Annotated in this window: 201 protein-coding genes, 3 rRNA genes, 5 pseudogenes and 1 riboswitch (2 of these 210 only partly in view); of the genes and pseudogenes, 160 read left to right on the forward strand and 49 right to left on the reverse strand. The window is 72.9% G+C overall.

Annotated elements, in window-relative coordinates; all coding sequences use genetic code 11:
* Positions 1–875 carry the 3' end of a DNA polymerase III subunit alpha gene (dnaE, locus tag ACTWM8_RS11685; RefSeq protein ID WP_446213834.1) on the forward strand. Its footprint begins 2,659 nt before the window's first position, so only the last 875 of its 3,534 coding nucleotides appear in the window; its start codon lies beyond the left edge, outside the window; it ends in the stop codon at positions 873–875.
* Between the two features lie 243 nt (positions 876–1,118).
* Here dnaE and ACTWM8_RS11690 read toward each other — a convergent pair whose 3' ends face one another.
* Both ACTWM8_RS11690 and ACTWM8_RS11695 read right to left on the reverse strand, forming a co-directional pair.
* Positions 1,119–1,802: a response regulator gene (locus ACTWM8_RS11690; RefSeq protein ID WP_446213835.1), complete on the reverse strand. Its 684-nt coding sequence runs from the start codon at positions 1,800–1,802 to the stop codon at positions 1,119–1,121.
* Positions 1,799–3,385 (reverse strand): sensor histidine kinase, encoded by a 1,587-nt coding sequence (locus tag ACTWM8_RS11695; RefSeq protein WP_446213836.1) that lies wholly within the window; start codon positions 3,383–3,385, stop codon positions 1,799–1,801. The genes ACTWM8_RS11690 and ACTWM8_RS11695 overlap by 4 nt, the downstream gene beginning before the upstream one ends.
* 115 nt (positions 3,386–3,500) lie before the next feature.
* Between ACTWM8_RS11695 and ACTWM8_RS11700 the strand changes: the two genes are divergently transcribed.
* Entirely contained in the window at positions 3,501–4,892 is a 1,392-nt protein-coding gene (locus tag ACTWM8_RS11700) for a cation:dicarboxylate symporter family transporter (protein ID WP_446213837.1), read from the forward strand.
* Positions 4,893–5,026: 134 nt separating this feature from the next.
* On the opposite strand, the gene ACTWM8_RS11705 is transcribed toward ACTWM8_RS11700, so the two are convergent.
* Genes ACTWM8_RS11705 through ACTWM8_RS11715 form a run of 3 tightly spaced genes read right to left on the reverse strand, consistent with a single transcriptional unit; the run spans position 5,027 to position 6,320 of the window.
* The gene (locus ACTWM8_RS11705; RefSeq protein ID WP_446213838.1) at positions 5,027–5,470 is read right to left on the reverse strand and encodes an SRPBCC family protein; all 444 of its coding nucleotides are present in this window, start codon (positions 5,468–5,470) and stop codon (positions 5,027–5,029) included.
* 47 nt (positions 5,471–5,517) lie between these two features.
* Positions 5,518–5,811 (reverse strand): ArsR/SmtB family transcription factor, encoded by a 294-nt coding sequence (locus ACTWM8_RS11710; protein WP_446214527.1) that lies wholly within the window; start codon positions 5,809–5,811, stop codon positions 5,518–5,520.
* A gap of 56 nt (positions 5,812–5,867) precedes the next feature.
* The gene (locus ACTWM8_RS11715) at positions 5,868–6,320 is read right to left on the reverse strand and encodes an SRPBCC family protein (RefSeq protein WP_446213839.1); all 453 of its coding nucleotides are present in this window, start codon (positions 6,318–6,320) and stop codon (positions 5,868–5,870) included.
* Positions 6,321–6,484: 164 nt separating this feature from the next.
* Between ACTWM8_RS11715 and ACTWM8_RS11720 the strand changes: the two genes are divergently transcribed.
* Positions 6,485–6,895 (forward strand): NUDIX hydrolase, encoded by a 411-nt coding sequence (locus ACTWM8_RS11720; protein WP_446213840.1) that lies wholly within the window; start codon positions 6,485–6,487, stop codon positions 6,893–6,895.
* Positions 6,896–6,987: 92 nt separating this feature from the next.
* The gene (locus tag ACTWM8_RS11725) at positions 6,988–8,025 is read left to right on the forward strand and encodes an aminotransferase class V-fold PLP-dependent enzyme (protein WP_446213841.1); all 1,038 of its coding nucleotides are present in this window, start codon (positions 6,988–6,990) and stop codon (positions 8,023–8,025) included.
* A 218-nt stretch (positions 8,026–8,243) separates the two neighbouring features.
* Here ACTWM8_RS11725 and ACTWM8_RS11730 read toward each other — a convergent pair whose 3' ends face one another.
* The gene (locus tag ACTWM8_RS11730; protein WP_446213842.1) at positions 8,244–9,416 is read right to left on the reverse strand and encodes an acyl-CoA dehydrogenase family protein; all 1,173 of its coding nucleotides are present in this window, start codon (positions 9,414–9,416) and stop codon (positions 8,244–8,246) included.
* Between the two features lie 87 nt (positions 9,417–9,503).
* Here ACTWM8_RS11730 and ACTWM8_RS11735 point away from each other — a divergent pair, with 87 nt between their 5' ends.
* From ACTWM8_RS11735 to ACTWM8_RS11775, 9 genes are all read left to right on the forward strand, one after another.
* Positions 9,504–10,157, forward strand: coding sequence for a TetR/AcrR family transcriptional regulator (locus tag ACTWM8_RS11735; protein WP_446213843.1), 654 nt, complete (start codon positions 9,504–9,506; stop codon positions 10,155–10,157).
* 44 nt (positions 10,158–10,201) lie between these two features.
* Positions 10,202–11,644, forward strand: coding sequence for an aldehyde dehydrogenase family protein (locus ACTWM8_RS11740; RefSeq protein ID WP_446213844.1), 1,443 nt, complete (start codon positions 10,202–10,204; stop codon positions 11,642–11,644).
* Positions 11,641–12,717: a zinc-binding dehydrogenase gene (locus ACTWM8_RS11745; protein WP_446213845.1), complete on the forward strand. Its 1,077-nt coding sequence runs from the start codon at positions 11,641–11,643 to the stop codon at positions 12,715–12,717. The genes ACTWM8_RS11740 and ACTWM8_RS11745 overlap by 4 nt, the downstream gene beginning before the upstream one ends.
* 337 nt (positions 12,718–13,054) lie before the next feature.
* The gene (locus ACTWM8_RS11750; protein ID WP_088962787.1) at positions 13,055–13,816 is read left to right on the forward strand and encodes an ABC transporter ATP-binding protein; all 762 of its coding nucleotides are present in this window, start codon (positions 13,055–13,057) and stop codon (positions 13,814–13,816) included.
* Positions 13,803–14,495: an ABC transporter ATP-binding protein gene (locus ACTWM8_RS11755; protein WP_357618058.1), complete on the forward strand. Its 693-nt coding sequence runs from the start codon at positions 13,803–13,805 to the stop codon at positions 14,493–14,495. Before ACTWM8_RS11750 ends, ACTWM8_RS11755 begins: the two co-directional genes overlap by 14 nt.
* A 51-nt stretch (positions 14,496–14,546) precedes the next feature.
* The gene (locus ACTWM8_RS11760; protein ID WP_377612201.1) at positions 14,547–15,797 is read left to right on the forward strand and encodes an ABC transporter substrate-binding protein; all 1,251 of its coding nucleotides are present in this window, start codon (positions 14,547–14,549) and stop codon (positions 15,795–15,797) included.
* The gene (locus ACTWM8_RS11765; protein WP_238449641.1) at positions 15,794–16,675 is read left to right on the forward strand and encodes a branched-chain amino acid ABC transporter permease; all 882 of its coding nucleotides are present in this window, start codon (positions 15,794–15,796) and stop codon (positions 16,673–16,675) included. Before ACTWM8_RS11760 ends, ACTWM8_RS11765 begins: the two co-directional genes overlap by 4 nt.
* A complete protein-coding gene (locus ACTWM8_RS11770) occupies positions 16,672–17,688 on the forward strand; it encodes a branched-chain amino acid ABC transporter permease (RefSeq protein WP_446213846.1) in 1,017 nt (338 codons plus the stop codon). The genes ACTWM8_RS11765 and ACTWM8_RS11770 overlap by 4 nt, the downstream gene beginning before the upstream one ends.
* 78 nt (positions 17,689–17,766) lie before the next feature.
* Entirely contained in the window at positions 17,767–18,072 is a 306-nt protein-coding gene (locus ACTWM8_RS11775) for a hypothetical protein (RefSeq protein ID WP_446213847.1), read from the forward strand.
* Positions 18,073–18,085: 13 nt separating this feature from the next.
* Here ACTWM8_RS11775 and ACTWM8_RS11780 read toward each other — a convergent pair whose 3' ends face one another.
* Positions 18,086–18,676 carry a hypothetical protein gene (locus ACTWM8_RS11780; protein ID WP_446213848.1) on the reverse strand — a complete coding sequence of 197 codons (591 nt, stop codon included), beginning with the start codon at positions 18,674–18,676 and terminating at the stop codon, positions 18,086–18,088.
* Positions 18,677–19,295: 619 nt separating this feature from the next.
* On the opposite strand from ACTWM8_RS11780, the gene ACTWM8_RS11785 reads away from it, so the two are divergent.
* Both ACTWM8_RS11785 and ACTWM8_RS11790 read left to right on the forward strand, forming a co-directional pair.
* Positions 19,296–20,864 (forward strand): MFS transporter, encoded by a 1,569-nt coding sequence (locus ACTWM8_RS11785; RefSeq protein WP_446213849.1) that lies wholly within the window; start codon positions 19,296–19,298, stop codon positions 20,862–20,864.
* A gap of 11 nt (positions 20,865–20,875) precedes the next feature.
* A complete protein-coding gene (locus tag ACTWM8_RS11790) occupies positions 20,876–21,484 on the forward strand; it encodes a TetR/AcrR family transcriptional regulator (protein WP_446213850.1) in 609 nt (202 codons plus the stop codon).
* 4 nt (positions 21,485–21,488) lie between these two features.
* Here ACTWM8_RS11790 and ACTWM8_RS11795 read toward each other — a convergent pair whose 3' ends face one another.
* The 3 genes from ACTWM8_RS11795 to ACTWM8_RS11805 are packed head-to-tail and all read right to left on the reverse strand — an operon-like array spanning position 21,489 to position 26,017.
* The gene (locus ACTWM8_RS11795; protein ID WP_446213851.1) at positions 21,489–23,243 is read right to left on the reverse strand and encodes a hypothetical protein; all 1,755 of its coding nucleotides are present in this window, start codon (positions 23,241–23,243) and stop codon (positions 21,489–21,491) included.
* A 57-nt stretch (positions 23,244–23,300) separates the two neighbouring features.
* Positions 23,301–25,220 (reverse strand): helix-turn-helix domain-containing protein, encoded by a 1,920-nt coding sequence (locus ACTWM8_RS11800; RefSeq protein WP_446213852.1) that lies wholly within the window; start codon positions 25,218–25,220, stop codon positions 23,301–23,303.
* A 14-nt stretch (positions 25,221–25,234) separates the two neighbouring features.
* Entirely contained in the window at positions 25,235–26,017 is a 783-nt protein-coding gene (locus tag ACTWM8_RS11805; RefSeq protein ID WP_446213853.1) for a 3-hydroxybutyrate dehydrogenase, read from the reverse strand.
* 205 nt (positions 26,018–26,222) lie between these two features.
* On the opposite strand from ACTWM8_RS11805, the gene ACTWM8_RS11810 reads away from it, so the two are divergent.
* From ACTWM8_RS11810 to ACTWM8_RS11860, 11 genes and pseudogenes are all read left to right on the forward strand, one after another.
* The gene (locus tag ACTWM8_RS11810; protein WP_446213854.1) at positions 26,223–26,540 is read left to right on the forward strand and encodes a DUF1905 domain-containing protein; all 318 of its coding nucleotides are present in this window, start codon (positions 26,223–26,225) and stop codon (positions 26,538–26,540) included.
* A gap of 121 nt (positions 26,541–26,661) precedes the next feature.
* Positions 26,662–27,189, forward strand: coding sequence for a crossover junction endodeoxyribonuclease RuvC (gene ruvC, locus ACTWM8_RS11815; RefSeq protein WP_446213855.1), 528 nt, complete (start codon positions 26,662–26,664; stop codon positions 27,187–27,189).
* Positions 27,186–27,788, forward strand: coding sequence for a Holliday junction branch migration protein RuvA (gene ruvA, locus ACTWM8_RS11820; RefSeq protein ID WP_446213856.1), 603 nt, complete (start codon positions 27,186–27,188; stop codon positions 27,786–27,788). Before ruvC ends, ruvA begins: the two co-directional genes overlap by 4 nt.
* A gap of 40 nt (positions 27,789–27,828) precedes the next feature.
* Positions 27,829–28,039: pseudogene (locus ACTWM8_RS11825) on the forward strand (Holliday junction branch migration DNA helicase RuvB); the annotation flags it as partial.
* Positions 28,040–28,137: 98 nt separating this feature from the next.
* Positions 28,138–29,013 (forward strand): annotated as a pseudogene (locus ACTWM8_RS11830) (LAGLIDADG family homing endonuclease); the annotation flags it as partial.
* 24 nt (positions 29,014–29,037) lie between these two features.
* Positions 29,038–29,901: pseudogene (gene ruvB / locus ACTWM8_RS11835) on the forward strand (Holliday junction branch migration DNA helicase RuvB); the annotation flags it as partial.
* A 193-nt stretch (positions 29,902–30,094) separates the two neighbouring features.
* Positions 30,095–30,391 carry a preprotein translocase subunit YajC gene (gene yajC / locus ACTWM8_RS11840; RefSeq protein ID WP_377612255.1) on the forward strand — a complete coding sequence of 99 codons (297 nt, stop codon included), beginning with the start codon at positions 30,095–30,097 and terminating at the stop codon, positions 30,389–30,391.
* Positions 30,392–30,617: 226 nt separating this feature from the next.
* Entirely contained in the window at positions 30,618–32,552 is a 1,935-nt protein-coding gene (secD, locus tag ACTWM8_RS11845; protein ID WP_446213857.1) for a protein translocase subunit SecD, read from the forward strand.
* A gap of 1 nt (position 32,553) precedes the next feature.
* On the forward strand, positions 32,554–33,744 hold the full coding sequence (gene secF / locus ACTWM8_RS11850; RefSeq protein ID WP_446213858.1) for a protein translocase subunit SecF: 1,191 nt from the start codon (positions 32,554–32,556) through the stop codon (positions 33,742–33,744).
* A gap of 94 nt (positions 33,745–33,838) precedes the next feature.
* Positions 33,839–34,405 carry an adenine phosphoribosyltransferase gene (locus ACTWM8_RS11855; protein ID WP_446213859.1) on the forward strand — a complete coding sequence of 189 codons (567 nt, stop codon included), beginning with the start codon at positions 33,839–33,841 and terminating at the stop codon, positions 34,403–34,405.
* Between the two features lie 193 nt (positions 34,406–34,598).
* Positions 34,599–37,040, forward strand: a complete 2,442-nt coding sequence (locus ACTWM8_RS11860; protein WP_446214528.1) for a RelA/SpoT family protein — start codon at positions 34,599–34,601, stop codon at positions 37,038–37,040.
* A gap of 58 nt (positions 37,041–37,098) precedes the next feature.
* Here the strand turns inward: ACTWM8_RS11860 and ACTWM8_RS11865 are convergent, their stop codons facing one another.
* Positions 37,099–37,938 (reverse strand): peptidylprolyl isomerase, encoded by an 840-nt coding sequence (locus tag ACTWM8_RS11865; protein WP_446213860.1) that lies wholly within the window; start codon positions 37,936–37,938, stop codon positions 37,099–37,101.
* Between the two features lie 60 nt (positions 37,939–37,998).
* Complete coding sequence (locus tag ACTWM8_RS11870; protein WP_446213861.1) at positions 37,999–38,886, reverse strand: peptidylprolyl isomerase; 888 nt, start codon at positions 38,884–38,886, stop codon at positions 37,999–38,001.
* Between the two features lie 258 nt (positions 38,887–39,144).
* Here ACTWM8_RS11870 and ACTWM8_RS11875 point away from each other — a divergent pair, with 258 nt between their 5' ends.
* The 3 genes from ACTWM8_RS11875 (at position 39,145) to ACTWM8_RS11885 (ending at position 42,249) form a co-directional block, all read left to right on the forward strand.
* Positions 39,145–39,864 (forward strand): MBL fold metallo-hydrolase, encoded by a 720-nt coding sequence (locus ACTWM8_RS11875; RefSeq protein WP_446213862.1) that lies wholly within the window; start codon positions 39,145–39,147, stop codon positions 39,862–39,864.
* Between the two features lie 50 nt (positions 39,865–39,914).
* Positions 39,915–41,243 (forward strand): histidine--tRNA ligase, encoded by a 1,329-nt coding sequence (gene hisS / locus ACTWM8_RS11880; RefSeq protein ID WP_446213863.1) that lies wholly within the window; start codon positions 39,915–39,917, stop codon positions 41,241–41,243.
* Between the two features lie 70 nt (positions 41,244–41,313).
* Positions 41,314–42,249: an acyl-ACP desaturase gene (locus ACTWM8_RS11885; protein ID WP_446213864.1), complete on the forward strand. Its 936-nt coding sequence runs from the start codon at positions 41,314–41,316 to the stop codon at positions 42,247–42,249.
* Positions 42,250–42,379: 130 nt separating this feature from the next.
* Here the strand turns inward: ACTWM8_RS11885 and ACTWM8_RS11890 are convergent, their stop codons facing one another.
* Positions 42,380–42,895: a PaaI family thioesterase gene (locus tag ACTWM8_RS11890; RefSeq protein WP_446213865.1), complete on the reverse strand. Its 516-nt coding sequence runs from the start codon at positions 42,893–42,895 to the stop codon at positions 42,380–42,382.
* A 56-nt stretch (positions 42,896–42,951) separates the two neighbouring features.
* Between ACTWM8_RS11890 and ACTWM8_RS11895 the strand changes: the two genes are divergently transcribed.
* Positions 42,952–43,428: a winged helix-turn-helix transcriptional regulator gene (locus ACTWM8_RS11895; protein ID WP_446213866.1), complete on the forward strand. Its 477-nt coding sequence runs from the start codon at positions 42,952–42,954 to the stop codon at positions 43,426–43,428.
* Between the two features lie 100 nt (positions 43,429–43,528).
* On the opposite strand, the gene ACTWM8_RS11900 is transcribed toward ACTWM8_RS11895, so the two are convergent.
* Entirely contained in the window at positions 43,529–44,359 is an 831-nt protein-coding gene (locus ACTWM8_RS11900) for an SGNH/GDSL hydrolase family protein (RefSeq protein WP_446213867.1), read from the reverse strand.
* 246 nt (positions 44,360–44,605) lie between these two features.
* Between ACTWM8_RS11900 and ACTWM8_RS11905 the strand changes: the two genes are divergently transcribed.
* Positions 44,606–45,664 carry a S1 family peptidase gene (locus ACTWM8_RS11905; RefSeq protein ID WP_446213868.1) on the forward strand — a complete coding sequence of 353 codons (1,059 nt, stop codon included), beginning with the start codon at positions 44,606–44,608 and terminating at the stop codon, positions 45,662–45,664.
* Between the two features lie 63 nt (positions 45,665–45,727).
* Here ACTWM8_RS11905 and ACTWM8_RS11910 read toward each other — a convergent pair whose 3' ends face one another.
* Entirely contained in the window at positions 45,728–46,339 is a 612-nt protein-coding gene (locus tag ACTWM8_RS11910) for a DUF998 domain-containing protein (protein WP_446213869.1), read from the reverse strand.
* A 138-nt stretch (positions 46,340–46,477) separates the two neighbouring features.
* Here ACTWM8_RS11910 and aspS point away from each other — a divergent pair, with 138 nt between their 5' ends.
* The 4 genes from aspS to ACTWM8_RS11930 all read left to right on the forward strand — a co-directional run bounded on the left by aspS (position 46,478) and on the right by ACTWM8_RS11930 (position 51,316).
* Positions 46,478–48,283, forward strand: coding sequence for an aspartate--tRNA ligase (gene aspS, locus ACTWM8_RS11915; protein WP_446213870.1), 1,806 nt, complete (start codon positions 46,478–46,480; stop codon positions 48,281–48,283).
* A gap of 107 nt (positions 48,284–48,390) precedes the next feature.
* Positions 48,391–49,203, forward strand: a complete 813-nt coding sequence (locus ACTWM8_RS11920) for an SDR family oxidoreductase (protein ID WP_446214529.1) — start codon at positions 48,391–48,393, stop codon at positions 49,201–49,203.
* An 86-nt stretch (positions 49,204–49,289) separates the two neighbouring features.
* Positions 49,290–49,895, forward strand: a complete 606-nt coding sequence (locus ACTWM8_RS11925) for a helix-turn-helix domain-containing protein (protein ID WP_446213871.1) — start codon at positions 49,290–49,292, stop codon at positions 49,893–49,895.
* Positions 49,892–51,316 carry an MFS transporter gene (locus tag ACTWM8_RS11930; protein ID WP_446213872.1) on the forward strand — a complete coding sequence of 475 codons (1,425 nt, stop codon included), beginning with the start codon at positions 49,892–49,894 and terminating at the stop codon, positions 51,314–51,316. The genes ACTWM8_RS11925 and ACTWM8_RS11930 overlap by 4 nt, the downstream gene beginning before the upstream one ends.
* Positions 51,317–51,532: 216 nt before the next feature.
* Here the strand turns inward: ACTWM8_RS11930 and ACTWM8_RS11935 are convergent, their stop codons facing one another.
* Positions 51,533–52,267, reverse strand: a complete 735-nt coding sequence (locus ACTWM8_RS11935) for a GNAT family N-acetyltransferase (RefSeq protein WP_446214530.1) — start codon at positions 52,265–52,267, stop codon at positions 51,533–51,535.
* Between the two features lie 120 nt (positions 52,268–52,387).
* Here ACTWM8_RS11935 and ACTWM8_RS11940 point away from each other — a divergent pair, with 120 nt between their 5' ends.
* The 21 genes from ACTWM8_RS11940 (at position 52,388) to ACTWM8_RS12040 (ending at position 79,813) form a co-directional block, all read left to right on the forward strand.
* The gene (locus ACTWM8_RS11940) at positions 52,388–52,600 is read left to right on the forward strand and encodes a hypothetical protein (RefSeq protein ID WP_088962756.1); all 213 of its coding nucleotides are present in this window, start codon (positions 52,388–52,390) and stop codon (positions 52,598–52,600) included.
* A gap of 75 nt (positions 52,601–52,675) precedes the next feature.
* Positions 52,676–54,178 carry a replication-associated recombination protein A gene (locus tag ACTWM8_RS11945; protein WP_446213873.1) on the forward strand — a complete coding sequence of 501 codons (1,503 nt, stop codon included), beginning with the start codon at positions 52,676–52,678 and terminating at the stop codon, positions 54,176–54,178.
* A gap of 2,363 nt (positions 54,179–56,541) precedes the next feature.
* Positions 56,542–57,165, forward strand: a complete 624-nt coding sequence (locus tag ACTWM8_RS11950; protein WP_446214531.1) for a hypothetical protein — start codon at positions 56,542–56,544, stop codon at positions 57,163–57,165.
* A gap of 147 nt (positions 57,166–57,312) precedes the next feature.
* A complete protein-coding gene (locus tag ACTWM8_RS11955) occupies positions 57,313–57,774 on the forward strand; it encodes a DUF948 domain-containing protein (protein WP_179804301.1) in 462 nt (153 codons plus the stop codon).
* 32 nt (positions 57,775–57,806) lie between these two features.
* Positions 57,807–58,112, forward strand: coding sequence for a hypothetical protein (locus tag ACTWM8_RS11960; RefSeq protein ID WP_154938113.1), 306 nt, complete (start codon positions 57,807–57,809; stop codon positions 58,110–58,112).
* Positions 58,109–60,787 carry an alanine--tRNA ligase gene (gene alaS, locus ACTWM8_RS11965; RefSeq protein ID WP_446213874.1) on the forward strand — a complete coding sequence of 893 codons (2,679 nt, stop codon included), beginning with the start codon at positions 58,109–58,111 and terminating at the stop codon, positions 60,785–60,787. The genes ACTWM8_RS11960 and alaS overlap by 4 nt, the downstream gene beginning before the upstream one ends.
* Positions 60,788–60,859: 72 nt before the next feature.
* Positions 60,860–61,321, forward strand: a complete 462-nt coding sequence (gene ruvX, locus ACTWM8_RS11970) for a Holliday junction resolvase RuvX (protein ID WP_446213875.1) — start codon at positions 60,860–60,862, stop codon at positions 61,319–61,321.
* Complete coding sequence (mltG, locus tag ACTWM8_RS11975; RefSeq protein WP_446213876.1) at positions 61,318–62,520, forward strand: endolytic transglycosylase MltG; 1,203 nt, start codon at positions 61,318–61,320, stop codon at positions 62,518–62,520. Before ruvX ends, mltG begins: the two co-directional genes overlap by 4 nt.
* Before the next feature lie 65 nt (positions 62,521–62,585).
* Complete coding sequence (locus tag ACTWM8_RS11980) at positions 62,586–63,392, forward strand: shikimate dehydrogenase (RefSeq protein ID WP_446214532.1); 807 nt, start codon at positions 62,586–62,588, stop codon at positions 63,390–63,392.
* Between the two features lie 102 nt (positions 63,393–63,494).
* On the forward strand, positions 63,495–65,006 hold the full coding sequence (locus ACTWM8_RS11985; RefSeq protein WP_446213877.1) for a family 16 glycosylhydrolase: 1,512 nt from the start codon (positions 63,495–63,497) through the stop codon (positions 65,004–65,006).
* 121 nt (positions 65,007–65,127) lie between these two features.
* Positions 65,128–66,369, forward strand: a complete 1,242-nt coding sequence (locus ACTWM8_RS11990) for a hypothetical protein (RefSeq protein ID WP_446213878.1) — start codon at positions 65,128–65,130, stop codon at positions 66,367–66,369.
* A 298-nt stretch (positions 66,370–66,667) separates the two neighbouring features.
* Positions 66,668–67,498, forward strand: coding sequence for a phosphatase PAP2 family protein (locus ACTWM8_RS11995; RefSeq protein ID WP_446213879.1), 831 nt, complete (start codon positions 66,668–66,670; stop codon positions 67,496–67,498).
* A 79-nt stretch (positions 67,499–67,577) separates the two neighbouring features.
* Positions 67,578–68,519: a glycosyltransferase gene (locus ACTWM8_RS12000; protein ID WP_446213880.1), complete on the forward strand. Its 942-nt coding sequence runs from the start codon at positions 67,578–67,580 to the stop codon at positions 68,517–68,519.
* A gap of 226 nt (positions 68,520–68,745) precedes the next feature.
* Positions 68,746–70,662: a hypothetical protein gene (locus tag ACTWM8_RS12005; RefSeq protein WP_446213881.1), complete on the forward strand. Its 1,917-nt coding sequence runs from the start codon at positions 68,746–68,748 to the stop codon at positions 70,660–70,662.
* A gap of 187 nt (positions 70,663–70,849) precedes the next feature.
* A complete protein-coding gene (locus ACTWM8_RS12010) occupies positions 70,850–72,484 on the forward strand; it encodes a Wzz/FepE/Etk N-terminal domain-containing protein (RefSeq protein ID WP_446213882.1) in 1,635 nt (544 codons plus the stop codon).
* Complete coding sequence (locus ACTWM8_RS12015) at positions 72,477–73,418, forward strand: glycosyltransferase family 2 protein (RefSeq protein WP_446213883.1); 942 nt, start codon at positions 72,477–72,479, stop codon at positions 73,416–73,418. The genes ACTWM8_RS12010 and ACTWM8_RS12015 overlap by 8 nt, the downstream gene beginning before the upstream one ends.
* Entirely contained in the window at positions 73,411–75,315 is a 1,905-nt protein-coding gene (locus tag ACTWM8_RS12020; RefSeq protein WP_446213884.1) for an O-antigen ligase family protein, read from the forward strand. The genes ACTWM8_RS12015 and ACTWM8_RS12020 overlap by 8 nt, the downstream gene beginning before the upstream one ends.
* Positions 75,312–76,868, forward strand: coding sequence for a lipopolysaccharide biosynthesis protein (locus ACTWM8_RS12025; RefSeq protein ID WP_446213885.1), 1,557 nt, complete (start codon positions 75,312–75,314; stop codon positions 76,866–76,868). Before ACTWM8_RS12020 ends, ACTWM8_RS12025 begins: the two co-directional genes overlap by 4 nt.
* 10 nt (positions 76,869–76,878) lie before the next feature.
* Entirely contained in the window at positions 76,879–77,769 is an 891-nt protein-coding gene (locus tag ACTWM8_RS12030; RefSeq protein ID WP_446214533.1) for a sulfotransferase domain-containing protein, read from the forward strand.
* Positions 77,770–78,131: 362 nt separating this feature from the next.
* Positions 78,132–79,310 (forward strand): chorismate synthase, encoded by a 1,179-nt coding sequence (gene aroC / locus ACTWM8_RS12035; RefSeq protein WP_446213886.1) that lies wholly within the window; start codon positions 78,132–78,134, stop codon positions 79,308–79,310.
* Entirely contained in the window at positions 79,307–79,813 is a 507-nt protein-coding gene (locus ACTWM8_RS12040; protein ID WP_446213887.1) for a shikimate kinase, read from the forward strand. The genes aroC and ACTWM8_RS12040 overlap by 4 nt, the downstream gene beginning before the upstream one ends.
* A gap of 12 nt (positions 79,814–79,825) precedes the next feature.
* On the opposite strand, the gene ACTWM8_RS12045 is transcribed toward ACTWM8_RS12040, so the two are convergent.
* Positions 79,826–80,554: an alpha/beta fold hydrolase gene (locus ACTWM8_RS12045; RefSeq protein WP_446213888.1), complete on the reverse strand. Its 729-nt coding sequence runs from the start codon at positions 80,552–80,554 to the stop codon at positions 79,826–79,828.
* An 82-nt stretch (positions 80,555–80,636) separates the two neighbouring features.
* Here ACTWM8_RS12045 and ACTWM8_RS12050 point away from each other — a divergent pair, with 82 nt between their 5' ends.
* Positions 80,637–81,617, forward strand: coding sequence for a helix-turn-helix transcriptional regulator (locus ACTWM8_RS12050; RefSeq protein WP_446213889.1), 981 nt, complete (start codon positions 80,637–80,639; stop codon positions 81,615–81,617).
* A 92-nt stretch (positions 81,618–81,709) separates the two neighbouring features.
* Here the strand turns inward: ACTWM8_RS12050 and ACTWM8_RS12055 are convergent, their stop codons facing one another.
* Positions 81,710–82,477 carry a cytochrome c oxidase assembly protein gene (locus ACTWM8_RS12055; protein WP_446213890.1) on the reverse strand — a complete coding sequence of 256 codons (768 nt, stop codon included), beginning with the start codon at positions 82,475–82,477 and terminating at the stop codon, positions 81,710–81,712.
* Positions 82,474–82,995, reverse strand: coding sequence for a DUF2243 domain-containing protein (locus ACTWM8_RS12060; protein WP_446213891.1), 522 nt, complete (start codon positions 82,993–82,995; stop codon positions 82,474–82,476). Before ACTWM8_RS12060 ends, ACTWM8_RS12055 begins: the two co-directional genes overlap by 4 nt.
* A gap of 147 nt (positions 82,996–83,142) precedes the next feature.
* Between ACTWM8_RS12060 and aroB the strand changes: the two genes are divergently transcribed.
* The 4 genes from aroB to nusB all read left to right on the forward strand — a co-directional run bounded on the left by aroB (position 83,143) and on the right by nusB (position 86,219).
* A complete protein-coding gene (gene aroB, locus ACTWM8_RS12065; protein ID WP_446213892.1) occupies positions 83,143–84,219 on the forward strand; it encodes a 3-dehydroquinate synthase in 1,077 nt (358 codons plus the stop codon).
* A 55-nt stretch (positions 84,220–84,274) separates the two neighbouring features.
* Positions 84,275–84,715 carry a type II 3-dehydroquinate dehydratase gene (aroQ, locus tag ACTWM8_RS12070; protein ID WP_446213893.1) on the forward strand — a complete coding sequence of 147 codons (441 nt, stop codon included), beginning with the start codon at positions 84,275–84,277 and terminating at the stop codon, positions 84,713–84,715.
* Positions 84,716–85,227: 512 nt separating this feature from the next.
* Positions 85,228–85,785 carry an elongation factor P gene (gene efp, locus ACTWM8_RS12075; protein ID WP_088962732.1) on the forward strand — a complete coding sequence of 186 codons (558 nt, stop codon included), beginning with the start codon at positions 85,228–85,230 and terminating at the stop codon, positions 85,783–85,785.
* A 23-nt stretch (positions 85,786–85,808) separates the two neighbouring features.
* Positions 85,809–86,219: a transcription antitermination factor NusB gene (gene nusB, locus ACTWM8_RS12080; protein ID WP_280837246.1), complete on the forward strand. Its 411-nt coding sequence runs from the start codon at positions 85,809–85,811 to the stop codon at positions 86,217–86,219.
* 99 nt (positions 86,220–86,318) lie between these two features.
* Here the strand turns inward: nusB and bldD are convergent, their stop codons facing one another.
* The gene (gene bldD, locus ACTWM8_RS12085; protein WP_013285505.1) at positions 86,319–86,807 is read right to left on the reverse strand and encodes a transcriptional regulator BldD; all 489 of its coding nucleotides are present in this window, start codon (positions 86,805–86,807) and stop codon (positions 86,319–86,321) included.
* A gap of 288 nt (positions 86,808–87,095) precedes the next feature.
* Between bldD and pyrR the strand changes: the two genes are divergently transcribed.
* From pyrR to ACTWM8_RS12180, 19 genes are all read left to right on the forward strand, one after another.
* The gene (pyrR, locus tag ACTWM8_RS12090; RefSeq protein ID WP_280837108.1) at positions 87,096–87,680 is read left to right on the forward strand and encodes a bifunctional pyr operon transcriptional regulator/uracil phosphoribosyltransferase PyrR; all 585 of its coding nucleotides are present in this window, start codon (positions 87,096–87,098) and stop codon (positions 87,678–87,680) included.
* Positions 87,677–88,603, forward strand: a complete 927-nt coding sequence (locus ACTWM8_RS12095) for an aspartate carbamoyltransferase catalytic subunit (RefSeq protein WP_154938070.1) — start codon at positions 87,677–87,679, stop codon at positions 88,601–88,603. The genes pyrR and ACTWM8_RS12095 overlap by 4 nt, the downstream gene beginning before the upstream one ends.
* Positions 88,600–89,877 carry a dihydroorotase gene (locus tag ACTWM8_RS12100; RefSeq protein ID WP_446213894.1) on the forward strand — a complete coding sequence of 426 codons (1,278 nt, stop codon included), beginning with the start codon at positions 88,600–88,602 and terminating at the stop codon, positions 89,875–89,877. Before ACTWM8_RS12095 ends, ACTWM8_RS12100 begins: the two co-directional genes overlap by 4 nt.
* 58 nt (positions 89,878–89,935) lie before the next feature.
* The gene (carA, locus tag ACTWM8_RS12105) at positions 89,936–91,081 is read left to right on the forward strand and encodes a glutamine-hydrolyzing carbamoyl-phosphate synthase small subunit (protein WP_446213895.1); all 1,146 of its coding nucleotides are present in this window, start codon (positions 89,936–89,938) and stop codon (positions 91,079–91,081) included.
* Positions 91,074–94,421 carry a carbamoyl-phosphate synthase large subunit gene (carB, locus tag ACTWM8_RS12110; protein WP_446213896.1) on the forward strand — a complete coding sequence of 1,116 codons (3,348 nt, stop codon included), beginning with the start codon at positions 91,074–91,076 and terminating at the stop codon, positions 94,419–94,421. The genes carA and carB overlap by 8 nt, the downstream gene beginning before the upstream one ends.
* 97 nt (positions 94,422–94,518) lie before the next feature.
* Positions 94,519–95,556, forward strand: a complete 1,038-nt coding sequence (locus tag ACTWM8_RS12115) for a quinone-dependent dihydroorotate dehydrogenase (protein ID WP_446213897.1) — start codon at positions 94,519–94,521, stop codon at positions 95,554–95,556.
* A gap of 43 nt (positions 95,557–95,599) precedes the next feature.
* Positions 95,600–96,874, forward strand: a complete 1,275-nt coding sequence (locus tag ACTWM8_RS12120) for an adenosylmethionine--8-amino-7-oxononanoate transaminase (protein ID WP_446213898.1) — start codon at positions 95,600–95,602, stop codon at positions 96,872–96,874.
* Positions 96,875–96,941: 67 nt separating this feature from the next.
* A complete protein-coding gene (gene pyrF, locus ACTWM8_RS12125; RefSeq protein WP_154938058.1) occupies positions 96,942–97,775 on the forward strand; it encodes an orotidine-5'-phosphate decarboxylase in 834 nt (277 codons plus the stop codon).
* 169 nt (positions 97,776–97,944) lie between these two features.
* The gene (gene mihF, locus ACTWM8_RS12130) at positions 97,945–98,262 is read left to right on the forward strand and encodes an integration host factor, actinobacterial type (protein ID WP_088962722.1); all 318 of its coding nucleotides are present in this window, start codon (positions 97,945–97,947) and stop codon (positions 98,260–98,262) included.
* 25 nt (positions 98,263–98,287) lie between these two features.
* Positions 98,288–98,821: a guanylate kinase gene (locus tag ACTWM8_RS12135; RefSeq protein WP_446213899.1), complete on the forward strand. Its 534-nt coding sequence runs from the start codon at positions 98,288–98,290 to the stop codon at positions 98,819–98,821.
* A 47-nt stretch (positions 98,822–98,868) separates the two neighbouring features.
* A complete protein-coding gene (gene rpoZ, locus ACTWM8_RS12140) occupies positions 98,869–99,132 on the forward strand; it encodes a DNA-directed RNA polymerase subunit omega (RefSeq protein ID WP_007075826.1) in 264 nt (87 codons plus the stop codon).
* Between the two features lie 14 nt (positions 99,133–99,146).
* Complete coding sequence (coaBC, locus tag ACTWM8_RS12145) at positions 99,147–100,355, forward strand: bifunctional phosphopantothenoylcysteine decarboxylase/phosphopantothenate--cysteine ligase CoaBC (RefSeq protein WP_446213900.1); 1,209 nt, start codon at positions 99,147–99,149, stop codon at positions 100,353–100,355.
* A 99-nt stretch (positions 100,356–100,454) separates the two neighbouring features.
* The gene (gene metK / locus ACTWM8_RS12150) at positions 100,455–101,645 is read left to right on the forward strand and encodes a methionine adenosyltransferase (protein ID WP_280837099.1); all 1,191 of its coding nucleotides are present in this window, start codon (positions 100,455–100,457) and stop codon (positions 101,643–101,645) included.
* Positions 101,646–101,710: 65 nt separating this feature from the next.
* Positions 101,711–103,915 carry a primosomal protein N' family DNA-binding protein gene (locus tag ACTWM8_RS12155; RefSeq protein ID WP_446213901.1) on the forward strand — a complete coding sequence of 735 codons (2,205 nt, stop codon included), beginning with the start codon at positions 101,711–101,713 and terminating at the stop codon, positions 103,913–103,915.
* 204 nt (positions 103,916–104,119) lie between these two features.
* Entirely contained in the window at positions 104,120–105,103 is a 984-nt protein-coding gene (locus tag ACTWM8_RS12160; RefSeq protein ID WP_446213902.1) for an AAA family ATPase, read from the forward strand.
* 144 nt (positions 105,104–105,247) lie between these two features.
* The gene (locus ACTWM8_RS12165) at positions 105,248–106,519 is read left to right on the forward strand and encodes a cytochrome P450 (protein ID WP_446213903.1); all 1,272 of its coding nucleotides are present in this window, start codon (positions 105,248–105,250) and stop codon (positions 106,517–106,519) included.
* Positions 106,520–106,562: 43 nt separating this feature from the next.
* Positions 106,563–107,123, forward strand: coding sequence for a peptide deformylase (gene def / locus ACTWM8_RS12170; protein WP_088962716.1), 561 nt, complete (start codon positions 106,563–106,565; stop codon positions 107,121–107,123).
* Positions 107,124–107,127: 4 nt separating this feature from the next.
* Positions 107,128–108,054, forward strand: a complete 927-nt coding sequence (gene fmt / locus ACTWM8_RS12175) for a methionyl-tRNA formyltransferase (RefSeq protein ID WP_446213904.1) — start codon at positions 107,128–107,130, stop codon at positions 108,052–108,054.
* Complete coding sequence (locus ACTWM8_RS12180) at positions 108,051–109,664, forward strand: RsmB/NOP family class I SAM-dependent RNA methyltransferase (protein ID WP_446213905.1); 1,614 nt, start codon at positions 108,051–108,053, stop codon at positions 109,662–109,664. The genes fmt and ACTWM8_RS12180 overlap by 4 nt, the downstream gene beginning before the upstream one ends.
* Before the next feature lie 63 nt (positions 109,665–109,727).
* Here the strand turns inward: ACTWM8_RS12180 and ACTWM8_RS12185 are convergent, their stop codons facing one another.
* Positions 109,728–110,618, reverse strand: a complete 891-nt coding sequence (locus tag ACTWM8_RS12185) for a septum formation family protein (RefSeq protein WP_446213906.1) — start codon at positions 110,616–110,618, stop codon at positions 109,728–109,730.
* A gap of 79 nt (positions 110,619–110,697) precedes the next feature.
* Positions 110,698–111,585: a septum formation family protein gene (locus ACTWM8_RS12190; protein WP_446213907.1), complete on the reverse strand. Its 888-nt coding sequence runs from the start codon at positions 111,583–111,585 to the stop codon at positions 110,698–110,700.
* 258 nt (positions 111,586–111,843) lie between these two features.
* On the opposite strand from ACTWM8_RS12190, the gene rpe reads away from it, so the two are divergent.
* The 18 genes from rpe (at position 111,844) to ACTWM8_RS12280 (ending at position 127,712) form a co-directional block, all read left to right on the forward strand.
* The gene (gene rpe, locus ACTWM8_RS12195) at positions 111,844–112,524 is read left to right on the forward strand and encodes a ribulose-phosphate 3-epimerase (RefSeq protein ID WP_154938036.1); all 681 of its coding nucleotides are present in this window, start codon (positions 111,844–111,846) and stop codon (positions 112,522–112,524) included.
* Position 112,525: 1 nt separating this feature from the next.
* Positions 112,526–113,485 carry a response regulator gene (locus ACTWM8_RS12200; protein WP_088962710.1) on the forward strand — a complete coding sequence of 320 codons (960 nt, stop codon included), beginning with the start codon at positions 112,526–112,528 and terminating at the stop codon, positions 113,483–113,485.
* Positions 113,486–113,547: 62 nt separating this feature from the next.
* Positions 113,548–113,723, forward strand: a riboswitch (FMN riboswitch).
* A gap of 148 nt (positions 113,724–113,871) precedes the next feature.
* Positions 113,872–114,933, forward strand: a complete 1,062-nt coding sequence (ribD, locus tag ACTWM8_RS12205) for a bifunctional diaminohydroxyphosphoribosylaminopyrimidine deaminase/5-amino-6-(5-phosphoribosylamino)uracil reductase RibD (protein ID WP_446213908.1) — start codon at positions 113,872–113,874, stop codon at positions 114,931–114,933.
* A 1-nt stretch (position 114,934) separates the two neighbouring features.
* Positions 114,935–115,573 (forward strand): riboflavin synthase, encoded by a 639-nt coding sequence (locus tag ACTWM8_RS12210; protein WP_446213909.1) that lies wholly within the window; start codon positions 114,935–114,937, stop codon positions 115,571–115,573.
* Positions 115,573–116,265, forward strand: a complete 693-nt coding sequence (gene pnuC / locus ACTWM8_RS12215; RefSeq protein WP_377611064.1) for a nicotinamide riboside transporter PnuC — start codon at positions 115,573–115,575, stop codon at positions 116,263–116,265. The genes ACTWM8_RS12210 and pnuC overlap by 1 nt, the downstream gene beginning before the upstream one ends.
* Before the next feature lie 142 nt (positions 116,266–116,407).
* Complete coding sequence (locus ACTWM8_RS12220) at positions 116,408–117,673, forward strand: bifunctional 3,4-dihydroxy-2-butanone-4-phosphate synthase/GTP cyclohydrolase II (RefSeq protein WP_238451140.1); 1,266 nt, start codon at positions 116,408–116,410, stop codon at positions 117,671–117,673.
* Between the two features lie 2 nt (positions 117,674–117,675).
* Positions 117,676–118,176 carry a 6,7-dimethyl-8-ribityllumazine synthase gene (ribH, locus tag ACTWM8_RS12225; protein ID WP_210778930.1) on the forward strand — a complete coding sequence of 167 codons (501 nt, stop codon included), beginning with the start codon at positions 117,676–117,678 and terminating at the stop codon, positions 118,174–118,176.
* Positions 118,177–118,342: 166 nt separating this feature from the next.
* Positions 118,343–118,606 carry a phosphoribosyl-ATP diphosphatase gene (locus ACTWM8_RS12230; protein ID WP_013732805.1) on the forward strand — a complete coding sequence of 88 codons (264 nt, stop codon included), beginning with the start codon at positions 118,343–118,345 and terminating at the stop codon, positions 118,604–118,606.
* A 45-nt stretch (positions 118,607–118,651) separates the two neighbouring features.
* Entirely contained in the window at positions 118,652–119,497 is an 846-nt protein-coding gene (gene hisG, locus ACTWM8_RS12235) for an ATP phosphoribosyltransferase (protein ID WP_088962703.1), read from the forward strand.
* Positions 119,494–120,531: a DMT family transporter gene (locus ACTWM8_RS12240; RefSeq protein ID WP_446213910.1), complete on the forward strand. Its 1,038-nt coding sequence runs from the start codon at positions 119,494–119,496 to the stop codon at positions 120,529–120,531. The genes hisG and ACTWM8_RS12240 overlap by 4 nt, the downstream gene beginning before the upstream one ends.
* A gap of 81 nt (positions 120,532–120,612) precedes the next feature.
* A complete protein-coding gene (locus ACTWM8_RS12245) occupies positions 120,613–121,086 on the forward strand; it encodes a PH domain-containing protein (RefSeq protein WP_446213911.1) in 474 nt (157 codons plus the stop codon).
* A gap of 347 nt (positions 121,087–121,433) precedes the next feature.
* Complete coding sequence (gene infC / locus ACTWM8_RS12250; RefSeq protein ID WP_089015062.1) at positions 121,434–122,084, forward strand: translation initiation factor IF-3; 651 nt, start codon at positions 121,434–121,436, stop codon at positions 122,082–122,084.
* Positions 122,085–122,103: 19 nt separating this feature from the next.
* Positions 122,104–122,298 carry a 50S ribosomal protein L35 gene (gene rpmI, locus ACTWM8_RS12255; protein WP_026267805.1) on the forward strand — a complete coding sequence of 65 codons (195 nt, stop codon included), beginning with the start codon at positions 122,104–122,106 and terminating at the stop codon, positions 122,296–122,298.
* A 32-nt stretch (positions 122,299–122,330) separates the two neighbouring features.
* Positions 122,331–122,723 carry a 50S ribosomal protein L20 gene (gene rplT / locus ACTWM8_RS12260; protein WP_030335718.1) on the forward strand — a complete coding sequence of 131 codons (393 nt, stop codon included), beginning with the start codon at positions 122,331–122,333 and terminating at the stop codon, positions 122,721–122,723.
* A 29-nt stretch (positions 122,724–122,752) separates the two neighbouring features.
* Positions 122,753–123,592 (forward strand): TrmH family RNA methyltransferase, encoded by an 840-nt coding sequence (locus ACTWM8_RS12265; RefSeq protein WP_446213912.1) that lies wholly within the window; start codon positions 122,753–122,755, stop codon positions 123,590–123,592.
* A 213-nt stretch (positions 123,593–123,805) separates the two neighbouring features.
* Positions 123,806–124,915, forward strand: coding sequence for a phenylalanine--tRNA ligase subunit alpha (gene pheS, locus ACTWM8_RS12270; RefSeq protein WP_446213913.1), 1,110 nt, complete (start codon positions 123,806–123,808; stop codon positions 124,913–124,915).
* Between the two features lie 40 nt (positions 124,916–124,955).
* Positions 124,956–127,502, forward strand: coding sequence for a phenylalanine--tRNA ligase subunit beta (pheT, locus tag ACTWM8_RS12275; protein WP_446213914.1), 2,547 nt, complete (start codon positions 124,956–124,958; stop codon positions 127,500–127,502).
* Positions 127,503–127,505: 3 nt separating this feature from the next.
* Entirely contained in the window at positions 127,506–127,712 is a 207-nt protein-coding gene (locus ACTWM8_RS12280; protein WP_446214735.1) for a hypothetical protein, read from the forward strand.
* On the opposite strand, the pseudogene ACTWM8_RS12285 reads toward ACTWM8_RS12280, so the two are convergent.
* A pseudogene (locus ACTWM8_RS12285) lies at positions 127,691–127,914 on the reverse strand (BTAD domain-containing putative transcriptional regulator); the annotation flags it as partial. The gene ACTWM8_RS12280 and the pseudogene ACTWM8_RS12285 sit on opposite strands and share 22 nt — an antisense overlap.
* A 193-nt stretch (positions 127,915–128,107) precedes the next feature.
* Between ACTWM8_RS12285 and ACTWM8_RS12290 the strand changes: the two are divergent.
* The 11 genes from ACTWM8_RS12290 (at position 128,108) to argH (ending at position 139,878) form a co-directional block, all read left to right on the forward strand.
* A complete protein-coding gene (locus tag ACTWM8_RS12290) occupies positions 128,108–129,319 on the forward strand; it encodes a nucleotide sugar dehydrogenase (RefSeq protein WP_446213915.1) in 1,212 nt (403 codons plus the stop codon).
* Positions 129,316–130,104, forward strand: a complete 789-nt coding sequence (locus ACTWM8_RS12295) for a glycosyltransferase family 2 protein (protein ID WP_446213916.1) — start codon at positions 129,316–129,318, stop codon at positions 130,102–130,104. The genes ACTWM8_RS12290 and ACTWM8_RS12295 overlap by 4 nt, the downstream gene beginning before the upstream one ends.
* 8 nt (positions 130,105–130,112) lie before the next feature.
* Positions 130,113–131,138, forward strand: coding sequence for an NAD-dependent epimerase/dehydratase family protein (locus ACTWM8_RS12300; RefSeq protein ID WP_446213917.1), 1,026 nt, complete (start codon positions 130,113–130,115; stop codon positions 131,136–131,138).
* 174 nt (positions 131,139–131,312) lie between these two features.
* A complete protein-coding gene (argC, locus tag ACTWM8_RS12305; protein WP_446213918.1) occupies positions 131,313–132,314 on the forward strand; it encodes an N-acetyl-gamma-glutamyl-phosphate reductase in 1,002 nt (333 codons plus the stop codon).
* Between the two features lie 112 nt (positions 132,315–132,426).
* Complete coding sequence (gene argJ, locus ACTWM8_RS12310; protein ID WP_446213919.1) at positions 132,427–133,599, forward strand: bifunctional glutamate N-acetyltransferase/amino-acid acetyltransferase ArgJ; 1,173 nt, start codon at positions 132,427–132,429, stop codon at positions 133,597–133,599.
* Complete coding sequence (argB, locus tag ACTWM8_RS12315) at positions 133,596–134,537, forward strand: acetylglutamate kinase (RefSeq protein WP_446213920.1); 942 nt, start codon at positions 133,596–133,598, stop codon at positions 134,535–134,537. The genes argJ and argB overlap by 4 nt, the downstream gene beginning before the upstream one ends.
* Positions 134,534–135,763, forward strand: coding sequence for an acetylornithine transaminase (locus ACTWM8_RS12320; protein ID WP_446213921.1), 1,230 nt, complete (start codon positions 134,534–134,536; stop codon positions 135,761–135,763). The genes argB and ACTWM8_RS12320 overlap by 4 nt, the downstream gene beginning before the upstream one ends.
* Complete coding sequence (gene argF, locus ACTWM8_RS12325) at positions 135,760–136,686, forward strand: ornithine carbamoyltransferase (protein WP_446213922.1); 927 nt, start codon at positions 135,760–135,762, stop codon at positions 136,684–136,686. The genes ACTWM8_RS12320 and argF overlap by 4 nt, the downstream gene beginning before the upstream one ends.
* Complete coding sequence (locus ACTWM8_RS12330; RefSeq protein ID WP_446213923.1) at positions 136,683–137,198, forward strand: arginine repressor; 516 nt, start codon at positions 136,683–136,685, stop codon at positions 137,196–137,198. The genes argF and ACTWM8_RS12330 overlap by 4 nt, the downstream gene beginning before the upstream one ends.
* Positions 137,195–138,400 carry an argininosuccinate synthase gene (locus ACTWM8_RS12335; RefSeq protein ID WP_446213924.1) on the forward strand — a complete coding sequence of 402 codons (1,206 nt, stop codon included), beginning with the start codon at positions 137,195–137,197 and terminating at the stop codon, positions 138,398–138,400. The genes ACTWM8_RS12330 and ACTWM8_RS12335 overlap by 4 nt, the downstream gene beginning before the upstream one ends.
* Positions 138,401–138,414: 14 nt before the next feature.
* Positions 138,415–139,878, forward strand: coding sequence for an argininosuccinate lyase (gene argH, locus ACTWM8_RS12340; RefSeq protein ID WP_446214534.1), 1,464 nt, complete (start codon positions 138,415–138,417; stop codon positions 139,876–139,878).
* Between the two features lie 38 nt (positions 139,879–139,916).
* Here argH and ACTWM8_RS12345 read toward each other — a convergent pair whose 3' ends face one another.
* From ACTWM8_RS12345 to ACTWM8_RS12355, 3 genes are all read right to left on the reverse strand, one after another.
* Positions 139,917–140,270: an MmcQ/YjbR family DNA-binding protein gene (locus ACTWM8_RS12345; RefSeq protein ID WP_446213925.1), complete on the reverse strand. Its 354-nt coding sequence runs from the start codon at positions 140,268–140,270 to the stop codon at positions 139,917–139,919.
* Between the two features lie 172 nt (positions 140,271–140,442).
* Positions 140,443–140,862 carry a DNA-binding protein gene (locus ACTWM8_RS12350; protein ID WP_377611098.1) on the reverse strand — a complete coding sequence of 140 codons (420 nt, stop codon included), beginning with the start codon at positions 140,860–140,862 and terminating at the stop codon, positions 140,443–140,445.
* Between the two features lie 31 nt (positions 140,863–140,893).
* Positions 140,894–143,413: an AMP-binding protein gene (locus ACTWM8_RS12355; RefSeq protein WP_446213926.1), complete on the reverse strand. Its 2,520-nt coding sequence runs from the start codon at positions 143,411–143,413 to the stop codon at positions 140,894–140,896.
* A gap of 74 nt (positions 143,414–143,487) precedes the next feature.
* Between ACTWM8_RS12355 and ACTWM8_RS12360 the strand changes: the two genes are divergently transcribed.
* The 6 genes from ACTWM8_RS12360 (at position 143,488) to ACTWM8_RS12385 (ending at position 148,119) form a co-directional block, all read left to right on the forward strand.
* The gene (locus ACTWM8_RS12360; protein ID WP_446213927.1) at positions 143,488–144,111 is read left to right on the forward strand and encodes a DNA-3-methyladenine glycosylase; all 624 of its coding nucleotides are present in this window, start codon (positions 143,488–143,490) and stop codon (positions 144,109–144,111) included.
* An 83-nt stretch (positions 144,112–144,194) separates the two neighbouring features.
* Positions 144,195–145,271: a WD40/YVTN/BNR-like repeat-containing protein gene (locus ACTWM8_RS12365; protein WP_446213928.1), complete on the forward strand. Its 1,077-nt coding sequence runs from the start codon at positions 144,195–144,197 to the stop codon at positions 145,269–145,271.
* A 2-nt stretch (positions 145,272–145,273) separates the two neighbouring features.
* On the forward strand, positions 145,274–145,549 hold the full coding sequence (locus tag ACTWM8_RS12370) for a ubiquitin-like small modifier protein 1 (RefSeq protein ID WP_088962682.1): 276 nt from the start codon (positions 145,274–145,276) through the stop codon (positions 145,547–145,549).
* 77 nt (positions 145,550–145,626) lie between these two features.
* Positions 145,627–145,998 carry a hypothetical protein gene (locus ACTWM8_RS12375; RefSeq protein WP_446213929.1) on the forward strand — a complete coding sequence of 124 codons (372 nt, stop codon included), beginning with the start codon at positions 145,627–145,629 and terminating at the stop codon, positions 145,996–145,998.
* A 394-nt stretch (positions 145,999–146,392) separates the two neighbouring features.
* Positions 146,393–147,499 carry an LLM class flavin-dependent oxidoreductase gene (locus ACTWM8_RS12380; RefSeq protein WP_446213930.1) on the forward strand — a complete coding sequence of 369 codons (1,107 nt, stop codon included), beginning with the start codon at positions 146,393–146,395 and terminating at the stop codon, positions 147,497–147,499.
* On the forward strand, positions 147,496–148,119 hold the full coding sequence (locus tag ACTWM8_RS12385; protein WP_446213931.1) for an FMN reductase: 624 nt from the start codon (positions 147,496–147,498) through the stop codon (positions 148,117–148,119). The genes ACTWM8_RS12380 and ACTWM8_RS12385 overlap by 4 nt, the downstream gene beginning before the upstream one ends.
* A gap of 4 nt (positions 148,120–148,123) precedes the next feature.
* Here ACTWM8_RS12385 and ACTWM8_RS12390 read toward each other — a convergent pair whose 3' ends face one another.
* Complete coding sequence (locus ACTWM8_RS12390; protein ID WP_446214535.1) at positions 148,124–149,011, reverse strand: universal stress protein; 888 nt, start codon at positions 149,009–149,011, stop codon at positions 148,124–148,126.
* A gap of 230 nt (positions 149,012–149,241) precedes the next feature.
* On the opposite strand from ACTWM8_RS12390, the gene ACTWM8_RS12395 reads away from it, so the two are divergent.
* Positions 149,242–149,712, forward strand: coding sequence for a cyclic nucleotide-binding domain-containing protein (locus tag ACTWM8_RS12395; RefSeq protein WP_446213932.1), 471 nt, complete (start codon positions 149,242–149,244; stop codon positions 149,710–149,712).
* Here ACTWM8_RS12395 and ACTWM8_RS12400 read toward each other — a convergent pair.
* Both ACTWM8_RS12400 and ACTWM8_RS12405 read right to left on the reverse strand, forming a co-directional pair.
* The gene (locus ACTWM8_RS12400; RefSeq protein ID WP_446213933.1) at positions 149,688–150,068 is read right to left on the reverse strand and encodes a hypothetical protein; all 381 of its coding nucleotides are present in this window, start codon (positions 150,066–150,068) and stop codon (positions 149,688–149,690) included. The two genes, ACTWM8_RS12395 and ACTWM8_RS12400, sit on opposite strands and share 25 nt — an antisense overlap.
* Positions 150,069–150,141: 73 nt before the next feature.
* Positions 150,142–150,369 (reverse strand): hypothetical protein, encoded by a 228-nt coding sequence (locus tag ACTWM8_RS12405; protein WP_446213934.1) that lies wholly within the window; start codon positions 150,367–150,369, stop codon positions 150,142–150,144.
* Between the two features lie 430 nt (positions 150,370–150,799).
* Here ACTWM8_RS12405 and ACTWM8_RS12410 point away from each other — a divergent pair, with 430 nt between their 5' ends.
* Positions 150,800–151,279, forward strand: a complete 480-nt coding sequence (locus ACTWM8_RS12410) for a GNAT family N-acetyltransferase (RefSeq protein ID WP_446213935.1) — start codon at positions 150,800–150,802, stop codon at positions 151,277–151,279.
* Between the two features lie 218 nt (positions 151,280–151,497).
* Here the strand turns inward: ACTWM8_RS12410 and ACTWM8_RS12415 are convergent.
* Positions 151,498–151,755, reverse strand: a pseudogene (locus ACTWM8_RS12415) (sugar phosphate nucleotidyltransferase); the annotation flags it as partial.
* Between the two features lie 390 nt (positions 151,756–152,145).
* On the opposite strand from ACTWM8_RS12415, the gene ACTWM8_RS12420 reads away from it, so the two are divergent.
* The 4 genes from ACTWM8_RS12420 to ACTWM8_RS12435 all read left to right on the forward strand — a co-directional run bounded on the left by ACTWM8_RS12420 (position 152,146) and on the right by ACTWM8_RS12435 (position 157,284).
* A complete protein-coding gene (locus tag ACTWM8_RS12420; protein WP_446213936.1) occupies positions 152,146–153,648 on the forward strand; it encodes a sugar transferase in 1,503 nt (500 codons plus the stop codon).
* 73 nt (positions 153,649–153,721) lie between these two features.
* Positions 153,722–155,074: a UDP-glucose dehydrogenase family protein gene (locus tag ACTWM8_RS12425; RefSeq protein ID WP_446213937.1), complete on the forward strand. Its 1,353-nt coding sequence runs from the start codon at positions 153,722–153,724 to the stop codon at positions 155,072–155,074.
* A 170-nt stretch (positions 155,075–155,244) separates the two neighbouring features.
* Positions 155,245–156,321 carry a GNAT family N-acetyltransferase gene (locus ACTWM8_RS12430; protein ID WP_446213938.1) on the forward strand — a complete coding sequence of 359 codons (1,077 nt, stop codon included), beginning with the start codon at positions 155,245–155,247 and terminating at the stop codon, positions 156,319–156,321.
* A 30-nt stretch (positions 156,322–156,351) separates the two neighbouring features.
* On the forward strand, positions 156,352–157,284 hold the full coding sequence (locus ACTWM8_RS12435) for a glycosyltransferase family 2 protein (RefSeq protein WP_446213939.1): 933 nt from the start codon (positions 156,352–156,354) through the stop codon (positions 157,282–157,284).
* Between the two features lie 6 nt (positions 157,285–157,290).
* Here the strand turns inward: ACTWM8_RS12435 and ACTWM8_RS12440 are convergent, their stop codons facing one another.
* The 4 genes from ACTWM8_RS12440 to ACTWM8_RS12455 form a co-directional block, all read right to left on the reverse strand.
* Entirely contained in the window at positions 157,291–157,983 is a 693-nt protein-coding gene (locus ACTWM8_RS12440) for a polysaccharide deacetylase family protein (protein ID WP_446213940.1), read from the reverse strand.
* Positions 157,964–158,830 (reverse strand): glycosyltransferase, encoded by an 867-nt coding sequence (locus ACTWM8_RS12445; protein WP_446213941.1) that lies wholly within the window; start codon positions 158,828–158,830, stop codon positions 157,964–157,966. The genes ACTWM8_RS12440 and ACTWM8_RS12445 overlap by 20 nt, the downstream gene beginning before the upstream one ends.
* Positions 158,827–160,197, reverse strand: coding sequence for a glycosyltransferase family 4 protein (locus ACTWM8_RS12450; RefSeq protein WP_446213942.1), 1,371 nt, complete (start codon positions 160,195–160,197; stop codon positions 158,827–158,829). Before ACTWM8_RS12450 ends, ACTWM8_RS12445 begins: the two co-directional genes overlap by 4 nt.
* A 171-nt stretch (positions 160,198–160,368) precedes the next feature.
* Entirely contained in the window at positions 160,369–161,016 is a 648-nt protein-coding gene (locus ACTWM8_RS12455; RefSeq protein WP_446213943.1) for a hypothetical protein, read from the reverse strand.
* 291 nt (positions 161,017–161,307) lie between these two features.
* Here ACTWM8_RS12455 and ACTWM8_RS12460 point away from each other — a divergent pair, with 291 nt between their 5' ends.
* From ACTWM8_RS12460 to ACTWM8_RS12490, 7 genes are all read left to right on the forward strand, one after another.
* Positions 161,308–162,222, forward strand: a complete 915-nt coding sequence (locus tag ACTWM8_RS12460) for a hypothetical protein (RefSeq protein ID WP_446213944.1) — start codon at positions 161,308–161,310, stop codon at positions 162,220–162,222.
* 112 nt (positions 162,223–162,334) lie between these two features.
* Complete coding sequence (locus ACTWM8_RS12465; RefSeq protein ID WP_446213945.1) at positions 162,335–163,564, forward strand: O-antigen ligase family protein; 1,230 nt, start codon at positions 162,335–162,337, stop codon at positions 163,562–163,564.
* Complete coding sequence (locus ACTWM8_RS12470) at positions 163,561–165,036, forward strand: oligosaccharide flippase family protein (RefSeq protein WP_446213946.1); 1,476 nt, start codon at positions 163,561–163,563, stop codon at positions 165,034–165,036. The genes ACTWM8_RS12465 and ACTWM8_RS12470 overlap by 4 nt, the downstream gene beginning before the upstream one ends.
* Positions 165,037–165,050: 14 nt before the next feature.
* Positions 165,051–165,854, forward strand: coding sequence for a glycosyltransferase family 2 protein (locus ACTWM8_RS12475; protein WP_446213947.1), 804 nt, complete (start codon positions 165,051–165,053; stop codon positions 165,852–165,854).
* 46 nt (positions 165,855–165,900) lie between these two features.
* Positions 165,901–167,103 (forward strand): hypothetical protein, encoded by a 1,203-nt coding sequence (locus ACTWM8_RS12480; protein ID WP_446213948.1) that lies wholly within the window; start codon positions 165,901–165,903, stop codon positions 167,101–167,103.
* 201 nt (positions 167,104–167,304) lie between these two features.
* A complete protein-coding gene (locus tag ACTWM8_RS12485) occupies positions 167,305–170,490 on the forward strand; it encodes a DUF4082 domain-containing protein (RefSeq protein WP_446213949.1) in 3,186 nt (1,061 codons plus the stop codon).
* A 134-nt stretch (positions 170,491–170,624) separates the two neighbouring features.
* A complete protein-coding gene (locus ACTWM8_RS12490) occupies positions 170,625–171,611 on the forward strand; it encodes a glycosyltransferase (protein WP_446213950.1) in 987 nt (328 codons plus the stop codon).
* A 25-nt stretch (positions 171,612–171,636) separates the two neighbouring features.
* Here the strand turns inward: ACTWM8_RS12490 and ACTWM8_RS12495 are convergent, their stop codons facing one another.
* The 3 genes from ACTWM8_RS12495 to ACTWM8_RS12505 are packed head-to-tail and all read right to left on the reverse strand — an operon-like array spanning position 171,637 to position 174,773.
* Positions 171,637–172,764, reverse strand: a complete 1,128-nt coding sequence (locus ACTWM8_RS12495; RefSeq protein ID WP_446213951.1) for a biotin/lipoyl-containing protein — start codon at positions 172,762–172,764, stop codon at positions 171,637–171,639.
* A gap of 24 nt (positions 172,765–172,788) precedes the next feature.
* The gene (locus ACTWM8_RS12500; protein WP_446213952.1) at positions 172,789–173,799 is read right to left on the reverse strand and encodes an alpha-ketoacid dehydrogenase subunit beta; all 1,011 of its coding nucleotides are present in this window, start codon (positions 173,797–173,799) and stop codon (positions 172,789–172,791) included.
* Positions 173,796–174,773, reverse strand: coding sequence for a thiamine pyrophosphate-dependent dehydrogenase E1 component subunit alpha (locus ACTWM8_RS12505; protein ID WP_446213953.1), 978 nt, complete (start codon positions 174,771–174,773; stop codon positions 173,796–173,798). The genes ACTWM8_RS12500 and ACTWM8_RS12505 overlap by 4 nt, the downstream gene beginning before the upstream one ends.
* Positions 174,774–175,254: 481 nt before the next feature.
* Here ACTWM8_RS12505 and ACTWM8_RS12510 point away from each other — a divergent pair, with 481 nt between their 5' ends.
* From ACTWM8_RS12510 to ACTWM8_RS12520, 3 genes are read left to right on the forward strand one after another with little or no spacing between them, the layout of a single operon-like run.
* On the forward strand, positions 175,255–176,370 hold the full coding sequence (locus ACTWM8_RS12510; RefSeq protein WP_446213954.1) for a DegT/DnrJ/EryC1/StrS family aminotransferase: 1,116 nt from the start codon (positions 175,255–175,257) through the stop codon (positions 176,368–176,370).
* Positions 176,371–176,382: 12 nt separating this feature from the next.
* Positions 176,383–177,705: an MFS transporter gene (locus ACTWM8_RS12515; RefSeq protein ID WP_446213955.1), complete on the forward strand. Its 1,323-nt coding sequence runs from the start codon at positions 176,383–176,385 to the stop codon at positions 177,703–177,705.
* The gene (locus ACTWM8_RS12520) at positions 177,702–178,718 is read left to right on the forward strand and encodes a TolB family protein (RefSeq protein ID WP_446213956.1); all 1,017 of its coding nucleotides are present in this window, start codon (positions 177,702–177,704) and stop codon (positions 178,716–178,718) included. Before ACTWM8_RS12515 ends, ACTWM8_RS12520 begins: the two co-directional genes overlap by 4 nt.
* On the opposite strand, the gene ACTWM8_RS12525 is transcribed toward ACTWM8_RS12520, so the two are convergent.
* Positions 178,681–180,318 carry an acyltransferase family protein gene (locus ACTWM8_RS12525; protein ID WP_446213957.1) on the reverse strand — a complete coding sequence of 546 codons (1,638 nt, stop codon included), beginning with the start codon at positions 180,316–180,318 and terminating at the stop codon, positions 178,681–178,683. The genes ACTWM8_RS12520 and ACTWM8_RS12525 overlap by 38 nt on opposite strands.
* Here ACTWM8_RS12525 and ACTWM8_RS12530 point away from each other — a divergent pair.
* The 3 genes from ACTWM8_RS12530 to ACTWM8_RS12540 all read left to right on the forward strand — a co-directional run bounded on the left by ACTWM8_RS12530 (position 180,253) and on the right by ACTWM8_RS12540 (position 185,456).
* Positions 180,253–181,941 carry a hypothetical protein gene (locus ACTWM8_RS12530; RefSeq protein WP_446213958.1) on the forward strand — a complete coding sequence of 563 codons (1,689 nt, stop codon included), beginning with the start codon at positions 180,253–180,255 and terminating at the stop codon, positions 181,939–181,941. The genes ACTWM8_RS12525 and ACTWM8_RS12530 overlap by 66 nt on opposite strands.
* Before the next feature lie 620 nt (positions 181,942–182,561).
* A complete protein-coding gene (locus tag ACTWM8_RS12535; RefSeq protein ID WP_446213959.1) occupies positions 182,562–184,226 on the forward strand; it encodes a DUF4082 domain-containing protein in 1,665 nt (554 codons plus the stop codon).
* A gap of 456 nt (positions 184,227–184,682) precedes the next feature.
* Positions 184,683–185,456 (forward strand): maleylpyruvate isomerase family mycothiol-dependent enzyme, encoded by a 774-nt coding sequence (locus ACTWM8_RS12540; RefSeq protein WP_446213960.1) that lies wholly within the window; start codon positions 184,683–184,685, stop codon positions 185,454–185,456.
* A 65-nt stretch (positions 185,457–185,521) separates the two neighbouring features.
* On the opposite strand, the gene ACTWM8_RS12545 is transcribed toward ACTWM8_RS12540, so the two are convergent.
* From ACTWM8_RS12545 to ACTWM8_RS12560, 4 genes are read right to left on the reverse strand one after another with little or no spacing between them, the layout of a single operon-like run.
* Positions 185,522–185,974 carry a helix-turn-helix domain-containing protein gene (locus ACTWM8_RS12545; RefSeq protein ID WP_446213961.1) on the reverse strand — a complete coding sequence of 151 codons (453 nt, stop codon included), beginning with the start codon at positions 185,972–185,974 and terminating at the stop codon, positions 185,522–185,524.
* Positions 185,975–186,029: 55 nt separating this feature from the next.
* Positions 186,030–187,145 (reverse strand): DegT/DnrJ/EryC1/StrS family aminotransferase, encoded by a 1,116-nt coding sequence (locus ACTWM8_RS12550; protein ID WP_377612608.1) that lies wholly within the window; start codon positions 187,143–187,145, stop codon positions 186,030–186,032.
* A 20-nt stretch (positions 187,146–187,165) separates the two neighbouring features.
* Positions 187,166–188,131: an NAD-dependent epimerase/dehydratase family protein gene (locus tag ACTWM8_RS12555; protein WP_446213962.1), complete on the reverse strand. Its 966-nt coding sequence runs from the start codon at positions 188,129–188,131 to the stop codon at positions 187,166–187,168.
* A complete protein-coding gene (locus tag ACTWM8_RS12560; protein ID WP_446213963.1) occupies positions 188,128–189,273 on the reverse strand; it encodes a Gfo/Idh/MocA family protein in 1,146 nt (381 codons plus the stop codon). The genes ACTWM8_RS12555 and ACTWM8_RS12560 overlap by 4 nt, the downstream gene beginning before the upstream one ends.
* Positions 189,274–189,574: 301 nt before the next feature.
* On the opposite strand from ACTWM8_RS12560, the gene ACTWM8_RS12565 reads away from it, so the two are divergent.
* The 3 genes from ACTWM8_RS12565 (at position 189,575) to ACTWM8_RS12575 (ending at position 192,407) form a co-directional block, all read left to right on the forward strand.
* Positions 189,575–190,204, forward strand: a complete 630-nt coding sequence (locus tag ACTWM8_RS12565; RefSeq protein WP_446213964.1) for an acyltransferase — start codon at positions 189,575–189,577, stop codon at positions 190,202–190,204.
* A gap of 111 nt (positions 190,205–190,315) precedes the next feature.
* Positions 190,316–190,948, forward strand: a complete 633-nt coding sequence (locus ACTWM8_RS12570) for a hypothetical protein (protein WP_446213965.1) — start codon at positions 190,316–190,318, stop codon at positions 190,946–190,948.
* Between the two features lie 130 nt (positions 190,949–191,078).
* Entirely contained in the window at positions 191,079–192,407 is a 1,329-nt protein-coding gene (locus ACTWM8_RS12575; RefSeq protein ID WP_446213966.1) for a hemolysin family protein, read from the forward strand.
* 35 nt (positions 192,408–192,442) lie between these two features.
* On the opposite strand, the gene ACTWM8_RS12580 is transcribed toward ACTWM8_RS12575, so the two are convergent.
* The 4 genes from ACTWM8_RS12580 to ACTWM8_RS12595 all read right to left on the reverse strand — a co-directional run bounded on the left by ACTWM8_RS12580 (position 192,443) and on the right by ACTWM8_RS12595 (position 194,815).
* On the reverse strand, positions 192,443–192,754 hold the full coding sequence (locus tag ACTWM8_RS12580; protein WP_446213967.1) for a PRC-barrel domain containing protein: 312 nt from the start codon (positions 192,752–192,754) through the stop codon (positions 192,443–192,445).
* Positions 192,741–193,121 (reverse strand): PRC-barrel domain-containing protein, encoded by a 381-nt coding sequence (locus tag ACTWM8_RS12585; RefSeq protein ID WP_446213968.1) that lies wholly within the window; start codon positions 193,119–193,121, stop codon positions 192,741–192,743. The genes ACTWM8_RS12580 and ACTWM8_RS12585 overlap by 14 nt, the downstream gene beginning before the upstream one ends.
* Entirely contained in the window at positions 193,118–194,344 is a 1,227-nt protein-coding gene (locus ACTWM8_RS12590) for an NRAMP family divalent metal transporter (protein WP_446213969.1), read from the reverse strand. Before ACTWM8_RS12590 ends, ACTWM8_RS12585 begins: the two co-directional genes overlap by 4 nt.
* A gap of 87 nt (positions 194,345–194,431) precedes the next feature.
* Positions 194,432–194,815, reverse strand: coding sequence for a PaaI family thioesterase (locus ACTWM8_RS12595; RefSeq protein WP_172894699.1), 384 nt, complete (start codon positions 194,813–194,815; stop codon positions 194,432–194,434).
* A gap of 100 nt (positions 194,816–194,915) precedes the next feature.
* Between ACTWM8_RS12595 and tyrS the strand changes: the two genes are divergently transcribed.
* From tyrS to rrf, 4 genes are all read left to right on the forward strand, one after another.
* Entirely contained in the window at positions 194,916–196,205 is a 1,290-nt protein-coding gene (tyrS, locus tag ACTWM8_RS12600; protein WP_446213970.1) for a tyrosine--tRNA ligase, read from the forward strand.
* Positions 196,206–196,850: 645 nt separating this feature from the next.
* Positions 196,851–198,367, forward strand: a 16S ribosomal RNA gene (locus ACTWM8_RS12605).
* 370 nt (positions 198,368–198,737) lie between these two features.
* Positions 198,738–201,849, forward strand: a 23S ribosomal RNA gene (locus tag ACTWM8_RS12610).
* 87 nt (positions 201,850–201,936) lie between these two features.
* Positions 201,937–202,053 (forward strand): 5S ribosomal RNA (gene rrf, locus ACTWM8_RS12615).
* Together the 16S, 23S and 5S rRNA genes form the textbook arrangement of a ribosomal RNA operon.
* A 90-nt stretch (positions 202,054–202,143) precedes the next feature.
* Here rrf and ACTWM8_RS12620 read toward each other — a convergent pair.
* Complete coding sequence (locus tag ACTWM8_RS12620) at positions 202,144–204,030, reverse strand: hypothetical protein (protein ID WP_446213971.1); 1,887 nt, start codon at positions 204,028–204,030, stop codon at positions 202,144–202,146.
* On the opposite strand from ACTWM8_RS12620, the gene ACTWM8_RS12625 reads away from it, so the two are divergent.
* Entirely contained in the window at positions 203,953–204,936 is a 984-nt protein-coding gene (locus ACTWM8_RS12625; RefSeq protein ID WP_446213972.1) for a tetratricopeptide repeat protein, read from the forward strand. The genes ACTWM8_RS12620 and ACTWM8_RS12625 overlap by 78 nt on opposite strands.
* Positions 204,933–205,955 (forward strand): HAD-IIA family hydrolase, encoded by a 1,023-nt coding sequence (locus ACTWM8_RS12630; RefSeq protein WP_446213973.1) that lies wholly within the window; start codon positions 204,933–204,935, stop codon positions 205,953–205,955. Before ACTWM8_RS12625 ends, ACTWM8_RS12630 begins: the two co-directional genes overlap by 4 nt.
* 40 nt (positions 205,956–205,995) lie before the next feature.
* Here ACTWM8_RS12630 and ACTWM8_RS12635 read toward each other — a convergent pair whose 3' ends face one another.
* The gene (locus ACTWM8_RS12635; RefSeq protein ID WP_154937954.1) at positions 205,996–206,331 is read right to left on the reverse strand and encodes an SCP2 sterol-binding domain-containing protein; all 336 of its coding nucleotides are present in this window, start codon (positions 206,329–206,331) and stop codon (positions 205,996–205,998) included.
* 112 nt (positions 206,332–206,443) lie between these two features.
* Between ACTWM8_RS12635 and ACTWM8_RS12640 the strand changes: the two genes are divergently transcribed.
* The 5 genes from ACTWM8_RS12640 to ACTWM8_RS12660 all read left to right on the forward strand — a co-directional run bounded on the left by ACTWM8_RS12640 (position 206,444) and on the right by ACTWM8_RS12660 (position 213,234).
* On the forward strand, positions 206,444–207,049 hold the full coding sequence (locus ACTWM8_RS12640) for a hypothetical protein (protein WP_446213974.1): 606 nt from the start codon (positions 206,444–206,446) through the stop codon (positions 207,047–207,049).
* 25 nt (positions 207,050–207,074) lie between these two features.
* The gene (locus tag ACTWM8_RS12645) at positions 207,075–207,341 is read left to right on the forward strand and encodes a hypothetical protein (protein ID WP_446213975.1); all 267 of its coding nucleotides are present in this window, start codon (positions 207,075–207,077) and stop codon (positions 207,339–207,341) included.
* 19 nt (positions 207,342–207,360) lie between these two features.
* Positions 207,361–208,221, forward strand: a complete 861-nt coding sequence (locus ACTWM8_RS12650; RefSeq protein WP_446213976.1) for a TlyA family RNA methyltransferase — start codon at positions 207,361–207,363, stop codon at positions 208,219–208,221.
* A 97-nt stretch (positions 208,222–208,318) separates the two neighbouring features.
* Positions 208,319–209,203 (forward strand): NAD kinase, encoded by an 885-nt coding sequence (locus ACTWM8_RS12655; protein ID WP_446213977.1) that lies wholly within the window; start codon positions 208,319–208,321, stop codon positions 209,201–209,203.
* A gap of 299 nt (positions 209,204–209,502) precedes the next feature.
* On the forward strand, positions 209,503–213,234 hold the full coding sequence (locus ACTWM8_RS12660; protein WP_446213978.1) for a S8 family serine peptidase: 3,732 nt from the start codon (positions 209,503–209,505) through the stop codon (positions 213,232–213,234).
* A gap of 176 nt (positions 213,235–213,410) precedes the next feature.
* Here the strand turns inward: ACTWM8_RS12660 and ACTWM8_RS12665 are convergent, their stop codons facing one another.
* A complete protein-coding gene (locus tag ACTWM8_RS12665; RefSeq protein ID WP_446213979.1) occupies positions 213,411–214,391 on the reverse strand; it encodes a helix-turn-helix domain-containing protein in 981 nt (326 codons plus the stop codon).
* Between the two features lie 79 nt (positions 214,392–214,470).
* Here ACTWM8_RS12665 and recN point away from each other — a divergent pair, with 79 nt between their 5' ends.
* From recN to ACTWM8_RS12725, 12 genes are all read left to right on the forward strand, one after another.
* Positions 214,471–216,228 (forward strand): DNA repair protein RecN, encoded by a 1,758-nt coding sequence (recN, locus tag ACTWM8_RS12670; protein ID WP_446213980.1) that lies wholly within the window; start codon positions 214,471–214,473, stop codon positions 216,226–216,228.
* Between the two features lie 119 nt (positions 216,229–216,347).
* Positions 216,348–217,526 carry a putative cytokinetic ring protein SteA gene (gene steA / locus ACTWM8_RS12675; protein WP_446213981.1) on the forward strand — a complete coding sequence of 393 codons (1,179 nt, stop codon included), beginning with the start codon at positions 216,348–216,350 and terminating at the stop codon, positions 217,524–217,526.
* A 28-nt stretch (positions 217,527–217,554) separates the two neighbouring features.
* Positions 217,555–218,493: a copper transporter gene (locus ACTWM8_RS12680; RefSeq protein ID WP_154937938.1), complete on the forward strand. Its 939-nt coding sequence runs from the start codon at positions 217,555–217,557 to the stop codon at positions 218,491–218,493.
* 58 nt (positions 218,494–218,551) lie between these two features.
* Entirely contained in the window at positions 218,552–219,412 is an 861-nt protein-coding gene (locus ACTWM8_RS12685; RefSeq protein ID WP_446213982.1) for a hypothetical protein, read from the forward strand.
* Position 219,413: 1 nt separating this feature from the next.
* The gene (gene murJ, locus ACTWM8_RS12690) at positions 219,414–221,099 is read left to right on the forward strand and encodes a murein biosynthesis integral membrane protein MurJ (protein WP_446213983.1); all 1,686 of its coding nucleotides are present in this window, start codon (positions 219,414–219,416) and stop codon (positions 221,097–221,099) included.
* Positions 221,100–221,337: 238 nt separating this feature from the next.
* Positions 221,338–222,504: a glycosyltransferase family 4 protein gene (locus tag ACTWM8_RS12695; protein WP_446213984.1), complete on the forward strand. Its 1,167-nt coding sequence runs from the start codon at positions 221,338–221,340 to the stop codon at positions 222,502–222,504.
* Complete coding sequence (locus ACTWM8_RS12700) at positions 222,504–225,029, forward strand: hypothetical protein (protein WP_446213985.1); 2,526 nt, start codon at positions 222,504–222,506, stop codon at positions 225,027–225,029. Before ACTWM8_RS12695 ends, ACTWM8_RS12700 begins: the two co-directional genes overlap by 1 nt.
* Before the next feature lie 150 nt (positions 225,030–225,179).
* Positions 225,180–226,931, forward strand: a complete 1,752-nt coding sequence (locus ACTWM8_RS12705; protein WP_446213986.1) for a CTP synthase — start codon at positions 225,180–225,182, stop codon at positions 226,929–226,931.
* Positions 226,928–227,533 (forward strand): NUDIX domain-containing protein, encoded by a 606-nt coding sequence (locus ACTWM8_RS12710; RefSeq protein WP_377612861.1) that lies wholly within the window; start codon positions 226,928–226,930, stop codon positions 227,531–227,533. The genes ACTWM8_RS12705 and ACTWM8_RS12710 overlap by 4 nt, the downstream gene beginning before the upstream one ends.
* A gap of 556 nt (positions 227,534–228,089) precedes the next feature.
* Positions 228,090–229,205: an alanine dehydrogenase gene (ald, locus tag ACTWM8_RS12715; protein ID WP_377612863.1), complete on the forward strand. Its 1,116-nt coding sequence runs from the start codon at positions 228,090–228,092 to the stop codon at positions 229,203–229,205.
* A complete protein-coding gene (locus tag ACTWM8_RS12720; RefSeq protein ID WP_446214536.1) occupies positions 229,202–230,194 on the forward strand; it encodes a site-specific tyrosine recombinase XerD in 993 nt (330 codons plus the stop codon). The genes ald and ACTWM8_RS12720 overlap by 4 nt, the downstream gene beginning before the upstream one ends.
* Before the next feature lie 191 nt (positions 230,195–230,385).
* Positions 230,386–230,686: the start of a ParA family protein gene (locus ACTWM8_RS12725; protein WP_154937924.1), read on the forward strand. 623 nt of this gene lie beyond the right edge of the window; 301 of the gene's 924 nt are visible here — the first part of the coding sequence; its start codon is at positions 230,386–230,388; its stop codon lies beyond the right edge, outside the window.

The raw sequence follows: 230,686 nt of genomic DNA on the forward strand, positions 1-230,686 counted from the left end.
AGGTGGACGCGGTGGCCTGCAACAAGAAGACCATCGAATCCCTGATCAAGGCCGGCGCCTTCGACTCGCTCGGGCACACCCGCAAGGGCCTGCTCGCCGTGCACGCCGACGCCATCGACGCGTACGCCGACGTCAAGCGCAAGGAGGCGGTCGGCCAGTACGACCTCTTCGGCGCCGGCTTCGGCGATGCCGACACCGGCGGCAGCACCACGGTCATGCCGACCATCGGCGACAGCGAGTGGGACAAGCGGGACAAGCTCGCCTTCGAGCGGGAGATGCTCGGCCTCTACGTCTCCGACCACCCGCTCTTCGGCCTGGAGCACGTCCTCGGCGCGGCGGCGGACTGCACCATCGCTTCCCTCTCCGAGGAGGGCACCGTCTCGGACGGCGCGGTGGTCACCCTGGCCGGCATCCTCTCCGGCGTGCAGCGCCGGGTCACCAAGCAGGGCCGGGCCTGGGCCTCGGCCACCCTGGAGGACCTGGCCGGCGGCGTGGAGACGCTGTTCTTCCCGAACACCTACGAGGTGATCGGGCAGTACATCGCCGAGGACGCCATCGTGGTGGTCAAGGGCCGGGTGGACCGTCGCGACGACACGCCGCGGATCATGGCGATGGACATGTCCATGCCGGACGTCAGCAGCAACCCGGCCAACAAGCCGGTCACCCTCACCATCCCGGTGCACCGCTGCACGCCACCGCTGGTGGAACGGCTCAAGGAGACCCTGGTGCTGCACCCCGGCGACACCGAGGTGCACGTCAAGCTGCTCAACGGCGGCAAGACCACCACGCTGCGGCTGGGCCCGTTCCGGGTGGCGGCCACCACCGCGCTGATGGGCGACCTGAAGAGCGTCCTCGGCCCGGCAAACGTTAGCTGAGGCTGCTGACCAGCGAATATCACTGTCAGTAAACCTGCGCGTCATCTCGGGTCCCTACGCTTCCCCGGCGGCTCGCCACCCGGCGGGCCGCGGGACCAGGAGGATTTCGAGGAGTGCAGATGAGCCAGGTTCTCGTCGCCGTCGCGGTCAACATCATCAGCGCGGCGCTGATCGCGATCATCACCGCCGTCGTCCGCCGGGTCCTGGCGCCGGCCATCTAGCCGCACGCCGGCGCCGCACCGGTCACACCGGCCGGTACTCGACCTCGGGGCGGCCCGGGGTGCCGTAGCGGGGGACCCGCACCGCCCGCTCGATGGTCACCAGGTACTCCAGGTAACGCCGGGCGGTGACCCGGGAGATCCCGGTCGCCTGGCTGACCTCGCTTGCGGACTGGCCCGCCCGCTCCGCCAGCGCGGAGAGCACCCGGTTCAAGGTCTGCACGTCCAGCCCCTTGGGCAGCGTGTGCGGGGCGGCGCCGCGCAGGGTGGCGAACATCCGGTCCACCTCGTGCTGGGCGGCCACCTCGCCGTCGGCGAGCGCCTGCCGGCGGTAGTCGGCGTAGCGCTCCAGCTTGTCGCGGAAGGCGGCGAAGGTGAACGGCTTGAGCAGGTAGTGGGTCACCCCGAGGGAGACCGCGGTACGGACCACCGCCAGGTCCCGGGCCGAGGTCACCGCGAGCACGTCGACGCTGCTGCCCGCCGCCCGCAGGGCCCGGCAGACGTCCAGGCCGTGCACGTCGGGCAGGCGGAAATCCAACAGCACCAGGTCGATGTCCGTGCCGCCGCGCCGGCGCAGCGCCGCCATCGCCTCCCGGCCGGTGTGCGCCACCCCGGCCACGACGAAACCCGGCACCCGCTCGGTGTACGCGGTGTGCGCCTCGGCCAGCAGCGGCTCGTCCTCGACCACCAGCACCCGGATGTCGTTCATCGGGCCTCGCCGCCCCCGACCGGCAGCCGGACGGTGAACAGGCTCCCGCCGTCGTTCGAGCGGTCCACCTCGTAGCTGCCCCCGTGCCGGCGGACCACCTGCCCGACCAGCGCCAGGCCGAGGCCGCGGCCGGCGCTCTTGGTGGACCAGCCGCGCCGGAACGCGTCGTTCACCCGCTCCGGGTCCAGTCCCGGGCCGTTGTCATCGACCCGGACCACCAGTTCGCCGTCGACCGCGCCGACGAAGACCTGGACCCGCCGCGGCGGCGGGTTGCCGGCGACCGCCTCCAGCGCGTTGTCCACCAGGTTGCCCACCACGGTGAGCAGGTCAGCGCTGGGCAGGGGGCTGCCGTCGAGCCGGCACTCCGGGTCGATCACCAGGTCCACGCCGCGCTCACCGGCCTGGGCCGACTTGCCGAGCAGCAGGGCGGCCAGCGCCGGCTCGGTCACCGCGCCGACCACCCGGTCGGTGAGCTGCTGCGCCGCGGCCAGGTCCCGGGTGGCCAGGCGGACCGCCTCGTCGGTACGGCCCAGCTCCACGAGAGTCAGCACGGTGTGCAGCCGGTTGGCCGACTCGTGGGTCTGCGCCTGCAACGCCTCGGTCAACGCGCGTACCGAGTCGAGTTCGCTGGCGAGCGTGCGCAGCTCGGTCTGGTCGCGCAGGGTGAGCACCGTGCCGAGCGCGATGCCCTCGAAGCGGGCGGTCCGCTGGTTGGCGACCAGCACCCGGTCACCGGCCAGGACGGGCTCGTCGCGAGCCTCCCGGGCCGACGTCAACAGCTCGGCCACCGCGGGCGGCAGGTCGATCCCGGCCACCGGCCGGTCGGTCAGCGGCGCGTCCGCGTCCAGCCCGAGCAGCCGGCGGCCCTCGTCGTTGACCAACGCCACCCGGCGGTCGGTGGTCAGCACCAGCAGGCCTTCCCGCACCGAGTGCAGCACCGCGTCGTAGTACTCGTACATCCGGGTCATCTGGGCCGGCCCGAGGCCGTGCGTCTGCCGGCGCAGCCGACGGCTGAGCAGCCAGGAGCCGGTGGCCGCGAGGGCGAGCGCCGGTGCGGCGACGCCGAGCAGCACCGGCCACTGGCCGAGCAGCTTGCGATCGATCGCCTCGGTGGTGATGCCGACCGAGACCAGGCCGACGATCCGCTCGTCGTCGTACACCGGCACCACCGCGCGCACCGACTCGCCGAGCGTGCCCACGTTGGTGGTGGTGAATGGCCGGCCGGCCAGAGCCGGCCCGATGTCGCCGACGAACGGCTGGCCGATCCGGTGCGGGTGCGGGTGCGAGTAACGGGTCCGGTCGGGCGCCATCACCACCACGAAGTCGGTGCCGGTCGCCACCCGGGTGGACTCCGCGTACGGCTGGAGGGCGGCGCTGGGGTCGGCGCTGCGCAGCGCCGCGCGGACGTCGGGGGAGCGGGCGACGGTCTGCGCCACCGCGAGCACCTCCTCCTGCGCCGCCTGCCGGGAGTCACTGCGGGCCAACCAGACGGCCCCGGTGGCGCCGGCCAGGACGAGCAGGGTCACCACCACGGCCTGGAGAGCGAACAGCTGCCCTGCGATGCTCCACTGCCTCCGGGCCATGTTTTCCCCTCCTCGTCCGCGCCATCGTCACCGGCACGCGTCGCGCGTGCTCCGACGGGATGAACAGAATGACCGCAAGGCTGCCATGTGGTGAGACGCGCTTCACATTGTCGACATGGACACCACCACATCCACCACCACACCGTCACCCCCGGTCCGTCGGGACCGTACCCGTTACCTCTACCTGGCCGTCATCGTGGCCGTGCTGGCCGGCGTCGTGGTCGGCCTCGCCGCCCCCGAGGTCGGCAAGGAACTCAAGCCGCTCGGAACCGGCTTCGTCAACCTGATCAAAATGATGATCAGCCCGGTCATCTTCTGCACCATCGTGCTCGGCGTCGGCTCGGTCCGGCAGGCGGCGAAGGTCGGCAAGGTCGGCGGCCTCGCCCTCGGCTACTTCCTGGTCATGTCGACCGTCGCGCTCGCCATCGGCCTGGTGGTCGGCAACCTCATCCACCCCGGCTCCGGGCTCGACCTGGGGCAGGACCTCGCCGGCTCGGGCAAGGCCGCGGCCGGCGACGCGGCCGGTGGGACCGTCGACTTCCTGCTCGGAGTCATCCCGACCACGCTCTTCTCCGCGCTGACCGAGGGGGAGGTGCTCCAGACGCTGCTCGTGGCGCTGCTGGTCGGCTTCGCCGTGCAGAGCCTGGGCCGGCGCGGCGAGCCGGTGCTGAACGCCGTGGGCCTGCTCCAGCGGCTGGTCTTCAAGGTGCTCGCCATGATCATGTGGCTGGCCCCGATCGGCGCCTTCGGCGCCATCGCCGCCGTGGTCGGCGCCACCGGGATGGACGCGCTGAAGAGCCTCGCGCAGATCATGCTCGGCTTCTACGCGACCTGTCTGATCTTCGTGCTGGTGGTGCTGGGTGCGCTGCTGTGGTTCGTGGCCCGGATCTCGATCTTCTCGCTGCTGCGCTACCTGGGCCGGGAGTTCCTGCTGATCCTGTCGACCTCGTCCTCGGAGTCGGCGCTGCCGCGGCTGATCGCGAAGATGGAGCACGTCGGGGTGAGCAAGTCGGTGGTCGGCATCACGGTGCCGACCGGGTACTCGTTCAACCTGGACGGAACGGCGATCTACCTGACCATGGCGTCGCTGTTCATCGCCGACGCGCTGGGCAAGCCGCTGTCGATCGGCGAGCAGGTGTCGCTGCTGCTGTTCATGGTCATCGCGTCGAAGGGCGCCGCCGGGGTGACGGGTGCCGGGCTGGCCACGCTTGCCGGTGGGCTCCAGTCGCACCGGCCGGACCTGGTCGACGGGGTCGGTCTGATCGTGGGGATCGACCGGTTCATGTCGGAGGCGCGGGCGCTGACCAACTTCGCCGGCAACGCGGTCGCGACCGTGCTGGTCGGGACCTGGACGGGAGAGTTCGACCGGGACAGGGCCGATCGGGTGCTGAGCGGCGACGACCCGTTCGACGAGTCGACCATGCTCGATGAGGACGCCGACGAGGGCGAGCCCGCCGCGCGGCGGCCGGCCGACGAATCGACCGCCCTGGCCGGCGTACCGGCCTGACGCCGCCGTCGCGGAACCACCAGGGGCCGCGCCGGCCGAGCGCCCCCGCCACCTCCACCGGCAGCGATGCTGCCGGTGGAGGTGGCGCCGTGACGTCCGCGCCGCTGCGCGACCCTTCGTGACTGAGCGGACCCTCAGTCCCAGCTGTCAATCTTGACGTCGTGGGGATGCGGAGCGCCCTTTCCGGTCTCGATCAGCGACTTCAGGCTCAGCAGGTAGACCGCCCACTTGGTGCTGCAGTGGTGCATGAAATCCACCGGCTCCTTCCAGCCCCGGTGGCTGAAGAGCACGACGGTGTAGTCGTCGACCTGAGCGAGGCGCCAGTCCACCTGCGTGCCGATCCACTCGTCGGGTCCGTCGACCACCTCCCACAGCACGCGCCTGCCGGGGTCGAGCTCGAGGACCTTCATGTCGAATCCGCCGGCTGCGAACCGGAACTGGAGCACGCCGCCGAGGCCGTCGCCGACGCCCTGGGTGTTGGTCGTCCACCAGCCGGCAAGTCCCTCGACGGTGGTCAGGGCCGTGTAGACCTCGGCCGTGGACGACGGGATTCCGACTTTGTGCAGGATGTCCACCATGTTCGATCCTTCTCTCCGGTGTCGGTTCTCGGATGACCCTCATGACGTCATTGCTGGATGCCGCGCTGGTCCTTCGTGCGCTGGACAGCCTCGGCGATCCGCTTGATGCGCCGGAGCCGGGCGTCCCACGCCGCTCCGACCGAGGACAGTTGCGCGACCGCCCGGGCGAGCTGCGCCTCGTCCACCCGGTACCTTCGCTCGCGCCCGGCGGGGGTGGAGCGCACCAGGCCCACCCGGTCGAGCACGCCGAGGTGTTTCGCGATGGCCTGCCGTGTCACGGGCAGCCGCTCACTGAGGCTGGTGGCCGTGCCGTCGCCATCCGCCAGGAGCAGGTCGAGCATCCGCCGACGGGTCGGATCCCCCACCGCGGACCACAGGTCGTCGTCGACGGCGGCGGTCACCGGGTCGACACCAGCCGGGCGAGGTACTCCCCGAGTCGGGGGACGAAGGTGTCCCAGCCGGCGACGTGGTCGCGGTACAGCTCCTCCAGCTTCGCGGCCTCCCAACCCATCTCCCGGAACCCGGTCTCGGTGAGCCGGATCCTGGTGCCCGTGCCCGACGGGGTGAGTTCGAAGGTGACCAGCAGCGAGGTGGCCGGGTCGTCGACCCGGCCCTCGGGATGACACCAGCGGAACGAGAACAGTCGAGGCGGCTCGGCGTTCACCACGACCATCGGGACGACCTGTGCCCGGTCGCCCCAGACGAGCTCGCCGACCGCGCCGGGAGTCGCCTCGAAGTCGGCGTCGTCGGTCCACCATTCCGAGATGTGCTCCGGGCTGCTGACGACCTCGAAGACCACCTCCGGCGAGGCGTCGACGTGGATCTCTCGTTCGATGCTGCCGTGCTCCATGCTCTGCCACTCCTTGATATGCAACCCTTGGTTGCACGTCACGTTAGTCGACCACCCGCCGTCGCGCAACCATTGGTTGCTTCTTGGTGGAGGAGCAACTACCCCAGAGCCGGTGGACCGCACACGGTCAGCGCGGGAGGAACCCGGCATGGCACGGTTTCGCGATGGCAAGTTATGACGTCGCGCTCGTCCTGCTCGTCGACCCCTCGGGCGCGATCCTTCTGCAGCACAGCGACGAGCACACCTCCGCCTCGCCGAACCAGTGGAGTCTGCCCGGCGGCCACCTTGAACCCGGCGAGACGCCGGAGGAGGCCGCCCGCCGGGAACTGCTGGAGGAAACCGGCCTCACCGCCGGCAAGCTGCACCTCCTCTGGACCGGCCCGCGCCCGTACGAGGAGGGCTTTCCGCACACGGTCACGGTCCACGTCTTCCGCGGCACCACCGACGCACGCCAGAAGGACGTGGTGCTCGGTGAGGGCGGGGCAATGGTCTTCGTCCCCCGCCACGAGGCACTCGATCGGGAGCTGGCGGTCTCCACCGCGCTGGTCCTACCTCTTCACCTCGACGCCGCCTAGGTGCGCATCCAACGCCTCGTGCCGCAGGCCGCAGGCCGCCGGTCGCCGATTGGCCGTGCCCATCCGACGCCACCCCGCCTAGCGTCAGTGGGGTGGACATCGAGCAGGCGCAGCAGTTGTGGAAGCCGGAGCCCGGCTGGTTGAACACCGCCTCCTACGGGCTCCCACCCGAGCCGGCCTGGACGGCATTGCAGGAGGCGCTGGCCGACTGGCGGACCGGGAGCAGCTCCTGGGAGGGCTGGGGGCAGTCGGTGGACCGGGCCCGGGCCGCGTTCGCCGGCCTGGTCGGCGTACCGGCCGGGGACGTGGCGGTCGGCGCGGCCGTGTCCCAGCTCCTCGCACCGGTCGCGGCGGCCCTCCCGGCGGGCGCGAACGTGGTGGTCCCCGAGGTCGAGTTCACCTCGAACCTGTTTCCCTGGCTGGTTCAGGAGGAGCGCGGCGTCCGGGTCCGCACCGTGCCGCTGACGGGGCTGGTCGACGCGATCGACGCCGACACCGATCTGGTCGCGTTCAGCCTGGTGCAGTCCGCCGACGGCGCCGTGGCGGCGTACGACGAGATCGTGGCCGCGGCCCGGGCGCACGGTGCGCTGGTCGCGGTGGACGCGACCCAGGCGTGTGGTTGGCTGCCGTTCGACGGGAGCCGGGCCGACGTGGTGGCGGTGGCGGGGTACAAGTGGCTGATGGGCCCGCGCGGCTGCGCGTACGCCTACCTGGCGCCCGAGCTGCGCGAGCGGCTGCGTCCGGACGCCGCCGGTTGGTACGCGGGCGCTGACCCGCACGCCTCCTACTACGGCCCGCCGCTGCGGCTGGCGGACGACGCCCGCCGGTTCGACATCTCGCCCGCCTGGTTCAGCTGGGTCGGCGCGGCGCCCGCACTGGAGGTGGTCGCCGAGATCGGCGTGCCGGCGATCCGGGCGCACAACGTGGCGCTGGCCAACCGGTTCCTGACCGGGCTGGGTCGGCCGCCGGGGGAGAGCGCCATCGTCGCCGTCGACGTGCCCGACGCCGAGCAGCGGCTGGAGCGGGCCGGAATCCGGGCAGCGGTGCGCGCCGGGCGGGTCCGCGCCTCCTTCCACGTGTACTCCACCGAGGCCGATGTGGACGCCGCCCTGACGGCGCTGACCGGCTGAGCCCGCTGAGCCCGCTCGGGTCACGTGGCGGGCGAGCGTGCGGGTGGGCGGCTGCCATCGCCGCCCACCCGAGCAGCCCGGCTCACCGGGCCGCCAACTCCTCGACCCGAGCCGCCGGCTCCTCGACCCTCGTCATCGGCTTCGGACGGGCCACCTGAGGCGTGCCCTGGCCGATCAGGCACCGGGGCAGGCGGGAAAAATGACGAGCCGGCGCGGACTCAGGCCAGGTGACCGCCGATCTTCGTGTACCCGCGCAGCAGGTCCCGCGAGATGATCAGCCGCTGCATCTCGTCGGTGCCCTCGAAGATCCGATAGAGCCGCACCTGCCGGTACCAGCGCTCGACCGGCAGTTCCCGGGTGTAGCCCATGCCGCCGTGGATCTGGAGCACCCGGTCCACCACCCGGTTGACCATGCCGGCGCCGTAGAGCTTGCCCATCGAGGAGGCGTGCCGGGGGTCCATGCCCTGGTCGACCGTCCAGGCGGAGCGCAGCACCAGCCAGCGGGCCGCCTCCAGCTCGGTCTCCGAGTCGGCGATCATCCACTGGATGGCCTGGTTGGTGCCGATCTTCGCGCCGAAGGTCTCCCGGGTGTTGGCGTAGTCGATGGCCATCTGCAACGCCCGCTCGGCGATGCCGATGGCGTGCGACGGGATGGTGTAGCGGCCCTTGCCGATCCACTCCATGCCCAGCGTGAAGCCCTGACCGATCTCGCCGAGGATGTTGCGGTGCGGCACCCGTACGCCGTCGAAGATCAGCGACGCCGGCCCGCCCTCGCCCATGGTCTGGATGAACTCCGAGCGCCAGCCCATCGCCCGGTCCACCAGGAACGCGGTCGCCCCGCCGTTGCGAGCGCCCTTCTCCCGGTCGGTCACCGCGACCACGATGGCGAAGTCGGCGTCGTTGCCTCCTGTGATGAAGGTCTTCTCGCCGTCGAGGATCCAGTCGTCGCCGTCGCGGCGGGCCGCCAGCCGGATGTTCGCCGCGTCCGACCCGGCGCCCGGCTCGGTGATGGCGAAGCAGGAGATCCGCTCGCCCTCGATGGTGGGCAGCAGGAACTCGCGCTTCTGCTCCTCGGTGGCGTGGAAGAGGATGTTGTCGGCCTCGCCGCCGAAGCGGAACGGCACGAAGGTGCGCCCCAGCTCCGTCCAGATCAGCGACTGCATGACGGCGGGCAGGTCCATCCCGCCGTACTCCTCGGGGGTGGCCAGCCCCCAGAAGCCGAACTTCTTCGCCTTCTGCTGGAGCTCGCGCAACTCGTCGCGGGTCACGCCGGGCTGGTGCGCGCGCTCGCGGCGCAGCACCTCCTGCTCCAGCGGCATCACCTCCCGGGTGATGAACGACCGGACGGTGTCCCGGATCGCCCGCTCCTCGTCGGTCAGTGAGAAATCCATGCTGGTCCCTTCCGGCGTCGTGGTGGCCGTCCCGGATAAACTAGCGGTGTAAGTTTTGTGTCGTCCAGACCCCCCCGAGGAGTCCATGTGCCCCGACCCCGGCAGCCCGTGCTCACCCGGGAGCGGATCGTCGCCGCGGCCCTGGCGCTGATCGACGCCGACGGGCTGGGCGCCTTCTCCACCCGCCGGCTCGCCGCCGCGCTCGGCGTGCGCGGGCCCTCGCTCTACAACCACTTCGCCAGCCGCGAGGCCATCCTGGACGCGGTCGCCGACAGCGTCACCGCCGCCGTCGACACCGGCGCCTTCGCCCGCCACGACTGGCGCGAGGCGCTGCGCCGCTGGGCCTGGTCGTACCGGGCGGCGCTGACCGCGCACCCGAACGTCGTGCCCTACCTGGCCCAGGGTCCGGGGCGGCGGCCGGCCGCGCTGGCCATGGCCGACGCCGTCTACGGGGCACTGGTCAAGGCTGGCTGGCCGCCAGCCCGGGCCACCCACGTGGGCGCGGCGATGCGGTACTTCGTCGCCGGGTCGGCGCTCGGCTCGTTCGCCCGCGGCTTCGTCGAGGACCCCGAGCTGTACGCCGCGCACTACCCGCACCTGGGCCAGGCACACCGGCTCGCCGAGCACCAGCGCAGCGTGGACGAGGGCGCCTTCGCCCTCGGCCTGGACGCGCTGCTGGACGGCATCGCCGCCGAACACCGGCGCGTACTCGCGGTGGAACCACCCGGGACGAACGGGTAGCGTCAAAACTCCCAGCGCTAGTTTCCTCACCCCCGAAGGACGACATGGATCTCGCCGCCGCGCCCCCCGCGCTCCTGGTCCGCCGTCACCTCTACCTCGGCGGCGCCTGGGCCGACCCGACCGGGAACGAGCCGATCGACGTGGAGAACCCGGCCACCGGGGAGACCCTCGGGCAGGTGCCGGCCGGCACCCCGGCCGACGTCGACCGGGCCGTCGCCGCCGCCCGGGCCGCCTTCCCCGGCTGGGCGGCCACCGCGCCGGCCGAGCGCGCCGCCCACCTCGACCGGCTGCTCGCCGCGCTGACCGCCCGCGCCGAGGACATCGCCCGGACCGTCGCGCTCGAACTCGGCACCCCGCTCAAGCTGGCCGCCCGCGTGCAGACCGGCCTGCCGCTGACCGTGCTGCGCGACTGCGTCGAGCTGGCCGCCCGGCCACCCGCCGAGGAGACGATCGGCAACTCGCTCGTCGTCCGCGAACCGGTCGGCGTGGTCGGCGCGATCACCCCGTGGAACTACCCGCTGCACCAGGTCGTCGCCAAGCTGGCGCCCGCCCTGGCCGCCGGCTGCACGGTGGTGCTCAAGCCCAGCGAGCTGACCCCGCTGACGGCGTACCTGCTCTTCGACGCGGTCGCCGAGGCCGGGCTGCCCGCCGGTGTGGTCAACCTGGTCCCCGGCGCCGGGCCGGTGGTCGGCGAGGCCCTGGCCGCCCACCCCGACGTGGACATGGTCTCGTTCACCGGGTCCACCGCCACCGGCCGCCGGATCGCCCACCTCGCCGCCGACCGGATCGCCCGGGTGGCCCTGGAGCTGGGCGGCAAGTCGGCCAACCTGATCCTCGCCGACGCCGACCTGCCCACCGCCGTCAAGGTCGGGGTGGGCAACGCACTGCTCAACTCCGGGCAGACCTGCACCGCGTGGACCCGGATGCTGGTCCACCGCGACCGGTACGACGAGGCGCTCGAGCTGGTCGCCCGGGCCGCCGCGGCGTACCGGCCGGGGGATCCGTTCGACCCGGACACTCGGCTCGGCCCGCTGGTCTCCGCCGCCCAGGCCGAGCGGGTGCGCGGCCACGTCGACCGCGCCCTCGCCGACGGGGCGCGCCTCGTCTGCGGTGGCCCGGACGCCCCGCTGCCGCCCCGGGGGCACTTCGTCGCCCCGACCGTGCTGGCCGACGTGCACCCCGACAGCGCGCTCGCCCAGGAGGAGGTCTTCGGCCCGGTGCTCGCCGTCATCCCGTTCGGCGACGACGACGAGGCCGTCGCCATCGCCAACAACTCCCGCTACGGCCTGGCCGGCGCGGTCTGGTCCGCCGACGCCGACCGGGCGCTGGCGGTGGCCCGGCGGCTGCGTACCGGCCAGGTGGACGTCAACGGCGGCGGGTTCAACCCGCGGGCGCCGTTCGGCGGCTACAAGCAGTCCGGCCTGGGCCGGGAGCTGGGCCCGTACGGCATCGACGAGTTCCGCGAGATCAAGGCGATCCAGCGGTGAGGGCGCTGGTCGCCCGCGCGCCCGGCGCGCCGCTGCGCATCGAGGAGATCCGCCTGCCCGCGCCCGGCCCCGGCGAGCTGCGGGTCCGTGTCCGCGCCGCCGGCGTCTGCCACTCCGACCTGTCCATGGTCAACGGCACCCTCGCGCCCGCGTACCCGCTGGTGCTGGGGCACGAGGCGGCCGGCGTGGTGGTCGAGGCCGGCCCCGGCGCCGCTGTGCCGGTCGGTACGCAGGTGGTGCTCAACTGGGCGCCCGCCTGCCGGCGCTGCTGGCACTGCCGGCACGGCGAGCCGTGGCTCTGCGCCGCCAACACCGCCCCGGCGGTGCCGCGCGGCGAGACCGCCGACGGCGAGGCGTTGCACGTCACGCTCGGGCTCGGCGCGTTCGCCGAGGAGGTGGTGGTGCCCGAGGCCGCCGTCGTCGCCGTCCCCGACGACCTGCCGCCGGAGCGGGCCGCCCTGCTCGGCTGCGCCGTGCTCACCGGCACCGGCGCGGTCCGCAACACCGCCCGCGTCGCCGCCGGCGAGTCGGTCGCGGTGATCGGCCTCGGCGGGGTCGGCCTGTCGGTGCTCACCGCCGCCCGGGCCGCCGGCGCCGCCCCGATCGTCGCGGTCGACGTGGCCGAGGCGAAGCGGGGCCTGGCCCTCGCCGCCGGGGCGACGCACTTCCTCGCGCCCGACGACCGGCTGTCGAAGGAGATCCGGGCGCTCACCGAGGGGCGCGGGGTCGACCACGCCTTCGAGTGCGTGGGGCGGGCGGCCACCATCCGGACGGCCTGGCGGCTCACCCGGCGCGGGGGAGCGGTCACCGTGGTGGGCATGGGCGGCAAGGACGACCTGGTCACCCTCTCCGCGCTGGACATCTTCCACTCCGCCCGGACGCTGCGCTCCTCGGTGTACGGCTCGTCCGATCCCGACCGGGAGGTGCCGGGCCTGGCCCGCGAGGTCGGCGACGGCACGCTCGACCTGACTCCGCTGATCAGCGGGCTGGTCACCCTCGACGAGGCGCCGGAGGCGTTCGACCGGCTCGCCCGGGGCGAGGGCGCCCGCTGGGTGGTCACCTTCCCCGACTGACCTGTCCGGCCGCCGTCGGAGTCGCGGTCCGGCGACCCGCGGGAGGTGGCCGGCCGCGCCCGCGGGCGCGGCCGGCCACGCCAGCCACGCCCCCGCCGGTCAGGTGGCCGGGCCACATGGGAGCGGTTTCCCGGACCATCCGCTCACGCCTGTCAATCCCCTGCGGGCCGCTCCCGACCGGTGCTCATGTCGACCGACCCCGCGCCGACGGGCCGGAAAGTGTGGCGGACCGACATGGCTGCACTCCGGCCGTTCCCCGTAGGTTTCCTCCACGCGACGGCCCTGTGACCCCGGTCACCGACCCGGCCGTCGCCAGTGACCTGCGGAGGATGAGGCGATGGCCGGGCAAGCGCTCCTGTCGGCGCGCGGGCTGACCCGTGACTTCCGGGGCTTCCGCGCGGTCGACCACGTCGACCTCGACATCGCCCCGGAGAGCGTGCACGCGCTCGTCGGCCCCAACGGTGCCGGCAAGACCACCCTGTTCAACCTGCTCACCGGCTTCCTGCCGCCGACCGAGGGTCGCATCGAGCTGGACGGCCGGGACGTCACCGGCCTGCCCCCGGAGCAGGTGGCCCGGCTCGGGGTGGCCCGCTCGTTCCAGATCACCAGCCTGTTCCCGCAGCTGTCCGCCCGCGAGCACGTCGAGCTGGCGTTGCAGAGCCCGAGCGGGCTCGGCTGGCGGTTCTGGCGGTCGGCCAAGCTGATGGGCCGCTACCGGGAACGCGCCGACGAACTGCTGGACATGGTCGGGCTCGGCGCGCTGGCCGAGGCCCCGGCCGAGGCGCTGGCGTACGGGCGCAAGCGCGCCCTGGAGCTGGCCATCGCCCTCGCCCTGGACCCGAAGGTGCTGCTGCTCGACGAGCCGACCGCCGGGATGGGGTTGGAGGACGTCGACCGCACGGTGGAGCTGATCGCCCGGGTCCGGGCCGGCCGGACCGTGGTGATGGTCGAGCACAACATGAGCGTCGTCGGCCGCCTCGCCGACACCGTCACCGTGCTGCAGGCCGGCACGGTGCTGGTCGAGGGCCCGTACGAGCAGGTCCGCGCCGACGAGCGGGTCATCACCGCCTACCTGGGAGCCGCTGATGCTGCGCATTGACACCCTCTCCGCCTTCTACGGCGAGGCGCAGGTGCTGCGGGAGGTGAGCCTGGAGGTCGCCGCCGGCGAGGTGGTCACCCTGGTCGGGCGCAACGGCGCCGGCAAGTCCACCCTGCTGCGCTGCGTGATGGGGCTGCACGCCGGCCAGCGCGGCACCGTCGAGCTGGACGGGCGGGACATCAGCCGGCTGCCGGCGTACAAGCGGGCGCGGCTCGGCCTCGGCTGGGTGCCCGACGACCGGGGCGCGTACGCCACCCTCAGCGTCACCGAGAACCTGACGCTGCCGCCGCGGGTCGGCCCCGACCCGTGGCCGCTGGAGCGGGTGTACGAGGCGTTCCCCGCCCTGTACAGCCGACGCGACTCGGCGGCGACCATGCTCTCCGGCGGCGAGCAGCAGATGCTCGCCCTGGCCCGGGTGCTGCGGATGGGCGCCCGGCTGCTGCTCTGCGACGAGCCCACCGAGGGCCTGTCGCCGCTGCTCGTGCAGCAGGTCGGCGACCTGCTGCGGGAGGCCAAGACGCACGGGGTGACCGTGCTGCTGGTCGAGCAGAACCTGCACTTCGCCACCGGCGTCGCCGACCGGCACTACCTGCTGGCCGAGGGACGCGTCGTGGAGGCGATGGCGAACTCCGAGGTGCGCTCGCGGGAGCGCGAGCTGCTGGCGTACCTCGGTATCTGAATTTTCGACGGCTGACCCGCGCGGTGCCCGCGCGGTACGAAGGGGATTGACATGCGTAGGAGCGTGGGTGTGGCCGCCGCCTCGGCGGCGGTGGTGCTGGCCGCGGGTTGCGGCGGCGGTGGGCCCCAGTCCGGCGGCGACCAGAAGCTGACCGGCGACAAGATCGTGCTGGGCGTGCTCAACGACCAGTCCGGGGCCTACTCGGAGCTGTCCGGGAAGAACTCGGTCAAGGCCGTGGAGATGGCCATCGCCGACTTCAAGGCCAAGCACGGCGACAAGGCGGTGACCACCGACATCACCGTGGAGACCGCCGACCACCAGAACAAGCCGGACGTGGCCAACGCCAAGGCCCAGGAGATGTACGACCGCAAGGGCGTCGACCTGATCCTCGACGTGCCGACCTCGTCGGCCGCGCTGAAGGTCGCCGACGTGGCGAAGGAAAAGAAAAAGCTCTACTTCAACATCGGCGCGGCGACCACCGACCTGACCGGCAAGAGCTGCAACAAGTACACGTTCCACTACGCGTACGACACCTACATGCTGGCCAACGGCACCGGCAAGACCACCACCGAGCAGGTCGGCAAGAACTGGTACATCCTCTACCCGAACTACGCCTTCGGGCAGGACATGGAGAAAAGCTTCTCCGCCGCCATCACCGCCGCCGGCGGCACGGTCGTCGGCAAGGACGGCGCGCCGTTCCCGAACACCACCGGCGACTACTCGACCTTCCTGCTCAAGGCACCGACGCTGAACCCGAAGCCGCAGGTGCTCGGCACCATGCAGGCCGGCGCCGAGCTGGTCAACGTGGTGAAGCAGTACAACGAGTTCAAGCTGCGGGACAAGGGCGTCGGTCTGGCGGTCGGCCTGATGTTCATCACCGACATCCACTCGCTCACCCCGGCCGCGCTGGCCGGCACCACCTACACCGACGCCTGGTACTGGAACTTCGACCAGCAGAACCGGGAGTTCGCCGACCGGTTCCAGAAGGAGACCGGCACCCGGCCGTCCTTCGCGCACGCCGCCAACTACTCCGCGGCCATGCAGTACCTGGAGGCCGTGCAGGCCGCCGGCACCGACGACGCGGACACCGTGGTCAAGGGGCTGGAGGGCAAGGAGGTCAACGACGTCTTCCTGCGCAACGGCAAGATCCGCGCCGAGGACCACCGGGTGATCCACGACGCGTACCTCGCCCAGGTGAAGCCGCAGGCCGAGGTCGCCGAGCCCTGGGACTACGTGAAGGTGCTCAAGACCATCCCCGCCGCCGAGGCGTTCCGCGCCCCGTCCCCGGACTGCAAGCTGTGACCGGTTTCCTCCAGAACACGTTCAACGGGTTGGTGAGCGGGGCGTTCTACGCCCTGCTCGCCCTCGGGCTCGCGGTCATCTTCGGCATGCTCCGGGTGGTGAACTTCGCCCACGGCGCGTTCTACATGCTCGGCGCCTTCGGCGCGTACGTGCTGCTGGCCGAGGCGGGCGTGCCGTTCTGGGCGGCCCTGGTGATCATGCCGGTGGCGCTCGCCGTGGTGGGCATGATCCTGGAACGGGCCGTCATCCACCGGCTCACCCGGCTCGACCCGCTCTACAACTTCCTGCTCACCTTCGGCCTGACGCTGATCCTGCAGGACCTGGTGAAGACCCGCTACGGCGTGCAGTCCAGCCCGTACGCCACCCCGGCCGAGCTCAGCGGCTCGGTCGACTTCGGACTCTTCGACTTCCCGACGTACCGGGTCTTCATCCTCGGCTTCGCGGTGCTGCTCTGTGTCGCGGTGTGGTGGGTGCTCACCCGTACCCGGATCGGCATGGTGGTTCGGGCGTCGACCGAGCGGCCCGAGCTGACCCGGGCGTTCGGCATCGACGTCGGGCGGTGGGTGACCCCGGTCTTCGGCTTCGGCATCGGCCTGGCCGGGCTCGCCGGCGTGCTCGCCGCCCCGATGCGGGCGGTGAACCCGCTGATGGGCGCCGACCTGATCATCGTGGTCTTCGCGGTGGTGGTGATCGGCGGCCTCGGCTCGATCTTCGGCTCGGTCGCCGCCGGCTTCGGCATCGGTCTGGTGCAGGCGTGGGGCGAGGCGTACCTGTCGGAGTTCCCGATCGTGTCCCAGACGATCGTCTTCGTCGTGATGGCCGCCGTGCTGCTCTGGCGGCCGGCCGGGCTGTTCGGCCGTGAGGAGGCACCGGCATGACCAGCACCGTCGACACCCCGGCCGAGGCGGGCCGGCCGGCCCCGCCGTCCGGGCTGCTCGCCGTCGCCCGCGCGCCCGGCTGGGTCCGGTACGCGCTGCTCGCCGCCGGGCTGGCCGCCGCGCTCTGGCTGCCCAACGGGCTCTACCCGGCGGTGGCGGTGGACATCCTCTGCTGGGCGCTGTTCGCCGTGTCGGTGGACCTGCTGCTCGGCTTCACCGGGCTGATGTCCTTCGGGCACGCGGCGTTCTGGGGCACCTCGGCGTACCTCACCGGACTGGTCGCCATCCACGCCGGCCTGCCGTTCCCGGTCGCCGTGCTGGCCGGGGCGCTCGGCGCGGCGGTGCTCGCACTGCCCATCGGCTACCTCGCGGTGAAGCGGACCGGCATCTACTTCGCCATGGTCACGTTGGCCTTCGCGCAGATGGTCTACTACGTGGCCAACGAGTGGCGTTCGGTCACCAAGGGCGAGAACGGTCTGCAGGGCGTGCCCCGGTCGCTGTTCGGCCTCGACCTGACCGACGACTACTACTTCTACTACGCGATCCTGCCGATCGTGGTGCTCGGCCTGGCCGCCGCCTGGCGGATCACGCACTCGCCGTTCGGCCGGGTGCTGGTCGGCATCCGCGACAACCCGGCCCGGGCGCGGGCGCTCGGCTACCCGGTGCACCGCTACAAGCTGACCGCGTTCGTGCTCTCCGGCTTCATCGCCGGTCTCGGCGGCGGGCTCTTCGCCGTGGGGCACCGGTTCGTCTCCCTCGACGTGCTGCACTGGACCACCTCCGGCAAGGCGGTCATCGTCGTCGTGCTCGGCGGTATCGGCACGCTGTGGGGCGGGGTGCTCGGCGCGGCTCTGGTGGTCCGGTTGGAGGACTGGCTGTCGTTCTCCGGATTCGAGGCGATCGGCCTGGTGACCGGCGGCATCTTCGTCCTCGTCGTGCTGCTGTTCCGCCGCGGGTTGTGGGGCACCGTCTCCGCCCTGGCGCTGCGCTGGATGGCCGCCCGCCGCAGATGACGTCCCGCGACGGCGCATCCGAACCGCGCCGTCCCAGCGAACCCCCTGGTAGTGATCGCACACCCGGGGGTACGTCTGGTGCTGACCGAACCGATGCCGGACGACGCCGTCGAGGCCGCCCGCAAGCTGCGGGTCCGCCCGCACACCGTCCTGGTCTGGTCGCAGACCCCGCTCACCGGCCGCGCGTACCGCCTGGTCCGCCTTCGGGCGCGACTTTCCCCGGGTACGCCGCTTCGGCGCGGGGCCGGGCTGGATCGAGCCGTTCCCGCCGTCGTCGGTACGCCTCACCACCTTCGCCGCCGCCGTCGCCGCCTGCGGGGCGGGTGGATCGCCCTGGACATGCCGCTGGCCGGCACCCCGGATTCGGGGTGCCGGCCAGCGTGAATGTTCAGGTGCCTCAGTTCCAGTACTTGGCGACCAGGTCGGCGGCCTGCCGCTCCCACTGGGCGTAGGCGTCGGGGTAGGCCGAGACCTGCACGGTCTGGGCGGCCTCGGTCAGCGGCATGTCCTGCCAGCCGTCGATCTGCTTGAGGCCCTTGAGGAACGCCTTGGTGGCGTACTCGGGGTCGGTGATCTGCTTCGGGCTGCCCCAACCGCTGGACGGGCGCTGCTGGAACAGGCCCAGCGAGTCGTGGTCGTTGCGGTCACCCAGGTGGCCCAGGTTCTCCAGCTTCGACTCCTGCAGGCTCGTGGCGATCGAGATGACCGCGGCCCGCTCGTCCATGTGCGACTTCTTCGTCGCGGCGATGATCGCCTTGACGTTCTTCGTCTGCTCGCTGTCCAGGTCGATGCGGGACTGCTTGCCCTGCACGCCGTGCGGGATCAGCTTGCTCTTGTCCGCACCGGGCTTGTCGGCCTGCACGGCGACGGCCTTGGCGTCCATGGCCGGGGCGGCGTGGGCCTCAGTCACGGGGCCGGCGAAGACGCCACCGGCGAAGGCCAGACCAGCAATACCGAGAACGCTCTTACGCAGAATGGTGGTGTTCATCAGGATGGCTCCATTCGGGGGTTGGCGACGTGTCCGAGGGGGTCGGACACGCGCAAGCACCACGACAAGGCGCTCAAATTCAAAGGGGAAAGTCTTCATCCGGCAGGCTTCGCGAGCGGGGGGCTCACGGCGCCGGGTCCATGTGTAACGACCGGCGGCCCACCATCATTCCGGGGGCCCGGCATCCCGGGCGGCCCACGTGATGCGGCCAGGCCAGCGGGGTTGCTGCTGCGATCGTCCAGGTGATGTAACGACCCCGGCCCGGCCACCATTCCGCCGCCAGGGTGCCCCCGGTCGCCGGACAGCCGGCGTGGGCCGGCCGAAACTCGGACATCCGGGGCGCACCGAGCGGGGCTCGGAACCGGACATTCGGCGCTGCGTGCCGGCACCCACGTTTGGCCGGCGCCGGGCCACCCCACGGCGGGCTGCAAGCCGCAAACCGTGCCCGGGAGCGCGAGGCGCGGCCGGCCGCTGACACCGCGCAGGGGGGAGTGACGCCGGACACATACGAAACGATCCGGTTCCGTATCGAAACCCGGCCCCGTACGCTCAGGCTCGTTACGAGTCTGACTCGTATCGTAATTCACGGTACGAGCACGCCGGGGGGAGAACCGGACACATGGAACCGCACGAGAACACCGGACATCCGAGGCGGTGGGGGATCCTCGCGGTGCTGGTGATCAGCCTGCTCGTCGTCGTCCTCGACAACACCATCCTCAACGTCGCACTGCGCACCCTCGCCGACCCGGTGCACGGCCTCGGCGCCAGTCAGGGCGAGCTGGAGTGGTCGATCAACTCCTACACGCTGGTCTTCGCCGGGCTGCTGTTCACCTTCGGCGTGCTCGGTGACCGCTTCGGTCGCCGCCGCTTCCTGCTGATCGGTCTGGTGCTGTTCGGCCTGGCCTCGCTGCTGTCGGCGTACGCGCAGGATCCCGGCCAGCTGATCGCGGCCCGCGCCCTGATGGGCGTCGGCGGCGCGGCGATCATGCCGGTGACCCTGTCGATCATCTCCAACGTCTTCGACCCGCGCGAGCGGGGCCGGGCGATCGGAGTCTGGGCCGGCGCGGTCGGCCTCGCCGTGGCGATCGGCCCGATCCTGGGCGGCGCCCTGCTGGAGCACTACTGGTGGGGCTCGGTCTTCCTGATCAACGTGCCGGTGGTGGCGGCCGGCGTGGTCCTGGTGGCGCTGCTGGTGCCGGAGTCCCGCGACCCCCGGCCGGGCCGGGTGGACCTGCTCGGCGTGCTGCTGTCGGTGGTGGGTCTGGTCGCGCTGACCTACGGCATCATCGACGGCGGCGAGCACGGCTTCGACCGGCCGGTGGTCTGGGCGTCCATCGTCGGCGGCCTGGCGGTGCTGGCCTGGTTCGTCTCTCACGAGCGGCGCAGTGACCACCCGTCGCTGGACGTCCGGCTGTTCCGGGTGCCGCGCTTCGCCGCGCCGGTGGCCATCGTCGGCCTGATCTTCTTCGCCGCGATGGGCGTCATGTTCTTCAGCTCGTTCTACCTCCAGCTGGTCCGTGGCTACAGCCCGCTGCAGACCGGCCTGCTCTTCCTGCCCTTCGCCGGCGCGCAGCTGATCTTCGCGCCGCGCAGCGCCGCCATGGTCCGCCGGTACGGCGGCAAGGCGGTCGCGGTGGTCGGGCTGGTGCTGACCGTGCTGGCGCTCGGCGCGTTCGCCTTCGTCGACGCGAGCACGCCGATCTGGGTGGTGCTGGTGTTCTTCTTCCTCCAGGGCGCCGGGATGGCCAACATCATGCCGCCGGCCACCGAGTCGATCATGTCGGCGCTGCCCCGGGAGAAGGCGGGCGTGGGTTCGGCGGTCAGCAACACGGTGCGGCAGGTCGCCGGCGCGCTGGGCGTGGCCGTGCTCGGCTCGGTGCTCTCCGCGGTCTACCGGGAGGACATCGCCTCGGCGGTCGACGGGCTTCCCGCCCCGGCTCGCGAGGCGGCCAACGAGTCCATCTCGGGCGCGTACGCGGCGGCGGGACAGCTCGGGCCGGCGGCGCCGAAGCTGATCGCGGCGGCCAACGACTCGTTCGTCTCGGCCATGCACTGGGCGGCGGCGCTGTCCGCGGTGGTGGCCGCCCTCGGCATCCTCATCGTGCTGCGGTGGATGCCGGGCCGGGCCGCGGAAGCGCCCGCCGCCGTGCCGGTGGTCGGCGAACCGGAGTTGGCCGGAACGGCATAGGTTCGGCGATAATGTCCGACATGACTTCCACCGCAGATGCTCCGCGGTCGCCCGGGCGACCGCGGAGCGTCCGCGCGGACGAGGCCATCATCGAGGCCACCCTCGACCTGCTCGCCGAGGGCAGCACCATCGAGGCGCTGTCGATCGAGGCGATCGCCAGCCGCGCCGGGGTCGGCAAGGCCACCATCTACCGGCGCTGGCCGGGCAAGGACGCGCTGCTGCTCGACGCGCTGCGCCGGCTCAAGGGGATCCTGCCCCAGCCGGCCGGGCACTCCGTTCGCGACGACCTGGTGCTGCTGGTCGGCGCGGTCGGGCACAACATCGACCCGCGCGCCGCGAAGATCATGCCCTGTCTGGTGCCCGAGGTGAACCGCAGCCCGGACCACTTCCAGCTCTACCAGAACATCATCGAGCCGCGCCGGCAGATGATGCGCGAGGTGCTGCGGCGCGGGATCCGCATCGGCGAGCTCCGCGCCGACCTTGACGTCGAGGTGACGATGGCGCTGCTCACCGGGCCGATGCTGATCCAGCGGATGCTGCGCTGGCATCCCGAGCTGGACGACCTGATCCTGCCCGAGAAGGTCGTCGACGCGGTGCTGGAGGGCGTCCGGGCCCGCTGACCGCTCAGCGGTCGGCGAGCAGCGGGACCAGGTCGGTGAGGGCCGGGAAGCGCGGCCCCCGCTGCTCCGCCCCGATCGTTCGGGCGGCGGCGAACGCCCAGGCCAGCGCCGTGTCCCGGGCCGGCCCGTCGAGCCGCCGCGCCAGGTCGGTGAGCAGCCGGGTCCGGGCCGCGGGGTCGCGCAGGCCGGCGGCCGTGGTGAGCGCCGCCTCGGTCGCCTCGGCGGCGTCGGCGGGGGAGAGGTACGCGACCAGCCCGGCCAGCCCGACCGCTCGGGTGGACGGGTCCCCGATCTCCGACACCGCCCGGTACGCCCGCCGCCGCTGCGCCTCGTCCAGGTGCGGGACCAGCCCGCCCAGCGCCTCGGCCCGGTGGGCGGGCTCATAGCCCAGCGCGAGGCGTAGCGCCTGCTCGCGCCGCTCCGCGTCGACGTACGGGGCGAGGGCGGCGAGGGCGCCCTGCGGGTAGTCGTCCTCCTCGGCCAGCGCCGCCGCCCACAGCCGGGCCAGCTGCGCCGGGGTGGCGTGCGGGCCCACCGCTCCGAGTGGGGCGAACCAGCCGTACACCGGGTCCGCCAGCAGCGCGTCGATCGCCGCGGCCAGCGCCGTCGCGCGCAGTTCCGCCGGCAGCGCCGGCACCAGTTCGGCCAGCGCGACGGCGCGGATCCGGCCGTCCCGGATCGCGTGGGCCGCCGCGACGGCGGCGGGCAACCGGGCCGGCGGTAGCAGCGGGAGCAGCCCGCCGAGGGCGGTGGCGACCCCGTCCGGGTAGGGCGACGCCGCCACCGCCGCCAGCGCCGCGTCCGTCTGGTCCGGCGTGAGCAGCGGCAGCAGCCCCGGCCAGTCGAGCCGGCCGCCCTGGGCCCCGGCGTCGAGCGCGCCGTCGACCGCGCCGCGGCGCCGCTCACCCGACAGTGCCGTGGCCAGCCCGGTCAGCGCCGTGGCCCGCCACGTCGGGTCACCGATGTCCCGCGCGGCCGCCACGGCCGTGGCGAGCTGGTCGTCGTCCAGGTGGGGTGCCAGCGCGGCCAGCGACCGGGCCCGGCTGGGCTCGTGCTCGTCCCCGAGCGCGGTGGCCAGCACCGCGGCCCGCTGCGCGGGGAGCTGGTGCGCGGCCAGCAGGTGCAGGTGCCACTCCGGACCGTGCTCGGCGGCGATCCCGTAGAGCTCGGTCCGCCCGGTGGCGTCCAGCCAGGGCGCCAGGTCGCCGACGGTGGGCAGGATCAGCGACGGGTGCGCCCGGCGCGCGGCGACCAGCGCGAACGCGGCCGCCCGGGGCCGCCGCCCGGTTGGCAGCCTGGGCAGCAGCGCGGTCACCGTCCGCGCCTGCTGCGACGCCCGGTCCAGGTGGGGCACCGCCGCCAGCGCCCGCTCCGCCTGCTTGGCGTCGAGGCGGGCGGCGACGGCGACCAGCAGATCCGCCTGTCGATCCCGGTCGGGCAGGGCCAGGGCGGCGACGAGGGCGCGCTCGACCTGCGCGTCGGTGAGCCGGTCGGCCACCTCCTCCAGCCCCGACAGACCGGGCAGGTCGAGCACCGTGGCCACCACGTCGGCGACCGTGGGGGCCCGCCGCGAGGACGGCAGGGGGACCGGGTCCACCGTGCGCAGCACGGCGGCGAGTTCCGCCAGGGCCGCCCGGAAGGCCGCGTACTCGTCGCTGCGGTTGTACTCGTCCTGCACGTCCGGGTGGTCGGCCAGCCGGCACACCCGGTCGGCGGCCGTGGCGAGCCGCCGCAACGGCTCCTGGTCGGGGTCGGTCACGGCGCGATCATGCCCCATGATCATCCGTCGCGCCGCCCCGTCGGGCCCCGCCCCTGCTCAGCTCGCGGGCGTGCGCAGCCGGTGCAGGCGCAGCGCGAGCTGCACCTCCAGCGCCCGCTCCGGCTTCTGCCAGTCCGCACCCAGCAGCTGCCCGACCCGCTCCAGGCGCTGGGTCACCGTGTTGACGTGCACGTGCAGCTGCTCGGCCGCGCGGGCCAGGCTGCCGCCCACCCCGAAGTACGCCTCCAGCGTCCGCACCAGCGCGGTGCCGCGCCGTGCGTCGTAGTCCAGCACCGGCCCCACCGTGGCGGTCAGGAACCGGGCGACGTCCCGTTCGCCCTGGTCGCCGACCGTGCCGAGGAGCAGCCCGACGAAGCCCAGTTCGGCGGTGCTCGCCCCCTCGCCGGCCCGGCCCAGCGCGCCCAGCGCGGTGAGGCAGCGGTCCGCCTCGGTGAACGTGGCGGCCAGCGCCGTCGGCCCGCACGCCGGGCCGCTCGCCCCGGCGGTCACCGGGCGGCCGGTCACCCGGGACAGGTCCCGGGCCACCGCCCGGGCGCTGCCACCGGCGTCCCGGCCCGGCAGCATCAGCACCACCCGTCCGTCGCGGGCCGCGGCCAGGCCACCGCGGGTCGAGGCGTACGTGGTGGCCCAGGAGAGCACCCGCAGCCGGGCCGAGCCGGTCGCGGCGATCGCGTCGTCGCCGACCGCCACCAGCACGTGCGGGGCGTCCAGGTCGATCCCGAGCCGGCGGGCCCGGCTGCGCAGCGCGTCGGTGTCCCGCAGCGGCCGGGCGATCAGGTCGTCGAGCAGCTCGCCGCGCACCCGCCCCTCGGCCTCGGCGACCGTACGCCGGAACAGCAGCAGCAGCGCGGTCACCAGCGCGGCCCGCTCCAGGATGCGCTGGTCGGCGTCGACCAGGTCGTCGTCCGGGCGCAGCACCAGCGCGCCCAGGTTCTCCGCGCCGGCGACCACGGCGGCGTACCAGAGCGGGCCCCGGCGCACGCTGCGCCCCTCGGTACGCGACGCGGCCACCGCCTCGACCATGTCCGCCCGGTCCGGCTCCTCGATCTCGCCGACCCGGGCCAGCAGCCGTCCCTCGGCGTCCAGTGCCAGCAGCGCGCCGCCCAGCACCTCGGTGACCGCCGCCGCGACGTCCTCCACCCCGCCACCGCGGAGCACCAGCGCGGTCATCCGGTCGTGGGCGGCGGCGGCCCGCTCCACCGAGCTGCTGTGCGCCCGGATGGTGGTGTTGGCCGCCGACAGCTCCTCCAGCGCCGAGCGGGTCTCGGCGAGCAGCCGCGCGGTGTCGATCGCCACCGCGGCGTGCGCGGCCAGCGACACCAGCAGGGCCACCTCCTCGCGGACGAACGGGCGGGCCGAGCGGTTCGCGGCGTAGAGCACGCCGATCGAGGTCGAGCCGAGCCGCAGCGGCACCCCGAGGATGGCGACCAGCCCCTCCTCGCCCACCCCGGCGTCGATCTCACCGGTGTGGTGGAAGCGGTCGTCCTCGGGATAGTTGGCGGTGACGTAGGGGGCGCCGGACTGGGCCACCAGACCGCCGAGGCCGGCGCCCATCGGGAGCCGTAGCCGCTGGAACCGGGCCGAGACCGAGCCGTCGGTGACCCGCATGTAGGTGTCGCCGCGCTCGTCGTCGTTGAGGGTCATGTAGGCGACGTCGGCGCCGAGCAGGTGCCGGGCCCGGTGCACGATGGCCCGCAGCACGTCGTCCAGGTCGCGCAGGCCGGCCAGGTCGCTGACGGTGTCGTACAGGCCGGAGAGTTCGGTCTCCCGGCGGCGGCGGCGTTCCAGCAGCGCGCGGACGCGCAGCGCTACCGTCTTGGCCTGTTCGAGTTCGGCCAGCCGGTCGGCGGGCAGCCCGGCGGCCCGGGCGGCGACCAGCGGGCCCTCGAACTCGACCGCAGCCGCCTCCCGGGCGAGCAGCTCCAGGAACTCGACCGGCGACGACATGACGCTCATTGTGCGCGGTGCCACTAGTTCGCCGTCCAGCCCCCGTCGAGGGCGATGGAGGCGCCGGTGATGAAGGCCGCCGCCGGCGAGCAGAGGTACGCCAGCAGCTCGGCGACCTCGTCCGGCTCGATCAGCCGCTTGATCGCGGCCCGGGCCAGCATGATCTTCTCGATCACCTCGTCCTCGCCGATGCCGTGGCTGGCCGCCTGGTCGGCGATCTGGCTCTCCACGAGCGGGGTGCGGACGTACGCCGGGTTGATGCAGTTGGCGGTGACCCCGTGCGCCGCGCCCTCCAGGGCCACGACCTTGGACAGCCCCTCCAGGGCGTGCTTGGCCGACACGTACGCCGCCTTGTACGGCGAGGCGCGCAGCCCGTGCACCGAGGAGATGTTGACGATCCGGCCCCAGCCCCGGGAGTACATGTGCGGCAGCGCCCGCCGGATGATCTGGAACGGCGCCTCCACCATCACCCGGTGCAGGTGGGAGAAGCGCTCGGTGGGGAAGTCCTGCACGGGCGCGACGTGCTGGAGCCCGGCGTTGTTGACCACGATGTCGACGTCGGCGTCGAGCCGGTCCACCGCCGCCAGGTCCGACAGGTCGACCCCCTCGGCGCGGGCGCCGGCCTCGGCGGCCACCGCCTTGGCCGCGTCGAGGTTGCGGTCCACCACCAGCACCTTCGCGCCGGCCTCCGCCAGGCGCAGGGCGCAGGCCCGCCCGATGCCACTGCCACCACCGGTCACCAGGGCGCTACGACCGGAGAGGTCGACGTGTACGACGTGGGGGACCGCCACGGGTTCTGCCGTCATGGCGCAAGAAGTTACGAGCTGTGTGGCCGGCGGCACATGGGGCGGCGACACATACTCCACCGTCGGTCTGTGTGGGCGTGCCGGCGCCGGGCTGCCCCGCCCCGTCGCGGGGCCGGAACTGTCGGCGGTACGTGGCACGCTCGCCTCCGGGTGACGACACCGCGCCGGCCACCCCTCGGCCGGGCTCGGCGGACGGGAGGTGGAGATGGCGAGGCACGTGCCGCCGGGCGGCCCCGGCGAGCCTCCGACGGGCGGGCCGGCCTTCCGGGCGACGCTGGTCCGCTGGCCGGGCGCGGGCGGATGGGTCTTCGCCCCGGTGCCCGACGCCCACGCGCCGGGCGCCGCCGGTCCGTTCGGCCGGGTGCCGGTGACCGCCACCGTGGACGGCCGCACCTGGTCGACGAGCGTCTGGCGGGACCGGGCGGCGGGCTGGCTGCTGGCGGTGCCGGCGCGGATCCGCGGCGGCAAGGACGACGGGGACGTCGTCACCGTCGCCGTCGAGGTCGACCACACCCGGATGTAGCGGCGTGGTCCACGCCACCGCGACGCGCCGGTACGGCCGGCGTGTCCCCCGGGATGCCGGGCCGGACCGACCAGTAGGGTGTCGAACACACGTACTGCTGGCGGCTGGGGGAGGAGGCGGGGTGCGCGTGCTCGGCGTCGACCCGGGGCTGACCCGGTGCGGAGTCGGCGTGGTCGAGGGCGTGCCGGGACGGCCCTGCACCCTGGTCGCCTACTACGTCGTCTACACCGACCCGGCCGACGAGCTGGCGTTGCGCCTGCTGCACCTGGACCGGTCGCTGACCGATCTGGTCGCCGAGCACCGGCCCGACGCCGTCGCCGTCGAACGGGTCTTCAGCCAGCACAACGTCCGCACCGTGATGGGCACCGCCCAGGCCAGCGGGATCGCGGTGCTCGCCGGGGCGCGCGCCGGACTGCCGGTGCAGACGTACACCCCGAGCGAGGTGAAGGCGGCCGTGACCGGTTCCGGTCAGGCCGACAAGCGGCAGATGACCACGATGGTGACCCGGCTGCTGCGGCTGCCCGAGCCGCCGAAGCCGGCGGACGCAGCCGACGCCCTGGCCCTGGCCATCTGTCACGTGTGGCGCGGCGGCACCCGGTCGAAGCTGGCCGCCGCCGCCGATCGGGCACGACGAGGAGGAGCGGGATGATCGCCAGCGTGCGCGGCACGGTGACCGCGACCGGTCCGGACCACGCGGTGGTGGAGGTGGGCGGGATCGGCCTGGCGGTGCAGTGCGCCCCGGGCACGCTCGCCGACCTGCGGGTCGGCCAGCCGGCCCGACTCGCCACCAGCCTGGTCGTCCGGGAGGACTCGCTCACCCTCTACGGCTTCCCCGATGACGACGCCAAGCAGCTGTTCGAGCTGCTCCAGACGGCCAGCGGGGTGGGTCCCCGGCTGGCCCAGGCGGTGCTCGCCGTGCACACCCCGGACGCGATCCGCAAGGCCATCGCCAACGCCGACACCGCCGCGTTGACCCGGGTGCCGGGCATCGGCAAGAAGGGCGCCGAACGCCTGGTCCTGGAGCTGCGCGACCGGATCGGCCCGGTGCCGGTCGGCGTCGACGGCGCGGCCGGGGTCACCGGCGGCGCCTGGCCCGAGCAGGTCCGCCAGGCGCTGGTCGGGCTGGGCTGGACGGCGGGGCAGGCCGACCAGGCGGTGGCGGCGGTGGCGGAGAGCGTCGACGGCGAGACCCCGCCGGTGCCGGTCCTGCTGAAGCAGGCGATCCGACTGCTGGGCCGCACCCGATGAGCGCGCTCATCGAGTCGGCCACGCGGGCGGAGGTGGCCCGGTGACCGGCGACGGCCTGGTCTCGGCGTACGTCAACGACGCCGAGCTGGACGCGGAGGCCAGCGTCCGGCCGAAGCGGCTGGCGGAGTTCATCGCCCAGCACCGGGTCCGCGACCAGCTCGACCTGCTGCTGCAGGGGGCGATGCGGCGCGGCTCCCCGCCGGACCACATCCTCCTGTCGGGGCCGCCTGGCCTCGGGAAGCCCGTCTCGGTCGACGCCCTGGTATTGCTCGAGGACGGTTCCCGGCGGCGGCTGGGGGACATCGCCGTGGGGGACCGCGTCATCACCCGCACCGGACTGGGTGCGGTGGTGACCGCGGTCCACGAGCAGGGCGAGCTGGATTCGGTCCGGATCCGCACGGCCAGCGGGCGCGAGGTGGTCGCGGCACCGGACCACCCGTTCTGGACGCCGGAGGGGTGGGTCAAGGCGGGGGACCTGACGGAGCAGGACTACGTCGCCAACGTGCTGTGTCCGGAGCTCGTCGCGGACGGCACCGAGGACGTCGACGAGTTCAAGCTCGCCGGTTACCTCATCGGGGACGGGTGCACCACCAACCAGGTGACCTTCACCGGTGGCGACGAGGACGTGCTCGCCGACTTCCGGTCGACCTGTGACCGGCTCGGCTATGGCCACAACACGAGGCCCAACAGCGTCCGGAGTTCACGCATCAGGATTTCCGGACTGCGGCCGTGGCTGGACGAACACGGGCTCCTCGACAAGAACGCCTGGCAGAAGCGCGTACCCGAGTTCGTCTTCCGCGGTGACAGCTGGCAGGTGGCAGCCTTCCTCGGTGCGTATTTCGCCTGCGACGGCACGGTCAGCCGGCGCGGACGGGACCGCTACGACCTGGTCGTGGAGTACTACAGCGTGTCGCGGGGGCTGCTCGCGGACGTGCAGCATCTCCTGCTGCGGTTGGGCATCCAGTCCCGGCTCAAGCTCAAGCGTGGCCGCTATCAGGGCCGGCCCCACGAGTCGTGGCGGCTCAGCATCACCAGCCAGGACGACGTGGCGCGGTTCGTGCAGCGGGTCACGGTGATCGGCGAGCGGGGCATGCGGCTCGCCGAGTGGGCGCCGCGTCGCGACCGCTTCGAAGAGCGGCTGGCGGCCGACCGGGTGGTCTCGGTCGAGCAGGCGGGCCCGCACGAGTGCCGGTGTCTGACGGTCGACGGCGACCACACCTTCACGGTGAACGACTTCGTCGTGCACAACACCACGCTCGCCAATATCGTCGCCGCCGAGCTGGGCGCCGGCATCCGGGTGACCAGCGGCCCGGCCATCGAGCGCTCCGGCGACCTGGCGGCCATCCTGACCAGCCTCGCCGAGGGCGACGTGCTCTTCATCGACGAGATCCACCGGATCGCCAAGCCGGCGGAGGAGCTGCTCTACAGCGCGATGGAGGATTTCCGGGTCGACGTGATCGTCGGCAAGGGCCCCGGTGCCACCGCGATCCCGCTGGACGTCGAGCCGTTCACCCTGGTCGGCGCGACCACCCGCTCGGGTCTGCTGACCGGGCCGATGCGGGACCGGTTCGGCTTCGTCGCGCACCTGGACTTCTACGCCCCGGCCGACCTTGAGGCGCTGCTGCACCGTTCGGCGCGGATCCTCGGCGTGCCGATCACCGACGACGGGGCGACCGAGATCGCCGGCCGCTCCCGGGGCACCCCCCGGATCGCCAACCGGCTGCTGCGCCGGGTGCGGGACTTCGCCGAGGTCCGGGCCGAGGGCGTGGTCAACCTGGAGACCGCGCGGGCCGCCCTGACCGTGTACGACGTGGACGCGCTCGGCCTGGACCGGCTGGACCGCGCGGTGCTGACCGCGCTGGTGGACTCGTTCCGGGGCGGCCCGGTCGGGCTCTCCACCCTCGCGGTGGCGGTGGGGGAGCAGCCGGACACCGTCGAGGAGGTCTGCGAGCCGTTCCTGGTCCGGGCCGGTCTGCTCGCCCGCACGCCCCGCGGGCGGGTGGCCACCGAGGCCGCCTGGCACCATCTGGGCCGTACGCCGCCAAATGGTACATTTGGTACGCAGGCCCCTTCCGTGCCCGATCTGTTCTCCGCCGACGCCGAGCAGCCGTGATGTGAACGTGATCTGTACCGCATTCGGCGTTCTCAGGTGCAGGGATTAGACTCGCCGCGGTCTGTACAGGACGTGAGAATCCGCCTCCGCTCCGGCACCCCTCGTGCCGATCCGGAGGCCAATGGGAAGGTCACACACCGTGGTTTACGCAGCAGCGGGCGGCGGGGGAGCCGGCGGTCTCACGCCGATCCTCATGATCGCCCTGCTCTTCGGCGTCATGTACTTCATGATGATCCGCCCGCAGCAGAAGCGGCGGCGCGAAGCCGAGGCCATGCAGTCCGCGCTGGCCCCGGGTGACGAGGTCGTCACCATCGGCGGGCTCTACGGCACGGTCACCGGTGTGAACGACGACACCGTGCTGCTCGAGGTCGCCCCGGGCGTCCAGACCCGGTACGCCCGGCCGGCCATCGCCCGGGTGGTCAACCAGGCCGAGCGCACCGAGTCGACCGAGCCGGTCACCGAGGAAGCGGCGGACGCCGTCAAGGAGTGAAACGCCCCGCCCGCCCTCCTGACGGAGCGGCGGCGGACCGCGACAACTGAACAGGTGGGTCGACGCCCGACGCCGGCACGCGCCCCCGACCGACGCCCCCGCGTCGGTGGCGGTACGCCGTGCCGACCGCCGGGTGCCGACCCCGCAGAGCACGTCGGCCCGGACCCCCGGCCCGACATCGCCGCCCCCACCGGCGGCGCGACCGTTACAGGGAGACAGGACAGCCGTGGCACCACCTCAGGGACAGATGCGCCCCGGGCGGCAGCTCGCCGTACTCGGGCTCATCTTCGTCGTCCTCTATCTTTTGGTGTTCTTCTCGGGCGGCGCCAGCGGCGGCTGGAAGGATCGGCTGGAGCCCCGGCTCGGCCTGGACCTGATCGGCGGCACCCGGCTGACGCTCGAGGCCACCAACAGCATCGACGGCAAGCCGCCGACCTCGGAGAACCTCGAAGAGGCGCGGCAGATCATCGAGAGCCGGGTCAACGCGTACGGCGTGGCCGAGGCCGAGGTGGTCACCGAGGGCGACCGGAACATCGTCATCTCCCTGCCCGGCCAGAACCGCGAGCTGACCGACGTCGGCAGCGCGGCGGAGCTGCGCTTCCGCAAGGTGCTCAAGGGTGCGGACGGCAGCGGCGCGGCCACCGCCCCGACGGCGATCCCGACCCCCGCCCCGTCCGGCAGTGCCTCGCCCGCCCCATCCGGCAGCGCGTCGCCGAAGCCGTCGGGCAGTGCGTCGCCGAAGGTCACCTCCTCGCCGACCGCCGGCGGCCAGGGCGGCGGCGCCCCCGCGCCGAGCGCCAGCGCCACCCCCTCGGCCCCGGCCTCGCCGAGCGCCTCGGCCTCGCCGAGCGCCCCGGCCGCCTCGCCGAGCGCCACCGCCGCCCCGGTGCCGCAGAGCATCCAGGAGCAGCGCAACGCCGTCGAGAAGAAGGTGGGCCCGGCGGCCTGGGCCGCCGCGAGCGCCCTGCAGGCCCCGGCCGACCTCACCGCCGACCCGTCCCTGGCGGAGAAGCTCAAGCCGTTCGGCGCGCTCTCCCCGCAGGAGATCGCGGTGCTGACGCCGCAGATGCAGTTCAACGTCCCGACCATCACCTGCGCCCAGCTGGACAAGCGGCCGGCCGCGTCGATCAAGGACGAGAAGCAGCAGGCGGTCGCCTGTGAGGACGGCGCGGCCAAGTACCTGCTCGACGTGGCGAAGGTGGTCGGCACCGACGTCGACGACGCCAACGCCGTGCTCGACCAGGCCAGCGCCTGGGTGGTCAGCCTGAACTTCACCGGCGACGGCCAGGACAAGTGGACCGAGCTGACCCGCGAGGCGTTCAACAACACCGGTGGCGCCTGCGATCAGACCGCGCTCGGCCAGGACGGCAAATGCCGGGTGGCGGTCGTGCTGGACAACCAGATCGTCTCCTCGCCCGAGATCCAGGGCGTGCTCACCGGTGACTCGCAGATCACCGGTAACTTCACCAGCACCGACGCCAACAAGCTGGCCAGCCAGCTCCGTTACGGCGCGCTGCCGGTGACCTTCGAGCCGCAGGAGCAGCAGAACGTCACCGCCACCCTGGGCGACAGCCACCTGCGCGCGGGCCTGCTCGCCGCCGGTATCGGCATGCTGCTGGTCATCATCTACTCGTTCTTCTACTACCGGCTGCTCGGCTCGGTGATCTTCCTGAGCCTGGTGCTGTCGGCGCTGCTGGTCTTCGGCGCGCTGGTGGTGCTCGGCCGGCAGATCGGCTTCACCCTCACCCTCGCCGGCATCGCCGGCATGATCGTCTCCCTCGGTGTGGCGGCGGACTCCTTCGTCATCTACTTCGAGCGGCTCAAGGACGAGATCCGGGAGGGGCGCAGCCCGCGTAGCGCGGTGCCGCGCGCCTGGATCCGGGCCCGCCGGACGATCATCTCGGCGAACGCGATCACCCTGATGTCCGCCGTGGTGCTCTACGTCGTCTCGGTCGGCACGGTGAAGGGCTTCGCCTTCGCCCTCGGCCTGGCGACGGTGCTGGACCTGGTCGTGGTCTTCCTCTTCCGGCATCCGATCATGACGATGTTCGCCCGTACCCGGGCGTTCCTGTCCCCGCGGGTCAGCGGTCTCGGCCGGGCCCTGCCGGCCCGGTCGGCCGAGCAGGACTCGCCCCGCACCCCGCGCGTCAAGGAGGCCTGAGATGGCTAAGAGTGGTCTCGCGAGCCGGCTCTACCGCGGTGAGGCCGGGCTCGACATCGTCGGCCGGCGCAAGCTGTGGTTCGCCGTGGCCGGTACGTTGGTGCTGATCGCGGTGCTCAGCTTCGCGGTGCGCGGATTCAGCCTCGGCATCGAGTTCGCCGGCGGCAACTCGTTCCAGGTGCCGGCCAGCGTCGGCACCCTGGAGCAGGCGGAGGAGAAGGTCGACGCCGCGCTCGCGGCCAAGGGCGGCGACGCCGAGGTGGTGACCGCGCAGAAGGTCGGCAGCACCAGCGGCGAGTACTACGAGCTGCGGACCTCGCAGCTCAGCCCGGAGCAGGCCACCGAGGTCAAGGCCGAGATGGCCCGGGAGTTCGGGATCAACGCCGACCAGATCAGCGGCAACCAGGTCAGCGAGGCGTGGGGCCAGCAGGTCACCTCGCGCGCCCTGCTCGGTCTGATCATCTTCGTCGCGGTGGTGGCGGTCTACCTGATCCTGCGCTTCGAGTGGCGGATGGCGGTCGCCGCGATCGTCTCGCTGTTCATGAACCTCTTCCTCACCGCGGGCATCTACTCGCTGGTCGGCTTCGAGGTCACCCCGTCGACCATCATCGGCTTCCTCACGATCCTGGGCTTCGCGCTCTACGACGTGGTGGTGGTCTTCGACAAGGTGCAGGAGAACACCCGCGGCATCACCGCGAACAACAACCAGACGTACGGCGAGGCGGCCAACCTGGCGCTCAACCAGAGCCTGATGCGGTCGCTGAACACCTCGGTGGTCGCCCTGCTCCCCGTCGGTGGCCTGCTCTTCATCGGTGCCGGCCTGCTCGGCGCGGGCACCCTGAAGGACCTCGGCCTGGTGCTCTTCGTCGGTATGGCGGTGGCGTTCCTGACCTCGATCCTGCTGGCCACTCCGCTGCTGGTGCTGCTGAAGAACTACGACCCCCGGATCCAGGCGCACAACAAGCGGGTGCTGGCTCGGCGGGGTGCGATCGCCCGGGGCGAGCTGGCCCCGAAGGGCGCGCCCCGCGCGGCCGAGGGCGGCGACGAGTCGGTCGACTCCGACGCGGCGGCCCTGGCCGGCACGGCGCCGAAGGTGGGCGCGCGGCCGGCCGCCAAGCGGCCGACCGGTGCCCGGGGCGGCCGTCCCAGCGGGGGCGGCGGCAACCGGCCGGGCGGCGCCAAGCGGCGCTGACCCGGGCGGGGACACCCGGTAGGAATCGACCCGACGGCGTCCTTCATGCTGTGCGAGCGGCATGGAGGACGCCGTCGTCGTTGGAGGGAGCACCGTGACGGAGACCCACAGCACCGGGGTACGGGGGGACAGCGGCCCGCAGGTCGCCCGGCTGGTGGCCAGCCGGGTGCTGGACGTGCCGGACTTCCCCAAGCCCGGCGTCATGTTCAAGGACCTGATGCCGCTCTTCGCCGACGGTGCGGTGTTCCGCGAGGTGATCGACGGGATCGTCGAGTACCACGGGCGTGACTCGTTCGACATCGTGGTCGGCATCGAGGCCCGCGGCTTCGTGATCGCCGCCGCCATCGCGTACGCCACCGGGGTGGGTGTGGTGCCGGTGCGCAAGGCCGGCAAGCTGCCCCGCGCCGCGTACTCCGCCTCGTACGCGCTGGAGTACGGCGAGGCGACCCTGGAGGTGCACCAGGACGCCTTCACCGCCGGGCACCGGGTGCTGGTGGTCGACGACGTGCTGGCCACCGGCGGCACCGCCGAGGCCACCCTCGACCTGGTCGAGCGGGCCGGCGGCACGGTGGCCGGTTTCACCGTTCTGCTGGAGCTGGGCTTCCTTGAGGGCCGCAAGAAGCTCGCCGGACGTCCGGTCCATGCCCTGCTGACCGTTTGACGCCCATGCCGTCGGACGGACCCGGTGCGGACCGTCCGGCGGAGCGGCACCGCACCCACCGTGCGGGTAGCATTGCCCTTTGCTGACCGGGCGGTTCCCCGACCGGCGGCGAAGGACCAGACCGGCCGGAGCCACGGCCGGTGTTTTCCGGCGAGCGGTGAGGAGGCCGGTGTCCCACGATGTCGTCCCTCCGGTGGAGGGCACGGTGCACCCGACAGGCGACGCTGACGGCTCGGTGACCGACCGGAAGAGCAACCCGCCGGCCCGTGTGACGGGTGCCGTCGACGGCGCCGTTGCCGAGGCCGTCGACGCCGGCGCGCCCGTGGCGCCGCTGCCGACCGACGCCGATCCCTCGCCGAGCGGAGGTTTCGCCCTCTCCAACGCGCCGACCGGCCGTCGGGTGCGGGCCCGGCTGGCCCGGTTCAACGCGCCCTGGCAGAGCTCGCAGGTCAGCGAGGTGCTGGAGCCGCTGATCGCCACCCACCGGGAGAACCACCCCAAGGCCGACGCGCGGCTGCTGCAACGCGCCTTCGACACCGCCGCCCGCTGGCACTCCGGTCAGTACCGCAAGTCCGGCGACCCGTACATCACCCACCCGCTGGCCGTGGCCACCATCCTGGGCAACCTGGGCATGGACACCACCACCCTGGTCGCCGCGCTGCTGCACGACACGATCGAGGACACCGAGTACACCCTCGACCAGATGCGCGCGGACTTCGGCCCGGAGGTCACCCTCCTGGTCGACGGGGTGACCAAGCTCGACAAGGTCAAGCTCGGCGACGCGGCCAAGGCGGAGACCATCCGCAAGATGGTCGTGGCGATGGCCAAGGACCCGCGGGTCCTGGTGATCAAGCTGGCCGACCGGCTGCACAACATGCGCACCCTGACCTTCCTGCCCCGCCCCAAGCAGGAGCAGAAGGCCAAGGAGACGCTGGAGATCCTCGCCCCGCTGGCGCACCGCCTCGGTATGAACACGATCAAGTGGGAGCTGGAGGATCTCGCCTTCGGCACGCTGTTCCCGAAGCGGTACGAGGAGATCAACCGCCTGATCGGGGAGCACCAGCCGCAGCGCGAGGCGCTGCTGCGCCAGGTGACCCAGAAGGTGCAGACCGACCTGAAGGCCGCCAAGATCAAGGCGGAGACCACCGGCCGGCCGAAGCACCTCTACTCGATCTACCAGAAGATGATCGTGCGGGGTCGCGACTTCAACGACATCTACGACCTGGTGGGTGTGCGGATCCTGGTCGACACGGTGCGGGACTGCTACGCGGCGCTGGGGGTCATCCACGCCAACTGGCAGCCGGTGCCGGGCCGGTTCAAGGACTACATCGCCATGCCCAAGTTCAACATGTACCAGTCGCTGCACACGACGGTCATCGGGCCCACCGGCAAGCCGGTGGAGATGCAGATCCGCACCTACGCGATGCACCGCACCGCCGAGTTCGGCATCGCCGCGCACTGGAAGTACAAGGAGCACAAGGGCACCCAGATCGTCGGCCCGCCGGCGCACATCGACGAGATGACCTGGCTGCGCCAGCTGCTGGACTGGCAGCGGGAGGCGGCGGACCCGAGCGAGTTCCTCGACGCCCTGCGCTTCGACCTGTCCAGCCAGGAGGTGTACGTCTTCACCCCGAAGGGTGACGTCATCCCGCTGCCGACCGGCTCGACGCCGGTGGACTTCGCGTACGCGGTGCACACCGAGGTCGGGCACAAGTGCATCGGGGCGCGGGTCAACGGCAAGCTGGTGCCGCTGGAGTCGACGCTCTCCAACGGCGACGTGATCGAGATCTTCACCTCGAAGTCCGACACCGCCGGCCCGACGCAGGACTGGCTGGGCTTCGTCAAGAGCCCCCGGGCCCGCACCAAGATCCGCCAGTACTTCAACAAGGAGCGGCGCGAGGAGGCGATCGAGGCCGGCAAGGACGCGATCGTCAAGGCGATGCGCAAGCAGGGCATGCCGTTGCAGCGGATGCTCACCTCGGACGCGCTGATGGCGATCGCCCGGGACCTGCACCTGGCCGACGTCGCCTCGCTCTACGCGGCGGTCGGCGACAGCCAGGTCTCCGCCCAGTCCGTGGTGCAGAAGCTGATGGCCACGTACGGGGGCGAGGAGGGCGCGGCGGAGGACATCGCCGAGACCGCCGTCGCCACCCGGCCGCCGCGCAGCCGGCAGAGCAGCGCGGACCCGGGCGTCGTGGTCCGGGGCGTCAGCGACGTCTGGATCAAGCTGGCCCGCTGCTGCACCCCGGTGCCGCCGGACGCGGTCTTCGGCTTCGTCACCCGCTCCGGCGGGGTGAGCGTGCACCGCGACGACTGCGCGAACGCCGAGGACCTGCGGGCGCAGAGCGAGCGGGTGGTCGAGGTCAGCTGGAAGCTCACCTCCGCCTCGACGTTCCTGGTCGCCATCCAGGTCGAGGCGCTGGACCGGCACAAGCTGCTCGCCGACGTCACCCGGGTGCTCTCCGACGAGCGGGTCAACATCCTCTCCGCCACCGTCACCACCACCCGCGACCGGGTGGCGGTGAGCCGGTTCAGCTTCGAGATGGCCGACCCGAAGCACCTGGGCCACCTGCTGGCCGCGGTGCGCAAGGTCGACGGCGTCTTCGACGCGTACCGGGTCACCTCGGGGGCCTGAGGCAGCAACGAGAAGCGCCCGCCGGCTCGGCCGGCGGGCGCTTCGTCGTACGGGTGGGTCAGCCCTGGATGTCGCTCATCGCCAGCTTGGTGATGACGACCTCCTTCTTGGGGTGGCCGCCGCCGGCCTGCTGGGCGAAGGCCTTGTCGTCGCCGGCCGCCGCGACCTGCTTGACCAGGTCCATGCCGCCGGTGACCGTGCCCAGCACGGTGTAGTTCGGGTCGAGCTGCGAGTCGCCGTAGACGATGAAGAACTGGCTGCCGGTGCTGCCCGGCTGGCCCGAGTTGGCCATCGCGATGACGCCGTCCGGGTACGCGGGGCGCTTGTCGGTCGGCAGGTTCTCCTCGGCCAGGTTGTACGCCGGGCCGCCGGTGCCGTCGGTCTCCCGCCAGCCGTTGCCGGTCGCGCTCGGGTCGCCGCACTGGAGCACCTTGATGCCCTCGGTGACCAGGCGGTGGCACTTGCTGTTGTCGAAGAAGCCCTTGCTGGCCAGGTGGGTGAAGCTGCCCGCGGTGCAGGGCACTGCCGCGCGGTCGATCTTGGCGGTGATCGGGCCCAGGTTGGTGTCGATCGTCATCGTCTGGGTGCCGGTGTTCTTCTGCTGGGCCGGCGGCAGTCCGACGTCCTTGATCTGCGGGGTCCGACCCTCCTTCGGCGCCTCGGTGTACGCGCACTGCGTGAAGCCCGGGGCGCCCGCGGTGTCCTGCTTCGTGTCGTCGTCACCGCCGAGGGTCGTCGCCAGCCAGACGCTGCCGGCGACCACGAGCAGCAGGACCGCAGCGGCCCCGACGATCGCCTGCGTCTGCCGGCGCTTGCGGGCCTTGGCCGCGCGCTCGGCCATCTCCCGCTCGAGCCGGGCCCGCGCTGCCGCGCGCTGCCGCTCTCTCGTGGACGTCACGGTCACTCCTCCTGGACTATGTGGCGCGGTCGCCGCCGCGTACGGGTGGTGTGGTCCGGCTCAGCCGGCGCTGGGGCTGGCCGACGGGGCGCCGGAAGCCGGGCTCGTCGGGGCCGGGGCCGCCGCCGTGCTCGGCTCGCCGACGGTGAGCTTCTGGAGCAGCACGTCGGTCTTCGGCTTGACCTTGGCCCCGGTCCCATTGTCCACGGTCGGCAGGGCACCGATCTTCTCGATCACGTCGAGCCCGCCGGTGACCCGGCCGATGACCGGGTAGGTCGGCTTGGCCGGGTTGAAGTCCTTGAAGAAGACGAGGAACTGGCTCCCGTTGCTGCCCGGCGGGTTCCCGATCATGGCGATCGTGCCCTTCGGGTACGCCGGCGGCTCGCCGGGGGCCGGGCTGGCCGAGGGGCTCGCCTCGGGCACGGTGGGGACGTTCTCGTCGTAGAACGAGTACGTCGGGCCGCCCAGGCCGGTGCCGCTGGGGTCGCCGCAGCGCAGCGCCCCCTCGGTGGTGATCTCGTGGCACGTGGTGTTGTCGTAGAACGACCGGGTCGCCAGGTGGGCGATGCTCGCCGCGGCGCACGGCGCGCCGGCGAGGTCGAGCTCGGCCGTGATCGGGCCGCCCTGGTTGGTGTTGATCGTCATCGGCCGGGTGCCCGAGGTGGGCAGGCCGCTGGTGGCCGGGGTGCCGACGTCCTTGAGGTTGGTGTTCGCGGCGGCGTCCTGCGGCGTCCAGAGGCAGACGTCCTGGGCGGCCTGCTGCTTCGGGTCGCGGTCGAAGGCGCCCAGCGCCCAGGCGGACCCGACCACGATCAGCGCCAGGACGACCGCGACGCCCACGCCGGCCTGGATCTGCCGGCGCCGCCGGGCCGCGGCGGCCCGGCGGGCCAGCTGCCGGTCGAGCTTCTCCCGTGCCAGCTTGCGCTGCCGGTCCCTGCTGGAAGCCACTCGTGCTCCCCTTCCTCTGCCCTGGTCGTCACCGGCGGTCGGGCCGCTCGCATCCCCGTGAAGCAGGTGCGCCACGCCACACGCCCGCCAGAGTGTACGGGTAGCCGCTGGGAAAGTGGTGTACGAGGTCGGGGCTGGGTTTATCGGAGTGCATCACTGTGCCGGACGGGGTGCGCGGGACGGGTGGGTCACGGATATCGGTTCGCCGTGGCGGCTAGGCTGCGGAGGGAACGACGTACCGACGGAAGGGGAGCGGACGTGCTCGTGGCCGGCTTTCCCGCGGACGCCTTCGGCACCAACTGCTACGTGGTGGCGACCGCTCCGGGGGAGCAGTGCGTGGTGGTCGACCCCGGCATCGGGGTGCTCGACCGGCTCGACGCCGTGCTCGCCGAACACCGCCTGCACCCGGCCGCGGTGCTGCTCACCCACGGCCACCTCGACCACACCTTCTCGGTGGCGCCGGTCTGCGGTGCGCGTGGCATCCCGGCGTACGTCCACGCGGACGACCGGGAGCTGCTCGCCGACCCGTCGAAGGCGCTCTCGATGGACCTCACCCAGCTCTTCGGCGGCCGGCTGCCGTACGCCGAGCCGGACGACGTGGCCGAGCTGACCGACGGCGCGACGCTGGCGCTGGCCGGGTTGGAGATCACCGTCGACCACGCCCCCGGCCATACCGGCGGGTCGGTGCTGTTCCGGCTGCCCGGCGCCGGCTCGCCCTGGGAGGCCGAGCAGATCTGCCTCTCCGGTGACGTGCTCTTCGCCGGCTCGATCGGCCGCACCGACCTGCCGGGCGGCAGCATGCCCCGGATGCTGACCAGCCTGCGGGAGAAGGTCCTTCCGCTGGCGGACGACACGGTCGTCCTGCCCGGCCACGGCCCCGCGACCACCATCGGCCGCGAGCGCGCGACCAACCCGTACCTCGCCGAGGTGGCGGGGCACGGCGCCGCGCGCCCGGCCGCGCCCACCCGCGGCCTGTAGCCGCGCCCACGACCTCCCCGCGCCGCCGCGCGGGACGCAAGGAGTACGCCATGAGCAAGCCCACGCCCATCTCCGGCTTCCCGGAGTGGACGCCCGGCCAGCGGATGATCGAGCAGTTCGTGCTCGACCGGATCCGCGCCACCTTCGAGTTGTACGGCTTCGCGCCGCTGGAGACCCGTTCGGTCGAGCCGCTGGACCAGTTGCTGCGCAAGGGGGAGACCTCCAAGGAGGTCTACCTGCTGCGCCGGTTGCAGGCCGACACCGACGGTCCGGCCGGCGACGACGCGCTCGGCCTGCACTTCGACCTGACCGTGCCGTTCGCCCGGTACGTCCTGGAGAACGCCGGCAAGCTGCAGTTCCCGTTCCGCCGCTACCAGATCCAGAAGGTGTGGCGGGGCGAGCGCCCGCAGGAGGGGCGCTACCGCGAGTTCCTCCAGGCCGACATCGACATCGTCGACCGGGACACCCTGCCCGCGCACTACGAGGCGGAGATGCCGCTGGTGATCGGCGACGCGCTGCGTTCGCTGCCGATCCCGCCGGTGCGCATCCAGGTCAACAACCGCAAGATCTGCGAGGGCTTCTACCGGGGTGTCGGGCTGACCGACCCGGAGGCGGCGCTGCGCGCGGTCGACAAGCTCGACAAGATCGGCCCGGCCCGGGTCGCCGAGCTGCTGGCCGAGACGGCCGGGGCGAGCGAGGCGCAGGCCAAGGCGTGCCTGGCGCTGGCCGAGATCTCCGCGCCGGACGCCTCGTTCGCCGACGCGGTGCGCGCCCTCGGGGTGAGCGACCCGCTGCTCGACGAGGGGATCGAGGAGCTGGTCGCGGTGGTGGAGACCGCCGCCGCGCACTCGCCGGGGCTCTGCGTGGCCGACCTGCGCATCGCCCGCGGCCTGGACTACTACACCGGCACCGTCTACGAGACGCAGATGATCGGCTACGAGCGGTTCGGCTCGATCTGCTCCGGCGGTCGCTACGACAACCTGGCCAGCTCGGGCGCCACCCGGTTCCCTGGCGTGGGCATCTCGATCGGGGTGACCCGGCTGCTCGGGCTGCTCTTCGGCGCCGACGCGCTGTCGGTCTCCCGGACCGTGCCGACCTGCGTGCTGGTCGCGGTCACCAGCGAGGACGCGCGCCCGGCCAGCAACCGGGTCGCCGAGGCGCTGCGCTCGCGCGGGGTGCCGACCGAGGTGTCGCCGAGCGCGGCGAAGTTCGGCAAGCAGATCCGGTACGCCGAGCGGCGCGGCATCCCGTACGTCTGGTTCCCGGGCGCGGAGGGGGCGGCGGACGAGGTGAAGGACATCCGGTCCGGCGAGCAGATCGCCGCCGCGGCGGGGGAGTGGACCCCGCCCCGGGAGGACCTCAAGCCGCTGGTCAGCTGAGTTCCCGACTGGCGCGTACGGCCGATCGGACCTACGGTAGCGTAAGTTACGCCACCGTAGGGAGATCGTCTTGACCGCACTGAGCCAGACCGCCCTGCTCCTCGAACTCGAAGCCGTGGTGGAGAAGAACCTCGACCGCCACCTGTCGATCGCCAAGGAGTGGTTCCCGCACGAGTACGTCCCGTGGAGCGAGGGACGCACGTTCGACGGGCCGCTCGGCGGCGAGCCGTGGTCGGAGTCGGACTCGACGATTCCCGACGTGGCCCGCACCGCGCTGGTCGTCAACCTGCTGACCGAGGACAACCTGCCCTCGTACCACCACGAGATCGCCAGCCTCTTCGGCCGGGACGGGGCGTGGGGCACCTGGGTGCACCGGTGGACCGCCGAGGAGGGGCGGCACGGCACCGCGATCCGGGACTACCTGACGGTGACCCGGGCGGTGGACCCGGTCGCCCTGGAACGGGCCCGGATGACCCACATGTCGGCCGGCTACGAGAACGTGCACGGCGACGAGGTGCTGCACTCGCTGGCGTACGTGTCGTTCCAGGAGCTGGCGACCCGCATCTCGCACCGCAACACCGGCCGGGTCACCGGCGACCCGGCCTGCGAGGCGCTGCTGGCCCGGGTGGCCGCCGACGAGAACCTGCACATGGTCTTCTACCGCAACCTGCTCGGCGCGGCCTTCGAGCTGGCCCCGAGCCAGGCGATGCGCGCGGTCGCCGACGTGGTGGCCGACTTCCAGATGCCCGGCGTCGGCATCGACGGTTTCGCCCGCAAGTCGGTGGCGATCGCCCTGGCCGGCATCTACGACCTGCGCCAGCACCGCGACGACGTGGTGCAGCCGGTGCTGCGCCAGTGGGACGTCTTCAACGTCACCGGCCTGGACGCCGACGGCGAGGCCGCCCGCGACCAGATCGCCGGCCACCTCAACGACCTGGAGCGGGCCGCGTCCCGCTTCGAGGAGAAGCGCGCCGCCCGCGAGGCCCGCCTGGCCACCCGCGCCTGACGACGCCCGCCACCCCGCCCCCGCCGAGCGCGCACTTTCAGAGAATGCGTGGCTGTTCCGCCCGCCATGGCCACGCTTTCTCGGAAAGTGCGGGCATGGCCGGGGGAGGGGTGGGGTGGGGTGGGGTGGGTCAGGCGGGGGTGTCGAGGGGGAAGAGCAGGCAGCTCGACGTGGCGTGGGCGATGAGGCGGTCCTGGGCGTCGGTCAGGCGGGCCTCGGCCAGGGCGGTGCGCCGGCCGCGTTGCAGGACGGTGCCCTCGCACCGCAGCGTCCCGCTGGCGACGGTCACCGGGCGCAGGAACTTCACGTTCAGGTCCAGCGAGGTGTAGCCGACGCCGGCGGGCAGCGTGGTGTGCACGGCGCACCCGGCGGCGGTGTCCAGCAGCGTGGAGATGACCCCGCCGTGCACGGTGCCGAGCGGGTTGTAGTGGAACTCCTGCGGGACCAGCTCGACCGCGACCCGGCCCTCGTCGGCCTCCAGCCGGGCCATGTCGATCAGGTGCATGATCGGCGGCGCGGCGAGCTCGCCGGCGATCATCGCGCGGAGCAGCTCCAGGCCGCTGCGGCGGCCCACGTGCGCGGCGCCGGCCACCGGGTCGGACCAGGAGAAGGTACGGCTGCGCGCCGGGTCCTGCGTCTGAGTCATGGACTCAGCCTGGCAGCGCGTTGCTGAGTCTGTCAATCAGACCTAGCCTGGTGGGCATGAGACCTGCGGCACTGGACTGGTCGGTGGAGAACTGCACCATCGCCCGGGCGATGGCGATCCTCGGCGAGCGGTGGACCCTGGTGGTGCTCCGCGAGGTCTTCAACGGCGTCCGCCGCTTCGACGACATGCGGGTCCGTACCGGCATTCCCCGGCAGGTGCTGACCACCCGGCTGGCCACCCTGGTCGAGCAGGGCGTGCTGCATCGCGAGCCGTACCGGGAGCCGGGCAGCCGGCTGCGCCACGAGTACCGGCTGACCGAGAAGGGCCTCGACCTGTGGCCGGTGCTGGTGGCGGTGCTCGGCTGGGGGGACCGTTACCTGGCCGACCCGGAGGGCGCCCCGCTCAGCGTCGGGCACCGCGACTGCGGGGCGGAGGTCCGGGTCGAGCTGCGCTGCGCCGAGGGGCACGAGCTGGCCGACCCGCGCGACGTGCTGCCCCGGCCGGGCCCGGGCGCCCGCCGCCGCGTCGACTGACCCGCCGCCGGGCGGCGTCGCATCGGGCTCGCGTCGGGCTCGCGGCGGGCGCGCCTCGGCGCGCGGACGGCCGTGCCGCCCGCGCGCCGGGACACCGGTGCTACCAGCCGAAGCCGTTGGCGTACGAGACGCTGGCCAGCACCGCCTGGCCGCTGGTGTTGGGGTGGAAGTAGTCCCAGGTGGAGACCTGGCTCAGCGCGAACGGGTAGTTGAACACCGCGTTGTCGTCGAAGTCGCAGTTCGGGCCGTACGCGGCGCAGGCCTGGGTGAGCTGGGTGTTGAAGTCGACCACCCGCTGCCGGACCCGGGTCCGGCGGTCGACGTCGGCCTGTGCGGTGGAGGTCGGGTTGGCCAGCATCGACTGGCAGATGCCGAAGGCCGACCAGGCGGTCCGGGCGCTGCCGCTGCCCTTGCCGACCGACCAGAGCCGCTGGATGTCCGGGATGCTGATCAGCAGGACCTTGGCGTTGGGCAGCCCCGCCTTGAGCCGGGCGAGCGCGCTGTCGATGTTCGCCCGGTAGGTGGCCACCGGGGTCATCGTCGACTCCGAGCTGGTGCAGGCGTCGTTGGCGCCGATCAGCATCGTGACGTACCCGACGCCCTGGCTGACCGCGGTGCCGGCCTGGCCGTACATGTCGGCGGACTTGGCGCCGCTGCGGGCGTCGTTGAGGTTGCGGCCCTGGATGTTCGGGTTGACCGCGCGGATACGCAGGTAGTGGCTGTTCACCGTCGAGTAGTCGCCGGTGCTGAACGACCGCGAGGTGCAGTCGACGTACCAGCCGCAGGCGTTGAAGCCGCGGGTGATGGAGTCGCCGAGGCTGGCCATCGCGCTGGGCGGCGGGCCGGGGTCGGCGACGGCGGGGGTCGCGGCGAGCAGGACGAGAGCGGTGGCGCCGGCGAGAGCCGCCAGCGCGCGTCGGGCGAGGGTCATCGTGGCCTCCGGATCACGGGTGCCGGCGTGCTGCGGTGGCCAGATCGTATAGACGACTTTCTGTGTCCACAATGTTGCTTCAGGGTTACATGGGGCGGCGGGGTGAATTCGGGCAAAGTCATGTCTTGCTTACGATCTTAAATATGTGAATACTTCAGTCACTCGGCCGGTTTCCCCAGGTCGGCCGGGTTGTCCCCGGGCGCGTCGACGTGACGCGACCCGTCACCCCCTTCCGGAGGTTGTTACATGCGACCCACGAGGTCATCGCTCCGCCGCATCGCCGCCGTCGCCATGGCCGGCACCCTGGCCACCGGCGCGTTGCTCGGCGCCCCCGCCCAGGCCGCCCCCGCCTCGCCCGCCTCCCCCGACGCCGCGGCCGGCCTGGCCGACCGCCTCGGCGACCGCGCCGCCGGCGCGTACGCCGACGCCAGCGGCAAGATGGTCGTCGCCGTCACCGACGACGCCGCCGCCCGCCAGGTCCGCGCCGCCGGCGCCACCCCGAAGCTCGTCACCCGGGGCGCCGCCACGCTGAACGCCGCCACCGCTGAACTGGAGCGGTCCGCGAAGATCCCGGGCACCGCCTGGTGGACCGACCCCGCCACCAACCAGGTTGTGGTCTCGGTCGACAGCACCGTCACCGGCGCCAAGCTGGACAAGGTCAAGGCGGCCGCGGCCCGTACCGGCGGCGCCGTGCGCATCGAGGCCGAGGCCGGCGTGCTGAGCACCCGGATCTCCGGCGGCAACGCCATCTACGCCGGTGGCGGCGGTCGCTGCTCGCTCGGCTTCAACGTGCGCAGCAGCTCGGGCGTGAAGTACTTCCTCACCGCCGGGCACTGCACCAACATCTCGTCGAGCTGGTACAGCAACTCCGCCCAGACGACGTTCCTCGGCAGCCGCGCCGGCACCAGCTTCCCCGGCAACGACTACGGCATCGTGCGGTACAGCAACCAGACCACCACCCAGCCGGGCAACGTCTACCTCTACAACGGCAGCTACCAGGACATCACCGCCGCCGGCAACGCGTTCGTCGGCCAGAGCGTCCGGCGTAGCGGCAGCACCACCGGCGTGCGCAGCGGCTCGGTGACCGCGCTCAACGCGACGGTCAACTACGCCGAGGGCAGCGTCTCCGGCCTGATCCGCACCACCGTCTGCGCCGAGCCGGGCGACAGCGGCGGCTCGCTCTTCGCCGGCAGCACCGCGCTGGGCCTCACCTCCGGCGGCAGCGGCAACTGCTCCTCCGGCGGCACCACCTACTTCCAGCCGGTGACCGAGGCGCTCAGCGTCTACGGCGTCAGCGTCTACTGATCGACCCCTCGTGAGCGGGCCGCCGGGCGACCGGCGGCCCGTTTCGCGTACCGGCTGCCGGGCTCAGCGCGGTGCGGGTGCGCCACCTGCCGTCCGCCGGGTGAGGGCCAGCACCACCAGCAGCGGGCAGAGCGCCTCCGCGCCGGCGGCCACCCGCTCGGCCAGCCCGATCCGGGCGCCGCCGGTGGTCAGCTCCACCACGAACCAGCCGACCAGGGCCAGCAGCAGCGCCGCGGCGGCCGTACCCCGGCGGGCGGTCAGGGCGGCGGCGCCGGCGGGCGCCCGGCGCCGGTGCGCGGCGAGGGCCGGCCAGAGCGCGAGCGCACCGAACGCCACCGCCGCGCTGATGCCGTGCACGGTGGACGACCCCCGCTGCGCCGGCAGCGGGAAAGTCGCCACGGCGAGGGTGGCTAGCCCGCCGAGGGCGAGCAGCAGCCGGCCGGCGGGACGCAGCGGGCGCAGCCCGGCCGCGGTCAGGCAGTGACACAACCCCAGCCCCAGCAGGCCGACCGTCATGATCCAGCGATCCGTGGCGTCCCGGGCCGCCAGCGCGCTGATGGTGCCGGCGACCTGGTCGAAGCCGCCGGGCTGGCGCGCCGCCGCCAGGGTCCAGCCGCCGACCAGCAGGACCGGGGCGGCGGCGGAGGAGAGCAGGGCCCACCGGGGTACGCGCACCCGGCACACCGTACGCGGGCCGCACCGCGACCGCCGGTGCCGCCGGCGGAGGCATCCGCGCCCGGTGGCATCGGGGGACCGGGCCGCCTGACAGAATGCGGAGGGCAGAGGTGTACCGCAGATGAGGAGACGCAAGTCGTGATCCGTACCCATGACGCCGGCAGCCTGCGCGCGACGGACGCCGGCACCACGGTGACGCTCGCCGGGTGGGTGGCCCGCCGGCGCGACCACGGCGGTGTCATCTTCGTCGACCTGCGCGACGGCTCCGGCGTGGTCCAGGTGGTGTTCCGCGAGGAGGACGCGCACGCGCTGCGCAACGAGTTCTGCGTCCGGGTCACCGGCGAGGTGACCCGCCGGCCCGAGGGCAACGAGAACCCGGAGCTGCCCACCGGCGAGATCGAGGTGACCGCCGCCGAGCTGGAGGTGCTCTCCGAGGCGGCCCCGCTGCCGCTGCCGGTCGACGACCAGGTCGAGGCCGGCGACGACATCCGGCTCAAGTACCGCTACCTGGACCTGCGGCGCAGCGGCCCGGCCAACGCGATGCGGCTGCGCTCGCGGGCCAACCAACTCGCCCGGGGCGTGCTGCACGAGCGGGACTTCCTGGAGATCGAGACCCCCACGCTGACCCGGTCCACCCCCGAGGGTGCCCGCGACTTCCTGGTGCCGGTCCGGCTCCAGCCCGGCAGCTGGTACGCGCTGCCGCAGTCGCCGCAGCTGTTCAAGCAGCTGCTGATGGTCGGCGGCATGGAGCGGTACTACCAGATCGCCCGCTGCTACCGCGACGAGGACTTCCGCGCCGACCGGCAGCCGGAGTTCACCCAGCTCGACATCGAGATGTCCTTCGTCACCGAGGACGACGTGATCGACCTCGGCGAGGCGATCGTGTCGGCGCTCTGGAAGGACCTGGCCGGGCACGAGATCTCCCGGCCGATCCCGCGGATCACCTGGCACGACGCGATGGCCCGGTACGGCTCCGACAAGCCGGACCTGCGCTACGGCGTCGAGCTGACCGAGCTGACCGACTACCTGCGCGGCACCGAGTTCCGGGTCTTCGCCGGCGCCATCGACGCCGGCGGGTACGTCGGCGCGGTGGTCATGCCGGGCGGCGCCGCGCAGAGCCGCAAGGAGCTGGACGGCTGGCAGGACTGGGCCAAGGCGCGCGGCGCGCGGGGCCTGGCGTACGTGGTGCTCGACGCCGAGACCGGCGAGGCGCGCGGCCCGGTGGCGAAGAACCTCTCCGCCGAGCACCTGGGCGGGCTCGCCGACGCGGTCGGCGCCAAGCCGGGCGACGCGGTCTTCTTCGCCGCCAGCACCACCACCCGGGAGGCGCAGGAGCTGCTCGGCGCGGCCCGGATCGAGATCGCCAAGCGGGCCGGCCTGATCGACGAGAGCGCCTGGGCGTTCTGCTGGGTGGTCGACGCGCCGATGTTCGAGCGCACTGACGAGGGCGGCTGGACGGCCGTGCACCACCCGTTCACCTCCCCGAACGCCGAGTGGGTGGACCGCTTCGAGGAGGCGCCGGACCGGGCGCTGGCCTACGCGTACGACATCGTCTGCAACGGCAACGAGATCGGTGGCGGCTCGATCCGTATCCACCGGGGCGACGTGCAGAAGCGGGTCTTCGACCTGCTCGGCATCACCCCGGAGGAGGCGCAGGACAAGTTCGGCTTCCTGCTGGAGGCGTTCAAGTACGGCGCCCCGCCGCACGGCGGCATCGCGTTCGGCTGGGACCGGGTCTGCATGCTGCTCGCCGGCGCGGACTCCATCCGCGAGGTCATCGCCTTCCCGAAGACCCGGGGCGGCTTCGACCCGCTGACCGGCGCGCCGACGCCGATCACCGCCCAGCAGCGCACCGAGGCCGGCATCGACGCCAAGCCCAAGGCGCCGACGGGCGTGCACGCCGGCACCGCCGGCCCGGCCGCCCCGGTGGCCGACCCGGTCTGACCCGACCCCCGTCACCGAGAGGTCTGCGCCATGATGGCGTGGACCTCTCGGTCGTTTCGTCGCCGGGGCGGGCGACGGTCGGCGGGGCCGGGGAGACGGGGGACGCGATGACGCTGCTCGTGGTGGGAGCCGGTGGCTTCCTGGGTGGGGAGATCTGCCGGCGCGCGGTCGCGGCGGGCCGGCCGGTGGTGGGCACCTGGCACGCCAACCCCGTCGCGCTGCCCGGCCTGGCGACCCGGCAGCTCGACGTCACCGACCGGGAGGCGGTGCGCCGGCTGGTCGCGGCGGTCCGGCCGACCGCCGTGGTCGGCACCCCCTACCGCTACGACGACTGGGCGGTCACCGCCGACGGCGCGGCGCACATCGCGTACGCGGCGGCCGAGGCGGGGGCGCGGCTGGTACACGTGTCCAGCGACGCGCTGCACGCCGGACGCCCGACGCCCTACCTGGACGACGACCCGCCCACCCCGATCTACCCGTACGGGGCGGCGAAGGCGGCGGCGGAGACCGCGGTGCGGGCGATCGACCCGAGCGCCGTGCTGGTGCGGACCTCGCTGATCGTGGGGGAGGGGAGCAAGCAGATCCAGCTCTGCCGGGACGCGCTCGCCGGCCGGGCCACCCTCTTCACCGACGAGCTGCGCTGCCCGGTCGACGTCACCGACCTGGCCGACGCCGTCCTCGAACTGGTCGACGGCGATTACGCCGGCCTGATCAACGTCGCCGGTCCGGAGGCGGTCAGCCGGGCCGGGCTCGGGCTGCTGGTGGCCCGCCGGTACGGGCTGGACCCGGCCGGGATGAAGACCACCACGGGTACGGCCGCCGGGGTGGTCCGCCCCACCGACGTCCGGCTGGACTCCGCGCGCGCCGTCGCGCTGCTGCGGACCCGGCTGCGCGGCGTCACCGAACTCCTGACCGCCTGACTACCCCCGACCGGGCCGTGCCGCTGATGCACACTTCCTATGCATAGCTATTGTGCAAAGGAAGTGTGCAGAGATATTGTGCATCCATGGAGACCGACGACAGGGACGCGCGGCCGGAGCCGCGCGCGGTGCGCATCGACCACCGGCAGGTCCGGGTGCTCGCCCACCCGCTGCGCATACGCCTGGTCGGCGCCCTGCGCGTGAAGGGCCCGGCCACCGCCACCACCCTCGCCGAACTGCTCAACACCAACACCGGCGCCACCAGCTACCACCTCCGCCAGCTCGCCGAGGTCGGCCTGGTCGTCGAGGACCCGGACCGGGGCACCGGCCGGCAGCGCTGGTGGCGGGCCGCGCACGACGTCACCAACTGGGAGCCGACCGACTTCGACGACGACCCGGACGCCCGGGCGGCCATCGAGTGGATCCAGGGCGACCAGGTGCGCCTCCTCGTCGAGCACGCCGAGCGGTGGTTCGCCGTCCAGCACGAGTGGTCGCCCGCCTGGCGGGACGCCCTCGGCATGGGCGACATCTTCATGACCATTCCGCCGGCCCGGCTCGAAGCGCTCAAGGAAGAGCTGTGGCAGGTGCTGGAGCGGTACCACCGGGAGGCCGACGTCGCCGCCGAGGACCCGCAGGCGCGGCCGGTGCAGGTCTTTCTCGCCGCCTACCCGCTGCTGGAGGGGAACCGATGAGCGCACTCACCGTACGTCAGGTCCGGTTCCGCTACCTCACCCTCTACGGCCTGCGCTGGCTGCCCACCGGCCTGATGATCCCGGTGATGATCCTGCTGATGCAGGAGCGCGGCCTGTCGCTGTCCGAGATCGGCCTGGTCTCCATCGCGCAGGGGCTGGTGGTGCTCGCGCTCGAGCTGCCCACCGGCGGCCTGGCCGACGCCCTCGGCCGCAAGCCCGTGCTGGCGGCCGCCTGGACGCTGAGCCTGGTCTCGCTCGCGCTCTTCGCGGTGGCCGACTCCTTCGCGCTGTTCTTCCTGGTCTGGGCCTTGCAGGGCGTCTACCGGGCGCTCGACAGCGGCCCCCTGGAGTCCTGGTACGTCGACGCCACCCTCGCCGCCGACCCGAAGGCCGAGTACGAGGCCGGCCTCGGCTTCGCCGGCACCGTCGCCGGCGTGACCATCGCGGTCGGGGCGCTGCTCAGCGGTGGCCTGATCGCCCTCGGCCCGGCCGGGCCGGTCAGCGCCCTCACCGTGCCGGTCCTGGTCGCCATCGCCCTTCAGGCGGTGGCCCTGGCGGCCCTGCTGCTCCTACTGGTCGAGACCGGCCCGGCCAAGGGCTCCGGCGCGCTGCGCGCCTCCATCGTCGAGGCGCCCCGGATGGTCGGCCGGGCCTTCGGCCTGCTGCGCCGCTCCCGGGTGCTGCTCGCCCTGGTCGCCGTCGAGCTGTTCTGGGGCTTCGGCATGGTGACGTTCGAGTCGCTGCTGCCGGTCCGCCTCGCCGAGGTGGTCGGGAATCCCGAGCGGGCGGCGGCGCTGCTCGGGCCGGCCAGCTCGGCGGCGTGGCTCGCCTCGGCGGCGGGCGCGGCGCTGACCCCGCTGCTGCTGCGCTGGCTGGGCGCCGCGCCGAGCGCCGCGCTGCTGCGGATCGTCCAGGGCGTGACCGTGGTCGGCATGGGGCTGTTCGCCGGCCCGGTCGGCGTGCTGGTCGCCTACCTGGCCTGCTACACCGTGCACGGCGCCTCGAATCCGCTGCACACGGGACTGCTGCACCGGCAGGTCGACGGGCCGTACCGGACCAGCGTGATCTCGCTGAACTCGATGGTCGGGCAGCCCGGCTTCGCGCTCGGCGCGGTGCTGCTCACCGCCATCGCCGACACCCGCAGCGTCACCACGGCCATGCTGGTGGGCGGCGTGGTGCTGGCCGTGGCCGCCCCGCTCTACCTGCCGGCCTGGCGCGCCGGACGGGCGGCGGGCGCGGCGGCCGACCCCGGCCCGGCTGGGCCGGACGTCGTCGGGTCGACGGCCGGGTCGAGCGCTGCCGGGTCCACCGCCGAGCCCGGTGTGGTCGGGCCGACCGGCGACTTCGGCCCGGTGGCCGATGGTCAGGCGGCGGTCCCGGCGGCCGGACCCGGGGGCGGGGAGGCGGCGCCCGTCCGCTGACGGTCGCCGCGCGACCTGCGGTGGCGGCGGACCTCCGTCCGAGCCTGATACCTCAGAGGCATCTTGATACCTCTGAGGTATCAGGCCGACCCGGGCAGCCGCCCCTGGTGCCGCCGGTGGCCGTCTCCACTGTCGCCCGGGGCGGCCGCGCCTCCAGTGCCGACCGGGGCGGCCGCCTCCAGCGCAGATCGGGCGGCGGGCCGACGGCGCCCCGGTTCAGGCCAGGTGCACCGAGCTGCGGGCGAGGGTGCCGGTGAAGCCGAGCCGCCGGTAGAGCCGGATCGCCCCCACGTTGTCGGTGTAGACGCCGAGCGCCACGTGGTCGTAGCGAGCGGCGAGCGCCCGGGTCATCCCGGCGGTCAGGGCCGCGCCGAGGCCCCGCCCCCGCCGGTCCGGCGCCACGGTCAGCCCGGCCAGGAAGCCGACGTCGCCCCGGCTGCGGTCCGCGCCGCAGGCGACGAGCCGGTCGCCGTCGCGGATGCCGTACCAGTCGACGATGCGCGGGTCGCCGGGGCGCGAGGTGGTGCTGGGGAAGGACGACTCGATCAGCGCGCTCAGCGCCGGGTGGTCGGCCTCGCCGAGGCGTACCACCCGGTCCTCCTCGGGCTGGCGCGGCGGGGCGGTGGTGGTCCAGAGGAAGTCCCACTCGTCGTGCCGGGCCACGGTCAGCCGGCCGGCGAGGGCTTCCGGGCTGGTCCGGGGCAGGTGCAGCCACTGCCCGGCGCCGACCGCGCCGGCGGCGACGAGGTCGGTGAAGACTTCCACCGCCGGCCCCGGCGCCCCGATCGCGCCGCCCGCCGGGCCCGGCCCGGACGCCAGCAGCCAGGCCACCGCGCCGTCGCGCCGCCAGCCGCGGGGCTCCGCGCCCCGCCACAGGGCGTGCCGGGCGTACGGATGGTGGTCGGTGGCGGCGAGGAGGGCCGCGCAGCCCGTCAACTCCTGGTCGGCCATGATCACCCGCCCAGCCTAGAACGCGGCCCGGCGCAGCCCATTCCACGGTGGAGATTGACGAGCCGACCGATTGGGTACATCCCGCGGCGACCTACTGGGAACCCCCACCGGAGGACAACGATGCTCGCCATTCTCGCCGCGATCGTATTCGGCTTCGCGCTGCTGATCGATCTGCTGGACACCAACTTCGGCGCCCCCGACCTCTTCAACGTGCACACCCTGCTGATGCTGGGCCTGCTGCTGCTCTCCCTCTACCTCGCCGGGGTCGGCCGCGGCCCGGGCGGTGGCGGCGGCGGCCGCTGGTACCGCGGTCGGCGGCCGGGTCGCGGCTGACCGCAACGGATCAGGACGGGCTCGGCCCGCGGCGCGATTCCGGCGCAGCGGACCGAGCCCGGTACTGTCTTCGTGATGGACTCCGACGCCCTCTTCTCCCTCGGTGAACCCGCCGCGGCGCCCAGCGCCCCCGCGGGTCCGAGCGGTGTCGACGGCTTCACGGCGGTCGGGGAGGATTCGCCCCTGCCCGTCCGGATGCGCCCCGCCAGCATCGACGAGCTGGTCGGGCAGGACCACCTGCTCGCGCCCGGTGCGCCGCTGCGCCAGCTGGTCGGCGGTGGGGCCCCGATGTCGGTCATCCTGTGGGGGCCGCCGGGCAGCGGCAAGACCACCATCGCGCACCTGGTGGCCCGGGCCACCGACCGCCGGTTCGTCGCCATGTCGGCGCTCTCCGCCGGGGTCAAGGACGTCCGGGCGGTCATCGACACCGCCCGCCGGCAGCGCCGCGCCGGCGGACCGCAGACCGTGCTCTTCATCGACGAGGTGCACCGGTTCAGCAAGACGCAGCAGGACTCCCTGCTCGCGGCGGTGGAGGACCGGACGGTCACCCTGCTCGCGGCGACCACGGAGAACCCGTACTTCTCGGTCATCTCCCCGCTGCTGTCGCGCTGCGTGCTGCTCACCCTCCAGCCGCTGGACGACGCGGCCGTGCGCGGCCTGCTGCGCCGCGCGGTCGCCGACCAGCGCGGCCTGGGCGGCGCGCTCACCCTCGACACCGAGGCCGAGGACCACCTGGTACGCCTCGCCGGCGGCGACGTCCGCAAGGCGCTGACCGCGCTGGAGGCCGCGGCGGCCTCGGCGGTGGCCACCGGCACCGGCCGGATCGACCTGGCCACCACCGAGCAGGCGGTCGACGTGGCGGCGGTCCGCTACGACCGGGACGGCGACGCCCACTACGACGTGACCAGCGCCTTCATCAAGAGCATGCGCGGCTCGGACGTGGACGCGGCGCTGCACTGGCTGGCCCGGATGCTGGTCGCCGGCGAGGACGCCCGGTTCATCGCCCGCCGGTTGGTGATCTTCGCCAGCGAGGACGTCGGGATGGCCGATCCGACCGCGCTGGGCGTGGCCACCGCCGCCGCCCACGCCGTGGAGTACGTCGGCCTGCCCGAGGCCCAGCTCAACCTGGCCCAGGCGGTGATCCACCTGGCCACCGCCCCGAAGTCGAACTCGGCCACCACCGCCATCGGCGCGGCCATCGCCGACGTGCGGGCCGGCCGGGGCGGCCCGGTGCCGCGCGGGCTGCGCGACGCCCACTACGCCGGCGCGCGGGGGCTCGGGCACGGCACGGGATACCGCTACCCGCACGACGACCAGCGCGCAGTGGTCACTCAGCAGTACGCTCCCGACGATCTCGTCGGGACCGACTACTACCGGCCCAGCGGGCACGGTGCGGAGCGGTCGGTGGCCGCCCGGCTGCCGCTGCTGCGTCGGATCGTCCGGGGGCTGTCCGCCCCGGCGCCGCGCCCCGACGAACCGACGCCGGTGGCGGTCAACGGCCGCCACCCGTCGGGTGCGGGGCACGCCGGTGGGGCGGATGAAGACGGCGACGCCGTCGTCGGGGAGGGTCAGCAGTGACATCGCGTGGTGGGGAGCGACCGCAGGACGGTCCCGACGAGCGGCGTGACTCCCGCGCCAAGGGACGCCGCTGGGGCCGGGGCCGGGCCGAGGAGCCGCCGCCGGAGCCGGCCGGCGAGGAGTTCGGCTGGATCGACGACCTGCGTAGCGCCAAGCAGCAGCGGGGTGAGCTCGGCCCGGACGGTGAGCCGTCCCGCCCGACGCCACCCGCGCCCGCCGGCGGCCGTGGCCCGGCCACGCCGCCCGCCGGTCCCCGGCCGGGGCCGGGCGTACCCGGCCCGGACGGCCCGCCGCCCGCCCGCGGGCCGCGGGTCGACCCGCCGCCGCCCGGCCGTGCCGCCGCACCGCGCCCCGACGCGCCGCCGCCCGGCCGCGCCGCCGGCCCGCGCCCCGACGCGCCGGCCGCACCCGCCGTCCCGCGTCCCGGGTCCGCCGGGCCGCGCCCGGACGGCGGGCCGGCCCGTCTCGGCCCGGTCGTCGGTCCGGGCCCGGTCGGCCCCCGCCCGGCGCGCGCCGACGGGCCGCCCGCGGCGCGCGCGGGCGTTCCGCAGGCCACCCCACCGGTACGCGGCGGCTGGCCGGCCGCCCCCGAACAGCGTCCCCGCCCGGGCGAGGGTGCCTGGCCCGGCCCGGCGGCCGCGGCGCGTTCCGGCCAGCGGGGGCCCGAGCGACCCCAGCCGGACGCCGCCGCCCCCGTCTCCGGCGCCGGTGGCGGCGCGGCGGCCCGCGCCCAGGCGCCCCGGGCCGCCGGTGCCGGGCAGTCGCCGCCCGGCTGGCCGGCCCCCGGCACCGACGCGTCGGCACCCGCCCCCCGAGCCGCAGGCCCCGCCTCCGGACGCCGCACCGTGCCGCGCGAGGGCGCCCGCCGCCCGGCCGACGCCACCGACCCGGCCCGTCGCGGGCCGGCCTTCCCGCCGGACCCGACCTACCCGAACCCGGTCAGCGGCGGCCCGCGCCCCGACCAGACGCCGGTGAGCGGTGGGCCCCGTCCCCCGACGCCGGTCAGCGGCGCACCCCGCCCGGACCCGGCGGCCCCCGAGCCGCGTGCCGGCCGGGGTCGCCGCGCCGCGGCGGAGCCGACCGGCGGCGAGGACCCGGGTGCCGCCGCGCGCCGAGGCGGCCGGGGCGCGGCCCCGGAGCGGGCCGGTCGACGCCGTGCCGCCGAACCGGCCCCGTCCGTGCCGATGACCGGCAACGCCCCACCCGTGCCGCCGACCGCTCCCGTCTCGGGCGCCGGCGCCACCCCGCCCGGCCCCGTGCCCGCCGGACGGGACTCCGACGGCCGACGCCGGCCGCGCGCCGACGAGCCCGGCACCGGGCGTCGGGCCACCCCGCCCGGCGGTACGCCCCGTGGCGACCGGCCGGAACGGCCGGCGGACTGGCTGCGCCAGGCGGGCCGGACCTCGCACACCGATCCGGCGCTGCCGACCCTGAACCGCTCGACCCCGGCCGGCCGTACCGCCGTGCCTCCGGGCACGCCGGCTCCCGGCGGTCGTGGTGGTCCCGCCCCGGCGGGTCGGGCCCGCCCCGGTGCGGAGCCACCGGCCCCGCCCCGCGAGGGCGTACCCGGTCAGCCGGGTCCGGCGCGGGGAGCGGCCCGGCCCGGCGCGGTTCCGCCGGCGTCCGGCCCGGTTGCCGCCCGGCCGGACGGAGCGCACCCCGACGGCCCCACCTCCGCCCGGGGCCCGCGTGCCGACGGGCCGCACCCGACGGCGGGTCCGCGGGCCGACGGTCCGCACCCCACCGGGGGTGCCCGGGCCGAGGGCGCCGCACCCGTCCGGGGCCCCCGTGGCGACGGCCCGCACCCCGGCCGGGGTGCGCGTCTCACCGGTCCGGAGGCCGGTGCCCGGGGGGCCGCCCCCATCCAGGGCGGGCACCCCGGCGCCTCCCCGGCCGGCACCGGCGCGGTGTCCGGCCCCCGTCCCGCCGTTCCCGAGCAGCAGCCCGGGGCGCGCCCCGGCGGGCCGGCCCGCGCGGCGGTGCGCCCGGACGGCGCCGGTCCGGGCGTCGCCCGACCGCCGGGCGACGACCCGCGTCGGGGCGGTCCCCAGTCCGAGGCCGGGCCGCGTGCCGGGGCCCCGGGCCAGCCGGCGGTGGCCCGCGCGGCCGCCCCGGGCCTGCGCCCCGACGAGCACCCCGACCGGGCCACCGGGCCGCAGCGGCAGCCCGCTCGGCCGGAGCCCGGCGGCACCGGGTCCGCCCCGCCGCGCCCGGGCGAGCCGGTGGGCGTCGCCCGCGCGGCGGTGGTGGTGGCGCCGGCCGGGCCGCGACCGGCCACCGAGCCGGCGGGCGGTGTGAGCCGGCCCGACGAGGAGGAGCCCGTCGGCGGGCTGCAGGGCGCCCGCTCCGAGCTGCGCCGGCAGATGCGCGAGCGGCGCCGGCTCCGGCTGGGCATCCTGGTGCTGGTCAGCGTGGTGCTGCTCGGCGCGATCCCGCTCTTCTTCGGCATCCGTACGCTCAGCCACGATCCGGTCTTCGACACCCTCGACCAGCTGGACGTGCCCGGGTGGGCGGCGGCGCAGACGGTCGACAACGTCAGCGGCAGCCGCTGGTGCCTGCAGGACTGCCGGCTGCGGGAACGCACCGTGCAGTCGGAGCGCGCGCCGGAGGAGACCGCCGGGGTGTACGAGGCGGCGCTGCGCAAGGACGGCTGGGAGCCCTGGCAGGTCAGCCGCTGCCCGGAGCAGAAGGAGAAGGGCCGGTACACCTGCTGGCGCCGCGACGAGCTCACCCTCGACCTGTGGGTACGCGAACCGACCTGCGCGGCGCCGCCGGCCGCCGGGGAGTCGACGGTCCCGCCGTCCACCGAGGCGTCGCCCGCTGCGGGGACGTGTGCCGGCTCGTTGGTGTCGGTGAAGGTCCGCAACGCGATCGACGACGAACGGACCCGGCCGCAGCCGAGCACGGACCCGTCGCTGACCGGTGAGGATCCCTTCCCGACGTTCACCGAGGATCCGCTCGAGGAACTGACACGCTCACCGTCCTGAGCCGGTTTTCATCACGGACGGTAGGGTCTGGGGCTGGCGCGCCCGCCCGCTCCCGCCGGCCCCTCGTGGGCGCGGAGCGACGGCGGGCCCGGAGACGGTCGCGCGTTCCGGACGTTCGTTCCGGAACTCTGCTTGAGGAGGACATGCGTGGATGGTGGACAGATCGCTGCGCTGATCGCGGCCGGCGCGTTCCTGATGCTGGTGCTCGTGCTGGCGGTGCCGATCCTGCGCCTGCGGCACACCGTGGACGCCACGACCCGGATGATCAACGACATCAACGAGCAGACCACCCCGCTGCTGGGGGACGTGAACACCACGGTGAAGAACGTCAACACCGCCCTCGAGCAGGTGCAGACCTCGCTGGACGGGGTGAACCTCCAGCTCGCCAAGGTCGACACCATGACCAGCCACGCGCAGAACGTCACCGCCAACGTGGCGAACCTGGCGACCGTCGTCTCCGCCGCCGCGGCCAACCCGCTGGTCAAGGTGGCCGCCTTCGGGTACGGCGTACGCCGGGCCGCCTCGGCCCGCCGGCACGCCGAGACCGAGCGTGAGGTGCGCGACACCATCAAGCAGCAGCGCCGTGCCGCGCGGCGCGGCAACCGCTGAGCCGGTCGGCGACGAGCCGGAGGGATGAGAGCATGAGGCGACTGTTCTGGCTTGGCATCGGCCTGGCCGTGGGCGTGGTGGTGGTCCGCAAGGCGACCCGCACCGCGCAGGCGTACACCCCGGCCGGAATCGCGAGCGGGCTGTCCGAATCCGCTGGCAGCCTGGTCGAGTCGCTGCGTAGCTTCGTGGAGGACGTACGGGTCGGGATGGCCGAGCGCGAGCAGGAGATCCACGAGGCGTTCGCCCGGGGCGAGGCGTTCGACGACCAGTTCGCCGAGCTGCGGGAGGACCCGCGCATCGGCGACCGAGAAATCTTTCCGGAGGAACACCAGCGATGAAGACGGCGGAGATCAAGCGGCGGTACCTCGCCCACTTCGAGGCGAACGGCCACACCGTGGTGCCGTCCGCTCCGCTGCCCGCCATCAGCGACCCGAACCTGCTGTTCGTCAACGCCGGCATGGTGCAGTTCGTCCCCTACTTCCTCGGGCAGCAGACCCCGTCGTACCGGCGGGCGGTCAGCGTGCAGAAGTGCATCCGTACCCCGGACATCGACGAGGTCGGCAAGACCAGCCGGCACGGCACGTTCTTCCAGATGAACGGCAACTTCTCCTTCGGTGACTACTTCAAGGACGGGGCGATCCCGCTCGCCTGGGAGCTGGTCACCAAGCCGGTCGCCGAGGGCGGCTACGGGCTGGACCCGGAGCGGATCTGGCCGACGGTCTACCTCGACGACGACGAGGCGTTCCAGATCTGGCGCTCGGTGGGCGTGCCGGCCGAGCGGATCGTCCGGCGGGGCAAGGCCGACAACTTCTGGTCGATGGGCATTCCCGGCCCGTGCGGCCCCTGCTCGGAGCTGTTCTACGACCGCGGTCCGGAGTACGGCCGCGAGGGCGGCCCGGCGGTCGACGAGGACCGCTTCATGGAGTTCTGGAACCTCGTCTTCATGCAGTACGAGCGGGGCCCGGGCACCGGCAAGGAGAACTACCCGATCCTGGGCGACCTGCCGGCGAAGAACATCGACACCGGCATGGGCCTGGAGCGGATGGCCTCCATCCTCCAGGGCGTCGACAACCTCTACGAGATCGACGAGGTCCGGCCGATCCTCGACCGGGCGGCCGAGCTGACCGGCAAGCGGTACGGCGCCCGGTCCGGGCACGTGGCCAGCGAGTCGCATCCCGACGACGTACGCCTGCGGGTGGTCGCCGACCATGTGCGGACCGCGCTGATGCTGATCGGCGACGGGGTGACCCCGACCAACGAGGGTCGCGGGTACGTGCTGCGCCGGATCATGCGCCGGGCGATCCGGGCGGTGCGCCTGCTGGGCTACCAGGACCGGGCGCTGCCCGAGCTGCTGCCGGTGGCCCGGGACTGCATGTCCCCGTCGTACCCCGAGCTGGCGGAGGAGTTCGACCGGATCTCCCAGTACGCGTACGCCGAGGAGGACGCCTTCCTGGCCACGCTGCGCGCCGGCACCACGATCCTGGACACCGCCATCGCCGAGACGAAGTCGGCCGGCAAGCCGGCCCTCTCCGGCGACAAGGCGTTCCAGCTGCACGACACCTACGGCTTCCCGATCGACCTGACCCTGGAGATCGCCGCCGAGCAGGGCCTGCAGGTGGACGCCGATGGCTTCCGCCGGCTGATGGCCGACCAGCGCAACCGGGCCAAGGCCGACGCGCAGGCCCGCAAGACCGGGCACACCGACGTGTCGGCGTACCGGTCGGTGCTGGACGCGGGCGGGGCGGTCGAGTTCACCGGCTACACCGAGCTGAACCGGGAGTCCCGGGTCCGCGCGGTGCTCGCCGACGGCGCCCAGGTGGGCGCGGCGGTCGAGGGCGACACCATCGAGCTGGTGCTGGACACCACCCCGTTCTACGCCGAGGGCGGTGGCCAGCAGCCGGACCAGGGCCTGATCACCGTGGGTGGCGGCCAGGTCGAGGTCTTCGACGTGCAGCAGCCGGTGCCGGGGCTGATCGTGCACCGGGCCAGGGTGCTGCGCGGCGAGGTGCGCGCCGGGGAGACCGGGTACGCGGAGATCGACGTGAGCCGGCGGCGGGCGATCTCCCGCTCGCACACCGCCACCCACCTGGTGCACCAGACGATGCGCAACTTCCTCGGCGAGTCGGCGACCCAGGCGGGTTCGCTGAACGCGCCGGGCCGGCTGCGGTTCGACTTCAACACCCCGACCGGGGTGGCGCCGAGCGTGCTGCACGACGTGGAGCAGCAGGTCAACGAGGTCCTCCTGGCGGACCTGGAGGTGCACGCCTTCATCACCACCCAGGAGGAGGCGCGCCGGATCGGCGCGATGGCGCTCTTCGGCGAGAAGTACGGCGAGCGGGTCCGGGTCGTCGAGGTCGGCGACTACGCCCGGGAGCTGTGCGGCGGCACCCACGTGGCCCGCTCGGCACAGCTCGGCCTCGTCAAGATCCTCTCCGAGGCCTCGGTGGGCTCGGGCGTGCGCCGGATCGAGGCGCTGGTCGGCATGGACGCGTTCGGCTTCCTGGCCCGCGAGCACCTGCTGGTCACCCGGCTGGCGGAGCTGTTCCGGGTGCCCGGCGACCAGGTGGCCGACCGGGTCGAGCAGGCCGTGACGCAGCTGCGCGACGCCGAGAAGGAGCTGGAGAAGCTCCGGGCCCAGCTGGTGCTGGGCGGCGCTGCGGCGCTCGCCGGGCAGGCGAAGGACGTCCGGGGCGTGGCGTACGTCGGCACCGAGGCGCCGGAGGGCGCGGCCGGCAACGACGTGCGGACCCTGGCCCAGGAGATCCGCGGCAAGATCGACCCGGCCCGGCCGGCGGTGGTGGCCGTGGCGGCGCGCGCCAACGGCAAGGCGTCCCTGGTGGTGGCCGTGAACGCGGCGGCCCGGGGTCGCGGGCTCGCGGCCAACGACCTGGTCAAGGCGGCGTTCTCCGGCCGCGGCGGGGGTAGCCCGGACGTCGCCCAGGGTGGCGGCCTGCCGGCGGCGGAAGCGCCGAACCTGCTGCTCACGGTCGAGAAGGCGATCGCCGAGGCGTGATCATGCACCATGGAACCCAGGGCGGACCGACTCGGTCCGCCCTGGCCCGTTCCGCCGGGGAAGTGATCCGCCGTGGGTGAGTTGACCCGGGGCGTCCGGCTCGGCGTGGACGTGGGGCAGGTCCGGGTCGGGGTGGCCCGGTCGGACCCGCACGGCGTCCTGGCCACCCCGCTGGTCACCCTCGCCCGGGACCTGACGGCGGCGCCCGACGCGGTGCCCAGCGACATGACGCAACTGGCGCAGCTGGTCGCCGAGCACGAGGCGGTGGAGGTCGTACTCGGCCTTCCGGTCAACCTGGCCGGTAGGCTCGGTCCGGCGGCGCGCCACGTGACGGCGTACGCGGACCGTTTGGCCGATGTAATAGCGCCGGTTCCGGTGACGCTCACCGACGAGAGGATGTCGACCGTCGTCGCGTCTCGTAGGCTGGCGGAGCGAGGCGTCCGGGGAAAGCGCCAACGCGCGGTGGTTGACCAGGCCGCCGCGGTCGAGATCCTGCAGAGCTGGCTGGAAGCGCAGCGGAGGCGGACGGAATGATCGACGATCTGGACCTCGGGTTCGACGAGCCGGAGAGGGGTGAGAAGGGCCGGCACCGACGCGGCTTCGTCGAGCGACGCAACGGGAGGTCCGGTGGCCGGGGGAAGACCATCTTCGCCCTGTTGATGGCGCTCGTCCTGTTGGGTGGCATCGGCGGCGGCGCCTTCTACGGCTTCGACCGGGTCCAGAACTACTTCGTCACCCCCGACTACGACGGCTCCGGCACCGGCGAGGCGATGGTCGAGGTGAAGCAGGGCGCGCTGATCGCCGAGATCGGCGACACCCTCGTCGCCGCCGACGTGGTGAAGAGCACCAAGGCCTTCATCGAGGCGGCCGAGGCGAACGCGCTCAGCAAGAACATCCAGCCCGGCCTGTACAAGGTGCGCAAGCAGATGAGCGCCGAGAAGGCGCTGACCATGCTGCTCGACCGGAAGAACAAGGTCACCAACCAGGTGACCATCCCGGAGGGGCGTACCGCCAAGGACACCTACAAGCTGCTCTCCGACAAGACCAAGATCCCGGTCAAGGAGTTCGAGGCCGCCGCCAAGGACCCGGAGGCGCTCGGGGTGCCGGACTTCTGGTTCGTCCGCAGGGACGGCAAGAAGGTCACGAAGTCGATCGAGGGCTTCCTCTACCCGGACACCTACGAGATCGCGCCGAACGCGACCGCCGAGGGCATCCTCAAGGACATGGTCAACAACTTCCTCACCGTCACCGAGGCGATGAAGTTCGCCGAGCAGGTGCAGGAGAAGCGGGGCGGGATCAGCCCGTACGAGGCGCTGATCGTGGCGTCGATGGCTCAGGCGGAGGCGGGCAACGCCGACGACCTCGGCAAGATCGCCCGGGTCGCGTACAACCGCGCCTACACGGGCAAGTTCCCGTGCAGCTGCCTGGAGTTCGACGTGTCGGTGAACTACTACTGGCAGCTCACCGGCAAGAAGACCAAGGCGTCGAAGGACATGACCACCGCGGAGATCCGCGACCCGAAGAACCCGTACAGCACCCACGCCCACCCCGGCCTGACCCCGACCCCGATCAACAATCCGGGCAAGCAGGCGTTGCAGGGGGCGATGGACCCGCCGGAGGGCGGCTGGCTCTTCTTCGTCGCGATCGACAAGCAGGGGCACTCGGCCTTCGCCTCGACCAACGCCGAGCACGAGCGCAACATCGAGAAGGCGAAGCAGAACGGGGTGCTCTGAGTACGCTGCCCTAGTCCGATCGTGGTCCGCGAAGGGGGAGTGCGGTGACGGTGCACAAGGCCGCGGTGCTCGGCAAGCCCATCGCGCACTCGCTCTCCCCGGTGATCCACAACGCCGGCTACGCCGCCGCCGGGCTCACCGGGTGGTCGTACACCCGGGTGGAGTGCGCGGCCGCGGAGCTACCGGCCCTGGTCGCCGGCCTCGGCCCGGAGTGGGCCGGGTTGTCGGTGACCATGCCCGGCAAGGAGACGGCGCTCGCGGTGGCCGACGCCGTCTCGCCGGTCGCCGCCGCCGTCGGCGCCGCCAACACCCTGGTACGCCGTCCCGACGGCTTTTGGTACGCCGACAACACCGACGTGAGCGGCATGGTCGAGGTGCTGACCTCGGCCGGGGTGGCCCCGGGCGGCACGGTGACCGTGCTCGGCGCCGGCGGCACCGCCCGCGCGGCGCTGGCCGCGGCGGCCCGGCTCGGCGCGGCCTCGGTGACCGTGGTGGCCCGCCGGGCGGCGGCGGTCGACGAGTTGCGACCGGTCGCCGGCGCGGTGGGGGTGGCCCTGACCGGCGCCGACTGGGCGGACGCCGCCGCGCACGCCGGGGCCGACGTGGTCGTCTCCACCGTGCCGAAGGGGGTCGCGGACCCGCTGGCCGGCGAGGTCCGATGGCGGCCCGCGACGGTGCTGTTCGACGCCCTCTACGACCCGTGGCCGACCCCGCTGGCCGCGTCGGCGCTGGCCGCCGGTGCCCGGGTGGTCTCCGGGCTGGACCTGCTGCTCGCCCAGGCGGTCGGCCAGTTCGAGCAGTTCACCGGGGTGCCCGCCCCCCGGGCGGCGATGGCCCGGGCGCTGGCCGCGCACCGGACCGGGCTTTCTTAGCTGCCGGTTAATTCGGCGCGGCAACCGGATGTCCCACGGACGACGAGCGTCAGGCGTCGATACGCTGCTGCCGGTAATCGTCGCCCACACGGGGAGTGCCCCTTGAGCCGGCACGGACTCCACCGCGCAGCATCCCGCCTCGGCGCGCGCCGCAAGGCCGTCGTCCTGGGTGTCCTGAGCGCCGGCATGGTCGCCGGCGTGGTGGCCACGATGATGCCGCTGGTGGCGGCGGAGGTGCCTCCGCTCGTCGTGACCGCGGCGGCGGACACCACCGCCACCCAGGTCCCGCAGGACGGGGACAACGGCGTCAAGACCACCCTGGCCAGCTGCCCCCGGCTCTGCGACGGCAACCGCACCGGCGAGCGGGACCCGCTGGTCGAGTTCGCGGTGCGTGACCTGCCGGCCGACGCGGTCGACGTCCGCGCCACTTTGCGGGTGTACGCCTGGCAGCCGTTCTCCTCCCGGGTGCACGCCCACCGGGCCTTCGGCTCCGCCGCGGGCACCGGCGCCTGGTCGCTGCGGCCGGCACTCGGGCCGGCGCTGTCCAGCGTCGAGCGGGTCGGCCAGGGCTTCAACGAGTGGGACGTGTCCGGCTCGGTCACCGGCAACGGCCGGTTCGTCTTCGCCCTGACCCAGGAGACCTGGAACACCCGGATCTACTGGGCCTCCCGGGAGAACGTCAAGGTGGCCACCCGGCCGCAGCTGGTGTTGCGCTACGGACGCGGCGGCCGGCCCGCGCCGACCCGGACGACTGCGGCGCCGAGCCCGATCGCGACCACCGCCGCCCCCGCGCCGTCGCCGACCCGTACCGCGTCGCCCACCCCGAGCCGGACCGCACCGACCCCGCCGCCGAGCACCACCGCGCCCGCCCCGTCGCCGACCACCCGCCCCGGTGACCAGGTGCCCGGCTGGCGGCTGGTCTGGTCCGACGAGTTCGACGGCGCCATCGTCGACCGGTCGAAGTGGAACCTGCGCGACGACGAGGGACGCGACATCGACCGGGGCTGCAACGTGGACGACCCGGACAACACCTTCGTCGCCGGCGGCGTACTGACCCTGCGCGCCCAGCGGGAGACTGCGGTGTGCAGTTCGCAGACCCGCGAGTACACGCAGAGCTACCTGGACACCATCGGCCTGGCGTCGTTCCGGTACGGCCGGTTCGAGGTGCGTGCCCAGTCGCCCAACGGGCCCACCGACTCGAAGGGCCTGTGGCCGGCGTTCTGGCTGCGCCCGGAGGACGGTGGCCGCGGCGAGATCGACGTGGTGGAGCTGCCCGGCGGCGCCGAGTTCTACCAGGCCGCCACCCTGGGCATCTTCTACGACTACACCCCGGTCAAGCAGGACCAGCGGTACCCCTTCCCGACCGGGTACCCGGGTGACGGCTTCCACACGTACACCACGGAGTGGGAGCCGGACGCGATCCGCTGGTACGTCGACGGCCGGCTGGTCTGGCAGCGCGACCGGGCGACCACGCCCTGGTTCGCCGAGGTCTTCCACAAGCCGTACAACCTGCGGTTGAACTTCCAGGTGGGCGGCTGGCTGGGCGACCCGGACGCGGCGACCCGCTTCCCGGCCGACTTCCGGGTCGACCACGTCCGCGTCTGGCAGCGCTGACCGCGGCCACCGGCACCGCGCCGCCGGCGGGCTCGCAGCCCGTCGGGCGGTTCGTTGCCCCCGGGCCCTATCGTGTCCGCCAGCGCGGACCGGTGGCAGGTGCGGGCGGACGGGAGACGGCATGGCGGCGCACCGGGCGGACGATCCCCGCGAACGCTCCGACGGCATCGGCTGGGTGAGTCGGGCGATCTTCGGCGACCCCCGGTTGTGGCTGGACGTCTCCGCCGCCGCGCCCCCGCCCGGGCATCGCGTCGCCGCCCGGTTCGCGGTGGTGCCGTCGGTGGCGCGGGCGAAGTTCCTGCTGCCGCTGGCCTCCCGGCGGGTCGGGGCCGCCTCGACGCTGGCGTACAACGCGCTGCGGCCACCCCGGGTACGGGCCAACCGGCTCGCCGTCGGCGTGCTGGCCCGGCTCGGCGCCACCGGGCTGGCCCGGATGCCGGTGCTGACGGTCGCCGTCCCGGACGGGGTCGAGGAGACCGAGCTGCTGCTGGCCGCGCACCTGGGCCGGCTGGCCGGTTGCCGGCTGCACGCGGCGATCGGCATCCGGCCGCCGGACCCGCACCACAAGCCGACCCTGCAACTCTTCGACGACCGGGGCGCGGCCCGCGGGTACGCGAAGATCGGCTGGAACGACGCGACCCGGGCGATGGTGGCGGCGGAGGCCGTGGCGCTGCGCGAACTGCCCCGCGACGGCGGCGGCTTCCCGGACGTGCCCCGGCTGCTGCGCAAGCTGCGCTGGGGCGACCTGGCGGTGACCCTGGTCGAGCCGATGCCCGCCCGGGTCCGCCGACTGTCGCACCCGGAGCGTCCCGAGGTGGCCGCGATGCTGGCGGTGGCCCGTCGGGGTGGCCCGGCGGCGACGCCCCGCCCGCTGCGCGGTTCGCCGTTCCTGGCCGACCTCGGCGCGCGCGCCGAACGCGCCGGCGGTCCGGTCGTCGACGCGGTCGCCGCGCTCGTCGCCCGCGACGGCGACACCACACTGGAGTTCGGCCACTGGCACGGCGACTGGGTGCCCTGGAACCTCGGCCGCCACAGCGGCCGGTTGGTCGCCTGGGACTGGGAGAACAGCGGCGCGCACCGCCCGGTCGGGTTCGACCTGGCCCACCAGGGGTTCCAGAGCGCGCTGTCGCTGGGCGGCCGGCCGGTGCCGGAGGCCGCCGCCGAGATGGTCGCGGTGCTTCAACGGCACGGCGAGGCGTTCGGGCTGGACGCGACCCGCCGGCGGCTCGTCGCCGACGCGTACCTCGTCGAGCTGTGGCTGCGCACGGCGGAGCTGGCCGCCGGGGGCGGCGGCTGGAGCGACCGGCTGCACCCCGCGCTGCTGCACGTCCTCGCCGAGCGGCTGTCCGACGGGACCGGCTGATCGGGGCGCGACTGTCGGGGAGGCGGCCGGCAAACCGGGGAAAAAGCCGCGTGAGCGATCTGCTCACTACCGCTCATCGGAACCGGTCCTCTAGGGTGTCTCGATCACCACCTGCCGGCGACGGCGTGGTCGATCCTGCCCGGCGTGGGGGCGCCGCCGGGCTCCGGTGTGGGGCGGGCCGGCGGTGCGCCGGCGTGGCAGGGGGACGGATGGCAACGGCAGGTGACGTCGGGCGCGGGACCGCCCGGCGGGCGATGGTCGGCGGGTCGACCGGCCGACGGAACGGCGGCGACCGACGATGATGCTCATCTACGCGCTGGGGCTGCTGGCGGTGCTGGTGCCCGTGGTGCTGACGCCGGTGGCGGCGACCCGCTGGGCGCCGGTGGTCCGCGACGGTCGGGCGGCGCACCGGCTGCGGGTGGCGGTGGCCGGGCTGACCGACGCGTTCGGCCGGACCGGGGCCGCGCTGGTCGTGCTGCTCGCCGGCTGCGCCGCGGTGGTGGCGATCTGCTGGCCGCTGGGGGAGGCGCTGTCCCGCCTCGAACCGCACGTCGACCATCCCGTCTTCGACTACGTGCACGCCCGAAGGGTCGACACCTGGGCGGAGTTGAACTCCTTCTACACCGCGCTCGGTGACCGGTACCCGCTCAAGTGGGTCACCGGCGTGGCGACGGTGGTCTTCGTCGTCCTGTGGCGGCGCCGCCGGTGGTGGATTCCGCTGGTCGTGCTGCCCCTGCAGTTCGTCGTCGAGCAGTACGTCCAGGCCATTCTGGCGACCATGGTCGACCGCGGCCACCCCCCGACCGACCTGGGAACCTACCCGTCGGGCGGGTGCGCGCGGATCATGATGACCTTCGGCACCATCGCCGTGCTGGCGATGTTGACCTGGCGCCTGCCGCGCGGCGTCCGGGTGGCCCTGGTGACCCTGGTGGTGACGCTGGTCAGCCTTGAGGGCTACACGCGGATCTACGCCGAGAAGCACTGGCTGACCGACGTGGTCGGCGGCTGGGTCTTCGCCACCGCACTGTTCGCGGTGATGGCGCTGGCGCTGCTGGTCGCCGAGGGCCGGATCCGGCCCCGGGCGGGGCGGACCCAGTCGACCCGGCAGGTGGTCGCCGCCGGCACCTGAGCACCCGGGCCCGGCCGCCGCCACCCCGATCCGACGGCGACCGGACCCACCACCCCTCGACATGGAAGCTGGCACCGACGTGACCACCCTTCTCGTCGCCTCCACCGGTGGACACCTCGCCGAGCTGCACGACCTGGCCCCCCGGCTCGGCGTGCAGGACGACTGCGTCTGGGCCACCTTCGACTCGGGGCAGAGCCGGTCGCTGCTCGACGGCCAGGAGGTCATCCACGTCCCGCCGGCCACCACCCGGGACGCGGTGGGCGCGCTGCGCGACCTGCTCGCGGCCCGCCGGGTGCTCGGCGGTGGACGGTTCCGGCAGGTGATCAGCACCGGCGCCAGCGTGGCCATGTCGTTCTTCCTGCCCGCCGTCCGCCACGGCCTGGCCTGCCACTACATCGAGAGCGCCACCCGCACCGAGGGGCCCTCGCTCACCGGACGGCTGGTCGCCCGGATGCCCCGCACCCAGCTCTACACCCAGTACCCGGGCTGGGCCGCCGGCCGGTGGACGTACGGCGGCTCCATCTTCGACACCTACGTCGCCACCCGGCGGGTGACGCCCCGGCCGGTGTCGCGGATCGTGGTCGCCCTCGGCACCCACGACCGGTTCGGGTTCCCCCGATTGCTGCGTCGCCTGGTCGACGTTCTCCCGCCGGAGGCGGAGGTCCTCTGGCAGGTCGGCTCGACGGTCGTTGCGGGGATGCCCGTCGGCGCCCGCCGCGAGGTGCCGTACGCCGAGATGCGGCAGGCCATGCGGGAGGCGGACATCGTCGTCACGCACGCCGGGGTCGGCTCGGCGCTGGCCGCGATGCGCGCCGGGCACCGTGCCGTCTACGTGCCCCGCCGTCGCCGGCACGGCGAGCACGTCGACGACCACCAGGTCGAGATGGCCCGCGAACTGGACCGCCGGGGGTTGGTGCTGGCCCGGGAGGCCGACGAGATCACCGTCGACGACCTGGCCGAGGCGGCATCGTGGACGGTCGGCGCGAGCGGCGCGCCGGCACCGTTCCGGTGGACGGCGTGACGCCCGCGCCGGCCGGCACGTCCACCGGTCGAACCGGGGTCATCGTCCACCATGGGCTGGCCCGCGGCGACCGGGACGGCAGGACCGGACCGAGCCGCCGTCCAAACGGACTGGCCGGTTGATGGTGCGACAAATCGGAACGCAGCAAGCTACAACGGATCTCACTTCATCATTGGGGGCGCCCGTGCTTCTCAGAACGTCGTCTCGATCGCGCCGGGTGCCGGGGTTGCGGCGGTGGCTCGCCGCGCTCGCCACGCCGGTGCTGGCCGTCGGCCTGCTGGCCGCGCCCGCCCGGGCGGACGGCCTGGCGCCGGTGTCCATGCCCCTCACCTCGGCGAACCCGGCCGACAACATCCCGCACGCGCAGAACGGCGACGTGAAGGCGTTCGCCGAGATCGGCAGCACCGTCTACGTCGGTGGCTCGTTCACCTCGATCAAGGCGGCCGGCGACGCGAGTTGGACGGCCCGCAGCTACCTGTTCGCGTACGACCGCGCGAGCGGGGCGCTGAAGGCGGGCTTCGCGCCGGCGCTGGACGGCGCGGTGCACGCGCTGGCCGCCAGCCCGGACGGCAAGCTCATCGTCGGCGGCGCGTTCGGCACGGTCAACGGCGTGGCCCGCAAGAACCTCGTCGAGCTGGACCCGGCCACGGGCGCCACCGTCGCCTCCTGGGTCGGCCGCAGCGACGGCGGGCTGGTCCGGCGCACCGTCGTGCTGGGCAACAAGCTCTACATCGCCGGCGCCTTCCACTGGGTCAACGGCACCCAGCACTCGCTGCTGGCCCGGCTGGACACCAGCACCGGCGCCATCGACCCCACCTTCCAGATCGACGCCAGCGTCGCGCGGACCGGCGCCGAGCTGGTGTGGGGCCTCGCCGTGGCGCCGGACGGGAAGACGCTGGTCGCGGTGGGCAACTTCACCCAGGTCAACGGCCAGGCGCGCAACCAGGTGGTGGTCGTCGAGCAGTTGACCGGCACGCCGACCGTCGCCAACTGGAGCACCCAGCGGTACGTGGCGCCCTGCCACAACGGCTTCCCGTTCTACGCCCGCGACGTCGACTTCTCCGACGACGGCAGCTACTTCGTGATCATCGCGGACGGCGGCCGGGCGGACGGGGCGTACTGCGACGCGATCGTCCGGTTCGAGACCGCGACCCGGGGCGCCGCCATCGACGGCACCTGGGTCAACTACACCGGCACCGACTCGGTGACGTCGGTCGAGGTGGCCGACAACGTGGTCTACGTCGGCGGGCACTTCCGCTGGCTGAACAACGCCAACGGCAACGACTCCGCCGGCGCCGGCGCGATCAACCGGTTCGGCCTGGGCGCGCTGGACCCGATCAACGGCCTGCCGCTGGTGTGGAACCCGACCCGCTCGGGCGCGCCGGCCGGCACCACGGACTGGGGCCCGATCCTGTGGGAGCTGTGGCGCGGCAGCAACGGCCTGCTCGCCGGCTTCGACAACGACGGCCTGGGCAACGAGTACCACGGCCGGATGGGGCTGTTCCCGCTGGCCGGTGGCCGTACGATCCCGGCGGTCAACACGCCGTCGGCCGCCTCGGGCTACCTCTACATCAGCGCCGCCGACGGCCAGGCGACCAAGGTGCCGTTCGACGGCACCACGCTGGGCGCCCCGGTGACCACCAGCCAGCCCAACCTCACGGCAGCCGGTGCGTCGTTCTCCGTCGGCAACAAGCTCTACTGGTCCAAGACCGACGCGACCGCGCCGAACGGCAGCTACCTGGACGTGTCGGTCTTCTCGGGCAGCTCGGTGGGCGCGCCCTGGATCGGCAGCGGCTACAACTCGTGGTTCAACGCCGCCTCGATGACCGGAGCGTTCTACCTCGACGGCCGGATGTACTACACGAAGGCCGGCATCAACAAGCTCTTCTACCGCTACCTGGAGCCGGACGGCCACATCGTCGGCTGCACCGAGTTCACGGTGCCCAGCCTCAACGTCTACTGGGGCAATGCCCGCGGCCTGGCCTGGGTCAACGGCAAAATCGTGTACGGCAACGTGGACGGCGTGCTGCGTACCGTCCCGTTCAACCAGCGGGCCGTCGAGGGCAGGGCCTCGTTCCGGCTCGCGCCCGCCTCGGCCGGCGTGAACTGGTCCAGCCCGACGCTGTTCTTCGCCACCTCCTGACCCGATCCGTGTGCCGGGCGGTCCGCCGGTGTCCCCGAGACACCGGCGGACCGCCCGTACCGCAGGGGGCCGGTCGGCTGTCGACCGCGGGTGAACCCTCGGCGACAATGAGACGACCCACCGGCCCCGGCGGTCGTCACCCGGCCGGTGCCGGCCACCCTTCCTCATCGCGCAAGGACCTGACCTGATGGACGTGACCGACGTCGCTTCCGCCCGGCAACGCCCGGTCGGCCTCGTCGAGCTGGCCCGCATCCCGCTGCGGCGGTGGCGGATCGTGCTCGCCTGCGCGGCGCTGGTGCTGGCGGCCGTGCTGGCCTACCTGTTCGTGCTGCCGGCCACCTACACCGGGACCACGGCCGTGGTGGTCCGGCCGGTGGTGACCGACCCGTTCTCGGTGCCGTCCGGCGGCGCCGACCGCGCGGTGAACATGACGGCCGAGAGCGGGATCGCCACCAGCAACGACGTCATCGACAAGGTCGCCGGCATCACCGGGCGGGACACCAATGAGGTGGCCGACGCCCTGGAGGTGGAGACCCCGGTCGGTGGGCAGGTGATGCGCTTCAGCTACGCCGGGCACACCGAGCGCGAGGCGGTGGACGGCGCGAACGGCGCCGCCGAGTCGTACCTGGAACTGCGCAAGGGCATGTACGAGAACCAGCGCGCCGCGGTGCTCAAGTCGTACGACGACACGATCGACCTGGTCACCGCCCAGCGCACGACGACACAGCGGTCACTGCCGGCCAACCAGAGCTCCAGCAACCCGTCCCCGCGCACCAGCGCCCTGCTGGACCAGCTGCGGGCGCTCAACGACCAGCTCGCCACCCTCGCCGAACAGCGCTCCAAGGTGGCCTCCGCCGACCTGAGCCCCGGCTCGGTGACCAGCGCCGCCCGTGCCCCGGTGCCCTCCAGCCGGGACGCGGCGCCGCTGCTCCTGGTCGCCGGCCTGCTCGGCGGGCTGCTCCTCGGCGGGCTGGTGGCCTTCGTCCGGGAGTCCCTGGACCGCCGGGTGCGCACCGCCGCCGAGGCCGCCGCGACGATCGGCGCGCCGCTGCTGGGCACGGTGCGCTGCCGCCGGGGCGGGCAGCCGGACGAGTCGGACCTGCGCTACCTCGTGCTGGCCCTGGGCCGCTGGGTCGACGGGCCGCAGCGGACCCCGCTGGTGGTGCTCTCCTCGGCGACCGACGAGGGCCGCGAGCAGGTCACCGCCGGGCTCGCCGCGGTGCTGGCCGCCGCCGGGCACGACGTACGCCTCGGCGTCACGCCGGAGAGCCTGGACCGGATCCGCCCGCTGATGCTGGACGCGCAGCGCCGCAACCCGCCGGTGGAGCCGGCCCGCTCCCGCCCGCTGCCCCGTCCCCGCCCGGTGCCCGCCACCACCCCGGCGACGACGGCCGCCGGGCCGGAGGACACCGCCGTGATCCCGGCGGTCCGCAAGCCCCGACCGTTCCCCACTTCCGCCGAGGCGAAGAACGGCGCGGTGTACCGCTCCACCACCACGCCGGAAGACAAGACGGAGATCATCCCGACCGCCCGGTCGGCTGCCGGCGGCGCGGCGACCGCCGGGCAGGAGCTGCGCATCGGCACCGGCAAGGTCCGCCTCGTCGACCTGGACGGCACCTCCTCGGACGGGCTCACCGTGCTGGACGCGCCGCCCGCGCTGCACGACGAGCGTGGGGTCCGGGCCGCCCGGGATGGCCGGGCGCTGCTGGTCGCGGCCCGGGACCGGACCCGGACGGGTCAGCTGACCCAACTGGTGGACCGGCTGCGCGCCGTCGGGGTGGAGCCGGTCGGATTCGTGCTGACGGGAGACGGCCGTGACTGACCGCGACCAGCCGGGCGCCGCGACGGCGTACCCCCCGGTGACCGTGGTGGTGGCCACCCGGGACCGACCGGGGCTGCTGGAGCGGGCCGTGCGGGCGGTGCTCGACCAGGACTACCCGGGGCCGGTCGAGTGCGTGGTGGTGTACGACCACACCGAGATCCGCCCGCTCGACCTGACCGTGCCGGCCGGGTGCACCCTGCGGTACGTCACCAACACGCACCGGCGCGGGCTGCCCGGCGGCCGCAACACCGGCGCGGACGAGGCGACCAGCGACCTCATCGCGTTCTGCGACGACGACGACTTCTGGCTGCCGACCAAGCTCGCCCGGCAGGTGGAGCTGCTGGCGGCCCGCCCCGACGCAGCCGCCGCGAGCTGCGGCATCCGGCTGGAGGGCCCGGGCATCGCCAAGGAGCGGCGCCTGGACCGGGCCGAGGTCGGCCTGCCCGACTTCGTCGAGGACCGGGTGATGGAGGTGCACTCCAGCACCATCCTGGTCCGGCGGTCCACCTGGGACGCGGTCGGCCCGGTCGACGAGGAGCTGCCGGGCGGCTACGGCGAGGACTACGAGTGGCTGCTGCGGGTGGCCGCGCACGGCCCGGTGGTGATCGTGCCGGAGGTGCTGGTGGTGGTGGACTGGCACGGCGGGTCGTTCTTCTTCGGCCGCTGGGCCATGATCGTCGAGGCCACCCGCTACCTGCTCGCCAAGCACCCGGAGCTGGCCGGCAGCCGGACCGGGCTGGCCCGCCTGCACGGCCAGATCGCCTTCGCGCTCGCCTCCGGGCGGCGGCGCCGGGAGGCGGTGCGCGAGCTGGGCCGGGTGGTCCGGCTCAACCCCCGCGAGAAGCGGGTGCTGGTGACCGTGCCGGTGGTGCTCGGCCTGCTCTCCGGGGAGCGGGTGCTCCGGCTGGCCCAGCGCCGGGGCCGGGGTGTCTGACCGGCGGCCCGGGGCGACCGCGCCGCCGCTGCCCGTCTGGCCGCTGACGGCCATGTTCGCCCTGGTGCCGCTCTGGTGGGCGCTGGGCGCGTTCTACCTCGGCTGGTCGCTCTTCGGGGTCGTGCTGCTCGCCCTGCTGGTCACCCGCGGCCGGGTCGCGCTGCCCCCCGGCAGCGCCGCCTGGCTGGTCTTCCTCACCCTGGTGCTGCTCAGCGCCACCCGGCTGGACCGGGCCACCGCCTACCTCTCCTTCGGGCTGCGCTTCGGCTTCCTGGCGACCGCGCTGGTGGTCTGCGTGTACGTGCACACCCTGGTCCGCGACGGCACCCGGTGGGACCGGGTGCTGCGCCCGCTGGGCTGGTACTGGCTGGGCGTGGTGGCGCTGGGCTGGCTGGCCGTGCTGATGCCCACCTTCGCCCTGACCACCCCGGTGGAGATGGCCCTGCCGCACAGCATCTCGGGGGAGCGGTTCATCCAGGCGCTGACCCATGTGCGGGCCAACGAGTTCAACCCGCAGTCGCGCACCCCGATCTACCGCACCGCGGCGCCGTACCCGTACACCAACAACTGGGGCACCGCGTACGCGCTGCTGGTGCCCTGCGTGCTGGCGTACCTGACCTCGGTGCGTACCGGGCGGTTCCGGGTGGCGCTGTGGGTGTCGCTGCCGCTGTCGGTGGTGCCGGCGTTCCTGACGCTCAACCGGGGCATGTTCCTCGGGCTCGGCGCCGGCCTGCTCTACCTGGGCCTGCGCGCCCTGGTCCGGGGCAACGCCCGGCTGATCGTCTCGATCGGCGGGCTGGTCGTGCTGGTCTGGGTGGTCAGCCTGGTCGTGCCGGTGCAGGAGATGATCGACGCCCGGGTCAGCAGCACCGACACCAACGTCGACCGGATGGACCTCTACGTGCGGACCTGGCAGGCGGTCGAGCGCTCGCCACTGCTCGGGTACGGCGCGCCGAAGAGCGTGGACACCACCCTCGCCGAGGAGCCGCTGGGCACCCAGGGCCTCATCTGGCAGATCCTCTACAGCCACGGCATCCCGGCGCTGGTGGTCTTCCTCGGCTGGCTGGTGCTGGTGGCCCGGCGGCTGGCCGCCGCGGTCTCGCCGGCCGGGCACTGGCTGAGCACCGTGCCGGTGATCGCACTGGTGGTCATCCCGGTCTACGCCTACATCGACCCGAACCTGTCGGTGATCTTCTTCGCCGTCGGGGCCGGGTTGGCGGCGGTGGGCGGGCCGGTCAACCGGGCGCCGACCGGCCCGTCCACCATGGCCCAGCCGGTGTCGCTGGCCCCCTGGCGTACCCGGGGGGTCGGCCGGGCCGCGGTGCCCGCGCCGCCGGTGCCCCCGCCCGCGCCGCAGCCGGCGACCGGGGTGGCCGCCGTCCCGCTGCGCATGCCGGAACCGCTGGCCCCGCCCTCCGCGCCGGCCACGCCGCCCGCGGCGGTCCCGGCCCCGCGATCCGCGCCGGCCACGCCGCCCGCGACGTTCCCGGCCCCGCGATCCGCGCCGGCCACGCCGCCCGCGACGTTCCCGGCTCCGAATGTCGCGCCGGTCGTGCCGACACCGCGATCCGCGACCGCCCCGCCTGCGTCGATCGCCCCGCCGTCGACGAGGGCGGAAGCCACGACTGGCGTGCCTGCGCCCCGATCCGCGACCACCCCGCCCCCTGCGCCTGCCACGCCGGCCCAGTCGGCCGGGACCGCCGTGCCCGCGCCCCGGGCCGCAGCCGGCCCGCCTCCTGCGCCTGCTACGCCGGGTGCGACGGCCGCGCCCCGGGCCGCGACCGCCCCGCCTCCCGTGCCGGCCCCGGCCGTACCGGCGGCCGAGGCGGTCCGGCCGCCGGCGTCCGAGCCGGACCGGCCGGTCGCGGACGCGCCACGCCAGGGAGGGACGGCATGACCGATCCGGGTACGCGGCCGACCGGCGCGGCCGCCACGGCCGTCGCGGACGCCGGTGGGTCGACCGGCGAGCGGGAGGTACGCCGGAGCACGCGCAGCGGGATGGTCGGGCTGGCCGGGGCGGCGGTCAACGGCCTGCTGGGCTTCGTGCTGACGGTCGTGATCGTCCGTGGGCTGGGGCCGGCCGGCTCCGGCGCGATGTTCACCGCCATCGGCGTGGTCACCATCCTGGGCGCGATCTGCTGCGCCGGCGCCGACACCGCACTGGTCTGGGCGCTGCCGAGGCGCAGGACCGGGGCGGATGGCGACGCGGCCCGGCTGCTGCCGGTGGCATTGCTGCCCGTGCTGCTGCTCACCGGGGCACTTGCGGTGGTGGGGGCGCTCGCAGTCGACCACCTCGCCCCAGTTCTCTTCGACGGGGCGGACGGTCCGGCACTGCTGCGCCTCGCCTTCGTGGCGTTGCCGGTCACCGTCGCGATGACAGTGCTGCTTGCTGCCGTTCGCGCGGTGCGGCCGGTCATCGCGGTGGTTGGCATCCAGTACGTACTGGTGCCTCTTGCCCGCCCCGCGCTGGTGGTGGCGACGGTGGCGACCGGGGCCGGCGTGGTGGCCGGTTTCGGCGCCTGGCTACTGCCGGTCGCCCTGGCCGTGGTGGCCGCCGGAGTCCTGCTGGTGCGACCCCTCGGGCTGTCGGCCGGAGTGCGGCTGCTCCCGGACAGCACGGACTGGCGTACTTTCTGGGGCTTCGCCCTGCCGCGGGCGGTATCGGCGGCGATCGACGCGAGCAGCATGTGGGTGGGTGTCCTGCTCACTTCGGCGCTGGCCGGCGCGACCGACTCCGGCGTGTTCAGTGCCGTAGGCCGCTACGCCCTCGCCGGGCTGCTCGTCATGCAAGGGCTCCGGGTGGCCGTCGCGCCACAGCTGTCCCGTCTGCTCGGGCAGGGACGCAACGCGGACGCGGCGCTGGTCTACCGACGGGTGACGGTCGTGGTGATCATCCTGTCCTGGCCCGCCTATCTGCTCCTCGCGGTCTTCGCGCCGGGCTTCCTCAGTCTCTTCGGCCACGAATTCTCCGCCGGCGCCACCCCACTGGTGGTCCTCGCTGGGGCCATGATGGTGAACTCCGGGGTCGGCATCGTCCAGACGATGCTGTTGATGAGCGGCAACAGTCGCCGACACCTCTACGCCACCCTGGTTGGCCTGGCGCTCACCGTCGGCCTTGGCGTGCTGCTGATTCCCGACCACGGCGCGCTCGGCGCCGCCTACGCGTGGGCTGCCGGGATCGTCGTGGAGAACCTGCTGGCCGCAGCGGCTGCCCGCGCCGTCGTCGGCGAGCCGCTGCTCACCCGGCCGTTGGGATGGGCGGCGCTCGCCGCCGGCGGCGGTGCGGGGGTGGTCGCGGTGGCGAGCGCACTGCTGGCCGGAAGGGGCGTACCAGGCCTTGCTCTTGCCTTGGCGATGTTGGCGGTCGCTGCCGCCGCGCTGCTGCTGAATCGGCTGGTCCGCCGTACGGTCCGTGCCGCCGTGACGATGCTCAAGCCGAGACCGGCGTGACGAGAGGGGAATCATGACGATCCGCGACCGGCTCAAGGGCGTGGTGCCGCACCAGGTCACCCACCAGGTGCGCAGCTCACTCGTTCGTTACGGCGAGCGCACCGCCGACCGGCGGCCGCTGCCGGATTTCCTGATCGCCGGCACGAAGCGCGGCGGCACCACCTCGCTCTGGCGCTACCTGCTGGAACACCCCCTGGTGCCCCGGCTCTTTCCCGCCTGGAACACCAAGACTTCGCACTACTTCGAGGAGAACTGGGGGCACGGCGAGGCGTGGTACCGCTCGCACTTCCCCACGGAGCGTCAGCGCCGGGCGCTGGAACGGCGGCACGGTGGACCCGTCCGGGTCGGCGAGGCGGCGCCGCTGTACATGTTCCACCCGCTCGTTGCGCAGCGGGTGGCCGACTTGCTGCCAGACGTCCGGCTGATCTTCCTGCTGCGTGACCCGGTGGAGCGCGCGTACTCCCATTGGAAGGAGCGGCGCACCGAGGGTAAGGAACCGCTGGACTTCGCTGAGGCGTTGGCGCGGGAGGAGGAGCGGACGGCGGGGGAGCGGGAGAGGCTGATCGCCGACCCGACCTATTTCAGCGAGGCGTACGACTGGTACACGTACCGAGCGCGGGGCCGCTACCTGGAGCACCTGGAGTCGTGGCTGGCCCGCTTCGATCCCGCGCAGATGCTCATCCTGCCCAGCGAGAAGCTGTACGCCGAGCCGGCGGCCAGTTACGCCCAGGTGCTCGCTTTTCTGGGGCTTCCGCCGCACCAACTGAACGCGTACGAGGCCCACAACCATCGGCGCAGCGGGGCTATGGACCCCGACGTTCGAGCAGATCTGAGTGCCTACTTCGCACCGCACAACGCGGCCCTGTCGGAGCGCCTACGGATGCGCTTCGACTGGTCCTGACGGACCGACGGATCGATGCAGCCCGGATGGCACGTCGTCTGTCGGGAGCAGCGGGACGCAGTGGCCGCGCTGCATTTCCCTCCCGCCTCCCTCACGGACGGGGGACCAGCCGAACCCGTTCTGGTCCGGCCCTGGCGGTCATCGCTGTTCCGACGGTCCGGAACGGTGACGCTTCCCTTCGACCCGCAGGGAGCCGGGCAGATGAGGAAGGCCTTGACCGTGCAGCGGCTCGAAGTAGTGCTCCAGCAGCGTGTCCGGCGCGCGGAGGTGATCAAGGGTTTCGGTCAACCGGCCGCGTCCGCAGGACGGGACGCGGCGGGCGCAGCGCGGGACCGACCACCGGGCGTGACAGACTGAGCGCTGTGTTGCGCTGGCTGACTGCAGGTGAATCCCACGGACCCGCCCTCGTCGCGATGCTCGAGGGGGTGCCCGCCGGGATCGAGGTGACCACCCGGGAGATCTCCGACGAGCTGGCCCGGCGCCGGCTCGGCTACGGCCGGGGCGCCCGGATGTCGTTCGAGCGGGACGAGGTCGAGGTCATCGGCGGCCTGCGGCACGGCGTCACCCTGGGCAGCCCGGTCGCCATCCGGGTCGGCAACTCCGAGTGGCCGAAGTGGCAGACCGTGATGGCCGCCGACCCGGTGGACCCCGACGAGCTGGCCCGGCAGGCCCGCAACGCCCCGCTGACCCGCCCCCGACCCGGCCACGCCGACCTGGCCGGCATGCAGAAGTACGGCCACACCGACGCCCGGCCGATCCTGGAGCGGGCCAGCGCGCGGGAGACCGCCGCCCGGGTGGCCGTCGGCACGGTGGCGAAGGCACTGGTGAAGCAGGCCCTCGGCATCGAGATCGTCTCGCACGTGGTGGAGCTCGGCCCGGTCACCGCCAAGCCGGGCCTGCGGCCCCGGCCGGAGGACGCCGAGCGGATCGACGCCGACCCGCTGCGCTGCCTGGACCCGGAGGCGAGCGCCCGGATGGTCGCCGAGGTCGACGCCGCGAAGAAGGCCGCCGACACCCTCGGCGGCGTGGTCGAGGTGCTGGCGTACGGGGTACCGCCGGGCCTGGGCAGCCACGTGCAGTGGGACCGCAAGCTCGACGCCCGGCTGGCCACCGCGCTGATGTCCATCCAGGCCATCAAGGGCGTGGAGATCGGCGACGGCTGGCAGCAGGCCCGCTCCCGCGGCTCCGAGGCGCACGACGAGATCATGCCCACCGCCACCGGCGTCCGCCGGGTCACCGACCGGGCCGGCGGCCTGGAGGGCGGCATCACCACCGGTGAGCCGCTGCGGGTCAAGGCCGCGATGAAGCCGATCTCCTCGCTGAACCGGGCCCTCGCCACGGTCGACGTGACCACCGGCGAGCCGGCCACCGCCATCAACCAGCGCTCCGACGTCTGCGCCGTGCCGGCCGCCGCCGTGGTCGCCGAGGCGATGGTGGCGCTGGTGCTGGCCGAGGCGGCCACCGAGAAGTTCGGCGGCGACTCGGTGGCGGAGATCCGCCGCAACCTCGCCGGCTACCTCGACGCGCTGGTGATCCGGTGACGAAGCCGATCTGCGTGCTGGTCGGGGCGCCCGGCTCCGGCAAGACCACCGTCGGCGAGGAGTTGGCGGCGCTGCTCGGGGTCGACTTCCGGGACACCGACGCCGACATCGAGCGGCTGGCCGGCAAGCCGATCCCGGAGATCTTCATCGACGAGGGGGAGGCGCACTTCCGTACCCTCGAACGGGCGGCGGTGGCGGCGGCGCTGGCCTCGCACGGCGGGGTGCTCGCCCTCGGCGGCGGCGCGGTCCTCGCCGAGGAGAACCGCGCCGCGCTGATCGGGCACACCGTGGTGCACCTGTCGGTGGAGCTGCCCGACGCGGTGAAGCGGGTCGGGCTCGGCGCCGGCCGGCCGCTGCTCGCGATCAACCCGCGGGCCACCCTCAAGCACCTGATGGACCAGCGCCGCCCGCTCTACGCCGAGGTGGCGACCGCGACCGTGGTCACCGACGGGCGTACCCCGCCGGAGCTGGCCGCCGAGATCGTCGCCCTGCTCAAGCCCTGACCCGGCCGGCGGTCAGCCCCGGGCGATGGTGTCGAGCAGGTCGGCGAGGGCCTTCGGCTCGCTCAGCATCGGCCAGTGGCCGGTCGGCAGCCCGTGCAGCTCGGCGCCGGTGAGACCGGCGAAGAACGGGTGGCCCTCGGCGATCATCGCGGCGGCCACCTCCACCGGGAAGGTGCACGCCACCAGCGTGGTCGGCACGGGCCGCCCCCCGGTACGCCGCACCGGATCGGTCGCCGCGCCCAGCGGGTGCCCGGTGGACCGGCGCCGCAGCAGCGTCAGCGCGGCGTCGTCCAGACCGGCCAGGTTCTGTGGGTCCTCGGCCGGCTCCCAGGCCGGCGGCGGCAGCAGGTGCCCGTCGCCGATCCGCGCCCGTAGCCGCTCCTGCTCCTCCGGCGGGTTGGTGTCGAACTGGGACACGCCGTCGGGCAGCGGCCCGCTCTCCACGTGGACCACCCGGGCGATCCGGTCCGGCATCCGGTCGGCCGCCTGGGTCACCGGCATCCCGCCGCCGGAGTGCCCGACCAGCACCACGTCGCGCAGTTCCTCCGCCTCGATGAGCGCGGTGAGGTCGGTGGTGTGCGTCTCCAGGCCCACCTCCGGGGCGGCGAGGTGGGCCCGGTCGGCCACCCCGGTCAGCGTCACCGCGTACACGTCGTGGCCGCGTCCGCGCAGGTCGGCGGTCACCTCCCGCCACGCCCAGCCGCCCAACCAGAACCCCGGCACCAGCACGAACGTCGCCATCTCAGATCTCCCTCGTCTCGATGTCCACGCACACCGTAGGCTGGAATCCGGACAGTTCCCGCCCGGTATTGCGAGGTGGCCCGTGTCACATCCGGCCGGTCGGGTGCTCGCGATGCTCGAACTGCTCCAGAGCCAACATCGGCTCACCGGCGTCGAGCTGGCCGACCGGCTGCGCGTCGACGAGCGCACCGTGCGCCGGTACGCCGCCACCCTGGTCGACCTCGGCATCCCGGTCACCGCCGAGCGGGGCCGGTACGGCGGCTACCGGCTGCGCCCCGGCTACAAGCTGCCGCCGCTGATGCTCACCGACGACGAGGCGGTGGCGGTGCTGCTCGGCCTGGTCGCGGCGGAACGGCTGGGGCTGGGCACCGAGGAGCCGGCCACCGCCACCGCCCTGGCCAAGATCCGGCGGGTGCTGCCGGCTCCCCTCGCGGAGCGGCTCGCCGCCGTCCAGGACCACCTCGGCTTCACGCTGCGCCGCGCCGACCCGGCGCTGCGCCCGGCCACCGGCACGCTGCTCACCCTCGGCGCGGCGGCCCGGCAACGGCGCCGGGTGACGTTGGACTACCGCTCCTGGCGGGGCGACCCGTCGCGGCGGCAGCTCGACCCGTACGGGCTGGTCGTCCACGCCGGCCGCTGGTACGTCACCGGTTACGACCACCTCCGGGACGAGGTGCGCACCTTCCGGCTGGACCGGATCGGCGCGGTCAGCACCGGCCCGGAGACCTTCGCCGTGCCGGACGACTTCGACCCGGTGGCCCAGGTGACCCGCTCCTTGGCCGGCGTGCCGTACGCGCACTCCGTCGAGGTGCTGCTGGAGACCGATCTGGTCACCGCCCGACGCCGCGTCCCGCCCAGCGTCGGCGACCTCACCGAGGTCGCCGACGGGGTGCTGCTCCGGACCCGCGCCGAGCACCTCAACGGGATGGCGCAGCTGCTCGCCGGGCTCGGCTGGCCGTTCACCGTGCTCCGCCCGGACGCGCTGCGCGACGCCGTCCGCGCCCACGCGACCCGGCTGGCCGCCTGGGCCGACCGGCCCGGCCCCGCCCCACCGTCCGACTGACGGACCAGGACGCGGCGAAGCCCGCGCTGGCCGGGACCGGTGGCGCCGGCAGGACCGGCGCGGCGGCCGGGACCGGTGGACGGGGTCCCGGTTCAGGCGGGCGACGGCGCGGGCTCGGACCGGGCGCGCCGGGCCGCCGGCCGCCAGGTGACCAGCAGGGCGAGGGCGAGCAGGATCTCGGCCAGGTCGCCGCCGTAGTACATCAGCGTCGCCGCCGCCCGTAGCTGCGCCACCGGCGCGGCGGTGTCGACCAGGCCGGCGTACATGAGCTGGGCGAGGGTGGCGTGCGCGGCGACCGACAGCCCCAGCACGACCAGCCGCAGCGGCACGCCGGGGCGGTGCGGCCCCGGGTCGGGGCCGGCGATCGCCCAGGTGAAGAGGTACCCGCTGACCAGGAAGTGCAGCAGCACCAGGCCGTGCAGCCCCGGGTCGGCCAGGGTGGCCCGGTACAGCGGGGTCAGGTGCAGGAGGTAGAGCCCGCCGGCGGTGAGCAGCAGGCCGGTGACCGGGTGGGCGGCCACCCGCGGGACCGGGTGGCGCAGCACCCGCAGCGCCGCCCGCCCGACGTCGCGGCGCACCGTGCGCAGCGCGAGGGTGCCGGGCGCGCCGAGCATCAGCCCGAGCGGCGCCAGCATCCCGACCAGCAGGTGTCGCCACATGTGCCCGACCAGGTCGTGGCCGGGCAGTACCGCGGCCACCGCGAGCAGCGCGGCGCCCACACCGAAGCTCGCGGTACGCCAGTGGCTCCAGCCGCCGCGCCCCGGGTCGCGCTGACGCAGCGCCGCGGCCAGGTAGACCCAGAAGAGCAGCAGCGGTACGAGCAGCAGGGGGCCGACTCCGTCGCCGTGCTGCCCGATCATCGCCGGTCGGCGCAGGTGTCCACCGTGTCGGCACGGCGCTGCACCGCCCAGCCGACGGCGACCAGCGCCGCGCCGAACAGCAGGAAGCCGATGTCCCAGGCCGTTTGGTGGGGGCCGCCGTGCACGTGGTGGATGCCCAGGAGTTGGTGGTCGATGACCCCCTCGACCAGGTTGAACAGGCCCCAGCCCACCAGCGCCCAGCCCCACAGCGCCGGGGAGCGCCAGAGCCGGCCGCGGGACCGGGTCACCCGGGCGTAGAGCAGGGCCAGCCCGGTGAGCACCGCCACCCAGGTGACCACGTGGAAGATGCCGTCCCAGAGGGTGTTCATCTCAAGGCCGGGGACGGTGTCCACCGGGTACGCCCGGATCCCGACGTTGTCGGTGTCGGTGCTGCTGAGCAGATGGTGCCACTGGAGCACCTGGTGCAGGACGATGCCGTCGGCGAAGCCGCCGAGCCCGACGCCGAGGATGGTGGCGGGCAGCCGGATGTCGGCGCCGTCGATGGTCGTGGTGGCCATGGGGAACCTCCGCCGTCGTGGGCCGGGTCCGCTTCGCCCTATGTCCGGCCCTTACGAGCCGAACGTACCCGCTCGCCGGCAATGTCGCTTGCCACCAGGTGGACGAGCGCCGTCGCGGCGGTGCCGGCTGCACTAGGCTCCCCTGCGATGGACGAGGTGACCCGGATTCCGGTCGGCGGCGAGCGGCCGTACGACGTGCTCGTGGGACGAGACCTGCTCGATCCGCCGCCGCGGCTGCTGCCCGGCGCCGAGCGGGTCGCATTGCTGTTCGCGCCGCCGCTCAAGGACCTGGCCGACACGCTGGCCGAACGGCTCCGCGCGGTCGGCGTGACCCCGCTGCCGATCGAGGTGCCCGACGCCGAGGCGGGCAAGCGGATCGAGGTGGCCGCCGACTGCTGGGAGCGGCTCGGCGCGGCCGGGTTCACCCGTACCGACGCGGTGGTCGGGGTGGGCGGCGGCGCGGTGACCGACCTGGCCGGCTTCGTCGCCGCCTGCTGGCTGCGCGGAGTGCGCTGGGTGCCGGTGGCGACCTCCCTGCTCGGCATGGTCGACGCGGCGGTCGGTGGCAAGACCGGCGTGAACACCGCCGCCGGCAAGAACCTGGTCGGCGCGTTCCACCCGCCGGCCGGCGTGCTCTGCGACCTGGCGACGCTGGACAGCCTGCCCCCGGCCGACCTGTCCGCCGGGATGGCCGAGGTGGTCAAGTGCGGCTTCATCGCCGACCCGGTGATCCTCGACCTGGTCGAGCGGGACCCGGCCGCCGCCGTCGACCCGACCGGCCCGGTGGCCCGCGAGCTGATCGAGCGGGCGATCCGGGTGAAGGCCGACGTGGTCTCCGGCGACCTGCGCGAGTCCGGTGTGCGCGAGGTGCTCAACTACGGCCACACCCTGGCGCACGCGATCGAGAAGGTGGAGGGCTACCGCTGGCGGCACGGGCACGCCGTCGCGGTGGGCACGATCTTCGCCGGCGCCCTGGCCCGGCTGGCCGGCCGGCTCGACGCCGCCACCGCCGACCGGCACCGCACGGTGATGGCCGCGCTCGGCCTGCCCACCAGCTACCCGGCCGACGCCTGGCCCGACCTGCTGGCCGCGATGCGGGTGGACAAGAAGGCGCGGGGCAGCACCCTGCGCTTCGTGGTGCTCGACGGCCTGGCCCGGCCGGCGATCCTGGAGGGGCCGGACGACGAACTGCTGCACGCCGCCTACCGGGAGATCAGCGGGTGAGCGTGCGACGTGACCGGGGTCCGCGAGCCCGGCAACCGCGAACGAGGGTGGCACCGTGAGGGTGTACGTGCTGAACGGGCCGAACCTGGGCCGGCTCGGCACCCGGCAGGTCGACGTGTACGGCGTGACCAGCTACGCCGACCTGGTGACGCTCTGTGTCGACACCGGCCGCGAGTTGGGGCTGGACGTGGTCGTCCGGCAGACCGACGCCGAGCACGAGCTGCTGGGCTGGCTGCACGAGGCGGCCGACGAGCAGGCGGCGGTGGTGCTCAACCCGGCCGCCTGGTCGCACTACTCGATCGCGGTCCGGGACGCCTGCGCGATGCTGCGCGGGCCGCTGGTGGAGGTGCACATCTCCAACATCCACGCCCGGGAGGAGTTCCGGCACCACTCCGTGGTCTCCGCTGTGGCGACCGGGGTGATCTGCGGCCTGGGCGTCGACGGCTACCGCCTCGCCCTGCGCCACCTGGCCACCCTCCTCGGCGCGACCGGCTGAGCGGTCGCCGCCGCAGGGCCGCCCGCCCGGCCGGCCGTCCCCTGCAACCGGCGCCGCACGCCACCGTTGCGGTGCCGGGTCACCGCGTGACCGGCGGCACGATCGCCGCCCACGGCCGGGCACGCCACGTGCAGCGTGCCGCCGTCGATGATCACCGTGAGTGACCAGCCAGTAATTTCACGCTCGGTGATGTGTGGCTCCCTGCGGCCGACCTCTCCTGACGCCTTTGCTCTGCTGCCTTCCCGGCAACACCGGGCGTGAGCTGCTCTGATGGATCGTCGCGCGATCGACCCTGCCTTCGGGCGCGGACACGTTCGGTGACTGTTGCGTCCGGGGCAGCAGAGCAAAGGAGGGAGTGGGGGTGCCCGGGGGTGGCCCTGGCGGTAACGCACGGTGACCGGGAGGGCGGCGTCGGTCGGGCCGGGAGGGGGCCGACCGGAGGCGGAGTCGCCGGTTGGACACAACTAGTAGACTTGCCAGGTCTGTCCGCCAATTGATGATCAAGGCAGGAAATGGCATCCACCAACGACCTCAAGAACGGCCTGGTACTCAACCTCGACGGGGAGCTCTGGGCCGTCGTCGAGTTCCAGCACGTCAAGCCCGGTAAGGGTGGGGCGTTCGTCCGCACGACGCTGAAGAACGTGCTGTCCGGCAAGGTCGTCGACAAGACCTTCAACGCGGGCACCAAGGTCGAGACCGCGACCGTCGACAAGCGCACCATGCAGTATCTGTACGCCGACGGCGAGGACTACGTCTTCATGGATCTGGAGACGTTCGACCAGATCACCGTCCCCGGCGGCACCGTCGGCGAGGCGGCCAACTACCTCCTCCCCGAGGCCGAGGCGACCGTCGCCACCCACGAGGGTGTCCCGCTCTACATCGAGCTGCCGACCTCGGTCGTGCTCGAGGTCACCTACACCGAGCCGGGCCTGCAGGGCGACCGGTCGACCGGCGGCAACAAGCCGGCCACCGTCGAGACCGGCGCGACCGTGCCGGTGCCGCTCTTCATCACCACCGGCGAGAAGATCAAGGTCGACACCCGCGACGGCCGTTACCTCGGCCGAGCCTGATGGCTGAGGGCCCCAAGCAGCAGATGCCGTCGCGCCGCAAGGCGCGCAAGCGGGCGCTGGACGTGCTCTACGAGGCCGATCTGCGCGACCGGCCCCCGGTCGAGGTGCTCGCCGGCTACGTCGAGCGGATCGAGAAGCCCCGGCCGGAGCACCTGGGTTACGCGGTCGGCCTGGTCGAGGGGGTCGCCGCCCACCTCGACCGGATCGACGAGGTGATCGCCAGCTACGCCGAGGGGTGGACGCTGGACCGGATGCCGGTGGTCGACCGCAACCTCGCCCGCATCGCGGTCTACGAGCTGCTCTACGTCGACGAGATCGACGACGCGGTGGCGATCAGCGAGGCGGTGGAGCTGGCCCGGCAGATGTCGACCGACGACTCGCCGCGCTTCCTCAACGGCATCCTCGGCCGGATCGCCGAGTACGCCACCCGCTGATCCGGGTCGCCGGCGCTCCGCCGCCGGCCCCACCCGATCACCCGATGACGCAGAAAGGGCCCGTGCCGGACGGCACGGGCCCTTTCTGCGAACAGTGGATCAGGACGCGAAGAACGCCCGCGGGTCGGCGACCAGCACACCGTGCTCGGTGAGCCGCTCGATCAGGCCCGACGGCGAGGCGTCGTACACGATGGCGAGGGCGCGCAGGTCGTCGGCGCGGATGGAGAGCACCCGGCCGTTGTAGTCGCCCCGCTGCTGCTGGATGGCGCGGGCGTACCGGGCGACGTAGGCGAGGTCCTCGGAGGCCTCGTCGTAGAGCCGCTCCAGGTCCAGGACGATCTTGCTGGTGGGCTCGTGCCGCACCCCGCTGCCGTCGGGGAGCAGCTCCGAGACGGGAACGCGGTAGAAGTCGGCCAGCTCCGCCAGGCGGGACACGGTGACGGCCCGGTCGCCGCGCTCGTACGAGCCGACCACCACGGCCTTCCACCGCCCGTTCGACTTCTCCTCCACACCCTGCAGGGACAGGCCCTGCTGCTGGCGGATGGAGCGCAGGCGGGCGCCCAGCGACTTGGCGTATTCAGAGGGCATTCGGACACTCCCAGTGCTGCTTTGGGGTTCTCCCAGCGATCGCTACGGAGCGTGACGGTACGGGGATTGCGACACGCGGTCAAGTGGTCGTGTCCTTACAGTTGGGGAGCGCGGGGGGACTTATCCCCATTTCACCGCCCTGATCCGGGGATCAGTGGGTGGCGGGGGCTGCGCCGGTGACCGCTGGTAACGTGGCACGAAGCCCCGGTCCGGGCCGTTCGCGATCCGACCGGAGTCCCCAGACGTCCTTTAACGACCCGTCCCGTGAGGCGGGGAAGGAGGTCCGCCGTGGCCTGCCCACCGGCTGCCCAGTCGTCGCCGCCGCGACAACCCTCGGTGAAGGTGATCCTCGCCAGTGCCGACGTCCAGCGCGTCGTCGACCGGATCGCCCACCAGATCCTGGAGAAGACCCAGGGCGCCGCCGACACCGTCCTGCTCGGCATACCCACTCGGGGAGCTCCACTCGCTAGGCGCCTCGCCGCCCGGATCAGCACCTTCGAGGACGTCGACGTCCCGGTCGGGGTGCTCGACATCACTCTCTACCGCGACGACCTGCGCCGGCACGCCACCCGCGCGGTCGGCCCGACCCAGCTCCCGCCGGGCGGCATCGACGGCAAGCGGGTCATCCTCGTCGACGACGTGCTCTTCTCCGGCCGCACCGTCCGGGCCGCGCTCGACGCGCTCAACGACGTCGGCCGCCCGGCCAGCGTGCAGCTCGCCGTCCTGGTCGACCGCGGCCACCGCGAGCTGCCGATCCGCGCCGACTACGTCGGCAAGAACATCCCGACCGCGCTCACCGAGAGCGTCAAGGTCACCCTCGCCGAGACCGACGGTGCCGACGAGGTCAAGCTCTTCGGGGGTACCACCTCATGATCCGGCACCTGCTCTCCGGGGCCGACCTGGACGCGGCCACCGCCACCCAGATCCTCGACACCGCCGCCGAGATGGCCACCGTCGCCGGCCGGGAGGTCAAGAAGCTCCCCGCACTGCGCGGCCGGACCGTGGTGAACCTCTTCTACGAGGACTCCACCCGGACCCGGATCTCCTTCGAGGCGGCCGCCAAGCGGCTCAGCGCCGACGTGATCAACTTCTCGGCCAAGGGCTCCAGCGTCGCCAAGGGCGAGAGCCTGAAGGACACCGCGCTCACCCTCCAGGCGATGGGGGCCGACGCGGTGGTCGTCCGGCACCCCGCCTCGGGCGCGCCGCACCGGCTGGCCAACTGGGTGGACGGGTCGGTGGTCAACGCCGGCGACGGCACCCACGAGCACCCCACCCAGGCGCTGCTCGACGCGTACACGATGCGTTCCCGGCTGGGCCGGCTCGCCGGCCTGCACGTCGCGGTGGTCGGGGACGTGCTGCACTCCCGGGTGGCCCGCTCCAACGTGCTGCTGCTCTCCACCCTCGGCGCCAAGGTCACCCTGGTCGGCCCGCCGACGCTGATCCCGGTGCACATCGGCCAGGCGCTCGCGCCCGGCACCGACGTCTCCTACGACCTGGACGCGGTGCTGCCGCAGTCGGACGTGGTGATGATGCTGCGGGTGCAGCGGGAGCGGATGAACGACTCCTACTTCCCCTCCGCCCGCGAGTACGCCCGCCGCTACGGCCTGGACGGCCCGCGGATGCGCCGGCTGCCCGAGCACGCGATCGTCATGCACCCGGGCCCGATGAACCGGGGCATGGAGATCACGCCCGAGGTCGCCGACTCGCCCCGCTCCACCATCGTCGAACAGGTCGCCAACGGGGTCTCCGTGCGGATGGCCGTCCTCTACCTGCTGCTCGGAGGGAACAACCTGTGACCTCGTACCTGATCCGCAACGTGAGCGTCGTCGGCGCCGCGCCGACCGACCTGCTGATCCGCGACGGCGTCGTCGCCGAGACCGGCGCCGGGCTGACCGCGCCGGAGGCCACCGTCGTCGACGGCACCGGGCTGGTCGCCCTGCCCGGCCTGGTCGACCTGCACACCCACCTGCGCGAGCCGGGCCGGGAGGACGCCGAGACGGTCGAGTCCGGTTCCCGCGCGGCCGCGCTCGGCGGCTACACCGCCGTCTGCGCGATGGCCAACACCTCCCCGGTCGCCGACACCGCCGGTGTGGTCGAGCAGGTCTGGCGGCTGGGCCGCGAGGCGGGGCTGGTCGACGTGCAGCCGATCGGCGCGGTCACCGTCGGGCTGGCCGGCGAGCGGCTGGCCGAGCTGGGCGCGATGGCCGACTCCGCCGCCCGGGTCCGGATCTTCTCCGACGACGGGTTCTGTGTCGCCGACCCCAAGCTGATGCGCCGGGCCCTGGAGTACGTCAAGGCGTTCGACGGGGTCGTCGCCCAGCACGCCGAGGAGCCCCGGCTCACCGAGGGCGCGCAGATGCACGAGGGTGAGGTCTCCACCCGGCTCGGGCTCACCGGCTGGCCGGCGGTCGCCGAGGAGGCGATCATCGCCCGGGACGTGCTGCTGGCCGAGCACGTCGGCAGCCGGCTGCACGTCTGCCACGTCTCCACCGCCGGCAGCGTCGAGGTGCTGCGCCAGGCCAAGGCGCGCGGGGTGCGGGTCACCGCCGAGGTCACCCCGCACCACCTGCTGCTCACCGACGCGCACGCCGAGACGTACGACCCGGTCTACAAGGTCAACCCGCCGCTGCGCACGGCCACCGACATCGCCGCGCTGCGAGCCGCGCTGGCCGAGGGCGTCATCGACGTCGTCGCCACCGACCACGCCCCGCACGCGGTGGAGGACAAGGAGTGCGAGTGGGCGTACGCCCGGCCGGGGATGCTCGGCCTGGAGACGGCCCTCTCGATCGCGCTGGAGGTGTTCGGGCCGCAGTGGGACCTGATCGCCGAGCGGATGTCGCGCACCCCGGCACGGATCGCCGGGCTCGACGGGCACGGCCTCGACCCGGCGCCCGGCGTGCCGGCCAACCTCACCCTGGTCGACCCGGCCGCCCGTCGGGTGATCGAGCCCGCGGAGTTGGCCAGCCGCAGTCGTAACACCCCGTACGCCCGCATGACGCTGCCGGGTCGCATCGTGGCGACCTTCCTGCGCGGCGAGCCGACGGTCCTGGACGGAAAGGCTGTCAGGTGAGCGCGAGGAATGCAGCGCAGCGGAGTCCCGCAGTCGCGAACGAAAGGCCGGCACGATAATGGCTAAGCGCAGGCCCGCGATCCTCGTACTCGAGGACGGGCGCACGTTCCACGGCGAGGCGTACGGCAGCGTCGGGGAGACCTTCGGCGAGGCGGTCTTCAACACCGGCATGACCGGCTACCAGGAGACCCTCACCGACCCCTCGTACCACCGGCAGGTGGTGGTGCAGACCGCGCCGCACATCGGCAACACCGGCGTCAACGCCGAGGACGACGAGTCCGGCCGGATCTGGGTCGCCGGGTACGTGGTGCGCGACCCGGCCCGGATCGGCTCCAACTGGCGCGCCACCGGCGGGCTGGAGGACCGGCTCGCCGCCGAGGGTGTGGTCGGCATCGCCGGCGTGGACACCCGGGCGCTGACCCGGCACCTGCGCGAGCGCGGCGCGATGCGGGTCGGCATCTCCAGCGTCGACGACGACCCGCGGGCCCTGCTGGCCCGGGTCCGCCAGTCGCCGCAGATGGTCGGCGCGGACCTCTCCGCCGAGGTGACCACCGCCGAGCCGTACGTCGTCGAGGCGGTCGGCCCGCACCGGTTCACCGTGGCCGCGCTCGACCTGGGCATCAAGCGCAACGTGCCGCGGCGGCTCGCCGCGCGCGGCGTCACCACCCACGTGCTGCCGGCCGGCTCCACCATCGACGACCTGCTGGCCACCGGCGCGGACGCGGTCTTCCTCTCGCCCGGACCGGGCGACCCGGCCACCGCCGAGGGACCGGTCGCGCTGGCCCGCGAGGTGCTGCGCCGCGAGGTGCCGCTGTTCGGCATCTGCTTCGGCAGCCAGATCCTCGGCCGGGCGCTGGGCTTCGGCACCTACAAGCTCGGCTACGGCCACCGCGGGATCAACCAGCCGGTGCTCGACCGGGCCACCGGCAAGGTCGAGGTGACCAGCCACAACCACGGCTTCGCCGTGCAGGTGCCGGGCGCCGGGCAGGGCGCGGTCGTCCCCGACCAGGTGATCGAGACCGAGTTCGGGGGCGTCCAGGTGTCGCACGTCTGCCTCAATGACAACGTGGTCGAGGGGCTGCGGGCCAAGGACGTGCCCGCCTTCACCGTCCAGTACCACCCGGAGGCGGCGGCCGGCCCGCACGACGCGGACTACCTGTTCGACCGCTTCGCCGAGCTCATCGAAGGCGGGAAGAATGCCTAAGCGCTCCGACCTCAAGCACATCCTGGTGATCGGCTCCGGGCCGATCGTCATCGGGCAGGCCTGCGAGTTCGACTACTCCGGCACCCAGGCGTGCCGGGTGCTGCGCAGCGAGGGCATCCGGGTCAGCCTGGTCAACTCCAACCCGGCGACGATCATGACGGACCCCGAGTTCGCCGACGCCACGTACGTCGAGCCGATCACCCCGGAGTTCGTCGAGCTGGTCATCGCCAAGGAACGCCCGGACGCCCTGCTGCCCACCCTCGGCGGGCAGACCGCGCTGAACACCGCGGTCGCCCTGCACGAGGCCGGCGTGCTGGACAAGTACGGCGTGGAGCTGATCGGCGCCAACATCGACGCGATCAACCGCGGCGAGGACCGGCAGCTGTTCAAGGACATCGTCGCCAAGGCCGGCGCCCGGATCGGCGTCGAGGACCCGACCGGCCTGGTGCCGCGCTCCGGGGTCTGCCACTCGATGGCCGAGGTCGAGGCCACCGTCGCCGAGCTGGGCCTGCCGGTGGTGATCCGGCCGTCGTTCACCATGGGCGGCCTGGGCTCCGGCATGGCGCACAGCGACGAGGACCTGCACCGCATCGCCGGGGCCGGCCTGGCCGCCAGCCCGGTGCACGAGGTGCTCATCGAGGAGAGCGTGCTCGGCTGGAAGGAGTACGAGCTCGAGTTGATGCGCGACCGCCACGACAACGTGGTGGTGGTCTGCTCGATCGAGAACGTCGACCCGATGGGCGTGCACACCGGCGACAGCGTCACCGTCGCCCCGGCCATGACGCTCACCGACCGGGAGTACCAGCGCCTGCGCGACCTGGGCATCGCGGTGCTGCGCGAGGTCGGGGTGGACACCGGCGGCTGCAACATCCAGTTCGCGGTCAACCCGGCCGACGGCCGGATCGTCGTGATCGAGATGAACCCCCGGGTGTCCCGATCCTCGGCGCTGGCCTCCAAGGCCACCGGCTTCCCGATCGCCAAGATCGCCGCAAAGCTGGCCATCGGCTACACCCTGGACGAGATCCCCAACGACATCACCCTGAAGACCCCGGCGGCGTTCGAGCCGACGCTGGACTACGTGGTGGTGAAGATCCCCCGGTTCGCGTTCGAGAAGTTCCCCGGCGCCGACCCGGAGTTGACCACCACCATGAAGTCGGTCGGCGAGGCGATGAGCCTCGGCCGGAACTTCACCGAGGCGCTCAACAAGGCGATGCGCTCGATGGAAACTGCATCAGCCGGTTTCTGGAGTGTGCCGGATCCGCGGGGAGCGACGAGGGAGAACACCCTCGCCGCGCTGCGGATGCCGCACGACGGCCGGCTCTACACGGTGGAGCGGGCGCTGCGACTGGGCGCCAGCGTCGCGGAGGTCGCTGCGGCGTCCGGCGGGATGGACCCCTGGTTCCTGGACCAGATCGCCGGCCTGGTCGAGCTGCGCGCGGAGATCGTGGACGCCCCGGTGCTCGACGCCGAGCTGCTGCGCCGGGCCAAGCGGGCCGGCCTGTCCGACCGGCAGCTGGCCGCGCTGCGCCCGGAACTGGCCGCCGAGGACGGCGTCCGCACCCTGCGGCACCGGCTCGACGTGCGGCCGGTCTACAAGACGGTGGACACCTGCGCGGCCGAGTTCGAGGCGACCACGCCGTACCACTACTCGACCTACGACCAGGAGACCGAGGTCGCGCCCTCGGACCGGCCCAAGGTGCTCATCCTGGGCTCCGGGCCGAACCGGATCGGCCAGGGCATCGAGTTCGACTACTCCTGCGTGCACGCGGTCATGGCCCTGCGCGAGGTCGGCTACGAGACCGTCATGGTCAACTGCAACCCGGAGACGGTCTCCACCGACTACGACACCGCCGACCGGCTCTACTTCGAGCCGCTGACCTTCGAGGACGTGCTGGAGGTCTGGCACGCGGAGGACTCCTCCGGCCGGGCGGCCGGCGGCCCCGGCGTGGTCGGCGTGATCGTGCAGCTCGGCGGGCAGACCCCGCTGGGGCTGGCGCAGCGGCTCAAGAACGCCGGCGTGCCGGTCGTCGGCACCTCCCCGGAGTCGATCCACCTCGCCGAGGAGCGCGGCGCGTTCGGCGCGGTGCTGGCCCGGGCCGGGCTGCGCGCCCCGGCGCACGGCATGGCGACCTCGTACGACGAGGCGAAGGCGATCGCCGACGAGATCGGCTACCCGGTGCTGGTCCGGCCGTCGTACGTGCTGGGCGGGCGGGGCATGGAGATCGTCTATGACGACGCCACGCTGCGCGACTACATCGGCCGGGCCACCGACATCTCCCCGGACCACCCGGTGCTGGTGGACCGCTTCCTCGACGACGCCATCGAGATCGACGTGGACGCGCTCTGCGACGCCGACGGCGAGGTCTACCTCGGCGGCGTGATGGAGCACATTGAGGAGGCCGGCATCCACTCCGGCGACTCGTCCTGCGCGCTGCCGCCGATCACCCTCGCGGGCTCGCACCTGACCCAGGTGCGCCGCTACACCGAGGCGATCGCCCGGGGGGTGGGCGTCAAGGGCCTGCTCAACGTCCAGTACGCCCTCAAGGACGACATGCTCTACGTGCTGGAGGCCAACCCGCGGGCGTCCCGGACGGTCCCGTTCGTCTCCAAGGCCACGGCGGTGCCGCTGGCCAAGGCGGCGGCCCGGATCGCGCTCGGCGCCACCATCGCCGAGCTGCGCGCCGAGGGGCTGCTGCCGCCGACCGGGGACGGCGGCGTGATGCCGGCGGACGCCCCGATCGCGGTCAAGGAGGCGGTGCTGCCGTTCAAGCGGTTCCGCACCCCGTCCGGCAAGGGCATCGACTCCCTGCTCGGCCCCGAGATGAAGTCCACCGGCGAGGTGATGGGCATCGACACCAACTTCGGGCACGCCTTCGCCAAGAGCCAGTCGGCCGCGTACGGGTCGCTGCCCACCGGCGGCCGGATCTTCGTCTCGGTCGCCAACCGCGACAAGCGCGGCATGATCTTCCCGATCAAGCGGCTGGCGGACCTGGGCTTCGAGATCGTCGCCACCACCGGCACCGCCGAGGTGCTGCGCCGGCACGGCATCGCCTGCGAGCAGATCCGCAAGCACTACGAGTCCGGCGAGGGCGAGGACGCGGTGTCGATGATCCTCGGCGGCGACGTGGCACTGGTGGTCAACACGCCGCAGGGCTCCGGCGCGAGCGCCCGCTCGGACGGCTACGAGATCCGCAGCGCCGCCGTCACCGCCGACATCCCCTGCATCACCACCGTCCCCGGCGCCGCCGCGGCCGTCATGGGCATCGAGGCCCGCATCCGCGGCGACATGCAGGTCCGCCCCCTCCAGGAACTCCACGCCGCCCTGCGAGCCGGCGAGTGACCCGCGCCGATCCCCCGTCGATCATGAAGCTGTCGCCCCGACCCGCCACTGGACGTGGCGACAACTTCATGATCACCGAGCCGGGGGGAGCCGGGGCGTGATCTTCGAGAAGGTGGTGCGGCCCCAGCTGTTCCGGGTCGGGGGCGGGGACGCCGAGGCGGCGCACGAGTGGACGTTGCGGCGGTTGGCGGCGCTCTCCCGGCGGCCGGCGGCGCTGGCGGCGTTGCGGGCCCGGTACCAGGTGCGGGCGCCGCGCACGGTGTTCGGGGTGGAGTTCCCCAACCCGGTCGGGCTGGCCGCGGGGATGGACAAGAACGGCGTGGCCCTGCCGGCCTGGCCGGCGCTCGGCTTCGGCTTCGTCGAGGTCGGCACGGTCACCGCGCACGCCCAGCCGGGCAACCCCCGGCCCCGGCTGTTCCGGCTGCGCGACAGCGAGGCCGTGGTCAACCGGATGGGCTTCAACAACGCCGGCGCCGAGGCCCTGGCGGCCCGGCTGGCGGCGCTGCCCCGCCCGATCGGGGCGCCGCTGGGCATCTCGCTGGGCAAGTCCAAGGTGACCCCGCTGGCCGACGCGGTCGAGGACTACCTGGCCTCGTTCCGGGCGCTGCGGGCGCACGGCGACTACTTCGCGGTCAACGTCTCCTCGCCGAACACCCCCGGCCTGCGCTCGTTGCAGGACAAGTCGCACCTGGACGCGCTGCTGGCGGCGCTGGTGGGGGAGAAGCCGGTGCTGGTGAAGATCGCCCCGGACCTGACCGAGCCGGCCATCGCCGAACTGCTCGAGGTCTGCCTGGCCCGCGGCGCCGCCGGGGTGATCGCCACCAACACCACCCTGGCCCGCGACGGGCTCGCCCCGGCCGACGCGGACCGGGGCGCGGAGACCGGTGGGCTCTCCGGCCGCCCGCTGGCCGCCCGGGCCCGCGAGGTGGTCGCGTTCGTGCACCGGGAGACCGGCGGCCGGCTGCCGGTGGTCGGCGTCGGCGGCATCCTCGACCCGGACGACGCCGCCCGGATGTTCGACGCCGGGGCCATTTTGATCCAGCTCTACACCGGCTTCATCTACCGGGGCCCCGGCCTGGTCCGGGCCGCGGCCCGCGCGTCGGCGGGCGCCACCGCGCCGGTGCCGGCCGGGTGAGACCTCCCGGCCGGGCAACCCTCGACGGTACGAAGGAGAGCGCGTGACGCCCGAGGAGATCCTGGCCGCCGACCGGGCCCACGTCTGGCACCCGTACGCGGCGCTGCCCCCGGCCCACCCGCCGTACGTGGTGGAGAGCGCCCAGGGCGTCCGGCTGCGGCTGGCCGACGGCCGGGAACTGGTCGACGGGATGTCGTCCTGGTGGGCGGCGATCCATGGCTACCGGCACCCGGTGCTGGACGCGGCGGTCACCGACCAGCTCGGCCGGATGAGCCACGTGATGTTCGGCGGGCTCACCCACGAGCCCGCCGTGCGGCTGGCGCGGGCGCTGGTCGAGCTGGCCCCGGCCGGGCTGGAGCACGTCTTCCTGGCCGACTCCGGCTCGGTCAGCGTCGAGGTGGCCATCAAGATGTGCCTGCAGTACCAGCGGGCCACCGGCCGGCCGGAACGCCGCCGGCTGGGCACCTGGCGGGGCGGCTACCACGGCGACACGTTTCACCCGATGAGCGTCTGCGACCCGGAGGGCGGCATGCACCACCTCTGGGGCGACGTGCTGCCCCGGCAGGTCTTCGCGCCCGTCCCGCCCGGAGGCTTCGACGACCCGCCCGACCCGGCGTACGTGGCGGCGCTGACCGACGCGGTGGAGCGGCACGCCGACGAACTGGCCGCGGTCATCGTCGAGCCGGTGGTGCAGGGCGCGGGCGGGATGCGCTTCCACCACCCGGAGTACCTGCGGGTGCTGCGCGAGGTGACCCGGGCGCACGGGGTGCTGCTGGTCTTCGACGAGATCGCCACCGGCTTCGGCCGTACCGGCGCCATGTTCGCCGCCGAGCACGCCGGGGTGAGCCCGGACGTGCTCTGCGTCGGCAAGGCGCTGACCGGCGGGTACCTCACCCTGGCCGCCGCGCTGTGCACCCCGCGGGTCGCCCGGGGCATCTCCACCGACGGGGTGCTGGCGCACGGCCCCACCTTCATGGGCAACCCGCTGGCCTGCGCGGTCGCCAACGCGTCCCTGGAGCTGCTGCGGGCCGGTGACTGGGCCACCGAGGTCGCCCGGGTGGGCGCGGGCCTGCGGGCCGGCCTGGAGCCGCTGCGCGGCGCGCCCGGGGTGGCCGACGTGCGGGTGCTGGGCGCGATCGGCGTGGTGCAGCTCGACCACGAGGTGGACATCGCGGCGGCGACCGCTGCCGCCGTGGCGCAGGGCGTCTGGCTGCGCCCGTTCCGCGACCTGGTCTACACCATGCCGCCGTACGTGACCGACGACGCCGACCTGGCCCGGATCGCGGCCGGGATCGCCGCCGCGGTGAAGGCCGGCTGAGCCGGCGGGCAGGGACGGGGCCGGCACCGGCCGGCCACCGAGCGCGAGCGTGAGGAGAGGAACGCCGATGGAGAGTTTCGGGACCCGGCTGCACCGCGCCGTCGCCGAGCGGGGGCCGCTCTGCGTGGGCATCGACCCGCACCCGGGGCTGCTGGCCCGCTGGGGGCTGCCGGACGACGTCGACGGGTTGGACCGGTTCGCGCGGACCGTCGTGGGAGCGCTTGCGGACCGGGTCGCGGTGGTCAAGCCCCAGTCGGCCTTTTTCGAGCGGTTTGGTGCCCGAGGTGTCGGAATTCTTGAGTCAACTATCCGACAGTTACGAGATTGTGGCGCGCTCGTTCTGCTGGACGTGAAGCGCGGCGACATCGGTTCGACCGTCGCCGCGTACGCCTCGGCCTACCTCGACCCGTCCGGTCCGCTGCACGTCGACGCGGTCACCGCGAGCCCCTACCTGGGGGTCGGATCGCTGGCCCCGATGTTCGAGCTGGCGGCCACCCACGGCGGCGGCGTCTTCGTGCTGGCGCTCACCTCCAACCCGGAGGGAGCCGCGGTCCAACGGGCCCGTACGGCCGACGGGCGCACCGTCGCGCAGACCGTCATCGACGAGATTTCCCAGCTCAACAGGGGTGCGGAGCCGCTCGGCAGCTTCGGGCTGGTGGTCGGCGCGACGATCGGCGACACCGGTCACGACCTGTCCAAGGTCAACGGGCCGCTGCTCGCCCCGGGGCTCGGCGCCCAGGGCGCGACGGCCGCGGACCTGCGGACGGTCTTCGGCTCCAGCCTGTCGTCGGTGCTGCCGTCGTACTCCCGCGAGGTGCTGAACGCCGGCCCGGACGAGGCCGCTCTGCGGGCCGCCGTGGACCGCGTGCTGGCCGACTGTCGGGACGTTCTGGCTGACTGACGGCTCGGTCACTTTCTCCGATCTTGGCGCGCCCACGTTGCCGAAACCGCCCGCGACCGCTAGTTTTCCCCGCGCTGGGAACCACGGACCCCTTTGGTTGCCAGCGACACCACGTTTCACAGAGCGACGGTGCGCCCCGCCCGTCGCGATAGGGACCTGAGGAGAACTGGTGCCGCTCCCGTCACTGACCCCCGAGCAGCGCGCTGCCGCGCTGGAGAAGGCCGCGGAGATCCGCAAGGCCCGTGCTGAGCTGAAGGAGCAGCTCAAGCAGGGCAAGACCACCCTCGCCGCCGTCCTCGAGCGGGCCGAGTCCGACGACGTCGTCGGCAAGCTGAAGGTTTCGGCCGTCCTGCAGGCGATGCCGGGCATCGGCAAGATCCGGGCTACCCAGATCATGGAGAAGCTCAAGATCGCCGACAGCCGTCGCCTGCGCGGGCTGGGCGAGCAGCAGCGCAAGGCTCTGCTTGGAGAGTTCGCCGCCAACTGAACGCCGCAACGTGTAGAAACAAGCGGTGAGCACGGATGACGAGGCGCGCCCGGCGGCTCGGCTCACTGTCCTGGCGGGGCCCTCGGGCGCCGCGCGGGAGAGTGTCGTCGAGCTGGTCCGGGCGCGTTCTCCGTCCGTGTGGGTGCCGGTGCCGGTGACCACCCGGCCCCGTCGCCCCGACGAGGTCGACGGCGTCGACCGGCGCTTCGTGGACCCGGTCGGCTTCGACCGGATGGTCGCCGCGGGCGAGCTGCTGGAGTGGTCGCGGATCGGCGGGCACCGCCGGGGCACGCCCCGCGAGCCGCTGCGGTCCCGGCTGGCCGACGGCCGGCCGGTGCTGCTCCCGCTCGACCTGCCCGGCGCGCTCGCCGTCCGAGAGGCCCTGCCGGACGTCCGGCTGGTCCTCCTGGCGCCCCCGGGCCACCGTCCGGACCCGGCGGTCCTCGCGGCCGTCGGACACACCGTGGTCCACGACCTCACTGAGCGGGTCGTGGCCGAACTGGTAGGCTTGCTCGGTTCTTCCTATCTGGCTCCCGCCCAGCCGCGACTGCGCGGTTGAGCGACCAGCCGCGCTCGCGCGGACACTTCAGACGCAGAGGGTATTTCGTGGGATCCATCGCCAACCCCGAGGGCATCACCAACCCGCCGATCGACGAGCTCCTCGAGAAGACCACCTCGAAGTACGCGCTGGTGATCTTCGCCGCCAAGCGTGCCCGCCAGGTCAACGCCTACTACAGCCAGCTCGGTGAGGGCCTGCTGGAGTACGTCGGCCCGCTCGTGGAGACCACCCCGCAGGAGAAGCCGCTCTCGATCGCGATGCGTGAGATCAACGCGGGCCTGCTCACCGCCGAGCCGACCGACCAGCCGTAACCCCCGCTCCGCCGATGCCCGCCGAGATCGTCCTCGGGGTCGGCGGCGGCATCGCCGCCTACAAGGCGTGTGAGCTGCTGCGGCTCTTCACCGAGTCGGGCCACCGGGTCCGGGTCGTGCCGACCGCGTCGGCGCTCCGTTTCGTCGGGGCGCCGACCTGGGCGGCGCTCTCCGGCCAGCCGGTCGCCGACGACGTCTGGTCCGACGTGCACGAGGTGCCGCACGTCCGGCTCGGCCAGCGGGCCGACCTGGTGGTGGTCGCACCGGCGACTGCCGACCTGCTCGCCAAGGCGGCCCACGGCCTCGCCGACGACCTGCTCACCAACACACTGCTCACCGCGCGCTGCCCGGTGGTGCTCGCCCCGGCGATGCACACCGAGATGTGGGAGCACCCCGCCACCGTCGCCAACGTCGCGACGCTGCGCTCGCGCGGCGTACGGGTGATCGAACCGGCGGTCGGCCGGCTCACCGGCGCCGACACCGGCAAGGGGCGGCTGCCCGACCCGGCCGAGATCTTCGCCGTCGCCCGTCGGGCCCTGGCCCGGGGCCTGGACGCCCCCGCCGACCTGGCGGGCCGGCACGTCGTGGTGACCGCCGGCGGCACCCGCGAGCCGCTGGACCCGGTCCGCTTCCTCGGCAACCGTTCCTCCGGCAAGCAGGGGTACGCCTTCGCCCGCGCGGCCGTCGCCCGGGGCGCCCGCGTCACCCTGGTCGCGGCGAACGTCGCGCTGTCCGACCCGGCCGGGGTCGACCTGGTCCGGGTGGGCACCACCGAGGAGCTGCGCAAGGCCACCCTGGAGGCCGCCGCCGACGCCGACGTGGTGGTGATGGCGGCCGCGCCCGCCGACTTCCGGCCGGCGACCTACGCCCCCGGCAAGATCAAGAAGTCGGAGGACGGCAGCGCGCCGACCATCGCGCTCGTCACCAACCCCGACATCGCCGCCGAGCTGGGGCGGCAGCGCCGCCCGGAGCAGCTGCTGGTGGTCTTCGCCGCCGAGACCGGCGACGCCGAGGCCAACGGCCGGGCCAAGCTCGCCCGCAAGCGGGCCGACCTGATCGTCATCAACGAGGTGGGCGTGGACAAGGTCTTCGGGGCCGAGACCAACGCGGCGACCGTGGTGGGCGCGGACGGCAGCGTGACCACCCTTCCCGAACAGTCCAAGGAAGACCTGGCCGACCGGGTCTGGGACCTCGTGGTGACCCGGCTGGCCGCGTTGTCCTGAACGCTGGTCACTCTCGCGTTGGCTGCGGCACCCTGGAAGCGGGTGACTAAACTGCCGCGGAGCGACCTTTCCAGAGAGACTCAAGTGCTTAGGAGTGCCGTGACACGTCTTTTCACGTCCGAATCGGTCACGGAGGGCCACCCGGACAAGATCGCCGACCAGATCAGCGACGGCATCCTGGACGCCCTGCTGGCCAAGGACCCGCACAGCCGTGTCGCGGTGGAGACCCTGATCACCACCGGGCAGGTGCACGTCGCGGGCGAGGTGACGACCAAGGCGTACGCCGACATCCCGACGATCGTCCGGGAGACCATCCTCGGGATCGGGTACGACTCGTCGAAGAAGGGCTTCGACGGCGCCTCCTGCGGCGTCAGCGTCTCGATCGGCGGCCAGTCCGCCGACATCGCCCAGGGTGTGGACAACGCCTTCGAGCTGCGTACCGGTGCGTCGGAGAGCGCGCTGGACGCGCAGGGCGCCGGCGACCAGGGCATGATGTTCGGCTTCGCCTGCTCGGAGACCCCCGAGCTGATGCCGCTGCCGATCGCGCTGGCGCACCGGCTGGCCCGCCGGCTGGCCGCCGTGCGCAAGGACGGCACCATCCCCTACCTGCGGCCCGACGGCAAGACCCAGGTCACCATCGAGTACGACGGCCTGCGTCCGGTCCGGCTCAACACCGTGGTCGTGTCCAGCCAGCACGCCGCGGACATCTCGCTGGACTCGCTGCTCACCCCGGACGTGCGCGAGCACGTCATCGCCCCCGAGCTGGAGAGCCTCGGCCTGGACACCGAGGGCTACCGGCTGCTGGTCAACCCCACGGGCCGGTTCGAGATCGGTGGCCCGATGGGCGACGCCGGCCTGACCGGCCGCAAGATCATCGTCGACACCTACGGCGGGTACGCCCGGCACGGCGGCGGCGCGTTCTCCGGCAAGGACCCGTCGAAGGTGGACCGGTCGGCCGCGTACGCGATGCGCTGGGTGGCCAAGAACGTGGTGGCCGCCGGCCTCGCCGAGCGCTGCGAGGCGCAGGTCGCCTACGCGATCGGCAAGGCCCACCCGGTCAGCCTGTTCATCGAGACCTTCGGCACCGAGACCGTGCCGGTCGCCTCGATCGAGAAGGCCGTCACCGAGGTCTTCGACCTCCGCCCGGCCGCCATCATCCGGGACCTCAACCTGCTCCGCCCGATCTACCAGCAGACCGCCGCGTACGGCCACTTCGGCCGCGAGCTGCCGGACCTGACCTGGGAGAGCACCGACCGGGCCGCCGACCTCAAGTCGGTAGCGGGAGCCTGACCGGCACCAGGCGCAGCGACCGGCGACCCGCCGAGGGGTCGCCGGTCGCTCGTGTCTGCGTCGACGTGCCGCTGCCGCACCTCGACCGCCCGTTCGACTACCTGGTCCCCGCCGAGCTGGACGCCGACGCCCTGCCCGGGGTGCGGGTGAAGGTGCGCTTCGCCGGGCAACTTGTCGACGGCTGGCTGCTGGACCGCGCCGACGACTCCGGGCACACCGGCCGGCTGGCGTACCTGGAGAAGGTGGTCTCCCCGGAGCCGGTGCTGGCGCCGGAGATCGCCCGGCTGGCCCGGGCCGTCGCCGACCGGTACGCCGGCAGCCTCGCCGACGTGCTCCGGCTCGCCGTCCCGCCCCGCCACGCCCGGGTCGAGAAGGACCTCCGCGCCCACTCGCCGACCGCCGACGCCGACGCCCCCGCCGCCGGCACCGCCACGACGCCCGACGAGGTCAGCGCGGCCCCGCCCACCGACACGCCGCCGACGCACGTGGTCGCCGCCGCCCCGCCGCCGTCCGCCGGCGTCGCCGCCGCGTCGCACCCGACCGGACCGACCGGGGTCGCCGCCGCAGCGGATGCGTCCGGGCCGACCGGGGTCGCCGCCGCAGCGGATGCGTCCGGGCCGACCGGGGCCGCCGCCGCATTGGCCCCGACCGGGCCGACCGCGGCCGGCGCCGCGTCGGACGCGTCCGAGCTGAGCGGCGCACCGTCCCCGCCCGCCGTCGACCCGCGCGGCTGGCGGGACTACCCGGCCGGGCCGGCGTTCCTGCGTGCGCTCGCCGACGGCCGACCGCCCCGCGCCGTCTGGTCGGCGCTGGCCGGGGAGGACTGGGCCGCCCGGTACGCCGACGCCGTCGCCGCGACCGTGGCCGGGGGTCGGGGCGCCGTCGTCGTGGTCGCCGACGCCCGGGACCTGGACCGGCTGGACGCCGCGCTCACCGGCACGCTCGGCCCGGGCCGGCATGTGTGCCTCTCCGCCGCGCTCGGCCCGGCCCGCCGCTACCGGGCCTTCCTCACCGCCCGGCGCGGTACGGCGCCCGTGGTGATCGGCACCCGGGCGGCGATGTTCGCCCCGGTCGACCGGCTCGGCCTGGTGGCGATCTGGGACGACGGTGACGACCTGCACGCCGAGCCCCGGGCCCCGTACCCGCACGCCCGGGACGTGCTGCTCACCCGGGCCCAGCTCGCCGGGGCCGCCGCGCTGGTCGGCGGGTACACCCGGACCGCCGAGGCACAGTTGCTGGTGGAGACCGGCTGGGCCCGCGAGGTGGTCGCCGACCGGGCGACCCTGCGGGCGCGTACCCCGAGCATCGCGCCGACCGGCGACGACCCGCAGCTGGCCCGCGACCCCGGCGCGGCGACCGCCCGGCTGCCCAGCCTGGCCTGGACCACCGCCCGGGACACCCTGCGCGCGGACGCGCCGGTGCTGGTGCAGGTGCCGCGCCGGGGCTACCTGCCCTCGATCTCCTGCGCGGACTGCCGCACCCCGGCCCGCTGCCCGCACTGCGCCGGCCCGCTGGCGCTGCCCTCCGCCGAGGGTATCCCCGCCTGCCGCTGGTGCGGCCGGGTCGCCGCCGCGTACGCCTGCCCCGAGTGCGGCGGTCGGCGGCTGCGCGCGGCGGTCACCGGCGCCCGGCGCACCGCCGAGGAGCTGGGCCGCGCCTTTCCCGGCGTGCCGGTCCGCACCTCGGGCCGGGAGGAGGTGCTGGCCACCGTGCCCGGCGGCGCCGGCCTGGTGATCGCCACCCCGGGCGCGGAGCCGCTGGCCGAGGGGGGCTACGGCGCGGTGCTGCTGCTGGACTCCTGGGCCCTGCTCACCCGGGCCGACCTGCGCGCCGGCGAGGAGACGCTGCGCCGCTGGCTGAGCGCGGCCGCGCTGGCCCGGCCGGCGTCGGCGGGCGGGCGGGTGGTGGTGGTCGCCGACGGCGCGCTGGCGCCGGTGCAGGCGCTGCTGCGCTGGGACCCGGCCTGGTTCGCCGCCCGGGAGCTGGCCGAGCGGCGGGAGCTGGGCTTCCCGCCGGCGACGAAGATGGCCAGCGTGACCGGTCCGGCGGTCGCGGTGGCCGACCTGCTGGCCGAGGCCCGGCTGCCCGACGGGGCGGAGGTGCTCGGCCCGGTCCCGGCCGACGGCGACCGGGAGCGGATGTTGGTGCGGGTGCCCCGGGCCCGGGCCGCCGACCTCGCCGAGGCGCTGCACACCGCCGCCGGGGTGCGCAGCGCCCGCAAGGCCGCCGACCCGGTACGCCTCCAGGTCGACCCGCTCAGCCTCTTCTGACCGGCCGTGATCCGCGGCACCGGCCGGGCACGACCCGGCCCGGAGCGGGTACCGTCGCACACCTCGTCCGGCAAACCGGTGGCGGCGAAGTGATAACATCGCCCGTCATGCCCGGGCGCACGGATGGCGCGACGATGGCGGAGCGCGTCGATCCGACGCCATATCGATGATGTCAATCAGCCGGTGATCAGGGGTGGACCAGTCGTGACCGTTCGGCAATCGATCGTCTTCAACGGGGACCTCGGCAGCGGCAAGAGCACCGTCTCCGTCGAGATCGCCAAGCGGCTGGGGCTGCGCCGGGTCAGCGTCGGCGACCTCTACCGGCAGATGGCGCAGGAGCGGCAGATGACCGCCCTCCAGCTCAACCTGCACGCCGAGCTGGACCAGGCCGTGGACGGCTACGTCGACCAGCTCCAGCGGGACATCGCCGCCTCCGGCGAGTCGCTGGTCATGGACTCCCGGCTCGCCTGGCACTTCTTCACCGACGCGCTCAAGGTGCACATGATCACCGAGCCGGGCGAGGCGGCCCGCCGGGTGCTGCTGCGGCCCTCCGGCCCGGCCGAGAGCTACACCTCGCTGGAGGAGGCCAAGGCCAAGCTCCTTGAGCGCAGCGAGAGCGAGCGGAACCGGTTCATCCTCCGCTACGGGGTGGACAAGGCCCGGCTGCGCAACTACGACCTGGTCTGCGACACCACCCGGGCCTCGGCGCCCGAGGTGATCGAGCACATCGTCGACGCGTACGAGGGCCGGCTCGGCGCCGAGGTGCTGCGCGACGGCCCGCCGCTGCTGCTGCTCGACCCGGCCCGGGTCTACCCGACCGAGGACATCACCACCCTGCGCGGGCTCTGGGACTCGGAGTTCGTCGGGGACGTGGCCGGGGCCGGCGACGAGGCCCTGGAGCCGCTGCGGATCGGCTACACCGGCGAGTACTTCTTCGTCGTCGACGGGCACCGCCGGCTCAGCGCCGCCCTGCAGAACGGCTTCAACCTGGTCCCCGCCCAGCTGGTCGCCGAGGTGGACGAGCCGGTCGTCGGCGGGATGAGCGCGGTGGACTTCTTCGCCGCCCAGGTCCGGCCGAGCACCGTCTACGACTGGGAGGCCGCGCACGGCATCCAGCTCCCGCTGCCCGAGCACGCCCTGCTCGGCGGGCCCGCGGTGCTGGCGGGGGAGCCCGGCGCCGGCGCCTGAGCCTCGCCACGACCGCCGGCGGGCTGGCCCCGCCGCCCGCCGCCGTGACCGCGCGCCGTGGCGGCGGTCGGTCGCGCGGGGTCGCCGGGTGACGCCCGGACGCGCATGATGGAGCCTCCGACGCATCGACGCGGAAGGCCGGTCATGGACGCAGCCGAGGCACTCGCCCTGCTCATGTCCCCGCAGGGGCGCATCGACCCGTACCCCACGTACGAGCGGCTGCGCCGGTACGGGCCGGTGGTCCAGGCCGGGCCGGTGTTCTACGTGGTCACCGGCTACGCCGAGGCCGACGAGATCCTGCGCGACTCCCGGTTCGGGGTGATGGACGACGCGCTGCGCGACCAGTTCCTCCCCGGCTGGCGGGACAGCCCGGCCGTCGCGTCGATCTCCCGGTCGATGCTGCGCACCAACCCGCCCGACCACAGCCGGATGCGGCGGCTCGCGGCCGGCGCCTTCACCCCGCGCCGGATCGCCGCCATGCGCGACGTGGTCGAGGCGCAGGCCGACGAGCTGGTCGACGCGATGCTGGAGCGGGCCCGTGACGGCGAGCCCGTCGACTTCCTGGCCGAGTTCGCGTACCCGTTGCCGGTGGGGGTGATCTGCGCGCTGCTCGGCGTGCCGGCGGCCGACCGGCCGCTCTTCCGGCGCTGGGCCGCCGACCTGACCGGGGTGCTGGAGCCGGAGATCACCACCGAGGAGCTGGCCGTCGCCGACCGGGGCGCCACCGAGCTGCGCGACTACTTCGCCGCGCTGGTCCGGGCCCGCCGCGCCGCGCCCGCCGACGACCTGACCACCGCCCTGGTCCAGGTGCACGACGCCGACGGCGACCGGCTCTCCGGCGAGGAGCTGCTGGCCAACCTGGTGGTGCTGCTGGTCGCCGGCTTCGAGACCACCACCAACCTGCTCGGCAACGGCCTCGTGGTGCTGCTGGACCACCCGCGCGCGGCCGACGCGCTGCGGGAGCATCCCGACTTCGCCCCCGGGTACGTCGACGAGCTGCTGCGCTACGACTCGCCGGTGCAGCTCACCACCCGGATCAACGAGGCGCCGGTGACCTGCGGCGGGGTCGAGCTGCCGGCGGGCAGTTGGGCGTTGCTGCTGCTCGGCGCGGCCAACCGGGACCCGCGGCGCTACCCCGAGCCGCAGCGGTTCGACCCGTGGCGCCCGCAGGTCCACCCGCTGTCGTTCGGCGCCGGGCCGCACTACTGCCTGGGCGCCGGACTGGCCCGGCTGGAGGCGCAGGTCGCCTTCCCGTTGCTGCTGCGCCGGCTGCCCGGCCTCGCCCTGGCCGGCCGGCCCCGGCACCGGACCCGGCTCACCCTGCGCGGCTACGAGACCCTGCCGGTGATCATCGACACGGAGTCGGCGGCGGCGCATCGCGGTACGCCGGCCGGGGCGGCCCCCGGCACTCCGTAGACTGGTACGGCATTCGTCCGTACAGCCGAAGGAGCCACACCGCGTGACCGTCCAGCCCATCCGTCTGTTCGGGGATCCGGTGCTGCGCACGCCGGCCGATCCGGTCGTCGATTTCGACACCGAGCTGCGTAGGCTCATCGCCGACCTCACCGACACGATGCGGGAGCAGAGCGGCGCCGGCCTGGCCGCGCCCCAGCTCGGTGTGGGCCTGCGGGTGTTCACCTTCGACGTGGACGACGTGCTCGGGCACCTGGTGAATCCGGTGCTGGAGTTCCCCGACGAGGAGGAGCAGGACGGCCCGGAGGGCTGCCTGTCCATCCCCGGGCTCTACTTCGACACCAAGCGTCGGCAGAACGTCATCGCCAAGGGCTTCAACGGCTACGGCGACCCGATGCAGATCGTCGGCACCGGGCTGATGGCGCGCTGCGTGCAGCACGAGACCGACCACCTCGACGGGGTGCTCTTCGTCGACCGGCTGGACCCGGCCGGGCGCAAGGAGGCCATGAAGGCCATCCGCCAGGCCGAGTGGTACGACCCGGCCGCCCCGCCCACGGTCAAGCTCAACCCGCACGCCGCCGGCAGCCCCTTCGGCCTGGGGCGGTGACCGGATGCGTCTGATCTTCGCCGGCACGCCGGCCGTCGCCGTCCCCGCCCTGGAAGCTGTCGCCGCCTCCGGGCACGAGATGCTGGCCGTGGTCACCCGCCCCGACGCCCCGGCCGGGCGGGGTCGCGGCCTGGTCCGCTCGCCGGTCGGCGCCTGGGCCGACGAGCACGGGATCGAGGTGCTGACCCCGGCGAAGCCCCGCGAGCCGGAGTTCCTCGACCGGCTGCGCGAGCTGGCGCCGGACTGCGTGCCCGTGGTCGCGTACGGCGCGTTGGTGCCGCCGGTGGCCCTGGAGATCCCCCGGCACGGCTGGATCAACCTGCACTTCTCGCTGCTGCCCGCCTGGCGCGGCGCGGCCCCGGTGCAGCAGGCCGTGCTGCACGGCGACGAGCTGACCGGCGCGAGCGTCTTCCAGCTCGAACAGGGCCTGGACACCGGCCCGGTCTACGGCACGCTCACCGACGAGATCCGGCCGACCGACACCTCCGGCGACCTGCTGGAGCGCCTCGCGCACTCCGGCGCGGGCCTGCTGGTGGCCGTCCTCGACGCGATCGAGGCCGGGACGGCCCGGGCCGAGCCGCAGCCGGCCGACGGGGTGTCCCTGGCTCCGAAGCTGACCGTGGAGGACGCCCGGGTGCGCTGGACCGATCCCGCCTTCGCCGTCGACCGGCGGATCCGGGCCTGCACGCCGGCCCCCGGGCCGTGGACGACCTTCCGGGGCGACCGGGTCAAGCTCGGCCCGGTGACCCCGGTGGGCAACGGCCCCGAGTTGAAGCCGGGAGAGCTGCTGGTGGAGAAGTCCCGGGTGCTGGCCGGCACCGCGACCGTGCCGGTGCAGCTCGGTGAGGTGCGCGCGGCGGGCAAGAAGGCCATGCCGGCGACCGACTGGGCGCGCGGCGTCCGGGTCGGCGCCGGCGAGGTGCTCGCGTGAGCACCCCCTCGGACCGTCCCGACAGCTCCCGTTCCGACCGCCCTCGCGACGACCGGTCCGCCGGTCGCCCCGACGGCTCCCGCGGTGACCGGTTCGACCGGTCCGCGCCCCGGCGCTCCGACGCGCCGCGCGGCGACCGTCCGACGGGCGGCGGTTACCGGGGCGACCGCCCGGCGAGCGGCGGTTACCGCGGCGACCGCCCGACCGGCGGCCGCCCCGGCTTCGACCGGCGCGGCGGCCGTCCCGCCCGCCCGGCCGTCGACCTGCCCCGGTACGCCGCCTACCAGGCCGTCGCGGCGGTTCACCGGGACGACGCGTACGCCAACCTGGTGCTCCCGTCGATCCTGCGCGAGGAGGGGCTGGTCGGCCGGGACGCCGCCTTCGCCACCGAGCTGACCTACGGCACGCTGCGCCACACCGGCACCCTGGACGCGATCATCGCCGACGCCGCCGGGCGGGAGGTCGAGCGGATCGACCCGCCGGCCCGCGACGCCCTGCGGCTCGGGGCGTACCAGCTGCTGCACACCCGGGTGCCGGCGCACGCGGCGGTCTCCTCGACCGTCGACCTGGTCCGCTCGGTCGCGCCGGGCGCCGCCGGCTTCGCCAACGCGGTGCTGCGGGAGATCGCCGGCCGCGACGCCGACGCCTGGGTGGCCAAGCTCGCCCCGCCGATGGAGACCGACCCGGTCGGCCACCTGGCGCTGGCGTACAGCCACCCGCAGTGGATCGTGCGGGCCTTCTCCGAGGCGCTCGGCGGGGACCTGGGCGAGACCGCCCGGCTGCTGATCGAGGACAACGAGCGACCCCCGGTGCACCTGTGCGCCCGGCCCGGCCTGGCCGACCCGGTGGAACTGGCCGACGAGGTGGGTGGCGCGCCCGGCGCCTTCTCGCCGTACGCGGTGTACCTCTCCGGGGGCGCGCCGGGTGACCTGCCGGCGCTGGCGCAGGGGCGCGCGCACGTGCAGGACGAGGGCTCGCAGCTGGTGGCGAACGCGCTGGCCGTCGCGCCGCTGGACGGCCCGGACGGGCGCTGGCTCGACCTGTGCGCCGGCCCCGGCGGCAAGTCCGGCCTGCTCGGCGCGCTCGCCGCGCAGCGTGGCGCCCGGCTGACCGCCGTGGAGGTCTCCGAGCACCGGGCCCGGCTGGTCGAGCAGGCCACCCGGGGCCTGCCGGTGAGCGTGCTGCACACCGACGGCCGCACGGTCGGCGCGGACCCGGAGCTGCCCGAGGGGCACTTCGACCGGGTGCTGGTGGACGCCCCGTGCACCGGCCTGGGCTCGCTGCGCCGCCGGCCGGAGTCGCGCTGGCGGCGTCAGCCGTCGGACCTGCCGCCGCTGACCCGGTTGCAGCGCGAGCTGCTCACCGCGGCCCTGCGCGCGGCCCGTCCCGGCGGTCTGGTCGCGTACGTCACCTGCTCCCCGCACGTGGTGGAGACGCACGTGACGGTGACCGAGGCGGCCCGGCGCGCCGAGGTGCCGGCGGACTTCGTCGACGCCCGTACGCTGCTGCCGGCCGGCATGCCGGGGCTGGGCGACGGTCCGACGGTGCAGCTCTGGCCGCACCGGCACGGCACGGACGCGATGTTCCTCGCGGTGCTGCGCCGCGGCTGAGCGGCGGGCAGCGCAGCGGTACGGGGGCGGGGCGGAGCACGACACGGCCGCCCCGCCGCCGGCTCAGCGGACCGGCAGGCCCCGGGTGCCGACGCCCTTGAGCGAGCGGGTCAGGGTGCGGTCGCTGACCCACACGAAGCACTGCACCCCGCGGTTGCCGTCGCGCCACTCCCGCTCCAGCGGGTGGTAGAAGATCGAGCCGGCGCGGAACCGCAGATTGCCGTCGTTCGGCACCCCGGTGTACTTCGCCAGCAGGCCGAGGCATCCCTTGTGGACCCGCCCGTCGCCCTTGGTGACCTGGGCGTAGCTGAGGCCGGTGGCCGGCCAGACGCCGACGAACTCGGCGTGGTGCCGGGCGGTGCAGGAGACCGGCTTCATCGCCTCGACGTCGTCGCCGTCGACTTTCGGCTCGAAGCAGCGCAGCCGCAGGTCGGTGTCGCGGGTCAGGACGCCCTTCAGGCTGCCGGTACGGGGGGTGGCCCGCGCCTCGTCGACGCTCTCGACCTCGGTCAGGTCGCAGCGGAACCAGCGGGCCCCACCCGTCCAGGCCGCCGCCGAGGGGAAGACGACGGCGAGGCCGAGCCGGCCGGAGCGCCAGTCGGCGCCCACCGCCCGCCGGACCTCCCGGTCACACTCGGCGCGGGCGGCGAGCATCGCGCCGGTGCCGCCGGCCGGGGGAGTGGAGCGCCGGGCGTCGGCGCTGGTGAAGGTGCCCACGTGCATCGTCTCGGCCCGGTGCGACCGGGCGCAGTCGACGGGGTGGTAGCCGCTGAGGTAGCCGACGTCCTGCACCCCTTCGTGGCAGACCCCGGCGGGGGGAACGAAGCCCTGCGGCGCGGCGAGGGCCGGCCAGTCGTCGGCGAGGTCCGCGTCCAGCCCGGCGGGGGCGCCGCACCCGGTCAGCGCCAGCAACGCCGCGCCGCCCACCGCGACCGCCGTCCACCACCGCCGCACCGCACCCGACCCTTCGCCGACCGTGACCGTGGCGCCCGCCGAGCGGGTGTCACGGTGCGGCAGCTTACGGCACCGGGCCTCAGATGGCGGGGAGTCCCTTCGGGCCGGCGCCGCGCATCGAGCGGGTCAGCTTCCGGTCGTCGCTCCACAGGAAACAGCGGATGCCGCGGTCGCCCTCCTCCCACTCCCGCTGCGACGGCGGGTAGAAGATCGACCCGGCCCGGTACGGCAGGTCGGCGTTGTTCGGCACGGCGGCGAAGTTGGCGATCAGCGACATGCAGCGCCGGTGCACCTCCTGGTTGGCCCGGCCGAACTCCGCCCAGGTCATGTCCCGTTCGAGGTAGACCCCGACGAACTCGGCCCGGTGCGGCTCGGAGCAGAGCACCGGCGCCATGTAGTTGAGGTTGTCGCCGATCAGCTTGGGGTCGAAGCAACGGTGGGTTAGCGGGTTGTCGCCGATCATCGCGCCGCGCAGGCTGCCGGTGCGGTTGACCGGTCGGGTGTTGTCGATGCTGTCGGTCTCGCTCAGGTCGCAGCGGAACCAGCGGGCGCCGCCGTTCCACGCCGGCACGGAGGGCAGCGCGATGTTCATGGTGAGCCGGGCCGAGTGCCAGTCGCCCCCGAGCACCTCGCGGGCCCGCTGGTCGCACTCGGCGCGGGCGGGGCGCAGCGCCGGGGAGCCCGGCTCGGGGCGCGACCCGGCCGCCGCGTCGCCGGTGAAGGTCCCGACGTGGATCGCCTCGGCCAGGTGGCTGCGGGCGCAGTCCACCGTGTCGTACGTGCCCGCCTGGACCACCGCCGTGATCCGGGGCAGGCAGGCGTCCGTGGCGGGCACGAACATCCGCGGTGCGGGCAGGTCCGGCCAGTCGTCGGCCAGGTCGCCGTCGGGCCGGTGCTGCGGGACGCAGCCGCTCATCGCCATCGTCGCCGCGCCGGCCAGCGCCAGCGCCACGAGCCACCGTCGCATCGTCCGCCCTTTCCGGGAGATGACGGCCGGTCGTTGCGGCCCACGCGGAGTTGCGGTTCCGCGGGACGTGCAGCACGGCTGACCGTCTCTGATGGAGTGTTGCCGCCTTTCCGTCGGGCGGCCAGTCGCGGCTGGCCGTCCGTCCGGTTTTGCGTTCCGTGGAGCCCAATCTTGCACCAGCGGTCACTCCTGGGTCACAGGGCGTTCCCGAGGGGCCGCGATGCCCGCGGCGGGTGGCCGCATTCGTACACTGACCCCGTGACCGTACCGCCGCCGATCGTCGCGCCCAGCATCCTCGCCGCCGATTTCGCCCGCCTCGCCGACGAGGTCCGTGCCGTGGAGAACGCCGCGGACTGGCTGCACGTCGACGTGATGGACAACCACTTCGTGCCCAATTTGACCATCGGCCTGCCCGTGGTGCAGAGCCTGCGCGCGGTGACCCGGATCCCGTTCGACGTGCACCTCATGATCGAGGACCCGCGTCGCTGGGCCCCCGGTTACGCCGACGCCGGCGCGTACAACGTCACCTTCCACGCCGAGGCCTGCGACGACCCGGTCGCGCTGGCCAAGGACCTCCGCTCGGCCGGCGCCAAGGCCGGGCTGGCCATCGACCGGGACACCCCGATCGAGCCGTACCTGGAGCTGCTGCCCAGTTTCGACACCCTGCTGATCATGACGATCAAGGCCGGCTTCGGCGGGCAGCGGTTCATCCCGCAGCTGCTGGAGAAGGTCCGCGCGGCCCGCCGGCACGTCGACACCGGCCACCTGGAGCTGCGCATCGAGGTCGACGGCGGGATCGCCGCCGACACCATCGAGCAGGCCGCGGCGGCCGGTGCGGACGCCTTCGTCGCCGGCACCGCCGTGTACGGGGCGGCCGACCCGGCCGAGGCGGTGCGCCGCCTGCGGGGGCTCGCGGAGCGCGCGGTTCCCGGAGCCTGACGTGGACCCGGCCGGCGATCGACCCGACGTCATCCTGGTCGTCGACGACGACGAGGACATCGCCCGCTTCGTCGAGTTCAACCTGCGGCTGCACGGCTTCGAGGTGCTCCACGCCGGCGACGGCCAGGAGGCGCTCGAGATGATCGAGCGGCACCGGCCCGACCTGGCCGTGGTGGACCTGATGATGCCCCGGATCGACGGGCTGGAGCTGACCCGCCGGCTGCGCGCCGATCCGATGACCTCCGCCCTGCCGGTGATCATGCTGACCGCCAAGGGGATGACCGTGGACAAGGTGCACGGCCTCAGCGCCGGCGCCGACGACTACCTGGTCAAGCCCTTCGACACCGCCGAGCTGGTGGCCCGGGTCAGCTCCACGCTGCGCCGCAACAAGGAGTTCCGGGAGGTCTCCCCGCTGACCGGGCTGCCCGGCAACAGCCGGATCCGCCGGGAGATCAGCGACCGGGTCCGCAGCGGCGTCGACTACGCCGTCGGCTACATCGACATCGACCGGTTCAAGAGCGTCAACGACCGGTACGGCTTCGTCCGCGGCGACGAGTTCATCTCCGCGCTGGCCCGCAGCCTGCACCGGGCGGTGGTCTCGATCGGCCTGCCGCCGGCCTTCCTCGGCCACGTCGGCGGCGACGACTTCGTCGTCGTCTGCACCCCGGAACAGGTCCGGCCGTTGACCTTCCGCGCGGTGGAGGACTTCGAGAAGGCCGCCGACAAGCTCTACGACCCGGCCGACGCCGAGCGCGGCTACGTTGAGCTGAAGGACCGCCGGGGCAACGTGCGCAAGGCGCACCTGGTCACCCTCTCGATCGGGGTCTCCCTCTCCGACGCCCGGAAGCGCTTCACCGACCCGCTCGCCGCGATCGCGGTCGCCTCGGAGATGAAAACCGTCGCCAAGAGCCAGCCCGGTTCGTACGTGGCGGTGGACCGGCGGCGCGCCGACGGGGTGTGAGGTAGCCCGCGTGCAGTGGCGTACCGGCCGGGGGAACGTGTAAGACTTCCCATGTACCCACCACGCGCTGGCGGGGCTCGGTGAAATTCCGAACCGGCGGTGATCCACGGTCCGACCGTGGTAAGCCCGCGACCCGGACGGCTCAGGCCGCCCGGTGGACCTGGTGAGAATCCGGGGCCGACGGTTGGGAGCGGGAAACCTTCCCGCACCCAGAAAGTCCGGATGGGAGACAGCGCGCGGGACGGGGCGGGCCTGCGTGGGTCGCTGCATCCAGCCATCGCGTGGGCTCCCCGGGGGCGGCCGTGCCGTTCCCGGATCCGCCGCCGCCTGCCCGCGGCTCCTCCCGTACCGCCCGCGCGCGGCCCGGCGAGTGAGAGGGCAGAGGCATGGCCGGCGTCTCCGTCGACGAGGCGATGCGTCGCGCCGTCACGTTGGCGGCCCGAGGCCTCGGCACCACCAGCCCCAACCCGGTCGTCGGCTGCGTCCTGCTCGATCCGGACGGCACGGTCGTCGGGGAGGGATTCCACGCGTACGCGGGCGGACCGCACGCCGAGATCGTCGCGCTCGCCCAGGCCGGTGAGCGCGCCCGGGGCGGCACCGCCGTGGTCACCCTCGAACCCTGCGACCACATCGGCCGCACCGGCCCCTGCAGCCTCGCGCTGGTCCAGGCCGGTGTCGCCCGGGTGGTGATCGCCGTGCCCGACCCCAACCCGGTCGCCTCCGGCGGCGCCGCCACCCTGCGGGCCGCCGGCATCCAGGTCGAGTTCGGGGTACGCGCGCAGGAGGCCGAGGTCGGCAACATCGCCTGGCTGACCTCGATGCGCCGCGGCTGGCCGTACGTCATCTGGAAGTTCGCCGCGACGCTCGACGGCCGGTCGGCGGCGGCCGACGGCACCAGCATGTGGATCACCTCCGAGGCGGCCCGCATCGACGTGCACGCGCTGCGCGGCACGGTCGACGCGGTGCTCGCCGGGGTGGGCACCGTGCTCGCCGACGATCCCCGGCTCACCGCCCGCAACCTGCGCGACGGCACCCTGGCCATCCGGCAGCCGCTGCGGGTGGTGGTGGACAGCTCCGGGCGTACCCCCGCCGGGGCCCGGGCCCGCGACGGCGCCGCCCGGACGTGGATCGCCACCGCGGCTGAGGTCGGGGCCGGCCCGGACGGCCGGGTCGACCTGCCGGCGCTGCTGGCCGAGCTGCACCACCGCGGCGTGCGGGCCGCGCTGCTGGAGGGCGGCCCCCGGCTGGCCGGCGCGTTCCTCGCCGCCGGCCTGGTCGACAAGGTCATCGGGTACGTCGCGCCGAAGCTGCTCGGCGCCGGCCGGACCGCGCTGGTCGACGCCGGCGTGACGACCATCGCCGATGCCATCGACCTGGAGATCACCGACGTTACGCAGATCGGTCCCGACCTGCGGATCACCGCGCTGCCCCGGAAGAGGGAGGCCTGACATGTTCACCGGCATCGTCGAGGAGTTGGGCGAGGTCGTCCGCGTCACGGACACCGGGGGTGACTCCGCGCTGGTCGCCGTCCGCGGCCCGCTGGTCACCTCCGACGCCCGGCACGGCGACTCCATCGCGGTCAACGGCGTCTGTCTCACGGTCGTCGACGTCGAGGACGGCGTCTTCACCGCCGACGTGATGGGGGAGACGCTGCGCCGCTCCGCGCTCGGCGCGCTGCGGGTGGGCGACCCGGTCAACCTGGAGCGGGCCGCCGCGCTGAACAGCCGGCTCGGCGGGCACATCGTGCAGGGCCACGTCGACGGGGTGGGCGAGATCGTCGCCCGGGAGCCCGCCGCGCAGTGGGAGACGGTCCGCTTCCGGCTCCCCGCCGACCTCGCCCGGTACGTGGTGGAGAAGGGCTCGATCACCATCGACGGCGTCTCGCTGACCGTGGCCGCGGTCGGCGACGACTGGTTCGCCGTCGGGCTGATCCCCACCACGCTGAAGCTGACCACGCTCGGCGGCAAGGGCGTCGGCGACCCGGTCAACCTGGAAGTCGACGTGCTGGCCAAGTACGTCGAGCGCCTGCTCGGCGACCGGCTCGCCGGCGGCGGCCTGCCCGGCGGGGCCGCGGGGGGTGGGCGCTGATGGGCCCGCTCGGTTGGCTGCTCGAGGCCCAGCTCGAGATCGCCGGCTCGCCGGTGCTGGTCCGCGAGATCGTCGGCAACGTCTTCGGGCTGGCCTCCGCGCTGCTCGGGCTGCGCCGGCTGGTCTGGGCCTGGCCGGTCGGCATGATCGGCAACGCGCTGCTGTTCACCGTCTTCCTCGGCGGTGTCTTCGCCACCCCGCAGGCGCACGACCTCTACGGCCAGGCCGGCCGGCAGGTCTTCTTCTTCTCGGTGAGCGTCTACGGCTGGTGGCGCTGGTCGCGCAACCGCCGCCAGGGCGACGACCAACCGGCGGTCAGCCCGCGCTGGGCCACCGGCCGGGAGCGGCTCGGCCTGCTGCTGGCCGCCGCCGTCGGCACCGCCGCCGGGTACCCGGTGCTCGCCGCGCTCGGCTCCTGGGGCCCGCTGCCGGACGCCTGGATCCTGACCGGCAGCCTGCTCGCCACGTACGGCATGGCCCGCGGCTGGGTCGAGTTCTGGCTGATCTGGATCGCCGTCGACGCGGTCGGCGTGCCGCTGCTGCTGCGCGGCGGCTTCTACCCGTCGGCGGCCATGTACCTGTTCTACGGCGCGTTCTGCGTCTGGGGTTTCGCCGCCTGGTGGCGGACCTCGCGGGCCGCCCGGTCGGCCGCCCCGCCGATCCCGTCCACCTACTCGGAGGCTGTCGCATGAGTGAGCGCAGCGAGCGAATCATCAGGTACAGCCCGGCGGACGGCGCCGCGCACCGTCCGACCCCCGGCGCCCGCCGGGTCGACGGTGCCGGACGCGCCGGCGCGGCCGGGGCGCGGACCGTTCGACGAAGTGGGGTGCCGGCATGAGCGCGTTCGCCAGCATCGAGCAGGCGGTGGCGGACATCGCCGCCGGTCGGCCGGTCGTCGTGGTCGACGACGAGTCCCGGGAGAACGAGGGCGACCTGATCTTCGCCGCCGAACTGGCCACGCCAGAGCTGGTGGCGTTCATGGTCCGCTGGACGTCCGGCTACATCTGCGTGTCGCTGACCGAGTCGGAGTGCGACCGGCTGGACCTGCCGCCGATGCACCACACCAACCAGGACCGGCGCGGCACCGCGTACACGGTGACGGTCGACGCCCGGGAGGGGATCGGCACCGGCATCTCGGCCGCCGACCGGTCGCACACCATCCGGCTGCTGGCCGATCCGGGCACCGACCCGACCGACCTGTCCCGCCCCGGGCACGTGGTGCCGCTGCGCGCCCGCGAGGGCGGGGTGCTGCGTCGCCCCGGGCACACCGAGGCGGCCGTCGACCTGACCCGGCTGGCCGGGCTGCGTCCCGCCGGAGTGCTCTGCGAGCTGGTCAACGAGGACGGCACCATGATGCGGGTGCCCGACCTGGAGAAGTTCTGCGCCGAGCACGCCCTGACCCTGGTGACCATCGCCGACCTGGTGGCGTACCGGCGGCGGCACGAGAAGCAGGTGGAGCAGGTCGCCGACGCGCGGATGCCCACCCCGTACGGGGTGTTCCGGGCGCTGGGCTACCGCGCCGAGCACGACCCGGCCGAGCACGTCGCCCTGGTCTACGGGGAGATCGGTGACGGGCAGGACGTGCTGGTGCGGGTGCACTCGGAGTGCCTGACCGGGGACGTCTTCGGCTCGCTGCGCTGCGACTGCGGCCCGCAGCTGCAGGCGGCCCTGGCCCGGGTCGCCCGGGAGGGGCGGGGCGTGGTGCTCTACGTGCGCGGGCACGAGGGGCGCGGCATCGGGCTGCTGCACAAGCTCCAGGCGTACCAGCTCCAGGACCTGGGCCGGGACACCGTGGACGCCAACCTCGACCTGGGGCTGCCCGCCGACGCCCGCGACTACGGCACCGGCGCGCAGATCCTCTACGACCTGGGTGTGCGCTCGATGCGGCTGCTGACCAACAACCCGGCCAAGCGGGCCGGGCTGGAGGGGTACGGCCTGACCATCACCGGCCGTGAGGGGCTGCCGATCCGGCCGCACCCGGAGAACGTGCGGTACCTGCGGACCAAGCGGGACCGGATGGGGCACCTGCTGGACGAACTGGACGAGGTGACCGAGGCCCCGATGGGCCGCCCGGTCCCCGGCGACGAGATCGGAGCGTAGACATGGCGGGATTCGGCGAGCCCGGGGTGACCACGGTGGATGCCGCCGGGCTGACCGTGGGCGTGGTGGCCGCGCGCTGGCACGCCGACCTGACCGACCACATGCTCGACCGGGCGGTGGCGGCGGCCGAGGCGTGCGGCGCCCGGTCGGTGGTCGCCCGGGTGGCCGGCTCGGTGGAGCTGTCGGTGGTGGCCCAGGCCCTGGCCCGGCGCTGCGACGTGGTGGTCGCCCTCGGCGTGGTGGTCCGGGGCGCGACCGCGCACTTCGACTACGTCTGCCGGTCGGTGACCGACGGCCTCACCCGCGTCGCCCTGGACGAGGGGAAGCCGGTGGCGCACGGGGTGCTCACCGTGGAGACGATCGAGCAGGCCCGCGACCGGGCCGGGCTGCCCGGCTCGGCGGAGGACAAGGGTTGGGCGGCCACCGTGGCGGCCCTCGACGCCGCGCTGGCCATCCGGGACGTGGCCGCGGCCAACGGCCACCGGGTCGGCTTCGGCCGCTGACCCCCGCCCGTCGTTAATCGGCTCGTTCTGCGGCGTGTCGCGGTGTCCCTGATCGGGGACACCGCGACACGCCGCAACGGGGGCGGAGCTCGACCGTCCCGGTGGGAAGGACGCGGCCGGACCCGGTGCGCGAGGTATCGCCCGGTGACTGGAAGAATCGGATCCCGTGAAGACGTTCGAGGAGTTGTTCGCCGAGCTGCAGGCCAAGGCCGCCGCCGGCACCCCGGGCTCGGGCACGGTCGCCGCCCTGGAGAAGGGCGTGCACTTCATCGGCAAGAAGGTCGTCGAGGAGGCGGCCGAGTCGTGGATGGCCGCCGAGCACGAGGGGCCGGAGCGGACCGCCGAGGAGATCTCCCAACTGCTCTACCAGGTCCAGGTGCTGATGCTCGCCAGCGGTCTCGAGCTCAAGGACGTCTACCGACATCTGTGAGTGCGCCCCGTCGTTGATCACATCTGATCGAAGGAGCACTCCGTCATGCTGCGTGTCGCCGTACCCAACAAGGGCGCCCTGGCCGAGAAGGCCGCCGAGATGCTGCGCGAGGCGGGCTACCGCCAGCGCACCGACCCGAAGGACCTCGTCAGTCGGGACGAGCCCAACGACATCGAGTTCTTCTACCTGCGTCCCAAGGACATCGCCACCTACGTCGGCTCCGGTGACCTCGACGTCGGGATCACCGGCCGCGACCTGCTGATCGACTCCGGCGCGCCGGCCGAGGAGGTGATGGACCTGGCCTTCGCCCGGGCCACCTTCCGCTTCGCCGCCCGCCCGGAGGACGTCCACTCCGTGCAGGAGCTGGGCGGGCACCGGATCGCCACCGCGTACCCGGGGCTGGTCGATCGGTACCTCGGCGAGCTGGGGGTCAAGGCTGACGTGATCCGGCTGGACGGGGCGGTGGAGAACGCCATCCGGCTCGGCGTCGCCGACGTGGTCGCCGACGTGGTGGAGACCGGGGCCACCCTGCGCCAGGCCGGCCTGGTCGTCTTCGGTGACCCGCTGCTGCGCTCCTCGGCGGTGCTGGTCCGCCGCACCGGCGCCCCGACCCACCCGCAGGCCGAGCAGTTGCTGCGCCGCCTGCACGGGGTGCTGGTCGCCCGCCGCTACGTCATGCTCGCCTACGACGTGCCGGCCGGCCTGCTGGACCGGGCCAGCTCGCTGACCCCGGGCATCGAGTCGCCGACGGTGTCCCCGCTGCACCGGGAGGGCTGGGTCGCCGTGCAGGCGATGGTGCTCCGCGACGACGTGCACCGGATCATGGACGAGCTGTACGACCTCGGCGCCCGCGCCATCCTGGTCACCAACATCCACGCCTGCCGGCTGTGAGGTCACTGCCGCCGACGGCCGCGCTGGCCCTGGTGGTGCTCGGCGGGGTGGCGTCGGCCGCTCAGGGGGCGGCGAATGCCGAGCTGGGCGAGCGGGTGGGCAGTCCCGTACTCGGGGCGGTGGTCAACAACGCCGGTGGCTCGCTGCTGGTCCTGGTCGGACTGCTGGTCCTGCCGTCGATGCGGACCGGGCTCGCCGTGCTGCGCCGGTCCCGGCTGCCCTGGTGGTGCTACCTGGGTGGGCTCGGCGGGGCGGCGATCATCGTGATCGGCACGTACGTCGTACCGGTGCTCGGGGTGGCCGTCTTCACCATCGCCCAGGTCGCCGGGGGCAGTCTCGGCGGCCTGGCGGTGGACCGGGCCGGGCTCGCCCCGGTGGGCCGGCTCGCGCTCACCCCGTCCCGGGTGGCCGGCGCCCTGCTCGGCACGGCGGCCGTGGGGCTCGCCCAGCTGGGTCAGCCCCTGGGCGAGCTGGCCGTCGGCCTGGTCCTGCTCGCCGTGTTGGGCGGCCTGGCGGTCGCCGTGCAGTCCGCGCTGAACGGCCGGGTGGCCGCGGCGGGCACCGCCGCGGCCAGCACCGCGATGAACTTCGCCGTCAGCACGCCGGCCGTGCTGGCCGTCGCGGCGCTCGCCGGCGGGTTCACCGTGGCCCGGCCCGACTGGCCACCCGCCTGGTATCTGTACACCGGCGGGCTGCTCGGGGTCGGCATCGTGGCCAGTCTGCTGGTCGGCGTGCGGGCGCTCGGCGTGCTGCGGACCGGTCTGGCGTTGGTCGCCGGCCAGCTCGGCGGGGGACTGCTGCTGGACCTGCTGCTGCCCGGTGGGCCGGGGCTGCGCTGGTCCGTCCTGGCCGGCGCGGTGCTCACGCTGGTCGCCTCGGTGGTCGCCGGCCAGCAGCGGCGTCCGGCCGCTCGGACGGCCCCGGCGTCCGCCGGCACCCGGTCGGTGCCGGCGGCGCGGTCCCCGGAGGATCCGGCGGGACGGCAGCGGCGGGACTCCGCGTACGCCGACCGGCCCGTTCCGCCGGCCGGCTGACACCGCTCCGCGGTCGGGTGACGTGGGTGCCGGCCGTGTGGCGGCGGAACACGGCCCGGGACCGGGTGGCAGACTGGTGGGGTGAGCGATACCGAGCTGATCCGCCTCAAGCCCCGTCGCATCCGGGTGGTCTGCTGGGCCTCGGCGGCCGCCCTCCTGGTGGTCTTCAGCCTGGTGGCGACCTCGCTCACCGGCCGGACCGGCGACGGCTACGGCACCTTCCAGCGCGGCGACCAGCTCGCCATGGTCGGCCTCGGCGTCTTCGGCGCGCTGGCGATCCTGCTCTTCACCCGGCCCCGGGTCGAGGCGGACGCCCGGGGCGTACGGGTGCGCAACGTGATCGGCTCCTACGAGCTGCCCTGGGAGGTCGTCCGCGGGGTGCGGTTCGACCGGGGCACCCCCTGGGCCAGCCTGGAGCTGCACGACGACGACGTGCTCCCGATGGTCGCCCTCCAGGCCGCCGACAAGGAGATCGCGGTCGAGGGTGTCCGCGCGCTGCGCCGGCTGCACCAGGCCCACCTGGCCGCGTCGGCCGCCGGCCAGACGAGTCGCTGAGCCCCCGGTCACACCCGCGCTGACCTGCGAGCCCGGTTTGGGGATGCCTGGAGCGAGGGTGTAGTGTTGCCGAGTCGACCAGACTGCCCCCGTTCCGACGTGCGGGCGGTCTTGAAGCGGAGCGCCTGCTCCCACCCGAGTCGCCCCTGACGGTGGCCGGGTCCGGTCCCCGGTTCCGGGCACGTCCTGGTCCCGGATGCGCGATCATGTGATCGTGCCGACCGGTCGAGCGGGCCCTGGCATGCGCCAGGGCCTTCTGCTTTCCGGCGGCCCCCACCCGGGGGCCCACGGGGTCGCCACACGCAGGACACTCGACTCGAGGAGGCCCCATCAGCGTCGAACCACGCGTGAACGAGCAGATCCGGGCACGTGAGGTCCGACTGGTCGGCCCTGAGGGTGAGCAGGTGGGCATCGTCCCGCTGGAGCGCGCCCTGCAGCTGGCCGCGGACGTCGACCTGGACCTGGTCGAGGTTGCGCCGATGGCGCGCCCGCCGGTGTGCAAGCTCATGGACTTCGGCAAGTTCAAGTACGAGAGCGCACTCAAGGCGCGCGAAGCGCGGCGTAACCAGCAGCAGACCGTCATCAAGGAGATGAAGCTCCGGCCGAAGATCGACCCGCACGACTACGAGACCAAGAAGGGTCACGTGGTGCGGTTCCTCAAGGCGGGCGACAAGGTCAAGGTGACGATCATGTTCCGCGGTCGCGAGCAGAGCCGCCCGGAGCTGGGTTACCGGCTCCTGCGCCGGCTCGAGTCCGAGATCACGGACCTGGGATACGTCGAGGCCGCTCCGAAGCAGGACGGTCGAAACATGATCATGGTTCTCGCCCCGCACCGGGCCGTGAAGGCCTCCGCGGTCGCCGCCACGGCGTCCCGCGGTGGACCTCGGGAACGGGCCGCGGAGGAGGCCGGTGCTCCAGAGGCCGGCGAGACCCCGGAGGCCGGCGAGACCGCAGCAGCCGGCGAGACCGGCCCGACCGCTGACACCAGCGGCCAGTAACAGGGAGAAGACGTTCCACATGCCGAAGATGAAGAGCCACACGGGTATGGGCAAGCGGGTCAAGGTGACCGGCAAGGGCAAGATCGTTGCCCAGCAGGCCGGCCTCCGCCACAACCTGGAGAAGAAGCCCTCCACCCAGACCCGCCGGCTGACCGGCACGGTCGAGCTGGCCAAGGCTGACGTCAAGCGCATCAAGAAGCTGCTCGGCCGCTGACGCGCGCCACCTGAACCGAAGAAGGAGTTGAGATGGCACGCGTCAAGCGGGCTGTGAACGCCCAGAAGAAGCGTCGTACCCTGCTGGAGACCGCGAGTGGTTACCGCGGTCAGCGCTCCCGGCTGTACCGCAAGGCCAAGGAGCAGGTGCTGCACTCGATGCAGTACGCCTACCGGGACCGTCGCGACCGCAAGGGCGACTTCCGGCAGCTCTGGATCCAGCGCATCAACGCTGGCGCCCGGGCCAACGGCATGACCTACAACCGGCTGATCCAGGGCCTGCGCCTGGCCGGCATCGAGGTCGACCGCAAGATCCTGGCCGACCTGGCCGTCAACGACGCCGCGGCGTTCGCCGCGATCGTCGAGCTGGCCCGCGCCGCCGTGGCGGCCGAGGGCACCGGTGGCGCCGCGGCCCAGGCCGCCTGATCCACCCACAGCAGATCGAGGCGTCTCCCATGCAGTCACCATCGCGCGGGAGGCGCCTCGACGCTGTCTCCGGCCCGTTCACCCCGCGTACCCCCAGGGTCGTCGCCGCCCGCCGGCTGCAGCGCCGCCGGGACCGCGACGCCGCGGGCCGGTTCCTGGCCGAGGGCCCGCAGGCGGTCCGCGAGGCCCTCGCGCGCGCCGGAACGGTCACCGAGCTGTTCGGTACGCCGGCCGCCCTCGACCGGTACCCCGACCTCGCGGCGGAGGCCGCCCGGGCCGACGTGCCCGTCTCCGAGGTGACCGACGAGGCCCTGGCGGCGCTCGCCGAAACCGTCGCCCCGCAGGGCCTGGTCGCCGTCTGCCGGCACCTCGACGTGCCGCTGGAGACCGCCCTGGCCGGTGGCCCGCGGCTGGTCGCGGTGCTCGCCGAGATCCGCGACCCGGGCAACGCCGGCACCGTGCTGCGCACCGCCGACGCGGCCGGCGCGGGCGCGGTGGTCTTCGCCGGTGACGCGGTCGACCCGTACAACGGCAAGTGTGTGCGGGCGTCGGCCGGCAGCCTGTTCCACGTCGACGTGGTCCGCGCCCCCGACCCTCTCGACGTGGTCGCCGCGCTGCGGGCCGCCGGGCTCACCGTGCTCGCCACGACCGGGTACGGCGACAGCGACCTCGACGACCTCATCGACTACGGGCGGCTCGCCGCCCCCACCGCCTGGCTCTTCGGCTCCGAGGCGCACGGGCTGCCCGAGGAGTTGACCGCCGCCGCCGACGCCCGGGTCCGGGTGCCGCTGCACGGCCGCGCCGAGAGCCTGAACCTGGCTGCGGCCGCCGCCGTCTGCCTGTACGCTTCAGCCAGAGCACTGCGCTGACCTCGTCACGCGCGCTACTGAGCACAGGGGAGTCGTCCGCATGGTGAACGCGTCACGGCGTTCGTTTAGCCAGCCCGCCGGTGTCGGCGGGCGGCGGGCCTGACCCTTCCCCCGCGTAACTCCCACCGGCGGGCTGCGGCACAGCCGCGCGTCCGTAGACTCGCCTAGCCGCCCGTGAGGGCCGGCGCCGCCGTGAGGGAGTGCCCGTACGCCATGAGCTACCGCAACGATCCGTACGACCCGAAGCAGGTCGCCCTGCTGGACCCGGCCGCCCTGGCCGAGGCCGTCGCCGCCGCCGAGAAGGCGTTCGCCACCGCCGCCGACCCGGACGCGCTGACCGCGCTGCGCCCCGCGCACCTCGGGGACCGGGCCCCGGTCTCGCTCGCGCGCCGGGAGATCGGCGCGCTGCCGCCGGCCGCGAAGTCCGACGCGGGCAAGCGGGTCAACGAGGCCCGCCGGGCGATCGAGAGCGCCTACGCCGCCCGCCAGGAGGTCCTGGAGCGCGAGCAGGCCGCCCGGGTGCTGGTCGAGGAGCGGGTCGACGTGACCCTGCCGTACGACCGGCACCCCCGGGGCGCCCGTCACCCGTTGAGCACCCTGATGGAGCAGATCAGCGACCTGTTCGTCGGGATGGGCTACGAGGTGGCCGAGGGCCCCGAGGTCGAGCTGGAGTGGACCAACTTCGACGCGCTGAACATCCCCGCCGACCACCCGGCGCGGGGCCTGATGGACACCTTCCACATCGCACCGTCGGCGGGCTCCGCCGCCGCCGGCGCGGCGGCCGGCGGCTCAGTGAGCTCGGGCCTTGTTCTCCGCACCCACACCTCGCCGGTGCAGGCGCGCACCATGCTCACCCGCAAGCCGCCGATCTACGTGGTGGTGCCCGGCCGGGTCTACCGCACCGACGAGCTGGACGCCACCCACGCGCCGGTCTTCCACCAGGTCGAGGGCCTGGTGGTGGACAAGGGCATCACCATGGCGCACCTGCGCGGCACGCTCGACCACTTCGCCCGGGCGATGTTCGGCGAGGGCGCGAAGACCCGCTTCCGGCCGCACTACTTCCCGTTCACCGAGCCGTCGGCCGAGTTCGACGTCTGGTTCCCGGAGCACCGGGACGGGCCGCGCTGGGTGGAGTGGGGCGGCTGCGGCATGGTCAACCCGCGGGTGCTGCGCGCCTGTGGCATCGACCCGGAGGTCTACTCCGGATTCGCGTTCGGCATGGGCATCGACCGCACCGTGATGTTCCGGCACGGGGTCAGCGACATGCGGGACATGGCCGAGGGCGACGTGCGGTTCACCCGCGCGTTCGGGGTCGGGGCGTAGGCGATGCGGGTACGAGTCACGGGAACGGTGGTCTGAAGTCATGCGAGTTTCTGTCAGTTGGCTGCGGGAGTACGTCGACCTCCCCGCCGACCTGCCCACCGGCGATTTGGAGCAGGCCCTGGTCGACCTCGGCATCGAGGTCGATTCCGTGGTGGACCTGCGGGAGACCGTCACCGGTGCGCTGGTGGTCGGCGAGGTCCTGGAGATCGAGGAGCTGACCGGCTTCAAGAAGCCGATCCGGTTCTGCCGGGTCGACGTCGGCGGTGCCAACGGCACCGGCGAGCCGCAGGAGATCGTCTGCGGGGCGCGCAACTTCGCCCCGGGCGACCGGGTGGTGGTGATCCTCCCCGGTGGCGTGCTGCCGGGGGACTTCGTCATCGGCGCGCGCAAGACCTACGGGCGCAACTCCGCCGGCATGATCTGCTCGGCCAAGGAGCTGGGCCTGGGTGACGACCACTCCGGCATCATCGTGCTGCCGCCGGACACCCCGGCCAAGCCGGGCGACGACGCGCGGCCCGTCGTGGGGCTCGACGACGTCGTGGTCGAGCTGGACATCACCCCCGACCGGGGGTACGCGCTGAGCGTGCGCGGCCTGGCCCGCGAGCTGGGGCACGCCCTCGGCGTACCGTTCCGCGACCCGGGCCTGACGCCCGCGCCCGGCGGCACCGCCGAGCCGGCGTACCCGGTCGAGGTGCGCGACACGGTCGGCTGCGACCGGTTCGCCGCGCGGATGGTGCGGGGCATCGACCCCACCGCCGAGACGCCCAACTGGATGTCGCGGCGGCTCACCGTGGCCGGCGTACGCAGCATCTCGCTGCCGGTCGACATCACCAACTACGTGATGCTCGAACTCGGCCAGCCGATGCACGCCTTCGACGCCGACCGGATCAGCGGCCCGCTGGTGGTTCGCCGCGCCGAGGCGGGGGAGAAGCTGACCACCCTGGACGGGGTGGCCCGCACCCTGACCGCCGAGGACATGGTCATCTGCGACGACACCGGGCCGATCTCGCTCGCCGCGGTGATGGGCGGCGAGACCAGCGAGGTGATCGGCGGCACCACCGACGTGCTCTTCGAGGCCGCCCACTGGGACCCGGTGATGGTCGGGCGCACCGCCCGCCGGCACCGGCTGTTCAGCGAGGCGGCGAAGCGCTGGGAGCGGGGCGTCGACCCGGCCCTGCCGCTGGTCGCCCTGGAGCGGGCGGTGCGGCTGCTCACCGAGCACGCCGGTGGCACCGTCGGCGAGCAGATCCTGGACATCGACCACGTGCGGCCGGTGCGGCCGGTCATCCTCCCGGCCGACCTGCCGTCCCGGCGGGTCGGGGTGGCGTACTCCCCGGAGCGGGTGGTCGCCCTGCTGGAGCAGGTCGGCTGCACCGTCGTCCGGGGCGCCGACCGGCTGGCCGAGGACCCGGGCGAGGTCGGCGTGGCCGCCGGCGCCGGCGACGTGCTCACCGTGACCCCGCCGACCTGGCGACCCGACCTCACCGACCCGGCCGACCTGGTCGAGGAGGTGGTCCGCCTCGACGGGTACGACCGGGTGCCGTCCGTGCTGCCCACCGCGCCCGCCGGGCGTGGCCTCACCTGGCAGCAGCGCCGCCGCCGGGCGGTGGCCCGCGCGCTGGCCGAGCGCGGCCACGTCGAGGTGCTGGCCCACCCGTTCACCGCGCCGGAGCTCGCCGACCAGCTCGGCCTTCCCGCCGACGACCCGCGCCGGGCGGCGGTCCGGCTGGCCAACCCGCTGTCCGAGGAGGAGCCGGTGCTGCGGACCACGCTGCTCGGCCCGCTGCTCGGCATCCTCAAGCGCAACCTGGGCCGGGGCCAGCGGGACCTCTCCGTCTACGAGATCGGGACGGTCTTCCACCCGCGCGCCGGTGCCGGCACCCCGCCGGCGATGGGCGTGGACCGGCGGCCCACCGAGGCCGAGTTCGCCGCCGCCGACGCGGTGGTGCCGTACCAGCCGCGGCACGTCGCGGTCGTGCTGGCCGGCGACGTCGACCCGGCCGGCTGGTGGGGTCCGGGGCGGGCGGCCGGCTGGGCGGACGCGGTCGAGGCCGGCCGGGTGGTGCTCGCCGCCGCCGACATCCCGGCGGACCGGATCGAGGTGCGGGCCGTCGAGTACGCGCCCTGGCACCCGGGGCGCTGCGCGGAGCTGCTGGTCGACGGGGCGATCGTCGGTCACGCCGGCGAGCTGCACCCGGCCGTGGTGGCGGCGCTGGAGCTGCCCCGCCGCACCAGCGCCATGGAGCTGGACCTGGACGCGTTGCCGGCCCCGCCGGTCGCGCCCGCGCCGACCGTGTCCGGCTTCCCGCCGGCGCTGATCGACGTGGCGCTGGTGCTGGACGAGTCGGTGCCCGCGGCCCAGGTGGAGCAGGCGCTGGTCGAGGGCGCCGGCGAGCTGCTGGAGAGCGTCCGGCTCTTCGACGTGTACGCCTCCGAGCAGCTCGGCGCGGGACGCCGGTCGCTGGCGTACAAGCTCACCTTCCGGGCCCCGGACCGGACGCTGACCGTGGAGGAGGCGGTGGCCGCCCGCGACGCGGCCGTCGCCCTCGCGGCGCAGCGGTTCGGCGCCACGCTGCGCGGCGCCTGACCGGTGCCGCTCCTCGGATGGCTGGTGGTGGCCGGCGCGCTCGCGTCGGCCGCCGCCGCGGCCCGGGCCGGGCGCGACCGGCCGGGCGTGCGCGGCGCCGTGCGGGCCGGCGGGCGCTCGCCCCGGCTGATGGTGCGGTACAGCTCGGTCAGCTCGGGCCCGGGCGGTACGCCGAGTTCACCGGCGAGCGCCTGGCGGGCCGACCGGTAGGTCCGCACGGCGGCGGCCCGTCGCCGGCCCGGTGCTGGGCGCGCATCAGCAGGCACCAGCCGGGCTCCCGCCGCGGGTGCTCCGCGACGTGTCCCCGCAGCAGGGCCAGCAGCGCCGGCGCACCGGGGTCGCCGAGGTCCAGCCGCGCCCGGGCGGCGGTTCGGTGGTCGACCAGAGCGCCGTGGCCTGCTCGCACCGGCATTTCAGCCGGCCAATCATCCTAGTCCAGGTATGCGTACCGTCATGGACCTTGTTCGGAGCGTGGCCCATCGGCCGAAAGGCCACCGCCGACGGCATGTTCGGCTACCCACCGGTCACATGTGAGCGGTTAACCTGCTTGGATTCCGACCACCACCCCGATCACACCCCCACCACCCCCACCGGGAGCTGACCCCATGTCCGAGGATCCGGGCCCCGCGCCGCTCTCCGTCGACGTCTGCATCGTCGGGGGTTGTGGCCGGGTCGGCTTGCCGCTGGGCATCGCGTTCGTCGCCCGCGGCCTCTCCGTCGTGCTGTACGACATCAACGCCGACGCGGTCGCCACGGTGAACGCGGGCACCCTGCCCTTCGCCGAGCCGGGCGCGGCCGACGCGCTGGCCGAGGCGGTCTCCGCCGGCCGGCTGCGGGCCACCACCGACCCGGTCGCCGTGGGCCTCTCCGAGCACCTGGTGGTGGTCGTCGGCACGCCGGTCGACGAGCACCTCAACCCGGACCTGGGCGCGGTGCCCCGGGCGCTGGAGCGCTGCGCCGAGCACCTGCGCGACGGGCAGTTGGTGGTGCTGCGCAGTACCGTCTACCCCGGCGTGACGGCGCTGACCGAGAAGCTGCTCGCCGGCAAGGGCATCAAGGCCGACGTGGCGTTCTGCCCAGAGCGGATCGCCGAGGGCCGGGCGATGACCGAGCTGTTCACGCTGCCGCAGATCGTCGCAGCCCGCACGCCCGCCGCCCTGGCCCGGGCGGAGAAGCTGTTCCGGCACCTCACCGAGCAGATCGTCCCGCTCGAGCCGGAGGAGGCGGAGCTGGCGAAGCTGTTCACCAACACCTGGCGGTACATCAAGTTCGCCACCGCCAACCAGTTCTGGATGATGGCCAACGACTTCGGGCTGGACTTCGCCCGGATCCGGCACGCGGTCGCCCACGACTACCCGCGCGCGGCGGACCTGCCGATGCCGGGCTTCGCCGCCGGGCCGTGCCTGTTCAAGGACACCATGCAGCTGGCCGCGTTCAACCGGAACAACTTCGTGCTGGGCCACTCCGCGATGCTGATCAACGAGGGGCTGCCGCTCTACCTGGTGTCCCGGCTGGAGGACCGGTTCGACCTGTCCGAGCTGACCGTGGGCATCCTCGGGATGGCCTTCAAGGGCGGTTCGGACGATCCGCGGGAGAGCCTGGCGTACAAGCTGCGCAAGATCCTGGCGTTGAAGACCCGGGAGACCATCTGCACCGACCCGTACGTGGCCGACGAGCGCCTGGTCGACCTGGACGAGGTGCTGCGCCGGGCCGACCTGCTGGTCATCGCCGCCCCGCACGAGCAGTACGCCCGGCTGGACACCGACAAGCCGGTGATCGACATGTGGGGCCTGACCGGGACGGGGGTGCGGGTGTGAGGCCCCGGGTGTCGGTGATCGTGCCGGTCTACAACGAGGGCGAGGCCATCCTGCGCTGCCTCGAACGGATGCTGCGCGAGATGCTGCTCCCGGCCGAGGTGCTGATCGTGCACGACATGCCGGAGGACACCACCGTCCCGTACGTCGAGCAGATCGCCGGCACCGACCCGCGGGTGCGGGCGGTGCTCAACACGTACGGGCGCGGGCCGGCCAACGCCATCCGGTTCGGCATCGACGCCGCGCTCGCCCCGGTCGTCGTGGTGACCATGGCCGACGGCTGTGACGACCCGCGCCAGATCGACGAGCTGGCCCGGCTGGTGGACCGGGGCGTGGTGGTCGCCGCCGCCTCCCGCTACATGCCCGGCGGGCAGCAGGTCGGCGGGCCCCGGCTGAAGCGGATGATGTCCCGCTGGGCGGGGCGCAGCCTCTACACGCTGGCCCGGGTGGGCACCCGGGACGCCACCAACAGCTTCAAGGCGTACGACACGGCGTTCGTCCGGGAGGTCGGCATCGAGTCGCGCACCGGCTTCGAGATCGGGCTGGAGCTGACCGCGAAGGCCACCCGGCTGCGGCTGCCGGTCGCCGAGATCCCCACCATCTGGCTGGACCGGCCGCTGGGGGAGTCCCACTTCGACCTGGGTCGGTTCCTCCCCGGCTACCTGCGGTGGTACTTCTTCGCCTACGGTCGACGGCTGAGCCCGGAGAAGCTGACCGCCCGCACGGCCCCGGCCGTGCCCGCCCCGCGCGGCGAGCGGGACAGCACCGAGTACGAGAAGACCGCATAGGAGCGCACGTGGCGAAGGTCCTGGTAACTGGTTCGGCCGGCTTCATCGGCGGTTACCTCGTCGAGGAGTTGCTGGGCCGGGGCCACGAGGTGGTCGGCATCGACAACTTCTCCAAGTACGGCCCGGTCACCCACAGCTACGACACCCATCCCCGGTTCCGGTTCGTGGAGGGCGACGCCCGCGACGTCGACCTGCTCACCGAGCTGCTGGACGGCTGCGACCACCTGGTCGCCGGGGCGGCGATGATCGGCGGCATCTCCTACTTCCACGCCTACGCCTACGACCTGCTCGCCACCAACGAGCGGATCATGGCGGCCACCTGCGACGCGGCCATCCGCGCCCACCGCGACGGCAGCCTGGCGAAGGTCACCTACCTCTCCTCCTCGATGGTCTACGAGTCCACCGAGCACTGGCCCAGCAAGGAGGGCGACGAGCGGCGCATCCCGCCGCCGCTGTCCTCGTACGGCTTCCAGAAGCTGGCCGTGGAGTACTACGCCCGGGCCGCCTGGGAGCAGTACCAGCTGCCGTACACCATTGTCCGGCCGTTCAACTGCGTCGGCGTGGGGGAGGGGCGGGCGCTCGGCCAGGCCGAGGTGCTCTCCGGCAACGTCAAGCTCGCCATGTCGCACGTCGTGCCGGACCTGGTGCAGAAGATCGTCAAGGGGCAGGACCCGCTGCACATCCTCGGCGAGGGCCACCAGGTGCGGCACTACACCTACGGCGGGGACCTGGCCCGGGGCATCGCCACCGCGGTGGAGCACCCGGCGGCCCGCAACGACGACTTCAACCTCTCCACCGCCGAGTCGACCAGCGTGCTGGAGCTGGCCGAGCTGATCTGGCGCAAGATCAAGGGTCCGGACGTGCCGTTCCGGTACGTCTCCGACGAGCCCTACCAGTACGACGTGCAGAAGCGGGTGCCGGACGTGACCAAGGCCCGCGAGGTCCTCGACTTCACCGCCACCACCTCGCTGGACGAGATGCTCGACGAGGTCGTGCCGTGGGTGACCCGGGCGGTCGAGGAGGGCCGCCTCTGAGCGCCCGTCCCGTTCGTCCCCGCCCGGCCCGCGTCGCCCCCCGCGACGCGGGCCGGGCTGTTTGTACTCAAGTGACCGCCGTCACCTACTCATGTCCATGCAGTGGGACGTATGAACTTGCAGCGGAGGGGTGGAGGCCGGTAGCCTTCTCTGCATAGTCATGCGGAGGTGAGTATGGGTATTCGAGTCGCGGTCGCGGGAGCGAGCGGATACGCGGGCGGCGAGCTGCTGCGCCTGGTCGCCGGGCACCCCGAGCTCGACCTCGTCGCCGCCACCGCCCATTCCCAGGCCGGCCAGCCCGTCAGCGCCGTACACCCGCAGCTGGCCGGGCTCGACCTGACGCTCACGGTGACCGACCCGGCGGCCCTGGCCGACGCGGACCTGGTCTTCCTGGCCCTGCCGCACGGCGAGTCGGCGGCCCTCGCCGCCGCCCTGCCGGCGACGGTCAAGGTGGTCGACCTCGGCGCCGACCACCGGCTGCACGACGCCGACGCCTGGGCCCGCTACTACGGCGGCCCAAACGCCGGCGCCTGGACCTACGGCCTGCCCGAGCTGCCCGGCCAGCGGGCGGCGATCGCCGCCGCCACCCGGGTGGCCAGCACCGGCTGCTACGCCGTGGCCACCACCCTCGCCCTGGCCCCGCTGATCGCCGCCGGCGCGGTCTTCCCCACCGACGTGGTGGTGGTCGCCGCCTCCGGCACCTCCGGCGCCGGCCGGGCCGCCAAGGCCCACCTGCTCGGCAGCGAGGTGATGGGCGACCTGTCGCCCTACAAGGTCGGCGCCCACCAGCACGTCCCGGAGATCAAGCAGGCCACCGGCGCGACCAGCCTCTCCTTCACCCCGGTGCTCGCGCCCATGCCGCGCGGCATCCTCGCCACCGTCACCGCGGTGCCGACCGGCGACGCCGACCCGCGCGACGTGCTGGCCCGGGCGTACGCGGACGCGCCGTTCGTGCACGTCCTGCCCGAGGGCGCCTGGCCGCACACCGCCGCCACGGCCGGCTCGAACTCCTGCCACCTGCAGGCGGGCGTCGACCTCGACTCCGGCCGGGTGATCGCGGTCAGCGCGATCGACAACCTCGGCAAGGGCGCCGCCGGCCAGGCCGTGCAGTGCGCCAACCTCATGCTCGGCCTGCCCGAGACCACCGGCCTGACGACGTTCGGGGTGGCACCGTGAGCGCGAGGAGTGCAGCGAAGCGGAGCCCCGCAGTCGCGAATGAGAGGGGCACCGTGAGCGCGAGGAGTGCAGCGAAGCGGAGCCCCACAGTCGCGAACGAGAGGCAAGCACCGTGACCGTCACCACCCCCCGGGGATTCCGGGCGGCCGGGGTCGCCGCCGGGCTCAAGACCAGCGGCGCCGCCGACCTCGCCCTCGTCGTCAACGACGGCCCCGACGCCGGGATCGCCGGCGTCTTCACCGCCAACCGGGTCAAGGCCGCACCGGTGCTCTGGACCCAGCAGGTGGTCCGGGGCGGCGTGGTCCGCGCCGTGGTGCTCAACTCCGGCGGCGCCAACGCCTGCACCGGCCCGGCCGGCTTCCAGGACACCCACGCCACCGCCGAGCACACCGCCGCCGCGTTGACCTCGGTCAGCCCCCGGCTGATGCTCGGCGCCGGCGAGGTCGCGGTCTGCTCCACCGGCCTGATCGGCGAGCGGCTGCCGATGCAGAAGCTGCTGCCCGGCGTGCGCAGCGCCATCCGGGGGCTCGGCCGCGACGGCGGCACGGCGGCCGCCGAGGCGATCATGACCACCGACACCCGCCCCAAGACCACCGTCGCCCGGGGCAGTGGCTGGACCGTCGGCGGCATGGCCAAGGGCGCCGGGATGCTCGCCCCGGCCATGGCCACCATGCTCTGCGTACTCACCACCGACGCGGTCGCGGGGCCGGAGGCGCTCGACGCCGCGCTGCGGGCCGCCACCGGGGTCACCTTCGACCGGATCGACTCCGACGGCTGCATGTCGACCAACGACACGGTGCTGCTGCTGTCCAGCGGCGCGTCCGGCGTCGAGCCCACCCAGGCGGAGCTGACCGCCGCGGTCACCGCCGCCTGCCACGACCTGGCCCAGCAGCTCATCGCCGACGCCGAGGGCGCCACCAAGCAGATCGCGATCGACGTGGTCGGCGCCGCCACCGAGGCCGACGCGGTCGAGGCGGGCCGGTCGGTGGCCCGGAACAACCTGGTCAAGACCGCGCTGTTCGGCAACGACCCGAACTGGGGGCGGATCCTCGCCGCCGTGGGCACCACCGCCGCCGCCTTCGAGCCGGACGGCGTCGACGTCGCGGTCAACGGGATCTGGGTGTGCCGCTCCGGCGCCGCCGCCGAGGACCGCGCCAAGGTCGACCTGTCCGGCCGGGACGTCACCATCCGGATCGACCTGCACGCCGGCTCCTCGGCCGCGACGATCTGGACCAACGACCTGTCGCACGCGTACGTGCACGAGAACTCGGCGTACTCCTCATGAGCCTCACCGCCGACCTCACCCGGGCCCAGGTCAAGGCCGAGACGCTGATCGAGGCCCTGCCCTGGCTGGCCCGCTTCTCCGGCGCCACCGTCGTGGTCAAGTACGGCGGCAACGCCATGGTCGAACCCGCGCTCCAGCGCGCCTTCGCCGCCGACATGGTCTTCCTCCGCTACGCCGGCCTCAAGCCGGTCGTCGTGCACGGCGGCGGCCCGCAGATCTCCGCCATGCTCGGCCGGCTCGGCATCGCCAGCGAGTTCCGGGGCGGCCTGCGGGTCACCACCCCCGAGGCGATGGACATCGTCCGGATGGTGCTGGTCGGGCAGGTCGGCCGGGAACTGGTCGGGCTGATCAACGCGCACGGCCCGTTCGCCGTCGGCCTCTCCGGCGAGGACGCCGGGCTGTTCACCGCCGTCCGCCGGCCCGCGTACGTCGACGGGCAGCCGGTGGACGTCGGGCAGGTCGGCGACGTGGAGTCGGTCGACGTCTCGGCGGTGACCGACCTGATCGCGGCCGGCCGGATCCCGGTCATCTCGACCGTCGCGCCGGACGCCGACGGGGTGCTGCACAACCTCAACGCCGACACCGCCGCCGCCGCGCTCGCCGTCGCCCTCGACGCCCGCAAGCTGGTGGTCCTCACCGACGTGGCCGGCCTGTACGCCGACTGGCCGGACACCACCAGCCTGGTCAGCGAGATCACCGACGACGAGCTGGCGAAGCTGCTGCCGTCCCTGGAGTCGGGGATGGTCCCGAAGATGGAGGCCTGCCTGCGGGCGGTGCGCGGGGGCGTACCCGCCGCGCACGTCGTCGACGGCCGGGTCGCCCACTCCACGCTGCTGGAGGTCTTCACCTCGGAAGGATTCGGCACGATGGTCGTGAGCGCGAGGAGCGAGCTTGCGAGCCCCGCAGTCGCGAACAAGGAAGGCACGGTCCCCGCATGAGCACGCTGGTCGAACGCTGGGGCCAGGCCCTGATGGACAACTACGGCAGGCCGCCGCTGGCGCTGGTCTCCGGCTCCGGCGCCGTCGTGGTCGACGAGGCCGGCCGGGAGTACGTCGACCTGCTCGGCGGCATCGCGGTCAACGCCCTCGGCCACGCCCACCCGGCCGTGGTGGCCGCCGTCTCCCGGCAGGTCGCCACCCTGGGCCACGTCTCCAACCTGTTCGTCGCCGAGCCCCCGGTGGCCCTGGCGGAGCTGCTGCTGGCCCTCGCCGGCCGGCCCGGCCGGGTGTTCTTCGCCAACTCCGGCGCGGAGGCGAACGAGGCGGCGTTCAAGCTCTCCCGGCTCACCGGCCGCACTCATGTCGTCGCCGCCCGGGGCGGCTTTCACGGCCGGACCATGGGGGCGCTCGCGCTCACCGGCCAGCCCGCCAAGGCCGACCCGTTCCGCCCGCTGCCCGGCGACGTCACCCACGTGGCGTACGGCGACACCGCCGCCCTCGACGCGGCCGTCACCGACGCGACCGCCATGGTGATCCTCGAGCCGATCCAGGGTGAGAACGGCGTCGTCGTGCCGCCCGCCGGCTACCTGGCCGACGCGCGGCGGATCACCGCCCGGCACGGCGCCCTGCTCGTCCTGGACGAGGTGCAGACCGGGATCGGCCGCACCGGGCACTGGTTCGCCCACCAGGCCGACGGGATCGAGCCGGACGTGGTGACCCTGGCCAAGGGGCTCGGCGGCGGGCTGCCCATCGGGGCCTGCCTCGCCTTCGGCCGGGCCGGGGAGCTGCTCGCACCCGGCTCGCACGGCACCACCTTCGGCGGCAACCCGGTCAGCTGCGCCGCCGCCCTGGCGGTGGTCGCCACCATCGCCAGCGAGGGGCTGCTCGACCACGTCAAGCGGACCGGCGAACGGCTGCGCCGGGGCGTCGAGGCGCTCGGGCACCCGCTGGTCGCCGAGGTCCGGGGCGCCGGCCTGCTGCTCGGGATCGTGCTCACCGCCCCGGCCTCCGGCCCGGTCACCGCCGCGCTGCGCGAGGCGGGCTTCCTGGTCAACCCGGTGCAGCCGAACGTGGTCCGGCTCGCTCCGCCGCTGATCCTCACCGCCGACCAGGTGGACGCCTTCCTGGCCACCCTCCCCGCCGCCCTCGACGCGGCGGCGCCCGCCGACCTCGCGCCGGCCGCCGCCGAACCGACCACGACCAGCGCCACGGAGGTCAACGCATGATCCGGCACTTCCTGCGCGACGACGACCTGACCCCCGCCGAGCAGTCCACCGTGCTCGACCTGGCCGCCCGGATGAAGGCCGACCGGTTCGCGTACACGCCGCTGGCCGGGCCACGGTCCGTGGCGGTGCTCTTCGACAAGCAGAGCCTGCGTACCCGGATCTCCTTCGACGCCGGCATCGCCGAGCTGGGCGGTCACCCCCTGGTCGTGGACACCCAGGTCACCCACTTCGGGCGGGGCGAGACCCTCGCCGACGCCGGGCGGGTGCTCTCCCGCTACGTCGCCGCGATCGTGCTGCGCACCCACGGCGACGACCGGATCGCCGAGGTCGCCTCGCACGCCACCGTGCCGGTGATCAACGCCCTCACCGACGGCTACCACCCCTGCCAGCTGCTGGCCGACCTGCTCACCGTCCGCGAGCACTGCGGCGGCACCCGGGGGCGGACCCTGGCGTACGTCGGGGACGCCGCCAACAACCTGTCGCACTCCTACCTGCTCGCCGGCGCGACCGCCGGGATGCACGTCCGGGTCGCCGGCCCGGCCGGCTTCCAGCCCGACCCCGACGTGGTGGCCCGCGCCGAGAAGATCGCCCTCGGCACCGGCGGATCGGTCCGGGCGCTCGTCGACCCGGTCGAGGCGGTCCGCGGGGCCGACGTGGTCGCCACCGACACCTGGACCTCGATGGGCCAGGAGGAGGACGGGCTGGACCGGATCACCCCGTTCCTGCCGTACCAGGTCAACGACGCGCTGCTGGCCCACGCCGCGACCGACGTGATCGTGCTGCACTGCCTGCCCGCGCACCGGGGCGAGGAGATCACCGACGAGGTGCTGGACGGGCCGCGCAGCGCGGTCTTCGACCAGGCGGAGAATCGCCTGCACGCCCAGAAGGCGCTGCTGACGTATCTCCTGGAGGCCTCACCATGACCGCCCCGCTGACCCGCGCCGCCCGGCACGGCCGCATCGTCGAGCTGATCCGCGACAAGGCGATCCACTCGCAGACCGAGCTGGCCGACCTGCTCGCCACCGACGGCATCCAGGTCACCCAGGCCACCCTCTCCCGCGACCTCAAGGAGCTGGGCGCGGTCACCGCCCGCAGCGGCGACGGGCGGGGCGTCTACCTGATCCCCGAGGACGGCCAGCGGCCGCTGCGCGACGCCGAGGCCGCCCCGGCCCGGCTGGTCCGGCTGCTGCGCGAGCTGCTCAACGGGGTCGACTCCAGCGGCAACATCGCCGTCCTGCGCACCCCGCCGGGCGCAGCCCACTACCTGGCCAGCGCGTTGGACCGAGCGGGCCTGCCCGAGATCGTCGGCACCATCGCCGGCGACGACACCATCCTCGTCGTGGCCCGCGAGGCCGTCGGCGGGGCCGCGCTCGGCGACAAGCTCGCCGGGTGGGCCCGCCGGGAAGAACATGTTGAAGGGAGCACCACACCATGACCGAGCGGGTCGTCCTTGCCTACTCCGGAGGTCTCGACACCTCCGTGGCCATTCCGTACCTCGCCGAGCAGACCGGCGCCGAGATCGTCGCGGTGGCCGTCGACGTCGGCCAGGGCGGCGAGGACCTCGACGCCATCCGGCAGCGCGCGCTGGCCTGCGGCGCCGTCGAGTCCGAGGTGGTCGACGCGCGCGACGAGTTCGCCGCCGACTACTGCCTGCCGGCGATGCGCGCCAACGCCCTCTACATGGACCGCTACCCGCTGGTCTCGGCGCTGTCCCGGCCGCTGATCGTCAAGCACCTGGTGGCCGCGGCCCGCAAGCACGGCGGCACGATCGTCTCGCACGGCTGCACCGGCAAGGGCAACGACCAGGTCCGCTTCGAGGTCGGGCTGGGCGCCCTCGCCCCCGACCTGAAGATCATCGCCCCGGCCCGGGACTTCGCCTGGACCCGGGACAAGGCCATCGCCTTCGCCGAGGAGAAGGGCCTGCCGATCGACGTGTCGGCCAAGTCGCCGTACTCCATCGACCAGAACCTCTGGGGTCGCGCGGTGGAGACCGGCTTCCTGGAGGACATCTGGAACGGTCCCATCGAGGACCTGTACTCCTACACCGCCGACCCGGCCGAGCCGCGCGACGCCGACGAGGTCGTGATCACCTTCGACGCCGGCAACCCGGTCGCCATCGACGGCGAGACCGTCACCCCGTACCAGGCGATCCTGGAGCTGAACCGGCGCGCCGGCGCCCAGGGCGTCGGCCGGCTCGACATGGTCGAGGACCGCCTCGTCGGCATCAAGAGCCGCGAGGTGTACGAGGCCCCCGGCGCGATCGCGCTGATCACCGCCCACCAGGAGCTGGAGGCGGTCACCGTCGAGCGCGACCTGGCCCGGTTCAAGCGCGGCGTCGACCAGCGCTGGGGCGAGCTGGTCTACGACGGCCTCTGGTTCTCGCCGCTCAAGGACAGCCTGGACGCCTTCATCGACGACGCCCAGCGGCACGTCTCCGGCGAGGTGCGGCTCACCCTGCACGGCGGCCGCGCCACCGTCACCGGCCGGCGCTCCGAGGCCAGCCTCTACGACTTCGGCATGGCCACCTACGACACCGGCGACACCTTCGACCAGTCCCTGGCGAAGGGTTTCGTGCAGCTGTGGGGCCTGCCGAGCAAGATGGCCGCCGCACGCGACGCCCGGCTGGGTGGCTCCTGATCGTGGGGACCACAATGGGCGGGGTGGACGACAAGAGCCTGACCGAGAACAGCGCCGCCACCAACCGGACGAGCCTGTGGGGCGGCCGGTTCGCCGGCGGCCCCGCCGAGGCCCTCGCGCGGCTGTCGGTGAGCGTCCAGTTCGACTGGCGCCTCGCCCCGTACGACATCGCCGGCTCCCGGGCGCACGCCCGGGTGCTGGCCGGCGCGGGCCTGCTCGACCCGGAGGAGCTGGGCCGCATCCTGGCCGCGCTGGACGACCTGGAGGCGGCCTGCGCCTCCGGGCAGTTCCGCCCGACCATCGACGACGAGGACGTGCACACCGCCCTGGAGCGCGGCCTGCTGGAGCGGCTCGGCAGCCTCGGCGGCAAGTTGCGCGCCGGGCGGTCCCGTAACGACCAGGTCGCCACCGACCTGCGGCTCTACCTGCGCGACCACGCCCGGGGCGTGGCCGCCCGGCTGGTCGAGCTGGCCGAGGCGCTGGTCGAGCAGGCCGAGCGGCACGTGGACACCGCCGCTCCCGGGATGACCCACCTCCAGCACGCCCAGCCGGTCACCTTCGGGCACTGGCTGCTCGCCCACGTGCAGCCGCTGCTGCGCGACCTGGAGCGGCTGCGCGACTGGGACCACCGGGCCGCGATCAGCCCGCTCGGGGCGGGCGCGCTGGCCGGCTCCGGCCTGCCGCTGGACCCGGTGGCCGTCTCCAAGGAGCTGGGCTTCCGCACGTCCTTCGCCAACTCGATGGACGCCGTCGCCGACCGGGACTTCGTCGCCGAGTTCCTCTTCGTCACCGCGCTGGTCGGGGTGCACCTGTCCCGCCTCGGCGAGGAGGTGGTGCTCTGGACCTCGCACGAGTTCGGCTGGGTGGAGCTCGACGACGCCTTCGCCACCGGGTCGTCGATCATGCCGCAGAAGAAGAACGCGGACATCGCCGAGCTGGCCCGGGGGAAGTCGGGCCGCCTCGTCGGCGGGCTGATGAGCGTGCTCACCATGCTCAAGGGCCTGCCGATGACCTACGACCGGGACATGCAGGAGGACAAGGAGCCAGCCTTCGACGCGGTCGACACCCTGGAACTGCTGCTGCCGGCGCTCGCCGGGATGATCTCCACGATGACGGTACGCGTCGACCGGCTGGTCGCCGCCGCGCCGGTGGGCTTCTCGCTGGCCACCGAGGTGGCCGACTGGCTGGTCCGCAAGGGCGTGCCGTTCCGCGACGCGCACGAGATCACCGGCAAGCTCGTCGCGCTCTGCGTGGCCCGGGACTGCGCGCTGGACGAGGTCTCCGACGACGACCTGGCCACGGTCAGCGAGCACCTGGACCCGAGCGTGCGCGACGTGCTCTCGGTCCGCTCCGCGCTGGCCGCCCGGACCACGCCCGGCTCCACCGGCCCCGGCCCGGTGGCCGATCAGCTCGCCGCCGCCGCGGACAAGCTGGCCGGCTGGCGGGAGTGGGCCAGCGAGCGGGTCGTACCCCGCTGAGGCCGACGGGTCGGCGCGGCGCGACGCCGCGCCGACCCTCACACCGTCGGCCGCTCCCGCTTCGGCAGCTTCGCCACCACCGCCTCGTACGAGCCGTCGACGGCCTCGATCAGCTCGTCGTCCGGGATCGCGCCGGCGAGGCGCAGCGAGTTCCACCCCGACCGCCCGATGTACGCCGACGCCTTCGCGTCCTCCGGGAACCGGTGGATCCACTCGTCGGCGACCTCCCGGTTCGGGCCGCACTTCACGCCGACCCGCGCCTCGCCGTCCGGCGAGCCGAGGAAGGCGAAGATCCGGCTCCCCACCTTCACCACCTCGTCGCCCTCCCAGGGCTGGTCCAGCCGGGCGCCCGGCTTCCCGAGGCAGTACGCCAGCATCTCGTCGCGCGTCATCGCGTCCTCCCGGTGGCAGCGGTCACCGGCACAGTCTCTCCGACCCGTCCAGCCCCGGGGCCCCTCCGCGCCGACCGGGCGGTCCGGAAGCCGGCCCCGGGCGCCGATCGGGCGGTCGGGCAGCCGGCGGCGCCTCGGCGTTGCGGGTGGCCGGTAGGTGCGCGATCGCCGCTCAGTCGGTGCCGGCGGTGCGGGCGGACACCCGCTCGAAGCGCTGCTTGGCGGCCTGCGCGCTGCCCAGCCCAAGCCCGAAGGCGATGGCCTGCCAGGTCATGCCGCGCCCCCGGGCGAGGGTCAGCAGCCCGGCCTCCAGGGTGTCGAGCTCGGCCCGCAGGTGCGGCAGGAGGGTCAAGGCCGCCGTCAGGTCGGCCTCGTCGACCGGCTCCTCGCCGGGCTCCCGCTCCGCCCCGCCGGCGGCGAGGGCGGTCACCAGCGCGACCGCCTCGTACGGATCGGCCAGGTACGGGTTGGTGTGGCGCCGGCGGCGCGCCTCGGTGTCGGCGTGCCGCGCGGTGATGCGTTCCAGCGCGGCGTAGGTGCGGTGGGCGCGGGCGAGCGCCGCGTCGGGGGCGGTGAAGGCGTCGTCGGTCACGCCTCCAGCAGACCCCACCGAGCCCGCCGTGTCAACGAAAGCTTTTCAACAACCCGTTGATGATTGGTCCGGCCCGCTGCACCAGGGCCGCGTACCCGACGCCCAGGGCCAGCGACGCCACCAGGGCGAGCAGCGGCTGGTCGCGCAGGTGCGGGTAGACCTGCCAGTGGGTCAGGTAGATGTACAGGGAGCTGCCCGCCAGCACGCCGGCCACCCGGTTCAGCGGACCGAGGCTCGGCACGGTCGGCAGCCAGACCAGCAGCGCGAATCCGGCCACGATCAACGCCTCCCGCTGCGGCTGGCCGAAGAAGCCCGGCACGGTGGCCGCCGCGGCGGCGGTGACCAGCAGCCGCTGCCGTACCCCGTCGGCCCGGGCCGCCGCCCACCCGAGCGCGAAGAGCCAGAACGCCACGATTGCCGTCGGCAGGTCGTACCGGGCGTCCAGGCCGAACACGTCGTAGCGGCTGAGCAGCCCGAGCCCGGCGAGGGTCAGCGGCAGGCCGAACGGGTGGCGGCGCTCCAGCCGGTCCATCGCCGGCACCGCCAGCAGGACGGCCACCGCGACCAGGATGTAGACCAGCGCCTCGACGAACCAGAAGTGCCACTCGGTGCGCCCGTCGTCCGGGCCGACGAGGCTGTTGAGCAGCAGCAGGTTGCTCCACCGGTACTGGTCGGTGAGCAGCAGCATCGCCGCGATCCAGGCGGTGGTCGGCAGCACGATCCGGGTCAGGGCGGAGCGCACCTGTCGCAGCCGGTCAATCCGTCCGGCGTCGGTGAGCAGGAACCGGGCGAAGTTGAAGCCGGCCACCCCGAGCAGGAGGTGCGCCCCGCCGGTGAGGGTGAACATCGGGATGTGCGAGCCGACGACCAGCACGATCGCCACGGCCCGCAGTGCCACGCTGGTCTCCAGCGCCCGCCGGCGGCGCGGCCGCCCGCCGCGCGGCGCGGGCAGCGCCCCGATCGGCAGGGTGTGCCAGTTCGGCGGCAGTTGCCCGAGCGCCCGCTCCAGGCGGACCGACATCTCGACGTACGACAGCGAGTCGCCGCCCAGGTCGACGAAGCTGTGCTCCGGGGTCACGTCGGTGCGGTCCAGCACCTCGGCGAAGAGCCGGCACAGGTCGTCGTCCGGGGCGGGGGCCGACGGCGCGGGCGGGGCGACCGGTCCGGCCGCCAATTCGCGCAGCGCCGGGTAGTTCACCTTGCCGGTGGCCAGCCGGGGCAGCCGCGGCAGCGCCAGCACCCGCACCGCCCGGGGCGGCAGGGCCAGCTCGCCGGCGACCAGCCGGCGGACCCGTGCCGGGTCCACCTCGCCGGCCACCGCCACCAGCAGTTCGTCGTCCGCGCCCAGGCTGGCCGCGTCCACGTCGTGCGCGGCCAGCAGTGCCTCCACCCGCTGCGGGTCCACCCGCAGGCCGAGGATCTTGGCGAACCGGCTGCGCCGGCCCACCAGCTCGTACAGGCCGTCTGGGCCGCGGCGGGCCAGGTCGCCGGTGTGCAGCTCGGTCACGGTACGCCCCGACGCCAGGTCGGCCGGGCGCTCGGCGTAGCCGAGCATCACGTTCGGGCCGGCGTACACCAGCTCGCCGACGCCGTCCGGCTGCTCCGGCAGCGCAGCGAGCCGGAACTCGCCGCCCGGCACCGGCACGCCGATCGCCTCCGGTCGGCTGGCCGCCAGGTCCGGCGGCAGGTACGCCATCCGGGCCGTCGCCTCGGTCTGCCCGTACATGACGAACAGGTCCCAGCCGCTGCGCCGGCCCAGGTCGGCGAAGCGGACCACCTTCTCCGGCGCCAGCCGGCCGCCGGCGGCGGTCACGTAGCGCAGGTGCGGCAGGTTCATCGCGGCGAAGCCGACCCGGTCCAGCAGGTCGAAGGTGTACGGCACCCCGGCGAAACTGGTGGCCCGGGCCTGGCGGAACAGCTCCCAGAAGCAGTCGTCGGCGACCGAGCGGTCGGTCAGCACCAGCGCGGCGCCCCGGGCCAGGTGACTGTTCACCACCGACAGGCCGTAGCAGTAGTGCAGCGGCAGGCTGGTCGCCGCCCGGTCGGTCTCCCGCACCCCCAGGTACTCGGCGATCGACTCGGCGTTGGCCTGGAGGTTGGTGTGCGACAGCCGGACCAGCTTCGGCGAGCCGGTCGACCCCGACGTGCTCAGCAGCAGTGCCAGGTCGGGGTGCAGCTCGTGCGCCGACCCGATCCGCCGCTCGTGCAGCGTCCACACCCCGCCGACCGGCCCGATCACCACGTCCGGGTCGTACGCCTCGGTCAGCGCCCGCGTCGCCGGGCCGTCGCCGGGCACCAGCAGCACCGGGTGCCCACCGTGCAGGCCGGCCAGGTAGCCCACCAGGGCGTCGACCGTGTTGGCGCCGCTGACGAGGACCAGCCGCCGCCGGGGACCCAGCCGGCGCGCGGTCTCGGCGACCCGGCCGGCGAGCTCGGCGTACGACAGCACGCTGTCGGCGGTGACCACGGCGGGGCGGTCACCGTGGTCGGCCAGGTCGCGGGCGAAGGGCACCGCCCGCACGGCCGGCAGCAGGTCAGGCGGGTGCGTCACGGGGCCACTCTAAGGTGAGGCAACCCTAATCAGAAGGACGGGTGGCGAGACACACTGCTGGGTACCGTGGTCGCGTGACCTCCTCCCGCACCGACCTCTCGCCGCTGGCCGACCTGCTGGCCGGGCCGCTGGTGCCTGCCGCGCGCGGGCTGCTCGGCTGCCGGCTCTCCGCCGGTGGCGTCACCGTCCGGATCACCGAGGTCGAGGCGTACGCGGGGACGGCCGGCGACCCCGCCTCGCACGCGCACCGGGGGCGCACCCCGCGCAACGCGGTCATGTTCGGCCCGGCCGGCCACGCCTACGTCTACTTCACCTACGGCATGCACTGGTGCATGAACGTGGTCACCGGGCCGGACGGCGACGCCGCCGCGGTGCTGCTGCGCGCCGCCGAGGTGGTCGACGGCATCGAGGTGGCCCGCGCCCGCCGTCCGGCCGTACGCCGGGACGTCGACCTGGCGCGTGGCCCGGCGCGGCTCTGCGCGACCCTCGGCATCGACCGCTCGGCGTACGGCCTGGACCTGCTGGGCGACGGCCCGGTCCGGCTGCGGCCGGCGGTGGCGCCGGTGCCGGAGGCGGCGATCACCGCCGGACCCCGGGTCGGGGTGACCGGGGCGCACGACGTGCCCTGGCGGTTCTGGATCACCGGCGACCCGACGGTGAGCAGCTACCGGCGGCACGTCCCGCGCCGTCGGGGTTGAGCTCCCCGGCGTGGCCGGGCGAGTCTGTCGGGGGGTGTGGCCATAATCACGCCACGCGCTCATCGACGGATCGGAGGACGGTCATGCCCACGCTGCTCGCGATCGGCACCGCCAAGGGGCTCTTCCTCGCCACCAGCCCGGGCGGACGCGGCTGGGAGGTGAGCGGCCCGCACTTCCCGATGACCGGGGTCTACGCCGTCGCCGTCGACCCCCGCCCCGGCACGCCCCGGCTGCTCGTCGGGATGACCAGCTCGCACTTCGGGCCGAGCGTCGCCACCAGCGACGACCTCGGTGCCTCCTGGGCCGAGCCGGAGCAGGCGCCGGTGGCCTTCCCGGCCGACACCGGCGCCAGCCTCGGCCGGGTCTGGCAGATCGTCCCTGGCGGCGCGGACGCCCCGGACGTGGTCTGGGCGGGCACCGAGCCCTCGGCGCTGTTCCGCTCCACCGACGGCGGGCGCAGCTTCACGCTGGTCCGCTCGCTCTGGGACCACCCGCACCGGGAGCAGTGGGGCGCCGGCTTCGGCGGCCAGGCGGTGCACACCGTGCTGCCGCACCCGCGCGACCCCGACCGGATCCTGGTCGCGATGTCCACCGGCGGGGTCTACCGCTCCGAGGACGCCGGCCAGAGCTGGTCCCCGGGCAACACCGGCATCCGGGCGTACTTCCTGCCCGACGAGTGGCCCGAGTTCGGCCAGTGTGTGCACAAGGTCGCCCGGGACGCGGGCAACCCGGAGCGGCTCTACGCGCAGAACCACCACGGCGTCTACCGCTCCGACGACGACGGCCGCACCTGGACGTCGATCGCCGCCGGCCTGCCTAGCGACTTCGGCTTCCCGATCGTGGCCCACCCGTCGCGCCCCGGCACGGTCTTCACGTTCCCGCTGGTCGCCGACTCCCAGCGGTACCCGGTCGACCACCGGTGCCGGGTGTTCCGCTCGACCGACGCCGGCGACAAGTGGGAGCCGCTGTCGGTGGGGCTGCCGGACGAGCCGTTCCACCCCTCGGTGCTGCGCGACGCGATGTGCGCCGGCGGGGCGGGCGACGTCTACTTCGGCGCCCGCTCCGGCGAGGTCTACGCCAGCCGCGACGACGGCGACTCCTGGTCGCTGGTCGCCGCCCACCTGCCGGACGTGCTCTGCGTCCGCGCGGCGGAGGTCTGACGATGGTCACCGTGCTGGTGCCGGGTCCGCTGCGAGGCGAGGCCGGCGGCGCGAGCCGGCTCACCGTGGAGGCCGCCGGGTCGGTGGGGGCCGTCCTCGACGCGCTCGCCGACTCCTGGCCCCGGCTGGCCCGCCGGATCCGCGACGAGCGGGGCGAACTGCGCCGGTACGTCAACGTCTACGTCGACGGGGAGGACTGCCGGCACGCCGGGGGAGTGGCCGCGCCGGTCGCCGACGGGGCCGAGGTACAGGTGCTGCCCTCGGTGGCCGGCGGCTGACGCCCGACGGGGCAGCCGCCGCGTTCATGATCCGCTAGCATTCGGCGCTCACCGACGACGGACAGGGGAGCGGCGGCATGGACGCGCACCAGGCGGGTTACCTCGTGGGCCGGCTGGCCTGCCTCGTCGTCCCGCTGCTGCTGATCGTCGGGTTGATCGTGCTCGGCGTGGTCCTGCTGGTCCGCAAGGGCCGCCCGGCCGCGCCGCCGCACCACCCCGGCGGGTTCCACCCGGCGCCGTTCCCCACTCCGCCGTATCCGGCACCGCCGCCGCCCGGCCAGGCCTACCCCGCGCCCGGGCCATCGCGCCCTGCTCACCCAGGGCCGGGGCCGTACGGCGAGGGCTACCCCGTGCCAGGGTCACCGCGCCCGGCTCATCCCGGGCCGGAGCCGCACGGCGAGGGGTACCCGCCGCATGGATGGTCGCCGCCGGGAGATCGTTCGGGGTGAGCGATATGCCTGCCAGGCATATTTGTGCCTCACCGGCATATCGCTCACTGGACCATCGATCAGCCAGGCACTGCGGCTGACATTGCTCACCGCTCGCCGCCGGCCCGCCGCTGGCGCGCTTGCGGTGTGTCGCGGTGACCTCGCCGCCGGAGGGCGCGACACGCCGCAAACGGCGAATCGAGCGGCACGTCCGGTCGAGCGGGCGCCTCTGGCCGGGCGGCGCTGCCGGGTGAGCGGCGCGTCCGGGTGGGGGTCCGGCGGGAGGCGCCGTCGCAGGGGTGACCGGGGCCACCCCGGGACACTTCGGCGATGGAATAGTTGATTCGTCAAATATGTTGTGGGCAGCGTCCGGGTGGCCACCGCGGCCCCGGTCTTCCCACGCGAGGAGCTGGTCATGCAGTTCGGAGTCTTCACCGTCGGTGACGTCACGGTCGACCCGACCAACGGTCGGGAACCGACCGAGCATGAGCGGATCAAGGCGATGGTGGCCATCGCGCTGAAGGCCGAGGAGGTCGGCCTCGACGTCTTCGCCACCGGCGAGCACCACAACCCGCCGTTCGTGCCCTCGTCGCCCACCACCATGCTCGGCTACATCGCGGCACGCACCGAGCGGCTGCTGCTCTCCACCTCGACCACGCTGATCACCACCAACGATCCGGTGAAGATCGCCGAGGACTACGCCATGCTCCAGCACCTGGCCGACGGCCGGGTGGACCTGATGATGGGCCGCGGCAACACCGGTCCGGTCTACCCGTGGTTCGGCCAGGACATCCGCAACGGCATCCCGCTGGCCATCGAGAACTACGACCTGCTGCGCCGGCTCTGGCGCGAGGACGTGGTCGACTGGCAGGGCCGCTTCCGTACCCCGTTGCAGTCGTTCACCTCGACGCCACGCCCGCTCGACGGCGTGCCGCCGTTCGTCTGGCACGGCTCGATCCGTAGCCCGGAGATCGCCGAGCAGGCCGCGTACTACGGCGACGGCTTCTTCGCCAACCACATCTTCTGGCCCAAGGAGCACACCCAGCGGATGGTCGGGCTCTACCGGCAGCGCTTCGCCCACTACGGGCACGGCAGCCCGGAGCAGGCCATCGTCGGCCTCGGCGGGCAGGTCTTCGTCCGGAAGAACTCGCAGGACGCGGTCCGGGAGTTCCGGCCGTACTTCGACAACGCCCCGGTCTACGGGCACGGCCCGTCGCTGGAGGAGTTCAGCCGGGAGACCCCGCTGACCGTGGGCAGCCCGCAGCAGGTCATCGACCGCACGCTGGGTTTCCGCGAGTACGTCGGCGACTACCAGCGGCAGCTGTTCCTCGTCGACCACGCGGGCCTGCCGCTGAAGACCGTCCTGGAGCAGCTCGACATCCTCGGCGAGGAGGTGGTCCCGGTGCTGCGCAAGGAGTTCGACGCGCTGCGCCCCGCCGGTGTGCCCGAGGTGCCCACGCACGCCTCGCTGCTTGCCGCCCGGGACGCCGCCGGCCTGACCGGCGCGGAGACGGCCCGATGACCCGGCGCACCCTGGCCGTGGTCTCGGCCGGTCTCGGCCAGCCCTCCTCGACCCGACTGCTCGCCGACCAGCTCGCCGCGGCCGCCCGCGACGAGCTGGTCCGGCGCGGCCACGAGGTCGAGCTGCGCACCGTCGAGCTGCGCGACCACGCGCACGACGTGGTGAACAACATGCTCACCGGGTTCCCGTCGGCGGCGCTGCGCGAGGCCCTGGACGCAGTGACCGGCGCGGACGGCGTCGTGGCGGTCACGCCGATCTTCAACGCGTCGTACAACGGGCTGTTCAAGTCCTTCTTCGACGTGGTGGAGGCCGGGTCGCTGGTCGACCGGCCGGTGCTGGTCGCCGCGACCGGCGGCACCGCGCGGCACTCGCTCGCCCTGGAGCACGCCGTCCGCCCGATGTTCAGCTACCTGCGGGCCGTGGTCGTCCCGACGGCGGTCTTCGCCGCCCCGGAGGACTGGTCGGGCAGCGCGGCCGACGGCGCGCTGCGCGGCCGGATCCTGCGCGCCGGCGCCGAGCTGGCTGACCAGGTCGAGCGGCGACCGCCGTCGACCGGCCCGGTCGACCCGTTCGCCCTCACCACCGACTTCGCGCAGCTGCTCGGTGGCCGGGACGGCTGAGGGGTCAGTCCGCCCGGTCGTACGGGTGGGCGACCAGCACCGGGCAGTGCGCGTGGTGCACGACCGTCTGGCTGACGGAGCCGAGCAGCAGCCCGGTGAAGCCGCCCCGGCCCCGGGTGCCGATCGCCAGCATCGAGGCCGCGCCGCTCGCCTCGATCAGCCCCTGGGCCGCGCCGGCCGCCCGGACCGGGTGCTCGCGCACCACCAGGTCCGGGTGGTCGGCCCGGACGGCGGCGGACGCTCCGGCGAGCAGCCGCACCGCCTCCGCCTGGTACGCGGCCTGCGACTCCTCGACCTCCTCCGGCACCGGACGGTCCCCGTCCGGCGGACCGACGTGCACCAGCACCAGCGGCACGTCGCGGCGGGCCGCCTCGTCGGCGGCGTACCCGGCGGCCAGCCCGGCGGACTCCGAGCCGTCCACCCCGGCCACCACCGGCCCGTCCACCGGGATCGGCTGCTCGTCGGGGCGGACCACCAGCACCGGGCAGTGCGCGTGCGCGGCGACCTGGGCGCCGACCGAGCCGAGCAGCAGCCCGGCGAAGCCGCCCAGGCCCCGGCTGCCCACCACCACCAGCTCGGCCCGGCGGGACTCCTCGATCAGGGTGGCGCCCGGGCCGCCGGCGACCTGGCGTACCTCGACGGCCAGTCCGGGCCAGCGGTCGGCGAGCTCCGCCGCGGTCCGCTCCAGCATCTTCTCCGACTCCTCGGTGGGTGCCGGCAATCCCAGGTCGTACGGGTTCAGCGGCACGCCGTAGCCGAGCGGGTGCAGGTAGCCGTGCACCAGGCGTAGCGGCCGGGACCGCAGCTGGGCGGCGCGGGCCGCGTGTTCGGCGGCGACCAGGCTGGACGACGATCCGTCGACGCCCGCCACGACCGGTCGGTTCATCAGCACCCCCACGACTCGTCAGCTCATTGTCGACGTACCCGGCGCACGGCACGGGCATTCGGCGCCGACCCGCGAGCCGCCACCGACCGTCAGCGCCCGGGCGGCGGCCGGACGGCGGCGGCCTTTCGGTCGCCGGGCCCGGGACCATCGGCCCTGACGTCGTCGGCCGGCACGGTGTGCAATGGAGTCAGGACACCGAGGTCCCCCGGCCCCGCCGAGGTGAGGAGGACCAGCTGATGACCCCACTGGACATGCTGCGTGAGCACCCGTTCCTGACCGGGCTGCCGCAGGAGTGGCTGCCCCGGCTGACCGGGTACGCCCGACCGGTGGCCTGGCATCCCGGCCACCGGCTCTTCCGCGCCGGCCAGCCGGCGGAGCGGTTCTGGCTGGTCCGGGGCGGCGAGGTGGCGCTGGACTTCCCGGTGCCCGGGCGGGGCGACGTCGGCATCGAGATGATCGGTCCGGGCGGGGTGCTGGGCTGGTCCTGGCTCTTCCCGCCGTACCGCTGGCAGTTCGGCGCGGTCGCCGTGCGGCGCACCACGACGGTGGAGTTCACCGCCGCGGGGGTGCGCCGGTTGATGGACTCCGACGACGCGCTCGGCCGGCAGCTCACCACCCGGTTCATGAGCGTGGTGGTGGACCGGCTCCAGGCGTCCCGGGGACGGCTGCTGGACCTGTACGGCTACCCGACCTCGTCGGCGAGCTGATAGGTCCGCTTGCGCTGCCGGGGGCGTGGCGCGCCGGCCGGCCGCCGCCCGCGCCGCCAGCCGACGAGCGTACGCGCGGCGAGCGCCGCGGCGACGGCCAGCACGACGACCGCGAGTGCCTGACCGAGGAAGGTCCCCACCGCGTACAGCAGCGCCCCGGTCACGGTCGCGCAGACCAGCGTCACCACCGGGGTCACGGTGACGACCGCATCGAGCACCCCGAACTCGAGCCGGCCGCCGTCGGTGGAGGTGTCCACCCCGGTCAGGTACGGCGCGGCCAGCATCTCGAAGGCCGGCAGCTCCTCGGGGGCGAGGCGGGCGACGACGGTACGGGCGAGCGCGGCGGTCCGGTCCACGTCGGCGGGGTCTGGGTGGCATGCCTCATTGATAGCGGGCGGTGACCACCCGTGCCACGGTGGGCACTGTCCGTTATCCGTCGCCGTCCCGCGCCGGGTCGGCGCGCCGGTGCACGATCAACTCGGCCACCTCCAGCCGGTCGATGCGTAGCTCGCGGATCACGGCCCGGCGCACCGCCAGCCGGCCGATCGCCAGCACGCCCAGCGCGGTGGCCGCGCCGGCGAGCGCGGACACCGCCAGCGAGCCGATCGCCGCGGCACCGATCGCCCGGGCGCCCACCGCCAGGGCGCCGGTCGCCACCGTGCCGACCGCGCGCGGACCGGCTACGGCCGATCGACCCCGCGCTCCCGCATGTGCCGATCCTGCGCGCCAACGACCCGCGCCACCCCGTGGCCGCCCACCCGTCCACCGGCCGGGTGACCCCCCGACCGCCGAACGCCCCGAGCCCGAACGGCCCACCCGACGCCGCCGTCACTGCCGCTTCAGCCCCCCGCCCGACGAACGGCCCGCCCACCCCGGACACCAGCTCCGGAATCGGCGGCGCGGCGCCCGCGCAGGCCAGCCCGATCCGGGCGCACTTTCACGGAAAGCGTGGCTATCCGGCCCCGAATAGCCACGCTTTCCGGGAAAGTGCCGCCGACAGCACAGGCGGGCGGGGGAGGCGTCGGCCGGGGCGGACGTATGGCCGGCGGTCGGGGGTTGTCGGAGCGGGTGCGTATCGTCCGGGGGCGTGATGGCCGACCTTCAGCTGCGCCCGGTGTGCGATGACGACCTGCCCGTGATCTTCGGCTACGAGCAGGATCCGCAGGCGAACTGGATGGCCGCCTTCGGCCCCGCCGACCCGACCGACCGGGCGGCCTTCGACGCGCACTGGTCGCGGATCCGGGCCGACCCGCGGATCGTGGTGCGCGCCGCCACCGTCGCCGGCGAGGTGGTGGGGCACGTGGCCGCCTTCCCGGTCCAGGAACGCACCGAGGTCAGCTACTGGATCGATCCGACCCGCTGGGGCCGGGGGTACGCCACCGCCGCGCTCGCCGCGCTGCTGCGCGAGCTGCCGCAGCGGCCGGTGCACGCCCGCGCCGCCAAGGACAACCGCGCCTCCCTCGCCGTGCTGCGCAAGTGCGGCTTCGTCGTGGTCGGCGAGGACTCCGGGTACGCCGCCGGCCGCGGAACCGAGGTCGAGGAGTACGTCCTGGAGCTCCCCGCCTGATGCGTCGTACCGGGCTGTCGTAGGACACTCGGCTTCGATAGCCGCTGGCCGGTGAGCACCCTCCCCGCCGGGGCTTTGAGTCGCGGGATCGCCGTACGGCTGTGGGGTGATCTCCCATGCCCGGTCAATGCTCAGTGGCCGGATCTTCGTCCCCGATAGGTCTCGTTGACCGCCGTGATTTCCAGCTCAACGCGCGCGCGGGCTGGGCGTGAGCTGCCGGCGATGTCGACCACCCGGGGCTGGACGGCGTACTCCAGCCGCAGCCCCCACGTGGCGTCATCTCCGAAACCGGCGACGGAACTGGTCCTGGTCCTCCGGCGCGGTGCTCACCAGGATCTCCCGAACCCGTCATGACGAGTGTGGAGAGCGGATAGTAGATCATCGGCTGGTCGAAGATCGGCATGAGCTGCTTGGACTGCACGGGTGAGCGGCCACAGCCGAGTTCCGGTGCCGCCGGCGAGAAGAATTCCGCGCATGGCGGCAGGCTACCGGTCGCAGGGCGTCACCCGACGGCCGACAACCGAACGATTCTGACGACGCCCGAAAGTCGCGCACGGCCGCCACGGTCGGTTGCTTGCAGCAACTGGATGGACCATTGGGTAACCCCGCATCGGCTGTCCCCCGGGCACCGGGCAGCTAATGCATTGTCGGCAATTGGACTTCTGATCAAAAAAACCGGAAACGACGCTGGCGGACTGATTGGATACTCAACATGCTCTTATCTCAGTCGGTCTCGCGTACGCTTCCCGGGCCAGTTGCATCCTGGATGCGTGGGTCTTCGCGGTCCGGCACCATCTCGAGCCGGAAGACAAACCGCATGTGGGGCGGTTGGTCGACCGGGTGTACCTGGAGGCGGTGTGCATTCGGTGGAAGTCGCGCAGGTCATTGACGATTCGGCGGTCCCAGCCGGCGCGGTGGCGCCAGCAGGACATTCTGTTGCGCCAACGCGGACCGGCTGGCAGTCCCGTTATGTCGCCACCCTGTGCGTGGTCGACCTTATGGTCGGGCTGGGGTCGGCGGTCGCGGCCCTGGGCCTGCGATTCGGCCCGGCCACGGCCGACTCGTACAACCGTGGCCATCTCTGGCTTACTTGTGGTCTGCCGTTCGCCTGGATGGTGGCTCTCACCCTCAACCGAGCGTATGAATCACGCCATCTTTTCGTCGGAAACGACGAGTACGCTCGGGTATTCCGAGCCGGTCTCGGCTTTACCGCTGCCTTGGCCGTCGCTTCTTTCGCATTCGATTTCCGGCTCGCCAGGGGCTACCTGATCATCGCGATGCCGTTGGTCGTCGTCGCCGGCGTCGCGATGCGGTACCTGGTCCGTCGGCACCTGCACCGCTCGTGGGGACGCGGCGAACGGCTGCACCGGGTGATTCTGGTCGGGCACGAGCTCGCCGTGGGCGAGATGACCAAGCGGTTGCGCCGCGAGCGCTACCACGGACTGGGCGTGGTCGGCGCCTGCCTGCCGTACCCCGCCGCCGAGTCCGTCACCGGAGGCGGGGCAGGTCCACTGCCGCCGATCCTCGGCACGTTCGAGGACGTGGCGACCTCCGTCGCACGTGCGGGCGCGGACACCGTCCTCGTGCTCTCCTGCCCGGAGATGGCCGGAGCCGCGCTGCGCCGGTTGGGCTGGCAACTCGAACGCGACGACGTCGACCTCATCGTCGCCAGCAATCTCGTGGATGTGGCCGGCGACCGCACCACCGTCCGACCGGTGGACGGGCTGCCGATGCTGCACGTCGAGCACCCTCGTCTCAAGGGCGGCCGGCGCGTCGTCAAGGCCGTCTTCGACCGGTTGTCGGCGCTCCTGTTGTTGATTCTCGCCGCCCCGCTGCTGCTGGCGATCGCCCTGATGGTCTGGATGAGCCCGGGTGCCGGTGGCCCCGCCATCTTCCGTCAGGTGCGGGTCGGCAAGAACGGCCGGCCGTTCATCATCTACAAGTTCCGGACGATGTTCGTGGACGCGGAAGAGCGCCTGGCGGAGTTGCTTGATGGCAACGAGAGCGACGGCGAGTTGTTCAAGATGCGTCACGACCCACGGGTAACGCCGGTCGGGCGATGGCTGCGCCGGCTGTCGCTGGACGAGATCCCGCAGCTTGTCAACGTGCTCAAGGGCGACATGTCGCTGGTCGGACCTCGGCCGCCGCTACCCCGCGAGGTCGCCAACTACCCGTCGGACATGCGCCGGCGCCTGGTGGTCAAGCCGGGGCTGACCGGGCTGTGGCAGGTCTCCGGCCGGTCCGACCTGTCGTGGGAGGAGTCCATCCGGCTCGACCTCTCGTACGTGGAGAACTGGTCGCTGACCATGGACCTGGCGATCCTGGTCCGCACGCTGAGCGCCGTCATCCGAAGCTCCGGCGCCTACTGACAGCGCTGCCCCCTGCCATCGCACAACTGGCGCAAGCGCCGTTGGCAGCGTCATGATCCGTCGGGAGGAAGCCATGGACACCGGGTTCACCGAAGCGGTGGATGCCACTGCCCCCAAACTCACCGTCATCGGCACCGGCTACCTGGGGGCCACCCACGCGGTGTGTATGGCCGTGCTCGGCTACCAGGTTCTCGGCGTCGACATCGACCCGCACAAGATCGAGCGCCTGGCCGCGGGCGACATGCCGTTCTTCGAACCCGGGCTGCCCGAGTTGCTGGTCAAGGCGTTGGACTCGGGGCGGCTGACCTTCACCACCTCCCTGGACGAGGCGGCCGACTTCGGTGACGTCCACTTCCTCTGCGTGGGGACCCCGCAGCTGGCTGGTTCGTATGCGGCTGACCTGCGACATGTTGAGGCTGCGGTGACCACATTGGCCCGTAGCGTCCGGCGACGTGCGCTGATCGTCGGTAAGTCAACAGTCCCGGTCGGCACCGCGGCCCGCCTCGCCGATCTGATGCGTGCCGTCTCGCCGGCCGGTGACAGCGTGGAGCTGGCGTGGAACCCCGAGTTCCTCCGCGAGGGCTTCGCCGTCGACGACACGATGCGTCCGGACCGGTTGGTGTTCGGCGTCTCCTCGCGGTGGGCCGAGCAACGGTTGCGCGAGGTGTTCGCTCCGGTGATCGATCAGGGCAGCCCGGTGCTGGTGACGGATCCGCGGACCGCGGAGCTGGTCAAGGTCGCGGCGAACGGCTTCCTGGCGACGAAGATCTCGTACATCAATGCCATGGCCGAGGTGTGCGAGGCCAGTGGCGCAGACGTCCATGACCTGGCCGCGGCGCTGGGACTCGACGATCGGATCGGCAGGCGGTTCCTGCGGCCCGGGCTGGGCTTCGGTGGCGGGTGCCTGCCCAAGGACATCCGTGCCTTCATGCATCGGGCCGAGGAGCTCGGCGTGGGGCAGGCGGTGACGTTCCTCCGGGAGGTGGACGGCATCAACCAGCGCCGCCGGGGGCGCATGGTGGATCTGGTACGCGAGCTTGCCGGCGGGGATCTTCGCGGGGTCCGAGTGGCGGCCCTGGGCGCGGCGTTCAAGCCGAATTCCGACGACATCCGGGATTCGCCCGCTCTCGATGTCGCGAGTGCCCTGCACCAGGCGGGGGCACGGGTGCGGGTCTTCGATCCGGTTGCCATAGACAATGCTCGCCGGGCATGTCCGGCGCTCGAATACGGTGACAGCGCTTTTGATGTGGCAACGGGTGCGGACGTGGTGGTGCTGCTGACCGAGTGGACGCAGTTCCGGGAGATCGACCCGGCGGCGCTGCGTACGGTGGTGGCGAAGCCGCGCATCGTCGACGGCCGGCACGCCCTGGACCCGGCCCGATGGCGCGAGGCGGGCTGGGAGTACCGGGCCCTTGGCCGTCCGTGACGCTCCGGAGCGTGCCGACGGCTGGGCCCGGTCATCCGAACAGTGCCGGCGGGCCGCCATGGGTCCACATGTGGAGACGGCTAACCGACACCGGCCGCGGTTCACCTTTCCTTCGGGAACGGGCACGATGAAACGCGGCGCAAACGGCGTTGTCCTGGGAAAGGCGACTGATGCAGATCTCCGTTGTCCGTCCGGGTGAGCTCGGCGCCGCCGAGGTCGCCGAATGGCGGCAGATGCAGGAGTCGCAGCCGAGGCTGCAGAATCCCTTCCTCGCCCCGGAATTCACCCTCGCGGTCGGTCGTAGCCGCCCCACCGCCCGGGTAGCCGTGCTGCAGGACGGCCCGGAGATCGTCGCCTTCTTCCCCTACGAGGTGAGGCATCGGGTCATCGGAGTGCCCATCGGCTTCGGCATCTCCGACTGTCAGGGCCTGGTGCACCGGCCCGGCCTGGACTGGGATCCGATCCGGCTGTTGAAGGCCTGCGGTCTGGCCGTGTGGGAGTTTGATCATTTGATGGCTGACCAGTCACCCTTCGCGCCATACCAGGCTCGGGTGGCCAAGTCCCCCATCATGGATCTGTCGAAGGGCTACCAGAGCTACGTCGACGACCGGACGACCGATGGGAATCTGATCCGGCAGGCGCTGCGCAAGCAGCGCCGCATGGTGCGCGAGCTCGGCGAGGAGCGGTTCGAGTGGGAGGACCGCACCGAGGGCGCGATGCTCGCGCTCCAGCGCTGGAAGTCGGCCCAGTATCGCCGGACGCAGCAGTACGACCGGTTCCGGACGCCGTGGATACAGGCAGTGCTGGAGGAGTTGCGCCAGTCGTCCGCGGCCGACTGCCGCGCCGTGGTTTCCACGCTCTACGCGGGAGACCAGCCCGTGGCCGCCCATCTGGGACTCCGGAGCCGGTCGGTGCTCGCCTACTGGTTCCCCTCGTACGACGTCGACCTCGCGCGGCATTCGGCCGGTATCCTGCTCTGCCTGCGCATGGCGGAGGCCGGTGCGGCCGACGGGATCGAGCACATCGATCTTGGCAAGTCCGAGGCGCTCTACAAGAACCGGCTGGCGAATGACGAGTTGCCGGTGGCCGAGGGGCGCGTCGGCCGGTCGTGGGCGGTGGCCAGCGCCCGGCGGGCACAATCCGCGCTGACGCGCTCCGTGCGCACCGGCGCCGTCGGTGATCGACTCCGCAGCGGCGGGACGGGCCGACTCCTTCGCGGTCTTCGCGCACGTCTGCACGAGCGGTGACAGGCGGCATTTCACGGCTGGGAGCACCAGATGAGCGTTTCCGAGGTAAGGGTTGCCGTCGCTGTGGTGACCTACAACAGCGAGCAGTTGCTGCCCGATCTCCTTGCGGCACTGGGCCCGGGCCTGGGCGCGTTGTCCTGGCACCTGACGGTCGCCGACAACGCGTCCGCCGATGGCACCGTTGCCACCCTGGGCCGCCTGGCTCCCGAAGCGACCGTGGTCGAGATGGGGCGCAACGCGGGCTACGCCGCCGGTATCAACGCCGCGGTGGCCGCCGCGCCGCCGCACTCCGCGGTGCTCGTGCTCAACCCCGACGTCCGGCTCAGGCCGGGCTGCGCCGCGACCTTGCTGGCCGCTCTCGGCACGAGCGGCACCGGCATCGCGGTGCCGCACATCGTGGACGGTGCCGGTGCACTCATCCCGACGCTGCGCCGCGAACCCACCATCCTCCGTGCCCTCGGGGACGCCGTTCTCGGGGCACGGAGAGCCGGCCGCTACGCCATCCTCGGCGAGGTGGTGACCGACGACCGCCGGTACACCCGCGAAACGGTCACCGACTGGGCCGAGGGTTCCACGATGCTGATCAGCCGAGAGTGTTGGCAGCAGTGTGGACCGTGGGACGAATCCTTCTTCCTCTACTCGGAGGAGACCGACTTCGCCCTGCGGGCCCGGGACGCGGGCTTCGTCACGCGCTTCGTCCCCGACGCCCGTGCCGTGCATCTGGAGGGCGATTCCCGGCACTCGCCGAAGCTGTGGGCGCTGCTCACCCTCAATCGCGTACGCCTCTATCGTCGCCGACACGGCCTGGCGCGTACCGCCGCCTACTGGTTCGTGCTCCTGGGTCGGGAAGCCAGCCGCGCCCTCCTTGGCAGGCAGACCAGCAGAGCAGCAGCGCGTGACCTGCTGAGGCCCGCGAAGATACGGGAGGTGCCGGGACCCGCGACGGTGCACTCCGCGGCGTGACGCCTGCTATCTCCAGCGCTTGGCCATGCCCACCAACTCGCCCCGAACCCGTTGCGGCCAGCCTCGGCTGGCCCCGACGGCCGCACGCAACGAGGCGGGCGTGTCGTCACGGCGGACGCTGAACCTCGGCTGCAGCCACGCCTCTCGCCTGGCCGGCCGGCGGTCACTGGTGAAGACCCCGGTGTAGCCCAGCCGCCGGAGCTCGCCGAGCGCCCTCCGGTCGTACTGTCCGAGCGGGCAGGCGGCCGTCGTGATGTCCTGCTGGATCACCTCGACGAGGCGGTCACGGGCCGCCACGAGCTCGTCGTAGGTCGTCTGCTCGTCCATCCCGCACCACGAGCGGTGGTGCATTCCGTGGGTACCGATCGTCATGCCATGACCCTGCAGTTCCCGTACGTCGTCCTCGTCGAGGCTGCCGGCCGTCCCGAGCCGCCCCGCCAGGACGAAGAACTCGGCCGACAGGTTGCGTGCGGTGAGGCCGGGTAGCCCGATCCGCACGTCGGAGAGATTGCCGTCGTCGAAGCTGATCCGCACCGACGGCCAGCTCGCCAGCTCGTCCAGGATGGCGTGGAACTGATCCCGGTGGATCCAGTAGCGCTCCTCGCCGGGCTCGAGTTCCCGGCGCGGCTCCCCGATGCCGTGGAAACAGATGTTGATGCTGGTACCGGTTGCCACGTGCCTACCGTTGGACTCGGGCATGCGTCTCTTCCTGTCGGGATGAGTCGTCGCGCGCCCAACCGGCGGCGCCGTCGCGGTCGCGCCGGGCGGACAGCGCGGCGAGGACCGTGATCGCCACATAGCAGAGCGCGGCCGGGGCGAGCCAGGGCCGGGGGAGGACGACGTCGCGAAGCCAGGACAGGCGGGCCGCCGGGCGGACGGTGGCGTCGACCTGGCCCTGGTCGGCCGCGGCACGCATGGCCGAGTTGCCCCCGCGTACCCGGCTCAGCCGGCGGACCAGGTCCCGGGTGCGCCGCGGGGTCGCCACCCGCGAGCTCACTGTTTCGACCTGCCGCTTCTCGCTCGCGCCGAACATCGAATCGAGGAAGAGGTCGTCCGCCACCAGGGCCGGGAACCGACCAAAACGACGTCGCCCGGCTTCGGAGAGTCCGATCACGCCGCGCCCGAAGAGACCGTGGCGGAAGACCGGTAGCTGACGGTGGATGCCGAAGTAGGCGCGCACCAGCATCGGCCGGCCGGTCAGGTCCAGGTCCCGGCGCACCGTCGCGGCCAGGTGGGGCCCGTCGAGCGCCGCGGCGATCGCCCGGACCCCCTGCGTGGAGAGCACCACGTCGGCGTCGAGATAGATCCGGGGGAATCCCCGCGCAGCCTCGTCTCCCGCATTGAGGGCGGCCGGCTTGCCCGCCTCGGCGAGTTCGATGACCCGTACCCCCGGCCGCGCCGCGGCGATGGCGGCGGTCTCGTCGGTGCAGCCGTTGGCCACGACGGTGACATCGAACTCGCCGGACGCGGCCTCGGCCAGCAGGGCGTCGAGGCAGCGGCCGATGACGGCGCGCTCGTTGTGGGCGGCGATGACGATGCTGGTCACGGCGCCGTGACCCGCGCCTCGGTCGCCGCCGACGGGGGGCGCCCAGCCAGCGCGGCGTCGCCCGCCAGAGGAGTGGCCATGTCGGCCGCCTGAGGAGTGGCCATGTCGGCCGCCGCGTCGGCGGGGGAGGCGGGCGCGGAGACGCCGTGGGCCAGTCGCTTGGCGAGGAGCCGCCGCCACACCGCGACGTAGGCATCGGCCTGGTGCTCCCAGGCGAGGCTCTCCCGGAAGCGGGCCACGCCGACGGCCCCCATCTGCGCCCGGCGCGCGGGATCGTCCAGCAGTTCGTCGATGGCCTCGGCGAATTCCTCCGGTGCGCCGGAGGGGACGTAGGCACCGGCCTCGCCCACGCTGCGGCGCGTCTCGAGGAGGTCCACCGCCACGACCGGCACGCCGCGGCCGAGATACTCGACGGTCTTGGCCATGGTGGAAAGCTGGTTCATGCGGGTCGGCAGGTCGGGCTGGATCGCCACCGTCGCGGTGCGAAGCAGTCCGTCGACGGCCTGGCCGTCGAGCCACCCGGTGAACTCCACGACGTCCGTCAGCCCCCGGTCCGCAACGAGCGTGGTCAGGGCCGGCATGCTCTCACCGTCGCCGGCGAGCACCATGCGCCACCCGGTACGCCCGCGCCGCCGGGTCAACTGCTCGGCGGCCAGCACCGCTCCCTCCACGTTGTCCTGCGGGCCGAAGACGCCGAGATACACCACCTTGTGATCGGCCTCTCGGGCATCCACCGGGTCGGTCGTCTCGCTCGGCTCGGCTATCTCCCCCCGAGTCGGACCGTTGCGGACCACCGTCACCCGTTCCGGCGCGACGCCCCGACGTACCGCGTTGTCCTTGAACGACTCGTTGGTGGCCACCACCTCGGTGGCTGTCCGCAGGGTCAGCCACTCGAAGGCGCGGAGGACCTGGAAGGCCCACTTGTTCGGGGTGCCGACGCGGGACGCGTAGATCTCGGGGCAGAGGTCGTGGTGGTCGAAGACCCACGGGCGGCCCAATGCCCGCAGCAGCAGCGCCAGCGGCCAGTAGACGTCGGGCGGGTTGCACACCTGCACGGCGTGGGCCCGTCCACTGAACACCTCGACCAGTAGCCGCACGGCGATGCAGAGAAACGACCAGGCGAACTCGACGCAGTACGAAAGTACACCGTGGCCGTAGACGAAAATCGGATACGGACGTAGCCGGGTGTTTCGACTGCCCGGCAAAGTGTGCAGGCTTTTGTCGCCGCGCGGCGCGATGACGGTGACGTCAAAGCCGTTCGCCTCCAGGCTCAGGCATTCCCTGATTACTCGACGATCGCGCTCGGCGGGAAGGTTGGCTACGAGGATGGCGATTTGGGGCCGGGAATTATTCACGTCCGGGGTCACCTCGGTTCGCGTTCGAGCTGATTCCCTGCGTACCCTCCCCGGCGCTGATTGATTAATCAATCAACCGTTGGGGTGTCGGCGTGTCGGGTTGTCTACAAAAGGCTCATCGAATGATCTCGCTCTTTAGCGGTGGCCTGCGGTTACGCCCACACGCGCCGCGCGGACGGGCGGCTACCGAGCCAGGTGAACGTGCCGGGGTTGCCGTCGCTTCCCGCGGCGGCCGAGGAGCTCGTCGGTCCACAGGGTCACCGCCAGGGTCACGATGGCGCCGAGGAGCCCGGCCCCGGCCAGGGCCCGCGACGGTGAGTGCGGCTGCAACGTCGCACTCGGCGGAACGAGGACCGCGGTGGTGATGCGCAGTTGCTGAGCCACCTTCCACCGGTCCTGCAGGCTCTTGAGTTCCTGCTCGAAGGCGTCGCTGAGGATGGCGAGCGCGCGCAGTCCACTCTCCTCGTCGGACGCGATCGTCGTCACGGTCATCGAGCCGATCACGTACCGAGGCTCCTGGTTGGTGCCGGTGTTGCGGGGCTGGAAAGCGTAGTTGCCGGTCACCCCCGCCGCCCGCAAGCGGGCCTTCGCATCGGGCGTGCTCAGCCGCCTCGCCACCGCCGCCCCGGTGATCGAGATCGACGGGTAGAGCCCGGTCATCGGGTTGGGTGCGTACGACGATACCGGCGGCTGCATCACGACGACCTCGGAGGCGAGGTAGCGAGGCGTGATCTGCGTGGCGCCCAGACCGGCCACCACGGTGACTACCATGCCGGCGACGACGAGATACCACCGTCGACGCAGCGTCGCGAAAAGATCGGGCAAATACACGCCTTCGTGTCCTTTCTGGTCCGCTCGCCGCTTATGCTGTGTGGTGGCTCAGGCGTGGAGGATGCCACGAAGCATGGACGAATGCAGCAAGCAACTCGACCGGATCGGCCGTAGCCCTCGTGCCTACGGTCCATATAGCTTGACTTCGACCTTGGCGCCGAATCGTCCGCGGTGTCGTGGGCAGCTCATTCATTGTGGCGACGACTGACGTCCTAGAGAAGTTGGAGGGGCGTCGTGGACCTAGGCGAGATTCTCTCGGTGGCTCGCGCCCGCTGGTACATCCTCCTGCCGATGATGCTCCTGGCGGTAGGGCTCAGCGTCGGTGCCTTCGTGCTGGTGCCGACCTCGTACCAGTCGACCACCACCGTCAGCCTGCTCAGCTCGCCGGCCGCGACCGACGCCGCCACGCCGGGCGAGAACAACGACAACCCGTTCCTCAACTTCAACGGTTCCCTCGTCGCCACCGCCGACTTCCTCGGTCGCAGCCTGCAGTCCACGGGCGCCCAGGCGGAGCTGCTCGGAATGGGGGTGACCGAGGACTTCGAGGTCGGGCTGGCCGAGGGAGCGCAGGGTCCGTTCCTGACCTTCACCGTCACGGGCACGGATCAGGCCAACCTGCTCGCATCGACCGCGACGATCGCGCGGTACGCCGAGGCCAAGCTCACGGAGATCCAGGCGGAGAACGGCGTCAAGTCGCAGGACATGGTGCGAATGACGGAGATCATCCCGCCGCAGAAGCCGGAACCGCAGCTCAAGGACAAACTCAAGGTGGTGATCGCGGCCGGCGGCGGCACCACCGCGCTCGCCCTGCTGCTGACCTTCGTGGTGGAGAGCCTGGCGCGGTCCCGCCGGCGACGTCAGGACCTGGCCACCGCCGCCGCGGCGCCCGCCGCCGAAGGCTCCGCCAGTGTGCCCGGCCGACCGGCACCGGCACCGCATCCGCAGCAGCCGCCGAACCTCGTGCGGGACGACCGTGCCGCCCAGAGCAAGCCCGCTGTGGTCAACAACGGCATCGAGGGTCGCGGCCACACCGGCGGATCCGACGAGACGGTGATCCTCCGCCTGCCGCCCGGGAAGGGCCCGGCCCCGAGGCCGGAGAGCACGGCGTGGAAGTCCTCGTCGCCGGGCGCGTCGTCCACCACGTACCGGTCCGCCGAAAGGTCCCACCCCAGAGGGCAGAATGTCGACCGGCTTAACGGAAGCTAGCCGCCACCCTGCGGTCCCGGCACCGCGGCGAGCCAGCCGCGTCTACCTGTCCCAGCAGCGGATTGCCGGCCTGGGACCGCATTCGCTGCTCACCCTCTACGTCATTCTGTTGATGCTCGTGCCGTCCCGGTTGGTGTTCCCGGGCATCGGGGCGACCGGGACGGTGGCGAACCTGTTCGTTCTCGTCGGCCTGGTGTGGTTCCTGGCCAGTTGGCTGGTGCGGCAGGCCCGGCCGGCGCCGTTCACCCGGGCGCCCCGTCTCGCTCTCTTCGGGGTCGCGGTGGCCGTGTTGCTCAGCTACATCGCCGCCGCTCGACGGGACGCGGAGCCGCTGGAGGTGAGCGCAGCCGATCGGGGACTGGTACAGCTCCTGGTGTGGACGTCCATCGTGCTCCTCGCGACATCGATTCGGAACTACGACCAGCTCGACCGGCTGATGCGGGTCTTCGTGCGGTGCTGCACCGTCATCGCGGTCGTCGCCTTGGGCGAGTTCGTGCTGGGGACGAGCCTGACCGCCTGGATCCAGATCCCGGGGATGTCGAGCGGCGCCCAGGAACTGGTCACCAGGGGCGCCTTCGTCCGGCCCACCGCGACCGCCGCGAACACCCTCGAACTCGCCACCGTCATGGCTCTGGCACTGCCGTTCGCTCTCCAGCAGGCGTTCCACGGCGGAGAGCGCCGGGCGCTTTCGCGCTGGCTCCCGGTCATGCTGATCGCCATGGGCGCCATCACCACCGTCTCCCGGACATCCGTCGTAGGTCTGGTCGTGGTGATGCTCGTGCTCCTGCCGACCTGGAACGCGCGACGGATCGGGTGGACGCTCGCCACCGTGCTGCCGTCGCTGGCCGTGGCCAGACTGGCGATGCCCGGCCTCGCTGTGACGATCATCGGCCTCTTCACCGCGTTGTTGAACGGCGGTGACAACAGCACCCAGTCCCGCACCGCGACGAGCGAGGGCGTCAACGGCTACATTGCCGAGCGGCCCTGGACCGGCCGGGGATTCGGCACCTTCCTGCCGTTGATGTACCGCTACACCGACAACCAGTATCTCCTCGCCCTGCTGGAGGTGGGCGTGGTCGGCGTGGTGAGCATCGTTCTCGTCTACGTCACCATGCTGCACTGCGGCGGCGCCGGCCGGCGACGGTTCACCGATCCGGCCCGCCGGGAGACCGGCCAGGCCTTCGTAGCTGTCGGATTCGTGATGCTGGTGGTGACCTTCACCTTCGACACGCTTAGCTTCCCGATGGTGGCCGGGACGACCTTCCTGTTCCTCGGTCTTTCGGGCGCGTACCTCGGCATCGCCCGCACCGAGGAGCTCCAGAGGGGAGATCCCGCTCCGTGACGGATCTGAATCAGAAGGTCGCTGCGGCGACCCGATGGAGCATGATCAACACCATCGTGCGTCGAGTTGGCACTTTCGCGACCGGCGTCGTGCTGGCGCGGCTCTTCTTCGGGCCGTACGAGTGGGGGCTCTACGCCGTCGGGTTGCTGGTCCTGGCGATGCTGCTCTCCCTGAACGAGATGGGCGTCAGCCTGGCCCTCGTGCGCTGGGACGGCGACATCAGGCGGTTCGCGCCGACCGTCCTGACGTTGTCGACCCTCTCCAGCAGCGCCTTCTATCTCCTGCTCTTCGTCACGGCGCCGACGGTGGCGCGCCTGCTGGGGTCGCCCGAGGCGACGGCGATGCTGCGGCTGCTCTGCCTCACCGTGGTCATCGACGGCATCGCCTGTGTGCCGATCGGCAAGCTGAACCGCGAGTTCCAGCAGTTCAGGCGCACCGTTGTCGACATCGCCAACTTCCTCGTGAACACTGTCGTCACGTTCGCCCTGGCCGCCACCGGAATGGGGGCGATGGCCTTCGCGTGGGGCTCGCTCGCGGGCAACATCGTGGCGCTGGTCGGGTTCGCGCTCTGCGCCCCGGACATGCTGAGGTTCGGCTGGGACCGGACCCAGGCCGTGCGGCTGCTGCGGTTCGGGCTTCCCCTGGCCTCCGCGAGTCTGCTCACCCTCGGCATCGTCAACGTCGACTCGGTCGTCGTCAGCTCGGTGCTCGGTCCGGCCGCGCTCGGCCTGTACGCGATGGCGTTCAACATGTCGAGCTGGCCGGTCCGGATCGTGTCGGACACCGTGCGCCGGGTGTCCTACGCCGGCTTCTCCCGCCTCGCGGACTCTCCGGAGGCGTTCGCCGCCAGCTTCCAGCGGGCGCTGGCCGTGGTGCTGGCCGCCGCGGTGCCGTTCTGCGTGCTGCTGGGGGTGCTCGCCGACCCGGTCATCCGGCTGGTGTACGGCGACCAGTGGGCCGGGGCGGCCGTGTCCCTGCAGTTCCTGGCGGCGCTGGGCCTGATCCGGGTCGCCGTCGACCTGGCGTACGACTGCCTGGCCACCCGCCTGCGCAAGACCCTGATGGTGATGCAGGCCTGGTGGCTGTTCAGCCTCACGCCGGTGCTCCTGCTGTTCGCCCACTCGTTCGGTATCGCGGGCGTGGCCGCCGGGCAGGTGGTGGTTGCCGGTCTGCTCGTCGCGCCGGTCTTCGTCGTGGTGCTGTCCCGGTTGGGCATCCTACCCGCGCTGATGCTGCGCGCCTGCGTCCGGCCGGTGCTCGGCGGGGTGATGATGGGCGCCCTGGCCTGGGGGATGCACCTCGTCCTCGGTGGTGGCTTCCTCTCGCTGGCGGTCATCGGGTTGGTCGCCCTGTCGGTGTATCTGCCCTTCGTCCTGCCTCTGCTGCGGAAAGGCTGGGCGGACCGGTCGCAACCCGGCCGCGAGGCGGACCGTGACGGTGAGCAGCCGCTGGCAACGGTCGCAACGAGTTGAGTGGAGACTCATAGATGGGTTGGGTGAAGCGGCGCCTGCGCGCCAACTTTGGCTGGCTGCCCCTCGAGGAGCTGCGCAACAAGGTACTGCTCGGTCACACCGCGGTCGGGCTCTACCGGTTCGAACGGTCCGAGATCGCCCGGCTGCTGGCCACGCTGCCCGGCGGCGTCAAGCCTCGTGCCCTGGTGGCGACGATCGTGTTGACGTACAAGCGGCCGGACGGATTGCGGCGGGCGGTCGAGTCGGTGCTGGCGCAGACCGTGACCGACCATGTCGTCATCGTGGTCGACGACGGCGGCGGTCAGCTCCTCGAACTGCCGGCCGACCCCCGTCTGCACGTGGTCAGCCTGCGCCGCAACATCAACGTGCTGGGGATCAGCCGTAACATCGGGATGGGTCTGACGGATTCCCAATTCGTGGCATTCCTCGACGACGACAACGTCTGGCACCCGCATCATCTGCAGACTGCGCTCGCGCGACTGCAGGGCGACGACCCGTCGCGCCAGCGGCCGGACGGGGTCTACACCGCGATGCGCCGGGTGACGCCGGACGGGCGGCAACGGGACGTCCTCTCCGTGCCGTTCGACCGCAAGCTCGCCTGGGAGAGGTGCTTCCTGGATTCCAACCCCTTCGTGGCGAGACGGTCGTCCGACCTGGTGTTCAGCCGGCTGCGCCGCAGTTCGACGGTGGCGCCGAAGGAGGACTGGGAGTTGATCTACCGGTTCAGCCGACGGCACCGGGTGGAGCACATTCCCGAGCCGACGGTCGACTACGTGATCAACCCGAACAGCTACTGGACGGCCTGGGAACTGACGTAGTTCGGTTCGGCGCGGCACCGCCCCGCCGGAAGGAGGTCGAGAGTCGATGCCCGGCAAGAGGCGCAGCGCCGTCCGGCGTTGGCCGATCCTGGCCGTGGCCGGCACGCTCCTGGTCGGTATCGCCGTGGCGGTGGTGGCCCTGGACCGCGATGCGGCTGACCGCACCGGCTGCGCGACCCCGGCGGAGTGCGCCGCGGCGACCGCTGCCGCCGGGGCCACGCCCGCCCCGACCACCACCGCCGAGGCGACCCCCGCCCCGACCGCCACCGCGACGGGCGCCGCACCTGCCTCCACCGCGCCGCGGGCCGCGGACCCCACCGGTGGTGGCCGGTATCCCGCCCGCTTCTCGGTCGGCGCGCCGGGCGTCGGGCCCTACCGGCAGTCGGACAGCCAGCTGCCCGTGCCGCGCGGCTACCGGGTGTATGAACCGCACGACCAGGCCAGCAAGGAGTGGGACCTGTACGACTGCGCGGGCACGGTCAATCTCGACCGGATCTACTTCCGCGCCTTCATCTACATCGGCACGGACTGCCACGGCACGGTCAACATCACGAACTCGATCATCGCTCCTCCGCCGGGCTCGGCCAACCGGGCCATCCTGGTCAACGCCAACTCGGCCGGCCGCCTCACCCTGAACATCAGCAACACGACCATCCGGCCGGAGCCGGTCGGCAGCGGGCAACAGAACGCCGCGCTGACCGATCACGCGATCAACGACTGTGCCACCTGCACGATCCGGATCAGCGGTGTGGATGTGGCGAACAGCGGCGGCATGTGCCTGTGCGGAGCGAACGTCACCATCGAGCGGAGCTGGCTCCACGACAACTACATCGCCCACCTCGCCGACCCGTCGCGGGCGCACACCGGCGGCGTCTTCCCGTACGGCGGCAGTGGGCCGGTGACGATCAGCAACAGCCGCCTCGAGCCGGGGGTCGACGCCTTCACCGGAAAGGAGGTGCCGGGCTACTGGAAGGCGATAACCGCGGTATTGTTCACGCAGAGTCAGGGCGGCTCCACCTTGCGCAATTACCTGGTGCGCGACAGCTTCATCTCGCTCGGTGCATTCGGCCTGTACGCCCAGGACGGAATCGGCCTGCGGCTCCACGACAATGTCTTCGGTCCGACGCACTGGGAACACGCCAGTCAGTGCCGATCGGAGTGCAAGGCCAGGTTCGCGCAATGGTCCAACAATGTGGTGGGTTCGATCGACGGAACGCCCTCGGATGAGGCCGTGCCACGACCGTCGTGATCGGACCCGCCCGGTCGGCGATGCGCGTCGAGCCGAATGGCTGCGCGGCGGGAACGATCGTCGGCCTGCGCGCGGCGAGAGACTGTCCGATCGGTGCGAGTAGCCGACACCTGCAGATCTGGTATCTCCCTGGCGTGCACGTACTCTCAATACCGTCCGGCGGCCATTCTTCTGAAGCAGGCGAAACGTATGAGGTCTCGGGTGTTTCGGGCCGCCGTGGTGGCGGCCATGGGAGCAGCATTGGTGCTGATTCCCGCGTCAGCGAGTTCCGCCGTGTCCGATCCTTGTGGCACCGGCTCCAACCCCATTGTCTGTGAAAACTCCAAACCGGGCACGCCGCGCGACGACTGGTACGGCGAAAGCGCCTGGGGCGATATCGAGGGATTCGCCACCCGGATGAGCGTGCAGCCGGGCGAGACGCTCCAGTTGAAGGTGCAGTCCCCGACCACCTTCGACGTCGACGTCTACCGGCTCGGCTACTACGGCGGTGACGGTGCTCGGCGGATGCCGACCTCACCGGCGAGCAGTTTCCCCGCCCGGACCCAGCCGGCGTGCCTGCACGACGCGGGCACCGGCCTGGTGGACTGCGGCAACTGGACGACCAACGTGACCTGGACCGTGCCGTCCGACGCGGTCTCCGGGGTCTATCTCGCGACGCTCGACCAGCCGAACGGCGCCGGCTTCGCGCACGTGCCGTTCGTCGTCGCGGACGCGTCGAACCACTCCGACATCCTGGTGCAGACCTCGGACCAGACCTGGCAGGCGTACAACGACTGGGGCGGCCAGGACTTCTACGGTGGGGGCGGGCCGGCGTACGACGGCCGGGCCTACAAGGTGAGCTACAACCGTCCCATGCGGATCGCCGGCGACAACGGCGTTCTCTCGGCCGAGTACCCGATGATCTACTGGCTTGAGCGCAACGGGTACGACGTCAGTTACGCCTCGAGCATCGACGTGAGCACCAAGCCGTCGAGCCTGCTCGACCACAAGGTCTTCATGTCCTCCGGGCATGACGAGTACTGGAACCAGGCCCAGTGGAACAACGTGGTCGCCGCCCGCGAGGCCGGCGTCAACCTGGCCTTCTTCAGCGGCAACGAGATCTTCTGGCGCACCCGGCTGGAGCCCTCCGTCGCCGGCGGCGGCGACAACCGCACCCTCGTCTGCTACAAGATGACCAAGATGCGGCAGAACCCGCCGAACGGGATCGCGGACCCGAGCGGGCAGTGGACCGGCACCTGGGTCGACTCGGTGGGTGCCGGCTCCGGCGGTGCCACCCCGCCCAACCAGCTCACCGGGACCATCTTCACCGTCAACGGCTACCGCAATGACGCGATCACCGTCCCGGCCGCGTACCGGAACCTCCGCCTGTGGCGGAACATCCCGTCCATCAACAACCTGGCACCCGGGCAGGTGGCCACGTTCCCCGTCGGCACGCTCGGCTACGAGTGGGACTCCGACGTCGAGAACTCGGTCCGCCCGCCGGGCGCGGTTTCCTTCTCCTCGACGACGCTCGCCATCACCGACGGCAACTTGCTGTTGGACGAAGGGAACAACTACGGGAACGGCACGGCCACGCACAGCCTGGTGGCCTATCGCGACCAGTCCTCCCGGGCCCTGGTCTTCGGCGCCGGCACTGTGCAGTGGTCGTGGGGGCTCAGCAGCCTGCACACAATGCTGCCCAGCACCGAGGATCAGCGCATGCAGCAGGCGACCGTCAACCTGCTCGCCGACATGGATGCCCAGCCGCTGACCCGGCAGGCCAACCTGGTCGCCGCCACCAGGTCCACCGACACCACGGGACCGGCGGTGACCATGACCGCGCCGGCGGCCGGTAGCACCCTGGCGGTCCTGACGCCGGTGACCGTCACCGGGACTGCGACGGAGGTCGGCGGCGGCCAGCTGGGCCGCGTGGAGGTCTCCACGGACGGCGGCAACACCTGGGCGGCGGCCACCGGGCAGGGGAACTGGTCCTACACCTGGACCCCGAGCGTCCAGGGCCCCGCGCAGATCAAGGTGCGGGCCTCCGACGACAGCCTCAACATCGGGGCGGTCACCACCCGGAGCGTGACCGTCGGACCGCAGCAGTGCCCCTGCACGGCCTTTCCGGCCACCGCCGTGCCGACCGGAATCGACTCCTTCGACGCCTCACCGAACGAGCTCGGGGTGAAGTTCCGGGTCGGCGCGCCAAGCCTGGTCACCGGCGTCAAGTTCTACAAGGCCGGCACCAACACCGGCACGCACGTCGGGAAGCTGTGGACCGCGTCGGGCCAACTGCTCGCATCCGGTACGTTCACCAACGAAACCGCGAGCGGTTGGCAGACGCTGACCTTCGCCAATCCCGTGCCGGTCGCCGCCAACACCACCTATGTGGCGTCGTACTTCACGCCCACCGGGCACTACTCGTACACCAGCAACTACTTCGCCAACCAGGGCGCGGGGCTGTCGGCCGTACGGCTGCTGCAGTCGGGGGTGGACGGCGCGAACGGCGTCTACCGGTACGGCTCGAGCGGGGGCTTCCCGAACCTGAGCTGGAACAACACGAACTACTGGGTCGACGTCCTCGTCGACACGGTGGGGGCGGAGACCGAGCCACCGACGATCACCGCGAAGACCCCCGCAGCGGGCGCGTCCGATGTCGGGCTCAATGCCACGCCGACCGCGACCTTCAGCCACGACGTCGACCCGCAGAGCATCGAGTACTCGCTCACCTCGAGCGGCGGTTCCGTCCCGGCCGGCTTCCGCTACGACAACGCCACGCGCAAGCTGACCATCCAGCCGCAGCACGCCCTGACCCCGTCGACGACCTACACCGCCTCGGTGCGGGCGACCGACGCGTGGGGCAACACGATGGCGGCGCCGTACACCTGGACCTTCACCACCGGCACGTCGGTCAGCTGCCCCTGCTCGGTCTGGAACGACTCCGTGGTACCGGCGATCCCCAACGCCGCCGAGGTGAACTCCCTGGAGCTGGGCATGCGGTTCACCTCGGCACTCGACGGCTACGTGACGGGCGTGCGGTTCTACAAGGGCAGCGCCAACACCGGCACGCACACCGGCGCCTTCTGGTCGAACACCGGCGCGCAACTCGCCACCGGGACCTTCACGAACGAGAGCAGCAGCGGCTGGCAGACGCTGCTGTTCGACCAGCCGGTCGCCATCACGGCCAACACACCGTACGTGGTCTCGTACCACACGGAGGTGGGTCGCTACGCCTATACGGGCAACCAGTTCACCCAACCGACGGTTTCCTACCCGCTGACGGCGGTGGCCGACTCACCGAACGGCGGGAACGGCCTCTTCCGAGCCAGCTCCGGTGTCGCCTTCCCGACCTCCTCCTGGAATGCGGCGAACTACTGGGTTGATGTGGTTTTCACGACGACTCCGTGAACGGCCGCGGGCCCGCGCCGGTACCGGTGCGGGCCCGCGGCACCGGGCGCGGACGGGCCAACGAAAGGGTGTCAGTGAGTACGGTCAGTGTGGTTATTCCGTGCTACCGGTACGGGGACTATCTCCAGGCATGCGTGAGCAGTGTGCTCGACAACCAGCCTGACGTCGACGTACGCGTGCTCATCATCGATGACGCCTCGCCGGACGCGTCAGCAGAGAAGGCGCGTGCCATCGCGGCGGCGGACCCACGGGTCGAGGTCCGGGTCCACGAGACCAACCGTGGCCACATCGCCACCTACAACGAGGGCCTGCTGGAGTGGGCCGACGGCGACTACACCGTGCTGCTCTCCGCCGACGACCTCCTGACGCCGGGCGCACTGACCCGGGCGGCAGGCGTGCTGGACGCCAACCCGAACGTCGGCTTCGTCTACGGGCACCCGGTGCATTTCACCCACCCCGGTCCGCCGCCGCCGGCCCGCACCCGCGACCTGGGCCACACCGTCTGGCCCGGGCACTGGTGGCTGGAGCGACGGTTCCGCGAGGCCACCGGCTGCATCACCTCGCCGGAGGTCGTGGTGCGTACGGATCTGCAGCGCAAGGTGGGGGGCTACGATCCCGAACTGCCGCACGCCGGCGACATCGAGATGTGGATGCGGCTGGCCGCGCACGCCGACGTCGGCTATGTGCGCGGGGCGGACCAGGCGTACTACCGCCTGCACGGCGCGAACATGTCGCAGACGGACTACGCCGGCCAACTGGACGACCTGCGCCAGCGTAGGACCGCGTACGACGCGGTGGTGCGGCGCTGCGGCGATCTGCTGCCCGGCGCCGACCGGCTCGACGCGATGGTGCGCCGGCGCCTCGCCCGCCACGCCCTGCGGCGCGCGGTGCGGGCCTACGACCGGGGGCGCACCGCGAGCGTGCCCGAGGGTGAGCTGATCGCGTTCGCCGCGGAGTGCTGGCCGGAGTACCGCGCGCTGCCGGAGTACCGCGGCCTGCGCATCCGGAAGCGGATCGGGCCGACGGTGATGCCGTACCTTCAGCCGCTGGTGCTCACCGCGGTCGCCGCCAAGGGCCGGGAGTGGCTCTGGTGGCAGTCCTGGAAGCGGCGCGGCATCTGACGGACCACCCCCGGTCCGGGCGGCGCTACCGTCCGGGCCGGCGCGGCGGCACCACCGTCGTGGTGACGACCTTCGTCTTGACGGCGTGCTCGGCCGGCACCGATCGGACGATCACCGCGCCGGAGGCGACCACCACCCCGTCACCCAGGACGACGTTCGGCTCGATGAAGATGCCGGTGCCGAGCCGCACCCGGTCGCCCACCGTCACCTTGCCCGACGAGACACAGGACGGGCCGGTCGCGTTGTCGGAGCCGATCCGACTGTGGTGGTCGAACGAGTTGTAGGCGGAGAGGAAGTTGTTGTCTCCCATCCGCACACCGGTGCCGAGGTGCGCGAAGGCGCAGATGATGTTCCCCTGCCCGAGGACCACGTCGGTAGCGATCTTGGCGGTGGGATCGATGGCGTTCGCCAGGGGGATCCCGGCCTGCGCGCACATCTCGCGGAAGCGGCGTCGGGTCTCCACGGAGGTGCCGATCGCGATGATCGCGGCGTCGTAGGCATCCTCGGCGAAGAGCGCGACGAGGCGATCCGTTCCGCCGACGATCGGCACGCCGTGCACGTCGGCACCCCACCGCTGCGGGTCGTCGTCCACAATGGCGACGGACCGCTGCGTCGCGGATCCGGCCAGGATGTCGATGACCTGGGTGGCGCCCAGCGCCCCGCCGATGAGCAGGATGCGCTGCACCCCGGGCTCGGCCGCCAGCGGCGCCGGGAGGGCGTCGTAGCCGACGCCGGCCTCGCGGGCGGCCGCCTCCACGTCCTTGACGGTGATCAGCCGTCCCAGCTGGAGGGTAGCCAGGTCGACGCCCAGCTCCGCGGCCCGCTGCACGGCCTTGACGCTCGCCCGGACGGGTGCCGGCGCCTCAGCCGCGGCCGCCGCTCGCGTCTCGCGCTCCCGCACGTACTCGGCGAGGTCGGCCGACGTCTCGAAGAGCATGGCGATCGGCTCGGAGAGGGGGACCTCCCGCAGTCGCTCGGCCAGCTGCAGGACGATGCCGGCCTCGGGAGCGACGACCTCGAGCACCGCCTTGCTGGTCTCGACCTCGGCAAGCAGGGTGTCCGCTTCCACCTTGGCTCCGTCGTCGACGAACCATGCCACGAGCACGCCGTGCTCACTGTTGACGTCGCTGGTGGGTACGATTACCGGCTTCACACTCTCTCCTTAGCGGGCCCTGGCTCAGCCGGCCGCGGCGCGCAGAGCCGCCTCGATCTGGCCCGCGCCGACCAGGACCCGGCTCTCCTTGGCCTTGGCTGACGGGATGACGGTGGGCTCGCTGGCCACGACGTCGACGGGGGAACGCAGCTCCCGGAACAGCCGGCGGGAAATCGTCGCGGCGGCCTCGGTGCCCCACGACCAACCGCCGCTGCCCTCTTCCACGGTGACGAGCCGTCCGGTGACGCCGACGGAGCGCTCGACCGGCGCCCAGTCCATCGGAGCGAGCTGAGCCGGCACCAGCAGCTCGACGAAGATCTCTTCCTCGACGGCGAGCCGTTCGACCACCTTCGCGGCGAGCATGGCCTGGTATCCATAGGCCAGGATCGTCACCGCACAATCCTCGCGGGGCACCGCGGAGAGGCACACCGTCGGCAGCATGCCGGGACTGGCGTCCTGCGTCGCCAGCAGGTCTCCCCACCGACCGTTCCGGGGCACGGTCAGGTGCTGCGGGTAGAGCAGCTTGTGCTCCACGTAGAGGACCGGGCTGTCCTGGGTGAGGAACTCATCGAAGACCGTCCGGGGATCGTGCACCAGCGACGCGGCGACCACCCGCAGATGCGGCACGCCGAGGAAGTGCTTCTCCAGGCTCTGGCTGTGCGTCGGACCGTATCCCCGGTGGCCGCCGGAGGGGGCGCGCACGATTACCGGGCAGGTCGCCTGGTCGGCGTACATCGCCTGGTATTTGGCGATGTGGTTGACGACCTGATCGAAGACGAGGGTGAGGAAGTCACCGAACATGATCTCGGCGATGGGCCGGTAGCCGGCCAGCGCCAGCCCGGCGGAGATCCCGGCGATCGCTCCCTCGCTGATCGGCGTCGTGCGGACGCGGTCGGGAAAGGCGGTGGAAAGCCCTCGCGTCACCTTGAACGCTCCGCCGTACGGGTCGGCGATGTCCTCGCCGAGCACGAGCACCCGGGGGTCGGCGGTGAGGCAGGTACGGAGCGTCTCGTTCAGCTCCTTGGCGAAGATCACGGCAGCGCCCTCGCCGTCGCGACCACCTGTGCCAGCGCGGACTCCACCTCGCCGTCGACGATCCGCCGTTCGTCGTCGCCGAGCCGGCGACCGTGGACCAGCAACGGCTCGACGGCCCACCGGGTGGCGATCTCCTCGGCGGGGCGTTCGTCGTCGCTCTTGGAGTGGTGGCACAGCCGGTAGGTGTGGATCAGCAGGACCCGGGGACCGGCTCCGCCGCGTACCGCGTCGACTTCCGCCCCGGCGGCCTCGCGCAACTCCATCACGTCGGTGCTGTCGACCTCGCGTACCGGAATGCCGAAGGCCTCGAACCTGCCCGGCATGCTGCCCGCGAGGTTGGTCCCGATCGGCGTGCTCTGCGCCCACCGATTGTCCTCGCAGACCACGAGGAGCGGCAGCCGCCAGAGCGCGGCGATGTTCAACGTCTCGTAGAGCAACCCCTCGCCCAGGGTGCCGTCGCCGATGAACACGACGCTCACCCGGCGGCCGCCGTCCAGTTGGCCGGCGAGGGCGATCCCCGCGGCGGCCGGCACGATGCCGCCCTGGACGCCGTTGGACTTGAATCCGGGCGCGCAGATGTGCTGGCTACCGCCGATACCTCGACAGACACCGGCTTCCTTGCCCATGATCTCGGCGAGCAGCCCCAGGGCGTCGCCGGTGCGGGCGAGGTAGTGACCGTGACACCGGTGATTGCTGAACACGTGGTCCTCCTCGACCAGGTGCTCCATCACCGCTACGGCGTCGGCCTCCTGACCGATACACGCGTGTGTCGTGCCATTCAGGACGCCCTCTTCAAAGAGCGAGAGCAGTGTTTCCTCGAAGCGGCGGATAAAACGCATGCGCCGGTAGAGCCGACGCTCGTCGGATTCGCCGGGCAAGCCGGTGAGCCGTTCGTCGATAGGACCCGGGACGTACGGGGAGGTGGTGCGATCAGCGCCAGCCGCCGGCCAGAGATCAGGTTCGGCCAGCTTCACGCCGCGCCACGTGGTTGCCGTCGACACTGTCCGCCTTCCTTTTTCAGCACTGCACGCTCCGTGCCATGGTCCGCAATGACCCGGGCCTGCCGCGGCCACGTTACCGGGCTTCGTCTTGGAGAAGGAGAAACCTTTATCCATCCCCTGTCGACGTGGATCGAGGTAATCCGTCTGAATGGACAGCTGCCCCTGGCCGTGCGGCGGCTCCAGCGTGTCGCCGTCGCTGGCACACTAACCCAGTCAGTACGGTATGGGCGTGACGAAAACGGTTCTGCCGGATACCCGTCAGGACCCAGCCGTCGAATGCCCCACTTGGTAGCTTGCCTGCCAGTTGGGCGGTGCCGAAACGGATCCGCACCGATCGCCATCCGCACCGACCGTTCGCCGACCGAGGCTGTGGGCCGTCCGGCCACCGTTGGGTTCCGCCCGGTCGCTGATCGACCCCTGCTCGCCGCGATCGCGGCAGATGGAGTAGCGCCAGATGATTCCACTCGTCGACCTGCGGGCCGCCCATGCCGAAGTGGCCGAGGATGTCAGCACCGGCTTCAAGCGCGTCATCGAGAACACGGCCTTCGTCGGAGGCGAGGAGGTCGCGGCCTTCGAGCGGGAGTTCGCCGCGTACTCGGGCGTCCAGCACTGCGTCGGTGTCGCCAACGGCACGGACGCGGTCGAACTCGCCCTGCGGGCAGCCGGAGTGCGGGCCGGCGACGAGGTGGCGCTTCCGGCCAACACGTTCGTCGCGACCGCCGAGGCCGTGGCCCGGGTCGGTGCGCGTGTCGTCCTCGTCGACATCGACCCGGCGACCTACCTCATCGACGTCGACGCGGCCCTGGCCGCCGTCGGCCCGGCCACCCGAGCGGTGGTCCCCGTCCACCTCTACGGGCAGCTCGCCCCGGTGGACCGGCTGCGCGCCGGACTCGCCGGCCGCGGCGTCGCGACCGTGGAAGACGCCGCGCAGTGCCAGGGTGCCACCCGCAACGGTGCCGGTGCCGGCGCCGGGGGTGTCGCGGCCACCAGCTTCTACCCCGGCAAGAACCTGGGGGCGTACGGCGATGCCGGAGCGGTGCTGACGGACGATCCCGGCCTCGCCACGGTGGTACGTACGCTCGGCAGCCACGGTGGCCTGGTGAAGTACGTCCACGAGATGATCGGGGTCAACAGCCGGCTCGACGCGCTGCAGGCGGTGGTGCTGCGGGCCAAGCTGACCCGCCTGGCCGCGTGGAACGACGCCCGGCGCGCCGCCGCCGCCCGCTACGACGAACTGCTTGCGCCCCTCGAGGTGACGCGTCCGGTCGTCCTCGCCGGGAACGAGCACGTGTGGCACCTCTACGTGGTGCGGATCCCCGGGGGTGCCGGGCGCCGCGACGAGGTCCTGCGGCGGCTGAACGAGGCCGGCGTCGGCGCCGGCATCCATTACCCCTGTCCGATCCACCTGACGCCGGCGTTCGCGGACCTGCCGTACGGCCCTGGCAGCTTCCCGCACGCCGAGCGGGCCGCCACAGAGATCCTGTCGCTGCCGCTGTTCCCGCAGATCACCGCCGACCAGCAGGCAACCGTCGCGCTCGAGCTCGCCGCCGCGCTGCGGTCAGTGGCATAGCTCGACGCGGCCATGTACGTATCGGTCCGGGACCGCCCCGGCGCGGATCCGGCCGGCGAGCCCGGCCGCCGACTGCCCCGGGTCGGCGCGACCGTGGTGCTGCTCGGCGTCGTCAGTCTGCTCACCGACGTCTCGTCGGAGATGATCGCCGCGGTACTGCCGGTGTATCTCACCGCCGAGCTGGGGCTCGGTCTGCTGGCGTACGGCGTTGTCGACGGGCTCTACCAGGGCGCCAGCGCGCTGGTGAGAATCTTCGGGGGGTATCTCGGCGACCGGTCCCGCCGGCCGAAGTGGGTCGCCACCGCCGGTTATGCCCTCTCGGCGGCGAGCCGGCTGGCCATGCTGCCGGCGCACGGGCTCGGCGCTGTCACCGCGGTGGTGACAGTGGACCGGCTGGGCAAGGGGCTGCGTACGGCGCCACGGGACGCCCTCATCGCGGATGCGTCGGACCCCCGCCGGCTGGGTCGCGCGTTCGGGCTCCACCGGACCTTGGACACCATCGGCGCGGCCGCCGGCCCGCTGGTGGCGTTCTCGCTGCTGTGGTTCGTGCCCGGAAGTTATTCGACGGTCTTCGTCGCGTCATTCGCGTTCGCTGTGCTGGGCGTCGCCGTCATGGTCCTCCTGGTGCCGGACCGGCGCGGCCGGTCGATGGGAGCGCTGCCGGTACGGCGGGTGCTCCGGGAACTCACCGGTCCGAAGCTCCGGCGTCCGCTGGTCGCCGCCGGCGTGCTGGGGCTGTTCACGATCGGCGATGGGTTCATCTACCTGTCCTTGCAGGATCGCGACCAGTTCGCCGCGAGCTACTTCCCGCTGCTGTTCGTCGGCACGAACGTCGCCTATCTCACCTTGGCGATCCCGCTGGGCCGCCTCGCCGACCGACTCGGGCGCTCGCGCGTCTTCGTCGGCGGCCACCTGGCGCTGCTCATCGCCTACCTGGTCGCCGCCGCGCCGGTGGGCGGCCTGGGGGCGACCGTTGCCGCCCTGGTCCTGCTGGGTACGTTCTACGCCGCGACCGACGGCGTGCTCGCCGCGCTGGTCAGCCGCAGAGTGACCAGCGACGCGCGGGGGAGCGGTATCGCCGCTGCCCAGACCGTCGTCGTGATCGCGCGGTTCGCCGGCGCGCTCGCCTTCGGCAGTCTGTGGCAGCTGTTGGGGCGCCAGGAGGCACTCTGCCTGTTGGCCGGCCTGCTGATGACGGGAGTGGTGATGGCCGCTTGGCTGCTGTCCGGACAGGACCGCCCCGGGTCCGTGGCCGGCACCACCGCGAGCGCCGCCGACCGGGCCGGCGCCGTGCAGGTGCCCGGGGCCGGCCCGGCGGCGGAGGATGGGCGATGAGCGGCCGCGCGCGGGTCTGGACGTTGGGCGTGATCGTCCTGGTCACCCTGCTCGGTACGGTCAGCTACATCTACTCCGTCCGCCGGGAGCAGACGCAGGGCGTGGCGGCGGCGCCGCCGATGCCCACGGGTCCGGACCTCACGGCGGTCACCAGCGGGCCCCATGTCGTCTTCCGCAGCACCGCTGCCGGCGGCGACTACGGCCGGGTGGCAGTGGTCCCGCTCGGCGAGCCGGCCGGGCCCCGGGCGTTCACCCCGGCCGCCTGCGACCGGGTCTACGCTCGGCGGAGCGGGGCGGTGTGCCTGTACGCCAAGCCCGGCCTGGTCACGACGTACCGCGCCCAGGTCCTCGGTCCCGACTGGAGTGTCACCCGCGAGCTGCCGCTCTCCGGCGTGCCGAGCCGTACCCGGCTGTCGCGCGACGGGTCGCTCGTGGCGACGACGACCTTCGTCGCGGGACACAGCTACTCGACGCCCGGCCAGTTCTCCACCGAGACCCTCGTGACCAGGGTTGCCGACGGGCATTCCACCAACATCGAGCACTTCCAGGTGATCGTCGGTGGCAAGCGGGTGACGGCCGCGGACCGCAATCTCTGGGGTGTCACGTTCGCCGACGGGGCCACCTTCTATGCGACGGCGGCGTCGGGCGGCAGGACCTGGCTCGTCCGGGGCAGCCTTGGCGGGCAGCGACTCGTCGCGCTACGGGACGACGCCGAATGTCCGTCCCTCTCGCCGGACGGCACCCGGATCGCGTTCAAGACGCGGGCCGGCCAGGAGCCGGGGCACTGGCGGATCGCGGTGTACGACATCGCCACCGGCAGGTCGACGATCCTGGCCGAGCAACGCAGCGTCGACGATCAGATCGAGTGGCTCGACGACACCCGGGTCATCTACGGCCTGCCGCGCGCCGGGGAGGGACCGTCGACGAGCGACCTCTGGACCGTGCGCGCGGACGGCGGTGGCGTCGCGGACCTGTTCATCCGCGATGCCTGGTCGCCGGCGGTCGTACGGTAGTCGCCTGGTCCGCCCCGACGGCGGCGGGCATCTTCTCGGTGTCGGGCCGCGGCCCCCGTCGGGCGGTCGCCAGGGGCCGGACGCCGGTCGTCGTGTCACGACGCCGTGGGGACCAGGCCTTCAGCGCCATCGCCGGCCGTTCCACGACATGCCACGACGCTACGGCGAGCGCGACCGTGGCGATGGTGCAGCTCGCGATGTAGGCAACCAGGCCGAGCCGCGGCACGTCCATCAGGGCCAGGAGTTGCTGGACGGGGAAGGCGTAGATGTAGAAGCCGTAGGAATAGTCGTGCTGGCGGCCGATCCGGCGGGTCCAGCGTGGCAAGCGGACCGCCAGCCAGAGGACGAGGTAGGCGAAGGCCGGATAGCCCAGCACCGCGAATGCCCCGAACTGCGTGGTGGCGACCACGACGGCAGCGGCGGCGACGGCGAGACCGTCGTGCAGGACGATCCTCTCTCGGTAGAGCTGACAGACGGCGCCCAGGAGGAAGACGTAGGTCAGGTAGACGAGGGAGTAGCTGTCCAGCCCGTCCACGCCGAAGATCGGGCCGTGCACACCCTGCGGCCCGGGGATCTCCGGTGCCCGGAGCAGGTCGTGCATCATGACTCCAGCCCCGGCCAGCGCAAGGATCGTCACGAGCCATCGGGCCCGGCGTAGGACACCGACGGCCGCCAACCCGGCGACCAGGAGATAGCAGAACACCTCATAGATGAGGCTCCAGAGCGAGCCGTTGACGACCGACGTGCCGGTGCGCTGCCCGTACGGGGTGTCCAGCAGCAGGTCGGAGATTCCGTACTGCCAGATCGCGACGAAAGAGTTGCTGAGGACGTACTGGAAAGGTCCGTCGGAGTCGGAGAAGAGACCGTGGAGTGTGCCGCGCTCCCACAGGGACACGATCGGTGCGAAGACGAAGGCCGTCACCACGAGGCACACCCACAGCCCCGGCAGGATCCGTAGGCCGCGGTGCCAGAGGTATCGAAGCACCGGAGCCCGGGTCCCACTGCGGGTGATCAGAAAGCCGGAGATGACGAAGAAGCCCAGGATTGCGATCTCGCCGAGCGCCGTCTGGCCGTTCGTGAGGGCGCCGCCCGGGTCGTCCGCGCCGAAGCCGATCGGCAGAGAATGGGACACGAGTACGGCGAAGGCGAACATCAGCCGGAGAAAACCGAAGCTGTTGTCCGCCGAAGAAGAGGCAGAGGCGAGGGTCTGCCGCGCTCGGATTCCGGCCACCACGGCGAAAGTCAACCACGGCAGCGGAGGAAGGCAGATATTTTCCTTGGTCGGGAAGTCGACATCGACGGGCCGGAGATCTGTCACGGCACAGGGCCTTTGCCGTATTGGGACCGCTTTCCTCGGATGCTTGGCGATGATTAGGCTGGCCGGTATGTCTGCCCAAGGTGAGCCTGGCACGCTGCCCACGGTGCTTCGGAGATGAAGTCGCTCCTGGTCGTCTCGTACGCCCGCGACAGGCTGGCGACGACCGACGCGGCGTCCCGGGCCGAGGCCCTCACCTGCCTCGGTGACGACGCGCGGGTGCTGCGCACCGATGACGGATGGATCGCGTTCGACGGCGAGGACCCGGGCGATCGGGTCGACCACACCGGCGCTGCCTTTACGCTGCGCCTGGGGAGGGCGGCTCGGACCCGTACCGGCGATGTCACCACCGCGGAGCTGGCCGAGCAGCTGGGCAAGGGCACCAAAGCGGACGGCGTCGCCCTCGCCGAGCTGGTGCCGCCGTTCGCCGCGGCACACCGCTCCGGGCCCGGCGAGCCGACTGTGGCGGCCACCGACTGGCTCGGCTTTCGGCAGCTCTTCTGGTGGCAGGGCGATGGCGTGGCCGCGATCTCGACGAGTGCTCTCGCGCTCGGTGCGCTGGCCGGGGCGGGGCTGGACCACGGGGCGCTCGGCCTGCAGAGTCTGGTGGGTTGGCAGGTAGGGCTCGGCACGGTCTTCGCGCAGGTCGAAAAGGTGCCGGCCGGATGCCTGGCGGTGCTGGACGCGGGCCGGGTGGAGACGCACCGCTATGTGGAGCAGTCGCTCGCCCTGGACGGCCCGGCGCCGTCCCTACCCGAGGCCGTCGACGAGATGGCCGGGATGCTGCGGGAGTTCCTGCGGGCGTACATCGCTGACCATCCCACGACTGTGCTCCAGTTGACCGGTGGTCAAGACACCCGCGTCCTGCTCGCGGCGCTGTCCCCGGAGACCCGCCGAGGGCTTCGCGCGCTCACCCTGGACGTGCGGGGCGGCTCAGACGCCACGCTGGCCGAGAAGTTGAGCGCGATGTGTGGGCTGGATCTGCACCTCCACTGGCTGGACGAGCAGCCACCGGTCACGCCGGCCGCGGCCCACCGCATGGCGCTGCGGGCGGCGGCGGCTCTGGACGGGATGGCGAGCCCGCTGGCCCTGGCGCCACTGCTCCTCGCCGAGGGCCATCTCGAGCAGGGGCACCGCCTCTCCGGTCTGGGCGGGGAAGCCTGCCGCGGGTTCTACTACTTCGGCCAGCCCCGCCACGCGAGCACCTCGCCCCACCTGATCGGACAGTTGGCCAACTGGCGCCTTTACGCGAACGAGGCCGTCGACGCCCGGGCACTCGAACCGGGCTTCGTGGCCTCCGCCCGCACCGACGCGCTCGATCGGATCACGGCGTCCTTCGACGGCGCTCCGCCGCAGTGGCTCAGGGCCACCGACCACTTCTATCTCTACCAGCGGATGCAGCGATGGGCGGGAGCCCATGGATCGGTCGCGGCCGTCAACCGCTTCTTCATCAACCCCATGTTCGATCGGCGCTTCATCCAGTTGGCGCATTCCGTATCGCCCGACCAGAAGGGGAGCGGGCTGCTGACCGGGCAGCTCATCCACCGGCTCGACCGTGAACTGGCCGCGGTGCCGCTGGATTCCGGGCTGGTTCCCGCACGGTTGGGGCAACCCGGCATCCGCGACCGTGCGGCGGCGGCCAGGGTCACCGCGCGAAAGCTCTCCCGCAAGGTGCGGCAGCGGCTGCGCCATTCCGGCCGGGCGCAGCTGGGCGCGGCCGAGGTGGCGGCGCTCGTCGTCGAGCACTGGCGCACCGAGCCGGACGTCCTCGCACCCCTGCGCAACAACGGCATCGTCCGGGAGGCATGGCTGGCCGAGTTGCTGGCGGGGCGGCGGGAGTCCGCCCCTGCCACGGTGGCCTTCCTGACCAACCTCCTGGTCGCCACCGCGCCGCGGCCCGTCACCTGAGGCGACCTGCCGCGGCGCCGATGTCGTCCGGCGCACCGTGACCCAGGAGCGGAACCCTCTCCCCCCGACGGCTTGACCGGGAGGTGCCGTTCGCGCGTGCCGTTTGCCCAGTTCACCAGTGAGTCAACGTCGATACCGGTGACTTCACGGGCATTCCGGTCGTTGTGTTGGTGTGCCCCGTGCAGGACAGGTCAGGTTGTCGGGTGAGCGCCCTCCCGGATCGGGTGGCGACCGGGGTGTCGATCGAGGCGTTTCCGCCGTCCCGGTGGACCAGGGGTGGGCAGCAGGCGCCCGGCTGCTGAACCGAGGGCTTGCGGGCCCAGCGACGTTGGTGCCGGCCCTGGACGGCCGGCGTTGCGGCAGCTCCCGGGCGAGCCGGCGAGCCCGGCCACGGCTGGCGGCCCCTCCGTCGGAGGCGCTGTTCGCCCCCGCGCGTCCGCCGGTCGCCAGGGCTGACGGTAGGAAGTCTCATTCCGACTGCCGGCAGGTCGTGTCGGACATGACAGCCGTTTGACGTCCGCGACACCGCAGCTGTGGTACCGGCGTTCCCCCGCCCCGGTCTGAGTGACACCAAGCGTGGAGAAGGGAACCACATGGTCAGGAATTCAAGAACGGTCCTGGTGCTGGCCGTTGCCGGCGCGGTAGCGATCTCCGGAACGGCGCTGGCGGGTCGCGCAGCTATCAACACCGGCGGCGCTCAGCCCGTGGCAGCACCCCCCGGAACCTATTCGCTCTGGAGCAGTTCAGCGGTACCGAAGACGGTGACCGACCCGGACAGACAGGCCGTGGAGTTGGGGGTGAAATTCACAGCGGTTCAAGACGGCAGCGTCGTCGGCGTCCGATTTTACAAGTCTACGACGAACACCGGTGTCCACACGGGCAGCCTCTGGGCGATCAACGGCACCAGGCTCGCCGAGGTGCGGTTCACGAACGAGACCCGGTCCGGGTGGCAGTATGCGGGTTTCTCGACTCCGGTGGCGGTCAAGGCCAATGCGCTGTACGTGGTGTCCTATCACACCAATGTGGGGCAATACTCGGCCGACGACCGTTACTTCGCCGCCGGTCGCAGCCGCGGCCCGTTGCGTGCGCCGGCCGACGGATCGAACGGCGCCAACGGCGTGTACAGATATGGCGCCGGCGGGTTTCCGAACCGGGGCTACAAGGCCACCAACTACTGGGTCGACGTAGTTTTCACGCCGGGCGTTCCCGTAACGTCCAGTCCCACCCCTCGGCCCACCACCACGACGGCATCCCCCCGCCCGACACCGCCCAGTGCCACCCCGACCGTGGTGCCGACACCCAGCTCGACGACGCCCGGACCGACTCCGACCGCCAGTGGCAACCCCGACAGCACCGGTGGTGGCAGATACCCCCAGCGCTTCTCGGTAGGTGCGCCCGGCATCGGCACGTATCGGCAGTCCGATGCCAGGCTTCCGGTGCCGGCCGGCTACCAGGAGGTGTTCCCGCACGACGAGGCGAGCAAAGAGTGGGATCTGTACGACTGCGACGGCACGGTGAATCTTGACCGCAAGTACTTCCATGCCTTCATCTACATCGGTACGAACTGTCACGGCACCGTCAACATCACGAACTCGATCATCGCGCCGCCACCGGGTTCCGCCAACCGGGCCATCCTGGTCAACGCGAATTCCTCGGGCAGCCTCCAGCTGAACATCAGCAATACGACCATCCGGCCGGAGCCGGTGGGTCTCGACATGAAGAGCGCCCCGTTGACCGATCACGCGATCAACGATTGCGGCACCTGCACGATCCATCTGAGCCGCGTCGACGTGGCGAACACGGGCGGCATGTGCCTCTGCGGGGCGAACACCACCATCGAGTACAGCTGGCTCCACGACAACTACATCGCCCACCTGGCTGATCCATCCCAGGCCCACACCGGGGGTGTGTTCCCTTACGGCGGCACCGGTCCGCTGGAAATCAGCCACAGCCGGCTCGAGCCGGGGGTCAACGCCTACACCGGGGCGGCGATCCCGAACTACTGGCAGGCCATCACCGCCGTGCTGTTCACCCAGAGTGCGGGAGGCTCGACGCTGCGCAATTACCACGTCCATGACAGCTTCGTCTCGCTCGGGGCCTTCGGGCTGTACGCCCAGGACGGCGAGGGGCTGCGACTGCGCAACAACGTGTTCGGGCCTACGCACTGGGGCTACACGAGTCGGTGCGGGTCCGGATGCTCGGTCACCTTCGCCGACTGGACGAACAACGTTGTGGGCACGATCGACGGCAGCCCGACTCCGGTGTTGGTCCCCAAGCCCGCCTAGAGGCAGGGTTCGACGATCTTTCGAACGCCCGGGCGGGCGTGGTGACACGCCCGCCCGCTACGGGTTCTGGACCTCGGTGACGACGATCTAGTGCTCTGACCGGGAACGTTTACCGGGTTGGCGGCGGCGGGGCCGGAACCGGTTGGATGAGACGGACATCCGACGGGTTTGGGGGCGTGGTGGCGGAGCTGGTCAAGATCAGGAGGCTGACCGACCAGGAGGGCCAGCAGTTACAACGGATCGTGCGCCGGGGCAGCACCAACACAGTGCGCTATCGACGGGCGATGATGCTGCTGGCCTCGGCCCAGATGGTAGGTCCAGTAGCGGTCGAAGTCGCCGTTGGCGAGCAGTGCGCGGAGTTTCAGGGCTTCGGCGCCGGCGCTCCGCCCGGCTGTCGACGCGTTCGTCCGACAAATTCGCTACCCGGCGGCCGGAGCGCAGTGATACACAACCGAGGTGCAAAACATTTTGGAGTTCCCCGAGGTCCTGCGGCTGATCGAAGACCGCTCGGCCGCGTTCCGCGCCGCGATCGCGTCCGCCCCCGACCTTGACGTCCAGGTCCCGACCTGCCCGGACTGGACGCTGCGCGAACTGGCGCAGCACCTCGGCGACGGCCGCCGCCGCCAGGCCGCCATCGTCGCGGCGGGCCCGGGCGCTGAGCCCCCGGCGAGGACGGACCCGAAGGGCGCCCCGACCGTGCCCCGCGACCGCGAAGCCCTGGACGCCTGGCTCGCCGAGTCGACCGAGCTCATGCTCGACGCGATGCGCGAGGCCGGCCCGGACCGCGGCTGCTGGACCTGGTGGGGCCGCTCGCAGGCCCCGGAGACCAGCGGAGCCGTGGCCCGGCACCAGATCCAGGAGATCGCCGTCCACACCTACGACGCCCAGCTCACCCTGGGGGCCGCACAGCCGCTGCCGACGGACGTCGCGGTCGAGGGCGTCGACGAGTTCCTGACGACTGTCTCGGCGACGACCGTCCCCTGGCCGTTCAAGCCGGCGACCATCGACCTGCACACGACCGAGGGCCGCTCCTGGCGCCTGACCCTCAACGCCGACGGCGTCCGCTGCGACGACCTCGCCGCCGACGCGGAGCCGGGCGACATGGCGATGCGAGGCGCAGCGAGCGAACTGGTCCTCTACTTCTACGAGCGCGTCCCGCTCGACGGCCTGGAGACCACCGGCGACACCGAGCCGATGGAGCAGCTCGCAGACTGGGACCCGAACGCGTAAAACGCGCACTTGTGACGCATCTGTCGGTTGTGCGCGCGCTCCTGCGGGCGCCACTGGGCCCGGGGTTAGCGCAGGGCCTCGCGGCCGATGCGGATCACCCGGCCGTGCACCTTGCGCGGGTAGGCGAGCAGTTTGCGGATGGACCAGCGGGTGAAGGGCTGGCTGAGCTTGGTCGGGCGGGTGGTGGCCGTCTGGACGACGAAGTCCTCGTCGTCAGGGCTGAGCAGGCGGGGACGGCCTCCCGCCCACCGAGGGTCCAGGCAGGCCGGGCCGATCTGGTTGAACCGGTGGATCACGTCCCGCACCGTGTCCTCGTCGGCCTGCACCAACTGGGCGATCACTGGAACTCGGTTGCCGCCGGCCGAGGCCAGCAGCATCATCGCCCGTCGATAGCGCACTGTGTTGGTGCTGCCCCGGCGCACGATCCGTTGTAACTGCTGGCCCTCCTGGTCGGTCAGCCTCCTGATCTTGACCAGCTCCGCCACCACGCCCCCAAACCCGTCGGATGTCCGTCTCATCCAACCGGTTCCGGCCCCGCCGCCGCCAACCCGGTAAACGTTCCCGGTCAGAGCACTAGCGGCCGGCCAGCTTGCGCAGCACGGCGACGATATGGTTCTGGTCGTCCTCGGTCAGCGCGTGGTGCAGCGGCAGGATGAGCGAGTCGCGGGTCAACCGCTCGGTCACCGGCAGCGGCTCGGGCGTCACGTCGGCGTAGGCCGGCTCCAGATGGGCGGCCATGATGCCGCGTCGGGCGGATACTCCGGCGGCGCCCAGTTCGGCGAGCACCTCGTCACGACCTGTTCCGTACTCCGGTCCTATCAGCACCCAGAACGACTGGAAGTTGGTCTCGCCGTACTCGGGGTCGCGGACCGGGGTCAGACCCTCGATGCCCGCGAGCAGCTCGTGGTAGCGCGCCGCGAGCGCGCGCCGGTGACTCACCAGCTCCGCGAGACGGCCCAGCTGCACCAGCCCGACCGCCGCCTGGATGTCGGTCATCCGGTAGTTGAAGGCGGTCTCCAGGTAGGCCTCCAGCACCGGCTGGGCGCTGGCGTGGCGGTCGGCCGCGGAGACATTCATCCCGTGTTCGCGCAACCGGCGCAGCCGGGCGGCCCATTCGGGATCGTCCACGGTGACCATCCCGCCCTCGCCCGTCGTCAGCAGCTTCCGGGGATGGAACGACCAGGCCGAGATCGTCGAGCCGGAGCCGACCGGCCGCCCGTACGCCGTCGACCCGGCCGCGCAGGCGGCGTCCTCGATCAGCGGCACCTGCCAGCGGGCGGCGGCATCACGTAGCGCGGCGACATCGAACGGCACGCCGCCCTGGTGGACCGCGATCACCGCCCGGGTCCGGGGGGTGCGCGCCGCCTCGATCGTCGCCACCGTCAGGTTGCCGGTGCTGATGTCGACATCGGCGAAGACCGGGGTGGCTCCGACGTAGCGCACCGCGTTGGCGGTGGCGATGAACGAGAACGACGGCACGATCACCTCGTCGCCCGGGCCGATCTGCAGCACCACCAGCGCCAGATGAAGCGCCGTGGTGCAGGAGCTGACGGCCACGCCGTGGCCGGCACCCACCAGCGCGGCGAACTCCTGCTCGAACCGGGCCACCCGCGGCCCCTGGGCCACCCAGCCCGACCGGACCGCGTCGGCGGCGGCCTGCGCCTCCTCCTCGCCGAGCCGGGGGATCATGACCGGGATCCGGGAGGCGCTCACTTCTCGGCCCGCCACCAGTCGACCAGCCCCTGAAGCCCCTCGTGCAGGCCGATCTCGGCGCGGAAGCCCAGCTTCTCCGCGCCGGCGGTGGTGTCGGCCAGCCGGCGGGTGACGCCGTTGACCGCGCGGGCCGGGCCGTGCTCGGGGGCCAGGTCGGACTTCATCACGTCACTCAGCGCCTGGGCCAGCTCCCTGAGGTTGGTCTCGGTGCCGCTAGCGATGTTGAACACCTCGTCGGTGACGTCCGCCCGCGCCGCCAGAATGTTGGCCCGGGCGATGTCGGCGACGTGTACGAAGTCCATCGTCTGCAGGCCGTCGCCGAGGATCAGCGGGGGAACTCCCGACTCGATCCGTTCCATCCAGCGGATCAGGACCTCCGTGTAGAGGCCGTGGATGTCCATCCGGGGGCCGTAGACGTTGAAGTAGCGCAGGGCGACGTAGTCCAGACCGTACATGCTGTGGAAGCTGCGCAGCATGCCCTCGTTGAACGCCTTGGCGGCGCCGTAGAACGTGTCGTTGTGGTAGGGGTGGTGCCGCTCGTTGGTCGGAAACTCGTCGGCCAGCCCGTACACCGAGGCCGACGAGGACAGAATGACCTTGCGGACCTGGGCGGCGGCCGCCGCCTCCAGCACGTTGAAGGTGCCGTCGACCAGCACCTCGTTGGCGAGCCGGGGCTCCTCGGCGCACTGGGTGATGCGAATGGCGGCGAGGTGGAAGACCAGGTCCTTGCCCCGGGTCAGCTCGTGCACGAGCGCGACGTCGCGGATGTCGCCCTCGACGAGGTGGACACTGCTGTGCGGCAGGGCTCGGGCGAGGTTCTCCCGCCTGCCACGGACGAAGTTGTCGAGGACGACCACCTCGGCCGCGCCGCCAGCAACCAGCTGATCAACGACATGGGAACCGATCGTGCCCGCCCCACCGGTGACGAGGGCGTGTGCCCCGGCGACCTCCACCGCGCTCATGCCGTTGCTCCGCTTCGCTCCGTGCCGCCCTGGGGCAATACCGCACCGGTTCCGATGATCCGCCCGCTCACGCCGCTGTCCATTTCGCTGATATCGACCACTTTTCCGCCGTTCGCGAGGCTGCGAGAGGCAGCCTCCAGGATGGCCATCACCCGCAGGCCGGCCCGACCGTCCGTCAGGGCGGGCATGCCGGTGCGAATCGACCGCGCGTACTCCTCGACCATGGTGCGCAGCGCCTCCCGCTCGGTCAGCGCCGGGGCCACCATGTCGCCCGAGCGGTACGACACCAGCACGTCCCGGCGCTGCTCGTCGCCGAGTTCCTCTGCCGAGGCCACGTCCACCCCGCGGTCGAAAATCGAGAGTCGTTGGCTGGGGTTGAGGTCGTCCCAGACCAGTGTCCGCTTCGACCCGCTGATGATCGCGGTCCGGATCTTCACGGGGGAGAGCCAGTTGACGTGGATGTGCGCGATCGCGCCGGTGTTGAGCTGCAGCGTCAGGTAGGCGACACAGGCCCGGCCCGCGCCGATCAGGTCCGCGCCGTGCGCGGCCACGGAAATCGGCGCCACGCCGGACGGGAGGATGAAATCAAGAATCGACAGATCGTGCGGTGCCAGGTCCCACATCACGTCGATGTCGCGCTGCACCAGCCCGAGATTGATCCGCACGGAGTCGAGGTACTGCAACTCGCCCAGTTCCCCGCCATGCAGCAGTTCGCGGATGCGCAGCACGGCTGGCGTGTAGCAGTAGGTGTGGTCGCACATCAGCGACAGTCCCCTCCGCTCCGCCTCCGCCACCAGCGCGCGCCCCTGCTCGACGCTGGCCGCCAGTGGCTTCTCCACGAGCACGTGCTTGCCGGCCCGCAGCGCCGCCATCGCCACCTCGAGGTGGGTGCCGGCCGGGGTGGCGACCGCCACCGCGTGCACCGTGTCGTCGGCCAGCACTGCGGCGAGGTCGTCGGAGGCCTGGACCGTCGAGTAGGCACCGAGCACCCTGCGGGCACGGCGCACATCGAGGTCGCAGAGCCAGCGCAGCCGGAATTCGGCCGAGGCCTGGAAGTTACGAACGAGATTGGGACCCCAGTAACCGGCGCCGATGACGGCTACGCCGATCGGTTCGTCGGCGGCAGCGTGCGATGAGTTCACGGATATCCGTTTCGCTAGTCAGGCCAGGACCATTCGCTGAGGGGAGAGTCAGTCGCGTCGCTGAGGGGAGAGTCAGTAGCGGCGTCCATTCGGCAAGCTACCGAGGCCCTGGTCGGGTACGCCAGCGCCGACACGGAAATCCGCCGGTGCCGCCGGGGTCAACCGGTCCGTTTGGTTTGTCCGCCCTCCTCGAATGGTCCCTTCTGCGGGCCCTCGGTCGGCTTTCTGACATTGGCCTCGTTGTCGAGCCTTTACCGTTTCCACCCCACGAAAGATCGCCGCACGCGGGAAGGAACCAGAGATGACGGACGCCCACGGGGCACCGCGCGAGGGCGTGGAGATCGCCGCGACGGCCGATGTGGACGAGCGGGCCACCATCCGTTCCGGCACCCGTGTCTGGCACCTGGCGCAGGTCCGCGAGGGTGCCTCGGTCGGCCGGAACTGCATCATCGGGCGCGGCGCGTACGTCGGGCCGGGCGTCCACCTGGGCGACAACGTCAAGCTGCAGAACTACGCCCTCGTGTACGAGCCGGCGGAGCTGGCCGATGGCGTCTTCGTCGGGCCGGCCGCGGTTCTCACCAACGACGAGTACCCACGCTCGGTCACTCCGCAGGGGCGGGTCAAGAGCGGCGACGACTGGACTGCGGTCGGCGTGGTGGTGGGCGAGGGTGCGGCGATCGGAGCACGGGCGGTTTGCGTGGCACCGGTCTCGATCGGCCGGTGGGCTCTGATCGCGGCCGGCGCCGTGGTCACCAGGGACGTCCCCGACTTCGGGCTCATGGTCGGAGTTCCCGCCCGCCGGGTGGGGTGGGTGGGGCGGACGGGCCAGCCGCTGATCGCCAAGGACGACGGCCGGTGGAGCTGCCCACAAACCGGGGCCGAGTACCGCGAGGACGGGGGACGGCTGACCGAGCTCACCCCGGCGGGGTAGTCGCCGCGGCGGTCGTCCCCGCCGTCGCGACATCTCCAACCTCTGCTGCCGGGCCGGCCACCGGCGCGTCCCGCGTGCGGGCCCGAGCAGGAGGGGCACTACTCTCGCTGGGTGAACTGGCTGGAACTCGTCGGCTGGGCCGGCTCCGCGCTGCTGGTCTGGTCCCTGCTGCAGACGCGCATCCTGCGGCTGCGCGCGCTCAACCTCGTCGGCTGCCTGATCCTCATCGGCTACAACGCCGCCGTGCACGTGTGGCCCATGGTCGGCCTGAACGTGGTGCTCGCCGTGATCAACGTGTGGTACCTGCGGAAGATGCTGGCCACCCGGCACGACGAGGAGACCTACCAGGTGGTCGAGGTGGGCGTGGACGACCAGTTCCTGGCGCACACGCTGCGGGTGCACGCCGCCGACATCGCCCGGTTCAACCCCGACTTCCAGTGGCCGGCGCCCGCCGCCGAGCGATCGGCGTTCCTGGTGGTCCGGGCCGACGAGGTGGTCGGCGTGGTGCTCTCGCACGCCGAGCCCGACGGGGTGGCCCAGATCGACCTGGACTACGTCACCCAGCGGTTCCGCGACTTCACCCCGGGGGAGTTCGTCTACCGCCGCAGCAGCCTCTTCACCGACCGGGGCTTCCGCCGGGTGGTCAGCCCGCCCGGCATGGTCGCCCCCTACTACCACCGGCTCGGCTTCCGCCCCGAGGGCGGCTCGTACGTGCTGGACCTGCCGACCTCCACCCCGGCGTAGGACGGGACGCGCGCGGGAGGATTCACCCGGGTCCGCGCTGGGCACTGACAGGCCTACGCCGGCCGGGTCCTCGGTCCGGCGGTGTCGGCCACGGCGGCCGGCGCCGGTCGCGTGAGGGAGAGAACCGGGCGTGCAGAGCTACTGGAGCCAACTGGCCCTGGTCGGAGTCCTGGTGGTCCTGAACGCGATCTTCGCGGGCAGCGAGATGGCGCTGGTGTCGCTGCGCGACAGCCAGGTGCAGCGGCTGGAACGCGCCAGCCGGGCCGGGCAGGTGCTGGCCCGCCTCGCCAAGGACCCGAACCGGTTCCTCGCCACCATTCAGATCGGCATCACGCTGGCCGGTTTCCTGGCCTCCGCCGCCGCGGCGGTCTCGCTGGCCAAGCCCCTGGTGCCGCTGCTCGGGTTCTTCGGCGGCGCGGCCGAGACGGTCGCCATCGTGGCGGTCACCCTGGTGTTGACCTTCGTCACCCTGGTCTTCGGCGAGCTGGCGCCGAAGCGGATCGCCATGCAGTCCGCCGAGCGGTGGGCGCTGCTGGTGGCCCGCCCGCTGGACCTGCTGGCCACCTTCACCCGGCCGGCCGTCTGGGCCCTCGGCGCCACCAGCGACCTGGTGGTACGCCTGGTCGGGCTCAACCCGAAGCACCAGCCCGAGGAGATCGGCCCGGACGAGCTGCGCGACATCGTCGCCGGCAACCACGGCTTCACCAAGGAGCAGCGCACCATCATCGCCGGCGCGGTGGAGATCGCCGACCGGCAGCTCCGGGCGGTCCTCGTACCCCGGTTGCAGGTCTTCACGCTCGACAGCGGGACCACCGCGGAGGCCGCCCGGCTGGTGCTGGCCGCCACCGGCCACTCCCGGGCCCCGGTGGTCCGGCACGGCGGCCTGGACGACGCGGTCGGCGTGATCCACCTCCGTGACCTGGTCGGCGTCCCCGACGACCGCCCGGTCGACGAGTGCGCCCGCCCGCCCATGCTGCTGCCCGACTCGCTGCCGGTGGTGGACGCGCTGCGCCAGTTCAAGGCGGAGCGGCAGCACATCGCGCTGGTGGTGGACGAGCGCGGCGCCGTCGACGGGATCGTCACCCTGGAGGACATCCTCGAGGAGATCGTCGGGGAGATCTACGACGAGACCGACCGGGACGTCCGTTCGGTGCGCACCGAGGCCGACGGGGCGCTGCTGCTGCCCGGCACCTTTCCCGTGCACGACCTGCCGGACATCGGTGTCGAGGTGCCCGCCCGCCCGGCCGGCGACTACACCACCGTCGCCGGCATGGTGCTGGCCTGTCTCGGGCACATCCCCACCGTCGCGGGGGAGAGCGTCACCATCGACGCCTGGGAGCTGGAGGTGTCCGCGATCGACCACCGCGCGATCACCCAGGTGCGGCTGCGCCGCGTCGCCCCGCCCGCCGACGAGAGCACCGACCAGGAGGAGCAGCTCCTCCACGAGGCCCGCAGCTGACCCGACGGCCCGCGAGCCGGGGCGGTCGGACCGGGTCAGGATCCCGGGTCGCCGAACGGGAAGCCGGGCACCGGCGGCAGGAGCTGCACCTGGTCGGCGGGGAGCTGCCGGCTGCCGCGGCTCAGCGCCCGCGCCACCACCCGGATCGCCCACGGCCCCGACGGGTGCCGCTCCGCCCCGATCAACCGCCCCACCACCCGGCTCCACCAGTGCCGGGTGACGATCACGTCGGTCAGCCGCAGCCGGCCGTCCGGGAAGCCCCCGCGCACCACCACGTCCACCACCCGGCCGAGCCGCCGGCCGTGCAGGTCGTACGCGGCGCGGCCGAGCAGCTCACCCGCTCGCACGGTCGGCTCCGGGAATCCGGTCGATCAGGTGCCGGCGCAGCCAGGCCTCCGCCGGCGGCCGGGGCAACTCGTCCGCGCGGGTGCGCAGCCGCACCGCGCTGTCGATCCGGGCGACCTGCGCGAACGGGATCCGCAGCGGCCGCACGGGCGGGTCGTCGGCGAGCCGGTCGGCGACCGCGACCAGGAACCGGCCCGTCCGCCCACCGATCCGCCGGGCGAGCGCCGCCTGGCCGGTGAGCAGGAAGGCCACGTACGGAAACCCGTCGGTGTCGACGGCGAACTCCACGTCGTCGACCTTGCCGACCAGCCGGCCGTCGCGGTCCACGATCTGCCGGTCCAGCAGCTGCCGGCCCAACTGGAGCCTCATCGGCCCATCCCCGTCGTGACGGCGAGCGGAATCGCGGCCACCGACGCCGCCACGATCACCACCAGGAACACCGCGCCGAGCAGGTTCAGCAGCGGCCCGTTGACCCGGTCGCCCAGGTACGTCCGGTCGTTGGCGACGATCAGGATCGGCAGGTACGTCAGCGGCAGCGCCACCGCGCTGACCACCAGCATGTACTCGGTCAGCCGCACCGGGTCGACCGAGGTGAACAGCACGAGCACCCCGAGCAGCACGCTGACCAGCAGCACGCTGTGGAAGCGGGCCGCGTCCCGGGGGCTGACCCGCTTGCCCCACTGCCAGCCGAAGTACTGCGCCGCCGTGTACGCCGCCGACAGCCCCGTCTCCAGCGCGGCACCGAAGGTGACCGCGAAGAACGCCAGCGCGGCGATCGCCAGCCCCACCCCGCCGAAGGCGATGACCACCGGCGCGGCCACCTGGTCGAGCGTCGACAGCGTGGTCCCGGTCGGGTGGAAGACCACCGCGGCGGTGGCCAGCAGCGACAGGGCGAGGAACCCGCCCACGGGGAAGCCGACCAGCACGCTCGCCCGGGCGTCGGCCAGGTCCGCGGCGCTCCACTTCTCCTCCACCCCGCCCGAGGAGAAGAAGAACACCTCGTACGGGCTGACGGTGGAGGCGAACAGCGCCACCGCCACGAACCAGTACGCGGCCCAGCCCTGCCCGGCCGCGCCGGGGTGCAGCGCGCCCCGGGCCAGCGCGCCCCAGTCGGTCGGCAGCCGGAACAGCGCCACCGCGAACACCACCAGGGCCAGCCCGGCCAGCCCGAAGACCCGCTCCATCAGCTGGAAGCGCATCCGCCACAGCACCAGCCAGACCCCGAACGCGGCCACCGGCACCCACAGCAGGTAGCTCACCCGGGAGGCCAGCTGCAGGGCGAGCGCCACCCCACCCAGCTCGGCGGCCAGGGTGAGCACCGTGACCAGGTAGGAGGCGACCAGGTTGAGCAGCGCGACGCGCGGCCCGAGCCGCTCCCGGACCAGGTCGAACACCGCCCGGCCGCTCACCGCCGCGACCCGGCCGGCCATCTCCGCGTACGCGCAGATGCCGACCACCCCGGCCACCAGCACCCAGGCGTGCCCCATGCCGAAGCGGGCGCCCGCCTGGCTCGCCGCCACGAGGTCGCCGATGTCGACGAAGCCGCCGATGGCCGACAGCACGCCGAGCGTGGCGGCCAGCAGCTTCTTCACCTCGGGTACGCGTCGGCCGGCGTCATCGAGGCCGACGATAGCGGCGCGCGGACCCGCTTTCCCGGCAAACCGGGCAGGCCCGGTCGGTCAGCCGGCGGTGAGGTTCTGCAGGCGGACCTGGCCGCGCGAGACCAGCCGGCCCTCCCCGTCGGTGATCTCCACCTGCCAGAGCTGCTGGCTGCGACCCCGGTGCACCGGGGTGCCGACGGCGGTCAGCTCGCCGTCGCGGACCGCGCGGAGGAAGTCCGTCTGGTTGGACACGCCGACCACGGTGCCGCGCCCGCCGAGCCAGATCGACCCGCCGACGCTCGCCGCCGTCTCCACCACCGCGCAGTACACGCCGCCGTGCTGGATGCCGAACGGCTGGTGCAGCTCGGGGCGGACCTCCCAGCGGATGACCACCCGGTCCGGGCCGACCTCGTCCAGCTTCAGCCCGAGCAGGGCGACCAGCCCGCCCGTCAGGTCCGGCATCTCCACGACGTTCCTCCTCGATCCGCGGAGCCGCCAGCCTAGTCAACCGCCGGAAGGACCAAACCCGGTACGGTCCGGTGCCCGGCATGGGGGAGAATCGGTGACCGTGACCGACAGCAACCTCCCGCACCGGCGGGACTCCCTGACCGAAGACCTGCGGTGGCGGGGCCTGATCCAGGACTCGACCGGCCTCGACGAGCTGCGCGAGCTGCTCGACGGCGGGAGCGTCGCCTTCTATGTGGGCTTCGATCCGACCGCGCCCAGCCTGCACATCGGCCACCTCATGCAGGTCACCACCGCCCGCCGACTCCAGCTCGCCGGCCACCGCCCGCTGCTGCTCGTGGGCGGGGCGACCGGGCAGATCGGCGACCCGAAGGAGAGCGCGGAGCGGACGCTCAACCCGCCGGAGGTGGTCGCCGGCTGGGTCCAGCGCATCCACGACCAGCTCTCGCCCTTCGTGTCGTACACCGGGGAGAACGCGGCGCAACTGGTCAACAACCTGGACTGGACCGGCGAGATGTCGGTGGTCGAGTTCCTCCGCGACGTCGGCAAGCACTTCCCGGTGAACAAGATGCTCGCCCGGGAGGTGGTCCGCGCGCGGCTGGAGACGGGCATCAGCTTCACCGAGTTCAGCTACCAGCTGCTCCAGGCCAACGACTTCTTCGAACTGCACCGCCGGCACGGCTGCCAGCTCCAGTACGGCGGCTCCGACCAGTGGGGCAACATCACCGCCGGCGTCGACTACGTGCGGCGCCGGGGCGCCGGCCCGGTGGAGGCCTTCACCACCCCGCTGGTGACCCGGTCCGACGGGACGAAGTTCGGCAAGACCGAGGGCGGGGCGGTCTGGCTCGACCCCGAGATGACCAGCCCGTACGCCTTCTACCAGTTCTGGGTCAACGCCGACGACCGGGACGTCACCCGCTACCTGCGCTACTTCAGCTTCCGCTCCCGCGAGGAAATCGAGGCGCTGGAGAAGGAGACCGCCGAGCGGCCGGCCGCCCGGTCGGCCCAGCGGGCCCTCGCGGAGGAGCTGACCACCCTGGTGCACGGCGAGCGGGAGATGGCCCAGGCCGTCGCCGCCAGCCAGGCGCTCTTCGGCCGGGGGTCGCTCGATGAGCTGACGCCCGAGACGCTGCGGGCCGCGCTGACCGAGGCCGGCCTGGTCCACCTGGACGAGCTGCCCGACGTGGCCGGGCTGCTGCGCGACTCCGGCCTGGTGCCGAGTCTCAAGGAGGCGAGGCGGGTGATCGCCGAGGGCGGCGCCTACGTCAACAACACCCGGGTGACCGAGGTGGACGCGACGGTCGCGCCGGAGGACCTGCTGCACGGCCGGTACCTGGTGCTGCGCCGTGGCAAGCGGTCGTTCGCGGGGGTTGAGCTGCGCGGATAGTCGCCGCTTGATGGTGTGACGGGGGACGCGCCCGGCCGAGTTGACGATCAACTCGCCGGGCGCGTACCTTTCTCTCTGCCAGCGCGGAACGGACGAAACAGGCGAAAGCCTGCAAGGCCGGAGCGGGGGAATGATGTCGGGGTCGGCCGGGTTGTTTTCCGGTACGAGCCTGGACCGGGCGGTGCCCCGGATCGGCCTGAGGGTCGATTTGGTGGGGCGGAACCGACCGGGTATGGTTCATCGCCGGTAGGGAACCGGGCGAGCGTGCGGGAAACCGTAGCGGCCGGCCTGTCGGAAGCCATGAGGACAGCGGTGAGAGCCGGTGGTTTTGTGGTGCCCGTAATTGTGGTGGAAGTGGTGCGGATCGCGACAGAGCGGTTTGACACGGCGGATATCAGCGGGTAACGTAGTAAAAGTGCCCGGCGCGGAAAGCGACGGTCACGATAGAGCGAAAATGCCCCGGGTCGGGGGTCCTCTTCGGGGGGTTTCCGGGCGGTGTGTGGTTGTTCTTTGAGAACTCAACAGGGTGCTTGAAAAGCCAGTGCCAATTATGATTTATACCCCGGACTGGTCAGGCTTTGTGTCTGGCTGGTTGGGATTCCTTTGGCAACACTTTTGTTGTCAGGACATGTTTTCAACAAGTTTTTGTTGGAGAGTTTGATCCTGGCTCAGGACGAACGCTGGCGGCGTGCTTAACACATGCAAGTCGAGCGGAAAGGCCCTTCGGGGTACTCGAGCGGCGAACGGGTGAGTAACACGTGAGCAACCTGCCCTAGGCTTTGGGATAACCCCGGGAAACCGGGGCTAATACCGAATATGACCTGGCCTCGCATGAGGCTGGGTGGAAAGTTTTTCGGCCTGGGATGGGCTCGCGGCCTATCAGCTTGTTGGTGGGGTGATGGCCTACCAAGGCGACGACGGGTAGCCGGCCTGAGAGGGCGACCGGCCACACTGGGACTGAGACACGGCCCAGACTCCTACGGGAGGCAGCAGTGGGGAATATTGCACAATGGGCGGAAGCCTGATGCAGCGACGCCGCGTGAGGGATGACGGCCTTCGGGTTGTAAACCTCTTTCAGCAGGGACGAAGCGTAAGTGACGGTACCTGCAGAAGAAGCGCCGGCCAACTACGTGCCAGCAGCCGCGGTAAGACGTAGGGCGCGAGCGTTGTCCGGATTTATTGGGCGTAAAGAGCTCGTAGGCGGCTTGTCGCGTCGACCGTGAAAACTTGGGGCTCAACCCCAAGCCTGCGGTCGATACGGGCAGGCTAGAGTTCGGTAGGGGAGACTGGAATTCCTGGTGTAGCGGTGAAATGCGCAGATATCAGGAGGAACACCGGTGGCGAAGGCGGGTCTCTGGGCCGATACTGACGCTGAGGAGCGAAAGCGTGGGGAGCGAACAGGATTAGATACCCTGGTAGTCCACGCTGTAAACGTTGGGCGCTAGGTGTGGGGGGCCTCTCCGGTTCCCTGTGCCGCAGCTAACGCATTAAGCGCCCCGCCTGGGGAGTACGGCCGCAAGGCTAAAACTCAAAGGAATTGACGGGGGCCCGCACAAGCGGCGGAGCATGCGGATTAATTCGATGCAACGCGAAGAACCTTACCTGGGTTTGACATGGCCGCAAAACTCACAGAGATGTGAGGTCCTTCGGGGGCGGTCACAGGTGGTGCATGGCTGTCGTCAGCTCGTGTCGTGAGATGTTGGGTTAAGTCCCGCAACGAGCGCAACCCTCGTTCGATGTTGCCAGCGCGTTATGGCGGGGACTCATCGAAGACTGCCGGGGTCAACTCGGAGGAAGGTGGGGATGACGTCAAGTCATCATGCCCCTTATGTCCAGGGCTTCACGCATGCTACAATGGCCGGTACAATGGGCTGCGATACCGTGAGGTGGAGCGAATCCCAAAAAGCCGGTCTCAGTTCGGATCGGGGTCTGCAACTCGACCCCGTGAAGTCGGAGTCGCTAGTAATCGCAGATCAGCAACGCTGCGGTGAATACGTTCCCGGGCCTTGTACACACCGCCCGTCACGTCACGAAAGTCGGCAACACCCGAAGCCGGTGGCCCAACCCCTTGTGGGAGGGAGCCGTCGAAGGTGGGGCTGGCGATTGGGACGAAGTCGTAACAAGGTAGCCGTACCGGAAGGTGCGGCTGGATCACCTCCTTTCTAAGGAGCACCTTCACCCGAAAGGGTGCAAGGAGCCCGCGCCATCCGAATGCGATGGTGGGGTGCTCAATGGCGGAGACACTGGCGAGTTCGTGCTCGGCAACGGCCGGGATCACCTAGTACAGCCACCTCGTGTGGTGGGAACGGAGTCCTGGTGCGGCTGAGGAGGAACGCAAAGCACCCTGTTGGGTCCTGAAAGAACAACCATCGGTTGTCTTTCAGAACCATGACCCCACCTGTGGTGGGGGACGGTTGCCAGGCATGGCCTGGCCTCGCATACCGCCGGCGGTTGGTCGGGCTGGTGTGGGGCGGATCGGGTTGTGGGTTGGTCGTTTGTTGAGAATTGCACAGTGGACGCGAGCATCTTTGTGGTCAAGTTGTCAAGGGCGAACGGTGGATGCCTTGGCACCAGGAGCCGATGAAGGACGTGGGAGGCCGCGATAGGCCTGGGGGAGCTGTCAACCAAGCTGTGATCCCAGGGTGTCCGAATGGGGAAACCCGGCACCAGTCATGTGGTGTCACCTGCACCTGAACACATAGGGTGTATGGAGGGAACGCGGGGAAGTGAAACATCTCAGTACCCGTAGGAAGAGAAAACAAATTTAGTGATTCCGTGAGTAGTGGCGAGCGAAAGCGGATCGAGGCTAAACCGGCTGCGTGTGATACCTGTCAGGGGTTGCGTGGTCGGGGTTGTGGGACCCTACTGAGTGTACTGACATGCACTCGAGGAGTTACAAAGTCAGTGGCTAGCCGAATGGTGTGGAAAAGCCAACCGTAGACGGTGATAGTCCGGTACGTGAAAGTTGCTGACCTTCTGTGGGTGTTCCCGAGTAGCGGCGGACCCCTGAAATCTGCCGTGAATCTGCCAGGACCACCTGGTAAGCCTAAATACTTCCTGGTGACCGATAGCGGACGAGTACCGTGAGGGAATGGTGAAAAGTACCCCGGGAGGGGAGTGAAATAGTACCTGAAACCGTTCGCCTACAATCCGTCGGAGCCTTGCGGGGTGACGGCGTGCCTTTTGAAGAATGAGCCTGCGAGTTAGTGGCATGTGGCGAGGTTAACCCGTGTGGGGGAGCCGTAGCGAAAGCGAGTCTGAATAGGGCGATTCAGTCGCATGCTCTAGACCCGAAGCGGAGTGATCTAGCCATGGGCAGGCTGAAGCGCGGGTAAGACCGCGTGGAGGGCCGAACCCACCAACGTTGAAAAGTTGGGGGATGACCTGTGGTTAGGGGTGAAAGGCCAATCAAACTCCGTGATAGCTGGTTCTCCCCGAAATGCATTTAGGTGCAGCGTCGCGTGTTTCTTGCCGGAGGTAGAGCACTGGATGGTCTAGGGGGCCCACAAGCTTACCGAAATCAGCCAAACTCCGAATGCCGGTAAGTGAGAGCGCGGCAGTGAGACTGCGGGGGATAAGCTTCGTAGTCGAGAGGGAAACAGCCCAGATCACCAGCTAAGGCCCCTAAGCGTGTGCTAAGTGGAAAAGGATGTGGGGTCGCATAGACAACCAGGAGGTTGGCTTAGAAGCAGCCACCCTTTAAAGAGTGCGTAATAGCTCACTGGTCAAGTGGTTCCGCGCCGACAATGTAGCGGGGCTCAAGCACACCGCCGAAGCTGTGGCATTCACATTTCAACCTCGCTTGGACTTGATTCCTTGTGCAGGTGTGTGGATGGGTAGGGGAGCGTCGTGCCGCGGGTGAAGCAACGGGGTGACCCAGTTGTGGACGCGGCACGAGTGAGAATGCAGGCATGAGTAGCGAAAGAAGGGTGAGAAACCCTTCCGCCGGATGACCAAGGGTTCCAGGGCCAGGCTAATCCGCCCTGGGTGAGTCGGGACCTAAGGCGAGGCCGAGAGGCGTAGTCGATGGACAACGGGTTGATATTCCCGTACCCGCGAAAGAGCGACCCTGACGAACCTCGCTGTGCTAACCACCCAAACCGGCGGCGACCTTCGGGTCAATGTTGGTGAGCGTGGGAACCTGGCGGGTAGTAGTCAAGCGATGGGGTGACGCAGGAAGGTAGCTGAGCCCGGCCGGTGGTTGTGCCGGGGTAAGCGTGTAGGCCGCACCATAGGCAAATCCGTGGTGCATGAAGGCTGAGACGTGATGCCGAGCCGATTCAGGTGAAGTCAGTGATCCTATGCTGCCGAGAAAAGCCTCTAGCGAGTTCTTAGCGGCCCGTACCCCAAACCGACACAGGTGGTCAGGTAGAGAATACCGAGGCGATCGGGCGAACTGTGGTTAAGGAACTCGGCAAATTGCCCCCGTAACTTAGGGAGAAGGGGGGCCGGAGACGTGAAGCCCCACGCGGGTGGAGCGTTGTATGGCCGCAGAGAGCAGGGGGAAGCGACTGTTTACTAAAAACACAGGTCCATGCGAAGAAGTAATTCGATGTATATGGACTGACGCCTGCCCGGTGCTGGAACGTTAAGGGGACCTGTTAGCTCTTCGGGGCGAAGCGGAGAACTTAAGCGCCAGTAAACGGCGGTGGTAACTATAACCATCCTAAGGTAGCGAAATTCCTTGTCGGGTAAGTTCCGACCTGCACGAATGGCGTAACGACTTCCCCACTGTCTCAACCACAGGCCCGGCGAAATTGCATTACGAGTAAAGATGCTCGTTACGCGCGGCAGGACGGAAAGACCCCGGGACCTTTACTATAGCTTGACATTGGTATCCGAATTAGCTTGTGTAGGATAGGTGGGAGCCGGTGAAGTCCATACGCCAGTATGGGTGGAGGCAATCTTGAAATACCACTCTGGTTGATTTGGGTATCTAACTTCGGACCGTTATCCGGTTCAGGGACAGTGTCTGGTGGGTAGTTTAACTGGGGCGGTTGCCTCCTAAAGGGTAACGGAGGCGCCCAAAGGTTCCCTCAGCCTGGTTGGCAATCAGGTGTTGAGTGCAAGTACACAAGGGAGCTTGACTGTGAGACTGACAGGTCGAGCAGGGACGAAAGTCGGGACTAGTGATCCGGCACTTGCGAGTGGAAGCGGTGTCGCTCAACGGATAAAAGGTACCCCGGGGATAACAGGCTGATCTTCCCCAAGAGTCCATATCGACGGGATGGTTTGGCACCTCGATGTCGGCTCGTCGCATCCTGGGGCTGTAGCAGGTCCCAAGGGTTGGGCTGTTCGCCCATTAAAGCGGTACGCGAGCTGGGTTTAGAACGTCGTGAGACAGTTCGGTCCCTATCCGCCGTGCGCGTAGGATACTTGAGAAGGGCTGTCCCTAGTACGAGAGGACCGGGACGGACGAACCTCTGGTGTGCCAGTTGTCCCGCCAGGGGCACGGCTGGTTAGCTACGTTCGGAAGGGATAACCGCTGAAAGCATCTAAGCGGGAAGCTCGCTTCAAGATGAGGTATCCCACCATCCTTTGGATGGGTAAGGCCCCCAGCTAGACGACTGGGTTGATAGGCCGGAAATGTAAGCCCGGTAACGGGTTCAGTTGACCGGTACTAATAGGCCGAGGACTTGACTACAAAGCTGCTACGCGTCCACTGTGCAACTCCCGACAAACGAACAACACCCAGCATTGCTGGTCGAGTTGTTTGACATGTCGATAGAGTTACGGCGGTCATGGCGGAGGGGAAACGCCCGGTAACATTCCGAACCCGGAAGCTAAGCCCTCCAGCGCCGATGGTACTGCACTCGGGAGGGTGTGGGAGAGTAGGACACCGCCGGACAATCTTCCAGTCGAGGGCCGCCCCATCCGGGTCGGCCCTCGACTGCGTAGCGCCACTGATGGCGCAATGAGGAAGGATGTACCTGTGAGTTCAGAACCGCAGGGCGGAGATCGTCCGCGCCGTTACCAGGATCGCGCCGACCGCCCCGAAGGGCGAGGCGCCGGCCCGCGTCGGGACGACCGTCCCCCGTACCGGGGAGACCGCGACGACCGAGGCGGCCAGCGGGGCGGCTCGGGTGCCGACCGCGGCGGCCGTGACGGCGGTGGCTTCCGCGGCGGCGACCGCCGCGAGGGCGGGTTCCGTTCCGGTCCTCGCGAGGGTGGCTTCCGCCGCGACGGTGACGCGCCGAGCGGTGACCGTCGCGAGGGTGGCTTCCGCCGCGACGGTGACGCGCCGAGCGGTGACCGTCGTGAGGGCGGCTTCCGCCGTGACGGCGGCGCCCCCCGCAGCGACGCCCCCCGCAGCGGCGGCTTCCGAGACGGTGACCGCCGCGAGGGTGGCTTCCGTTCGGGTCCGCGTGAGGGTGGTTTCCGCCGCGATGGCGAGGCACCGCGTGAGGGTGGCTTCCGTGGCGGTGACCGTCGCGAGGGTGGTTTCCGCCGGGACGGCGAGGCGCCGCGTGGTGGCGGTTTCCGTGGTGGCGAGCGCCGCGAAGGTGGCTTCGCCGGCGGTGACCGTCGTGAGGGCGGTTTCCGTTCCGGTCCGCGTGAGGGTGGTTTCCGCCGGGACGGTGACACGCGTGGCGGCGACCGTCGCGAGGGTGGCTTCCGCCGCGACGGCGAGGCGCCCCGTGAGGGTGGCTTCCGTGGCGGCGACCGTCGCGAGGGTGGTTTCCGCCGCGACGGCGAGGCGCCGCGCGGTGGCGGTTTCCGTGGTGGCGAGCGCCGCGAAGGTGGCTTCGCCGGCGGTGACCGTCGTGAGGGCGGTTTCCGTTCCGGTCCGCGTGAGGGTGGTTTCCGCCGCGACGGTGACACGCGTGGCGGCGAGCGCCGTGAGGGTGGCTTCCGCCGCGACGGCGAGGCGCCCCGTGAGGGTGGATTCCGCGGCGGTGACCGCCGTGAGGGCGGCTTCCGCTCCGGTCCGCGTGAGGGTGGCTTCCGCCGCGACGGTGACACCCGTGGCGGCGAGCGCCGCGAAGGTGGTTTCCGTCGCGACGGCGAGGCCCCCCGTGGTGGCGGCTTCCGTGACGGCGAGCGCCGTGAGGGCGGCTACCGTTCCGGTCCGCGCGAGGGTGGTTTCCGCCGCGACGGCGAGGCGCCGCGCGGTGGTGGCTACCGTGGCGGCGAGCGTCGTGAGGGCGGCTTCGCCGGCGGTGACCGTGACCGTCGTGAGGGTGGCTTCCGCCGTGACGGCGACACCCGGGGCGGCGAGCGCCGCGAGGGTGGTTTCCGTCGCGACGGCGAGGCCCCCCGTGGTGGCGGCTTCCGCGGTGGCGAGCGCCGTGAGGGTGGCTTCCGCCGCGAGGGCGACACGCGGGGCGGCGAGCGCCGCGAGGGTTTCCGCCGTGACGGCGAGGCGCCCCGTGAGGGTGGCTACCGTGGCGGTGAGCGCCGTGAGGGCGGCTTCCGCCGCGACGGCGAGGCGCCCCGTGAGGGTGGCTTCCGTGGCGGCGAGCGCCGCGAGGGTGGCTACCGCGGCGGTGAGCGCCGTGAGGGCGGCTACCGGGGTGGCGACCGGCCCGAGCGTGGCGGCGAGCGTGGCGGGTACGGTGACCGGCCGCGTCGTGACGACCAGCGGGGCTTCGAGGACCGGCGTCGCGAGGGTGGCTTCGGCCCCGACCGCGAGCGGCAGGACGAGGCCGAGGGTGGTCGTGCGGTCGCGCCGGCGCTGCCGGACGAGATCTCCGCGACCGACCTCGACACGGCCGTCCGCGCCGAACTGCTCTCGCTGAACAAGCCGGTGGCGGAGACCGTCGCCCGGCACCTGGTCGCGACCGGTCAGCTGATCGACGAGGACCCCGCCGAGGCGCTCGCCCACGCGATGGCGGCCCGCCGGCTGGCCTCGCGGATCTCCGCGGTACGGGAGGCGGTCGGACTGGCCGCGTACCACGCCGGGGAGTGGCAGACGGCCATCGCCGAGCTGCGGACGTACCACCGGATGACCGGGTTGCAGAGCCACCTGGCGGTGCTCGCCGACTGCGAGCGGGCGCTGGGGCGTCCGGAGCGGGCCATCGACCTGTTCCGGGGCGCCGACCGGGAGAAGCTCGACCAGGCCGTCGCCATCGAGCTGCTGATCGTGGCCGCCGGTGCCCGGGGTGACCTCGGGCAGAAGGACGCTGCGGTGGCCATGCTCCAGGTTCCCGAGCTGACCACCGACTCGACCGACCCGTGGACCGCCCGGCTGCGCTACGCCTACGCCGACGCGCTGCTGGCCGTCGGTCGTCGCGAGGAGGCCCGCGAGTGGTTCTCCCGCGCTGCCGACGTGGACACCGACGGTGAGACCGACGCGGCGGAGCGGCTGCTCGAACTCGACGGCGTGCTGATCGAGGGCGACGAGGAGGACGACGAGCCGGCCGAGGAGGTCGCCACCGGTCCGGGCGCGCCCGGCGCGGTGCCGGCGCAGCCGGACGTCGACCTGACCGCCGCCACCGGCGACCGCGACGACGAGGACGACGACTTCGACGAGGACGACGACCGCGACGAGGACGACGACTTCGACGAGGACGACGAAGACGACGACCGCGACGAGGACGACGACGACCGCGACGAGGACGACGACGACCGTGACGCGGACGGGCTCACCGACGACGAGCTCACCGACGAGGCGGCCACGGCCGTCGCGGCCGAGCCGCGCGCGACCGACGCCGAGCCGACCGTGAGTGACGCGGTGCCGCCGGCCGGCGACGAGCCGGCCGGGCGGGGGTCGGAGTCGGACCAGCGATGACCGAGGTCGCCGGGGATCGGCTGGTCGACGGGTACACCCTGGTCGTGTTCGACCTGGACGGGGTGATCTACCTGATCGACCGGCCGATCCCCGGCGCCGTCGAGGCGGTCGGCCGGCTGCACGCCGACGGCCGCGCGGTCGCGTACGCGACCAACAACGCCTCGCGCCGGTCGAGCGAGGTCGCCCACCTGCTCACCGGCATGGGCGTGCCGGCCGAGCCGCAGGAGGTGCTGACCTCCGCCGCGGCCGCCGCCGAGCTGCTCCGCGACCGGTTCCCCGCCGGGGCGCCGGTCCTGGTCGTCGGCGCGGAGGCGCTGCGCGCCGAGATCCGCGCCGCCGGGCTCACCCCGGTCGCCCGCGCCGACGAGTCGCCGGTCGCGGTGGTCCAGGGGTACGGCCCGCAGGTGGGCTGGGCGGACCTGGCCGAGGCGTCCGTCGCGATCCGTGCCGGGGCGACCTGGGTGGCCACCAACACCGACCGGACGCTGCCCAGCGGCCGTGGCCCGCTGCCCGGCAACGGCTCGCTGGTGGCCGCGCTGCGGCACGCTCTCGAGCGGGAGCCGGACGTGGTCGTCGGCAAGCCCGAGGCCGCCCTGTTCGCCACCGCCGCCCGCCGCGCCGGTGCGGGCCGGACGCTGGTCGTCGGCGACCGCCTGGACACCGACATCGAGGGTGCCTGCCGTGCCGGGCTGGACAGCCTGCTGGTGCTGACCGGCGTCAGCGACGTACCCGAACTGCTGGCGGCGCCCGAGTCGCGCCGCCCGACGTACGTGGCGATGAACCTGGCTGGGCTCTTCGACCCGGCGGCGGTGGCCGGGCTGCCCGGCGAGCCGGACACCGGCGGCTGGTCCGCGGCCCGGGTCGACGGCGGCCTGGAGCTGCGCGGCGCGGGACGGCCGCTGGACGCCCTCGTGGTGCTCTGCGCGGCGGCCTGGTCGGCGCCGGTGGACGCCGCGGACGTGCGCCCGGCGACGCCGGAGGCGCAACGCGCCCTCGCGGCGCTCGGCCTGTCGGCCTGACCGGCCCGGCCCTCGCGGCCGGCGGACGCCGCGCCGGCCGTCAGAGCAGCTTGCGGAGCTTCATCAGGTCGAACGGGTTCGCCTTGATCGAGACCCGGCGGGAGGCGACCGCCTTGGTGATGTCGAGCTGACCGTGCACCAGGGCGACCAGGTCGTCGCTGCCGGTGATCAGGGCGATCTTGGCCTTGGGGTCGTCGCCGTCGGCCAGGTCGACCAGCCGACCGCCGGTGATCCGGCCGTGGAACGCGGTGTCCAGGTCGGTGACGCGGCAGGCGAGCGTGCGGTCCAGGTCGATGCGCTGGCCCACCTCGGCGTGGCGCTCCAACCGGCTCGCGAGATCGTGCAACGCCTGCCGGCACTCGTCCACGCTGGCCACATCGTCTCCTCACACCCGCCACGCCATTTCTCGGCACCGTACCGCAATGGGTCGTCCGGGGCGCCCGGTAGCGTGAGACCCGCACACCCCGCCCCGCGGAAGGAAAACCGGCATGCAGGATGCGTGGCGCGCCTACCTCGAGCTGGCCATGGGCCTGACGGAGGCGCCCCGGAAGAAGGCCCAGGACGCCGCGCGGCGGCTGGTCGGCACGGGCGGCGCGACCGCCGCCCAGCTCCAGGCGCTCGCCGAGGAACTCGTCTCCACCGGCGCCGCCAACCGTGAGGCGCTGACCAAGCTGGTCCGCTTCGAGGTGGACCGGGCGCTCGGGGCGGTCGGTCTGGCTACCGCCGACGAGGTCGCCGAGCTGACCCGCCGGGTGCACGAGCTGGAGCGGCAGCTGCGCGAGGCCAAGGGCGGCCCGGGCGGGCCGCTGCCGGGCACGTCGCCGGTCGGCGTGACCCCGTCGGGTGTCGCCCCGACCGGCGCGGCCGGTCCGGCCACCGCCGGCGAGGCGGCCGGCCCCACCGGCGCCGCCCCGTCGGGCCCGCCGGTCCCCGCCCCGACCAAGGCGGTGGCGAAGAAGGCCGTGGCCAAGAAGGCCATCGCCAAGAAGCCACCGGCGTCGGTGAGCACCACCACCGGCGACGGCGTGACGTCGCCGGCCCGACCGGTGAAGAAGGCCGCCCCACGCAAGCGGACCACCGGCGGCGAGGAATGACGCCCGCCGCCGGCCGGAGCGCCCGGTGAGCGCCCCGTTCCGCCCCGGGCCGCCGCCCGGCGCGCGTCCGGGGCCGCCACCGGGGGCGCGTCCCGGTCCGCCGCCCGGGCCCCGGCCGGGGCCGCCGCCGAGCGGGTCCGAGGACGTCGAGGAGGCGCACCACCCGGCCGTCGACGCCGCCGTGCAGGCGATGATCAACGCCGAGGGGCTGCCCCCGGCCGACCAGATCGCCCAGTACGAGGCGGCGTACCAGACGCTGCAGGAGACCCTCGCCACCATCGACCAGGCCTGAACGACCGGAGAACCACCCCATGGCACGTCGTACCCGCCTCGACGCCGAACTCGTCCGCCGCGGTCTGGCCCGCTCCCGGGAGCAGGCGGCCGCGCTGGTCGAGGCCGGCCGGGTCCAGCTGCGCGGCGTGCCGGCGCGCAAGGCCGCCGCGATGGTCGACCCGGCCGACCCGCTGCTGGTCACCGGCGAGGACCCCAGCTTCGAGTACGTCTCCCGGGGCGGCCACAAGCTGGCCGGCGCCCTCGCGGCGTTCACGCCGGGCGGGTTGACCGTCGCCGGGCGGCGCTGCCTCGACGCGGGCGCCTCCACCGGCGGCTTCACCGACGTGCTGCTGCGCGCCGACGCCGCCGAGGTCGTGGCGGTGGACGTCGGGTACGGCCAGCTCGCCTGGCCGCTGCGCACCGACGAGCGGGTGCGGGTCTTCGAGCGCACCAACGTTCGTACCCTGACCCCGGAGGTCATCGGCGGTGAGGTGGACCTGACCGTGGCCGACCTGTCGTTCATCTCGCTGCGCCTGGTGCTGCCGGCGCTGGCCGGCTGTACCCGCGCCGACGGCGACCTGGCGTTGATGGTCAAGCCGCAGTTCGAGGTGGGCAAGGAGCGGGTGGGTGCCGGCGGCGTGGTCCGCGACCCGGCGCTGCGCGCCGAGGCGGTGCTCGACGTGGCCGCCGCCGCGGCCGGGCTCGGGCTGGGCCTGGCCGACGTGGCGGCCAGTCCACTGCCGGGACCCAGCGGCAACGTCGAGTTCTTCGTATGGTTACGCCGGGACGCCCCGGCGGCCGACCCCGAGCGGGTGCGGGCCGTGGTGGCGGCGGGGCCTGCGGGCCCGGCCAGCGCCGGCGATCTGCCGGTGGACCGGACCGGGGAGGTGACAGGGTGAGCGACGAGCGGAGCCCGACGAGCGGGGGACGAGAGGCGGATCCGGTGGGCGACAGCGACGGGGTGAGCCCCGGCGGCACGCACGGGCGGGTGGCCCGGTGAGCCGCACCGCGCTGCTGGTCACGCACACCGGGCGGCGGCGCAGCACCGAACACGCCCGGGCCGTGGCCGCCGACCTCATCGCCGCCGGCTTCGAGGTGCGGGTGGTGGCCGAGGAGGCCGACGACCTCGACCTGCCCGGCGTGGTGCCGGTGACCGGGCCGGAGGCGGCCGAGGGCGCCGAGATCGTCTTCGCCCTCGGCGGGGACGGCACCTTCCTGCGCGCGGCCGAGCTGGCCCGGCCGGCCAAGGCGCCGCTGCTCGGCATCAACCTCGGCAAGGTCGGCTTCCTCGCCGAGGCCGAGATCAACGACCTCGACGTGGCGGTCCGCGACGTGGTCGGGCGCAACTACACCGTGGACGAACGGCTCACCCTCGACGTGACCGCCGAGTTCGACGGCGGGCCGACCATCGAGTCCTGGGCGCTCAACGAGATCAGCGTCGAGAAGGGCGAGCGGGCCCAGATGCTGGAGCTGCTCGTCGACGTCGACGGCCGCCCGCTGTCCCGGTACGGCTGCGACGGGGTGGTCTGCGCGACCCCCACCGGCTCCACCGCGTACGCCTTCTCCGGCGGCGGCCCGGTGGTCTGGCCCGAGGTGGAGGCCCTGCTGCTGGTGCCGATCAGCGCGCACGCGCTGTTCAGCCGCCCGCTGGTGACCGCGCCGACCTCCACGTTCTCGATCACCGTGGACCCGTTCACCACCCTCGCGGTGCTCTGCTGCGACGGCCGGCGGGTCTTCGACCTCCCGCCGGGCGCCCGGGTGACGGTGCGCCGCGGCGCGCTGCCGGTGCGCATCGTCCGGCTGCGGGCCCGGCCGTTCACCGACCGCCTGGTCGCCAAGTTCGACCTGCCCGTGCAGGGGTGGCGCGGCTCCCGCCGCTGACCCGCGGCGATCGGTCCGCCCACACCCGCCGGCCCGAGCCGGTTCGCCGCCCAGCGCGGACATCCGGCAGGGCCACGGCGCCCGGGCGACGGCGCGGGCCGTCGTCGCTCGCCCACCGGTTACGCCGGTGTCCGTCCACCCGCCGGCCACCCGGCCGTCCGGCCGCCGCCGCCCGCTGTCCACCTGGCGACATGTCGCCGATGCGGCGGGCCGCAACTAGTGACCATCGATGATCTCCGTCGCAGACTCCGATCGGTCGATCTTTTGGGACCGACCATCGGAGAAGAGGAGCGCATCGCATGCACTGGCCCCCACGCTGGCTCGCCGCCGGCGCGGTCGGCGCGTTGGTGGTCGGACTCGCCGCATCGGCGTCCGCCGCCCCGCCCGCCCGGCCCACCGGCCCGATCCCGGCCGCGCCCGTCCCGGGCACCGCGCCCGCCCGCATCACGCTGATCACCGGCGACCAGGTCGACCTGGTCCAGGCCGCGCCCGGCCGGGTCGCCGCCACGGTTCGCCCCGGCTCGGGCCGCGAGCGGATCACCTTCCACACCGTGGAGGCCGACGGCGGGCTGCGGGTGCTGCCCAGCGACGTCGTGCCGTACGTCTCCGCCGGGGTGCTCGACCCCGACCTGTTCGACGTGCAGGAGTTGGTCGCCGAGGGCTACGGCGACGCCGCGCAGGGCGCGCTGCCGCTGATCGTGCGCTACCAGGAACCGGCCGCCGGGCGGGTGCGGCCGCTCGCCGGCGCCACCGCCGCCCGGCCGCTGGAGAGCATCAACGGCGCGGCGCTGCGGGTCGGCAAGGGCGACCTTGGCGGCCTGTGGACAACGCTGCGCGGCACGCCGGAGGCGCGGACCACCGCCGGCGCGCCCCGGCTCGGCGCCGGCATCGCCCGGGTCTGGCTGGACGGGCGGGTCCACGCGGATCTGGAGCACAGCGTGCCGCAGATCGGCGCCCCGGCGGCCTGGGCGTCCGGCCGGGACGGCAACGGCGTCCGGGTCGCGGTGCTCGACACCGGGGTCGACGCCACCCACTCCGACCTGGCCGGCCGGATCGCCGGGACGCAGGACTTCACCGGCAGCGGCAGCGCCCGGGACGGGCACGGCCACGGCACTCACGTGGCGGCCACCATCGCCGGCAGCGGCGCCGCCTCCGACGGGCTGCGCAAGGGCGTCGCCCCCGGCGCGCAGCTGCTGATCGGCAAGGTGCTCGCCGACAACGGCAGCGGTTACGGCTCGGACATCATCGCGGGCATGGAGTGGGCCGCCCACTCCGGCGCGAAGGTGGTCAGCATGAGCCTCGGCGGCTCGGCCACCGACGGCACCGACCCGATGAGCCAGGCGGTCAACGACCTCACCGCCGAGACCGGCACGCTCTTCGTGATCGCCGCCGGCAACTCGGGCGCGGCGCAAACCGTCGGATCGCCGGGCGCGGCCAGCGCGGCGCTCACCGTCGGCGCGGTGGACCGCGACGACAATCTGGCCGAGTTCTCCAGCCGCGGCCCGCGGCTGGGCGACAACGGCCTGAAGCCGGAGATCACCGCGCCGGGCGTCGGAATCGTCGCCGCCCGGGCCGCCGGCACCACCATGGGTACGCCGGTGGACGACGCGTACACGCGGGCGTCCGGGACGTCGATGGCGACCCCGCACGTCGCCGGCGCGGTGGCGATCCTCGCCCAGGAACACCCGGACTGGACCGCCGGGAAGCTCAAGGACGCGCTGGTCAGCACGACGAAGGCGAACCCCGCGCTGACCGTCTTTGAGCAGGGCGGCGGCCGGGTGGACGTGGCCCGCGCGCTGAGCCAGCGGGTGTACGGCTCGGCCACCGCCGACTTCGGCCGGGTGAACACCGGCGGTGCGGTGGCGGAGCGGACCGTGACGTACACCAACGGCACGTCGTCCCCGCAGACCCTGCGGCTGGCCCTGGAGCTCCGCAACCTGGACCGCGATGCGGCCGAGCCGGACGGGGTGTCGCTCGACGGCACGGAGGTGACCGTGCCGGCCGGCGGCAGCGTGAACGTCCCGCTGCACGCCGACCCGGCGAAGCTGGACCGGGGAGTGCACGGAGGGTGGCTGGTGGCCACCGGCGCGGACGGTGTCGCGGTACGTACGGCCGTCGGGCTCACCCTCAGCGGCCCCATCCACACCGTCACCCTGCGCGCCCTGGACATGGCCGGGCAGCCCGGCGTGGCGACGGTGTTCACCCTCTTCGGCGAGCACCCCGAGTCGGACCAGCTCGGTTGGATCCCCGGCGAGGTGCAGGTGCAGGTCGAGGAGGGCCCATACCTGCTCGAGGGGCTGATCCATCACGGCGCACCGCTGGACGAGCAGCTCACCCTGGTCACCGATCCCGAGCTGATGGTCGACCGGGACCTCACCGTGGTGCTCGACCCGCGCAAGGCCACGCCGGTGCGGATCGAGACGCCGAAGCCGACCGAGCAGCGGGCGGTGCTCAGCTTCTTCGAGCACCGGATCTTCGGCAACGGCCGGCAGGTCGACCACGGCGTGATGGAGTTCAGCACGATCCAGCAGGTGAACGTCACGCCGACCCGGCCGGTGCGCCAGGGCGAGTTCGAGTTCGCCTCCCGCTGGCAGCTGGTCGCCCCCATGGTGGACGCCCAGGTCAGCAACGTCTCCGGTCCGCTGGACATCAACCTGCTGCGCCAGTCGCCGGCTCCGGACGGCCGGCGGAAGCTGCCGCTGGTGTGGGCGGGCGACGGCACCCCCGCCGAGCTGTCCCGAGCCGGGGTTCGGGGTGCGGCCGCGCTGGTCGCCGGCAATCCCGAGCATGTTGCGGAGGACCAGATGGTCGCCGACGCCACCGCGGCCGGCGCCGCGATGGTGCTCATCGTCCGGCCGGCGAATTGGAGCGCGTGGACGGACTGGGCTCCCGACGGGGACCGCCTGCCGATCCCGTCGATGGTGGTCGCGTACGACGACGGGCAGCGGATGATCGCGGCGGCGAAGGCCGGACGCGTGACGCTGGACCTGACGCTGACCGCGAACAGCCCCTACCTGTACGACGTGTGGCAGGTGTCGAAGGGGCGGATCCCGGATCGCATCGTGCACCGGGTGACCGCGGACAACACCGCCGAGGTGACCGCCCGCTACGCCGACACCGGCGGGTTCGACTGGACCGGCGAGCAGCGGTTCGGCTGGCGGCCCTGGCAGCAGTACTCCTGGATGGACGAAAAGCGGTTGGTGCGTACCGGCACCACGCGGCAGGAGTTCGTCAGCGCCGGGGACAACTGGTGGCAGCAGCGGGTGCTGCACCGGCTCCCCTGGTCCTGGGGTCGGCTGAACGGGGGCGCCATCGAGCAGCCCCGGCGGTACGCCGCCGACGACCGGGTCACCGAGACCTGGCACGCTCCGGTTGCGCGCCCGGCGGTGCCGGCCGGCGGCGGGGTGCCGCTGCCCACGCGTACCGGGGACAACCTCGACCTGCGGGTGGCCGAGTTCGTCGACGCCGACGGCCACTACAGCCCGGCCGGGTTCAGCGAGGAGCAGGACACCGTCGAGCGCCGGCTGAGCCGGGACGGGCAGCAGATCGCCGACCTGTCCGGCGGCTGGGCACCGGTGCCGACCACCCCGGGTGCGGCCCGGTACCGGCTGGACATCACCACCCAGCGCTCCTCGGACGAGTGGCGGTGGGCCACGCGTACCGAGACGGCCTGGCAGTTCACCTCGGCCCGGCCCACCGGTGACGCCGCCCAGCCGCTGTCGCTGCTGCAGGTGGACTACCAGGTCCCGGCGGACCTGCGGGGCGAGGTGCCCGGCGGCCAGCCGCACAAGGTGGGGCTGACCCTGCGCCAGCCGGCCGGCGTACCGGCGCCGACCGGTGTCGGGGTGCGGGTCGAGGTGTCGTTCGACGGCGGACACAACTGGCGGACCGTGCCGGTGCGCGGCTCGGGCACGCAGTTCACCGCGACCGTGCCGGCTGGACGCGGCGCGGTGTCGCTTCGGGTGCACGCCGCCGACCGCGCCGGCAACGTCGTCGACCAGACCGTGATCGACGCGTACGGGCTGCGCTGAGCCGGCGTCCGCGCGGGTCGACCCCCCTCCCGCGCGGACGCCTCCGTCGACCCGTCCGGCTGCCCGCCAGAAGTGGTGGGCACCCGGACCGGGTCGCGGCCAGTGGCCGCCGCCGGCACCGCCTTCGGGTGGCGGGACCGGCGGCGGCACGGCCGGTGGCGGGACCGCCGGGCGGGTCAGAGCCAGCCGCGCCGGGCGGCCTGGTAGGCCAGGCCGGGGCGGGTGTCCACCCCGGCGACCGTCATCAGGTCGGCGAGCCGGCGTTGCACGGTGCGCCGGCTCACCCCGAGCTGGGAGGCGATGGACTTGTCCGGCACCCCGGCCACGAAGAGCGAGAGCAGCCGGACCTCGTCGGCGTCCGGCAGGTAGCCGTCCGCCTCGCCGGCCGGCGTCGCGGCGGACCGCACCGGGGTGGCCACCAGCCAGTGGCTCTCGAAGAGGGCGAGCAGCGCGTCGAGCAGTTGGCTGCGGCCGATCACCGCGGCGCTCGGCTCTCCGATGTCCCGGTCGGGCACCAGCGGGCAGATCGCCGTCCGGGCGTCCACGATGGCCAGCCGGACCGGCAGCCGGTCCAGCACCCGGGCCTGCTCGCCGGCGCGTACGCCCCGCTCCACGTCCGCCAGCCCGCCCGGTTCGAGGAGCATCTCCCGCTCGTAGATGGCCCGGTAGCGCACCCCGCGGGCCAGCGCGTCGAACTCCTCGACGTTCTCCGATCCGGGCATCGTCAACGGGTTCGCCCGGCAGAACCAGAGCACCTCGCTGCGCGCCGAGTTCTGCAGGTCGCGCAGCCGTTCCCGGAGCACCCCGGCGCCGGTGATCACCTCCACCAGGTGGTCGGCGTCGTGCCTGCGCAGGCCGGCCCGGTACTCCTCGGTGAGCCGGGTGACCGCCGCGCGGGCCGCCTCCAGTGCCTCCTGGCGGCGCAGCAACGCCTCGCCGAGTGCGACGTCGGGGGCCAGCGGCCGCAGCGGCCCGTCCGGGTCGGGACCGGTCGGCAGGACCAGCCCCTTGTCGCGCAGGGCGTCGAGCTGGGCGACGACCTCGGCGCGCGGGCGGCGCAGCCGCTGGGCCAGCTCGTCGACCCGCGCCACGGTGAGCTGCACCAGGCGGCGGTACAGCTCCTCCTCGTCCGGGGTCAGGCCGATCACGTCCAACACGGGGCTGAACTGTACGCACGACTCTCCCCGGCGTCGCCGGCTGGTCAAGTGTCGGTGGCCGCGTCTACTGTCGGTTGCTGTGCTGGAAGAGCTGCGCATCACCGGACTGGGCGTCATCGAGGACACCACGCTGCCGTTGACCGGCGGGATGAACGTCATCACCGGCGAGACCGGTGCCGGCAAGACCATGGTGGTGACCGGCCTCGGCCTGCTCTTCGGTGGCCGGGCCGACGCCGGGCGGGTCCGGGCCGAGCCCGGCCGGGCGGTGGTGGAGGGGCGGCTGCGCCTCGGTGGCCGGCTCGCCGACGCCGTGCACGCCCGGATCGTCGACGCCGGCGGCGAGCCCGACGAGGACGGCTCACTGCTGCTGAGCCGCACGGTCACCGTCGAGGGCCGGTCCCGGGCCCACCTGGGCGGGCGGAGCATGCCGGTGTCGATGCTCGGCGAGGTCGGCGAGCAGGTGGTGGCGGTACACGGCCAGTCCGACCAGCTGCGCCTGCTGCGTCCGGCCGAGCAGCGCGCCGCGCTGGACCGGTTCGCCGGGCCGGAGCACGAGAAGCTGCTCGACGCGCTGCGCGAGGCGTACGGCCGGTGGCGGCACGTGGTGGACGACCTGGCCGACCGGCGGCGCAACGCCCGCGCCCGTAACCAGGAGGCCGACCTGCTGCGGCTGGGCCTGGACGAGATCACCCGGGTCGATCCGCAGCCCGGCGAGGACGACGAGCTGAAGGCCGAGGCGCAGCGGCTGGAGCACGCCGAGGGGCTGCGCACCGCGGCCCAGCTCGCCCACCAGTGCGTCGCCGGTGGCGCGGAGGCGGCCGACGAGACGCCCGACGCCACGGCGCTGCTGGGCACCGCCCGGCGCACTCTCGAGGCGCAGGCCGGCACCGATCCGGCCCTCGGCGAGCTGGCGGTCCGGCTGGAGGAGGCGGCCACCCTGGTCGCCGACGTCTCCGCCGAGCTGTCGACGTACCTGGCGGCGCTGGACGCCGACCCGGCCCGGTTGCAGGTCATCTACGAGCGGCGGGCCGCGCTGCGCGCGCTGACCCGCAAGTACGCCGACGACGTCGACGGGGTCATCGCCTGGGCCGAGCGGGCCCGCACCCGACTGTCCGACCTGGACAGCTCCGACGAGCTGCTCGACGAGCTGGACCGCGAGGCCACCCGGCTCGCCGGCGAGGTGGCCGAGCTGGCCGGCCGGGTGTCCACCTCCCGCCAGGAGGCGGCGACCCGCTTCGCCGAGCAGGTCACCGTCGAGCTGGCCGGGCTGGCCATGCCGCACGCCCGGATCGACGTGGCGGTGGTGCCGCGGCCGGTGGGCCGGGCCGAGCCGAGCCTCACGGTCAACGGCGTCGAGGCCGGCATCGGCCCGGACGGCGCCGACGAGGTCGAGTTGCGGCTGCTGGCCCACCCGGGCGCGCCCTCGCTGCCGCTGCAGCGCGGCGCCTCCGGCGGCGAGCTGTCCCGGGTGATGCTCGCCATCGAGGTGGTCTTCGCCGGCTCGGGCGGCCCGCCCACGCTGGTCTTCGACGAGGTGGACGCCGGCGTCGGCGGCCAGGCGGCGGTGGAGATCGGCCGCCGGCTGGCCCGGCTGGCCCGCAGCCACCAGGTGCTGGTGGTCACCCACCTGCCGCAGGTGGCCGCCTTCGCCGACCGGCACCTGGTGGTGGCGAAGGACACCGGGGGAGCGGTGACCACCAGCGGGGTCCGTGTGGTGGAGGACACCGAGCGGGCCCGGGAGCTGGCCCGGATGCTCGCGGGTTTGCCGGATTCCGACCTGGGTATCGCGCATGCGGAGGAACTCCTGGCGGTGGCGGCCAAGGAAAGGCGGCCCTGACCGTCGCTATTGTGAGCGCAAGCACACCGGCCTGCGCTCCGGTGTGCTTCCCTGGGTAGGCGGCCCTGCTCAGGCATGTCGCGACAGAGAAGCCTGCCTCACATGCCAGGATGGTCACGATGCGTCTACCCACGTTGCGCCGGACCCGGAACGCGGAACCGGGCTCAGTCCTCGGCACCGCACGTCTCGATCGTCGTACCAAACGGCTGGTCGGCCGGCTCCGCCCCGGTGACATCGCGGTGATCGACCACGTCGACCTGGACCGGGTGGCGGCCGACTCGCTGGTCGCCGTCGGCGTCGCCGCGGTGATCAACGCCAAGCCGTCGGTCTCCGGGCGCTACCCCAACCTCGGCCCCGAGGTGCTGGTGGGCGCCGGCATCCCGCTCCTCGACGACCTGGGCGAGGGGGTGTTCGAGCGGATCCGCGAGGGCGACACGATCCGGATCGAGGGCAACACCGTCTACGTCGGCGACGAGCCGGTCGCCCACGGTGAGCTGCAGGACGCCGAGACGGTGGCCAAGGCGATGGCCGACGCCCGGGAGGGGCTGTCGGTCCAGCTCGAGGCGTTCGCCGCCAACACCATGGACTACCTGCGGCAGGAACGCGACCTGCTGCTCGACGGGGTGGGCGTACCGGACATCCAGACCCAGGTCCAGGGCCGGCACTGCCTGATCGTGGTCCGCGGCTACGACTACAAGGACGACCTGGACGTGCTGCGCCCGTACATCCGGGAGTTCAAGCCGGTGCTGATCGGCGTGGACGGCGGGGCGGACGCGCTGGTCGAAGCGGGGTACACCCCTGACATGATCATCGGCGACATGGACTCGGTCACCGACGACGTGCTGCGCTGCGGCGCCGAGGTGATCGTGCACGCCTACCCGGACGGGCGGGCGCCCGGCCTGGCCCGGGTCACCGGGCTCGGCGTGCCGGCGATCACCTTCCCGGCCGCCGCCACCAGCGAGGACCTCGCGATGCTGCTGGCCGACGAGAAGGGCGCCTCGCTCCTGGTGGCCGTCGGCACCCACGCCACGCTGGTGGAGTTCCTGGACAAGGGCCGCGGCGGCATGGCCTCGACCTTCCTCACCCGGCTCAAGGTCGGCGGCAAGCTGGTCGACGCCAAGGGCGTGAGCCGGCTCTACCGGCAGAGCATCTCGGGCTCGTCGCTGCTGCTGCTGGTCCTCTCGGCGGTCGCCGCGATGGCCTCCGCGGTGGCGGTCTCCACCGTCGGGAAGGCGTATTTGGGCGTGGTCTCGGAGTGGTGGGACAATTTCGTGTTCCAGCTCGGCCAGCTCTTCTAGCTCCCCGACCGATCAAGAGGCTGCAAGCGTGATCAACTTCCGGTACCACGTGGTGTCCCTGACCGCGGTCTTCCTGGCGTTGGCCATCGGCCTGGTGGTCGGCACGGCCGCCCTCAACGGCCCCGTGGCGGATTCGCTCAAGGAGAACGTCAACGCGCTGCGCAAGGACAACCAGCAGATGCGTCAGTCGGTCAACAACATGCAGAAGGAGCTGGAGCTCGAGGAGGACTTCGCCGCCCAACTGGCGCAGGTCGTCCTGCCGGGCAAGCTCACCGGCAAGCGGGTGCTGGTGCTGAGCCTGCCCACCGGCCGGGACCACACCGAAGGCGTGCTGAAGATGCTCGAACTCGCCGGGGCCGACGTGACCGGCCGGGTGGACCTGCAGGACAAGTTCATCAACCCGGACAACAACACCAACCTGATGGAGCTGGCGGTGACCGCCGCGCGGCCCACCGCGCCCGCCTCCGCGCTGCCCGGCAACGGCAACGGGGTGGAGACCTCCAGCGCCCTGCTGGCCAGCGTGCTGCTCGACCGGGCCCAGGGCACCCCCGCCGTCACCGACGCCGACCGCCGGGCGGTGCTCAACTCGTACTCGAACAACGGCTACCTGACCACCGAGCAGAAGGTGACCGGGTCGGCCGAGGCCGTCGTGCTGGTCAGCGGGCAGCCGTACGTGGACAAGGACTCCGCCAAGAAGGACGAGTCCGTGGTGAAGGTCGCCGAGCAGTTCGACCGGACCGGCTCGATCGTGGTCGGCGGCAACGGCTCGGCCGGCGGCAACCTGGTCGCGATCGTCCGGGGCGACCCGGTGCTCGCCCAGACCATCTCCACCGTCGACAACGCCAACACCGTGCAGGGCCAGCTGGTCACCAGCCTCGCCCTGGTGCAGCAGCTCACCGAAAAGAAGGCCGGCCAGTACGGCGTCGGCGACAATGCCGCGTCCCTGCTGCCTAGACTGCCCCAGTGAGCGAACGACGTACCCCGGTGACCGGAGTCCACCCGACCGTCGCATCCGGCAGGGCCGCGTGAACGGGCTGGGGCGGCTGCTGGCCGTCGCCGTCGGCGCCGCGACCGCCCGGTACGCGCTGCGCGAGATCCGCACCGCCCCGCCCGCCCCGGCGCTGGAGCGGACCAACTTCCGCGGCCGTACCGTCACCCTGGCGGCCGGCCCGGCCCTCGCGGTCGGCGCGGCCGGTGCCGGCGCGTTCGGCGCCACCAGCGTCCCCGCCGGCGCGGCGGCGCTGGTCGCCGGCCTCGGCGCGGGCGCGGTCGGGCTCTACGACGACGTGGTGGGTGGGCGGCCCGAGCAGAAGACCTCGAAGGGCTTCACCGGCCACCTGGCCGCGCTGCGCGAGGGCCGGGTCACCGCCGGCACGGTCAAGGTGCTCGGGGTGGGCGCCGCCGGGCTCGGCGCGGCCGTCCTGCTCGCCGCAGATCCCCGGGTCGCCGCTCGGCGCGCGGGCCAGCGCCCCCTCGCCCGCGCGGTCGACGTGCTCCTCGGCGCCGGAGTGGTGGCCGGCACCGCCAACCTGCTCAACCTGCTCGACCTGCGTCCCGGCCGGGCCCTCAAGTCCGGCCTGCTGCTCGGCGCCCCGCTGACCCGGGGCCCGCACGGCGGTATCGCCGCCGGGGCGGTCGGCGCGGCCGGCGGGTTGCTCGGCGAGGACCTCGACGAGCAGGTGATGGTCGGCGACAGCGGCGCCAACGCCCTCGGCGCGGTGCTCGGCGTGGCGCTGGCCGCCCGGACCGGGCTGGTCGGGCGGGCCGGGATCCTGGCCGTGCTCGCCGGGCTCACCGCGGCCAGCGAGAAGGTCAGCTTCACGGCGGTCATCCAGCGCACCCCCGGCCTGCGCGAACTCGACGCCCTGGGTCGGCGATCCGGCTGACGTGACCAGACCGGCACCCCTCGCCGGCGCCGGCCGTGTGGCCGGAGCGGCCGCCCTCATCGCCGTCCTCACCGTGGTCAGCCGCCTGGCCGGCTTCGGTCGTACCGCCGTGTTCACCTGGACGCTGGCCCCGACCGACCTCGGCGGCGCGTACGTGGTGGCCAACGCCGTACCCAACTTCATCTTCGAGATCGTCGCCGGCGGGGCGCTGGCCAGCCTGGTCGTACCGCTGCTGGCCGGCGCGGTCGCGGCCGGCGACCGGCGGGCGGTGGCCGCCACCACCGGCGCGCTGCTCACCTGGACGGTCACCCTGCTGGTGCCCCTCGCGGTGCTGGTGGCGCTGGCCGCCGGGCCGATCGTCGGCCTGCTCGGCGACGGCCTCAGCGTCGCCCAGCAGCACAGCGGCGAGCGGATGCTGCGGCTGTTCGCGCCGCAGCTGCCGCTCTACGGCATCGGCATCGTGCTGACCGGCGTGCTCCAGGCGCACCGGCGGTTCGCCTGGCCGGTGATCGCTCCGCTGCTCAGCAGCGTCACCGTGATCACGGTCTACCTCGCGTTCACCGCCGTCGAGGGGCGGTTGGCCACGGTCGCCGAGGTCAGTAGCGCGGGGGAGCTGATCCTGGCCGGTGGCACCACCGCCGGGGTGGTGGTGCTGTCGCTGTCGCTGCTGGTCCCGCTGCGCCGCCTCGACCTGCGGCTGCGCCCCGGGTACGGCTTCCCGGCCGACGCCCGGGCCCGGGTCGGCGGGCTGGCGGTGGCCGGCGCGGTGACCGTCACCACCCAGCAGATCGCGCTGATCGTCAGCCTCAACCAGGTCACCTACGGCGCGGCGACCAACCCCGGCGTGTACAACCTCGCCCAGACCGTCTACCTGCTGCCCTGGGCGGTGCTCGCGGTGCCGCTGGCGGTCGCCGCGTACCCGACGCTGGCCGCGGCCCGGGCCGCCGCCGACGAGGACGCCTACCGGCGCACCCTCGCCCCCGCTGTGCGCGGCGTGCTGATCTTCAGCAGCCTCGGCGCCGCCGCCCTGGTCGGCGTGGCGACGCCCATCGGGTACTTCTTCTTCCCGGCGCAGACCGCGCCGGCCGCCGCCGCCGCGATCGCCGGTTTCGCCCCCGGGCTGCTCGGCTACGGCCTCTTCGCGGTGCTCACCCGCGCCCTCTACGCGCGGGGCGAGACCCGGACGGCGACCTGGGCCACCGCGCTCGGCTGGCTGTCGGTGCCGGCCGCCGCGCTGCTGCTGGGGGCGGCGCTGCCGCTGCGCGACCGGGTGCTGGCGGTGACCCTGGCCAACTCGCTGGGGATGCTGCTCCTCGGCGGCCTGCTGCTGGCCGCGGTGGCCCGCTCGGCCGGCCGGGCGGCCCTGTCCGGCGCGGGTCGCGCCGCCACCGCCGGCGTGCTCGCCGCCGCGCTCGCCGCGCCCGCCGGCGTACTCACCGCCCGGTGGCTCGCCGACGTCGCCGACGGCACCCCGACGACACCGGAGGCACTCGTTCAGGGCATGCTGTCGGGGGCCGTGGTGGGCGTGGTGTTCCTCGGCGTGGCCTACCTGGCCGACCGGCCGGACGTCCGGCCGCTGCTCGCCGGCGTGGCCCGCCGGCTCCGCCGGCGCGGCCCGGGGCCCGACCAGGCGCAGGAGGGCAACCCCCCGGAACGGGATGACGGGAAGGAGACGGTGTCCCGGTGAGCGCGAGGAGTGAGCCGGGTCTGCGAGCCCCGCAGTCGCGAGCGGAAGATGTCGCGGTGAGCGCGAGGAGTGAGCCGGGTCTGCGAGCCCCGCAGTCGCGAGCGGAAGATGTCGCGGTGAGCGCGAGGAGTGAGCCGGGTCTGCGAGCCCCGCAGTCGCGAGCGGAAGATGTCGCGGTGAGCGCGAGGAGTGAGCCGGGTCTGCGAGCCCCGCAGTCGCGAACGGAAGGTGAGCACCGATGACCGACGCTTCCTCGGCGCCGCGCTGGCAGGGCACGGTCGTCCTGCTGCTCGCCTCCAGCACCGGCGGGGTCGGGCAGCACGTCCGCTCGGTGGCCCGCGGCCTCACCGAGGCCGGCGTCCCCGTGCTGGTGTGCGGGCCCGCCGCCACCCAGGACCAGTGGGACTTCACCGCCGTCGGGGCGCGCTTCGCCCCGGTGGAGATTCCCGCCAGCCCCACCCCGGCCGACGCGCGCGCCGTGTCCGCGCTGCGCCGGACACTGGCCGCCGAGACGGTACGGGTCGTGCACGCCCACGGGCTGCGCGCCGGTCTGGTCGCCACGCTCGCCCGGCCGGCCGCGCCGGTCGTGGTCACCTGGCACAACGCGGTGCTCGCCGGCGGGGTGCGCGGTCAGCTCTCCCGGCTGGCCGAGCGGGTCGTGGCCCGCTCCGCCCGGGTCGCGCTCGGCGCCTCGGCCGACCTGGTCGAGCGGGCCGCCGCGCTGGGCGCCGCCGACGCCCGGCTCGCCCCGGTCGCCGCACCCACCCTGCCCGCCCCGCGCCGCCGGCGCGCCGCCGTACGCGCCGAGTTCGGCGTCGTACCGGGCCAGCCGCTGGTGCTCTCCGTCGGCCGGCTGCACCCGCAGAAGCGGTACGACGTGCTGGTCGACGCCGCGGCCCGCTGGCGTACCCGGACCCCACCGCCGGCCGTCGTGATCGCCGGTAGCGGACCGGCTTACCTGCAACTGGCCGCCCGGATCTCCGCCGCCCGGGCGCCGGTGACCCTGCTCGGCCACCGCACCGACGTGGCGGACCTGCTTGCCGGCGCGGACCTTGCGGTGGTCACCAGCGACTGGGAGGCCCGGCAGTTGTTCGCGCAGGAGGCGCTGCGGGCCGGCGTACCGTTGGTGGCGACCGCCGTGGGCGGCCTGCCGGAGCTGGTCGGCGACGCCGCCGTGCTGGTGCCGGCGGGGGACGTCGACGCGGTCGACGCGGCGGTGCGCGCGCTGCTGGACGACGAGAGCCTCCGCGCCGACCTCGCCCGGCGCGGCGCCGCCCGCGCCGCGACCTGGCCCGCCGAGGAGGACACCGTCGCCGCGCTGTTCGACCTCTACGCCGAGCTCGGTCCTGACGCCGCTGGGCCGGCCACGCCCGGCGCGGACACCCCCTCGACGGGACGCCGCTGATGCTGCGCAGACTCACCCCGGTCCTGCTCACCCTGCTCGTGGTGGTGCTCGGCGTGACCGCCCTGGCGGCCCGCCCGGAGACCGGCGCGCCCCGGCGCACCGCCGACTTCGTGGTGCTCGCCGGCGTGGCCGGGCTGCGCTGGGACGACGTCGACCCGCAGACCACCCCGACGCTGTGGCGGATGGCCCAGCAGGGCTCGATCGGCTCGCTGTCCACCCGCTCCGCGCACCGCCCCACCTGCCCGGTCGACGGGTGGCTCACCCTCGGCGCGGGCAGCTACGCGGCCTGGAACGGCAGCCGGCAGCAGGGCGCCTGCCCGCCGGTCGGCGTGACGATCGAGCAGCCGGACCGGATCGGCGCGAACCTGCCCGACCAGGAGAGCGTCGTCCTGCACAACCAGGAACGGCTGCCCTGGGGGGCGGTGCCCGGCTCACTGTCGGAGTCGGTGCGCTGCTCGGTGGCGATCGGCCCCGGCGCCGCCGTCGCCGCGGCCCGTCCCTTCGGCCGGGTCGACCGGTACGCGCCGAAGCTGCCCGACGACCCCGCCGGCCTGCTCGGCTCCTGCGTGCTGAGCATCGTCGACCTGGGCGCGGTGGCCGGTGACGACCCGGCGACCCGGGCCGCCGAGGCCCGTCGGGTCGACGCGGCGCTGGCGACGGTGCTCGCCGCCCGGCCGCCCCGCTCGCTGGTGATGGTGGCCGGGGTCTCCGACACCGAGACGCCGTCCCGGCTGCACGTGGCCGTCGCCGACGGACCCGGCTGGGAGGGCGGCCTGCTCACCTCCGCCAGCACCGGCCGGGAGGGCTACCTGCAACTGGTCGACCTGGCCCCGACCGCGCTCGCCGCGCTCGGCCGGCCGATGCCCGAGCAGCTCTTCCTCGGCCGCCCGGCGATCCGCGTCGACGGCCGGCCGGACGACCTGGCTGCCGCGATCGCCGCCCCGGCGGACGCCGACCGGGAGGCCGGCGCCCAGCGGAGGGTGGCCGGCTGGTTCTTCGCCCTGCTCGCCCTGGCGCAGGTGGCGCTCTTCGTGACGGTGCTGCCGCTGCTGCGCCGGGCCCGTCGGCTTGCCGGCCCGCACGGCCCGCCGCCGGTCTCCCGCCGGGTGGTGGCGACCGTGGAGCTGCTGCTCATCGCGGCCGCGCTGGCGGTGCCGGCCGCGCTGCTCGCCGACGCGGTGCCCTGGTGGCGGGTGGACCACGCCGGCTGGTGGTTCGGGCTGGTGACCGTGGCCCTGATCGTCGCGGCCACCGCCCTGGTGCGCTTCGCTCCCGGCCACGACCGCACCCTCGGCCCGCTCGGCGCGGTCGCCGGGCTGGCCTCCCTGGTGGTCGGCGCGGACGTGCTCAGCGGCGCCCGGTTGCAGCTCAACGGCGTGGTCGGCTACTCGGCGCTGGAGGGCGGCCGGTTCTCCGGGCTGGGCACGGTGGGCCTCGGGGTGTTCCTCGCCGGCGCGCTGCTCAGCGCCGGGTGGCTCGCCCAGCGGTTCCGCCGGGCGTGGCGGCCGATGGTGGTGGTGACGGTCGGCGGGACGGCCGTGGTGGTGGTCGGCAGCCCGTACCTCGGCTCGGACCCGATCGGCGCGGTCGCGCTCACCGCCGGGGTGGCGGTCGCCGCGGCGATCTCCACCGGCGGCTGGCTCACCGTCAGCCGGCTGGTCTGGGCCGCCATGGCGGGCCTGGCGCTGACCATCGGGTACGCCGTGGTGGACGTGCGCCGGCCGGCGGAGGAGCGGGGCAGCCTCGGGCGGTTCCTCGCCGCCCTCGGCGACGGCACCGGCGGGTTGACGGTGCACCGTTCCAGCACCGCCAACTTCGAGACCCTGGTGAACAGCCCGCTGACCCTGCTCGCCGTGGTCGGCGCCCTGCTGGTGTGGTTCGCCCTGCTCCAGCCCTGGGGTGGACTGATGCGGCTGTTCGGCATCTACCCGGCGATCCGGGCGGCGATGGCCGGTACCGCCGTGGCGGCGGTGATCGGCGGGCTGCTCGGCGGCTCGGCCCTGGACGTGGCCGGGGCGGCCGCCGCGCTGGTGGTGCCGATGGCGGCGCTGGCCTCGCTGCGGGTGCTCGACCACTCCACCGACCGCACCCAGCCGGGCGCCGGCCGGCAGCGCGGCGACGGGCCGGCCGGCCCGCCCGCCGGGGACGCGCCGGACGGCGGACCGGGCGGGGGCAGCACCGCCGCGGCCGACGAGCACCCGCGCGCCGACCGCCCGCTGCCCGACGACGCGGGTACCCGGGACGCTGCCCCGGCCGACGACGGCGCCCCGGCCGGGCTCGAGGGCGGCTCCGGCGACCGGAGTACGGCGGCCGGCGATACCGCCGGCACCGCCGACGGCGAGGCCGGTGACGACGGCGACACCGCCGGCACCGCCGACGGCGAGGCCGGTGGCGACGACGGCGGTGGGGTGCGGAGCGCGGGTGAGCGGGCGGCGGGAGCGGGCGGTGCCCGCGGTGCCGGCGTGCCCGCCGCGCGGGCCGCGGAGTCGGCCACTCCGACATCGACCGAGGTCACGACGGGTTGACCCGCTGCGGGTTCCGACGCCGGTCGGGGTGGGTGCGACGCCCGCCCCGGGCCGGAGAGGTGTTACCGTGGAATCCCGTGGATCGCGTGATCACTTTGCTGATCGGCACGGCGGTTCGCACGACCGCTACGGACGACACGGGAGCAGGCCTTGGCCCCTTCAGCACGGACGACCAGGCACATTTTCGTCACCGGGGGCGTCGCCTCCTCGCTGGGTAAGGGCCTCACCGCCTCCAGCCTCGGCAATCTGCTCACCGCGCGCGGGCTGCGCGTGGTGATGCAGAAGCTCGACCCGTACCTCAACGTCGACCCGGGGACGATGAATCCGTTCCAGCACGGTGAGGTCTTCATCACCGAGGACGGCGCCGAGACCGACCTCGACGTCGGGCACTACGAGCGTTTCCTCGACCGGGACCTGTCCGGCAAGGCGAACGTCACCACCGGCCAGATCTACTCCGACGTGATCGCCAAGGAGCGGCGCGGCGAGTATCTGGGCGACACCGTCCAGGTGATCCCGCACATCACCAACGAGATCAAGTCCCGGATCCTCGGCATGGCCGACCCGGACGGCGAGGGCCAGATCCCGGACGTGGTGATCACCGAGGTGGGCGGCACCGTCGGCGACATCGAGTCGCTGCCGTTCCTGGAGGCGATCCGCCAGGTCCGCCACGACCTGGGCCGGGACAACTGCTTCTACCTGCACGTCTCGCTGGTGCCGTACCTGGCGCCGTCGGGCGAGCTGAAGACGAAGCCGACCCAGCACTCGGTGGCCCAGCTGCGCAGCATCGGCATTCAGCCCGACGCGATCGTGCTGCGCTGCGACCGGGAGATCCCGGAGAAGCTCAAGGAGAAGCTCTCGCTCTACTGCGACGTGGACCGGGAGGCGGTCGTCGCCGCTCCGGACGCGCCGAGCATCTACGACATCCCGAAGGTGCTGCACCGCGAGGGCCTCGACGCGTACGTGGTGCGCCGGCTCGGCCTCTCCTTCCGGGACGTCGAGTGGGCCAGCTGGGACGACCTGCTGGACCGGGTGCACCAGCCGCACCACACGGTGACCGTCGCGGTGGTCGGCAAGTACGTCGACCTGCCCGACGCGTACCTGTCGGTGAGCGAGGCGATCCGGGCCGCCGGCTTCGGCCACCGGGCCCGGGTGCAGCTGCGCTGGGTGCCCAGCGACGACTGCGTCACCCCGGCGGGCGCCGCGGCGGCCCTGGCCGGCGCGGACGGCATCGTCATCCCGGGCGGCTTCGGCGTGCGCGGCATCGAGGGCAAGATCGGCACCGCCCGGTACGCCCGCGAGAACGGCATCCCGCTGCTCGGCCTCTGCCTCGGCCTGCAGTGCATGACCATCGAGGTGGCCCGCCACCTGGCCGGCCTCGACGGCGCCAACTCGCTGGAGTTCGACGAGGAGGCCAAGCACCCGGTCATCGCCACCATGGCCGACCAGGAGGACATCGTCGCCGGCAAGGGCGACCTGGGCGGCACCATGCGGCTCGGGGCGTACCCGGCGACGCTGGCCGAGGGCTCGCTCGTCGCCGAGGCGTACGGCAGCACCGAGGTCAGCGAGCGGCACCGGCACCGCTACGAGGTGAACAACGCCTACCGCGACCAGCTCACCAAGGCCGGCCTGCACATCTCCGGCACCTCGCCGGACGGCCGGCTGGTCGAGTTCATCGAGCTGGACCGCGGCCTGCATCCGTTCTTCGTGGCCACCCAGGCGCACCCCGAGGTGAAGAGCCGCCCGACCCGCCCGCACCCGCTCTTCGCGGCGTTCGTGAAGGCGGCCGTGGCGTGCTCGGAGGCCGACCAGCTGCCGGTGGACCTGGACGCGATGGCGGAGGCCCCGACGGCGAAGAAGGCCTCCCGCAACGGCGCCACGGCGAAGGCGGCGTCCGCCTCGTGAGCGCCGTCGAGCACCGCTACGAGCTGCGGGACCGGCAGGAGCGCTTCCAGGGCCGGATCTTCTCGGTGGTCACCGACGAGGTGACCATGCCCGGCGGCGACACCGCGAAGCGGGACTACGTCCGGCACGTCGGCGCGGTCGCCGTGGTGGCCCTGGACGACGCCGGCCAGGTGGTGCTCGTCCGGCAGTACCGGCAGCCGGTGGGGCGGCACCTCTGGGAGCTGCCCGCCGGACTGATGGACGTCGACGGCGAGCCGCTGCCGGCGGCCGCCGCCCGCGAGCTGGCCGAGGAGGCCGACCTGACCGCCGGCACGCTCGACCTGCTGGTCGACGTGCACACCTCGCCGGGCTTCTCCGACGAGGTGGTCCGGGTCTTCCTCGCCCGCGACCTCGCCGACGTGCCGGCCGAGGCGCGGCACGAGCGCCGCGACGAGGAGGCCGACATCCAGATCGTCCGGCTCGACCTGGACGAGGCGGTCGGCATGGTGCTGGCCGGGGAGATCACCAACGGTCCGTGCGTGGCCGGGCTGCTCGCCGCCGCCCGGGCCCGCGACGCCGGCTGGTCGGTGCTGCGCCGGGCCGACGCCCCGCTGCCCCGCTGACGGGTACGCCCCGGAAGGGCCGCGCGGTTCGCCGCGCGGCCCTTCCGTCTCCGCCCCCACCTGTCGCTCTCTCCATCACGTCGCGCGCGCCGGGTGCCTGCCGCACCGGGTGCCTGCGTCGCGCTCTGCGGCATGTCGCGGCATCCGCCCGCCGGGACACCGCGACACGCCGCAAAGCGGGGCGGTGGTGGCCCTTGGTCGGCCCCTCGGACCGTCGGCGTCCGCCTCGGGGGTGACCGGTGCGCCGGGCGCCGGGACGGGAACCGGCGGGCACCGAGCGCGGCGGCGTGGACACCCGGCGTGTCGCCTGCGGGTTCCGCCCGGCGGTACCCGTCGCGCGGTGCGACGATGAGGGCGAACGCCGAGCGGGGGAGCGGGCCCGCACGCCTGACACATCGTCAGGCGGATCGGGCACCGGATGTCACTGTGCTGGGCCCCGGAGGGTGCTCCCGCGCCTAGACTGCCGCCGGCGGGACCGGTCGACCGCGCCGGCAATGGGGCCGGCGCGGGGCCGAGCAGTCGGGGGTGAGCTGCCCCGAAGAGAGGTGTCTGCATCGTGAAGGTCGGAATCCCACGCGAGGTCAAGAACCACGAGTACCGCGTGGCGATCACGCCGGCGGGCGTCAACGAGTTCACCCGCCACGGTCACGAGGTCTTCGTCGAGTCCGGCGCCGGTGTCGGGTCGACCATCAGCGACGACGAGTTCGCCGCGGCCGGCGCCAAGATCCTGGGCACCGCCGACGAGGTGTGGGACACCGCGGAGCTGGTGCTCAAGGTCAAGGAGCCGGTCGCGGAGGAGTACCACCGCATGCGCGAGGGGCAGGTGCTCTTCACCTACCTGCACCTGGCCGCCTCCAAGGAGTGCACCGACGCCCTGGTCGACCGGAAGGTCACCGGTATCGCGTACGAGACCGTCGAGCTGCCCGACCGGTCGCTGCCGCTGCTCGCCCCGATGTCCGAGGTTGCCGGCCGACTCGCCCCGCAGGTGGGCGCCTTCTACATGATGCGCACCGGCGGTGGCCGGGGCGTGCTCCCCGGTGGCGTCTCCGGCGTGTACGCGGCCAAGACCGTGGTCATCGGCGCCGGTGTCTCCGGCCTGAACGCCGCGGCGATCGCCCTGGGCCTGCAGTCCGAGGTGCTGCTGCTGGACAAGAACGTCGCCCGGCTGCGCCAGGCCGACGCCATCTACCGTGGCCACCTGCAGACCGTCGCCTCCAACGCGTACGAGATCGAGCGGGCCGTGCTCGACGCGGACCTGGTCATCGGCGCGGTCCTCGTTCCGGGCGCAAAGGCCCCGAAGCTGATCTCCAACGAGCTGGTCTCCCGGATGAAGCCGGGCAGCGTGCTCGTCGACATCGCCATCGACCAGGGCGGCTGCTTCGAGGACTCGCGTCCCACCACGCACGCCGACCCGGTCTACAAGGTGCACGAGTCGATCTTCTACTGCGTGGCGAACATGCCCGGCGCGGTGCCGAACACCAGCACCTACGCGCTGACCAACGTCACCCTGCCGTACGCGCTGGAGCTGGCCAACCAGGGCTGGCGCGAGGCGCTGCGCCGCGACCCGGCCCTGGCGCTGGGCCTGAACACCCACGACGGCCAGGTCGTCTACGGCCCGGTCGCCGACGCGCACGGCATGCCGACCCTGCCGCTGGCCGAGGTGCTGGCCTGACCGCTGCACCGGACACCGCCGGCGCGGGCGTCACGCCCGCGCCGGCCCTGCGCCGTGCCGTCCGCGGCTACCTCGACCACCTGACCGTCGAGCGTGGCCTGTCAGCGAACACGCTCGCCTCGTACCGCCGGGACCTGGAGCGGTATCTCGACACCCTGGCGGCCGCCGGCGTGACCGACCTGGCCGCCGTCGGCCCGGGGCAGGTCGAGGCGCACCTGGCCCGATTGCGGGCCGGGGACGACGGCCACCCCCCGCTGGCGGTCTCCTCCGCGGCCCGGGCGGCCTCCGCCGTACGCGGGCTGCACCGCTTCGCGCTGCGGGAGGGGCTGGCCGGCGCCGACCCCAGCCGGGACGTCCGGCCGCCCACCCCGCCCCGCCGGCTCCCCCGGGCGCTGCCGGTCGACGACGTGGTCCGGCTGCTGGAGACCGCCGGCGCGGTGACCGCCGCCGGCGACGGTGCGGCTCTCGCGCTGCGTGACCGGGCGCTGCTGGAATTCCTCTACGGCACCGGGGCGCGGATCTCCGAGGCGGTCGGCGCGGCCGTGGACGACCTCGACGTCGACGAGGGCACCGCGCTGCTGCGCGGCAAGGGCGGGCGCACCCGGCTGGTCCCGATCGGCGGGTACGCCGTCGAAGCGCTGCGCGCCTGGCTGGTGCGGGCCCGGCCCGCGCTGGTCGCGGCCGGCCGCGGAACCCCGGCGGTCTTCGTCAACGCCCGCGGCGGCGCGCTGACCCGACAGGGCGCCTGGACGATCCTGCGCCGCGCCGCCGAGCGGGCCGGGCTGCCGGTGGACGGGCCCAACGCGGTGTCCCCGCACACCCTGCGCCACTCGTACGCCACCCACCTGCTCGACGGGGGCGCCGACGTGCGGGTGGTGCAGGAACTGCTCGGCCACGCCTCGGTGACCACCACCCAGGTGTACACGTTGGTCACCGTGGAGCGGCTGCGCGAGGTGTACGCCACCGCGCATCCCCGCGCCCGCGGCTGACCCGGGCGCCACGGGTCGGTCGGGCGGGACGTCCGACACGCCGGACCGGTACCGAACGCGCTGCTGGTGAGTGGCGTACAGTCGGCATCGGCGCGGACCTCCTGGGGCGACATCCGGGGTGCGCAGCGGCGCCGCGCAGGACGTCGGACGGCTCCGACGCCGGGTGGTCGTCGGGAGGGGGCAACGAGGACATGGCTGGCAACGGTGATCGTGCCGACGCCTGGACGTCGGAGCTCCGCGAGCAGCAGGCGTCGCTCGGCGCGGACCTGGGTCCGGCGGACCCGGCCGCCTACACGATGCGCAAGCCGATCCCCGAGCCGATGCCGACCGACCGGCACGGGCCGGCGCGGATCATCGCGATGGCCAACCAGAAGGGCGGCGTCGGGAAGACCACGACGACCATCAACCTGGGCGCCGCGCTGGCCGAGTACGGCCGCAAGGTGCTGCTGGTCGACTTCGACCCGCAGGGCGCGCTCTCGGTCGGCCTCGGGG

This window comes from Micromonospora sp. IBSANI012 (genome assembly GCF_052814045.1).

Excerpts from the sequence above, each read along its gene's own strand:
- ACTWM8_RS11690 (WP_446213835.1), bottom strand. The coding sequence starts at position 1,802 with ATGAACGACATCCGGGTGCTGGTGGTCGAGGACGAGCCGCTGCTGGCC.
- ACTWM8_RS11695 (WP_446213836.1), bottom strand. The coding sequence starts at position 3,385 with ATGGCCCGGAGGCAGTGGAGCATCGCAGGGCAGCTGTTCGCTCTCCAG.
- ACTWM8_RS11700 (WP_446213837.1), top strand. The coding sequence starts at position 3,501 with ATGGACACCACCACATCCACCACCACACCGTCACCCCCGGTCCGTCGG.
- ACTWM8_RS11705 (WP_446213838.1), bottom strand. The coding sequence starts at position 5,470 with ATGGTGGACATCCTGCACAAAGTCGGAATCCCGTCGTCCACGGCCGAG.
- ACTWM8_RS11710 (WP_446214527.1), bottom strand. The coding sequence starts at position 5,811 with ATGCTCGACCTGCTCCTGGCGGATGGCGACGGCACGGCCACCAGCCTC.
- ACTWM8_RS11715 (WP_446213839.1), bottom strand. The coding sequence starts at position 6,320 with ATGGAGCACGGCAGCATCGAACGAGAGATCCACGTCGACGCCTCGCCG.
- ACTWM8_RS11720 (WP_446213840.1), top strand. The coding sequence starts at position 6,485 with ATGGCAAGTTATGACGTCGCGCTCGTCCTGCTCGTCGACCCCTCGGGC.
- ACTWM8_RS11730 (WP_446213842.1), bottom strand. The coding sequence starts at position 9,416 with ATGGATTTCTCACTGACCGACGAGGAGCGGGCGATCCGGGACACCGTC.
- ACTWM8_RS11740 (WP_446213844.1), top strand. The coding sequence starts at position 10,202 with ATGGATCTCGCCGCCGCGCCCCCCGCGCTCCTGGTCCGCCGTCACCTC.
- ACTWM8_RS11750 (WP_088962787.1), top strand. The coding sequence starts at position 13,055 with ATGGCCGGGCAAGCGCTCCTGTCGGCGCGCGGGCTGACCCGTGACTTC.
- ACTWM8_RS11755 (WP_357618058.1), top strand. The coding sequence starts at position 13,803 with ATGCTGCGCATTGACACCCTCTCCGCCTTCTACGGCGAGGCGCAGGTG.
- ACTWM8_RS11760 (WP_377612201.1), top strand. The coding sequence starts at position 14,547 with ATGCGTAGGAGCGTGGGTGTGGCCGCCGCCTCGGCGGCGGTGGTGCTG.
- ACTWM8_RS11770 (WP_446213846.1), top strand. The coding sequence starts at position 16,672 with ATGACCAGCACCGTCGACACCCCGGCCGAGGCGGGCCGGCCGGCCCCG.
- ACTWM8_RS11780 (WP_446213848.1), bottom strand. The coding sequence starts at position 18,676 with ATGAACACCACCATTCTGCGTAAGAGCGTTCTCGGTATTGCTGGTCTG.
- ACTWM8_RS11785 (WP_446213849.1), top strand. The coding sequence starts at position 19,296 with ATGGAACCGCACGAGAACACCGGACATCCGAGGCGGTGGGGGATCCTC.
- ACTWM8_RS11790 (WP_446213850.1), top strand. The coding sequence starts at position 20,876 with ATGTCCGACATGACTTCCACCGCAGATGCTCCGCGGTCGCCCGGGCGA.
- ACTWM8_RS11800 (WP_446213852.1), bottom strand. The coding sequence starts at position 25,220 with ATGAGCGTCATGTCGTCGCCGGTCGAGTTCCTGGAGCTGCTCGCCCGG.
- ACTWM8_RS11805 (WP_446213853.1), bottom strand. The coding sequence starts at position 26,017 with ATGACGGCAGAACCCGTGGCGGTCCCCCACGTCGTACACGTCGACCTC.
- ACTWM8_RS11810 (WP_446213854.1), top strand. The coding sequence starts at position 26,223 with ATGGCGAGGCACGTGCCGCCGGGCGGCCCCGGCGAGCCTCCGACGGGC.
- ruvA (WP_446213856.1), top strand. The coding sequence starts at position 27,186 with ATGATCGCCAGCGTGCGCGGCACGGTGACCGCGACCGGTCCGGACCAC.
- yajC (WP_377612255.1), top strand. The coding sequence starts at position 30,095 with ATGATCGCCCTGCTCTTCGGCGTCATGTACTTCATGATGATCCGCCCG.
- secF (WP_446213858.1), top strand. The coding sequence starts at position 32,554 with ATGGCTAAGAGTGGTCTCGCGAGCCGGCTCTACCGCGGTGAGGCCGGG.
- hisS (WP_446213863.1), top strand. The coding sequence starts at position 39,915 with ATGAGCAAGCCCACGCCCATCTCCGGCTTCCCGGAGTGGACGCCCGGC.
- ACTWM8_RS11890 (WP_446213865.1), bottom strand. The coding sequence starts at position 42,895 with ATGACTCAGACGCAGGACCCGGCGCGCAGCCGTACCTTCTCCTGGTCC.
- ACTWM8_RS11895 (WP_446213866.1), top strand. The coding sequence starts at position 42,952 with ATGAGACCTGCGGCACTGGACTGGTCGGTGGAGAACTGCACCATCGCC.
- ACTWM8_RS11900 (WP_446213867.1), bottom strand. The coding sequence starts at position 44,359 with ATGACCCTCGCCCGACGCGCGCTGGCGGCTCTCGCCGGCGCCACCGCT.
- ACTWM8_RS11905 (WP_446213868.1), top strand. The coding sequence starts at position 44,606 with ATGCGACCCACGAGGTCATCGCTCCGCCGCATCGCCGCCGTCGCCATG.
- ACTWM8_RS11920 (WP_446214529.1), top strand. The coding sequence starts at position 48,391 with ATGACGCTGCTCGTGGTGGGAGCCGGTGGCTTCCTGGGTGGGGAGATC.
- ACTWM8_RS11925 (WP_446213871.1), top strand. The coding sequence starts at position 49,290 with ATGGAGACCGACGACAGGGACGCGCGGCCGGAGCCGCGCGCGGTGCGC.
- ACTWM8_RS11930 (WP_446213872.1), top strand. The coding sequence starts at position 49,892 with ATGAGCGCACTCACCGTACGTCAGGTCCGGTTCCGCTACCTCACCCTC.
- ACTWM8_RS11935 (WP_446214530.1), bottom strand. The coding sequence starts at position 52,267 with ATGGCCGACCAGGAGTTGACGGGCTGCGCGGCCCTCCTCGCCGCCACC.
- ACTWM8_RS11940 (WP_088962756.1), top strand. The coding sequence starts at position 52,388 with ATGCTCGCCATTCTCGCCGCGATCGTATTCGGCTTCGCGCTGCTGATC.
- ACTWM8_RS11945 (WP_446213873.1), top strand. The coding sequence starts at position 52,676 with ATGGACTCCGACGCCCTCTTCTCCCTCGGTGAACCCGCCGCGGCGCCC.
- ACTWM8_RS11950 (WP_446214531.1), top strand. The coding sequence starts at position 56,542 with ATGCGCGAGCGGCGCCGGCTCCGGCTGGGCATCCTGGTGCTGGTCAGC.
- ACTWM8_RS11960 (WP_154938113.1), top strand. The coding sequence starts at position 57,807 with ATGAGGCGACTGTTCTGGCTTGGCATCGGCCTGGCCGTGGGCGTGGTG.
- alaS (WP_446213874.1), top strand. The coding sequence starts at position 58,109 with ATGAAGACGGCGGAGATCAAGCGGCGGTACCTCGCCCACTTCGAGGCG.
- mltG (WP_446213876.1), top strand. The coding sequence starts at position 61,318 with ATGATCGACGATCTGGACCTCGGGTTCGACGAGCCGGAGAGGGGTGAG.
- ACTWM8_RS11990 (WP_446213878.1), top strand. The coding sequence starts at position 65,128 with ATGGCGGCGCACCGGGCGGACGATCCCCGCGAACGCTCCGACGGCATC.
- ACTWM8_RS11995 (WP_446213879.1), top strand. The coding sequence starts at position 66,668 with ATGATGCTCATCTACGCGCTGGGGCTGCTGGCGGTGCTGGTGCCCGTG.
- ACTWM8_RS12010 (WP_446213882.1), top strand. The coding sequence starts at position 70,850 with ATGGACGTGACCGACGTCGCTTCCGCCCGGCAACGCCCGGTCGGCCTC.
- ACTWM8_RS12025 (WP_446213885.1), top strand. The coding sequence starts at position 75,312 with ATGACCGATCCGGGTACGCGGCCGACCGGCGCGGCCGCCACGGCCGTC.
- ACTWM8_RS12045 (WP_446213888.1), bottom strand. The coding sequence starts at position 80,554 with ATGGCGACGTTCGTGCTGGTGCCGGGGTTCTGGTTGGGCGGCTGGGCG.
- ACTWM8_RS12055 (WP_446213890.1), bottom strand. The coding sequence starts at position 82,477 with ATGATCGGGCAGCACGGCGACGGAGTCGGCCCCCTGCTGCTCGTACCG.
- ACTWM8_RS12060 (WP_446213891.1), bottom strand. The coding sequence starts at position 82,995 with ATGGCCACCACGACCATCGACGGCGCCGACATCCGGCTGCCCGCCACC.
- aroB (WP_446213892.1), top strand. The coding sequence starts at position 83,143 with ATGGACGAGGTGACCCGGATTCCGGTCGGCGGCGAGCGGCCGTACGAC.
- efp (WP_088962732.1), top strand. The coding sequence starts at position 85,228 with ATGGCATCCACCAACGACCTCAAGAACGGCCTGGTACTCAACCTCGAC.
- nusB (WP_280837246.1), top strand. The coding sequence starts at position 85,809 with ATGCCGTCGCGCCGCAAGGCGCGCAAGCGGGCGCTGGACGTGCTCTAC.
- bldD (WP_013285505.1), bottom strand. The coding sequence starts at position 86,807 with ATGCCCTCTGAATACGCCAAGTCGCTGGGCGCCCGCCTGCGCTCCATC.
- ACTWM8_RS12095 (WP_154938070.1), top strand. The coding sequence starts at position 87,677 with ATGATCCGGCACCTGCTCTCCGGGGCCGACCTGGACGCGGCCACCGCC.
- carA (WP_446213895.1), top strand. The coding sequence starts at position 89,936 with ATGGCTAAGCGCAGGCCCGCGATCCTCGTACTCGAGGACGGGCGCACG.
- carB (WP_446213896.1), top strand. The coding sequence starts at position 91,074 with ATGCCTAAGCGCTCCGACCTCAAGCACATCCTGGTGATCGGCTCCGGG.
- pyrF (WP_154938058.1), top strand. The coding sequence starts at position 96,942 with ATGGAGAGTTTCGGGACCCGGCTGCACCGCGCCGTCGCCGAGCGGGGG.
- coaBC (WP_446213900.1), top strand. The coding sequence starts at position 99,147 with ATGCCCGCCGAGATCGTCCTCGGGGTCGGCGGCGGCATCGCCGCCTAC.
- ACTWM8_RS12165 (WP_446213903.1), top strand. The coding sequence starts at position 105,248 with ATGGACGCAGCCGAGGCACTCGCCCTGCTCATGTCCCCGCAGGGGCGC.
- fmt (WP_446213904.1), top strand. The coding sequence starts at position 107,128 with ATGCGTCTGATCTTCGCCGGCACGCCGGCCGTCGCCGTCCCCGCCCTG.
- ACTWM8_RS12190 (WP_446213907.1), bottom strand. The coding sequence starts at position 111,585 with ATGCGACGGTGGCTCGTGGCGCTGGCGCTGGCCGGCGCGGCGACGATG.
- ribD (WP_446213908.1), top strand. The coding sequence starts at position 113,872 with ATGGCCGGCGTCTCCGTCGACGAGGCGATGCGTCGCGCCGTCACGTTG.
- ACTWM8_RS12210 (WP_446213909.1), top strand. The coding sequence starts at position 114,935 with ATGTTCACCGGCATCGTCGAGGAGTTGGGCGAGGTCGTCCGCGTCACG.
- pnuC (WP_377611064.1), top strand. The coding sequence starts at position 115,573 with ATGGGCCCGCTCGGTTGGCTGCTCGAGGCCCAGCTCGAGATCGCCGGC.
- ACTWM8_RS12220 (WP_238451140.1), top strand. The coding sequence starts at position 116,408 with ATGAGCGCGTTCGCCAGCATCGAGCAGGCGGTGGCGGACATCGCCGCC.
- ribH (WP_210778930.1), top strand. The coding sequence starts at position 117,676 with ATGGCGGGATTCGGCGAGCCCGGGGTGACCACGGTGGATGCCGCCGGG.
- hisG (WP_088962703.1), top strand. The coding sequence starts at position 118,652 with ATGCTGCGTGTCGCCGTACCCAACAAGGGCGCCCTGGCCGAGAAGGCC.
- rpmI (WP_026267805.1), top strand. The coding sequence starts at position 122,104 with ATGCCGAAGATGAAGAGCCACACGGGTATGGGCAAGCGGGTCAAGGTG.
- rplT (WP_030335718.1), top strand. The coding sequence starts at position 122,331 with ATGGCACGCGTCAAGCGGGCTGTGAACGCCCAGAAGAAGCGTCGTACC.
- ACTWM8_RS12265 (WP_446213912.1), top strand. The coding sequence starts at position 122,753 with ATGCAGTCACCATCGCGCGGGAGGCGCCTCGACGCTGTCTCCGGCCCG.
- pheS (WP_446213913.1), top strand. The coding sequence starts at position 123,806 with ATGAGCTACCGCAACGATCCGTACGACCCGAAGCAGGTCGCCCTGCTG.
- pheT (WP_446213914.1), top strand. The coding sequence starts at position 124,956 with ATGCGAGTTTCTGTCAGTTGGCTGCGGGAGTACGTCGACCTCCCCGCC.
- ACTWM8_RS12290 (WP_446213915.1), top strand. The coding sequence starts at position 128,108 with ATGTCCGAGGATCCGGGCCCCGCGCCGCTCTCCGTCGACGTCTGCATC.
- argC (WP_446213918.1), top strand. The coding sequence starts at position 131,313 with ATGGGTATTCGAGTCGCGGTCGCGGGAGCGAGCGGATACGCGGGCGGC.
- argB (WP_446213920.1), top strand. The coding sequence starts at position 133,596 with ATGAGCCTCACCGCCGACCTCACCCGGGCCCAGGTCAAGGCCGAGACG.
- ACTWM8_RS12320 (WP_446213921.1), top strand. The coding sequence starts at position 134,534 with ATGAGCACGCTGGTCGAACGCTGGGGCCAGGCCCTGATGGACAACTAC.
- argF (WP_446213922.1), top strand. The coding sequence starts at position 135,760 with ATGATCCGGCACTTCCTGCGCGACGACGACCTGACCCCCGCCGAGCAG.
- ACTWM8_RS12330 (WP_446213923.1), top strand. The coding sequence starts at position 136,683 with ATGACCGCCCCGCTGACCCGCGCCGCCCGGCACGGCCGCATCGTCGAG.
- ACTWM8_RS12335 (WP_446213924.1), top strand. The coding sequence starts at position 137,195 with ATGACCGAGCGGGTCGTCCTTGCCTACTCCGGAGGTCTCGACACCTCC.
- argH (WP_446214534.1), top strand. The coding sequence starts at position 138,415 with ATGGGCGGGGTGGACGACAAGAGCCTGACCGAGAACAGCGCCGCCACC.
- ACTWM8_RS12345 (WP_446213925.1), bottom strand. The coding sequence starts at position 140,270 with ATGACGCGCGACGAGATGCTGGCGTACTGCCTCGGGAAGCCGGGCGCC.
- ACTWM8_RS12365 (WP_446213928.1), top strand. The coding sequence starts at position 144,195 with ATGCCCACGCTGCTCGCGATCGGCACCGCCAAGGGGCTCTTCCTCGCC.
- ACTWM8_RS12370 (WP_088962682.1), top strand. The coding sequence starts at position 145,274 with ATGGTCACCGTGCTGGTGCCGGGTCCGCTGCGAGGCGAGGCCGGCGGC.
- ACTWM8_RS12375 (WP_446213929.1), top strand. The coding sequence starts at position 145,627 with ATGGACGCGCACCAGGCGGGTTACCTCGTGGGCCGGCTGGCCTGCCTC.
- ACTWM8_RS12380 (WP_446213930.1), top strand. The coding sequence starts at position 146,393 with ATGCAGTTCGGAGTCTTCACCGTCGGTGACGTCACGGTCGACCCGACC.
- ACTWM8_RS12385 (WP_446213931.1), top strand. The coding sequence starts at position 147,496 with ATGACCCGGCGCACCCTGGCCGTGGTCTCGGCCGGTCTCGGCCAGCCC.
- ACTWM8_RS12395 (WP_446213932.1), top strand. The coding sequence starts at position 149,242 with ATGACCCCACTGGACATGCTGCGTGAGCACCCGTTCCTGACCGGGCTG.
- ACTWM8_RS12425 (WP_446213937.1), top strand. The coding sequence starts at position 153,722 with ATGGACACCGGGTTCACCGAAGCGGTGGATGCCACTGCCCCCAAACTC.
- ACTWM8_RS12430 (WP_446213938.1), top strand. The coding sequence starts at position 155,245 with ATGCAGATCTCCGTTGTCCGTCCGGGTGAGCTCGGCGCCGCCGAGGTC.
- ACTWM8_RS12435 (WP_446213939.1), top strand. The coding sequence starts at position 156,352 with ATGAGCGTTTCCGAGGTAAGGGTTGCCGTCGCTGTGGTGACCTACAAC.
- ACTWM8_RS12440 (WP_446213940.1), bottom strand. The coding sequence starts at position 157,983 with ATGCCCGAGTCCAACGGTAGGCACGTGGCAACCGGTACCAGCATCAAC.
- ACTWM8_RS12460 (WP_446213944.1), top strand. The coding sequence starts at position 161,308 with ATGATGCTCCTGGCGGTAGGGCTCAGCGTCGGTGCCTTCGTGCTGGTG.
- ACTWM8_RS12465 (WP_446213945.1), top strand. The coding sequence starts at position 162,335 with ATGCTCGTGCCGTCCCGGTTGGTGTTCCCGGGCATCGGGGCGACCGGG.
- ACTWM8_RS12475 (WP_446213947.1), top strand. The coding sequence starts at position 165,051 with ATGGGTTGGGTGAAGCGGCGCCTGCGCGCCAACTTTGGCTGGCTGCCC.
- ACTWM8_RS12480 (WP_446213948.1), top strand. The coding sequence starts at position 165,901 with ATGCCCGGCAAGAGGCGCAGCGCCGTCCGGCGTTGGCCGATCCTGGCC.
- ACTWM8_RS12510 (WP_446213954.1), top strand. The coding sequence starts at position 175,255 with ATGATTCCACTCGTCGACCTGCGGGCCGCCCATGCCGAAGTGGCCGAG.
- ACTWM8_RS12515 (WP_446213955.1), top strand. The coding sequence starts at position 176,383 with ATGTACGTATCGGTCCGGGACCGCCCCGGCGCGGATCCGGCCGGCGAG.
- ACTWM8_RS12520 (WP_446213956.1), top strand. The coding sequence starts at position 177,702 with ATGAGCGGCCGCGCGCGGGTCTGGACGTTGGGCGTGATCGTCCTGGTC.
- ACTWM8_RS12545 (WP_446213961.1), bottom strand. The coding sequence starts at position 185,974 with ATGAGACGGACATCCGACGGGTTTGGGGGCGTGGTGGCGGAGCTGGTC.
- ACTWM8_RS12550 (WP_377612608.1), bottom strand. The coding sequence starts at position 187,145 with ATGATCCCCCGGCTCGGCGAGGAGGAGGCGCAGGCCGCCGCCGACGCG.
- ACTWM8_RS12555 (WP_446213962.1), bottom strand. The coding sequence starts at position 188,131 with ATGAGCGCGGTGGAGGTCGCCGGGGCACACGCCCTCGTCACCGGTGGG.
- ACTWM8_RS12565 (WP_446213964.1), top strand. The coding sequence starts at position 189,575 with ATGACGGACGCCCACGGGGCACCGCGCGAGGGCGTGGAGATCGCCGCG.
- ACTWM8_RS12585 (WP_446213968.1), bottom strand. The coding sequence starts at position 193,121 with ATGAGGCTCCAGTTGGGCCGGCAGCTGCTGGACCGGCAGATCGTGGAC.
- ACTWM8_RS12595 (WP_172894699.1), bottom strand. The coding sequence starts at position 194,815 with ATGCCGGACCTGACGGGCGGGCTGGTCGCCCTGCTCGGGCTGAAGCTG.
- ACTWM8_RS12630 (WP_446213973.1), top strand. The coding sequence starts at position 204,933 with ATGACCGAGGTCGCCGGGGATCGGCTGGTCGACGGGTACACCCTGGTC.
- ACTWM8_RS12640 (WP_446213974.1), top strand. The coding sequence starts at position 206,444 with ATGCAGGATGCGTGGCGCGCCTACCTCGAGCTGGCCATGGGCCTGACG.
- ACTWM8_RS12650 (WP_446213976.1), top strand. The coding sequence starts at position 207,361 with ATGGCACGTCGTACCCGCCTCGACGCCGAACTCGTCCGCCGCGGTCTG.
- ACTWM8_RS12660 (WP_446213978.1), top strand. The coding sequence starts at position 209,503 with ATGCACTGGCCCCCACGCTGGCTCGCCGCCGGCGCGGTCGGCGCGTTG.
- steA (WP_446213981.1), top strand. The coding sequence starts at position 216,348 with ATGCGTCTACCCACGTTGCGCCGGACCCGGAACGCGGAACCGGGCTCA.
- ACTWM8_RS12695 (WP_446213984.1), top strand. The coding sequence starts at position 221,338 with ATGACCGACGCTTCCTCGGCGCCGCGCTGGCAGGGCACGGTCGTCCTG.
- ACTWM8_RS12700 (WP_446213985.1), top strand. The coding sequence starts at position 222,504 with ATGCTGCGCAGACTCACCCCGGTCCTGCTCACCCTGCTCGTGGTGGTG.